Source organism: Halomonas alkaliantarctica (assembly GCF_029854215.1).
Taxonomy (GTDB): domain Bacteria; phylum Pseudomonadota; class Gammaproteobacteria; order Pseudomonadales; family Halomonadaceae; genus Vreelandella; species Vreelandella alkaliantarctica_A.
Genome location: NZ_CP122961.1, coordinates 3,788,497 through 4,019,182, shown reverse-complemented (window position 1 = coordinate 4,019,182; position 230,686 = coordinate 3,788,497). Strand labels below are relative to the sequence as shown.

General features: G+C 54.4%; 204 protein-coding genes, 1 tRNA gene, 4 pseudogenes and 1 riboswitch (2 of these 210 running past the window's edge). Of the genes and pseudogenes, 111 read left to right on the top strand and 98 right to left on the bottom strand.

Annotated elements, in window-relative coordinates; all coding sequences use genetic code 11:
* The 6 genes from QEN58_RS18415 to hemE form a co-directional block, all read right to left on the bottom strand.
* Positions 1–359, bottom strand: the 5' end (the start) of a protein-coding gene (locus QEN58_RS18415; RefSeq protein WP_280106962.1) for an amino acid ABC transporter ATP-binding protein. 370 nt of this gene lie to the left of the window's left edge; only the first 359 of its 729 coding nucleotides appear in the window; the start codon lies at positions 357–359; its stop codon lies beyond the left edge, outside the window.
* A gap of 99 nt (positions 360–458) precedes the next feature.
* Positions 459–1,559, bottom strand: coding sequence for an amino acid ABC transporter permease (locus QEN58_RS18410; RefSeq protein WP_280105042.1), 1,101 nt, complete (start codon positions 1,557–1,559; stop codon positions 459–461).
* 15 nt (positions 1,560–1,574) lie between these two features.
* Positions 1,575–2,765, bottom strand: a complete 1,191-nt coding sequence (locus tag QEN58_RS18405) for an amino acid ABC transporter permease (protein WP_280105041.1) — start codon at positions 2,763–2,765, stop codon at positions 1,575–1,577.
* Positions 2,766–2,850: 85 nt separating this feature from the next.
* Positions 2,851–3,876: an amino acid ABC transporter substrate-binding protein gene (locus QEN58_RS18400; RefSeq protein ID WP_280105040.1), complete on the bottom strand. Its 1,026-nt coding sequence runs from the start codon at positions 3,874–3,876 to the stop codon at positions 2,851–2,853.
* Positions 3,877–4,120: 244 nt separating this feature from the next.
* Complete coding sequence (gene speE, locus QEN58_RS18395) at positions 4,121–4,987, bottom strand: polyamine aminopropyltransferase (protein WP_280105039.1); 867 nt, start codon at positions 4,985–4,987, stop codon at positions 4,121–4,123.
* Complete coding sequence (gene hemE, locus QEN58_RS18390; RefSeq protein ID WP_280105038.1) at positions 4,987–6,099, bottom strand: uroporphyrinogen decarboxylase; 1,113 nt, start codon at positions 6,097–6,099, stop codon at positions 4,987–4,989. Before hemE ends, speE begins: the two co-directional genes overlap by 1 nt.
* A gap of 286 nt (positions 6,100–6,385) precedes the next feature.
* Here hemE and ribA point away from each other — a divergent pair, with 286 nt between their 5' ends.
* The 3 genes from ribA (at position 6,386) to cheZ (ending at position 8,743) form a co-directional block, all read left to right on the top strand.
* The gene (gene ribA, locus QEN58_RS18385) at positions 6,386–7,021 is read left to right on the top strand and encodes a GTP cyclohydrolase II (protein WP_280105037.1); all 636 of its coding nucleotides are present in this window, start codon (positions 6,386–6,388) and stop codon (positions 7,019–7,021) included.
* Positions 7,022–7,057: 36 nt separating this feature from the next.
* Positions 7,058–7,777: a PAQR family membrane homeostasis protein TrhA gene (gene trhA, locus QEN58_RS18380; RefSeq protein WP_280105036.1), complete on the top strand. Its 720-nt coding sequence runs from the start codon at positions 7,058–7,060 to the stop codon at positions 7,775–7,777.
* A gap of 279 nt (positions 7,778–8,056) precedes the next feature.
* Positions 8,057–8,743, top strand: a complete 687-nt coding sequence (cheZ, locus tag QEN58_RS18375; protein WP_280105035.1) for a protein phosphatase CheZ — start codon at positions 8,057–8,059, stop codon at positions 8,741–8,743.
* A 90-nt stretch (positions 8,744–8,833) separates the two neighbouring features.
* Here the strand turns inward: cheZ and QEN58_RS18370 are convergent, their stop codons facing one another.
* From QEN58_RS18370 to QEN58_RS18350, 5 genes are all read right to left on the bottom strand, one after another.
* Positions 8,834–9,457: a glutathione S-transferase family protein gene (locus QEN58_RS18370; RefSeq protein WP_280105034.1), complete on the bottom strand. Its 624-nt coding sequence runs from the start codon at positions 9,455–9,457 to the stop codon at positions 8,834–8,836.
* A gap of 75 nt (positions 9,458–9,532) precedes the next feature.
* Positions 9,533–10,297, bottom strand: coding sequence for a co-chaperone DjlA (gene djlA / locus QEN58_RS18365; RefSeq protein ID WP_280105033.1), 765 nt, complete (start codon positions 10,295–10,297; stop codon positions 9,533–9,535).
* Positions 10,298–10,329: 32 nt separating this feature from the next.
* Positions 10,330–12,255, bottom strand: a complete 1,926-nt coding sequence (gene dxs / locus QEN58_RS18360) for a 1-deoxy-D-xylulose-5-phosphate synthase (RefSeq protein ID WP_280105032.1) — start codon at positions 12,253–12,255, stop codon at positions 10,330–10,332.
* A gap of 2 nt (positions 12,256–12,257) precedes the next feature.
* A complete protein-coding gene (ispA, locus tag QEN58_RS18355; protein WP_280105031.1) occupies positions 12,258–13,151 on the bottom strand; it encodes a (2E,6E)-farnesyl diphosphate synthase in 894 nt (297 codons plus the stop codon).
* Complete coding sequence (locus QEN58_RS18350) at positions 13,145–13,435, bottom strand: exodeoxyribonuclease VII small subunit (protein ID WP_071694619.1); 291 nt, start codon at positions 13,433–13,435, stop codon at positions 13,145–13,147. Before QEN58_RS18350 ends, ispA begins: the two co-directional genes overlap by 7 nt.
* A 249-nt stretch (positions 13,436–13,684) precedes the next feature.
* Here QEN58_RS18350 and serA point away from each other — a divergent pair, with 249 nt between their 5' ends.
* A complete protein-coding gene (serA, locus tag QEN58_RS18345) occupies positions 13,685–14,929 on the top strand; it encodes a phosphoglycerate dehydrogenase (RefSeq protein ID WP_280105030.1) in 1,245 nt (414 codons plus the stop codon).
* A 364-nt stretch (positions 14,930–15,293) separates the two neighbouring features.
* Here the strand turns inward: serA and QEN58_RS18340 are convergent.
* From QEN58_RS18340 to QEN58_RS18320, 5 genes and pseudogenes are all read right to left on the bottom strand, one after another.
* A pseudogene (locus tag QEN58_RS18340) lies at positions 15,294–16,313 on the bottom strand (IS30 family transposase).
* A gap of 74 nt (positions 16,314–16,387) precedes the next feature.
* Positions 16,388–17,617 (bottom strand): alpha-hydroxy acid oxidase, encoded by a 1,230-nt coding sequence (locus QEN58_RS18335; protein WP_280105029.1) that lies wholly within the window; start codon positions 17,615–17,617, stop codon positions 16,388–16,390.
* 219 nt (positions 17,618–17,836) lie between these two features.
* Positions 17,837–20,929: a D-2-hydroxyglutarate dehydrogenase YdiJ gene (gene ydiJ, locus QEN58_RS18330; RefSeq protein WP_280105028.1), complete on the bottom strand. Its 3,093-nt coding sequence runs from the start codon at positions 20,927–20,929 to the stop codon at positions 17,837–17,839.
* A 156-nt stretch (positions 20,930–21,085) separates the two neighbouring features.
* On the bottom strand, positions 21,086–21,754 hold the full coding sequence (locus QEN58_RS18325) for a fumarylacetoacetate hydrolase family protein (RefSeq protein ID WP_280106961.1): 669 nt from the start codon (positions 21,752–21,754) through the stop codon (positions 21,086–21,088).
* A 187-nt stretch (positions 21,755–21,941) separates the two neighbouring features.
* The gene (locus QEN58_RS18320; RefSeq protein ID WP_280105027.1) at positions 21,942–23,042 is read right to left on the bottom strand and encodes a hydroxyacid dehydrogenase; all 1,101 of its coding nucleotides are present in this window, start codon (positions 23,040–23,042) and stop codon (positions 21,942–21,944) included.
* Between the two features lie 441 nt (positions 23,043–23,483).
* On the opposite strand from QEN58_RS18320, the gene QEN58_RS18315 reads away from it, so the two are divergent.
* The 4 genes from QEN58_RS18315 to QEN58_RS18300 all read left to right on the top strand — a co-directional run bounded on the left by QEN58_RS18315 (position 23,484) and on the right by QEN58_RS18300 (position 27,306).
* Positions 23,484–24,446, top strand: coding sequence for a tripartite tricarboxylate transporter substrate binding protein (locus tag QEN58_RS18315; protein WP_280105026.1), 963 nt, complete (start codon positions 23,484–23,486; stop codon positions 24,444–24,446).
* Positions 24,447–24,518: 72 nt separating this feature from the next.
* Positions 24,519–24,974: a tripartite tricarboxylate transporter TctB family protein gene (locus tag QEN58_RS18310; RefSeq protein ID WP_280105025.1), complete on the top strand. Its 456-nt coding sequence runs from the start codon at positions 24,519–24,521 to the stop codon at positions 24,972–24,974.
* Positions 24,975–24,984: 10 nt separating this feature from the next.
* A complete protein-coding gene (locus QEN58_RS18305) occupies positions 24,985–26,520 on the top strand; it encodes a tripartite tricarboxylate transporter permease (RefSeq protein WP_280105024.1) in 1,536 nt (511 codons plus the stop codon).
* Positions 26,521–26,625: 105 nt separating this feature from the next.
* Entirely contained in the window at positions 26,626–27,306 is a 681-nt protein-coding gene (locus QEN58_RS18300; RefSeq protein WP_280105023.1) for an RraA family protein, read from the top strand.
* A 175-nt stretch (positions 27,307–27,481) separates the two neighbouring features.
* Here the strand turns inward: QEN58_RS18300 and QEN58_RS18295 are convergent, their stop codons facing one another.
* Together QEN58_RS18295 and QEN58_RS18290 are read right to left on the bottom strand one after the other, a co-directional pair.
* Positions 27,482–28,126 carry a GntR family transcriptional regulator gene (locus QEN58_RS18295; RefSeq protein ID WP_280105022.1) on the bottom strand — a complete coding sequence of 215 codons (645 nt, stop codon included), beginning with the start codon at positions 28,124–28,126 and terminating at the stop codon, positions 27,482–27,484.
* A gap of 351 nt (positions 28,127–28,477) precedes the next feature.
* Positions 28,478–29,167 (bottom strand): pirin family protein, encoded by a 690-nt coding sequence (locus tag QEN58_RS18290; protein WP_280105021.1) that lies wholly within the window; start codon positions 29,165–29,167, stop codon positions 28,478–28,480.
* A gap of 210 nt (positions 29,168–29,377) precedes the next feature.
* On the opposite strand from QEN58_RS18290, the gene trhO reads away from it, so the two are divergent.
* From trhO to ybiO, 5 genes are all read left to right on the top strand, one after another.
* Complete coding sequence (gene trhO / locus QEN58_RS18285; RefSeq protein ID WP_280105020.1) at positions 29,378–30,331, top strand: oxygen-dependent tRNA uridine(34) hydroxylase TrhO; 954 nt, start codon at positions 29,378–29,380, stop codon at positions 30,329–30,331.
* Positions 30,332–30,389: 58 nt separating this feature from the next.
* Positions 30,390–31,187, top strand: coding sequence for an enoyl-CoA hydratase (locus QEN58_RS18280; RefSeq protein ID WP_280105019.1), 798 nt, complete (start codon positions 30,390–30,392; stop codon positions 31,185–31,187).
* Between the two features lie 181 nt (positions 31,188–31,368).
* Complete coding sequence (locus tag QEN58_RS18275) at positions 31,369–32,190, top strand: IclR family transcriptional regulator (RefSeq protein ID WP_280105018.1); 822 nt, start codon at positions 31,369–31,371, stop codon at positions 32,188–32,190.
* Between the two features lie 17 nt (positions 32,191–32,207).
* Positions 32,208–32,639, top strand: a complete 432-nt coding sequence (locus tag QEN58_RS18270; protein ID WP_280105017.1) for a YqaA family protein — start codon at positions 32,208–32,210, stop codon at positions 32,637–32,639.
* A 152-nt stretch (positions 32,640–32,791) separates the two neighbouring features.
* Positions 32,792–35,194, top strand: a complete 2,403-nt coding sequence (gene ybiO, locus QEN58_RS18265; RefSeq protein WP_280105016.1) for a mechanosensitive channel protein — start codon at positions 32,792–32,794, stop codon at positions 35,192–35,194.
* 54 nt (positions 35,195–35,248) lie between these two features.
* Here ybiO and QEN58_RS18260 read toward each other — a convergent pair whose 3' ends face one another.
* Complete coding sequence (locus QEN58_RS18260; RefSeq protein WP_280105015.1) at positions 35,249–36,010, bottom strand: SDR family NAD(P)-dependent oxidoreductase; 762 nt, start codon at positions 36,008–36,010, stop codon at positions 35,249–35,251.
* 167 nt (positions 36,011–36,177) lie between these two features.
* Here QEN58_RS18260 and folK point away from each other — a divergent pair, with 167 nt between their 5' ends.
* Both folK and QEN58_RS18250 read left to right on the top strand, forming a co-directional pair.
* Positions 36,178–36,621: a 2-amino-4-hydroxy-6-hydroxymethyldihydropteridine diphosphokinase gene (folK, locus tag QEN58_RS18255; protein ID WP_280105014.1), complete on the top strand. Its 444-nt coding sequence runs from the start codon at positions 36,178–36,180 to the stop codon at positions 36,619–36,621.
* Positions 36,622–36,698: 77 nt separating this feature from the next.
* Positions 36,699–37,520, top strand: coding sequence for a flagellin N-terminal helical domain-containing protein (locus QEN58_RS18250; protein ID WP_280105013.1), 822 nt, complete (start codon positions 36,699–36,701; stop codon positions 37,518–37,520).
* Positions 37,521–37,553: 33 nt separating this feature from the next.
* Here the strand turns inward: QEN58_RS18250 and QEN58_RS18245 are convergent, their stop codons facing one another.
* On the bottom strand, positions 37,554–39,107 hold the full coding sequence (locus QEN58_RS18245; RefSeq protein ID WP_280105012.1) for a BCCT family transporter: 1,554 nt from the start codon (positions 39,105–39,107) through the stop codon (positions 37,554–37,556).
* A 273-nt stretch (positions 39,108–39,380) separates the two neighbouring features.
* Positions 39,381–40,151 (bottom strand): DUF481 domain-containing protein, encoded by a 771-nt coding sequence (locus QEN58_RS18240; protein ID WP_280105011.1) that lies wholly within the window; start codon positions 40,149–40,151, stop codon positions 39,381–39,383.
* A 114-nt stretch (positions 40,152–40,265) separates the two neighbouring features.
* On the opposite strand from QEN58_RS18240, the gene QEN58_RS18235 reads away from it, so the two are divergent.
* The 10 genes from QEN58_RS18235 to urtE all read left to right on the top strand — a co-directional run bounded on the left by QEN58_RS18235 (position 40,266) and on the right by urtE (position 52,150).
* Positions 40,266–42,014 carry an ATP-binding protein gene (locus QEN58_RS18235; RefSeq protein WP_280105010.1) on the top strand — a complete coding sequence of 583 codons (1,749 nt, stop codon included), beginning with the start codon at positions 40,266–40,268 and terminating at the stop codon, positions 42,012–42,014.
* Between the two features lie 10 nt (positions 42,015–42,024).
* Positions 42,025–42,768, top strand: a complete 744-nt coding sequence (locus QEN58_RS18230) for a response regulator (protein WP_280105009.1) — start codon at positions 42,025–42,027, stop codon at positions 42,766–42,768.
* Positions 42,769–42,951: 183 nt separating this feature from the next.
* A complete protein-coding gene (locus QEN58_RS18225; protein WP_280105008.1) occupies positions 42,952–43,953 on the top strand; it encodes a Bug family tripartite tricarboxylate transporter substrate binding protein in 1,002 nt (333 codons plus the stop codon).
* A complete protein-coding gene (locus QEN58_RS18220; protein ID WP_280105007.1) occupies positions 43,953–44,405 on the top strand; it encodes a tripartite tricarboxylate transporter TctB family protein in 453 nt (150 codons plus the stop codon). Before QEN58_RS18225 ends, QEN58_RS18220 begins: the two co-directional genes overlap by 1 nt.
* Complete coding sequence (locus QEN58_RS18215) at positions 44,405–45,934, top strand: tripartite tricarboxylate transporter permease (RefSeq protein WP_280105006.1); 1,530 nt, start codon at positions 44,405–44,407, stop codon at positions 45,932–45,934. The genes QEN58_RS18220 and QEN58_RS18215 overlap by 1 nt, the downstream gene beginning before the upstream one ends.
* Before the next feature lie 414 nt (positions 45,935–46,348).
* Complete coding sequence (urtA, locus tag QEN58_RS18210; RefSeq protein ID WP_280105005.1) at positions 46,349–47,710, top strand: urea ABC transporter substrate-binding protein; 1,362 nt, start codon at positions 46,349–46,351, stop codon at positions 47,708–47,710.
* A gap of 104 nt (positions 47,711–47,814) precedes the next feature.
* Positions 47,815–49,434: an urea ABC transporter permease subunit UrtB gene (urtB, locus tag QEN58_RS18205; protein ID WP_280105004.1), complete on the top strand. Its 1,620-nt coding sequence runs from the start codon at positions 47,815–47,817 to the stop codon at positions 49,432–49,434.
* A gap of 3 nt (positions 49,435–49,437) precedes the next feature.
* Positions 49,438–50,610: an urea ABC transporter permease subunit UrtC gene (gene urtC, locus QEN58_RS18200; RefSeq protein WP_280105003.1), complete on the top strand. Its 1,173-nt coding sequence runs from the start codon at positions 49,438–49,440 to the stop codon at positions 50,608–50,610.
* A complete protein-coding gene (gene urtD / locus QEN58_RS18195) occupies positions 50,607–51,443 on the top strand; it encodes an urea ABC transporter ATP-binding protein UrtD (RefSeq protein ID WP_280105002.1) in 837 nt (278 codons plus the stop codon). Before urtC ends, urtD begins: the two co-directional genes overlap by 4 nt.
* Entirely contained in the window at positions 51,443–52,150 is a 708-nt protein-coding gene (gene urtE, locus QEN58_RS18190) for an urea ABC transporter ATP-binding subunit UrtE (protein ID WP_101146823.1), read from the top strand. Before urtD ends, urtE begins: the two co-directional genes overlap by 1 nt.
* A gap of 98 nt (positions 52,151–52,248) precedes the next feature.
* On the opposite strand, the gene QEN58_RS18185 is transcribed toward urtE, so the two are convergent.
* The 4 genes from QEN58_RS18185 to QEN58_RS18170 are packed head-to-tail and all read right to left on the bottom strand — an operon-like array spanning position 52,249 to position 56,038.
* Positions 52,249–53,169 carry a metal ABC transporter permease gene (locus QEN58_RS18185; RefSeq protein WP_280105001.1) on the bottom strand — a complete coding sequence of 307 codons (921 nt, stop codon included), beginning with the start codon at positions 53,167–53,169 and terminating at the stop codon, positions 52,249–52,251.
* The gene (locus tag QEN58_RS18180; protein WP_280105000.1) at positions 53,166–54,260 is read right to left on the bottom strand and encodes a metal ABC transporter permease; all 1,095 of its coding nucleotides are present in this window, start codon (positions 54,258–54,260) and stop codon (positions 53,166–53,168) included. Before QEN58_RS18180 ends, QEN58_RS18185 begins: the two co-directional genes overlap by 4 nt.
* 3 nt (positions 54,261–54,263) lie before the next feature.
* Positions 54,264–55,088: a metal ABC transporter ATP-binding protein gene (locus QEN58_RS18175; RefSeq protein WP_280104999.1), complete on the bottom strand. Its 825-nt coding sequence runs from the start codon at positions 55,086–55,088 to the stop codon at positions 54,264–54,266.
* Complete coding sequence (locus tag QEN58_RS18170) at positions 55,070–56,038, bottom strand: metal ABC transporter solute-binding protein, Zn/Mn family (protein WP_280104998.1); 969 nt, start codon at positions 56,036–56,038, stop codon at positions 55,070–55,072. The genes QEN58_RS18175 and QEN58_RS18170 overlap by 19 nt, the downstream gene beginning before the upstream one ends.
* A gap of 257 nt (positions 56,039–56,295) precedes the next feature.
* Here QEN58_RS18170 and QEN58_RS18165 point away from each other — a divergent pair, with 257 nt between their 5' ends.
* From QEN58_RS18165 to ureG, 8 genes are all read left to right on the top strand, one after another.
* A complete protein-coding gene (locus tag QEN58_RS18165; RefSeq protein ID WP_280104997.1) occupies positions 56,296–57,657 on the top strand; it encodes a diguanylate cyclase in 1,362 nt (453 codons plus the stop codon).
* 242 nt (positions 57,658–57,899) lie between these two features.
* On the top strand, positions 57,900–58,784 hold the full coding sequence (locus QEN58_RS18160) for an urease accessory protein UreD (RefSeq protein ID WP_280104996.1): 885 nt from the start codon (positions 57,900–57,902) through the stop codon (positions 58,782–58,784).
* A 37-nt stretch (positions 58,785–58,821) separates the two neighbouring features.
* A complete protein-coding gene (locus QEN58_RS18155; RefSeq protein ID WP_008956141.1) occupies positions 58,822–59,124 on the top strand; it encodes an urease subunit gamma in 303 nt (100 codons plus the stop codon).
* 25 nt (positions 59,125–59,149) lie between these two features.
* The gene (locus QEN58_RS18150; protein WP_280104995.1) at positions 59,150–59,470 is read left to right on the top strand and encodes an urease subunit beta; all 321 of its coding nucleotides are present in this window, start codon (positions 59,150–59,152) and stop codon (positions 59,468–59,470) included.
* Positions 59,467–61,182: an urease subunit alpha gene (gene ureC / locus QEN58_RS18145; RefSeq protein ID WP_280104994.1), complete on the top strand. Its 1,716-nt coding sequence runs from the start codon at positions 59,467–59,469 to the stop codon at positions 61,180–61,182. The genes QEN58_RS18150 and ureC overlap by 4 nt, the downstream gene beginning before the upstream one ends.
* A gap of 174 nt (positions 61,183–61,356) precedes the next feature.
* Positions 61,357–61,878, top strand: coding sequence for an urease accessory protein UreE (gene ureE, locus QEN58_RS18140; RefSeq protein WP_280104993.1), 522 nt, complete (start codon positions 61,357–61,359; stop codon positions 61,876–61,878).
* On the top strand, positions 61,868–62,599 hold the full coding sequence (locus QEN58_RS18135; protein ID WP_280106960.1) for an urease accessory protein UreF: 732 nt from the start codon (positions 61,868–61,870) through the stop codon (positions 62,597–62,599). The genes ureE and QEN58_RS18135 overlap by 11 nt, the downstream gene beginning before the upstream one ends.
* 57 nt (positions 62,600–62,656) lie before the next feature.
* Positions 62,657–63,313, top strand: coding sequence for an urease accessory protein UreG (gene ureG, locus QEN58_RS18130; protein WP_280104992.1), 657 nt, complete (start codon positions 62,657–62,659; stop codon positions 63,311–63,313).
* A gap of 84 nt (positions 63,314–63,397) precedes the next feature.
* Here ureG and QEN58_RS18125 read toward each other — a convergent pair whose 3' ends face one another.
* Entirely contained in the window at positions 63,398–64,162 is a 765-nt protein-coding gene (locus QEN58_RS18125; protein WP_280104991.1) for an SDR family oxidoreductase, read from the bottom strand.
* 69 nt (positions 64,163–64,231) lie between these two features.
* The gene (locus QEN58_RS18120) at positions 64,232–65,158 is read right to left on the bottom strand and encodes a YihY/virulence factor BrkB family protein (RefSeq protein WP_280104990.1); all 927 of its coding nucleotides are present in this window, start codon (positions 65,156–65,158) and stop codon (positions 64,232–64,234) included.
* A 429-nt stretch (positions 65,159–65,587) separates the two neighbouring features.
* Between QEN58_RS18120 and QEN58_RS18115 the strand changes: the two genes are divergently transcribed.
* Positions 65,588–67,360 (top strand): methyl-accepting chemotaxis protein, encoded by a 1,773-nt coding sequence (locus tag QEN58_RS18115; RefSeq protein WP_280104989.1) that lies wholly within the window; start codon positions 65,588–65,590, stop codon positions 67,358–67,360.
* Positions 67,361–67,495: 135 nt separating this feature from the next.
* Here the strand turns inward: QEN58_RS18115 and QEN58_RS18110 are convergent, their stop codons facing one another.
* From QEN58_RS18110 to QEN58_RS18100, 3 genes are read right to left on the bottom strand one after another with little or no spacing between them, the layout of a single operon-like run.
* Positions 67,496–68,758, bottom strand: a complete 1,263-nt coding sequence (locus QEN58_RS18110; protein ID WP_280104988.1) for a TRAP transporter large permease — start codon at positions 68,756–68,758, stop codon at positions 67,496–67,498.
* Entirely contained in the window at positions 68,755–69,279 is a 525-nt protein-coding gene (locus QEN58_RS18105) for a TRAP transporter small permease (protein ID WP_280104987.1), read from the bottom strand. The genes QEN58_RS18110 and QEN58_RS18105 overlap by 4 nt, the downstream gene beginning before the upstream one ends.
* Positions 69,280–70,275 carry a TRAP transporter substrate-binding protein gene (locus QEN58_RS18100; RefSeq protein ID WP_280104986.1) on the bottom strand — a complete coding sequence of 332 codons (996 nt, stop codon included), beginning with the start codon at positions 70,273–70,275 and terminating at the stop codon, positions 69,280–69,282.
* Between the two features lie 145 nt (positions 70,276–70,420).
* Here QEN58_RS18100 and QEN58_RS18095 point away from each other — a divergent pair.
* A tRNA-Arg gene (locus QEN58_RS18095) sits at positions 70,421–70,497 on the top strand.
* 124 nt (positions 70,498–70,621) lie between these two features.
* Here QEN58_RS18095 and QEN58_RS18090 read toward each other — a convergent pair.
* The 3 genes from QEN58_RS18090 to QEN58_RS18080 all read right to left on the bottom strand — a co-directional run bounded on the left by QEN58_RS18090 (position 70,622) and on the right by QEN58_RS18080 (position 75,701).
* On the bottom strand, positions 70,622–71,500 hold the full coding sequence (locus QEN58_RS18090) for a restriction endonuclease (protein ID WP_280104985.1): 879 nt from the start codon (positions 71,498–71,500) through the stop codon (positions 70,622–70,624).
* Between the two features lie 104 nt (positions 71,501–71,604).
* A complete protein-coding gene (locus QEN58_RS18085; protein WP_280104984.1) occupies positions 71,605–72,654 on the bottom strand; it encodes an SIR2 family protein in 1,050 nt (349 codons plus the stop codon).
* Between the two features lie 872 nt (positions 72,655–73,526).
* On the bottom strand, positions 73,527–75,701 hold the full coding sequence (locus tag QEN58_RS18080) for a TonB-dependent receptor (protein ID WP_280104983.1): 2,175 nt from the start codon (positions 75,699–75,701) through the stop codon (positions 73,527–73,529).
* A 235-nt stretch (positions 75,702–75,936) separates the two neighbouring features.
* Here QEN58_RS18080 and QEN58_RS18075 point away from each other — a divergent pair, with 235 nt between their 5' ends.
* The 7 genes from QEN58_RS18075 (at position 75,937) to QEN58_RS18045 (ending at position 83,090) form a co-directional block, all read left to right on the top strand.
* Positions 75,937–76,794, top strand: coding sequence for an ABC transporter substrate-binding protein (locus QEN58_RS18075; protein ID WP_280104982.1), 858 nt, complete (start codon positions 75,937–75,939; stop codon positions 76,792–76,794).
* Between the two features lie 409 nt (positions 76,795–77,203).
* Complete coding sequence (locus tag QEN58_RS18070; protein WP_280104981.1) at positions 77,204–77,950, top strand: IclR family transcriptional regulator; 747 nt, start codon at positions 77,204–77,206, stop codon at positions 77,948–77,950.
* 27 nt (positions 77,951–77,977) lie between these two features.
* Positions 77,978–78,937 (top strand): Bug family tripartite tricarboxylate transporter substrate binding protein, encoded by a 960-nt coding sequence (locus tag QEN58_RS18065; protein WP_280104980.1) that lies wholly within the window; start codon positions 77,978–77,980, stop codon positions 78,935–78,937.
* A gap of 82 nt (positions 78,938–79,019) precedes the next feature.
* On the top strand, positions 79,020–79,466 hold the full coding sequence (locus tag QEN58_RS18060) for a tripartite tricarboxylate transporter TctB family protein (protein ID WP_280104979.1): 447 nt from the start codon (positions 79,020–79,022) through the stop codon (positions 79,464–79,466).
* Between the two features lie 19 nt (positions 79,467–79,485).
* A complete protein-coding gene (locus QEN58_RS18055; protein ID WP_280104978.1) occupies positions 79,486–80,997 on the top strand; it encodes a tripartite tricarboxylate transporter permease in 1,512 nt (503 codons plus the stop codon).
* Positions 80,990–82,249 carry a CaiB/BaiF CoA transferase family protein gene (locus QEN58_RS18050; RefSeq protein WP_280104977.1) on the top strand — a complete coding sequence of 420 codons (1,260 nt, stop codon included), beginning with the start codon at positions 80,990–80,992 and terminating at the stop codon, positions 82,247–82,249. Before QEN58_RS18055 ends, QEN58_RS18050 begins: the two co-directional genes overlap by 8 nt.
* The gene (locus tag QEN58_RS18045; protein ID WP_280104976.1) at positions 82,236–83,090 is read left to right on the top strand and encodes an HpcH/HpaI aldolase/citrate lyase family protein; all 855 of its coding nucleotides are present in this window, start codon (positions 82,236–82,238) and stop codon (positions 83,088–83,090) included. The genes QEN58_RS18050 and QEN58_RS18045 overlap by 14 nt, the downstream gene beginning before the upstream one ends.
* A 182-nt stretch (positions 83,091–83,272) precedes the next feature.
* Here the strand turns inward: QEN58_RS18045 and QEN58_RS18040 are convergent.
* The 4 genes and pseudogenes from QEN58_RS18040 to QEN58_RS18025 all read right to left on the bottom strand — a co-directional run bounded on the left by QEN58_RS18040 (position 83,273) and on the right by QEN58_RS18025 (position 86,609).
* Positions 83,273–84,212: pseudogene (locus QEN58_RS18040) on the bottom strand (integrase core domain-containing protein).
* A 17-nt stretch (positions 84,213–84,229) separates the two neighbouring features.
* Positions 84,230–84,436, bottom strand: a complete 207-nt coding sequence (locus QEN58_RS18035) for a thiamine pyrophosphate-dependent enzyme (RefSeq protein WP_280104975.1) — start codon at positions 84,434–84,436, stop codon at positions 84,230–84,232.
* A 161-nt stretch (positions 84,437–84,597) separates the two neighbouring features.
* A complete protein-coding gene (locus QEN58_RS18030; protein WP_280104974.1) occupies positions 84,598–85,440 on the bottom strand; it encodes a citryl-CoA lyase in 843 nt (280 codons plus the stop codon).
* Positions 85,437–86,609, bottom strand: a complete 1,173-nt coding sequence (locus QEN58_RS18025; protein ID WP_280104973.1) for a CaiB/BaiF CoA transferase family protein — start codon at positions 86,607–86,609, stop codon at positions 85,437–85,439. The genes QEN58_RS18030 and QEN58_RS18025 overlap by 4 nt, the downstream gene beginning before the upstream one ends.
* A 118-nt stretch (positions 86,610–86,727) precedes the next feature.
* Between QEN58_RS18025 and QEN58_RS18020 the strand changes: the two genes are divergently transcribed.
* The gene (locus QEN58_RS18020) at positions 86,728–87,387 is read left to right on the top strand and encodes an IclR family transcriptional regulator (RefSeq protein ID WP_280104972.1); all 660 of its coding nucleotides are present in this window, start codon (positions 86,728–86,730) and stop codon (positions 87,385–87,387) included.
* A gap of 88 nt (positions 87,388–87,475) precedes the next feature.
* Here QEN58_RS18020 and QEN58_RS18015 read toward each other — a convergent pair whose 3' ends face one another.
* The 11 genes from QEN58_RS18015 to QEN58_RS17965 form a co-directional block, all read right to left on the bottom strand.
* Positions 87,476–88,999, bottom strand: a complete 1,524-nt coding sequence (locus QEN58_RS18015; RefSeq protein ID WP_280104971.1) for a tripartite tricarboxylate transporter permease — start codon at positions 88,997–88,999, stop codon at positions 87,476–87,478.
* Complete coding sequence (locus QEN58_RS18010; protein ID WP_280104970.1) at positions 88,999–89,451, bottom strand: tripartite tricarboxylate transporter TctB family protein; 453 nt, start codon at positions 89,449–89,451, stop codon at positions 88,999–89,001. The genes QEN58_RS18015 and QEN58_RS18010 overlap by 1 nt, the downstream gene beginning before the upstream one ends.
* Entirely contained in the window at positions 89,451–90,434 is a 984-nt protein-coding gene (locus QEN58_RS18005; protein WP_280104969.1) for a Bug family tripartite tricarboxylate transporter substrate binding protein, read from the bottom strand. Before QEN58_RS18005 ends, QEN58_RS18010 begins: the two co-directional genes overlap by 1 nt.
* Before the next feature lie 390 nt (positions 90,435–90,824).
* Positions 90,825–91,583 (bottom strand): cyclase family protein, encoded by a 759-nt coding sequence (locus QEN58_RS18000; protein ID WP_280104968.1) that lies wholly within the window; start codon positions 91,581–91,583, stop codon positions 90,825–90,827.
* An 18-nt stretch (positions 91,584–91,601) separates the two neighbouring features.
* Positions 91,602–93,059, bottom strand: coding sequence for an amidase (locus QEN58_RS17995; RefSeq protein WP_280104967.1), 1,458 nt, complete (start codon positions 93,057–93,059; stop codon positions 91,602–91,604).
* Complete coding sequence (locus QEN58_RS17990) at positions 93,056–93,823, bottom strand: aspartate/glutamate racemase family protein (protein WP_280104966.1); 768 nt, start codon at positions 93,821–93,823, stop codon at positions 93,056–93,058. Before QEN58_RS17990 ends, QEN58_RS17995 begins: the two co-directional genes overlap by 4 nt.
* A complete protein-coding gene (locus tag QEN58_RS17985; RefSeq protein ID WP_280104965.1) occupies positions 93,820–94,758 on the bottom strand; it encodes a polysaccharide deacetylase family protein in 939 nt (312 codons plus the stop codon). The genes QEN58_RS17990 and QEN58_RS17985 overlap by 4 nt, the downstream gene beginning before the upstream one ends.
* Before the next feature lie 2 nt (positions 94,759–94,760).
* Positions 94,761–96,155, bottom strand: coding sequence for an amidase (locus QEN58_RS17980; protein WP_280104964.1), 1,395 nt, complete (start codon positions 96,153–96,155; stop codon positions 94,761–94,763).
* Positions 96,152–97,450 carry a TRAP transporter large permease gene (locus QEN58_RS17975; RefSeq protein WP_280104963.1) on the bottom strand — a complete coding sequence of 433 codons (1,299 nt, stop codon included), beginning with the start codon at positions 97,448–97,450 and terminating at the stop codon, positions 96,152–96,154. The genes QEN58_RS17980 and QEN58_RS17975 overlap by 4 nt, the downstream gene beginning before the upstream one ends.
* Complete coding sequence (locus QEN58_RS17970; protein WP_280104962.1) at positions 97,447–98,022, bottom strand: TRAP transporter small permease subunit; 576 nt, start codon at positions 98,020–98,022, stop codon at positions 97,447–97,449. Before QEN58_RS17970 ends, QEN58_RS17975 begins: the two co-directional genes overlap by 4 nt.
* An 18-nt stretch (positions 98,023–98,040) precedes the next feature.
* Positions 98,041–99,090 (bottom strand): TRAP transporter substrate-binding protein, encoded by a 1,050-nt coding sequence (locus tag QEN58_RS17965; RefSeq protein WP_280104961.1) that lies wholly within the window; start codon positions 99,088–99,090, stop codon positions 98,041–98,043.
* A gap of 320 nt (positions 99,091–99,410) precedes the next feature.
* Here QEN58_RS17965 and QEN58_RS17960 point away from each other — a divergent pair, with 320 nt between their 5' ends.
* The 4 genes from QEN58_RS17960 (at position 99,411) to QEN58_RS17945 (ending at position 103,167) form a co-directional block, all read left to right on the top strand.
* Positions 99,411–100,094: a GntR family transcriptional regulator gene (locus QEN58_RS17960; RefSeq protein ID WP_280104960.1), complete on the top strand. Its 684-nt coding sequence runs from the start codon at positions 99,411–99,413 to the stop codon at positions 100,092–100,094.
* A gap of 139 nt (positions 100,095–100,233) precedes the next feature.
* The gene (locus QEN58_RS17955; protein ID WP_280104959.1) at positions 100,234–100,965 is read left to right on the top strand and encodes a maleate cis-trans isomerase family protein; all 732 of its coding nucleotides are present in this window, start codon (positions 100,234–100,236) and stop codon (positions 100,963–100,965) included.
* A gap of 1 nt (position 100,966) precedes the next feature.
* Positions 100,967–102,400, top strand: coding sequence for a dihydropyrimidinase (hydA, locus tag QEN58_RS17950; RefSeq protein WP_280104958.1), 1,434 nt, complete (start codon positions 100,967–100,969; stop codon positions 102,398–102,400).
* A complete protein-coding gene (locus QEN58_RS17945) occupies positions 102,400–103,167 on the top strand; it encodes a fumarylacetoacetate hydrolase family protein (RefSeq protein ID WP_280104957.1) in 768 nt (255 codons plus the stop codon). Before hydA ends, QEN58_RS17945 begins: the two co-directional genes overlap by 1 nt.
* A gap of 171 nt (positions 103,168–103,338) precedes the next feature.
* Here the strand turns inward: QEN58_RS17945 and QEN58_RS17940 are convergent, their stop codons facing one another.
* The 4 genes from QEN58_RS17940 to QEN58_RS17925 all read right to left on the bottom strand — a co-directional run bounded on the left by QEN58_RS17940 (position 103,339) and on the right by QEN58_RS17925 (position 107,446).
* The gene (locus QEN58_RS17940) at positions 103,339–104,394 is read right to left on the bottom strand and encodes an AbrB family transcriptional regulator (RefSeq protein ID WP_280104956.1); all 1,056 of its coding nucleotides are present in this window, start codon (positions 104,392–104,394) and stop codon (positions 103,339–103,341) included.
* A gap of 95 nt (positions 104,395–104,489) precedes the next feature.
* Positions 104,490–105,995, bottom strand: coding sequence for a tripartite tricarboxylate transporter permease (locus QEN58_RS17935; RefSeq protein ID WP_280104955.1), 1,506 nt, complete (start codon positions 105,993–105,995; stop codon positions 104,490–104,492).
* 12 nt (positions 105,996–106,007) lie between these two features.
* A complete protein-coding gene (locus QEN58_RS17930) occupies positions 106,008–106,457 on the bottom strand; it encodes a tripartite tricarboxylate transporter TctB family protein (protein ID WP_280104954.1) in 450 nt (149 codons plus the stop codon).
* The gene (locus QEN58_RS17925) at positions 106,454–107,446 is read right to left on the bottom strand and encodes a Bug family tripartite tricarboxylate transporter substrate binding protein (RefSeq protein ID WP_280104953.1); all 993 of its coding nucleotides are present in this window, start codon (positions 107,444–107,446) and stop codon (positions 106,454–106,456) included. The genes QEN58_RS17930 and QEN58_RS17925 overlap by 4 nt, the downstream gene beginning before the upstream one ends.
* A gap of 139 nt (positions 107,447–107,585) precedes the next feature.
* Here QEN58_RS17925 and QEN58_RS17920 point away from each other — a divergent pair, with 139 nt between their 5' ends.
* From QEN58_RS17920 to QEN58_RS17910, 3 genes are read left to right on the top strand one after another with little or no spacing between them, the layout of a single operon-like run.
* Positions 107,586–108,254, top strand: a complete 669-nt coding sequence (locus QEN58_RS17920) for a response regulator (RefSeq protein WP_280104952.1) — start codon at positions 107,586–107,588, stop codon at positions 108,252–108,254.
* A gap of 5 nt (positions 108,255–108,259) precedes the next feature.
* Complete coding sequence (locus QEN58_RS17915; RefSeq protein WP_280106959.1) at positions 108,260–109,648, top strand: sensor histidine kinase; 1,389 nt, start codon at positions 108,260–108,262, stop codon at positions 109,646–109,648.
* Positions 109,648–110,691, top strand: a complete 1,044-nt coding sequence (locus tag QEN58_RS17910; protein WP_280104951.1) for an ABC transporter substrate-binding protein — start codon at positions 109,648–109,650, stop codon at positions 110,689–110,691. Before QEN58_RS17915 ends, QEN58_RS17910 begins: the two co-directional genes overlap by 1 nt.
* A gap of 329 nt (positions 110,692–111,020) precedes the next feature.
* On the opposite strand, the gene QEN58_RS17905 is transcribed toward QEN58_RS17910, so the two are convergent.
* Positions 111,021–111,944, bottom strand: a complete 924-nt coding sequence (locus tag QEN58_RS17905) for a LysR family transcriptional regulator (protein WP_280104950.1) — start codon at positions 111,942–111,944, stop codon at positions 111,021–111,023.
* 286 nt (positions 111,945–112,230) lie between these two features.
* Between QEN58_RS17905 and QEN58_RS17900 the strand changes: the two genes are divergently transcribed.
* The 5 genes from QEN58_RS17900 to QEN58_RS17880 are packed head-to-tail and all read left to right on the top strand — an operon-like array spanning position 112,231 to position 117,739.
* The gene (locus QEN58_RS17900; RefSeq protein ID WP_280104949.1) at positions 112,231–113,196 is read left to right on the top strand and encodes a Bug family tripartite tricarboxylate transporter substrate binding protein; all 966 of its coding nucleotides are present in this window, start codon (positions 112,231–112,233) and stop codon (positions 113,194–113,196) included.
* A gap of 59 nt (positions 113,197–113,255) precedes the next feature.
* Positions 113,256–113,759, top strand: a complete 504-nt coding sequence (locus QEN58_RS17895; RefSeq protein ID WP_280104948.1) for a tripartite tricarboxylate transporter TctB family protein — start codon at positions 113,256–113,258, stop codon at positions 113,757–113,759.
* 28 nt (positions 113,760–113,787) lie between these two features.
* Positions 113,788–115,260 (top strand): tripartite tricarboxylate transporter permease, encoded by a 1,473-nt coding sequence (locus QEN58_RS17890; RefSeq protein ID WP_280104947.1) that lies wholly within the window; start codon positions 113,788–113,790, stop codon positions 115,258–115,260.
* A gap of 32 nt (positions 115,261–115,292) precedes the next feature.
* A complete protein-coding gene (gene argE / locus QEN58_RS17885; protein ID WP_280104946.1) occupies positions 115,293–116,483 on the top strand; it encodes an acetylornithine deacetylase in 1,191 nt (396 codons plus the stop codon).
* Between the two features lie 11 nt (positions 116,484–116,494).
* Complete coding sequence (locus QEN58_RS17880; RefSeq protein ID WP_280104945.1) at positions 116,495–117,739, top strand: Zn-dependent hydrolase; 1,245 nt, start codon at positions 116,495–116,497, stop codon at positions 117,737–117,739.
* Between the two features lie 209 nt (positions 117,740–117,948).
* On the opposite strand, the gene QEN58_RS17875 is transcribed toward QEN58_RS17880, so the two are convergent.
* Complete coding sequence (locus tag QEN58_RS17875) at positions 117,949–118,815, bottom strand: sensor domain-containing diguanylate cyclase (protein ID WP_280104944.1); 867 nt, start codon at positions 118,813–118,815, stop codon at positions 117,949–117,951.
* Between the two features lie 184 nt (positions 118,816–118,999).
* Between QEN58_RS17875 and QEN58_RS17870 the strand changes: the two genes are divergently transcribed.
* Both QEN58_RS17870 and QEN58_RS17865 read left to right on the top strand, forming a co-directional pair.
* Entirely contained in the window at positions 119,000–120,286 is a 1,287-nt protein-coding gene (locus QEN58_RS17870) for an MFS transporter (RefSeq protein ID WP_280104943.1), read from the top strand.
* 51 nt (positions 120,287–120,337) lie between these two features.
* Positions 120,338–121,231: a homocysteine S-methyltransferase family protein gene (locus QEN58_RS17865; RefSeq protein ID WP_280104942.1), complete on the top strand. Its 894-nt coding sequence runs from the start codon at positions 120,338–120,340 to the stop codon at positions 121,229–121,231.
* Between the two features lie 202 nt (positions 121,232–121,433).
* On the opposite strand, the gene rnk is transcribed toward QEN58_RS17865, so the two are convergent.
* The 3 genes from rnk to QEN58_RS17850 all read right to left on the bottom strand — a co-directional run bounded on the left by rnk (position 121,434) and on the right by QEN58_RS17850 (position 124,118).
* Positions 121,434–121,847 (bottom strand): nucleoside diphosphate kinase regulator, encoded by a 414-nt coding sequence (gene rnk / locus QEN58_RS17860; RefSeq protein ID WP_280104941.1) that lies wholly within the window; start codon positions 121,845–121,847, stop codon positions 121,434–121,436.
* Between the two features lie 111 nt (positions 121,848–121,958).
* Positions 121,959–123,311: an NADP-specific glutamate dehydrogenase gene (gdhA, locus tag QEN58_RS17855; RefSeq protein WP_280104940.1), complete on the bottom strand. Its 1,353-nt coding sequence runs from the start codon at positions 123,309–123,311 to the stop codon at positions 121,959–121,961.
* Positions 123,312–123,641: 330 nt separating this feature from the next.
* Positions 123,642–124,118 (bottom strand): LabA-like NYN domain-containing protein, encoded by a 477-nt coding sequence (locus QEN58_RS17850; RefSeq protein ID WP_280104939.1) that lies wholly within the window; start codon positions 124,116–124,118, stop codon positions 123,642–123,644.
* A gap of 314 nt (positions 124,119–124,432) precedes the next feature.
* On the opposite strand from QEN58_RS17850, the gene QEN58_RS17845 reads away from it, so the two are divergent.
* The 3 genes and pseudogenes from QEN58_RS17845 to QEN58_RS17835 all read left to right on the top strand — a co-directional run.
* A complete protein-coding gene (locus QEN58_RS17845; protein WP_280104938.1) occupies positions 124,433–126,181 on the top strand; it encodes a sensor domain-containing phosphodiesterase in 1,749 nt (582 codons plus the stop codon).
* A 276-nt stretch (positions 126,182–126,457) separates the two neighbouring features.
* Positions 126,458–127,105 (top strand): hypothetical protein, encoded by a 648-nt coding sequence (locus QEN58_RS17840; protein WP_280104937.1) that lies wholly within the window; start codon positions 126,458–126,460, stop codon positions 127,103–127,105.
* Between the two features lie 47 nt (positions 127,106–127,152).
* Positions 127,153–127,496 (top strand): annotated as a pseudogene (locus QEN58_RS17835) (PLP-dependent transferase); the annotation flags it as partial.
* A gap of 19 nt (positions 127,497–127,515) precedes the next feature.
* On the opposite strand, the gene speB reads toward QEN58_RS17835, so the two are convergent.
* A complete protein-coding gene (speB, locus tag QEN58_RS17830; RefSeq protein ID WP_425270336.1) occupies positions 127,516–128,418 on the bottom strand; it encodes an agmatinase in 903 nt (300 codons plus the stop codon).
* A gap of 164 nt (positions 128,419–128,582) precedes the next feature.
* Here speB and QEN58_RS17825 point away from each other — a divergent pair, with 164 nt between their 5' ends.
* The 4 genes from QEN58_RS17825 (at position 128,583) to QEN58_RS17810 (ending at position 134,656) form a co-directional block, all read left to right on the top strand.
* Complete coding sequence (locus QEN58_RS17825) at positions 128,583–129,527, top strand: LysR family transcriptional regulator (protein WP_280104935.1); 945 nt, start codon at positions 128,583–128,585, stop codon at positions 129,525–129,527.
* Positions 129,528–129,696: 169 nt separating this feature from the next.
* Positions 129,697–131,268, top strand: a complete 1,572-nt coding sequence (locus QEN58_RS17820) for a Re/Si-specific NAD(P)(+) transhydrogenase subunit alpha (protein WP_280104934.1) — start codon at positions 129,697–129,699, stop codon at positions 131,266–131,268.
* Between the two features lie 16 nt (positions 131,269–131,284).
* Positions 131,285–132,727, top strand: coding sequence for an NAD(P)(+) transhydrogenase (Re/Si-specific) subunit beta (locus tag QEN58_RS17815; protein WP_280104933.1), 1,443 nt, complete (start codon positions 131,285–131,287; stop codon positions 132,725–132,727).
* 162 nt (positions 132,728–132,889) lie between these two features.
* Positions 132,890–134,656: an ABC transporter transmembrane domain-containing protein gene (locus QEN58_RS17810; RefSeq protein ID WP_280104932.1), complete on the top strand. Its 1,767-nt coding sequence runs from the start codon at positions 132,890–132,892 to the stop codon at positions 134,654–134,656.
* A gap of 376 nt (positions 134,657–135,032) precedes the next feature.
* Here the strand turns inward: QEN58_RS17810 and QEN58_RS17805 are convergent, their stop codons facing one another.
* The 4 genes and pseudogenes from QEN58_RS17805 to QEN58_RS19540 form a co-directional block, all read right to left on the bottom strand.
* Positions 135,033–136,082 carry a hypothetical protein gene (locus tag QEN58_RS17805; RefSeq protein ID WP_280104931.1) on the bottom strand — a complete coding sequence of 350 codons (1,050 nt, stop codon included), beginning with the start codon at positions 136,080–136,082 and terminating at the stop codon, positions 135,033–135,035.
* A 222-nt stretch (positions 136,083–136,304) separates the two neighbouring features.
* On the bottom strand, positions 136,305–136,568 hold the full coding sequence (locus QEN58_RS17800) for a hypothetical protein (protein ID WP_280104930.1): 264 nt from the start codon (positions 136,566–136,568) through the stop codon (positions 136,305–136,307).
* A gap of 267 nt (positions 136,569–136,835) precedes the next feature.
* Positions 136,836–137,072 (bottom strand): annotated as a pseudogene (locus tag QEN58_RS17795) (IS30 family transposase); the annotation flags it as partial.
* Between the two features lie 309 nt (positions 137,073–137,381).
* A complete protein-coding gene (locus QEN58_RS19540) occupies positions 137,382–137,546 on the bottom strand; it encodes a helix-turn-helix domain-containing protein (protein ID WP_425270335.1) in 165 nt (54 codons plus the stop codon).
* Positions 137,547–137,701: 155 nt separating this feature from the next.
* Here QEN58_RS19540 and QEN58_RS17790 point away from each other — a divergent pair, with 155 nt between their 5' ends.
* The 4 genes from QEN58_RS17790 to QEN58_RS17775 all read left to right on the top strand — a co-directional run bounded on the left by QEN58_RS17790 (position 137,702) and on the right by QEN58_RS17775 (position 142,920).
* Complete coding sequence (locus QEN58_RS17790) at positions 137,702–138,709, top strand: aldo/keto reductase (RefSeq protein ID WP_280104929.1); 1,008 nt, start codon at positions 137,702–137,704, stop codon at positions 138,707–138,709.
* Between the two features lie 251 nt (positions 138,710–138,960).
* Complete coding sequence (gene katG, locus QEN58_RS17785; protein ID WP_280104928.1) at positions 138,961–141,114, top strand: catalase/peroxidase HPI; 2,154 nt, start codon at positions 138,961–138,963, stop codon at positions 141,112–141,114.
* 128 nt (positions 141,115–141,242) lie between these two features.
* Entirely contained in the window at positions 141,243–141,431 is a 189-nt protein-coding gene (locus QEN58_RS17780) for a hypothetical protein (RefSeq protein ID WP_280104927.1), read from the top strand.
* Entirely contained in the window at positions 141,424–142,920 is a 1,497-nt protein-coding gene (locus QEN58_RS17775) for a sodium:solute symporter family protein (RefSeq protein WP_280104926.1), read from the top strand. The genes QEN58_RS17780 and QEN58_RS17775 overlap by 8 nt, the downstream gene beginning before the upstream one ends.
* 28 nt (positions 142,921–142,948) lie before the next feature.
* Here the strand turns inward: QEN58_RS17775 and QEN58_RS17770 are convergent, their stop codons facing one another.
* The 3 genes from QEN58_RS17770 to QEN58_RS17760 are packed head-to-tail and all read right to left on the bottom strand — an operon-like array spanning position 142,949 to position 145,349.
* Positions 142,949–143,899 carry a 5-oxoprolinase subunit C family protein gene (locus QEN58_RS17770; RefSeq protein WP_280104925.1) on the bottom strand — a complete coding sequence of 317 codons (951 nt, stop codon included), beginning with the start codon at positions 143,897–143,899 and terminating at the stop codon, positions 142,949–142,951.
* Positions 143,896–144,600, bottom strand: a complete 705-nt coding sequence (gene pxpB, locus QEN58_RS17765; RefSeq protein ID WP_280104924.1) for a 5-oxoprolinase subunit PxpB — start codon at positions 144,598–144,600, stop codon at positions 143,896–143,898. The genes QEN58_RS17770 and pxpB overlap by 4 nt, the downstream gene beginning before the upstream one ends.
* Positions 144,597–145,349: a 5-oxoprolinase subunit PxpA gene (locus QEN58_RS17760; RefSeq protein ID WP_280104923.1), complete on the bottom strand. Its 753-nt coding sequence runs from the start codon at positions 145,347–145,349 to the stop codon at positions 144,597–144,599. Before QEN58_RS17760 ends, pxpB begins: the two co-directional genes overlap by 4 nt.
* Positions 145,350–145,706: 357 nt before the next feature.
* On the opposite strand from QEN58_RS17760, the gene QEN58_RS17755 reads away from it, so the two are divergent.
* The 6 genes from QEN58_RS17755 to QEN58_RS17730 all read left to right on the top strand — a co-directional run bounded on the left by QEN58_RS17755 (position 145,707) and on the right by QEN58_RS17730 (position 153,449).
* Entirely contained in the window at positions 145,707–146,690 is a 984-nt protein-coding gene (locus QEN58_RS17755) for a TRAP transporter substrate-binding protein (protein WP_280104922.1), read from the top strand.
* A gap of 104 nt (positions 146,691–146,794) precedes the next feature.
* Positions 146,795–147,358 carry a TRAP transporter small permease gene (locus QEN58_RS17750; RefSeq protein WP_280104921.1) on the top strand — a complete coding sequence of 188 codons (564 nt, stop codon included), beginning with the start codon at positions 146,795–146,797 and terminating at the stop codon, positions 147,356–147,358.
* 122 nt (positions 147,359–147,480) lie between these two features.
* Entirely contained in the window at positions 147,481–148,785 is a 1,305-nt protein-coding gene (locus QEN58_RS17745; RefSeq protein WP_280104920.1) for a TRAP transporter large permease, read from the top strand.
* 255 nt (positions 148,786–149,040) lie between these two features.
* Complete coding sequence (locus QEN58_RS17740) at positions 149,041–151,716, top strand: bifunctional diguanylate cyclase/phosphodiesterase (protein ID WP_280104919.1); 2,676 nt, start codon at positions 149,041–149,043, stop codon at positions 151,714–151,716.
* 80 nt (positions 151,717–151,796) lie between these two features.
* Complete coding sequence (locus QEN58_RS17735) at positions 151,797–152,519, top strand: HAD family hydrolase (protein ID WP_280104918.1); 723 nt, start codon at positions 151,797–151,799, stop codon at positions 152,517–152,519.
* Between the two features lie 36 nt (positions 152,520–152,555).
* Positions 152,556–153,449, top strand: coding sequence for an EamA family transporter (locus tag QEN58_RS17730; RefSeq protein ID WP_280104917.1), 894 nt, complete (start codon positions 152,556–152,558; stop codon positions 153,447–153,449).
* Between the two features lie 17 nt (positions 153,450–153,466).
* On the opposite strand, the gene QEN58_RS17725 is transcribed toward QEN58_RS17730, so the two are convergent.
* The 4 genes from QEN58_RS17725 to QEN58_RS17710 form a co-directional block, all read right to left on the bottom strand.
* Positions 153,467–154,210 (bottom strand): sulfite exporter TauE/SafE family protein, encoded by a 744-nt coding sequence (locus QEN58_RS17725; protein ID WP_280106958.1) that lies wholly within the window; start codon positions 154,208–154,210, stop codon positions 153,467–153,469.
* Between the two features lie 120 nt (positions 154,211–154,330).
* Complete coding sequence (gene iolB, locus QEN58_RS17720) at positions 154,331–155,134, bottom strand: 5-deoxy-glucuronate isomerase (RefSeq protein ID WP_280104916.1); 804 nt, start codon at positions 155,132–155,134, stop codon at positions 154,331–154,333.
* 11 nt (positions 155,135–155,145) lie between these two features.
* Complete coding sequence (gene iolG / locus QEN58_RS17715) at positions 155,146–156,153, bottom strand: inositol 2-dehydrogenase (protein ID WP_280104915.1); 1,008 nt, start codon at positions 156,151–156,153, stop codon at positions 155,146–155,148.
* A gap of 43 nt (positions 156,154–156,196) precedes the next feature.
* The gene (locus QEN58_RS17710) at positions 156,197–157,060 is read right to left on the bottom strand and encodes a MurR/RpiR family transcriptional regulator (RefSeq protein WP_280104914.1); all 864 of its coding nucleotides are present in this window, start codon (positions 157,058–157,060) and stop codon (positions 156,197–156,199) included.
* A 238-nt stretch (positions 157,061–157,298) separates the two neighbouring features.
* Here QEN58_RS17710 and QEN58_RS17705 point away from each other — a divergent pair, with 238 nt between their 5' ends.
* The 9 genes from QEN58_RS17705 to QEN58_RS17665 all read left to right on the top strand — a co-directional run bounded on the left by QEN58_RS17705 (position 157,299) and on the right by QEN58_RS17665 (position 168,696).
* Complete coding sequence (locus QEN58_RS17705; RefSeq protein ID WP_280104913.1) at positions 157,299–158,249, top strand: sugar ABC transporter substrate-binding protein; 951 nt, start codon at positions 157,299–157,301, stop codon at positions 158,247–158,249.
* A 54-nt stretch (positions 158,250–158,303) separates the two neighbouring features.
* A complete protein-coding gene (locus QEN58_RS17700; protein WP_280104912.1) occupies positions 158,304–159,434 on the top strand; it encodes an ABC transporter permease in 1,131 nt (376 codons plus the stop codon).
* 1 nt (position 159,435) lies between these two features.
* On the top strand, positions 159,436–160,326 hold the full coding sequence (locus QEN58_RS17695) for an ATP-binding cassette domain-containing protein (protein ID WP_280104911.1): 891 nt from the start codon (positions 159,436–159,438) through the stop codon (positions 160,324–160,326).
* A gap of 9 nt (positions 160,327–160,335) precedes the next feature.
* Positions 160,336–161,136: a TIM barrel protein gene (locus QEN58_RS17690; RefSeq protein ID WP_280104910.1), complete on the top strand. Its 801-nt coding sequence runs from the start codon at positions 160,336–160,338 to the stop codon at positions 161,134–161,136.
* Between the two features lie 86 nt (positions 161,137–161,222).
* Positions 161,223–163,175 (top strand): bifunctional 5-dehydro-2-deoxygluconokinase/5-dehydro-2-deoxyphosphogluconate aldolase, encoded by a 1,953-nt coding sequence (locus QEN58_RS17685; RefSeq protein WP_280104909.1) that lies wholly within the window; start codon positions 161,223–161,225, stop codon positions 163,173–163,175.
* A gap of 1 nt (position 163,176) precedes the next feature.
* Positions 163,177–165,024, top strand: coding sequence for a 3D-(3,5/4)-trihydroxycyclohexane-1,2-dione acylhydrolase (decyclizing) (iolD, locus tag QEN58_RS17680; protein WP_280104908.1), 1,848 nt, complete (start codon positions 163,177–163,179; stop codon positions 165,022–165,024).
* A gap of 31 nt (positions 165,025–165,055) precedes the next feature.
* Complete coding sequence (gene iolE, locus QEN58_RS17675) at positions 165,056–165,958, top strand: myo-inosose-2 dehydratase (protein WP_280104907.1); 903 nt, start codon at positions 165,056–165,058, stop codon at positions 165,956–165,958.
* A 35-nt stretch (positions 165,959–165,993) separates the two neighbouring features.
* The gene (locus QEN58_RS17670; RefSeq protein WP_280104906.1) at positions 165,994–167,496 is read left to right on the top strand and encodes a CoA-acylating methylmalonate-semialdehyde dehydrogenase; all 1,503 of its coding nucleotides are present in this window, start codon (positions 165,994–165,996) and stop codon (positions 167,494–167,496) included.
* A gap of 75 nt (positions 167,497–167,571) precedes the next feature.
* Positions 167,572–168,696 (top strand): Gfo/Idh/MocA family protein, encoded by a 1,125-nt coding sequence (locus QEN58_RS17665; RefSeq protein ID WP_280104905.1) that lies wholly within the window; start codon positions 167,572–167,574, stop codon positions 168,694–168,696.
* A 64-nt stretch (positions 168,697–168,760) separates the two neighbouring features.
* Here the strand turns inward: QEN58_RS17665 and mgtE are convergent, their stop codons facing one another.
* The 3 genes from mgtE to QEN58_RS17650 all read right to left on the bottom strand — a co-directional run bounded on the left by mgtE (position 168,761) and on the right by QEN58_RS17650 (position 171,678).
* Entirely contained in the window at positions 168,761–170,116 is a 1,356-nt protein-coding gene (gene mgtE, locus QEN58_RS17660; protein WP_280104904.1) for a magnesium transporter, read from the bottom strand.
* Positions 170,117–170,184: 68 nt separating this feature from the next.
* The gene (locus QEN58_RS17655; protein WP_280104903.1) at positions 170,185–170,532 is read right to left on the bottom strand and encodes a DUF6482 family protein; all 348 of its coding nucleotides are present in this window, start codon (positions 170,530–170,532) and stop codon (positions 170,185–170,187) included.
* A 129-nt stretch (positions 170,533–170,661) separates the two neighbouring features.
* Positions 170,662–171,678 carry a 1-aminocyclopropane-1-carboxylate deaminase gene (locus QEN58_RS17650; RefSeq protein ID WP_280104902.1) on the bottom strand — a complete coding sequence of 339 codons (1,017 nt, stop codon included), beginning with the start codon at positions 171,676–171,678 and terminating at the stop codon, positions 170,662–170,664.
* 203 nt (positions 171,679–171,881) lie between these two features.
* On the opposite strand from QEN58_RS17650, the gene QEN58_RS17645 reads away from it, so the two are divergent.
* Positions 171,882–172,388: an Lrp/AsnC family transcriptional regulator gene (locus QEN58_RS17645; RefSeq protein ID WP_280104901.1), complete on the top strand. Its 507-nt coding sequence runs from the start codon at positions 171,882–171,884 to the stop codon at positions 172,386–172,388.
* Positions 172,389–172,395: 7 nt separating this feature from the next.
* Here QEN58_RS17645 and QEN58_RS17640 read toward each other — a convergent pair whose 3' ends face one another.
* The gene (locus QEN58_RS17640) at positions 172,396–172,770 is read right to left on the bottom strand and encodes a YbaN family protein (RefSeq protein ID WP_280104900.1); all 375 of its coding nucleotides are present in this window, start codon (positions 172,768–172,770) and stop codon (positions 172,396–172,398) included.
* Between the two features lie 269 nt (positions 172,771–173,039).
* On the opposite strand from QEN58_RS17640, the gene QEN58_RS17635 reads away from it, so the two are divergent.
* Complete coding sequence (locus QEN58_RS17635) at positions 173,040–175,175, top strand: PhoX family protein (RefSeq protein WP_280104899.1); 2,136 nt, start codon at positions 173,040–173,042, stop codon at positions 175,173–175,175.
* Positions 175,176–175,286: 111 nt separating this feature from the next.
* Here QEN58_RS17635 and QEN58_RS17630 read toward each other — a convergent pair whose 3' ends face one another.
* Entirely contained in the window at positions 175,287–175,622 is a 336-nt protein-coding gene (locus QEN58_RS17630) for a hypothetical protein (RefSeq protein ID WP_280104898.1), read from the bottom strand.
* A 185-nt stretch (positions 175,623–175,807) separates the two neighbouring features.
* Here QEN58_RS17630 and QEN58_RS17625 point away from each other — a divergent pair, with 185 nt between their 5' ends.
* From QEN58_RS17625 to QEN58_RS17615, 3 genes are all read left to right on the top strand, one after another.
* On the top strand, positions 175,808–176,701 hold the full coding sequence (locus tag QEN58_RS17625; protein ID WP_280104897.1) for a LysR substrate-binding domain-containing protein: 894 nt from the start codon (positions 175,808–175,810) through the stop codon (positions 176,699–176,701).
* Positions 176,702–176,707: 6 nt separating this feature from the next.
* Positions 176,708–176,890: a hypothetical protein gene (locus QEN58_RS17620; protein WP_280104896.1), complete on the top strand. Its 183-nt coding sequence runs from the start codon at positions 176,708–176,710 to the stop codon at positions 176,888–176,890.
* Positions 176,891–177,097: 207 nt separating this feature from the next.
* Positions 177,098–178,027 carry a sensor domain-containing diguanylate cyclase gene (locus QEN58_RS17615; protein ID WP_280104895.1) on the top strand — a complete coding sequence of 310 codons (930 nt, stop codon included), beginning with the start codon at positions 177,098–177,100 and terminating at the stop codon, positions 178,025–178,027.
* Here QEN58_RS17615 and QEN58_RS17610 read toward each other — a convergent pair.
* Positions 178,024–178,785 (bottom strand): SDR family NAD(P)-dependent oxidoreductase, encoded by a 762-nt coding sequence (locus tag QEN58_RS17610; RefSeq protein ID WP_280104894.1) that lies wholly within the window; start codon positions 178,783–178,785, stop codon positions 178,024–178,026. The genes QEN58_RS17615 and QEN58_RS17610 overlap by 4 nt on opposite strands.
* Positions 178,786–179,032: 247 nt before the next feature.
* Between QEN58_RS17610 and QEN58_RS17605 the strand changes: the two genes are divergently transcribed.
* Entirely contained in the window at positions 179,033–180,379 is a 1,347-nt protein-coding gene (locus QEN58_RS17605) for an aspartate aminotransferase family protein (protein WP_280104893.1), read from the top strand.
* A 21-nt stretch (positions 180,380–180,400) separates the two neighbouring features.
* Here the strand turns inward: QEN58_RS17605 and pdxR are convergent, their stop codons facing one another.
* The gene (gene pdxR / locus QEN58_RS17600) at positions 180,401–181,903 is read right to left on the bottom strand and encodes a MocR-like pyridoxine biosynthesis transcription factor PdxR (RefSeq protein WP_280104892.1); all 1,503 of its coding nucleotides are present in this window, start codon (positions 181,901–181,903) and stop codon (positions 180,401–180,403) included.
* 308 nt (positions 181,904–182,211) lie between these two features.
* Between pdxR and QEN58_RS17595 the strand changes: the two genes are divergently transcribed.
* The 4 genes from QEN58_RS17595 to QEN58_RS17580 all read left to right on the top strand — a co-directional run bounded on the left by QEN58_RS17595 (position 182,212) and on the right by QEN58_RS17580 (position 185,112).
* Positions 182,212–182,958 carry a transporter substrate-binding domain-containing protein gene (locus QEN58_RS17595; protein WP_280104891.1) on the top strand — a complete coding sequence of 249 codons (747 nt, stop codon included), beginning with the start codon at positions 182,212–182,214 and terminating at the stop codon, positions 182,956–182,958.
* Positions 182,959–183,023: 65 nt separating this feature from the next.
* Positions 183,024–183,665: an amino acid ABC transporter permease gene (locus tag QEN58_RS17590; protein WP_071694451.1), complete on the top strand. Its 642-nt coding sequence runs from the start codon at positions 183,024–183,026 to the stop codon at positions 183,663–183,665.
* Between the two features lie 21 nt (positions 183,666–183,686).
* On the top strand, positions 183,687–184,352 hold the full coding sequence (locus QEN58_RS17585; protein WP_280104890.1) for an amino acid ABC transporter permease: 666 nt from the start codon (positions 183,687–183,689) through the stop codon (positions 184,350–184,352).
* Positions 184,345–185,112 (top strand): amino acid ABC transporter ATP-binding protein, encoded by a 768-nt coding sequence (locus tag QEN58_RS17580; protein WP_223288457.1) that lies wholly within the window; start codon positions 184,345–184,347, stop codon positions 185,110–185,112. The genes QEN58_RS17585 and QEN58_RS17580 overlap by 8 nt, the downstream gene beginning before the upstream one ends.
* A gap of 29 nt (positions 185,113–185,141) precedes the next feature.
* On the opposite strand, the gene QEN58_RS17575 is transcribed toward QEN58_RS17580, so the two are convergent.
* The 7 genes from QEN58_RS17575 to QEN58_RS17545 form a co-directional block, all read right to left on the bottom strand.
* Entirely contained in the window at positions 185,142–185,903 is a 762-nt protein-coding gene (locus QEN58_RS17575) for a M15 family metallopeptidase (protein ID WP_280104889.1), read from the bottom strand.
* A gap of 4 nt (positions 185,904–185,907) precedes the next feature.
* Complete coding sequence (locus tag QEN58_RS17570) at positions 185,908–187,185, bottom strand: TRAP transporter large permease (RefSeq protein ID WP_280104888.1); 1,278 nt, start codon at positions 187,183–187,185, stop codon at positions 185,908–185,910.
* The gene (locus QEN58_RS17565) at positions 187,182–187,697 is read right to left on the bottom strand and encodes a TRAP transporter small permease (RefSeq protein ID WP_280104887.1); all 516 of its coding nucleotides are present in this window, start codon (positions 187,695–187,697) and stop codon (positions 187,182–187,184) included. The genes QEN58_RS17570 and QEN58_RS17565 overlap by 4 nt, the downstream gene beginning before the upstream one ends.
* A 64-nt stretch (positions 187,698–187,761) precedes the next feature.
* The gene (gene dctP, locus QEN58_RS17560) at positions 187,762–188,802 is read right to left on the bottom strand and encodes a TRAP transporter substrate-binding protein DctP (protein WP_280104886.1); all 1,041 of its coding nucleotides are present in this window, start codon (positions 188,800–188,802) and stop codon (positions 187,762–187,764) included.
* Positions 188,803–188,929: 127 nt separating this feature from the next.
* Positions 188,930–189,856 (bottom strand): LysR family transcriptional regulator, encoded by a 927-nt coding sequence (locus QEN58_RS17555; protein WP_280104885.1) that lies wholly within the window; start codon positions 189,854–189,856, stop codon positions 188,930–188,932.
* Positions 189,857–189,923: 67 nt separating this feature from the next.
* Positions 189,924–191,186, bottom strand: coding sequence for a D-amino acid dehydrogenase (locus QEN58_RS17550; RefSeq protein ID WP_280104884.1), 1,263 nt, complete (start codon positions 191,184–191,186; stop codon positions 189,924–189,926).
* A 165-nt stretch (positions 191,187–191,351) separates the two neighbouring features.
* Positions 191,352–191,453: riboswitch (glycine riboswitch) on the bottom strand.
* A gap of 74 nt (positions 191,454–191,527) precedes the next feature.
* Positions 191,528–193,201 (bottom strand): isovaleryl-CoA dehydrogenase, encoded by a 1,674-nt coding sequence (locus QEN58_RS17545; RefSeq protein WP_280104883.1) that lies wholly within the window; start codon positions 193,199–193,201, stop codon positions 191,528–191,530.
* A 198-nt stretch (positions 193,202–193,399) separates the two neighbouring features.
* On the opposite strand from QEN58_RS17545, the gene QEN58_RS17540 reads away from it, so the two are divergent.
* Entirely contained in the window at positions 193,400–193,693 is a 294-nt protein-coding gene (locus tag QEN58_RS17540) for a hypothetical protein (RefSeq protein ID WP_280104882.1), read from the top strand.
* 17 nt (positions 193,694–193,710) lie between these two features.
* Here QEN58_RS17540 and QEN58_RS17535 read toward each other — a convergent pair whose 3' ends face one another.
* Positions 193,711–194,277 carry a gamma-glutamylcyclotransferase gene (locus tag QEN58_RS17535; protein ID WP_280104881.1) on the bottom strand — a complete coding sequence of 189 codons (567 nt, stop codon included), beginning with the start codon at positions 194,275–194,277 and terminating at the stop codon, positions 193,711–193,713.
* Between the two features lie 137 nt (positions 194,278–194,414).
* Between QEN58_RS17535 and QEN58_RS17530 the strand changes: the two genes are divergently transcribed.
* Positions 194,415–195,269 (top strand): sirohydrochlorin chelatase, encoded by an 855-nt coding sequence (locus QEN58_RS17530; RefSeq protein ID WP_280104880.1) that lies wholly within the window; start codon positions 194,415–194,417, stop codon positions 195,267–195,269.
* A gap of 111 nt (positions 195,270–195,380) precedes the next feature.
* On the top strand, positions 195,381–196,967 hold the full coding sequence (locus QEN58_RS17525; protein ID WP_280104879.1) for an ABC-F family ATPase: 1,587 nt from the start codon (positions 195,381–195,383) through the stop codon (positions 196,965–196,967).
* A gap of 45 nt (positions 196,968–197,012) precedes the next feature.
* Here the strand turns inward: QEN58_RS17525 and QEN58_RS17520 are convergent, their stop codons facing one another.
* Both QEN58_RS17520 and QEN58_RS17515 read right to left on the bottom strand, forming a co-directional pair.
* A complete protein-coding gene (locus QEN58_RS17520) occupies positions 197,013–197,618 on the bottom strand; it encodes a cell division protein ZipA C-terminal FtsZ-binding domain-containing protein (RefSeq protein WP_280104878.1) in 606 nt (201 codons plus the stop codon).
* Positions 197,619–197,649: 31 nt separating this feature from the next.
* The gene (locus tag QEN58_RS17515; protein ID WP_280104877.1) at positions 197,650–198,117 is read right to left on the bottom strand and encodes a TspO/MBR family protein; all 468 of its coding nucleotides are present in this window, start codon (positions 198,115–198,117) and stop codon (positions 197,650–197,652) included.
* Positions 198,118–198,284: 167 nt separating this feature from the next.
* Here QEN58_RS17515 and QEN58_RS17510 point away from each other — a divergent pair, with 167 nt between their 5' ends.
* Both QEN58_RS17510 and QEN58_RS17505 read left to right on the top strand, forming a co-directional pair.
* Positions 198,285–199,145, top strand: a complete 861-nt coding sequence (locus tag QEN58_RS17510) for a helix-turn-helix transcriptional regulator (RefSeq protein WP_280104876.1) — start codon at positions 198,285–198,287, stop codon at positions 199,143–199,145.
* A 274-nt stretch (positions 199,146–199,419) separates the two neighbouring features.
* The gene (locus tag QEN58_RS17505; RefSeq protein WP_280104875.1) at positions 199,420–200,388 is read left to right on the top strand and encodes a Bug family tripartite tricarboxylate transporter substrate binding protein; all 969 of its coding nucleotides are present in this window, start codon (positions 199,420–199,422) and stop codon (positions 200,386–200,388) included.
* 94 nt (positions 200,389–200,482) lie between these two features.
* On the opposite strand, the gene QEN58_RS17500 is transcribed toward QEN58_RS17505, so the two are convergent.
* Positions 200,483–201,982, bottom strand: coding sequence for an aldehyde dehydrogenase (locus QEN58_RS17500; protein ID WP_280104874.1), 1,500 nt, complete (start codon positions 201,980–201,982; stop codon positions 200,483–200,485).
* On the bottom strand, positions 201,979–203,226 hold the full coding sequence (locus tag QEN58_RS17495) for a M20 family metallo-hydrolase (protein ID WP_280104873.1): 1,248 nt from the start codon (positions 203,224–203,226) through the stop codon (positions 201,979–201,981). The genes QEN58_RS17500 and QEN58_RS17495 overlap by 4 nt, the downstream gene beginning before the upstream one ends.
* A gap of 160 nt (positions 203,227–203,386) precedes the next feature.
* Here QEN58_RS17495 and QEN58_RS17490 point away from each other — a divergent pair, with 160 nt between their 5' ends.
* From QEN58_RS17490 to aguA, 3 genes are all read left to right on the top strand, one after another.
* Complete coding sequence (locus tag QEN58_RS17490; protein WP_280104872.1) at positions 203,387–204,787, top strand: aminotransferase; 1,401 nt, start codon at positions 203,387–203,389, stop codon at positions 204,785–204,787.
* Positions 204,788–204,861: 74 nt separating this feature from the next.
* Positions 204,862–206,208 carry a Na+/H+ antiporter NhaC family protein gene (locus QEN58_RS17485; protein WP_280104871.1) on the top strand — a complete coding sequence of 449 codons (1,347 nt, stop codon included), beginning with the start codon at positions 204,862–204,864 and terminating at the stop codon, positions 206,206–206,208.
* Positions 206,205–207,335, top strand: coding sequence for an agmatine deiminase (gene aguA, locus QEN58_RS17480; RefSeq protein ID WP_280104870.1), 1,131 nt, complete (start codon positions 206,205–206,207; stop codon positions 207,333–207,335). Before QEN58_RS17485 ends, aguA begins: the two co-directional genes overlap by 4 nt.
* A gap of 69 nt (positions 207,336–207,404) precedes the next feature.
* Here the strand turns inward: aguA and QEN58_RS17475 are convergent, their stop codons facing one another.
* Positions 207,405–208,523 (bottom strand): alkene reductase, encoded by a 1,119-nt coding sequence (locus QEN58_RS17475; RefSeq protein WP_280104869.1) that lies wholly within the window; start codon positions 208,521–208,523, stop codon positions 207,405–207,407.
* A gap of 182 nt (positions 208,524–208,705) precedes the next feature.
* Between QEN58_RS17475 and QEN58_RS17470 the strand changes: the two genes are divergently transcribed.
* A complete protein-coding gene (locus QEN58_RS17470; RefSeq protein ID WP_280104868.1) occupies positions 208,706–209,461 on the top strand; it encodes a FadR/GntR family transcriptional regulator in 756 nt (251 codons plus the stop codon).
* Between the two features lie 18 nt (positions 209,462–209,479).
* Here the strand turns inward: QEN58_RS17470 and QEN58_RS17465 are convergent, their stop codons facing one another.
* The 5 genes from QEN58_RS17465 to QEN58_RS17445 all read right to left on the bottom strand — a co-directional run bounded on the left by QEN58_RS17465 (position 209,480) and on the right by QEN58_RS17445 (position 214,770).
* A complete protein-coding gene (locus QEN58_RS17465) occupies positions 209,480–210,739 on the bottom strand; it encodes an allantoate amidohydrolase (RefSeq protein WP_280104867.1) in 1,260 nt (419 codons plus the stop codon).
* Positions 210,740–210,792: 53 nt separating this feature from the next.
* Positions 210,793–211,494 (bottom strand): DUF1028 domain-containing protein, encoded by a 702-nt coding sequence (locus QEN58_RS17460; RefSeq protein WP_280104866.1) that lies wholly within the window; start codon positions 211,492–211,494, stop codon positions 210,793–210,795.
* A gap of 15 nt (positions 211,495–211,509) precedes the next feature.
* Complete coding sequence (locus QEN58_RS17455; RefSeq protein ID WP_280104865.1) at positions 211,510–212,904, bottom strand: YfcC family protein; 1,395 nt, start codon at positions 212,902–212,904, stop codon at positions 211,510–211,512.
* A gap of 173 nt (positions 212,905–213,077) precedes the next feature.
* Positions 213,078–213,449, bottom strand: coding sequence for a hypothetical protein (locus QEN58_RS17450; RefSeq protein ID WP_280104864.1), 372 nt, complete (start codon positions 213,447–213,449; stop codon positions 213,078–213,080).
* A gap of 133 nt (positions 213,450–213,582) precedes the next feature.
* Positions 213,583–214,770, bottom strand: coding sequence for a M24 family metallopeptidase (locus tag QEN58_RS17445; protein WP_280104863.1), 1,188 nt, complete (start codon positions 214,768–214,770; stop codon positions 213,583–213,585).
* A gap of 351 nt (positions 214,771–215,121) precedes the next feature.
* Between QEN58_RS17445 and QEN58_RS17440 the strand changes: the two genes are divergently transcribed.
* Complete coding sequence (locus QEN58_RS17440; RefSeq protein WP_280104862.1) at positions 215,122–216,414, top strand: NAD(P)/FAD-dependent oxidoreductase; 1,293 nt, start codon at positions 215,122–215,124, stop codon at positions 216,412–216,414.
* A gap of 196 nt (positions 216,415–216,610) precedes the next feature.
* On the opposite strand, the gene QEN58_RS17435 is transcribed toward QEN58_RS17440, so the two are convergent.
* Positions 216,611–217,999 carry a glutamine synthetase family protein gene (locus tag QEN58_RS17435; RefSeq protein WP_280104861.1) on the bottom strand — a complete coding sequence of 463 codons (1,389 nt, stop codon included), beginning with the start codon at positions 217,997–217,999 and terminating at the stop codon, positions 216,611–216,613.
* A gap of 266 nt (positions 218,000–218,265) precedes the next feature.
* Here QEN58_RS17435 and QEN58_RS17430 point away from each other — a divergent pair, with 266 nt between their 5' ends.
* The 5 genes from QEN58_RS17430 to QEN58_RS17410 all read left to right on the top strand — a co-directional run bounded on the left by QEN58_RS17430 (position 218,266) and on the right by QEN58_RS17410 (position 224,360).
* Complete coding sequence (locus QEN58_RS17430; RefSeq protein WP_280104860.1) at positions 218,266–219,060, top strand: gamma-glutamyl-gamma-aminobutyrate hydrolase family protein; 795 nt, start codon at positions 218,266–218,268, stop codon at positions 219,058–219,060.
* A 34-nt stretch (positions 219,061–219,094) separates the two neighbouring features.
* Positions 219,095–220,471 (top strand): aspartate aminotransferase family protein, encoded by a 1,377-nt coding sequence (locus QEN58_RS17425; protein WP_280104859.1) that lies wholly within the window; start codon positions 219,095–219,097, stop codon positions 220,469–220,471.
* Positions 220,471–221,970, top strand: coding sequence for an aldehyde dehydrogenase (locus QEN58_RS17420; RefSeq protein ID WP_280104858.1), 1,500 nt, complete (start codon positions 220,471–220,473; stop codon positions 221,968–221,970). The genes QEN58_RS17425 and QEN58_RS17420 overlap by 1 nt, the downstream gene beginning before the upstream one ends.
* A 221-nt stretch (positions 221,971–222,191) precedes the next feature.
* Positions 222,192–223,646 (top strand): Na+/H+ antiporter NhaC, encoded by a 1,455-nt coding sequence (nhaC, locus tag QEN58_RS17415; RefSeq protein WP_280104857.1) that lies wholly within the window; start codon positions 222,192–222,194, stop codon positions 223,644–223,646.
* 162 nt (positions 223,647–223,808) lie between these two features.
* Positions 223,809–224,360, top strand: coding sequence for a cupin domain-containing protein (locus tag QEN58_RS17410; RefSeq protein WP_280104856.1), 552 nt, complete (start codon positions 223,809–223,811; stop codon positions 224,358–224,360).
* Between the two features lie 73 nt (positions 224,361–224,433).
* Here the strand turns inward: QEN58_RS17410 and QEN58_RS17405 are convergent, their stop codons facing one another.
* The 3 genes from QEN58_RS17405 to QEN58_RS17395 all read right to left on the bottom strand — a co-directional run bounded on the left by QEN58_RS17405 (position 224,434) and on the right by QEN58_RS17395 (position 227,370).
* Positions 224,434–225,174 (bottom strand): TSUP family transporter, encoded by a 741-nt coding sequence (locus QEN58_RS17405; RefSeq protein ID WP_280104855.1) that lies wholly within the window; start codon positions 225,172–225,174, stop codon positions 224,434–224,436.
* Between the two features lie 10 nt (positions 225,175–225,184).
* Positions 225,185–225,865 (bottom strand): transglycosylase SLT domain-containing protein, encoded by a 681-nt coding sequence (locus tag QEN58_RS17400; RefSeq protein WP_280104854.1) that lies wholly within the window; start codon positions 225,863–225,865, stop codon positions 225,185–225,187.
* Between the two features lie 86 nt (positions 225,866–225,951).
* Positions 225,952–227,370: an aminotransferase-like domain-containing protein gene (locus tag QEN58_RS17395; protein ID WP_280104853.1), complete on the bottom strand. Its 1,419-nt coding sequence runs from the start codon at positions 227,368–227,370 to the stop codon at positions 225,952–225,954.
* A gap of 279 nt (positions 227,371–227,649) precedes the next feature.
* Between QEN58_RS17395 and QEN58_RS17390 the strand changes: the two genes are divergently transcribed.
* The 3 genes in view from QEN58_RS17390 to gabT are tightly spaced (at most 46 nt apart) and all read left to right on the top strand, a layout consistent with a single transcriptional unit that may run on beyond the window.
* Positions 227,650–229,065: an APC family permease gene (locus QEN58_RS17390; protein WP_280104852.1), complete on the top strand. Its 1,416-nt coding sequence runs from the start codon at positions 227,650–227,652 to the stop codon at positions 229,063–229,065.
* Positions 229,066–229,111: 46 nt separating this feature from the next.
* Entirely contained in the window at positions 229,112–230,563 is a 1,452-nt protein-coding gene (locus QEN58_RS17385; protein ID WP_280104851.1) for an NAD-dependent succinate-semialdehyde dehydrogenase, read from the top strand.
* An 11-nt stretch (positions 230,564–230,574) separates the two neighbouring features.
* Positions 230,575–230,686: the 5' end (the start) of a 4-aminobutyrate--2-oxoglutarate transaminase gene (gene gabT / locus QEN58_RS17380; RefSeq protein ID WP_280104850.1), read on the top strand. Its footprint extends 1,160 nt past the window's final position; 112 of the gene's 1,272 nt are visible here — the first part of the coding sequence; it begins with the start codon at positions 230,575–230,577; its stop codon lies beyond the right edge, outside the window.

Below are 230,686 nucleotides of genomic sequence, written 5' to 3'. Positions count from 1 at the left end.
TACTCCATTGCCAGCGCTTCGGCTTCTTTACGAGGTTTCTTCTGAACCCACATCGGCGCGATACAACAGTTTTCCAGCACCGTTAAGTGAGGAAACAGGTTGAAGTGTTGAAACACCATGCCAACGCTGCGACGAATCTGCTCAATGCGCTTTACGTCCTGGGTGAGCGGTACGCCGCCAACCACAATTTCACCTTTTTGGTGCTCTTCAAGGTGGTTAATGCAGCGAATCAGCGTTGATTTACCCGAACCCGAGGGGCCGCAAACCACAATACGCTCGCCGCGTTTTACCTCAAGGTAGATATCCCGCAGTACGTGAAAGTCGCCGTACCACTTGTTAACGTTACGCATCTCGACCATCAGGTCAGAAGTACTGGTGTCAGAAGTACGAGTGTCAGAGGTGTTGGTGGCTGCTTGTGTCATGTTGAAATCCTACTTAAAACGTAATGAGATGCGGCGTCAGTGCTTATGGCCAGTATTTAGCTTGCGCTCCAAGTACTGGCTATAGCGCGACATGCTGAAACAGAATATCCAGAACACGAACGCGGCAAATACATAGCCCTCTACCGAGAAGCCCAGCCAGCGCGGGTCGGAAAGCGCCGCTTGCACAATGCCCAGCAGGTCAAACAGCCCGATGATCATGACCAGGGTGGTGTCTTTAAACAGTGAGATAAACGTGTTGACAATGCCCGGAATCATCATTTTCAGTGCCTGGGGCATCACGATGAGTCCCATGCGCTTCCAATACGTCATTCCCAGTGCCGCAGCGGCCTCATCCTGCCCTTTGGGAATCGCCTGCAAACCGCCGCGAATAACCTCGGCCATATAGGCACTTTGGAACAGCGTCAGGCCGATTAGCGCCCGGATAAGACGATCCACGTTAATTTCAGACGGTAGGAACAGCGGCAGCATCACCGAGGCCATAAACAGGATGGTGATTAGCGGCACACCACGCCAAAACTCAATAAAAATCACGCAGAAGGTTTTGACGATGGGCATGTTCGAGCGTCGCCCAAGGGCCAATACGATGCCAATAGGCAGTGCGCCAATCATTCCCACGCTCGCCAGTAGCAGCGTCAGCATCAAACCGCCCCAGCGGTGGGTGGATACACGCGGTAGATCAAAGTAGCCGCCGTGTAGCAGCACGTAGGCGATCACCGGGAAGATCAGCAGGGCAAACAGTGTCATCCAGCGCTTGAACGGCAGGCGTGGAATGACCATCCAGGCAATAATGCCAGCGAACATGGCAAATACAATGTTGGCGCGCCAATACTCCTCGCTGGGGTAGAGGCCATACATAAACTGGGAAAAGCGTGCGTTAACGAATACCCAACAGGCGCCCGCTTTTGTGCAATCTTCGCGGCTATCGCCGACCCAGTTGGCATCGATAAACGCCCACTGGACCGTTGGCACCACGAGTAAGTACAGCACGTACAGGCCCAGTAGCGTGAATATGCTATTGATGGGGCCGTTGAACAGGTTGCCACGTAGCCAGGCAACCGGACCGATCGTGCCTTTAGGAGCCGGGCGCTGAGGTATGGTTTCTTTGTTGTGAATCATGGGGTCGCCTCCGGCCTAGCGTTCGACCAGCGCAACGCGAGCGTTGAACCAGTTCATGAACATGGACACCAGCAAGCTGATGATGAGATAAACCGCCATGGTCATGGCAATCACTTCAATTGCTTGACCGGTCTGGTTGAGCGTAGTGCCGGCAAAAACTGACACCAAGTCGGGGTAGCCGATGGCGGTGGCCAGGGACGAGTTTTTAATCAGGTTGAGATATTGGCTGGTGAGCGGCGGAATGATGACGCGCAGCGCCTGGGGGATCACCACCAAACGTAAGACGAGTTTGCGTGGCAAGCTAAGCGCCTGGGCGGCTTCTGTTTGGCCATGGGGAATAGCCTGAATGCCCGAGCGCACAATTTCGGCGATGAACGACGCGGTATAAATGGAGAGCGCCAGCCACAGGGCCAAGAATTCGGGAATGATGGTAATACCACCGCCGAAGTTAAAACCACGTAGTACAGGCATCTCCCAGGTGACCGGTACACCGGTCGCCACCAATACCAGCAATGGCAGGCCAAAAATGATCACCAGCGACATCCAGAAAACGGGCAAGCGTTTGCCGGTCGCTTCGTGGCGGCGCTTGTTCCAGATAACGAGCGCAATGCTGGCAATGATGGCCACCACAAAGGTAGCAGGAATTAGCCCAAAGCCTGATTCGAACAGCGGTTGTGGCAAGTACAGACCGCGAACATTGAGAAAAATGGCTTCACCAAACGCCATGCTCTCTCTAGCACTGGGTAACGTGCGCAGTACCGCGAAATACCAGAAGAAAATCTGCAGCAGCAGTGGGATATTACGAAAGGTTTCGATATAGGCGTTGGCTAACTTAGCGATCAGCCAATTGGGCGATAGCCGTGCGATACCGACGATAAAACCAATAATCGAGGCAGCTAACACCCCCAGTCCGCCAACTAGCAGCGTATTAAGCAAGCCAATCACAAAGGTACGGGCGTAGGTGCTCTGGGAAGAGTATTCGATTAAGGTTTGACCAATACCAAAGCCGGCTGTATTGCCCAGGAAGCCGAAGCCTGTGGTGATGCCGCGGGCGTTCAGGTTGGCTTGGGTATTGCCGATAATATAGATCAGGAAAGCCGTTACAACAGCGACCAAAATGAGCTGAAAAATAAGTGCGCGCTTAGCGCGGTCTCGCCAAAACGGCGGCTTGTGGCCGGCGGGGCGGATGTTGGGTCTTACAGACATGGATGGCGTCTCCGCTACACGGAAGGTCAATCAGATGGCCCGCCAGCACCTGAGAGGGTTGGCGGGCCGGGGTCAAGCGAGACGCTTAGCGAATCGGGGGAGCGTACTGGAAGCCACCGTCGTTCCACAAGGCGTTGACACCGCGCTCGATTTCAAGCGGAGAGCCCATGCCCACATTACGTTCGAAGCTTTCACCGTAGTTACCGACTTGGCTAATAATGTTGTAAGCCCAGTCCGCTTCAAGGTTCATACCTTCACCGTAGTTGCCGTCTTGGCCCAGTAGGCGAGCAACATCAGGGTTTTCAGAGTTCAGCATTTCTTCAGCGTTTTCGCTGGTCACGCCATACTCTTCGGCATTAATCATCGCGAACAGTGACCACTTCACGATATTGAACCAAAGGTCGTCGCCCTGACGAACCACAGGACCCAACGGCTCTTTGGAGATGACGTCAGACAGAATCATCGACCCTTCAGGATCATCTAACTGGATACGCAGTGCTGCGAGCTGTGAGGTATCAGAGGTCAATACGTCACAGCGGCCAGCTTGATAACCACCCACGGTTTGCTCAGAGGTATCAAATACGATTGGGTTGAATTCCATGTCGTTAGCACGGAAGTAGTCCGCCAGGTTCAGTTCGGTAGTGGTGCCCGACTGAATACAGATAGAAGCGCCGTCGAGTTCGTCAGCACCGGTAATGCCCAGGTCACGGGATACCATGAAACCCTGACCATCGTAGAAGTTAACGCCAGTAAAGTTCAGGCCCAGCGTGGTATCGCGGGTAGTGGTCCAGGTGGTGTTACGTGAAAGTACATCGACTTCACCAGACTGCAGGGCGGTGAAGCGCTCAACGGCATTTAGAGAGATATAGTTAACGGCTTCTGAGTCGCCGAGTACCGCTGCCGCTACTGCACGGCAAACATCAACGTCCAGTCCCTGCCAATTACCATCGTCATCCGGCGCTGAGAAGCCCGGCAAACCATCGCTCACACCACACTGAACGGCGCCACGCTCAATGGTATCTTCTAAGGTGTCGGCTTGAGCGGTCGCCATTCCCGCTAGGCTGAGTGAGCCAGCGGACGCCAGAAGCGCTAGGTGTTTTTTATTGAACATTTAGTTTCCCTCGAAGTTATTAAAATCCGTCACTGAAATAGTTGTGCATGCCGTAGCATGTCACTAAACCTAGCAAGGAAGATGCCAACAAGGGTACAGGCGTTAATTCAGCGCTTTTCAACGCTACTCAACGAATTCGAGACGAAGGTCTAGATGCAAATATGGTTACCGCCCACCTCGTATTGCACCTTTATAGGGCAAGTCGTGGTGGGTGGTAACAGAAAGGTGAGTAATCGGTGGGCGTTTATTCGGCCGCAAATGCCTTGCGCATAAACGGCGGTAGGGCGAGAGCACCACGATGGGCTTCAACGCTGTAGTACTCAAGTGGCAGGTCGTGGCTTGCGGCTGCCTGCTCGCGGAACGCATTAACGTCTAAGCCTTTGCCCGCCAATGTCACGCTCCACCAGCCTGAGGGGTAAACCGGCTGCGGGAAGGGCAGCGTGGCAACGCTGTCAAACCCGGCTTTCAACATGTCGTTGCGCAGTTCTCGAATTATTGAGCCGCTGTGGTAAAGCGGTGATTCGCTCTGCTGCACCATTACGCCGCCGCTTTTCAAAATACGCTGGCAGCGCTTGAGAAAATCGGTTTTAAACAGCCCTGCAGCAGGCCCAACTGGGTCGGTGGAGTCGATAATCAGCACATCGATGCTCTCATCAGGTGCATCGTCCACCCACTTCACGCCATCAGCGAACAGCAGCTCTGCGCGAGGGTCGTTATTCGCTTCTACTAACGAAGGGAAGAAGCGCTCAGAGGCTCTGGTGACTTCTTCGTCGATATCAATTTGGGTAACTTTCTCTACACCCGGGTGGCGCAGGACCTCTTTTAATGTGCCACAGTCGCCACCGCCGATAATCACCACCCGCTTAGGATCTTGATGGGTAAACAGCGCCGGATGCGCAATCATCTCGTGGTAGAGAAAGTTATCGCGATCAGTCAGCATCACACAGCCATCTAGCACCATTAGGTTGCCGTAGGTCTCGGTAGCGTAGACTTCCAGATGCTGGTACTGGCTCTGCACATCCAAGAGTTTTTCAGAGATCTTCAGTGAGAAAGCGCTGCCGTGGCTATCAAAGACTTCGGTAAACCACTGGTCGTCACGTAAATCGCTCATCAATTGGCTCCTGAATGCTGTGCATTGGCGTGAGTCGGAATATCGCGGTGATATTGCGGGCTTAGATCGTGCAGCGCCTCCATAAAGGCGTTGACGTTGTCGGGGTTGGTAAATTGGCTGATGCCGTGGCCCAGGTTAAACACGTGGCCAGGACCATGGCCGTAGCTCTCTAGTACCCGAGCTACTTCAGCACGGATAGCCGAGGGGCGGGCAAACAGTACGTTGGGATCCAGGTTGCCCTGCAAAGCGACCTTATGACCAACACGGGCGCGGGCATCAGAAAGTTCGGTAGACCAGTCGATACCCAAGGCATCGGCACCAGCGCAGGCGATATGCTCTAGCCACTGGCCGCCGTTTTTGGTGAAGAGAATCACTGGTACACGGCGACCATCGTGCTCGCGGATCAGTCCGGAGACGATCTGCTCCATGTAGCGCAGCGAGAACTCAAGGTACGCAGGGGTAGAGAGCGCGCCGCCCCAGGTATCAAAAATCTGCACCGCCTGAGCGCCCGCGCGAATTTGGGCGTTCAGGTAGTCGGTCACCGCATGCGCCAGTGTATCCAGCAACTGGTGCATGGTGTCCGGGGTATCGTAGAGCATGGTTTTCAGATGGCGGAAATCCTTGCTGGAACCGCCCTCTACCATGTAGGTCGCTAGTGTCCAGGGGCTGCCAGAAAAGCCGATCAGAGGCATGCGGCCGTTCAACTCACGGCGAATCGTGGAAACGGCACGCATCACGTAGTCCAGGTCGCGCTCGGCGTCGGGCACGCTCAGTGCCGCGACTTCTTCCTGGGTGCGCACGGTTTTGCGGAATTTGGGGCCTTCGCCGGTTTCAAAATAGAGCCCCAAACCCATGGCATCGGGAATGGTCAAAATATCTGAAAACAGAATGGCGGCATCCAGCGGGTAGCGTTCTAAAGGCTGCATAGTGACTTCGCAGGCCAGGTCATGGTTGCGGCACAGATCCATAAAGCTGCCTGCGTCGGCACGGCTGGCACGGTATTCCGGCAGGTAGCGGCCTGCTTGGCGCATCATCCACACCGGGGTGCGGTCGACGGGCTGACGCGCCAAGGCGCGAAGGAATCGATCATTTTGTAAAGGTGTAGTGGTCATAGACACTTGCTCTTAGGAAATTTGCCCGCATCGTATTTGAAGCCGTACTTGGGGACGTACTTGAAACCGTGCCGGGGATCGGATGAGGGCAATTGTACTTGAAGATAGCCGTTAGGGCGGCGTACTCGATGGCAAAAATCGTCGCACCCGGCCAATTTTTCTCGCCTAATTAGCCAATTTTAGCTTCTTCGCCAGCGTGAGGCGGGCGCCGCTTCCTGTTAGAATATTGGCCCACTTTGCCAACACTGGTGTGGTTAACTGGTTTGGTCAATCAGCGAGGTAACCTGTGACCATTCGCTTTATTGCCGCTTCCCAACTGCCCACGCCCTGGGCGACATTTACGATGCATGGCTTCGAAGATGAAGCCACCGGCAAGGATCATATCGCCTTAACGTTGGGTGATGTGACCGGCGATGTGCCGGTGTTGGGGCGGGTGCACTCCGAGTGCTTGACCGGTGATGCGCTATTCTCCATGCGCTGCGACTGTGGCTATCAGCTCCAGGAAGCGCTGAAACGCATCGCTGAAGAGGGCCGTGGTGTCCTTTTTTATCTCCGTCAAGAGGGGCGGGGAATCGGCCTATTGAACAAAATTCGTGCCTATCACCTTCAGGATCAAGGTGCGGATACGGTCGAAGCCAACGAGCAGCTCGGTTTTGGCGCCGACATGCGCCGCTACGACCTGTGCGTGCCGATGCTTAATCATTTGGGCATTACATCGTTGAGGCTAATGACTAACAACCCGCGCAAGGTGGATGCCCTCACTCGCGACGGCGTGAATGTCGTCGAACGCCTGCCGATCACCACCGGCCTGAACCCCCATAACGAGCAGTATCTTTCAACCAAAGCGGGCAAACTTGGCCATATGATGGCCCTGGATGACTTCACCCACGCCAGCGATGTGGATATTGAGCGTAAGGGGTGATATGAGTGGGGTATGGCATGCGAGGAGCGCCCCATCATGAACGCCGTAAGAAAGGAGCAGTATAAGCAGCACACACAGCAACGTGAAAAGCTACCTGAAGAGCAGGGCGAATTCAGCGTTGTCGAAGAGTACCTACACAGTATTACCCATGGTATCGGGGCAGTGTTCAGCCTGGTGGGAATGGTCGTACTGCTGATGGCTGCGAGCTACGCTGCCCATGTTGACCCTTGGAAAATTGTCAGCCTTAGCCTGTACGGCACCACGCTAGTACTGCTGTATACCGCTTCAACCCTTTACCATGGTATCCCGCATCGGCGCTGGAAGCAGCGCTTTCAACTGCTTGATCACTGCGCGATTTATCTACTTATTGCAGGTACTTACACGCCTTTTTTACTCGTCAACATGCGCGGCACTACGGGCTGGATTTTGTTTGCCGCCGTGTGGTCGCTGGCGCTAGTGGGTATTGCCTGCATACTGCTATGGCCCCAGCGCTTTTCGATATTACGCGTGACGATTTATCTGCTCATGGGTTGGATGATCGTGCTGGCGTCGGGAGAGATGGCGGCGAGTTTATCGACGACCGGCATCCTCCTGCTGGCGGCGGGAGGGATTACCTATACGCTAGGGGTGATCTTCTACGCCGTGCGCTCTATACCCTACAACCACGCAATCTGGCATCTGTTTGTGATCGCCGGAAGCGTTTGTCACTATTTTGCCGTTTATAGCGCCGTTCTTCCGCACGTCCCGGCTGTTTAAGGAGTAATTGCTCGACTTCGGGTCATTGCCCGCGTGAACCCGCATGCCAATTAGATGGCTTTTAAAGGGATGAAAAATACCTGTAACTCACTGATTCCCTCTGTAGACTAAACGTTAAACTTAAGTTTTGGCCTATTGAGCCGACAGTAGTATCAGTTTAGATACAAACTGGATGTATTGAACGCCTAACAGTCTGAAAAACACAGTGGGTTCGTATAGTGATGTCTATCGCCAGACCCAAAGCAACACTCAACAAGCTTTTCCAACAAGAGGATTGTCATGAGCACTGTTAACAACGCCCACGACACGACCATGCCGTCGGTACTGGGCAAAAAAGACAGTACTGATGAGATGGTGCATCGCATAGGCCACTTAACGCGCCTGCTGCGGGACAGCATGAAAGAACTGGGCTTAGACCAGCAGATTAGCCAGGCGGCGCAAGCGATACCGGATGCCAATGACCGGCTCAACTATGTTGCCTCAATGACGGAGCAGGCCGCAGAACGGGCCTTGAATGCCGTTGAACGTGCGCAACCCGTGCAAGACAACCTTGAGGAAGAAGGCGCTGCGCTTAATAAACGCTGGGAGGCAGCGGCAGCTAAGCTCGCGGCGGTAGAAGGTGATCCTAATCTCGTCGAGGATACGCAGGACTTTTTGAGTAGTAAGCTTCCCACTGCAACCGGGGCTACGCAAAAAGAGCTGCTTGAAATCATGATGGCCCAAGACTTCCAAGATCTCACCGGTCAGGTGATTAAGAAAATGATGGAAGTCATCAAGCTCATCGAAGAGCAGCTTGTTCAGGTGTTAGTGGATAATGTGCCTAACGTCACCGATGGTATTAAGATTGAAGATAACCGCGATGAACATGCCAAGCTGCGCAATGGTCCCCAGGTAGGCGGCAGCAAGGTTGACGCGGTGTCGGGACAGGATCAGGTAGATGATTTGCTTGATGAGCTTGGTTTTTAGAGGCGTCTAGCCGGGGTTCGCATCAGCTAAGACCGTTGCCACGCGCTATCAGCAACGGTTTTGAAAGCGTTTAAATGTCTTTGGCCTTGATTAGCTTTCTGCGGCAGTTTGCTCTTTTTCGATTGCTCTAGCCATCGCGGCGCGCTGGGTGTGGCGTTCGCGATAGGCCATCAGCGGTTCGGGTAAGCGGTGCTTCATGCTGATCGCCCAGGACAAGGTATGGGTTAAAAACAGATCCGCCAGGGTAAAGGTATTACCTACCAAGTTCTCTTGTCCGTTGTAGCGACGCTCTAGCGCGCTGAGCGCGCGCTGAAACTCCCAGGCGCAGACTGGCAAAATAGCGGGAACGCGTTTGTCTGTGGGCAGGGCAAACTTATGCTTGGCTTGATTCCACAGTGGCTGCTCAAGTTCGGTGACAATAAAGCTGAGCCACTGGTCAACCTGAGCGCGAGCGGCAAGGTCGCTGGGTAGCAGCGTACCATCGCCATACTGCTCCGCTAGGTAACGACAAATCGGCGCCGATTCAAATAGCGTTACTTCCCCATCCTCAATCACCGGCACCTTGCCGTCAGGGTGACGCGCCAAGTGTTCGGCGGTTTGCCCCTCGCCTTTATCCAGCGCTACATGTTGGCATTGATACTCTAGGCCTAACTCTTCAAGCGTCCATGCTGCTCTTAACGAGCGGGAGTGAGGAAAGCTGTATAGCGTGATCATGGCGTGCTCCTGGCGACAAAAATCGACTCTTTAATCTAGCGGGCGTTAGCGACGCTGTCGATTAATATACCGCTCTTAAGCACTGCCTCGTGCTTCGCGAATCCGCTCGTAGGCGTTGCCGATTTCACTGGTGCGTGCTTGGGCGATGTCGCGCATGCTTTCGGGCAGGCCTTTGCCGGCCAGTTTGTCCGGGTGGTTTTGGCTCATCAGACGGCGGTAGGCTTTTTTGATCTCCGCATCGCTGGCGTCTTCGGAAACCCCTAATACGCGGTAAGCGTCTTTGAGAGCCTCTTCGCTGGCGCCCTGGGAGTTGGCGGCGGCGCCGTGCAACATCGCTTCGATCTGTTGAACTTCGACATCGCTGCAGCCGACACCACGAGCAACGCGCAAGATCATCTCGTGCTCAGCGGTATGAAGCACACCGTCTGCCGCTATGGCGGTTAGCTGCACTTGGATAAACACCTGGCGTAAAACTGGCTGGCGCTGGGTAAGGCGGTTAACGGTGGCCAACTCGGCGTCTAGGTCGAAGTCATCGGCGCGGCCACGCTCGAAGGCGGCGCGGGCCTTGGCGCGCTGTTCGCCCTGGAGGTGCATCTGATCAAACAGTTTCTCGGCAACGTCCAGTTCCCCTTCGGTCACTTTACCGTCGGCCTGGCAAAGGCAGCCCATTACGGAGAAGATTGATTCCAGAAAACCTTCCTGAATGCGCATCCGCGCGATATTCAGACGACGGCTAAGGCGCTTGCCTAGCCACCAGCCCAGACCACCGCCAATCAGCAGACCCACCGGGCCACCAAACGCAAGACCAATCAAGGCGAAGATAATAATTAGAAATAGCATATGGGTCTCAAAAGTAGTTTAAAAATAATGGCTTATGGAAGTCGAGCGCGTATGGCGCGCTCAATGCCGTCGATATCCAACTGACAATCGGCAAGCAGCTGAGCTGGCGTGCCGTGCTCTACAAAAGCGTCCGGCAGGCCAAGATTGAGCACTTCCACTTGAACGCCTTCGGCGTGGAGTAGCTCATTCACAGCACTACCCGCACCACCGGCAATCACGTTCTCTTCCAGGGTCACCAGTAGTTCGTGCTCGTCGGCGGCGTGCAGCAGCGCATCGCGATCCAGCGGTTTGATGGAGCGCATATTGATGTGAGTCGCATTGAGCCGTTCGGCGACTTCCGCTGCGGCGCTGTTGAGGCTGCCAAAGGCGAGCAGCGCAATGCGCACACCGTCGTTGGCGGCCTGGCGTCGCACCTCGGCCTTACCGATGGTCAGCGGCTCAAGGTGTGTAGGAATTTTTACGCCTGGGCCGGTGCCACGGGGATAGCGCACCGCAGCAGGACCGGGGTGATGATAGGCGGCACTGAGCATGGCGCGGCACTCGGCTTCATCCGCCGGGGCCATAATCACCATGCCGGGCACGCAGCGCAGAAAGGAGAGATCCATGCTGCCGTGGTGCGTGGGGCCGTCTTCGCCTACTAAGCCCGCGCGGTCAATGGCAAAGGTGACGTCGAGATTTTGTACCGCAACGTCATGAATCAACTGATCGTAACCGCGCTGTAGAAAGGTGGAGTAAATCGCTACCACTGGCTTCATGCCTTCGCAGGCCATCCCCGCGGCGAGCGTTACCGCGTGCTGCTCGGCGATCGCCACATCGAAATAGCGCTGAGGGTACTCTTTTGAAAAGCGAATCAGATCGGAGCCTTCGCGCATGGCGGGGGTAATGCCCATCAGGCGCGGATCGGTAGCGGCCATATCGCATAGCCAGTCGCCGAACACATTGCAGTATTTTTTCTTCGCTGCCGTCTCTTTAATGATGGGCTTTTTGGCCGCCTCGGTTTGAGCCGCAGCGCTGGGTTTTTCCAGCTTGGTAATGGCGTGGTAGCCAATTTGATCCGCTTCGGCGGGGAGGAAGCCTTTGCCTTTCACCGTTTTGATATGCAAAAACTGCGGGCCGTCGAGGTCGCGCAGGTTTTCCAGCGTATGGGTTAACGCGTCGAGATCGTGGCCATCGATGGGGCCTACGTAGTTAAAGCCCATCTCTTCAAACAGCGTGGCGGGGCTGACCATGCCTTTCATATGCTCTTCAGTGCGCCGGGCAAGTTCCAGTGCGCCAGGCAGGTGCGAAAGCACTTTTTTGCTCTCTTCGCGTATTTTCAGGTAGGGCTTGCTGGAGAGCACCCGGGCTAGGTAGGTCGCCATGCCGCCGACGTTCTCGGAAATCGACATCTCGTTGTCGTTGAGGACCACCAGCAGGTTGGCATCCACGTGACCCGCGTGGGCCAAAGCTTCGAAAGCCATGCCCGCGGTAAGCGCGCCGTCGCCGATAATCGCACATACGTGTCGCTTATCGCCCTGTGCTTTGGCTGCCAGTGCCATGCCCAGCGCCGCTGAAATCGATGTGCTGGAGTGGCCCACACCGAAAGTGTCGTACTCGGACTCGGCGCGGCGCGGGAACGCTGCCAAGCCGCCATGCTGGCGAATACTGAGCATCGTCTCGCGGCGGCCGGTGAGAATCTTATGCGGATAAGCCTGGTGGCCAACGTCCCAGACTAAGCGGTCGTGTGGCGTATTAAAGGCGTGGTGCAGGGCAACGCTCAACTCGACCACACCGAGCCCGGCGCCAAAGTGGCCGCCGGAAACGCCCACGCTATAGAGCAGGTAAGCGCGTAGCTCGTCGGCCAGTTGGGCGAGCTGGGTGGCGTTCATGGCCTGCAGCGCGGCGGGGTGGTCAAAGGAGTCGAGCAGCGGCGTCGTGGGGCGCTCGCGTGGGATTTCGTCGAACAGCTTCATGGGCATCTTTAGTGGTCGCGCTCGATCATATAGTGGGCTAAGTCGGCCAGCGGTGCAGCACGTTCGCCCAGTGGGGCGAGCGCGGCAATGGCCTCGTCGATCAGGCTGTGCGCTTTGCGTTGAGCGCCCTCTAACCCCAGCAGGCTGGGGTAGGTGGGCTTGGCTCGTGCGGCATCGGCGCCTGACGTTTTGCCTAGGGTAACGGTGTCGCCGGTCACATCCAGGATATCGTCGTGAACCTGAAAGGCTAGACCAATGGCGCGGGCGTAGCGAGTAAGCGCCGTTAAGCGAGGGTCTGTGTCTTCAACGGCTACCAGTCCCCCCAAGCGCACAGCGGCGACAATGAGGGCGCCAGTTTTATGGGCGTGCATATGGGCCAGGGCATCCACATCCGGGTGGCCTCCGACGGCGTCTAAATCCAGCGCCTGCCCCGCCACCATGCCATCACGTCCAGAGGCGGAGGCCAGGGTGTGCACCAAATGGCCCAGTCGCGGATGTGCATTGCTGGCCAGCACTTCGAAGGCCAGCGCCTGCAGGGCATCTCCGGCCAGAATCGCACTCGCTTCATCAAAGGCTTTATGCACAGTAGGCTGACCACGGCGAAGGTCGTCGTCATCCATGGCCGGTAGATCATCATGGATCAATGAGTAAGCGTGGATTAACTCAATCGCTGCGGCGGGCGCATCCAGGGCATCGTCTTTTGCCCCTAGCGCGTGGCCAGCCATATACACCAGCAGCGGGCGCAGGCGTTTGCCGCCAGCCAGCAGGCCATGGCGCATAGCGGCCTCAAGCCGAGGTGCTACTGCAGGGCGGCTATCAAACAGAGCGGCTAGCGTGGCGTCCACGCGGGCATTGCTGGACTGGCGCACGGTGGCAAGCTGGTTAGGCTGCATGGCTACCATGGGGGCGTCTCCTTGCTGTCATCCTCGGCCGCATCCTTGGGGTCGTCGGGGCCAGCGAAGGGCGTTACGTTTAAACGTCCTTCGCTGTCTTCACTCAGCGCCCGAACCTTGAGTTCGGCGCTATCCAGGCGCTGCTGGGCATCGCGGGTCAGCCGCACGCCTTGTTCAAACGCGGTCAGTGCATCTTCCAATGAGAGCTCGCCTGACTCTAGACGTTCAACGATGGTTTCGAGTTGCTCAACCGTCGCGGCAAAGTCCTGCGGGGGTGATGTCGTGTCGCTCATTGGGGGGTGCCTGCAAACCGGTATGTTTTTAAACTAAGCTGAAATAAGCCCACAGTATACACCGAGGCTGGGGGGCGGCGTCTGCCCTCTTCAGTACAGCTTGTTGCGCGACTTGCGATCCATTCATCGTCACCACGCAGACTTTTCATCATTCACACCCGGCCCGAACGAGGCGTGCTGTGCTACGATATGCGCCTCCCGTGAACCGATACACGGCGCATGCCGCCGACCATAGAGGTTGATTCAGCCATGGCCAAAACGTCCCTGGACAAGAGCAAGATCAAGATCCTGCTACTCGAGGGCGTCCACCAAAGTGCGGTGGACAATTTTCACAACGCCGGTTATGAAAATATCGAGCATCTGCCCACATCGCTTGATGAAGAAGCGCTGATCGAAAAGATTCGTGATGTTCACTTCATCGGTATTCGTTCCCGCACTCAACTGACTGAGCGCGTGTTCGAAGCAGCGGAGAAGCTGGTTGGCGTTGGCTGTTTCTGTATCGGCACCAATCAGGTCGATTTAACCGCTGCCCTTACCCGCGGTATCGCGGTATTTAACGCGCCGTACTCCAATACCCGTTCGGTGGCCGAGCTGGTGCTGGCAGAAGCGATTATGCTACTGCGCGGTATCCCCGAGAAAAACGCCCGCGCTCACCAGGGTGGCTGGCTCAAGTCAGCGAAGAACTCCCACGAAGCGCGCGGTAAAACGCTGGGTATCGTTGGCTATGGCAGCATCGGTGCGCAGCTTTCGGTGCTGGCCGAATCGCTCGGCTTTAACGTCATTTACTATGATGTTATCACCAAGCTGGGTATGGGTAATGCAAGCCAGGTGGCAAACCTTGAAGAACTCCTGGGCCGCTCTGATGTGATCAGCCTGCACGTGCCTGACCTAGCCTCTACCCGCTGGATGATCGGCGCGAAAGAGATCGCCGCCATGAAACCGGGCGCGATCTTTATTAACGCCTCCCGCGGTAGCGTCGTTGAAATCGAGCCGCTTGCCGAAGCGCTGAAAGCGGGCAATCTCAACGGTGCGGCGATTGACGTCTTCCCGGTAGAGCCGAAAGGCAATGAAGAAGAGTTTGAGAGCCCGCTACGCGGTCTGGAAAACGTGATTCTGACCCCGCATATCGGTGGCTCTACCCTGGAAGCCCAGGAGAACATCGGTATCGAAGTGTCAGAAAAACTGATCACTTACTCCGATAACGGTACCACTGTGACCTCGGTCAACTTCCCCGAAGTGGCGCTGCCCGCCCACCCGGACAAGCACCGTTTGCTGCATATTCACGAAAATGTGCCTGGCGTGCTGTCGCAGATTAACCGCGTGCTGTCTGAAAACGACATCAATATCTCGGGTCAGTACCTGCAGACCAACGAGAAAGTCGGCTATGTAGTCATCGATGTCGATAAAGCCTACGGCCCCCAAGCGCTGGAAGCGTTGCGTGAGGTAGATCACACGCTGAAAATTCGTGCGCTCTACTCGTCGCATAATAGCTAATTTGATTATCCGGTGAGTTAAATCAACACAAATGGCCCCTTCTCTGGGGCCATTTTTGTTGGAGTGGTAAAGCCTCATATTAAGTCCCATGTGATGAAGCAACCTATTAATCAGGATAAAATTCACTTGCTACCGGATCGCGATAGCGACGCTTTATAAATAGAGAATGCCAAAGTGCATTCCTAAAAGTGATTGAATTGCATATAAATATATCGCTGAAAGTTTTTTTAGTTGCGATTAAGATTAACGTAGATATAGATTTTAATACTTTAGATATTGATGAATATTTAAAAGCTATCTTAGGTATAGGAGTATTGAAATTATGAATAATATTTTCCGGTGGCCTCAAGTTCCAAGTGCAACGCTATTGAATAGTGCTCGGACAGGCGACGGATTTCTTAAGTACCTCAGTGTAGACTTCTAACGGCGTGCGCCAGTCCAGTGTGTTGCGCGGCCGTGTATTGAGTGAGTCGGCGATCTCGTCGAGTTCTTCCTGGCTATAGACCAACAGATCCGTGCCCTTCGGCAGGTACTGTCTCAACAGCCCGTTGGTGTTTTCATTGGAACCCCGCTGCCATGGACTATGCGTGTCGGCAAAGTAGATCGCGGTACCCGTCTTCTGGGTGATCTCGGCATGCTTCATCATCTCTTTGCCCTGGTCATAGGTCATGGACAGGCAGCAGTGAGCGCGGCACCTTATTGAGCTTGTCGCTGAAGCCGACGGCCGCTGCTGTGGCCGTTGTGCCATCCACTTTCGCCAGGATCACTAACCGTTTGGTTCGCTCTACTAACGTACCGACGGCAGAGCGGTTGTTGGTACCGATGATGAGGTCTCCCTCCCAATGGCCAGGCATTAGGCGGCCTTCGGTCTCAGGCGGGCGCAGATGGATGCTGACCAAGTCTGGAATCTGTTGCCGCCTATCCTTGCCACGGCTGCGAGGGCGTTGTTTACCTTTACCCTGGCGCAAACAGGCAATCGGCTCCTTCTTGAGCGAGCCGCGCGGCATGAGGTAGAGCGTATTGTAGATGGCTTCGTGCGAGACGTGGCGGTCAGTGTTATCAGGAAACATACGCTTCAGTGTGCGTGCAATTGCTCTGGCGACCAGTACTTGCGCAGCAGCTAGACCACCAGTTCGAACAGCTCACCATCGAGAGGCAGCTTCTGGCAACGAAGAGGCCGACAGCGGCTCAGTCGGGCTCGGTGTCCAGCTAGACTAGCGTCATACGCTCTGTCAGGTCTAACAGTATGACGCACCAGTTCTCGTGAAATAGTACTGGGCGCACGCTCCAACTGACGAGCGATAGCGTGAATCGAGTAGTTAGTCCGCATCAGCATGATGGCGGCTCGGTCTGCAGCAGAAAGATGGCGATAACAGTGAGTCATGGCAATACCCTACCTTATCGGTTAGGTGTTGCACTTGGTCATTGAGACTGCCCTTGCCCCGTGTTGACTTGTTTTTACCGTTGAGTGTTAGGCTGGTTATAAATAAAACTAGTATTCAGCTGCTTTAGATCCGTAATGCCCAGCAATGCCATATCCCTCGCTATTTCATTTCGCAAAAGAGTGGCTGCATGTTTGACGCCTTCTTCACCCGCCACGGCAGCAGCATACCCAAATGGCCTTCCAATAAAAACGAAGCTAGCGCCTAACGCCAACGCTTTTAAAACGTCTGTGCCGCGACGAAAGCCACTGTCTATCATCACGGGAATATCACCTACGGCATTCACAATAGACGGCAGCACCGTTAAAGGGGATACCGCTCCATCTAACTGGCGTCCGCCATGGTTTGACACTATCAAAGCGTCAACACCAACTTTATAGGCACGCACTGCATCATCAACGTTTAAAACCCCTTTGAGGGTGAGATTGCCCGTCCAAAGTTCACGTATGTAAGCAAGGTCTTCCCAATCTAACCCTCCTCGATCTGAAATATCACGATTGACACTGGCAGAAAAAATGGGAGCTCCACGACTGGCGTAATTGTTCTCAAAATGGGGCAATCCATGTTTGGCAATAGTTCGAAAAAATGTCGAAAAAAACCAGCGTGGATGAGTTAGGCCATCCCATGCTAGCTTGATGCTAGGTCGAAGCGGTGATGAAAAACCGGCTCGTCGGTTGTTATCGGGATTGGTTGCCACTGGTACATCTACCGTAATCACTAAATGATTAAAGCCTGCTTCTCGAACGCGTTCGACGAGCGCTTTGATGGCCTCCCGTCCTGCTGGCAGATATGCCTGGAACCATGTAGCTGGTGATTGCTGAGCGAGTGTTTCCATTCGTATCAAGGATGATCCACTCATGATCATAGGAATGCCAGCCTGTTCTGCTGCACTCGCCATTACCAAGTCTCCACGATAGGCTGATAGCGCAGCTAGCCCCATTGGTGCAATACCAAAGGGAGCTTCGTAAGTTGTACCTAATATGGACGTTTTCTGAGAAACGTTTGTTACATTCACCAACGCGCGGGGGATAAATTCAAGCTTCTCAAAGGACGTGGCGTTAGACCGTGCTGTTCTCCCATCCTCTGCCGTATTGGCAATATACGAAAAGATTGAGTGGGGTAAATGTCGCTTAGCAGCCTTTTCAAACTCATGTAAGTTCAAAATAGAGGCTAGTCGAGGGCACGTTTGGTGGGTATTTGTTAAAAGATTGGCTGGCTTTTCTTGATTGTTATTTGCGGCACACATAATTCAAACTCCTAATTTTCGATTGTTGTGATGCTGTATTGCGTTTTTTCGTATCATTACAGCTCAGTTTTAATCGTTCTAAACGAGGCCTTCGGTTTAGCGGGTGGCAATGTATTCAGAAGCGAGAGCCGTTACAGAAGTGGTTTGGTCAACCCGTTGTTCACCATGGCGTAATCTCACCACTCTAACCTCCGAAACTGCAGGTTCCTCTGTATCGTTCTAGGTGTAGTGTTTGAGTGAGTTCAGCAAGGCTTGCAGCGGATGAAGAACCCCTTTCGCTGAATAGCGCTTTACCTGACTGCGGCAGGAATAGCCCGTGGCTAGCAACTTGCCTGCGTTGTTTTTGGCTTCCACTTGGGGCTGCCACGACTGGGCATAGATCGTTTTTGACGTAGCGGCGTTGCGGGTTTCGTGGCCGTAGGTGCCGGACATACCGCAGCAGCCGGTGGCCACTAGCTCAAGCTCCAACCCAAACGCCGCAAACACCTGCTGCCACGCTTTGGGACTGCCCGGCGCGTTGGTTTTCTCGGTGCAGTGGGAGAGCAGCTTAAAACCTGGGTCGGTTAGCTTAAGCTGGTTGGGCGCAAGCGTGTTTATCCGGGTCGCCAGCCACTCCTGTAGCATCAGCACCTCCGGCACCGCCTCATCGCCTAGCGCTTTGACGTACTCCTGGCGATAGGTGAGCGTCATCGCCGGGTCGATGCCCACCATGGGGATATCAAAGCGGGCCAACGTGCGTAGCCGTTCGGCCTGCTTGGCGGCGGTGCGCTCGAAGGCGCCCAAGAAGCCCTGAACCTGGAGTGGTTTACCGTTCGCCGAATAGGGCATCACGAACACGCGTAGATTGAGACGCGAGAGTAGCTCTACCACGTCCATGACCAGCTTGGCTTCAAAGTGGGTGGTAAAGGCGTCCTGGACAATAATCACGCTATTGGCGCGCTGCTGTTCGGTTAACAGGGCCAGTGAGAGCGGCGTTGCTTCGGCGACGCCCCAGGCGTTGAGCTGCTTTTTAACGCTGGCCCGCGAAAGCGCCGGGGAGTCGCTCATGCCCAGTGTGCGACGCATCAGTTGCTCTACCCAGCGCTGGCCAATCACGGCGTTATACAGTGGCGCAGCCTTGGCCAGAGTGGGAAGCATAAATTCAGTTCCGCCAATCACGTAGTCGCGCAGCGGGCGCAGGTAGCGGCCGTGGTAGACCTCCAAAAACTGTGAACGGAACTGAGGGACGTTGACCTTAACCGGGCACTGTCCCGCGCAGGACTTACACGCCAAACAGCCCGCCATGGCGTCATAAACGTCGTGGGAGTAGTCGTGGTGCTGCTTGCGGCTTAGGGTGTTCGCCACCCGCAGCGGAAAGCGTTTAATAAAGCCCCAGCCACCTTCGGCTTTCTTCTTGCGTGACTCTTCCACCACGTCGATGCCCGCTTTGGACTGCAGGCGTAGCCACTCGCGGATCAGGCTGGCGCGGCCTTTGGGCGAGTGGCGGCGATCCCGCGTCGCTTTCCACGATGGGCACATGGGGTCATCAAGGTCATAGTTGTAGCAGGCGCCGTTACCGTTGCAGTACACCGCGGCGTCGTAGGCCTGCCAGGCACGCTCATCGATGGTGCGATCAAACTGGCCGCGCATGGGCACACCATCGACCTTCAACAAATCGGGGTCGCTATCTTTGGCGATTAGTTCGCCGTTTTCGGCAGGTGAAGCTATTTTGCCGGGGTTAAGCTGGTTATAGGGGTCAAAAGCCGCTTTTACCCGCTGTAGGCTGGGATAGAGTTCGCCAAAGAACGTAGGCGAATATTCGGAGCGTACGCCCTTGCCGTGTTCGCCCCACAGCAGACCGCCATATTTCTGGGTCAGCGCCGCCACTTCATCGGACACCGCACGTATCAGTTTTTCCTGCTCGGGATCCTTCATATCGATGGCGGGGCGCACGTGCAGTACACCAGCGTCTACATGGCCAAACATCCCGTAAGAGAGCCCTCGGGCATCCAGCGCGGCGCGAAACTCGGCGATAAACTCGGCCAAGTGCTCCGGCGGTACGGCGGTATCTTCGACAAACGGAATCGGCCGTTTCTCGCCCTGCACATTGCCGAGCAAACCCACCGAGCGCTTGCGCATTCCGTAGACTTTCTGGATCTGACTGCGCCCCTCGGCCAGGGTGTAGCCCAGGCGTTCGACGGTGGTATCTTGGCTTAGATGCTCGGTGAAGGCGCGTACCCGTTCGGTGAGGGCGCTCTCATCGTCGTCATTAAATTCGATCAGGTTAATGCCGCGAATCGCCGTGTTAGCGGTCGCCGGGAAGAACTCCGCCACGCTGTCCCAGACAAAGTCCTCCATGGCCAGTTGCAGCACGCTGTCGTCGATGGTCTCAATCGAGGTAGGCTTCGCGCTGGCAGTCATTAATGCCTTTGCATCCCGCAACGCATCCATAAAGCTGGTATAGCGAACGTTGACCAGGGTGGCGTGCTTGGGAATCGGCAATACATTGAGGACGGCTTCGTTTAAAAAGCCCAGCGAGCCTTCCGAGCCGCACAGCAGGCTGTTGAGGTTGAGCTGCCCCTCGTCGTCGCGCAGGTGAGCCAAATCGTAGCCGGTTAAGCAGCGGTTGAGCGGCGGGAACTTGGCTGCAATCAAGTCGCGCTGTTGGTCAATAATCTCGGCAGCGGTGGTATGAACGCGGCCCAGAATGCCTTCCTGCTGGCACTCAGCCTGCTCTTCATCTTGTGTTAACACGCGGCTTTGCAGGTGCTTTCCACCGATCAGAATCGTATCGAGCTCTAACACATGGTCGCGGGTTTTACCGTATTCGCAGCTGCCCTGGCCGCTGGCATCGGTAGAGATCATGCCGCCTATAGTGGCGCGATTAGAGGTCGAAAGCTCCGGAGCGAAAAACAGCCCATGGGGCTTGAGCGCCGCGTTTAATTGATCCTTCACCACGCCTGCCTGGACGCGCACCCGCCGAGCTTCCACGTCAATCTCAATGATCTTGTTCATGTGGCGGGAGACATCCACCACGATACCGTCGGTGAGTGACTGGCCGTTGGTGCCGGTGCCGCCGCCTCTGGGCGTTAATACAATGCTTCTGTGAGTGGTTTGCGCGGCCAGCCGGGTAAGGCGCTCTAGGTCTTCGGCATGCTTGGGATAGATTGCCGCTTGGGGGAGACGCTGGTAGATCGAGTTATCCGTCGCCAGTACCGTGCGGTTGGCGTAATCGGGCGCGATTTCGCCTTCAAAGCCATATTCTTTTAAGGACTCAAAAAAGTATAGGTAAGCTGCGTCTAGATTATCGATAGGGGACAAAAGTGCAATCATGTTGGTTAGCTTCAGTCGTGGCGCCTGAACAGTAGGCACGAGGCTGTATGAGGCTCCCCGAATTTTGTGATGCAAATTTAGGTAGCGTGCTGGGTAAAGCTAAAAGATGACTGCGAGTAGCGGCTTCTAGGGCAGCCTCAGGATATTCGCTACAGCTTAGTTCGCTGCAACCTCAGACGTAATGATGAGCTCTTCTCCCAGTTGAAATCGCAATAGGGAGCCTAGTTTGAGCACGCCAACTCCAGCCGGAGTGCCTGTTAGAACGATGTCGCCGGGCTCCAGTGTGAATTGGCGGCTCATCTCTGCCAGCAAATGTGGCACAGGAAATAGCATTTCAGCGGTGTTGCCTTGTTGACGAAGCACGCCATCTATTTCCAAGCTAAAGTTCATATCTTCCCAGTTCGGGACACGGTCGAGTTTGATAAATGGTGATAGTGGGCATGCTCCGTCAAAGCCCTTGGCAATTTCCCAAGGGTGCCCCTTTTCTTTTAAGCTGGACTGGAGTTCTCGAAGCGTAAGATCTAGCGCCAAACCGAGACCAACAATTGCTTGTTCTGCTTGTCTAGGCGAAGCCTCCTGGAGAGGCCTGCCGATTAGCAGGGCCAGCTCGGTTTCAAAATGCACATCTCCACGTGAAAAGGGTACTTTGATACTTTTCTCAATGGAGGTAGCTGACGTTGAGGGTTTAATAAATAAAATGGGCTCGCTGGGCACAGGATTTTTCAACTCTCTGGCATGCTCAGCATAATTTCTACCGACACAGACTATTTTCCCTAGAGTGTGCTTGTAGGTGGAGCCGTCAATGAAGTGAGGTAAAAAAGTCATTTCATTCAAATTCCTGTTTAATAAAGGTAGGCTCATTGGCTGCTTTTAGATGTTTGAGGCGCCAACGCTTTTTAACTGCTACGTGATAGTCATAGGTATTTTATATTTATTGAGGTTTTAGTAGTGAGGTAGAGTCACTAGGTTTCACTCAGTAATATTTCTTTACTTATAAAAGTCATGTCAATATTTACAAGTTAGAATTCCATTCCGCGCATTTATGACCAAATATTTTTTCGTAGCGTTCAGAGTATTTTTCCCATGCTTCAGGGTTAACAAGTCGCGCCGGCATATTTCCATCGAGCGTATTGATCAACTGTTCTGCGGCCCACGAGGCTATGTTTCTACGGGCTTCATGGGTCACTCCTGCGGTATGATAAGTGGCTACCACATTGGGCATAGCCAACAGAGGGTGGTCTAGTGGGGGCGGTTCTACATCCCAAACGTCAAGACCAGCACCCGCTAAATGCCCTGCCTCTAAAGCTTCTTGCAAGGCTGACTCCGAGTGGATTCCGCCTCGTGCTGTTGTTACAAAGATTGAGCCGGGCTTCATTACTTGGAATGTTGAGGCATCAAACATTTTTTCTGTACTTTCGTTACGCGGGCAATGCAGTGAAACGAAATCAGACTCTGCTAACAGCACGTCTAGTGCCACCTTTTCAGCGCCTCTATTGGCAACAGTTAAAGCGTCTAGCTCTGGATCAACAGCTAGTACCCGCATATCGAGCGCATTTGCAAGCCTAGCAACACGGCTCCCAATATGGCCTATTCCGACTAGGCCTAGCGTTTTTCCACACAGTTCTTTGCCCATCAAGCTTTCACGACTGAAGCCAGTTTCGTTGCGTAATCGGCGGTCTGACTCACTGAGGCGCTTTGATAAAGAAATCATTAGTCCGATGGTATGTTCCGCTACTGATACAGCGTTCGCCCCCGATTGACACAACACAAGCACACCCGCCTGCGTACACGCGTCGACATCCACCGTGTCGTAACCTGCCCCCGACGTTGAGACACAAAGCAGCTTGGGTGTCTTAGCCAGTAACGCTGCATTGGCGCGCCAATGTAAAGGCGTCTCATCTTTTGCAGAGGAAATCTGATAAGCATGAGCCTTGCCAAGTACTTTTTGGACATTGGCATCATCAGCATCCGTAGCCAATGTTGTCAGCTTATAGTCCGTCCTGTGCTTGAATATTTGCTCCATTATTGGGTTATACCAAACATCAAGGCGAAACACTGACTTGACGGATGCTGAAGGCATAGGGCTGTTTGAAACATAGGTAGATACTGTCATATCTTAATCCTGTAATTGTTAAGTAGATTTTTTATCCATCAGAATGAGCTTTTTTAATATAACGCCAATATCAGTTAAATCATGTATTTATCAAGCGGTCATACGCTTTGAGGAATGTTGCTTCTGGTAAGTTGTTTATTAGTTGTAATTTCATTTCTACAAAGCGGTATTTGTCTTTACATGCTCTATCCACTCCCCTCCAACCTCTATGAACAATATAAATACAATTTTTAAAGATTGTCCACATGGGAGGGCATGAAATGAGCACTATACAAAAGTCTAATATTTTATTTTATTATTTATTTCAAGCGTTTATCGTATTTATGAGACCTTTTTTTTAGATGTTCACCTTTTTCCTTGAGATGTCCCAATGCCTGTGCTTTGATGGCATTGTACTTAAATAAACACAATAATTCAGTGAAGAACAAATTGGAGACTGCTATGCCTCTTGCTTTCAGCCGCACTCTTATCATTCTTGGTACCACCTCGTTGGTCTCAGCTTCAGTTTTAGCCGACTATCCTGAGCGACCAATTGAATTGATCGTCGCCTATTCAGCAGGCGGAGGTACAGACGTAGCCGCTAGGACGCTTGTCCCTTATTTGGAAAAACACCTAGATGGGGACATTACTGTTATCAATCGGCCGGGAGCCGGGGGTGAAGTAGGCTTCTCCGCGCTTGCTAACGCTAAACCGGATGGCTATACCATTGGTTTTATAAACACCCCGAATGTATTTACGATCCCAATCGAACGTGATACTCGCTATGAACTTTCGGATCTTTATCCAATTGCTAACGTGATTGACGATCCTGCTGGCATTAGCGTACACCCTGAAAGCCCCTTTCAAACTTTCGAAGAATTAGTTGAGTACGCTAAAGCTCATCCTGGTGAAGTTAACTATGGAACTTCAGGCGTTGGTGGCGATGATCATCTGACCGCACTTGCATTAGAGCAACAAGCTGGCATCGAGATGACTCATGTCCCTTTCCCTGGTGCTGCTGATGTGAGGCAGGCTTTAATGGGTGGTCATATAGACTTGGGTATTATTAATGTAAGTGAAGTGGCGTCCGCTGCTAGAGCAGGCCAAGTTAGACAATTAGTTCAAGGGGGAGAAGGACGCTGGGAGAAAGCTCCAGATGTGCCAACGTTCAAAGAACTTGGTTACGATCTCACTATGGGGTCTGCGCGTGGTCTTGCAGCACCAGCAGGTGTGCCACAAGAAATTATAGAAAGAATTTCGCAGGCCGCCCAGGCAGCTTTGGAGGAGCAAGAGTTTCGTACAGCGGCTGATGAGCAGTCTTTACCTATTTCTTATCTCGGGCCAAAAGAATATCAAGATATGCTAGAAGAGCAGCAAACTCGCTTCCAAACGCTCTGGGATGAATCACCTTGGGGGAAAGAGTAATAAATCCTCATGAAAAAAGCAGCACCATTGGTAATCTCTTGGTGCTGCTTTCTAAACTTTGGAGCGTGAGTGATGATCCGACTGGCTAACATTGAATTGGTGGTAGCAACATTAGCCGCAAGTTTAAGTGCTGTAGGTGTATTTCATGCCTCAGGGTTTCCACGAACTTCAGCGTATTTACCCACCGCTGTGTTGAGTGTTATGACACTGCTATTAGTATTGTGGGCATTCCAGGCTTTTTTAAAGTTGCGTCGCAACCAGTCTGAAATTTTAAATATAGAGAAATCAGGTGCTAGGCGTTTTATTTCGTTGACTTTTGGAAGTGCGATTTTAATCGCTTTAGCTCCGATTTTAGGGTTTATCACTTCTTTTATTATCTTTATACCTTTTGTTGGTTTCATTCTGGGATATCGTCGTTGGAGGCCACTATTGATAGCTGGAATAGTCTTTAGTGTCCTCGTCCACCTAATCTTCCGAATGTTGCTTGAACGCCCTCTGCCAACAGAGCTATTTAATCAATTTTTTTGAGGGTCACGATATGTGGGATAATATATTAAGTGCTTTACCTCTGCTGTTTTCGCCACCAGTGCTTATCGCGATGGTAGTGGGAACGACAGTTGGCGTCTTTATTGGCGCTTTACCTGGCTTGTCTGCCACCATGGGAATTGCGGTACTTATTCCTTTAACATTCACTATGGAGCCTCTCGTCGCTCTGGGCATGATGGCGGGGATTTTCAATGGTGCTATGTATGGGGGGGCAATACCAGCCATTCTGCTTCGCATACCCGGCACCCCCGCCGGGATCGCTACTGTTTTTGACGGTAACCCGATGGCGCAAAAAGGTGAGGGCTTAAAGGCAATGAGGATTGCTCTTATGTCTTCTTGCATAGGCGGTTCGGTAAGTGCGCTTTGTTTGCTTTTTATTAGCCCTCCTTTGGCGTCATTCGCATTAAAATTTGGTCCTATTGAACTGTTTTGGTTAGCTGTTTTTGGTTTAGTTGCCATCGCCGTATTGTTGAGTGATGTACCGGTAAAAGGTTTGATCAGTGCTTGTTTTGGTCTACTAGTAGGAATGGTGGGCATCGATAGTATGTCGGGCAATGAGCGTTTTACTTTTGATGTTCTAGAATTGACAAGTGGCATTAGCATCCTTGTTCTTTTGACAGGCCTTTACGCTATTCCTCCGGCACTTTCGCTTGCTCAGGAAGCGGCGTCGTTAAGTAAAAGTAAAGACGCTGGAAAACCCAGCACTAATAAAGAAAAAATTAACTGGAGCTTCTTTATTCCCACCTGGTGCCGTTCATCCATCATTGGTGTAATTATTGGTATTATTCCAGGAACTGGTGGCAATATCGCGGCCATGCTTTCATGGAACGAAGCTAGGAGAGCTTCAAAAGATAGTTCACGCTTTGGTAAGGGGGCGCCCGAAGGAGTGGCAGCTGCTGAATGCGCTAACAATGCTGATAATGCTTCCTCACTGATACCTGCGCTTACGTTAGGAATACCAGGTAGCTCAGTATCTGCTGTCATTCTTGGTGGATTACTTGTCCATGGGCTACAGCCAGGGCCAGAGCTATTCACTCAGTCTGCGCCCATTACCTACGGTTTTATGCTCTCCATGCTAGTGACGTCGATTATGCTATTTTTTATAGGGCGTTTAGGGGCAAGAGTATTCATTAATGTCATGTATATGTCGCCATTGATTTTGGCACCAATCATTATCGCTCTGACGTCCATAGGTATCTATGCCATCAATAACAGTATTTTTGACGTATGGCTGATGTTCTTCTTTGGAATTCTCGGTTGGTGCATGGAGCGTCTGAGCATACCACTCGCTCCCGCCGTTCTTGCTGTTATTCTTGGGCCTATTGCTGAGTCTAGTCTACGTAGAGCGATGCTAATTGGAAGAGGGGATGTTTCAGTCCTTTTTTCAAGCTCAATTGCGATTGTTCTAATATCGATTATTGCTATTTCTCTTCTTAGCCCTCTCATTAGAAAAGCATTTAGTCATCCTTTGCGAAAACGAATGGCAATAAGAAGCTTAGATAACACAAAACAAAATAGAGACGGATGACTCATTCATACTCGTTGTGAACATGTAATCATTACTAAAGCTTTTAGCAACTTACTTTTCTACCCAATATGGGTGTAGGTGTCCACAAACAAGGAGACAAGTGCAATGAGCATAGGATTTCGTATACTTCAAAGACAAAACATTGTTACGCCAGAGCTTGCCGCATCTTTCAACACGGTGCCAGTTGCTAATGTTAGTGACTCAATGGCAAGAATGACGTCGGCTGGCCCACGACTTCGTCCCTTTCATGGTGGAGGAAGAAGAATGTCAGGAGCTGCGCTTACAGTCAAGACACGCCCTGGTGATAACCTTATGTTCCATAAGGCGTTAGACATGGCTCAGCAGGGCGATGTCATCGTTGTCGATGCTGGTGGAGATATTACCAATGCCATGATGGGCGAGCTGATGGCGCATTATGCCGAAAGTCAAGGAGTTGCTGGCATTGTCATCAATGGAGCCATCCGTGATGTTGATGAAATTCATAGCTTGGGACTTCCAGTGTATGCGGCAGGCGTTACTCACCGTGGTCCATATAAGGATGGACCTGGAGAGATTAATGTTCAGGTCGCTATCGACGGAATGGTAGTTTCACCCGGTGATTTAATCATTGGTGACGATGATGGTGTACTTTGTGTGCCACGTGAGCAGGCTGAAGACTTGCTAAAAGCAGCGCAGGAAAAACAGAAAGCTGAGCAGGAAGAACTTAAACAGATAAAAGCAGGCTGCAGCGACCGAAGCTGGGTTGAGAAAGCACTAAGCGATAAGGGCTGCTTTATGGCTTCCTAATGTTAAATCTAGGTCCTTTTTTTGAATTATTAACCTATATTTAACCTGTGATTTTGATTGCTAAACAGTGACTTAGTAAGTGATTTTCCCTCTGAATGTGCTTGACCAGGTTTGCTCTCCCTGGTCTTCATTTTTGTAACTTTTTAGCATTTTTTTGCAGTAGAGTATTTTACTGTTACTTTATGTCTCGATTAGTTAAAAATCTGCATAGAGCTGCTCTTAAATGAACAGTCATAACGTCGCTTGCATATTCTTGCGATCCCATCCTGATGGCGTGTATTAACTCACGGTGATGATGCATAGATCTTTGCATATCCTCATCGGAGTAAATGTAGAATCCTATTGTTATAGGTATTTCAACAAGTGTTTTTGTGATTTTAGTAAGTCGAGGGGATGCCGCAGCCTTTAATATAATAGAATGGAATTTGCGGTTTTCTTCTTGGATGTTTTTTAAATAATCTTCTGGTTTTTTTTCTACAAGCTCATCCATTTTCATAGAGCATTTTAAAAGACTTTCAATATGCATAGCTGATGCTTTTAATGCAGCTAAACCTGCTGCTTTTGACTCAACCTGTATTCTTATCTCAAAAATTTCCTTAATATCCTCAGTGTTCCATGCAGATACAAAAGAGCCACGACCTCGCTCCCTATACAAAAGACCATCTAATGTCAGTTGGTTTATTGCTGTACGAACCGGCGTGCGACTGACATCAAGTAACTTCGCAATTCTCTCTTCCTTCAATTGCTCATTTGGAGCAAGCTCGCCTTCCATTATTTTTCGTCGTAAAGTCGTATAAACTTCATCAGTCAGTTTTGTCATGGTTAATGTCTAAATAATAATTTTTAGTTTATTTTTCGTAATTTACCATATGATAAGTTTAGCTGTATATCTGAATTCAGCCAGCAAGTGCATACCTGCGGCTAGTTACTAGGCTTCAACTATCCCTGTGTCAGGTTAGCTACAGTCGGGTCGTATTTGTCATAATTTGCTAGATTAATGAAAGCAATTTTCCTAAACGCACAAAGAAATATAGGCGAAAAATTTCTACTACCACTCAATTTATCTGTTAATCAGGTGGCACGGCAAGAGGATATTTCAGGTGCCACCCTTGATGCTTAGTGTAGAGAGGCTAGGATTGAGCCGTTTTGGCTAATGTAGGAGATCAGCTAATTAAGCAAGATCAAACAGCAGCACTTCGCCCGCTTCTTTGCCGGTAAGGTTAATCGCCTCATCCGGTTGGAACGCCGCGGCGTCGCCTGTGCTAAGTGTCTCACCGTTCACTTCCATTTCGCCGTTGACAACATGCAGCCAAGCGTAGCGCGAAGGCGGCGCGGTTGCCTGTTCGCCCGCGCTAAACAGGCCTGCGTAAAGGTTCACATCCTGGTTGATGCTCACCGACCCGTCGCGACCCTCTTCTGATGCCACTAAACGCCATTGACCTTGACGCTCAGCGCTAGGAAAAGCCTTCTGCTCGTAGCTGGGTTTAATGCCGAGCTGCTTGGGTTCAATCCAAATCTGCAGAAAGTGCAGCTCGTTCTCCTTGGAGTGATTGAACTCGCTATGCAGCACGCCGGTGCCTGCCGACATGCGCTGAACATCGCCTGGGCGCATCACCTCGCCGTTGCCCATGTTGTCTTTATGCTCCATCTCACCATCCAATACGTAGGAGATAATCTCCATATTGCGGTGAGGGTGGGCGCCAAAACCATGGCCGCCAGCAACGCGGTCTTCGTTGATCACGCGTAGGGCGCGAAACCCCATATGGTTGCGGTCAACGTAGTTGGCAAATGAAAAGGTATGGAATGAGCGTAGCCAGCCGTGGTCGGCGTAGCCCCGCTCGTTGGAACGACGAATAATCATGGTGTGCTCCGCAGGTTGCGTGAGATTGAATAATGACAATATACGCCTCGTTGAAGACGCATGGGTTGAAGCTTTCTGCACGTTTCCGTCGAATAAATCGATGTATTAAATGTGATTGCCAGCGCTAAACTTTTGGTTAGCTTTCGAGTAAAATCCTGGCCTCTTCTAACCCGGTCCGCCCTTTGCGAGGGTGACTACCTGGAGCTTTACATGTCAGTACCCGTTCAAACGCCGCCTATTGTGGTCGCAGCGCTGTACAAATTTGTCACTCTGAACGACTTTGAAGCGCTACGCGAGCCGCTGCGCCAAACCATGCTCGATAACGACGTAAAGGGCACTTTGCTGCTTGCTAAAGAGGGCATTAACGGCACGGTGGCGGGCAGCCGCGAGGGCATTGATGGATTGCTGGCTTGGCTGACCGCCGACCCACGCTTGGCCGATATTGATCACAAAGAGTCTTATTGCGACGAAACGCCGTTCTACCGCACCAAGGTCAAGCTCAAAAAAGAGATCGTCACCCTCGGCGTGCCGGATATCGACCCCAACGACACCGTAGGCACTTACGTTGAGCCGGAAAATTGGAATGACATCATTGCCGACCCGGAAGTGCTGGTGATCGATACCCGCAACGATTACGAAGTGGCGATTGGCAGCTTCGAGCGGGCGATAGACCCTAAAACCACCACTTTCCGCGAGTTTCCCGAGTACGTGCGTGAGCACTACGACCCGGAAAAACATAAAAAGGTGGCGATGTTCTGTACCGGCGGCATCCGCTGTGAAAAAGCCTCCAGCTTTATGCTTAAAGAGGGCTTTGAAGAGGTCTACCATCTGAAAGGCGGCGTGCTGAACTACCTGGAAAAAGTCCCGGAAGAGCAGTCACTATGGAAAGGTGAGTGTTTTGTGTTCGATAACCGCGTGACGGTGCGCCACGACTTAAGCAAAGGCGAATTCGAACAGTGCCATGCTTGCCGCATGCCGATTTCCGCCGAGGATATGCAGTCATCCGCTTATGAGCCGGGGATTAGCTGCCCCCACTGCATCGATTCGCTGCCGGAAAAGACCCGCGCCGCCGCCCGCGAACGCCAGCGCCAGATTGATCTAGCCAAACAGCGCGGCGAGCCGCACCCCTTAGGCCGCGATACCCGGCTAATGAAAAAAGCTTGATAAAAAAGCGTTTACGCTAGACTGATGGGCTATGTGTTACTCACATCAGGAGTCCACCATGTCCATCACCTCTGATTCACCTGCACCCATCCTGCAGCGCCTAGATCAGCAAGGCATCACAACGCTGACGATGAACGCACCAGAGCGCTTTAACGCGCTCTCGGAAGCCATGCTGCAAGCCCTCAAAGATGCGTTAGCCGATATTGCCGACGATAGCAGCGTGCGCTGCGTGGTACTTGCCGCCGAAGGCAAAGCCTTCTGCGCCGGGCATGACCTAAAGCAGATGCGCGCCAACCCCGATAAAGCCTACTACCAAACGTTATTTGCCCGCTGTGGCGAGGTGATGCAGGCCATTGTGAACTTGCCGGTGCCGGTGATTGCTAAGGTCCAGGGCATCGCCACTGCCGCGGGCTGCCAACTGGTGGCGAGCTGTGATCTGGCGGTGGCGGCGCGCAGTGCCCGCTTTGCCGTTTCCGGCATCAACGTTGGACTATTTTGTTCCACCCCGGCGGTAGCGCTTTCCCGAAACGTTGCCCGTAAGCGCGCCATGGAGATGCTGCTGACCGGGGAGTTTATCAGCGCCGAGCAGGCCGCCGAGTGGGGCTTGATAAATCGTGTAGCAGAGGACGATACGTTGGATGAGGCAACTAGGGAGCTGACGGCCAGTATCTGCGCTAAAAGCGCCGTTGCGGTGCGCACGGGGAAAGCCATGTTTGCCCGTCAGCTCACCATGCCGCTCGACGAAGCCTACGCCTTTGCCGGGGAAACCATGGCCTGCAATATGTTGGCCGAGGATGTGAGCGAAGGGATCGATGCGTTTATCACCAAACGATCACCGCAGTGGCGGCATCGCTGACGTGCTATCTCTGACCTACTATCTCTGAATGAATGGAATTCGTTTCCGTAAACGCGACAAGGACTGTGTTGGCACGTTATCCTGACGTCTTTTGTATTTTCAGGTAAGGCGCTGTCAGCAAGGGCGCTTTTAGTAAGTAGCAGGAGCGTCTTTTTAGGAGCGCCTTTTAGGAGAAAGCTAGGTGAGTGAAGCCAAGCGCAGGACGGTCGGTCGTCCGGCGAGTACCGCCAAAGCCAGCGGAGGCCATAGCCAGTCACTGGTACGTGGCTTAACACTATTGGAGTACCTTGCGGCCAGCCCGCTTGGGTTGGCCCTTTCAGAAGTGGCGGAAATGGCCGAATTGGCGCCCTCTACCACCCACCGCTTGCTACAAGCCTTGCAGAGCCAGGGGTTTGTGACCCAGGAGAACGAGCAGGGCCTATGGCGAATCGATGTTAAAACCTTCCGTATCGGCAATAGCTTTCTTGAAGCCCGCGATGTAGTGGCCACAAGCCGCCCCTTTCTGCGCCGTTTAACCGCAGAAACCGGCGAGACTGCTAATTTGGGCATTCGCGATGGGGCCACGGCAGTATTTCTAGCCCAGCACGAATCACCCCAGATGATGCGCATGATTACCCGCCTAGGCTCCCGCGCGCCATTACATGCCTCCGGCGTAGGTAAAGCGCTGCTGGCGTGGATGCCCAATGATGAGCGCGCCCAGCTGCTGGATGGCCGCGAGCTGGCAAGAGTGACCGCCAACACACTCTATCAACCCGACACCCTGCATGTGGAAACCGAAAAGATTCGTGCCCAGGGCTTTGCCTGTGACCGTGAAGAGCATGCCGTTGGCCTGCACTGCGTGGCTGCCTGTGTGTTTGATGAACACGGTGCCCCGATGGCGGCGATCTCTGTTTCAGGCCCGGTGGCGCGAATCCCGGAAGCCCGCTTACTAACTTTGGGCACGCTGGTTCGCCAAACGGCCGATGAGATAACTCTACAGTTGGGTGGGCAGGTGCCGCGTTAACGTGGGCCGCTGAGTCTATGCTGAGCCTGTTTTTTGTCGCTCTGGTCAGCGCCACGCTGCTGCCCGGAGGCTCGGAAGTGTGGCTAGCGCGGCTGTGGTGTCTCGGCGAACCGCCGCTGGGGATATGGTTGGTGGCCACGGCGGGCAACACTCTCGGCAGCATGATCAACGTGGTTATGGGCCGCTATGCGCGTCGATTTCAGGATCGCCGCTGGTTTCCCGCATCGCCACGCAGTTTGGCGCGTGCAGAGGGGTGGTATCACCGCTTTGGCGAGTTGAGCCTGTTGATTTCCTGGGCACCGATTATTGGCGACCCCCTCACCGTGTTGGCTGGCGTGTTTCGGCTGCCCTGGTGGCGGGCACTGGCCTGGATTGTGGTTGCTAAAGGGGCGCGTTACGGCGTTGTCTTGTTGCTGGCACAGCAGTGGCTAGTGCCGCTGTGCCAGTGAAACACCTAACTAATCAAGTCATGTTACCCTGTACAACTTTTTAACAAGCTGTGCATGCAGTGTAGAGTGTAAGCAGTTGCCTAACGTTGGCTTGCGTAAAACCGGGCAGCCGTTAGATTGAACACAGCACTCACCCAAAAGGAGGTTTAGGTGTGAAGCCACTTCGTTTATTACCCTGGCTAGGTGTCTGGCTACTGGCAATGATTGCCTTAGTCGCCACGCCAGCAATGGCGCAGAGCGCATCAAGTGAGTCGGCCAGCGCCGATGGTTCAGAGCCATCCTCTGCAGAGAAGGCGCCAACATCCTACGAAGCGTTGGCCAGTCTGTTGGAGGATGAGCAGTCGCGGCAAGAGTTGATTGAGATGTTGCGCAATCAAGCCTCATCACTGCCTGATGGCGTTGCCGATGAACTTTCGCCAGAAGCCGCCGCTCAGGGCAGTGAGATAGCCCCTGAAGATGTCTCGCTACCGCGTCAATTAGCTGAACTCACCAGTCGCGTGGTTAGCGATGTGGGTGGCCAGGTTGAGCAAGTGGTTGGCATTGTAGGAGGGCTGTTCTCGGGGCAAGAGACAGACAGTGTTTTTGATATGGCCGCTTTTACCAGTGCGGCGATCAATCTAGGCATCGTCATTGTTGCTACGTTTGCGCTATTTATGATTGTTCGGCGACTAGCTAAGCCGCTGTTTACCAAAATCAGTGGCTGGTCGCTAAATGGCAATAATTTAACCCCCGTCCTGCGCTTGATTGTCTGCGTGGCGATTGCAGCGATCATTGATGTACTGCTCGTCGGCTTGGCCTATGTGGGCGGTAATTTGTTGGCCACCTTTGCGATTGGGGAAGCCGGAGAACTCTCCACCCGTGCCTCACTGTTTTTAAATGCATTCTTGATTATTGAGCTGCTCAAAGCCGGTGTGCGGATGCTGTTCTCGTCGCGCTACGAAGGGCTGCGGCTACTGCCAATTTCAGCCCAGGAGGCGTCCTATTGGAACCGCTGGCTAGCTCGTTTGATCGGCATGGTCGGTTACGGCCTGATGGTGGTAGTGCCGCTGGTTAACTTCTACGTGGCAGCCTCGTTGGGTCAGGCCGTCGGCACGCTGATTATGCTGTTGGCATTTATCTATGCGGTGGTCGTGGTACTACGAAACCGCACCCGCCTGCGCGATAATTTGAATGAGATGGCGGCAAAATCAACCTTAACTGCCAGCCGCGTCTCGCTGCAGTTATTTGCTCGTACCTGGCACCTGTTCGCGCTGCTGTACTTCTTGATCGTGTTTGTATTGACGCTAACGCGCCCCGGCGATGCGCTGCCGTTTGTGATGTACGCCACCCTGAAGTCGTTGGCCGCGATTGTCGTCGGACTGTTGGTGTCGTCTTTTCTTACCCAGACCATTGGTCGCCGTATCACGCTGTCGGACGACCTGCGGCGCAAACTACCGTTGCTTGAAAAGCGTTTAAACAGCTACGTGCCCAATGCGTTACGTGTGCTACGTACCATCATTCTGATCGTGGTTATCATGGTGGTCCTGAACGCTTGGGGCGCCTTTGATCTTGCCGCCTGGTATGCCTCTGAAGGTGGCGCCGTGCTGGTCGGTAACCTGACCAGCGTTGCGGTGATTTTGATCGTGGCGCTAGCCGTTTGGCTGGGCCTGGCAAGCCTTATTGAGCATAAGCTCAACCCGGAAACCGGCTACGGCGAACCGTCGGCGCGGGCGAAAACCTTGCTCAGCCTGTTCCGTAATGCCCTGGCGATCGCCATGGTGACCATTACTGGCATGATCGTTCTGTCGGAAATTGGCATCAATATTGGCCCGCTGATTGCCGGTGCCGGTGTGCTGGGTCTGGCGATTGGTTTTGGCGCCCAGAAGCTGGTGCAGGACGTTATCACCGGGGTGTTTATCCAGGTAGAAAATGCCATGAACACCGGTGATGTGGTGACGGTAGGTGGCGTGACAGGTACCGCTGAGCGGTTAAGTATCCGCTCTGTGGGGATTCGTGATCTGTCCGGTACTTACCACATCGTTCCGTTCTCCAGCGTGGATACCGTATCTAACTACATGCGCGAGTACGGCAACCATGTGGGCGAATACGGTATTGGCTACAGTGAGAGCATTGATGAAGCCATTGAGCAGCTCAAGCTGGCCTTTGAGGATCTTAAAGCCAGCGAAGAGTTCGGTACCAAGTTGCTGGCTGATCTGACCGTTGCGGGGGTTACCGCCCTGGCGGACAGCTCCGTGAACATCCGTGTGGTGATTAAAACCACGCCGGGTGATCAGTGGGCCGTGGGTCGCGCCTACAATCGTCTGGTTAAACTGCGTTTTGATGAGGCGGGTATCGAAATACCCTTCCCGCACACAACGCTTTACTTTGGCGATAACAAAAACGGCAATCCACCGCCTGCCCATGTGCGGGTATTGGAGTCGACCGCTAAAGAGAAGAAGGTGGAGGAATCAGCAGTGGTTACGCCGGCTGATAAGAGTGACACTCCACAAGGAGTGCAGCAAACCAGCGAGCCTGATCATCTGAAACCCGACAACGATGACGTTGATGAAACCTAAACGATGCTCATCTTAATCTTCAGCGGGGCCGCCTTCGGGCGGCCCCGCTGCGTTTTAAGCAGAGGCGTTTGAAACGGAATAGTTTTCCGAGTGGCGCCCCTCAAGGTTGATTGACTCCCCGCCATCCACAAACAGAATTTGTCCTGCCACAAAAGGGCTATCCAATAAGTAGTGCAAAGCTTGTACAAGGTGCTCAGGGTCGCCCTGGCTTTTCAGTGGAATACCTTCAATACGCCACTCAATATAGTCGCTAGTGCGCTGGGAAGCAGGCAGCACCACGCCGGGGGCGATGCCGTTAATACGAATGCGCGGGGCCAACTCAAGTGCCGCCATCCGGGTCATGTCCGCCAGGCTCTTTTTCGATAACAAATAGGCGGCATAGGGATACTGGTGATAGGCCACCTTATTGTCGATGATATTGATCACCTGGCCCTCTTCAACCACCTCGGCGAAGTGGCGCGTGAGTAGCAGCGGGGTAAACATATTGACTCGGAACTGGGTTTCCAGCATCGCCAGTTCGGTCTCGGCAATCGGCGCCGGCTCATAGGCAGAGGCACTGTTCAGTAGTAGATTAAGTCCTGGAAAGCGCTGCTTTGCCGCTTGAATTAAATCGCTTAAGTCGTCGCTCAAAAAATTGCAGGGAAGAATCTCGCACTCACGCCCCTTAGCGCGTATGCCGCTGGCGACTTCTTCGGCCTCTTCTCGGGAGCGATTAACATGAAGCGCAATGTCGTAACCCGCATCGGCCAGGGCTTCGGAAAAGTAGCGCCCCAAACGGGTGGCGCCACCGGTTACCAGAGCAGCTTGTTGGTGCATACAGCGTTCCCTATTGTTTAGTTGGTATAGGAAGACTTTCTGCGTGAGTGTACCGTTTGTCAATAACTTATACAGGGCTTGCACGTGGTGCTGGCTTAGAGGTATTGATGGAAGTGTCCTACTCCTAAGAAAATTCCTAAAGACGTCAGTTTAAATAGGATGTCGCGATGCCACCTCTGTGTTCACCTTCCGAGCAAGCCGCAGGGCTCCATGAGTGTTTCATCTCTTTGGGATCGAACATCGACCCTGAACACTATTTCACTCAAGCACTTGAGATTATCAGCAGAGAGTGCGTGCTATTGGCACGTTCAAACGCGATTCGTACAGCGCCAGTGGGTTACCAGCAGCAGCCTGACTTCTTAAACGCCGCGCTGTTGGTGAGCACCCCGCTTGAACATGAAGCATTTCGCGCTTACCTCAAAGGCGTCGAGGATCGTTTGGGCCGTGTTCGGGGGGCGGTTAAATCGGGTCCACGTACCATGGATCTAGACATTGTAGCGTGGGATGGGGAGATCATCGATGACGGCTACTTCCAGCATAGCTATGTTAAAAAGCCCGTTGACGAAGTGCTGGCGAGCAGTGGACGCTCCCTTGAAGCTCAAAAGCACTAATGATTTTTGCATTTAGGCCGATAATTACGCTGTAGCCGCCCTAATATGGGCAGGCTAACCTTCCCCGGAGGCGCACGGTGCTCAGCCTAAACACCAATTTGATGTCGCTTACCGTGCAGAATAATTTGCGCGGCAGTCAGCAGGCTATGCAGACTGCCATGCAGCGCCTCTCTTCTGGGCTACGCATCAATAGTGCCAAGGATGACCCCGCCGGGCAGGCGATTGCCAATCGTATGACGGCGCAAATCAGAGGTATGACCCAGGCGATCCGCAACACCAATGATGGCATCTCCATGGTGCAGACGGCGGAGGGCTCTCTTAATCAAATTAACGACAACCTGCAGCGCATTCGTGAGCTGAGCGTACAAGCGGCTAACGGCACTAACTCTTCCGACGACCTTGCCTCTATCCAAGCAGAGATCGATCAGCGCTTGGATGAGATCGACCGTGTTGCAGGGCAGAGTAACTTCAACGGTATTGGACTGCTTAACGACACCAAGTCGCTGAATATTCAGGTGGGCGCTAACGCTGGCGATAGCATCGCGGTACGTTTTGAAGCCATGAATCTACAGGGGTTGGGTCTTGATGGTTTGACCGTGATGGAGGATATCGTTGGTGCGGATAAACCGATTGATAGAGTGGATGAGGCGATCAAGCGGTTGGATCGCCAACGCAGCTATATGGGCGCCGTGCAGAATCGCTTTGAGAGCGTCATTGATGGCCTCAATAACAGTATCGTTAATACTTCTGCTGCCCGGTCGCGCATTCAGGATGCCGATTATGCTAAGGAAGTCTCCAACCTTATTCGCGCGCAGATCCTTCAGCAGGCAGGCATCGCTATGTTGGCCCAGGCCAACCAACAGCCGCAGATGATTCTGCGCCTGTTGGAGGGTCTTTAGAAAAGTCGATATCGCCGCGCGCTTAGTCAGCGATTAGTCAATAATGCCCTGCTCTCGGGCCATGGCGTAGGCCGCCTGCGGGCCATTCCAGAGTGACGGCAGTAGAATCAACGACACCGGAATCGCGGTGATGACGATAAACTGCTGCAGCGCGCCAATCTGACCTGCGCCCATATACAGCAGTACCGCCGCCATTAGCGCCATGGCAATCCCCCAAAACGCCCGCATGACCGGGCTCGGGTTATCGTGCCCCGCGCCGACCACTGCAATGGCGTAGCTCATCGAGTCGCCGGTGGTGGCAACGAAAATTGTGGTCAGAAGCAGAATTGCCAGAGCCATCCAGGTTCCACCAGGCAGTGCCTGGGCAACGGTTAAGGTGGCTACATCAAACTGAAAGTTATTCAGCGCCTCGGTTAAATCAATCACGCCAGTGAGCTGATAATAAATGCCCGAGCCACCGAGCAGGGTAAACCATACGGTGGTGGCAATCGGTGCCAGGATCGCTACCGCGACGATCATTTCGCGGATGCTACGACCGCGGGAAATACGTGCCACAAAAATCGCCATCAGCGGTGCATAGCCAATAAACCAGGCAAAGAAGAACACTGTCCACCACTGCATCCACCACGCCGGAGCGGTTTCCGCGGTCATGGTCGCCATGGTGAAGAATTCGCTGATGTACGCGCCCATGCCTGAAACATAGCTATTGACCAAAAACAGCGTCGGGCCAAAGACAATAATGACCGCGCCAATGGCCAGCGCCAGCAGCACGTTAAAGCGGCTAAGCAGTTGAATACCTTTGTGTACACCGCTCATGGAAGAGAGCACGTAGATGCTGCCGAGTACGGCAAGAATGATCAACTGCCCGGGATAACCTTCAGGTAAGCCAAACAGCTCATGCAGGCCGAAGCTGACCTGGGTAGCCAGAAAGCCAATCGGGCCCACGGTGCCAGCAACCAGGGCAATCACGCAGCAGGCATCGACAATGCCGCCCAGCGGGCCGCGCATTAGCCGCTCACCCAGAACGGGGTAGAGTAGGGTGCGGGGCTGAAGCGGCTGGCCTTTCACGTAGTGCGCATGGGCGAGGACTACTGCCGTCAACGACCCCAGAACTGCCCAAGCCATAAAACCCCAGTGCATAAAGGATTGCCCCAAGGCACCGGAAACGGCGTCAGCGGTGCCTGCTTCGCTATCAAAAGCGGGAGGCGTTACTACAAAGTGGTATACCGGCTCACCGGCAGCAAAGAATACCCCGCCGCCGGCCAGCAGCGTACACAGAATGATTGAGAGCCACTTAAAGGTGCTCATTTCTGGTGCATCTAAATTGCCGATTTTGGCTTTAGCGGCTGGGGTCATCGCTAAGCCGATGGCGATAAAGAATGTCAGTAAAAGCAGTAGTTGAAAGTAACTTCCTAACACTAACGCGGTCCAGGCGAAGCCAGCGCTGATGCTGTCAGCTACCAGAGTTACGTCGTAAAGCGACAACGCAAGAAAGGCGACAATAAAGCCGATACTTAAGATCAGCACAATAGGATCGCCGAGCGAAAACCGCTGGGAGCCCTCTGCGTTGGGGCTGGGTTGGGTCATGGTTAATACCTTATGGGGAGCGGGTGAGAGCTGAAATAGTCAGCCTACCAAAGCGAGCCGTTAAGCGGTTTAACGCCGCATGGTAGTTAAAAAAATGGTGATTGAAGCAAGTGGAATTGCAGGTAAAAAAAAAGCGCCATTCATTGAATGGCGCAAGACAGGAAACTGGGCATAGTATATCGCCAATTTAGACCAACGTCTAATATGTTTTATCTTGGTGCGTCTTGTGAGTGTAAATGCACACTATCGGCGCGAAAGCGTGAATGGCTGAGTTCACCAGCGATAAAGCAGTGACGCGCTGGTGGTGTTGTCAGTGCGTTCGCTGGTGTCGTCAGGTGGTTGTGAGTTGTGCTTGATCTCGTGGGATAAGCGCAGCGATAGCTTCGAATTAAGCCGAGCGGTGAGCGCCGTTAGCGAGCGGGACGTCGTGTTCTGGTCGGTATACTCAAACGACATTTCCTGCTGAATATCGGCGTAGTCAGAAAAAAACCACTGATAATCCAGTGCGGTATAAGCTACCGCTAATCGGTAATCGCCATGTTCGCGCAGTCTGTCGTGACGATAGCCAGGCCCTGCCTCCAGCGACAAAATATGGATGTCGTTGTCTAACACTTGTCTTCCATAGCCACCAATTGCCGACAACTGCTGGTCGTAACCGGCAAAGCGATCTTTCTCCCAGCGGGCAAATCCAAACAGATAGTGCGGGCCATCCAGCTCATAGCGTTCGCGTCCTGCAACTAAGTACTGCTCGGCGCTTGTTTCGTCGTCTTTGCTAACGCTACGCACTTCACCACGCAGCGAATAGGTGAATTTTCCGGTTAGCCACGTCAGCAGCGTTTTGCCAATAAGTGTCTGACTGTTTGTATTGCCCGAGAGGCGGGTAAAGCCCAGCTCAGCATCGCCACTGAACACGGGTGCATCTTCCTGGGGGGGCGGTGGAGCATAGAACGGGTTGGCATAAGCCACGGTTAACCACAGGGGCCAACAGGCCAGTAAGAGTATCCATCGAACAATCGCCACTACATCCCTCCTTGGTTTCGGCATTGGGCCAGTATATCAGTGAACAATATCAGCGAACGATGACTCTGGGGTGAAGGCGATTAACGTCGTTGGCGGGCGCGTGCCATAATGGTGCGGTCACGCATTTCGAGTTTATCTATGAGCGCTTCCCGCCCCCGAACGTTAGCCGACCTGCAGCGCTGGCGTCGCACCCGCGCAAGGCGCAGCTGGTATAAACGCAGTTTTCGCCTACAGGTGATGCTGTTAGTCGGGCTATTGCTGGCAGGCATGCTACTGGCACAGGGCGCCTATCTCAATCACCGCAAGGCGGAAATCATTAGCCAGCAGATGGGCGAACGCGCGCTGGCAGTGGCCAAAACGGTGGCGTCGATGCCGCAAATTATAAACGCCTTTGCAACTCCCGACCCCTCTTCCATTATTCAGCCGCTGGCGGAGCGAGTTCGCAACGAGACTGGGGCGCGCTATGTGGTTGTGGGCAACGCTCAAAGTATCCGCTACTCCCACCCTCTGCCGGAACGGCTAGGGCAGAGGATGGTCGGGGGCGATAATGACCAGGCGCTGATTCATGGCCAATCCTATGTATCGGAGGCAACTGGCTCATTGGGCACCGCCATCCGAGGCAAAGCGCCCGTTTGGGACGACGAGGGCAATATCATTGGCATTGTGTCCGTCGGTTTTATGATGGATCGCGTTGCCATGGATGTGGCGCGTTATAACAGCTTGGGCTGGGCGCTGGTGGCGCTAATGATTTGTCTTGGCTTTGCTGGTGCTTATTGGCTATCGCAGCACCTCAAAAAGGTTATTTTAGGCCTGGAACCCTACGAAATTGCCCGGTTGGCCATGGAGAAAGAGGCCATTTTGCAGTCGATCCACGAGGGCATTCTGGCGGTTAACCGCGAAGGCCATATTACCTTGGTCAACGAGCAGGCGCGGCGCTTTCTCAATCTAACTGATGATCATGTGCTGCTTGGCCAGCCTATACATGATGTCGTACCTAATTCGCGGTTGCTGGAGGTTCTCCGGCGCGGCGAGCAAGAGTTCGACCAGGAAATGTGGCTGGGCGATCACCCGGTGGTGGTTAACCGAGTGCCGATTCTGCACGAGGGCGAGATCGAGGGCGCGGTGGCCACCTTCCGCAGTCGTCGTGAGATTGTTGATCTCTCCCACGCGCTAACCCAAGCCAGCCGTGACGTGGATATGCTGCGCGCCCAGGCCCACGAGTTCTCCAATAAGCTCTACACCATCTCCGGGTTACTGCAGTTAGAGCGTATTGAAGAAGCCTTGGCACTTATCCACCAGGAAACCGAACGCGCCCAGGCACAGATGAGCTTTTTAATGCGCAACGTGGCTGACGCTGTGCTTAGCGGTACGCTACTGGGTAAACTTACTCGCGCGCGGGAACTGGGCGTATCGCTGGAAATCGATGAGCAAAGCTCGCTCTCCTGCCCCCTGACGCCCACCGGCCAAGAGGTGATGATGAGCGTGGTGGGTAACTTGCTGGACAACGCCTGCCACGCAGCCCTAAATGGGCCGAGTAACGAGCCCAAAGTACGCCTGTTTTTCACCGATTTGGGGGAGCAGCTGTTGATCGAAGTGGAAGACAACGGACCCGGGGTGCCTGCACAGTTCGCCGAGTCGATTTTCCAGGAAGGCTTTTCGACCAAAACAGGCAAGCACCAGGGCATTGGTCTGGCGTTGGTTGCCAAGCTCTGCCGTCAGCATGGCGGTGCCGTGACGCAGGAAGAGAGCGAGCTGGGCGGCGCATGCTTTATTGCGGTGCTCGACCGCTCGCTGTGCGCGCAGCCAGACCAACAACAGTTCAAGAATGCGCTTAATAACAGCCGCCATATCAATACCTACAATAATCTCAATAACCGTAACGACTAGGGGGAGCGCAATGTCAGATGGTCAGTACGGCATTTTGGTCGTTGAAGACGATTTTCGCATTGCTGATATTCACAGGGCCTTTATTGAACAGAGCGACGGTTTTTATGTGGTAGGCATGGCCCGCAACGGCAGCGAGGCTAAGGCGATCATGGCGGAGCAGGCTGCCAGCATCCAACTGATTTTGCTCGACGCCTACCTTCCCGATGTTGAAGGCCTGGAGTTGCTATGGGCGATTCGCCGCGACTATGTGCATGTGGATATCGTCATGGTCACCGCCGCAAGGGAAGTGGAAACTATCAGCGAAGCACTGCGTGGCGGGGTATTCGACTACCTTATCAAGCCGATCGAAGCCGCTCGTATGACGCAAATGCTGACCCGCTTTCGAAGGGAGCGTGAAGCCTTGGCCAACCGGGCCGAGATGAACCAAGACGAACTGGATTCCGTGCTGGCACGCTTGAAGCCTGGCGAGACGTCGCGTGTTAAAAACCAAAACCTTTCCCAAGCCCTGCCTAAGGGCATTGATCGGCTGACGCTGCGACGGGTGATTGATGCCCTGGCCGAGGCCCCTGACTCCCTCACCGCCATGCAAATGGCACGCACTATGGGCGCCAGCCGCTCAACTGCTCGTCGTTATTTAGAGTTTTTAGTCGCCGAGCAGGCAGTGAGTGCTGAGCTGGGCTATGGTGATGTAGGAAGACCGGAGCGCCGTTACCGGCTTTTAGAGGCCGCGCATGCGTGGCTAGAGTCTCTATAACTGCGAGCTAAAACGCGCGGTCGTGAACAAAATGAACAAAATGCCCATAAAGAACTTTTTGCCTTTTATGCGCACAAGCTTGTCTGTCAACGGCATGGTCTTCTAACGTTCGCGGCGTGCAGTCTTATAATAAAAAGTCTACGCAACAACATCACACAACAACACTGATACGTGGAGAACGCCATGATCCTCAAGCCTGCCTTTAAATATATCACCCTGCTGGCCATTCCATTGGCGGCTGTTACCACCTTTTCTAGCACTGCCGCTGCCTTCGAACCGGAAGGCAAGGTTGAATGTATCGCTCCGTCCGATCCGGGTGGCGGCTGGGATTTTACCTGCCGCAGCGTTGGCAACGTCATGCAGGAACTTGATATCGTTCCGGCGAATGTGCAAACCATCAACATGGCTGGCGCCGGTGGTGGTGTCGCATTTGCCCATACTGTCAGCAAGCGCGCCGGCGACGACCACCTGCTGGTTGCCGCATCTACCGCCACGACCACTCGTTTAGCCCAAGGACAATTCCCAGGGTTAACGGCTGATCAGGTCAATTGGATCGGTGCTTTGGGTGCGGATTACGGGATCATCGCCGTGGCCGCTGATTCCGAGATCGATGACCTGAATGAATTAATGGATTCACTTAAGGAAGACCCACGTAGCGTCAAGTTCGCTGGCGGTAGCGCCAAGGGCGGTTGGGATCATCTTAAAGTGCTGATTGCCGCTCAGGCAGCCGATGTCGAAAATCTACCGCGCATTGCTTACCTGTCGTACAACAATGGTGGTGAAGCGTTAACCCAGGTGATCGGCGGGCACGTAGACGCCTTTACCGGTGATATCACCGAAGCCCAAGGGTTTATGGAATCCGGTGACTTGCGCGTACTAGCGGTCTTGTCTGAAGAGCGTCTACCGGGTGACCTGTCTGATATCCCCACTGCCCGTGAGCAAGGCATCGACGCCCTTGGCCCCAACTGGCGCGGCTTTTATATGCCTGCGGATGTCTCCGAGGAAGCTAAAACGTATTGGACCGATGCCATGGACACTATTTACGAGAGTGAAGAGTGGCAGAGTGTCATGACACAAAACGGTTTGATGCCATTTCACATGACCGCTGGTGAGTTCGAAGAGTTTGTACTCAACCAGATCAATGACATTGAACAGCTTTCTAAAGATATTGGGCTAATTCAGTAATGACCTTTAACGACCGCATCTTTGGGGTCCTGATGATCGTTCTGGCCGTCGCGTACGGCTGGGCCGCGACTCAGTTCCCAGAGCCGTTTGGAGGGGCCGAAGCCGTCGGCCCTGACACTTTTCCGAAGTTGCTGGCCGTGGTGCTGGCTATTTCCAGCCTTTATCTGATTGTACGCCCTGATCCCGACAACGCCTGGCCTTGGAGCCGTACCGGTATCGAGCTCATCATCGCCGTCGTGGTGCTGATCTTTTACGCCATGCTGCTTCAGCCGCTGGGCTTCGTCATTAGCACTACGTTGGCGGTGGGGACGCTTTGCTGGCGCATGGGGGCTCGTCCGCTCAATGCCTACATGACAGGGGCGGTGTCGGGCGTGGTGGTGTACTTTCTGTTCAGTTTTGCACTTGATCTCGCCTTGCCGCTGGGTCTGCTGTCATTCCTGGAGGTGAACTGATGGAAACTCTAGGTTATCTGATGGATGGTTTTGGCGTTGCTCTGCAGCCCCATAACCTGATGTTCGCCCTACTGGGTGCTTTCCTAGGCACCTTGATCGGTGCCTTGCCGGGGTTAGGTCCAGCCAATGGGGTGGCCATCCTGATTCCGCTGGCGTTCAGTTTGGGGCTCGCACCCGAAACCGCTCTGATTATGCTGACGTCAGTGTATGCTGGGGCGATGTACGGCGGTCGTATCTCGTCGATTCTATTGAATATTCCTGGCGATGAACCGGCCATGATGACCTGTCTTGACGGTTATCCGATGGCCCAGAAAGGCAAGGCTTCCGAGGCACTGGCGATCTCTGCGGTGGCATCCTTCATCGGTAGTCTCATCGCCACTGTTGGCTTGATCCTGCTGGCGCCACTGCTGGCTAATTTTGCCCTGACGTTCGGCCCGGCAGAATATTTTGCGCTCTTCCTGCTGGCGTTCGCTACCTTAGGCGGTATCACCGGCAAGAACCCTATTAAAACGGTGGTTGCCGCCTGCATTGGTCTAATGATTGCCACTGTGGGGATCGACAATACCGGCGTTCAGCGCTACACCTTCGGCGTGCTTGAGCTCTTTGAAGGTGTCGACTTCATCATCGCTATCGTCGGCCTGTTTGCCATTTCCGAGCTGCTGTTCTTCATTGAAGAGCGTGCCGGTGGTGGTAAGGAGAAGATGAAGGTCAACAAGCTTTCACTCTCCTGGAAGGATATCCGCGAGATTCTACCCACCAGTTTCCGCGGTGGGGTGTTGGGGTTTGTTGCCGGTGTACTACCGGGTGCGGGTGCTTCGTTAGGTAGTTTCATCAGCTATACCCTTGAAAAGCGCGTGCTGGGCAAGAAAGGCTATTTCGGGCAAGGCGACCCGCGCGGTGTAGCGGCCCCAGAAGCTGGCAACAATGGTGCGTCCAGCGGTGCTTTGGTACCCATGTTGACGCTCGGCGTGCCGGGTAGCGGTACCACAGCGGTGCTGCTGGCACTGTTGATTTCATTGAATATCACACCAGGACCGTTGATGTTCACCCAGAATGCCGACATCGTCTGGGGTGTGATCGCGGCGCTGTTGATCGGTAACTTTTTGCTGCTGATCCTCAACATTCCGTTGGTGGGCATTTTCGTCAAGCTGTTATCCGTGCCACCGATGTACCTGCTGCCGATCGTAACAATGGTTGCCTTCGTAGGTATCTACTCAATCAGTAACACCATCTTTGACCTCTACTTCATGGTGGCGTTTGGGGTGGGCGGTTACGTTCTGCGCAAGCTGGAGATTCCGCTGGTGCCGGTGATTCTTGGCTTGTTGCTAGGACCGGAGATGGAGAAGAACCTGCGCCATGCCATGGATATCTCTGATGGTGACTGGATGATTCTATGGGATAGCGGCCTGGCTATTGGCCTTTGGGTCTTTGCTGGGTTGGGCTTGATCTTGCCTTATATCGTGGGGCCCCTCCTGCGTCGTGGAATGAAGGGAACAACACCTGCATCAGGCTCGCCTGAAAGCGATTAATACTGAAAGAAGTAATTTTGAGCAGCGGAGCGCCGACGAAAGTCGGCGCTTCTTTTTTATTTCCATTTTTGACGGGTAACAAAGAGTGTTTTTGTAATCAATAAGTAACCACTGGGTTGCTGGTGTGTATTTTAAAAGATTGAGTACTTAGTTGGTGCACTGAACCTTATTGGTGCATTGAGAGGGTGCTTTAGCCGCTTTTTTGTGCTTTATTTTGGTGCATGTGATGCGTTTGGGGATTTGCTGACGATTTCTAAATAGCTGATTAAATAGCTATAAAGTAACTTTGTGTCAATCTGGCGCACCCCTTGCAGGTGTTAATGGCTAGTGGACGTATTGGGGAGCTAACACAACAACCCCAAGTGCGAAGCCAATCACCAAGCCCCAATCATAAGGGGTGCAAGGAGATTAACAATGAACACTCTCAAACGCTCGACACACCCGCGCCCCTTCCTTTCAAGTGGCCGTTTCGCGACCGCTTTACTCACCGCCGCCATCATGGGTGCCAGCACCCAGGCTATCGCCCAGGACGATGACCCGATCAAAGTCGGTATCCTGCATTCACTCTCCGGCACCATGGCGATCAGTGAAACTGTCCTCAAAGACACCGTCGAAATGCTGATCGAACAGCAGAACGAAGCCGGTGGTTTACTGGGTCGACAGTTGGAAGCCGTCGTCGTTGACCCCGCCTCTAACTGGCCGCTGTTTGCCGAACGCGCTCGCGAGCTGTTGGCGCAAGAAGAAGTCGACGTGATTTTCGGCAACTGGACCTCGGTTTCACGTAAAGCCGTGCTGCCGGTAGTCGAAGAGCTCAACGGCCTGCTGTTCTACCCGGTGCAGTATGAAGGCGAAGAGTCCTCTGAAAACGTCTTCTACACCGGCGCCGCACCGAACCAACAGGCCATTCCGGCGGTTGAATACCTGATCAACGAAGTGGGTATCGAGCGCTTTGCGCTGGTCGGTACCGACTATGTCTACCCGCGCACCACCAACCGCATCCTCGAAGCCTTCCTAAAGGATGAACACGGCATCGCGGAAGAGGACATCATGGTCAACTACACGCCGTTCGGTCACTCCGATTGGCAGAACATCGTGGCGGAAATTCGCCGTTTTGGTGAAGAGGGCAAACCCACTGCGGTCATCTCGACTGTTAACGGCGACGCCAACGTGCCGTTTTATACCGAGCTCTCTAACCAGGGCATCGACGCTGCCGATATTCCGGTTATCGCCTTCTCTGTGGGTGAGCAGGAACTGACCGGTATTGATACCGGGCCGCTGGTGGGCCACCTAGCCGCCTGGAACTACTTCATGAGCGTCGATAACGACGACAACTACGACTTTATCGATGCCTGGATCGACTACACCGGCGACGATATGGCCGTCACCAATGACCCGATGGAAGCGCACTACATTGGCTTCAACATGTGGGCCGAAGCGGTTCGCAAAGCGGGCACCACGGACGTCGACACGGTGAAAGACGCCATTATCGGTGTAACCGTACCTAACCTTTCCGGCGGATATGCAGCCATGATGCCCAACCACCACATCACCAAGCCGGTGCTGATTGGTGAGATTCAGGACAACGGCCAGTTCGATATCGTTTGGCAGACGCCGTCTACCGTGGCGGGCGACGCCTGGTCTGACTACCTGCCTGGTTCGCGTGACCTGATTGCCGATTGGCGCAAGCCGATGGAGTGCGGCAACTTCAACGTCGTGAACGGCTCGTGCGGTGGCAGCACCGCAGCAGAAGAAGCCGAAGCGGCACTTGCTGAGTAACACTGAGTAAGCACCTTACCCTTCGCCACCCCGGCGCATAGCGTTGATGGGGTGGCGAAGGAGCACGCTATCTTTCCCTTTCTGATAACCAAAGGAAGAACCCCATGAGGCGTTTCCTTTCCTTGGCGCTGCTCTGCTTTCTGCTGTTGGGTATGACGCTCACCGCACAGGCAAAATCAACAGACACCGCCAGCAGTTCCACGAATGATGAGGCCGCGCTCGAACTATTAGAAGCGCTGGACGTTGAATCCTACACCGCCAAAGGCGAAGCCATTACCGCTATTCTGCAAAGCGACGACGAGCGCGCCCGTGATTGGCTGCAGGCCTTGCTGGATGGCCGCCTACAGCGCACCGAAGACGGCCGCTTTGTGCTGGTACTGGAAAACCGCGGTCGCGACTGGCCGGTGGCCGATGTATTGACCGGCGAAGCGCTGGGCGAGATGTCTCGCCGTGATCTGGAGCGTATCGGTATTAATAACAACCTGCGTAATCAACTGCGCAGTGCCATTGCGGTCGTTGACCTCTACTCGCCTAACGTGGAGCGCCGCCGCACCTCGGCCGAGCGACTGCTAGGGGAAGTAGACGCTGAGCTAGTGCCGACCCTCGACGACTTGATTGAGCAGGAAGAGGACGAGCAGGTGCGCTATCGCCTGACCCAGGCGGTGGCGATTTACCGCGCTGAAGCGGGTGAAATGGCCGGGGTCGAAGCGCTAGATGGCAGCCTTCATCCTCGTTCCCGCGTGGCGTTGAGCCGGGCAGCCAATAGCGATGATCCCGTCGTCGCCAATGCCGCTGCCGCTTCCCTGGCGGGTATCGAGCAGCAGCTCAAACTCAATCGCGGCTTGGAAACCCTCTATTTCGGTTTGAGCCTTGGCTCGGTGCTGGTGCTAGCCGCCATTGGCCTGGCGATCACCTTCGGGGTCATGGGCGTCATCAACATGGCCCACGGCGAGCTGATGATGCTGGGCGCCTACACCACCTGGGCGATGCAGCAACTGCTGCCCGGCCAGCCGGGGTTGGCGCTGGTGCTGTCGATTCCCGCCGGCTTTATGGTCGCCGCCCTGGCCGGTGTGGCGATCGAGCGGGGTGTTATCCAGTTTCTTAAAGGCCGACCGCTGGAAACCCTACTGGCGACCTTTGGTATTAGCCTGATTCTGCAGCAGCTGGTGCGCACGGTGATTTCACCGCTCAATCGTACTGTCATTACCCCCGATTGGATGAGCGGCTCATTGGTGGTCAACGATGCGCTGTCGCTGACGCTCAACCGGATGTACGTGCTCGGCTTTGCGCTGGTGGTGTTTGCAGGCCTGATGCTGATCATGCGCCGCACCCGGCTGGGGCTTGAGGTGCGCGCTGTGACCCAGAACCGCGCCATGGCGCGCTCTATGGGCATTCGTGCCACCCGCGTGGACATCATGACCTTCGCGCTGGGTTCGGGCGTGGCCGGGCTTGCCGGTGTCGCGCTCTCCCAGCTCACTAACGTCGGCCCTAACCTGGGGCAGAACTACATTATCGACTCCTTCATGGTGGTGGTGTTTGGCGGCGTGGGCAACCTGTGGGGAACATTGGTGGCCGGGCTGTCACTAGGGGTTATCAACCAGGTGCTGGAACCCTGGGCAGGCGCGGTGTTGGCCAAGATCATAGTGTTGGTCTTCATCATCCTATTCATTCAGAAACGCCCGCGTGGACTCTTCCCGCAGAAGGGCCGGGCTGCGGAGGGCTAAACGATGTCACTAACGACCGAATCATCGACGAATTTTTGGCTAACACGCCCGTTCAGCGAACGCTCGACGCAGATATTTCTCGGCGTGCTGGTGGCCGCGATGGCACTGGTGACGCTGCTACACGTGGCGGTGCCGCCGGAAAACCCGCTACATATTGGCGCCTATACGGTCAACCTGTTCGGTAAATACCTAAGCTACGCGCTGCTGGCCGTGGCGGTGGATCTGGTGTGGGGCTATCTGGGAATTTTAAGCCTAGGCCACGGTGCGTTTTTTGCCATTGGCGGTTACGCCATGGGCATGTATTTGATGCGCCAAATAGGCGATCGTGGCACCTACGGCCACCCGGTACTGCCCGACTTTATGGTGTTTCTGAACTGGGACAGTCTGCCGTGGTTCTGGCACGGCTTTGATATGGCCTGGTTCGCTTTTGCCATGGTGCTGCTGGCGCCGGGGTTGCTGGCGTTAGTGTTTGGCTTCTTGGCGTTCCGCTCACGGGTTACCGGGGTGTATCTGTCGATCATTACCCAGGCGCTGACCTTTGCCTTGATGCTGGCCTTCTTCCGCAATGAGATGGGCTTCGGCGGCAATAACGGCCTGACCGATTTCCGTGAAATCGTTGGCTTCGATTTACGCAGCGATGCCACACGCTTAGGACTGTTCCTGGCCACAGGGGTGGCGCTGGCGCTAGGCTTTATTCTGTGTCGCGCGATTGTCACCAGTAAGCTGGGCCGGGTGAGCGTGGCCACCCGCGACGCCGAAGCGCGCACGCGTTTTCTCGGTTATCGGGTCGAACGCTTTCAGCTGTTTGTGTTTGTGGTCTCGGCGATGCTGGCGGGCTTGGCGGGGGCGCTTTACGTGCCACAAGTGGGGATTATCAACCCCAGCGAGTTCTCGCCGATTTTCTCCATCGAAATTGTATTGTGGGTTGCGCTGGGCGGTCGCGCCACGCTGTATGGCGCGGTGATAGGCGCCATTCTGGTCAACTACGCCAAAACCATCTTTACCGGCGTTATGCCCGATGCCTGGTTGTTTGCCCTGGGGGCGATGTTCGTGCTGGTCACGGTGTTTCTGCCCAAAGGTGTGGCGGGGCTGTTTGGCTACCTCAAGCGGCGTAAACGCGAGGATCACGCGACACATCCTGACCGTCAACACACACCCGAGGAGGCCTCCGTATGAGTTTGCTGCAATCGCTGACCCAGCGTGACCGGGTGTTCGATTTTATGGTGCCCCAGACTTCGCCAGTGGATGTTCGCCACGGCCCGATCCTCTACATGGAAGATGTCACCGTCAGCTTCGATGGCTTTAAAGCGATCAATAATCTCAACCTGACCATCAACGACGGTGAGCTGCGCTGCATTATCGGTCCTAACGGGGCGGGTAAAACCACCATGATGGATATTATTACCGGCAAAACGCGACCCAATAGTGGCAGCGTATGGTTCGGTAGTCGCCATAACTTGCTGCACATGAACGAACCCGACATCGCCAGTCTGGGCATTGGCCGCAAGTTTCAAAAGCCCACCGTGTTTGAAGCGCTGTCGGTGTTTGAAAACCTGGAGCTAGCCATGGCCGCCGACAAGCGGATTTTCCCCACTCTGACCGCGCGCATGACGGGCGAGATCAAAGACCGCATCGATGAAGTGCTGGAAACCATCGGCCTGACGGTACTGCGTCATCAGCCCGCCGGGATTCTTTCCCACGGCCAGAAGCAGTGGCTGGAGATTGGTATGCTGTTGATGCAGCGTCCGCGTCTGCTGCTGGTGGACGAACCGGTGGCGGGCATGACCGAGCAGGAGATGGAGCACACCGCCGAACTGCTCACTGGGCTTGCCGGTAAACAATCGGTGGTCGTGGTGGAGCATGATATGGGCTTTGTGCGCTCCATTGCCCGCCAAGTAACCGTGCTACACCAGGGCAGCGTGCTGGCGGAAGGCACCATGGACCAAGTCTCCAACGACCCCAAAGTGATCGAGGTCTACCTGGGTGCCGATGACGAGGAGGCCGCCTGATGCTAGCCATTGAAAAGCTCAACCAGTTCTACGGTGAAAGCCATACCCTGTGGGATTTGGATCTTGACGTGCCCACCGGGCAGTGTACCTGCGTAATGGGTCGCAACGGCGTGGGCAAAACCACGCTGCTGAAAGCCGTGATGGGCGAGGTAGCCGTCAAAAGTGGCGAGCTGCGCTACGCCAGCGAGGAAGGCGAGATCCAGCTGACGAAAAAAGCCGTTGAGGCGCGCTCTCGCTTGGGGATTGGCTACGTGCCCCAGGGGCGGCAGATATTTCCGCTGCTGACCGTGGAGGAGAACCTGCGCACCGGTCTAGCCGCCAGAAGCGATGGATTGAAAAAGATTCCCGAGCGGGTCTACGAGCTGTTCCCCGTGCTGAAAGAGATGAAAAACCGCCGCGGCGGTGATTTATCCGGCGGGCAACAGCAGCAGCTGGCGATTGGCCGTGCGCTGGTGATTGAGCCCAAACTGCTGATTCTGGACGAACCGGGGGAGGGCATTCAGCCCAATATTGTCGCCCAAATTGGCCAAGTGATTCGTCAGTTGATCAACGAAGACGGCCTAACGGTGCTACTGGTGGAGCAGAAGCTGCCCTTTGCCCGCAAGTACGCTGACCGCTTTGTGATCATGGATCGCGGTCGGCCGGTCGCCAAAGGGGAGATCAGTGAACTCTCCAATGAGCTGATTAAGCAGCATCTGACGGTTTAAGTTATCCACACCCGGTTACCGCCTTTACGGCCAAGTGGTGGCCGAAAGGCGGTCGCTTTTTTGCGCGCAGATGAGCCCTGTTTCCAAAAAGCTGGGCTTCAAACGCTGGGCGGAGGCTCCACCGGCGCCTGGCGGTCACGGCGACGTTTGAGAAGCTGCGTGGCGAGGCCATAGCGCGGGCCAAACAGAAAGGCGAGGATCAGGAACACGCCGGTCATCACCGCCATCATGCCGCCGATAGAGACGTTCAGGTGCACGGCGAGGTAGTAGCCGGAAATACTTGAGGCGATCGATATCAGTGCGCCGATGATAAACATCATCCACAGGCGGTCGGTGAGCAGGTACGCTGCCGAGGCGGGGACAATGGCAAAAGCGATAAACAGCACTGCGCCCACCGCGTCAAAGGCCGCCACGGCGGTGGAGCTGGTCAGCATTAACAGCCCATAGAAGAGAATCGTGGGCATAAAGCCAAAGGTCTTGGCCAGCGCCGGATCAAACGTGGCCAGCTTTAGCTCTTTGTAAAAAAGCCCGATAAAGCCGTAGTTGAGCAGCGTCATCACACTCATTGAGAGCAGCGCCTGGGGCACGGGTAAGCCCCACAGGTCGATCGTGTCCAGCCAGACAAAGCCAATCTCGCCTAGCAGCACGGTGTGGGTGTCGATATGCACATCGTGGGCGTAGACATTGAGCAACAGCACGCCTATTGAGAAGAGCGCAGGAAACACCAGCCCGATGGCCGCGTCCTGTTTAACGCGCTTGGTGTTGGCCAGCGCTTCGGTCAGCAGTACGGTTAAAAGACCGGTGAATGCCGCGCCAACCAGCTGGATGGGCCCACTTTGCTGCTGGGTCAAAAGCCAGACGATGACGATGCCAAACACGATCGAATGGCTAATGGCATCGGAGAGCATACTGTTGCCGCGCAGTACCAGAAAGGTGCCTACCGCCGACGAGGCGATGCCCACCATGGCACCGACCAGAATAATAGGCAGAGCCGTGTTGGTCAGTAACTCCGCGATCATGACGCGACCCCCTCAAACGTTGCCACCACCTGCTTGGCCGCCGCTTGGCCTTGGGTCGTTAGTGTCCATCCCAGGTCACCGTCAGCGGCACGGGTGAGGTAGCCTTGGCGGTTGAGTTTGCCCAGCATCCGGCGCGAGCCAAACGTCGTGCGGTAGCGCTGGGCGGCGCGAGGATGCTTATAAAAGGCGTAGAGCAATTGCTGTCTTCGGAGCGCCTCTTTTTGGCGGTAGTGCTTGATGGCGCCCCATAGCAGCCCCCGGCCAGGGGCTAGCGCCAGTGAGACGAGCACGATTGCCGTCGCGGTGAGAATAATCAGCGGCCCGGTCGCCAAACCGCGGGATAGAGTGCTAATGGTGGCGCCCGAGACACCGCTTACAATTCCCACCCCTGCGGCAATGACGAGCATGCTGCCCAGGTGGCTGCTCCACTGGCGCGCGGCGGCGGCTGGCGCCACGATCATCGCCGCCATCAAGATGACCCCGACCATTTGCAGGCCGACCACGACCGCCAATGCCACCATCGCGGTGAGCACTGCCTCGATGGCGGTGGTGGGCATGCCGAGCGTGCGCGCATACTCGGCGTCGAACGTCACCAGCTTGGCTTGTTTCCAGAACACGCTCAGTAGCACGAGGGTAACCAGCGTAATCGCGCCCATTATCCATAGATCAGAGCGCAGCGTTGCGGCGGCCTGACCGAACAGGAATGCCTCCAAGCCGCCCTGGGAGGCGTTGTTGGTGCCCTGTATATAGGTCAACAGCACAATGCCCGAGGCAAAAAAGATGCTTAGACAAGTGCCAATAGCCGCATCCGTTTTGAGGCGGCTATGGCGGGTCAAAAGCAACATCGTCAGCGCGGCAAGCGAGCCGGTGGCCAGCGCGCCAATAATAATCCCACCGATATCGCGGCTGCCGGTGATGATGAAACTCAGGCACACCCCCGGGAGCGCTGCGTGGGATAACGCATCGCCCAGCAGACTCTGGCGGCGGAGCATTGCAAAACAGCCCAAGGGGCCGCTGATCAGGCCCAGCAGCGAGGCGCCTATCACCACATTTTGAAACGTATAATCAGACAGAAGATCGAGCCACTGCATGGGTTATTTCCCCTTCGGGGCAGCGAACATTGGCGATTCGCTATCGCCCAGTAGAGCTATCTGACCGCCGTAGGCCTGGCGTAGGTGATCGATCTTAAAAACCTCTTCGGCGCCGCCGCTGGCAATCACGCGCACGTTAAGCAGTAGCAGCCAATCGAAGTAAGTGCGCACGGTTTGCAGGTCATGGTGGACCACAATCAACGTTTTGCCCGCGTCGCGAAGGCGGCGCAGAATGTCGATAATCGCCCGTTCTGTGGTGGCGTCTACGCCGGCCATGGGCTCGTCGAGAAAGTAAACATCGGCCTGTTGGACCAGTGCGCGGGCGAGAAACACCCGCTGCTGCTGGCCGCCCGAGAGCTGGCTAATCTGGCGATTGGCAAAGTCGCTCATACCGACCATCTCCAGGGCCTCTATTGACTCCTGGCGCTCTTTGCGCCCCGGCCGCCGTAACCAGCCAAGGCGGCCATAGAGTCCCATGGTGACGACATCCAGCGCCGTGGTCGGAAAGTCCCAGTCGACGCTTGAGCGCTGGGGCACATACCCCACCCGCTTGCGCTGCGCGGCATAGGGCCCTCCGTGTACCAGCACCTCCCCGGAAAGCGAGGGCACCAGCCCTAACAGGCTTTTAATCAGGGTGCTTTTGCCTGCGCCATTGGGGCCTACGATGCCCGCCATGACGCCGGTAGGCACATCGACGTTGATATCCCAAAGGACGGGTTGGTTATGGTAGCTCACCGTCAGGTTTTTGATGCTCAGCGCTGTCTCGGTACTGCCAGGGATTGCCATGTTGTAGGTGCCTACCTTAGGGCTTAGCGAGTGAGTTGCCACTGACTCGCCCAGTCATCTAGTTCAGAGGGAAGGGGAGCTAATGAGCCGCCCAGGGCTTCAACAATATGCTCGGTGTTGCGGTAGATCATGCCCATGTAGGTGCCGTCCACCGTGCCGTTATCACCCATGGCATCCGAGTAGAGTTCGCCGCCAATCACTATTTCATGGCCTTGTTGGCGCGCGGCATCGATCACTGCCTGAATTGTTCGCGGGTTGATCGTGCTCTCGACAAACACCGCCGGAACCTGACGCTCTACTACGCTATTGGTCATACTGCGAATATCGGCAATGCCCGTTTCCGTTTCGGTACTGATCCCTTGAATGCCTTCAACGTCGATCCCGTAGGCGCGGCCGTAGTAGTTGAACGCGTCATGAGCGGTGACCAGAATGCGTTGCTTTTCGGGGATGCTCGCAATACTCGCTATCACCCATTCATGCAGCGCCTGTAGCTGGGCCTGGTAGCGTTGGGTATTGGCGGCGATAGCGGTGGCGCAGGCAGGCCGTGCCTCGCTGAATGTTGCACTGAGTGTCGGCAGGGTTTGTGCCCACAGTGAGACATCCATCCACAGGTGCGGGTCGATGCCGTAAACATCCTGAGCGGTAATCAGAGAGGCAGTATCGATCGACGACGGTGCAACGGCCAGGGTCGGCGTGCGCTCAGAAAAATTCTCCAGTACCGAGCCTAGCTGGCCCTCCAGCGAATAGCCTGAATAGAGGATTTGCTCGGCGGCACGTAGGGTGGCCACGTCACCGGCACTCGCCTGATACAGGTGGGGGTCGATGCCGGGGCCCATCATAGCTTGAACATTAACGCATTCGCCGCCCACTTCTCGGGCAACGTCGGCGATCATGCCTATGGTTGTCACCACATTAAGTGGGGCTTCATCAGCGGCGGCGAGACTGCTTAACGGCAGTAGGCTAAGCAGAGCAACGGCATATTTTGCGGCCATGTGGAAACTCCAAACGTCGAGGTGAGTGGGCCACGGTTGCGCTACTTTGTAGGGCGTGGCATCAGTATTGTTTGGTATTGAGTAAGAAGTATAGCCTTGGCTAAGTTTCTTGCCTATAAAGGTTGATGTCAAGGCATGTCGCTGCAGATAAAGTGACTCTTGGGCAAGTAATTCGTCAAAAGACTGACGTAGGTGCAGGTAGCTGGCAGTTTGGTCTGTTAATCTTGAAGGTTTATGTCCTCCTGCCGAGGTAGTTGATGCGCTATAAGGATAAATATCAGTTAGTGGCTGAATGGCAAGCGCTGCAAGCGCGTACCTCTGTGCCCATACGCCAAGCGGTAGCCGCGCTGGTGGATGTCCATGCCGTTGACTTTGCCGACCGCTTTTACAGCGTAATGTTGGAAGACCCACATGCTTCGCTGTTCCTCTCTAATGACCAAGTGAAGCAACGTTTAAACCCCTCTATGCAGCGTTGGCTGAAGGCCATGTTTACCGTCGAGCACGCCGATTTCGAAGCCCTGGTTGAACAGCAGGAAAAAGTGGGGCAGGTGCATGCCCGCATCGATATCCCCATCAACCTGGTGCTTAACGGGGCACGGCAACTCAAGCAGGCGTTTTATGAGCAGATCAACACCGCTTTTAAAAGCCATCTATCGCCAGGGAATGCCTCGGTGTACGTCTCCGACCATATCGATATGGCCATGGAAATCATGAGTCACGCCTATTCGGTGGCCAGTGACCGTAATGCGCGCACTGAAGAGGCATACAAGCTGTTTTCACTCACTCAGAGCATTGGCGACGAGCGTGAACGCCAGCGTTCGGCGCTGCTGAACTGGGAAAACGAACTGATGTTTGCCGTCGCCGCCCAGCAGGATATTGCCACGCTGCCGCGGTTATCCAATTCCGATTTTGGCTTGTGGTACTTCCATAAAGCGTGTCATGCGTTTGAGGGCGCACCGGAAATTGTCACTATCTCACGCCATATTCAGCGAGTGGATCGTGAGTGGCTGGATGCCCTGCAGCATGAGGATATTAGCCAACGGCTCAAGGCGCTGGGTGAGATTCGTGACGCCGCCCGTACGGTATTGATGCTGCTCGACGATGTATTGGAGCGTGCTTCCGGCCTAGATGCAGGACGCGACAGCTTGACCCGGTTGCTCAACCGCAAGTTTTTGTCAGTCGTGCTTAGCCGTGAAATTGAAATCGCTCGCCACTCGGAGCACAGCTTTGCGCTGTTGATGGTGGATATCGACCACTTTAAATCGATCAACGATACCCATGGGCACGATGCAGGCGACAATGTGCTTCAGCAGGTGGCGAGTATCCTGGACCGCTCAACCCGTGGCGGTGATTACGTGTTTCGTATGGGCGGCGAAGAGTTTTTGATTGTGCTGGTCAACACTGACCACGACGGTTGCCGCTTATTTGCTGAGCGTTTACGCCAATCAGTGGCTAAGGAGCCGATGCTTGCCGCCGCCGATACGCTGCTTAACGTGACGATTAGCGTGGGAGTCACGCTTCACGATGGCCACCCAGACTATAACAACTCCCTCCAGCGGGCTGACAAAGCCCTTTATCAAGCGAAGCGTAGCGGGCGAAATCGAGTTGTCGTGCAGTGATGATGTGGAAAGTTAGTGCACGCATTTTTGAGAGGTGAATTAGCGGTCTCTGTGTTTATTTGGTGCGTCAAAAGCCTGGTTGTGTGCTTTTTTGGTGCAGGTGGGCGCTTTTAACTGCTTGGTAGGACAAGCCAGAAGCGCTCATCGCTGCCATGGAGCGCACAATCGAGTGTTTCACCATTTTGGCGCATTAATTGCTTCTATAAGTTAAAGGCTTAGTGAAAAGGAAGCGATAGCAACCCATGATCCTGTGCGAACTCGCCAAACCACGCATTGCCTCCGGCCACCGCTTCGATGCAGGCCGCCACTGGGCGGCCTCGTTAGCGCTCACCTTTGCCCATCGCGATGGCGCCACTCGCATGGTACAGGCGCGCCATCAGGGACCACTGCGGGTGCAGCGCCCTTTCTATCCCGAAGGGCGTGGTGAGGCTTGTCATGTTTATGTGCTTCACCCGCCGGGCGGGTTAGTCAGCGGCGATGCCCTCACCATTAGCGCTCATGTAGAGAGCGGTGCTCATGCGCTGCTGACGACCCCGGCTGCCAATAAACTCTATAAAGCCGACAGCCAGGGTGTGGCATGGACGCAGCACACTCGACTCAGCGTAGAAGATAACGCAACTCTGGAGTGGCTGCCCCAGGAGACCATCGCCTTTGATGGTTCCAAGGGCGAGCAGCGCACCCAAATTGATCTTCACGGCAGCGCCCGCTGCCTGGGCTGGGAAGTGATGGCACTGGGCCGCCCCGCCAGTGACTTACCCTATGTTTCTGGGCGCATTGAGCAGCACTTCCGTTTAACCCTGGATGGCAAGCCGCTGTGGCTAGAGCGTCAACCGTTAGACCCGTTGCACCCACGCTTTGTCGGGCGCTGGGGGCAAGGTGGTGCCACGGTGCAGGCCACGCTCTGGGCGGTGGGGCTTGCCGACGCGCCTGCGGCCATTGAAGCCTTGCGTGAAGCGCTGCCGGATAACCTGCGCTGGGCGGTTACCGTCCGCTACGGTGTTCTGCTGCTGCGCTATTTGGGCAACTCGCGCAACGAAGCCTGGGCATTATGCGAACAGGCCTGGCAACTGCTGCGCCCCCGGTGGATTAAGCGTGAAGCGCATACACCACGAATTTGGCTAACCTAATTGGCATCACTGCGATGCACTGCTGGAGAAATGCCCCATGGAATTAACCCCGAGAGACAAAGACAAGCTGCTGCTGTTCTCAGCCGCCCAGTTGGCGGAGCGCCGCAAGGCGCGTGGTTTAAAGCTTAATTACCCGGAAGCGGTGGCGCTGATCAGCTTCGAGATTATGGAAGGCGCCCGGGATGGCCGCAGCGTGGCGGACTTGATGAGCTATGGTCGCGAGATCCTTAGCCGTGAGGATGTGATGGACGGCGTCGCCGAGATGGTCGACGAAGTGCAGGTGGAAGCCACTTTCCCCGACGGCACCAAGCTGGTCACTGTCCACACACCCATCAACTAGTTTTTAGCAACCAGGAGAACGCCTGATGATTCCCGGTGAGTATCAGTTAAAAGAGGGTGATATCGAACTGTGCGTGGGGCGTGAGCGGATTAGCGTCGAGGTGGCCAACACCGGCGACCGCCCGATCCAGATTGGCTCCCACTACCACTTTGCCGAAGCCAACCCGGCGCTGGTGTTTGATCGCAGCAAAACCCGAGGCTTTCGCCTGGACGTGGCCGCAGGCACGGCGATTCGCTTTGAGCCCGGCCAGACCCGCGAAGTTACGTTGATTCCCTACGTCGGCAAGCGCGAAATTTACGGCTTTCGTGGTGATGTCATGGGTGCGCTCGACGGAGGTAAACAATGAAACCGGTTAACAAGATCAGTCGGCAAGCCTATGCCGATATGTACGGCCCCACGGTGGGTGACCGCGTGCGCCTGGGCGATACCGAGCTGTGGATTGAAGTCGAACAGGATGCCACCCACTACGGTGACGAAGTGAAATTCGGTGGCGGCAAGGTCATCCGCGACGGCATGGGCCAAAGCCAGCGCGCTGACGTTACGGTGATGGATACCGTGATTACCAACGCGCTGATTCTTGATTGGTGGGGTATCGTCAAAGCTGACGTGGGCATTCAAAATGGCCGTATCGCCGCGATTGGCAAGGCGGGCAATCCTGACGTACAGCCTGATGTCGAGATCGTCATTGGCCCAGGCACCGAAATTATCTCCGGTGAAGGCAAGATTCTGACGGCAGGCGGTATCGATTCCCATATCCACTTTATCTGCCCCCAGCAGGTCGAAGAAGCGCTGATGAGCGGTGTGACCACCATGCTCGGCGGCGGCACCGGCCCGGCGACCGGCACCAATGCTACAACCTGTACCCCCGGCGCCTGGCACATTGGTAAAATGCTGCAAGCGGTCGACGATATGCCCATGAACATTGGTTTTCTGGGCAAAGGTAACGCCAGCCTGCCTGAATCCCTTGAGCTCCAGCTCCAAGCAGGCGCCATGGGGCTCAAATTGCACGAAGACTGGGGCACCACGCCCGCCTCGATCAACAACTGCCTCAACGTGGCGGACGCTTACGATGTACAGGTGGCGATTCACACCGATACCCTGAACGAATCGGGCTTTGTGGAAGATACCCTGGCCGCGTTCAAAGAGCGCTGCATTCACACTTACCACACCGAAGGCGCGGGCGGCGGCCACGCCCCAGATATCCTCACCGCCTGCTCGAAAGCCTACGTACTGCCTTCATCGACTAACCCAACGCGGCCCTACACGGTTAACACCATTGATGAACACCTCGATATGCTGATGGTGTGCCACCACTTGGATCCCAATATCCCCGAAGACGTGGCCTTCGCCGACTCACGCATTCGCCGGGAAACCATCGCCGCGGAAGATATTCTGCATGATCTCGGCGTGATCTCGATGATCGCCTCTGACTCCCAGGCCATGGGGCGGGTCGGTGAAGTGGTCTGCCGTACCTGGCAAACGGCGCATAAAATGAAGGTGCAGCGCGGGCTACTGCCGGAAGACGAAGCCCTGGGTGCCGATAACCTTCGCGCCAAGCGCTATATCGCCAAGTACACCATCAACCCGGCGATCACCCACGGTATCGCCCACGAAGTCGGCTCTATCGAAGTGGGTAAACTGGCGGATCTGGTGCTATGGAAACCGGCCTTCTTTGGCGTAAAACCCGCGATGATGATCAAAGGCGGCATGATTGCAGCAGCGCCCATGGGCGACCCCAACGCCTCGATCCCCACCCCGCAGCCGGTCCACTACCGCTATATGTTCGGCGCTTTCGGTCGTGCAGCCAGCCAAACCCGGCTCAGCTTTGTCAGCCAGGCCGCACTGGATGCAGGCATCAAAGAGACGTTGGGGCTAAATAGCGAACTCGCCGCGTGCAAAAACGTGCGTCAGGTGCGCAAAAAAGATATGAAGCTCAATGATGCCTGCCCCGATTTAACCGTCGACCCGCAGACCTACGAAGTGCGCTGCGATGGTGAAATTTTAACCTGCGAGCCCGCCACCGAACTACCGCTGGCTCAGCGTTATCATTTATTTTGAATAGCGCACTATGACCGCCAGCAAGTGCAGTGCCGGGGGTAGGTCTACGTGAGGGCGCTGTAAATACATCCCTGTACGCTACTTTTGCCATCCATGGCAAAAGACCCTCACTACGACCTACCCCCGGCTCGGCTGCTGGGTGCTTAACTGCAGGTTCTGAACAGGACGATACCAATGCTTAAACTCATAGAACGCTTAGGGCCGATAGAAGAAAGCGCGGCGAGCGACACACTCACGCTGCCTTTTGAGCTACGTATTCGCGGGCGCTTGAAAGCGCAAAGCGATAGCGGTCGCGAGCTGGGACTGTTTCTGGATCGTGGCCCGGTGCTGCGCAGCGGTGAAGGCCTTAAAGCCGAAAGCGGCGAAGTGGTGCGTGTCTGCGCCGCCGTAGAACCGGTGGTGACCGCGCGAGTGAGTACTGGCTTATCCCTGGCGCGGCTGGCCTACCACCTGGGCAATCGCCACGTACAGCTGGCGCTGGGTGAAGATGACAAAGGCGGCTGGGTACGCTTCCCGCCAGACCACGTGCTGGAAGAGCTCGCCGAGCTGTTAGGTGCCGAACTAGAGCACCACAACGCCACCTTCGACCCGGAACCGGGTGCTTATAACCAAGTGGGTGGCGGGCACTCTCATTCCCACGGGCACGATCACTCCCATGACCATTCGCACGACCATGAGCATCACCATGCCCACTGAACTCGCCGCGCTAGAAAGCCAAAGTGACGAGCTAGCGCTGCTGGGGCTGATGCAGTTGGTGAGCCCTGCGCTGCCGATTGGCGCCTTTGCCTTCTCACAAGGCCTGGAAAGCGCCTTTGAGCTGGACTGGGTGCGCGATGAAGCGAGCCTTGCCGAGTGGCTAAACGGCGTGCTGGAAGATGGCTTAACCCGCTGCGAACTGCCGGTGCTGGCGCGGTTGCACGAAGCGTTTATCCAAGCAGATTCCCCGTCAATTGGTGAGTGGGATGAGTGGCTGGCTGCTACCCGGGAAACCGCCGAGCTGGCCGCCGAAGATAGCAGGCTGGGTGCCTCGCTTAAGCGCCTGTTGGGAAGCCTGGATTTATTGCCAAGCGAGGAAGTGTTGGAAAGTGAAGACTTACTAATGCCCTTGCTTCCGCCCCAGGCAGGCTACGTCACGCTGTTTGCCTACACTGCCCACACCCGCGGCGTGTCTGTACGCCACACCCTGCTGGGCTTTGCATGGGCGTGGCTGGAGAACCAGCTGGCTGTGGCCTGTAAAGCCTTGCCGCTTGGCCACACCGCTGCCCAGCGAGTGATTGAGCAACTGCGCCCAGCATTAGTGAATGCCGTTAATCAGGCGTTAACGCTTGAGAATGATGAACTAGGCCCGGTGCTACCCGGCTTGGCCCTGGCCAGTGCGCTGCACGAGACCCAGTATTCGCGCCTGTTTAGAAGTTAAAGGTTTAGACGTTAACTAGCTTAGAAGTTAATCAGCTTATCGATTGAGGAGAGAACAATGACTCACTGTTTACGAATTGGCGTGGGCGGCCCGGTAGGCTCCGGCAAAACCGCACTGCTCAAGCAACTCTGTTTAGCGCTGCGGGATTACTACGACATTGCCGTGGTCACCAACGATATCTACACTCGAGAAGACGCCGATTTTCTGCTCAAGCACGATGCGCTCCCGGCGGATCGTATTTTGGGTGTAGAGACAGGCGGCTGCCCGCATACCGCGATTCGCGAAGACGCTTCGATGAACCTTGCGGCCATTGATGAGCTTCATGCGCGCCACCCGAAGCTAGAGCTGGTGATGGTGGAGTCTGGCGGCGACAACCTCTCGGCCACCTTTAGCCCCGAGCTTTCCGACCTGACGCTTTACGTTATCGATGTCTCGGCCGGTGACAAAATTCCCCGCAAAGGTGGGCCAGGCATTACCAAATCGGATTTGCTGATCATCAATAAGATCGACATCGCCGAGCAGGTACACGCCTCATTAGAGGTCATGGAACGCGATTCCAAGAAAATGCGCGGTGAGCGGCCCTTTGTGTTTACCAATCTTTATGACGGTGTAGGGCTTGAGGAAATTATCCGCTTTATTCTGGATAAAGGGATGCTGGATGAGCGGCGCCCGCAGGCTGATGTAGCGGCTTCCGTGAGTACAGGGGCAATCTAGAAAGTTCGCGATGTACAAAGGCCGCCAAATGTTTGGCGGCCTTTTAGTGGTAGCTGGCTGACTGATGCACTAAGCGCCGTGGCGTTAAATAACGGCCAACATGCCGCCATCGACATAAATGATCTGTCCATTAACGTAGCTCGACGCCGGAGAGGCGAGGTAAACTACGGTGCCGACAAGGTCTTCGGGTACTCCCCAGCGTTTGGAAGGGGTGCGATTAATCAGCCAGTCATTGAATTTTGGGTCATCGGCCAGCGGCTTGGTCATTTCCGTGATCATGTAACCTGGGCCGATAGCGTTGGTCTGAATGTCATGCTCGGCCCATTCTGCTGCCATGGATTGGGTCAATAAACGCACCCCGCCTTTGGAAGCCGTATAAGCCCCCACGGTTGACCGCGCGACAGAACTCATCAGTGACCCAATGTTAATGATTTTGCCGCCCTGGCCGCGTTCAATCATTTGCCTGGCAACATTACGACCCAGTAGAAACGTGCTGGTCAGGTTAGTGTTAATGACCTTTTCCCATTGGTCGAGTTCGACCTCAAGCAGTGGGCGACGGAGTTGCATACCTGCGTTGTTGACCAGTATGTCGATACTGATCCCATCGTCTTTCAGCGCTTTAAGTGCCTGCTCAATGGCGGCTTCGTCGGCAACATCAAACGACGTTGTAAGCACATGATGGCCTTCCTCGGAGAGCGCGTGCCGTGCGGCTTCAAGTTTGTCGTGATTACGCCCATGAATAATGATTTGAGCGCCTGACTGCGCCAGCCCGCGTGCCATCGCAAGCCCTAACCCGCCAGATGAACCGGTAATTAGCGCCGTGCGGCCTGTTAGATCGAACAACGTCATCGTTTTCACCCCCTATATCATGGTTTTGCGATCAGCGTTTAAAGACTAGCTCAGCCACGCTCGGGTTGCTCAATTGACCCGCGTAATCGGCTGGCGATTGGGGTCGACATGCCAAGGCAAAGCAAGGCGGGTATTACGTTCCAATTCGGCAATCACCTGGGCGCCCAGCAGTAAAATGATGGCGCCCACCTCCAGGCTAATCAGTACGACCACCAGCGCCGCCAGTGAACCGTAGACGGCGTTAACGAACGAGAGATTGGCGAAATAGTAAACCAGCAGCAGCCGAACACCCTCCCACATCAGTGCTGCCACAAAGCCTCCTATGATTGCCCGACGTAAGGCAATTCGCACCACCGGCAGCACTTTATAGATAGCGCTAAACAGCAGGAACACCCCGATAAAACTGGCCAGGTTAAGCACCGGCTCTGAAAAACCCGCCAAAGGCAGTTCCCGTTCAAATAACAGCATTACCAGCATATTGAGCGAACTGGCAAGGGTGACCACCAGCGTAAGAACCATTAGCGCCGCCCCCAAAACCACCATAAAGGCATAGGGCAACATCACCGAAACCCAGATGCTGCGCTTGATATGTGGGCTATCCGGCGCATGAAAAATGATCGCCAGGGCGTCTTCGAGCATACGAAAGGCGAATGAGCTGAATAGGAGGAGAATGGGAAAGCTAAGAATGCCGATCACATCCCGCGAATCCAACAGGCTGCGAACGGCTTCCAGCAACACCTCCGCATGGGCAGGCGCCATATGTCGCGCCTGTACGGCCAGCACATTGAGTAGATGTTGCTGATCCACCACTTGGGTTAACAGCACAACGAGTACGGCAAAAAGCGGCACGATAGAGAGCAGGATGTTGTAGCCTACCCCGCCTGCCAGCAGGACACCGTGATTTTTCAGGAAATTGCGTAATACGCGCCAAGCGAAGTGAGCCAACCGAGGGAGCAGGAGCAAGACAGCGCTAACAAATGGGTGGTTTCGAACCATGCTTGCCATTCTCCTTGGACATTGGGCCCTATCGCCATGATACGCTGATGGCGATAGCAAATAACAAGGAAGTCACGAATTGTCTGATTTGGCTTTAGGAGAGGGTAGTAAAAGGCAGGAACTAAACAACCGCCTTGCAAACAAAAAGGTCGCCCTGACCAGGCGGTGGAAGGGTCAGGGCAACCGAAGATTGTGGTTAAGCGTCTTGCTTAAAACGGGCCATCCCTGGCCACCACACCCCCACCTTGGACCTTTGCTCCTTGAATAACCTTAACTTAGGTTATGAACCTAATTATTAATTGCTAATTATTTGAATATTAAGTGAAAAAGCAAAAAAATGGCTAAAGTTTGTGCGTTTTAGGTCGATAAAGTCTCCCTACAACTACTAAAAATTTTCCACTCAAGACTGACTCTGGAACTTGCTCACAAATGGCCACTCCTTCTGCTCCCAAACGAGCCCTTGGTTTACAAACCAAGGTGCTGATACTTGTACTGCTCCCGCTTTTCTTAGTCACGCTCGCTCTGGTTGGGTTTCAAGCCTATAGCAGTATCGGAGACTCTCGTGCGGCGCTAGCCGAACAACGTGAACTGCTGATTGAAGAGCGCCGCAATGCGGTACGCGACATCGTTCAATTGGCTACTACCGCTATAGCCCCAATTTATGAAAATGCTGGAGCCAACGATGAGGTTGCCAAGCAGCAGGTAGCTGAGTTGGTGCGCTCCATGCGCTTTGAAGATAACAACTACATTTTTATCTACGACTATGACGGTAACAATATCGTCACGGCACCTGCGCCAGAGCGTGAAGGTACCAATATGATTGACGCACAAACCCCCGATGGCACCTATCTGATTCGCGAGATCATTAAGGTCGCACAGAGTGGAGGTGGCTTCTATAGCTATATGTGGGATTACCCTGGTACCGACAGAATCGAACCCAAGCACTCCTTTGTTGACCGCCTTGAAAAATGGGACTGGCTGATTGGGGCGGGTGTCTACGTTACTGATGTTGATGATGTCGTTGCCGAACTTGAGGCCGCCGCTGCCGCAGATTTACGTAAAGACATAATGTTTGCCGCGTTATTGGGGCTGGGGCTGTTTATTGTCATCGCTCTGCTAGCCTACGGCTTGGTGCATCGCACGCTGGGGCCGATCAAACGTACTGCCGCGGCTATGCAGGATATCGCTCATGGGCGAGGTGACTTAACCCGTCGCTTGTCGGTCGAAAGCGGCGACGAAATTGGCAATCTTGCCGTTCAGTTCAACGCCTTTGTGGCGCGTATGCAGGAGACTCTGCGCGATGTTCGTAGCAGTACGCTTAGCGTGCACCAGGCGGCGGGGGAAATCTCACAAAGCTCTGATGAGCTTGCCACCCGCACCGAGCAGGCGGCGGCCAATCTGCAGGAAACCTCTGCTTCCATGGAGGAAATTACCTCCACGGTCAGCCACAGTGCCGACAATGCCCAGCAGGCCAATACGCTGGTGCTGTCTACCGCCGACGTAGCCCGCGAAGGTGAAACTTCGATGGAGCAGGTTGAGAGCACCATGCGTGATATTAACGACTCCGCATCGCGCATTAGTGACATTATCAGCATGATCGATTCAATTGCCTTCCAAACCAATATTCTGGCGCTCAACGCCTCGGTTGAAGCCGCAAGGGCTGGTGAGCATGGGCGCGGCTTTGCCGTAGTGGCACAAGAAGTGCGGCTTCTGGCCAGCCGTTCCAGCGATGCTTCCAAAGAGATACGTGCACTTATCGATGCGTCAGTACAGCACACCAACTCCGGCGCAAAATTAGTGCGCAGCGCAGGTGATACCATGCGCGAGATTGTCTCCAGCGTGGCGAAAGTCACCGATGTGATCGGTGAGATCACCGCCGGTGCTAAAGAGCAGAGCAGTGGTATCGGCCAGATCAACACCGCCGTGGCTGAAATGGACACCATGACCCAGCAGAACGCCGCTATGGTGCATGAGTCGACCACCGCCGCCGCCAATATGCGCCGCCATGCTGAGCACTTGAACCAGCTAATCAACTCCTTTGTACTCGGTGAAGATGGGCCGCAGCATCAGGCGCTAGCCTCTCCGGCCCCTCAGCAGCGTGGGGGGGATAGTGGCCTTAAGCGTCCTGCGCTTTCGTCACACGCCTCATCGCAGCAGCCCTCACCGGCAAAGCATGCTGCCGATGAGTGGGAAGAGTTCTAACGCTCACTCTTGCTGTGGATCAGCATTGGGGATAATGACAGCAGATAGTAGACGGGTATAAAAACGGGGCTTGCCAAATGGCAAGCCCCATTGCGTTAACGCCGTTGTAGATGATGCTGGAACAGGTGAGCGTCGTTAATTGCCTGACCAACCCAGCATAATCGGTACGTAAACCACTAACAGCAGCACTCCGATTAGCCCCAGCAGGTAAGGAATGATCGCGCGCGTAATGCGCTCCAGCGGCAGCTGCGTGATTGAGGACGCCACATACAGATTAATCGCCACAGGCGGTGTAATCATGCCAATGGAGAGCCCCACCACGATAATCAAACCAAAGTGGATCGGATCAATCCCCAGCTGCAGCACCAGCGGCAACAACACCGGCGTGAGAATAATCAGCGCACTGGCGGTTTCGATAAACACCCCGGTGAGCAGAATAATCCCCACAATCAGCAGCATGATCACGTAAGGGTTGGTAGAGAGTGACAGCACTGCCTGGGCAATCGCCCCCGGCACCTGCCAACTTGAGAGCGTCCAGCTCAGCACGGCCGACATGGCAATCACCAGCATAATCACTGCGGTAGTCATCGCCGAACGGATCAGCAACTTGTAAACCTGCGGCAGGGTTAGGTCACGATAGACAAACAGCGACACCAACATGGCGTAGTTCACCGCCACCACCGCCGCCTCTGAAGGCGTGAATATCCCTGAGAAGATACCGCCGAGGATAATCACCGGGGTCATCAACCCCCAACTGGCATCTTTAAAGGTGTTCCAGATGGTGGCTAGCGAGAGCGGAGTGCCCTTGGGGTATTGGCGCTTGTAGGCCTGGGCTATTGCAATGGCCATCAACCCCAGCCCCATCGCCAACCCCGGCAAAAAGCCGTTAAGGAAAAGCTTGGAGACGGATTGCTGGGCGATGACCGCGTAGATGATCATCGGCACCGAGGGCGGGATCACCACCCCGATGGTGCCGCTGGCGGCGATCAAGCTGGCCGCCGAGGCTGGGTCATAGCCTTTGCGTTTGAGCTCCGGTACCAGGCTGGAACCCACCGCTGCGGTAGTGGCCGCACCGGAGCCGGAGATGGCCGCAAAGAACATGCCCGCCATCACCGAAACCACGGAAAGCCCGCCGCGCATAAAGCCCACTAACGAATCGGCAAAGCTGACCAATTTTTCGCTCACCTTGCCCTGGGCCATTAAATCCCCGGCGAGGATAAACATGGGAATCGCGACCAGCGCAAAAGAGTTGATGCCCTGGAACATCTGCTGGGTGACCACCATCAGCGGCACGCCAGACTGATAAAGGGCGTAAAGGGTGCTGGCGCCAATCGCAAAAGCAATCGGCACGCCCAGCAGCATAAACAGGAAGAACAGCCCAAACAGCAGCAGCGTCATAGCGGCTCCTCCTGAGCGTGGGTCGTCTCATCGCCCAGCAGCAGTTCAATGATATCGACCAGCGCATACCACGCCATGATCGCCGCACAGATCGGCATGACTGCGTAAACGTAGGTCATCGAGAGCCGCAGCGAGGCGGATTTCTGGAAGCTCTGTACCTGCATATAGCGGTAGCCGATCACGATCAGCGCAATCATAAACGCCAGCACGATCAGCAGGGCGGCAATGCGGGCGATTTGGCGCAGGCGGCCGGGCAGGGCATCCACCGCAAAGGCCACGGCAATATGCCGCCCGCGCTGGAATGCCAGGGTGCCCGCCAAAAAGGTGATCCACACCAGCAGAAAGCGGGCGACTTCCTCGGTCCAGCCGACGGCGGTGAACAGAACCCGGGAGACAATCTGCAGGGTAATCACCCCAATCAGCGCTGCCATGCCCGCAAAGACCACGGGCTGGATGATGGCATCCAGCCCGCGCTCGATTCGACGCAGCAGCTTTAACAGCGGTTGAGTCGTGGTGGTCACTTACTTGAGCGCCTCCTGGATGCGCGGCAGGTAATCACCGAACTGCTCGCCGTACTTCTCATACACCGGCGCCACGGCAGCTTGGAAGGCTTGCATATCCGGATTATCGTTGATCTCCATGCCTGCATCACGCAGGGCTTGTAGTTGCTCGCTCTCCATCTCTGCGTTCACCTGACGCTCATACTCCGCCGCTTCCTGTGCTGCCGTTAGCAGTACCTCTTGGGCGTTTTCCGGCAGCTGGTTCCAGACAGGCATACCCATCACAAAAATCGCCGGGGCGTAGGTATGGCGGGAAAGGGTCATGTAGTTCTGGGTTTCATCCAGGTTGAACGAGTGGATCACGTTCACCGGGTTTTCCTGACCGTCGATGGTGCCCTGCTGCATGGCGGTAAGCGCTTCGGTCCACGCCATAGGAATCGCATTGGCGCCTAGCTCGCGGAAGGTGTCGGTGTAGACCGGGTTCTCCATCACGCGAATGCGCAGGCCATCCAGGTCTTCCGGCGTATTGATCGCCCGCTCGCTGTTGGTCAGGTTGCGGAAGCCTCGCTCGGCGTAGGCCATGCCTTTCAGGTTCACCTCGGAGAGCTTGTCGAGCAACTCCTGGCCAATCGGGCCATCGAGGACTTCGTAAGCGGCTTCGGGGGAGGGGAACAGGAAGGGCAGTTCAAATACCGCCATCTCTTCCACAAAGTTGGCCACCGGGCCGTTGGTGATCACGCCCATATCCACGGTGCCGATCTGCATGCCTTCCAGCAGCGTGCGTTCGTCACCCAGGGTGGCGTTGGGGTAGATCTCGATATCGACCTTGCCGTCGGTGCGCGCTTCCACCAGTTCTTCAAACTTGGTGGCGGCGATGTGGAAACCATCCTGCTCGTTGACCACATGGGCCAGGCGCAGGGTAACGGGGTCCATATCAGCAAAATCAGCGGCGTTCGCGGCGCTGACCAGCGCCAGTGAGATGCCCAGTGCCAGCGTGCTACGTGCAAATGTGTTCATTTTATTGTGTTCCCGATTTTTCTAAGGTGCAGAAGTGCTTCCAAAGCATGCACTAGACAAGGGAAAAGGGTCAATTGAACAAGCCCGCCAAACCGCTTCGCGGCTGGACACAGCCGCCCCACACGGTTACGATACGCACCCACAAGCGCCCGTAGCTCAGTTGGATAGAGTATCGGCCTCCGAAGCCGAGGGTCGCAGGTTCAAATCCTGCCGGGCGCGCCAAATTGTTAAGAAGAGGCCTGCGAGAAATCGTGGGCCCTTTTTTTGGGCTGCTATCGGCCAGGAGCTGACGTGATGCCCCGATCACGCCGCGAAGCGGCGGAAAACGGGCCCGTTGAGGCCCTGGTTATCTTTTGACTGGCAAAAGTTTCTCTTTGATGATGCCATTTCTAAATATGGTTTTTTTTGTACCTTTTTGTAGGTACTCAATAACACCAACCAACTCTTTTGAAAAATCAATCACTATCTTTTCTGTGTGGGGCTCAGACAGGCTATACGTCACATCATAGCCTTTTATTTTGTAACGAAAATCAGGCCCTCTTATCCATCCGGAACTGAACCGCTCTTCTTTCTTGAACTCACCGTACTCACTGCTAGCAATCGGTGCGAGTTTCCCTGCTAACTGATGTAGAGAGTACGTATCCCCATTGTCGTCATTATCTATGAAAATCTCATTATTAAGTCCTGATATAGAAAATTCCGAACCAACATCAATTCCCATTTTGTCTTTTGCCCAGCCCGCATCGAGCAGTGGACAAATATTAGTGATATTAGCTGGCATTCGAATTGTCACGTTGCTGTGAACTTCCTTGATAAAAGGTGAACCATCAACATCTTGCCAGTCAGAATCGTTTTGTTCACGAACTACTAAAAGGTCAATTTTATTATGCTGTGCTTTAGAAATAGCGCCTGATTGATAGCCCTTTTGGGTAGCAAAGACAGCTTTTAGATCCGGAATGTCTCTTACTTTCCCTATAAGAGCATCAAGCTTTTCCAGCGTAATTTTTGAGTTATAATCCTTGCACTCTATGACTGTTTTATAAGTGATACCTGCTAACTCATACTCCCAATAAATATCGAATTCACGCTCAACACCGCAAGAGTCTAATATTTTTTTATTACGCTGAACCTCAATATTCCTTTGTGCTGTTAGCGTTTCGGCATTCAAAAGGGCTTGGTGTAGGAGTCCGACAAACTGCTCATATTCTCTGCCATTATTCGCCATTTGCTATCCTCCAATTTTATAGATAACGCCGCCCAGCACGCGCAGGTAAGAAATGAAGGCGAAGCCGCAATGTAGTAGCCGTCGCCGTGCCTGGCCTTGTTAAATTATGTGACAGCGTCTCTCACCCAGTCTTTAACAGATGTATATAGTGTTGCGTGGTCTACACCACAAATTTCTATAAATTTTGCCGCTGATTCAGGGTTGGGATCAATTAAATATAGCTTCTTATTTTCATTTAGACGTAAATTTTCGCTTAGCAATATCCTCGCTTCTAGGTCAAGCGGTGGACAAGAGTACCCAGCGACCACAACCCGATCAGCTTTTTGGAGTGCCTCAGAAGCTACTTTCCATAGACCTGCCATTGAATTGTGCATCATATTTCTTTTCCCACTCACTGGTGGAACTATAATCGGTTTCATGTAGACCCGTCGCTTATTCTTGGTTGATAGCGACGTAGCAATGTCAGGTGAGTTAGTAACATGAATTGCCCGTGATGGCGAAAAAAGCGCACTTGGATTTGGTTCGGGGGAGGTATGTTTAGATTGCCAATTCATAGAACCATGAAGCTTTAATACTGAAACACCGCCGTGTTCTTTATCGATGTTCTCGAACTGAGAGAATCCGTTTATATGGCTAAACTGTGAAATATCATTTAACCTATAGCATCCTGGCATTGAGAATATTTCACGCCCATTCTTTGAAGCTATCTGATCTAAAGTCCGCTCTGCCAAAAGATCATAGTTAAATGTTATAATTGTTAAGTCTTCGGGTTTATTAAGTTTTTTAAGCTCGGAAAGAAGAAATCTATAATAAATTGACCTTGGCTTTGTCGAAACGTTATTAGTTGTTTTTGCCAAAACAACTGTAAGTAGCTTTAGAAGGTTAAGGAATCCTTTGTGATATGCGCTACCTGAAGGTGAATCTATCGCTTTTAGATACAAATAGGCGGCTGAAGCTTCCAATGAAGCGGTTAAAGTATGCGAATAGTCTCCAACAAGGTCCGACAATGCACCCACGACCTGCTTATGACCTTTCCTCTCAGCTGCCCTAGCAATTTGAAAGAAATCAGCATCTAACGGTGGTCTCTGTGCTAGCGGTTTAGATCCTCCAGCTGATCTGCTAATACCCGCTCCTAACAATATTACGGTTTTCATATACTTCCTAATTTAACAGTTTATTAGTGAGCATAAACATCAATAGCTTCCCCATAACACCTTGTTTCATATAAGCTTTTAAAAAGCCACTCCAGATAAGCAAGCATTCATACTTCAAAACCTGCCAGAAAAACGCGCATTGTGAGCTAAAGACACATACGAATACCCGATCTCAGCGAAGACCGCTAAGGGTTGTTTTCAGTCTTATGCTGCATAGATATACGCGGCCTTTTAGCTTTCGGGCACGGCCCAATTCTTACTGAAATTAGCCTAGCACAAGCTGCCGAAGTAGGCTGAGGCTCGTAAGCTTTTCTTTTCAACGCTCCTTCGTGGCTTGCTGATGAGGGCATACATTTTTCTAGCGTTAGCGCGACGCTGTCTTGATCAGATGGGAGCTGGGGAGCAAACACGAACCCCGCGTAAGCTTTTGAAAGCCAAGAGGTGAAGTCATGTACTTATGGTCATCACACTGTTAGCTGCCAGTATGAGGGATGAGGGCGAGAGGGGGCTAAATGCTAGATCAAGCACAAGGCTTAAGCCGATATGAAGTCGTTCCAGCGCCTTGCCAAATAGTTATGCTCATCCATGACGGTATTCCACACCGCGATGCGGCTCATTCTTGTCTGGTAGTCTCCGCCGTCGCGGATTTTTCGCCTCGATGAATCATATCAGCGGTGCCATCGGGGCCTGGCAGGCTCTTGACGGCGCCGGGCCATCCAGAGATCCACCAGTGGAGGTAGTCATAAGCCGCACCTAGCGGGCGACCCATCGGCAACACATCAAATTAAGCAAGCCTAAGGTAAGCGTGCCGCAAACAGTGAGGGCGCTTCATAGGAAGCGCCCTCACGGTAACGGTAAAGAGGGTGCGTTACTTAAAACTCGATGGTCGCCGAAAGCTTGAAGGTACGCGGTTCGCCTTGAATCAAATAATTCGCAAAGGACGTCGAGGCGCCTGACCAGTAGTTTTCGTCGGTAACGTTGTCGATGCCTGCGCGCCAGATCCAGTCAGCGCCGCCGACTGGCGTGCTGTAGCGCAGGCCAAGATCGAGGCGTGTCCAGGAATCCAACTCCAAGTCGTTGGCTACATCGGCGTACTGCGAGCCCGTGTGCAGAACGCGACCAGTGGCAGTGAGGCGCTCGACGAAAGGCGTGTCCCATTCGCCACCGAACACAAAACGATACTCAGGAACGCCCGTGGCGTCATTTCCTTCGTTGCCATCCTGTGCTTTGGTGAGTTCGGCATCTATCCAGGTCGCGCTGCTGAACAAGCGCACTCCTGTCGTCGGCTCACCGTACAGGCTTAGCTCCAGGCCGCGATTACGCTGCTCGTTATCCAGGTTGCCGACGCCATCGACGACCGCTGCAGAGGGTAGCTCGATCTGGAACAGGCTAATGCCACCGCCTAGGTTGCCGTAGTCGAACTTAGCGCCCACCTCTTGCTGCTCAGCATGGGCAATGCCCAGGTGCTGGCCAAAGTTCAGCGCTGTGGTATCGGTGACCGTGCCGCCATCCTGCAATGCTTCGACGTAGTTGGCGTAGAGCGAGATATTATCCGTGGTCTTGAACACCGCGCCGACGGCGGGGGTTACCCGACGATCGGCATAGCGATTACTGCTGCCGTCGTTAGGCCGTTCGTCGATCTCGAGTTCCTGATAGCGTGCGCCCAGCGTCAGCAACAGTCGGTCATCGATGAATCCAAGTGTATCGCTCAGCGTGACTCCTTGGGAGCGTGTGCGCGTCACGCTACCTCCCACGAAAGGCGTGCCATCAGGGCGAGATAAATCGACAGGAGCGTAGAGGTTGGTCGTGCCTGCCGCGAGGAAATTCCAGTCCGTGTCGAACTTGCGATAGGCGCTAGAGTAGCCAACGGTTATGTCATGGCTAACCGGGCCGGTCAACACATACCCACGAAGCCCCGCTTGGCTGGCAATGTTGTCGATATGATTGTTGGTCTCGAAGTCGTTGACCCTGGCGTTACCTGCATCATCGGTAAGGCGCGGAGTCGCCGACACGATGCCTTCCTGCGTGCGGTTACCCCCCAAGGCCGCGAAAGCGGTCCAAGTGTTGGTGAGGTCATATTCGCCCCTGACCATGCCGAAATTGGTTTCTAGCTCGGTTCCACCGAAAGAAGGGGTGTAGTTCAACGAGGAATCCGGCGCAGCGGGCACCTGAGTGGCCACGCCGGTATTGACGCTTGAACGGCCGCCATCCAGGGTGAGCTTTTGATGACCGACATCGAACAATATCCGGCCTTGATCGCCACGGTAGTCGAGACCAACGACAACGGAGGTATCGCGCTGGTTTTCGTCATCAATGGCGGTATCACCACGGCCGCGCATGGCACTTACCCGGGCCCCCCATTGCTTTTGATCACCATAACGCTGGCTAGCATCGACGCCCGCTTCACCGTAGCCATCGGAGCGGTAGCCACTGGATAGATTGAGCATCGGGTCATCCCCCGCATGCTTGGGCTCGATGTTGATGGTGCCACCAATGCCGCCGCTCCCACCGATGGGAATGCCCGACGTAAAGGCGCTGGCGCCTTTGAAGACTTCGACGCGCTCGGCAAGGTCGCTGTTGATGATTTGTCGTGGCAGTACACCGTAGAGACCGCCATAAGCCACGTCGTCACCGGTCAGGTTAAAGCCGCGCACCTTGTACGCTTCGCCATAGATGCCAAAGCCTAGCCCTACCGATACCGAGGCATCGTTCTGAAGCGTATCGCCCAGTGTCTGGGATTGTTGGTTCTCCATTAGCTCACTGGTATAACTGATGACGTTGAAAGGCACGTCCATCGTGTCCTTTTCACCGATCAGGCCCACACGGCCACCCGCTGCGATTTGGCCACCGGCGAAGGCCGGAGGTGGCGTATCGCCATAGGTCGGTACGGAGCCCGTGACAGTGACGGTATCCAGGGACTGATTGTCAGCACTCGTCTGCGCCCAGGCGGTCACGGGCGTAATACCCATCGCGATCAGTGTCAGTGCGCGCAGAAGCCGTGCTTTGCGGCGCTTAGTCGCTGTGTTGGAGGTGTTCCCAAGAGTCATAGTGTCGATCCAATCGTTTGTACAGCAGCACTCGGCCGCCGCGTTTTTTATGAAGCCGATATAAGAAAGCGGAGGGCTTGGCTTTCATGCCATGATCACCTATCCGACGTGGATCTATATAATAAACAAAATGAGATGTATTAGCATATGCGGATGGGATTTTTTCCGTACTGCCTTGCAAAAAATGCGTATTGACGTCTAAATGTGATCCCTTTTTTCTGATGCGCTCGCTGTTATGTGCCACCGGTCGATCCTCTCTTTCTTGGCTCGCTGCTGTTTAACGGTGGCTTGCTTGCTGCCCTTGTCTAATGCCCACGCGCAGTGGGCCACGATCAACTGGACCATTGCCGAAACGCTACTGGCCATTGACGCGCCGTTGAGTGGTACCGCTCAACAAAATGGCTACCATGAGTGGGTAGGGGAGCCACGGATCCCCGATGGCGTTGCAGATATTGGCCTGCGATCACAGCCCAACCTCGAGCTCATGGCGCAATCGCCACCGACGCAAACGTTCATTTCGCCGATGTTCGCCAGTTTGACAGAGCGTCTGGAGAGAATTGCCCCCGTCACGTCGTTCTCCCCCTATTCACCCGGCACTCATACCTGGCAAGAGATACAAACACTCACCCGGCAGCTAGGTGAGTTGACCGGCCACCGGCTGCAGGCAGCGCAGCTAATCAACGAAACGCATGCGTTGATGGACACGCTTAGCCAACAGCGCCCCAATGCACCGCCGCTACTGATGGTGCAGTTCATGGATGCCCGTCATGTCAGGATTTTTGGCGACAACAGTCTCTATAATGCCGTGCTTGAACGAATCAATTTGACCAATGCCTGGGAACGGCCCACCAACGCCTGGGGATTTTCACTCGTGGGTATCGAAGCGCTCTACGACTATCCTGAGGCCACGCTGGTCGTTGTCGAGCCGGTGCCCGCTGGGGTCGAAGACGCACTGGCGAAAAGTGGTTTATGGCAACATTTACCCAGCGTGAAAAACGCCACTCTATTGCGCTTACCACCGGTATGGAGTTTTGGCGCGCTGCCTTCCGCTCAACGCTTTGCTCGGGAGCTGGTTTCTGCCCTGCGACCTTAATATTGCGTTTTTTGAGGGCAGTTATGGCGGGCGACCAGGGACTTTCGATGCCGACCCGGCCGCGAACCACATCGGAAGAGGCTTGATCCTGGTTGTTCCATAAGGCGCGGCAGGGTTGCTGACACTTAAGATTGATAAGGCAGTCCAACCATCTATGCAATAAAGCCCTAATAGGTGCATGCAATCTTTCTGCAGCTTCCATAAAGCTAGGCATTCCATCCTTCCAGCTTGCCAACACGGAAAGTAGGTCGTGGAGGCTAATACCAGCAAGCCTTCTTCAACGTATAACCGATACTCTGCAATAGATCGCCCTGCTAAACCATAGCCTAAAGTCGCATTGAGATTAGTGTTTCCACTGCTAATCTGGTTTATATTGTGAACGCATTCATAATACTGAACTGGTGGCGATATGAGTGGGCGTGGTGCGGAACGAATTCTTGAGCTAGTTGAGTGGTTAGCTCGACAAGAACGGGCTAGATCTCTAGTAGATGTGGTAGATGCACTTTCACTACCGAAAAGTAGTGCGCTAATGCTACTGCGTACTCTTGTAGAAAAAGGCTATGTATCGCGTGGAAGTTCCGGTTTATATCAATTGCAGCGCTTACCTGGTGAGGCTGGGGCTGATAAGTATGCCTGGGGCACAATCGTCAGGAAGATAACACCATTAATTCAGCAAGGGGTTGATCTTACTGGTGAAAGTGGATTTATTGGTGTTTTTGATAGTGAAATGCGTGTCAAGTACCTTAACAAAATATTGCCCGCCCGAGAGATTCGTTACGATAGAGATATTACTGTTTCTAGAGATGCGTTTCAGGTGACGAGTGGGCAAGTTCTTCTTGCGCAGCTTAGTGGTGCTGATCTGAATAAATACTTTTCAGATACTGGCTTATGCGGTCTGTCCAAGAGACAAGAAGTTGAGAATAAACTTAAGGAAGTAAAAGAATGCGGCTATGCCGTGAATCTCAAAGGTACTGTGGAAGGTGCTGCAGGGGTTGCAGCGCCGATTTTTGATAAGCATGGAAACTGCTTGGCAGCAGTGAATATTGCGGGGCCCCACGATCGTATTAAAGAAAAGAAAGAACTAATTATAAAAGTCGTCACCGATTTAGCCCAAAAAGCTTCTAGTTCGCTGGTGCTGAAACGCAGCGATGTGTAACACAACTATCACAAAAAAGAGGTAAGTATGCTTAAAGCAATTATAAAAACTACTTTCGTGGGCACTGCACTCGTGTCGTGCGTTGGTCTTGCTTCCGCTCAGGATTTTCCAGAGCGGCCATTGGAATTCATCGCTGGATACGGTCCGGGCGGTGGTCATGACACAATGATGAGGACGATGGCGCGCCTGATCGAGCAAGAAGATATGCTCGACGTTCCAATCAACGTCGTTAATAAGGATGGTGGAAACTCTGCTGTTTCAATTGGCTATCTTAATGCGCGTGAAGGCGATCCCCACTATTTAATGGCAATCACTTCCTCGCACATTTCAACACCACTATCCACCAACATTGGGCTTGATTATTCCGATTTCACTCCGATTGCACGACTTGGAATCGATCCGGAACTCCTCGTTGTCAACGCACAAAGTGGTATCAATTCTCTTGATGAGCTTCAGCAATCTGAAGAGATGCTAAATGTTGGTGGTACCGCAACCGGTAGCATCGAGCATATTGTTACTATGCAATTGGCTGAATCCACCGGTCTCAATCTCAATTTTATCCCCTTCCAGGGCGATGGCGAGGTTGTGACAGCGCTACTGTCAAACCAAATTGATTTCGCAATTACCAATCCTGGTGCGGTGACCGATTACCTCAACAGCGAGAAATTTAAAGCAATTGCTGTCAGCACAGAGGAGCGGATCGATAGCCTTCCAGACGTCCCCACCTTTGTGGAACAAGGTGTGGATATCACGATTAGCCTATTCCGCGGTGTGACCGCGCCTCCAGGTATCTCAGATGCAGAGCGTGAAGCATTGACGGAGATCGTAACGAATCTGCTTGAAAGCGAAGCTTGGCAAAAAGAGTACGTTGAACCGAACGCGATCGTGCCACTCGTGATTACCGGCGAGGAATTTGCTGATTATCTAGGTGAGACCGAGACGGTCTACCGGAAGGTCCTTGGCGAACTGGACATGCTGAGTAATTAACCCTATGGCCCGGTTTTGCTGGTAGCTGGCCGGGCCATCTCTCTACTCCATCGCAACGAGCTATTAACGCACGGGAGGTTCCATGCGAACGTCCGAACTCGTACTTATTGTATTTACAATAGTCTTTTCGGTATTTCTTGGCTACCAAAGTCTTGAGTTCAATTATTTTTCAAATCAGGGTTTTGGGCCTGGATTTGTACCGCTCAACTTTGCTTTGGCAACTCTGGCTTTGGGTGTTTTGATCTTTTTAAAGTTTGGAAAGAGAAGGGCGCAAGTAGATGGTGACACTTTTCAAGTAAAGGAGCATTTAAAAGCGGCGATTTCTCCAATATTTGCTGTACTGCTTCTTATTGTTGCTATTTATCTGATGCATTTTGGATCTGTTATAGCTCCTCTATTCGTTGTAATGATGGTGATCTCGAAGACTTTACTGAGGCATTCATTAATCCGTGCTTTCGTTATGAACTTGATCACACTTGGTGCAATTTTCGCAATCTTCAATCTTTGGTTGGGGATTCCTGTCACCTGACTAGAACAGGGTGTTCTTTATGGAAGCGATAAGTAATCTAATGATGGGGTTTGGTGAAGTTCTGACCCCATATAACATAGCTATAATTTTTGCGGCTGGGCTGATCGGGACGGTCGTGGGCGCTTTGCCCGGGCTTGGCCCCTCTGCGGGCATTGCTCTGATGCTGCCGCTGACTTTTGGAATGAATCAGGTATCGGGACTTTGCCTTTTAACCGGCGTCTATATGGGCACAATGTATGGTGGTCGGATTACTGCCATTCTTATCAATGCGCCTGGGGATGCGCCCGCCATCGTCACAGCCCTTGAGGGCTATCCAATGATGAAGCAGGGGAGAGGTCCCTTAGCGTTGGGTATTTCGGCGATTGCCTCATTCATAGGCGGCTTGTTCGGTTTGGCGGTTCTTATTTTCCTTGCACCACTAATTGCATCCTATGCGATCTATCTTGGAGCTCCGGAATATTTTCTCCTTATGGCTATAGGCCTCGCCACTGTCATGCTGCTCGCTGGCAGCAGTATGCTCAAGGCATTATTCGTGACGTGCCTCGGCGTTTTGGTCAGCACTTTTGGAAGTGATTATGTCTCAGGACAAATCCGGTTCGCCTTTGTACCCGAGATGATTGAGGGTATAGATTTCGTGGCAATTATCATCGGCCTCTATGGGCTGGGCGAAGTGCTTTATAACCTCGAAAAAAAGCTAAAGCTCAACCTTGGAAAACCCAGTTTCCGTATGAAAGAGTTCATCCCAGGACGCGCTGATCTTAGTGAGGCTTCAGGCCCAACTATTCGGGGGTCCATCCTGGGGACTGTTATCGGAATCGTTCCGGGTGCTGGTGCAACGGTAGCGACCTTTCTCGACTACGCACTTGAAAAAAAGCTATCACGGACTCCAGAGAAGTTTGGCAATGGTTCGATACCTGGGCTTGCTGGTCCGGAGGCTACCAACAACGCAGCTGTTCCTGGCTCCCTCATACCTTTACTCACTCTCGGTATTCCGGGGTCAGGCGGTACTGCTATCATGCTTGGGGCACTGATCATGTTCGGGATGCAGCCGGGACCGCTTTTGATGACAAATTCTGGCGATATTGTTTGGGCGATGATCGCGGGGCTTGTGCTGGCGAACTTTTTCCTGCTCTTATCTAATGTCCTTCTTATTCCCGTCTTCGTGAACCTGCTACGAGCAATCCAGAATAACTTGGCTAACGTTGTCATTGCGCTATGTGTGGTAGGCGCTTTTTCATTAAGTTACAGCCCCTTTAATATCTGGATCATGCTCATCTTTGGTGTGCTCGGCTATTTGTTGAAAAAGAATGACTATCCCACTGCGCCGTTTATTCTTGCTGTCGTGTTGACACCATTGGCTGAAAACTATTTCCGTCAATCCGTCATGCTCGGTCAAGGCAGCGCAATGATCTTTATTGAGCGACCAATTTCTCTAATCATTCTCTCGCTGATGATTCTCATCGTCGTGGGGACTGTATTTGGCCGCTTACGCGCCAGAAGTATGCGAGACATGACTAGTGCCGATGAGTAAAGGTGTACAAAAAATGAGCTGGCAGAAACATGCGTTCGATGGTAGGTCTGATGGACCGATGCAAGGCGTCCGCGTTATCGACCTATCACGCCTCGTGGCTGGAAACATGACGTCGTTGCAACTCGCTGACTTTGGTGCCGATGTTATCAAAGTTGAGCCTCTTCCTTTGGGCGATCCACTACGAGCGTGGAAACAAGGAGGTATATCTACTTTCTGGACTGTTTATGGGAGAAACAAGCGCAGCATTGGCCTCGACTTCAGGAAAGAGGGGGCCATTGAGCTGCTGAAGCGGTTAATAGCAACTGCCGATATATTAATAGAAAGCTTTCGGCCTGGGACGCTTGAAAAAATGGGGCTGGGTCCAGAGGTTCTTCACGAAGTATCTCCCAAGCTGATCATACTCCGAGTTTCCGGTTTCGGTCAGAGTGGCCCTTACTCTTCTAGGCCTGGTTTCGGCACACTTGTTGAAGGGATGTCTGGTTTCGCTTCACGTAATGGTGAGGAAGGTGGTGATCCTCTTCTGCCGCCGCTGGCTCTGGCAGATATGATTGCAGGGCTTTATGGTTCTAATGCTCTTTTGATGGCATTGCGCTCGCGCGCGACTTCGGGCAAAGGTCAAGTGATCGATCTTGCGCTCCTAGATGCCATGACATCAGTATTAGGGCCAGAAGCTTTAGACTACCAGCTCTTGCATAAGCCAAAGCCTCGTGTGGGTAATGGTTCAAACACTTCAAGCCCTCGCAATGTCTACCAAACAAGTGACGGAGGGTTTATTGCGCTCTCGGCCTCAATGCAAAAGACTGCCGAGAGAGTGTTCCGATGTATTGGCCGTGAAGACCTAATCACTCACCCAGACTTCTGCACAAACGAACAGCGTGTTGCCCGTAGGCACGCAGTCGATCAGATTGTTGGTGGGTGGATCGGTGAGCGGACGATGGAAGAGGGGCTCGCCATATTCGATGAGCACGGCATTACGGCGGCTCCGGTCTACGATATTGAAGACATCTCTAAAGATCAGCATTTCAGGAAACGTGGCATTTATGTAGAGCTCCCCGATGATGATCTGGGTGGGGCGGCCATGCATGCTCCTGTCCCGAGGCTGTTATCCACACCAGGGGGCTTTCACCGAGCTGCACCTCGGATTTCGGAACACGCTCGTCAAATATTGACCGAAGCCGGTTTTGATGATGCTGAGTTCACCGCCCTTCTTGAATCAGAACTGATTAGCGAGAGTGTACATGACAATAAGTAGCGCATCTTGGCGATCCCTTCTTTATGTCCCAGGCAACAACGATAAGTTTCTTGCTAAGGCTCAAACTCGTGGCGCAGACGCCTTGATCATCGATCTTGAAGATAGTGTGCCATCTGACTATAAGCAGGCAGCAAGAGAAATGGTTGCTGCAAAGCTATCGGACCTAATTCAAGGACCTGCCCAAGTTTGTATTCGTATAAACGGCGATCTTGTTAATATGGCGGATGATCTCCGTACTGTGGTACGGCCAGGAGTTGCAGCAATCTTCTTGCCCAAATGTGAAGATGCTGGAAAGGTGAGATTAGTTGCCCAAGCATTGGACTTGCTAGACCCAATGAATAATGTCGGTATCGTTCCACTTATCGAAAGCCCAGGCGGACTAATTCACGCTTATGATATCGCACGAGCGGATAAGCGTGTTGTGGCGCTTCTACTCGGTAGCGAGGATTTTGCGACGAGTTGCCAAATAACGCCCTCGGAACAAACGCTTATTGGTGCAAAACAGCAGATTGTTTATGCCGCCAGGGCTGCAGGAATCTCCCCGCTTGGGTTGCTCGATAGCATTGCAAATTTTACGTCAGCCGATCTAGAAGACCTTGCAGTGCGGTCTGCGGCTTTTGGGTTCTCTGGGGCGACATCAGTCCATCCGGGTAACGTTCAAGCCCTCAACCGAGGATTTTCACCTAGTCAAGAAGATGTTGAATGGGCGGAGCGCGTCATGGAAGAGCTGGATAGAGCAGAAAGAAAAAGCCTAGGGGCAGTAACCCTTAATGGCCGTATGATCGACAAGCCGGTTTATGAACGAGCGCAATCTATACTTGCTCGCCGTCTTCCAGGGTAAACTCGCAAAAATTGCCAGCTCTGCAACCAGCTGCAACTGCTCAGAGGGAATGCATAAACGATTACTAGGCACCCTGTCGGGTGCCGCTCTATCCATACTCGAAATAAAAGGTACGAGCTTTTCGCGCTATTGAATAACGTTAGATAGCACTATCCTTTTTGAGACGCGATGTCACCCCATCTTCAATAGCACCCGAGTTTAGAGTCAGAAGTAACTTTCTCGTGTTTTATCATCAGTTGCTCGGTATAGGCTGACGGTGTCAGCCCTCCAAGACTCTTCTTTGGTCTTTCTTCGTTGTACTCCCGCGTCCATGCCTCGATGACGACCTGGGCGTGATGAAGGCTGGTGAACCAATGCTCATTCAGACACTCATCTCGAAAGCACCCATTGAACGATTCGATGTAGGCATTTTGGTTGGGTTTTCCAGGTTCGATTAAAAACAGTGCAACGCCACGTAGATGAGCCCACAACAGCATGGCGCGCCCACAAAATTCCTTTCCATTATCCGTACGAATGGCGCTAGCTAGGCCACGTTGTAAAGCCAGATGATCTCGAATTAGTGTTAACGAAAGCCCGCCAATGGCACGTTCAGGCACGATTACCACAGCTTCATGGGTAGCGTCGTCGTCAACGGTGAGGTTTTTTATCGCTCGCCCGTCTGCCTTACGGTCAAACACAAAATCCATTGACCAGACCTGATTGGAGGCGCCAGGGCGGCCTAGCGGCTTACGCTCAGACGTGGGAACCTTCTTGCGCTTGCGGCGTATTACCTGCAACCGAGCCGCGGCGTAGACGCGCTCGTCGCTCACTCAGACCACGTGACACCATAAAGCGCACCACGTCTCGGCGTGCCGGGGCACTCACTACTTTTTTCTCAGCGCCTCGCGAGTGACCTCCATCTCCAGTAGCGACTCAGTGAGCAGCTTTTCAAGCGTCCATTTTCGGCTTTGAGTTCTTTGAGTCGTTTGGCATCGGGCACGATCATGCCGCCAAACTTGCTGCGCCAAAGGTAATAACTGGCTTCCGAGAAACCGTGCCGACGGCATAGCTCCTTGTGGGCAGCCCCGACTCGGCTTCGCCCAGGAAACCAATGATCTTTTTTTCGCTGAAACGCTTCTTCATGTCCAATCTCCTTACGCTTAGGATTGGACTCTAAAGTGTAGCGCTACGGGCCGAGTGACTTTCTCACCTTGAGCACCGAAAGCACGGGCCAAAACACCGAAGTCGGGATTCTGATAGTCGATAGCGAAATGCTTACCATCGTAGTAGGCATCCTGAAAGGCATGTTCATTGCTAAGGCCTTCATCGTTGATGACGACGGCCACCAATTTGATCTTCTCGCGCACGCAGTTTCCAGCTCGCTGGTAAAGTACCTAAAACCTATACAACCTTTTACAGCCAGTATCGGCACATGCAGTTTGAGTGTGGTGCTAGCCTTTGCTAAAGCCAGCAATCACTATTTTTCACCTTCACTTGTACGGACAAATCGATGTTTTCCCGATAGGCACTAATTGTTTACGCTTTTTTTACCTTCTAGATGACGAGGTGGGTGCCCTTGATACTGCCAAAGCCAGCCTTTGGGGATGGGGCCCTTGTTACGCCCGCCTTGGCACTTCTGCTCCCATGCATGCGCTAGTATGCCTACTGAGCGAGATAGGCAAAATAGGCCACGAGCGAGTGGCGCAGGAAAATCCAGTTCGGCATACACCGCTGCGGTAGCACCGTCGATATTGAGAGGGATAGGTTTACCCTTGGCTTTGCGCAGTTGTTGCTCGATTTCTCGGGCGATAGATGCAAATTGCCCACTAATCTCGCCGCGCTCCGCGGCCTCGTCTATTAACTGCAGCAGGCGGGGCGCACGGGGGTCAATAGGGTGAAAACGATGCCCGAAGCCGGGCACGATCTTGCCATGTTTTTCTCGCCAGGCGTCTAGACCTTCAGCTGTGGCATTGGTTAATGGCTCGCCGCGCTGGAGGCGTGCATGAATAGTTTGGTAGAGCTCGACTGCTTGCTCCCCCGCACCACCGTGAACATCGTCGAGCACGTTGACTGCAGAAGCCATGGCGTTATTGAGACTGCTGCCACAGGTCATTGCCATACGTGCGATGGCGATACTGGGTGCCTGGGGGCCATGATCCACCGCGCTCATCAACGCCGCCTCAAGCAATGCTGATTGCGCCTGCGAGGGCAGCTCGCTGCGTGTCATTAGCCACACCATATCGGCGAAACTGATACGACCTATCAACTCTTCAATGGCGTAACCGTGATAGCGAATCTCGCCCGGCTTCATGTCGATGATCTTGGTGTGCCACCATTTAGCGGCTTGAGTGTCTTGGTGGGTGTTGTTCATGCTTTTGCCTCCTGATGGGGGGATGAGTGGGGCCTTAACCAGCGCGCATTGTCGGCACCTAGAAAGGGAGGTGGCGTCGCCACACGCGGAGCCTGGCCATCGATCCGGTAACCTCCACTAACGATCTCAAGAGGACGACCGATTCCAGCTTCTTCGAAGCGCTCGATTAGGCCTCGCTCACGAACATGGGGATGATTGAGCGCTTCCTTGACGCTGTAGACGGGGCCAGCGGGTACGCCGGCCCCTACTAGGGCATGCCACCAGTATTCAGTCGTATTTTCGCTCAAGGCAGCCTCGATCAGCTCCTTCAACTCCTGACGATGCTCTAGCCTTGCCTGACGCTTGGCGAAGCGCGAATCTTCGATCCAATCCGGATGATTTAGCAGATGGCTAAGTGCCTCAAACTGCTCTTGTTTGTTGGCGGCGATGTTCAGTAGGCCATCCCCTGTACGAAAAGTACCAGAGGGACTAGCTGTGACGTTGTCGTTGCCCAATGGGCTAGGGGCACAATCGGCTACTAGTAGGTTCGAAACCGCCCAGCCCATGGTGGACAACACCGAGTCGAGCATTGCCACATCAATAAAACGGGCCTGGCGCTCAGGTTCTGCAAGAGCTGCGTTGATCGCCATGGCGGCGGTCAGCCCGCCGATAGTATCAGCTAACGGATACCCGACACGGTAGGGCGAGTGTTCCGCATCCCCAGTGATGCTCATTACCCCAGACATGCCCTGAATGATTTGGTCATAGGCTGGAAACGTAGAAAGAGGCCCTTCCTGGCCAAAGCCTGAGATGGCGCAGTAGATCAGCCGTTCGTTGACCTGCTTCAATGTTTCGTAACTCAATCCCAGGCGTGCCATTACCCCAGGGCGAAAGTTCTCCACCAACACATCGGCTTGCTTTACCAAATCAATGAACGCTTCACGGTCTTCGGTCTTTTTCAGGTCGAGGGTAATAGACTCCTTGCCTGCGTTCTGTGCCAGGAAGGAGACACCCATTCGTTCGTTGTTAAGGTGAGCATCTGCACCTAGCTGCCTAGCCAAGTCGCCGCCGTCAGGACGTTCAACTTTAATGACTTCGGCTCCCAGGTGGGCGAGCTGATGACAGCAAAACGGGCCCGCCAGGACATTTGTCAGATCAAGAATTCGGTAGCCTTTAAGTGGTGCTGCCATGTTATTCCCTCTAGTGAAACTTGTTCTCTCTAGGAGAATAATGGCTCGTTTGCTTTGTTGCAACAACGTTTCGTCTGATGCAATATCATCCTTTAGTAAAAATCTTAAGGAGTCATCAGTGGCCCAACGACGTGTGGAAGCAGTAGAGCGAGCGCTCACTTTGCTTGAGGTCTTCAATGAGCATCAGCCTGAACTTTCACTGACGGAACTGTCACTGGCCACCGGCTTCTACAAGAGCACCATCCTGCGTCTTATGGCCTCCCTAGAGGTGTTTGGCTTCGTCGTTCGAAATGAACGCGGCATCTATCGAATCGGCCCCGCCTGCGCGCGCTTGGCCCCATTGGCTGGGGAGGGCTTGCGTCTTGAGGGGGTGGTGCGGCCAGTGCTGATTGCACTTCGCGATATAAGCGGTGAAACCGCTTCTTTCTATATTCGCGATGGCGATGAGAGGGTGTGCCTTTATCGAGAGAATGGGCGCCATGAGGTTCGCCACCATTTGGAGCAGGGAGCTCGCCTGCCTCTTGATCGTGGCGCTGCGGCAAGAGTGCTTTGTGGTGGTGTTTCAAGAGAGGTGCAGGTCTCTAAAGGCGAGCGGGAACCTTCGCTGGCAGCGGCCGCCATCGGCATCTTTCGACCTGACGGCGAGTTGTTAGGGGCTCTGGCGGTGTCAGGACCTCGCGAACGTCTTACCGATTCCTTAGAGAATCACCGTCAGGTATTAATCGAGAAAGCTGCAGAACTTGAAGCGTGCCTACCGCATGGGCCTGTCTCTTTCTAGTTTGAGAAATCAAAGCACCATTGGAAGGCACACATGAAAAGGCTCGGCACTGGGTAAAACCCAGAGCCGAGCATTTGCTTGTTATGCTTCAATCGCCTTCATTGACGCTTGATGGTTCGGACTTCATCCGCCTGCGTAAGATCGGGCCGACGATATATGGCAGGATCAGCCCTAGACCTGCGAAAACCCATAGGCCAATGGCTAGGCCGCTGTTCCACAGGATAGACCATTCACCGTTGGAAAGATCCATGGCATGGCGCAGGTTCTTCTCCATCTCCGGGCCAAGCAACAGGCCGAGGATGATCGGCACCAGTGGAATTTCCAGCTTGCGCAGTATGTAACCGCCTACCCCGAAGGCCACCATGAAGTACAGATCGAAGGTGGTGTTGCTGATCGAATAGATGCCTACGAAGGCGATCATGGTAACGATCGGTAACAGAAACATCGGGGGAACCGACAATAGCTTAACGAAGATGCCCACCATCGGAATATTGAGTATCAGCAGCAAGAAGTTACCAATCAAAAGCGCCGCGATGACACCCCAGACAATGTCGGCATTCTGAGTAAACATCAACGGCCCAGGCGTGATGTTGAGCGAGATCAACAGCGCCAGCAGCACTGCCGTGGTGCCGCTACCCGGCACACCCAGCGTCAGCATGGGCACCAGCGCACCACTAGAAGCACCATTGTTGCCGGCCTCCGGGGCAGCAACGCCACGTGGGTCCCCTTGCCCGAAATAGCCCTTCTTGCCGACTATCTTTTTTTCCAAGGTGTAGCCGATGAAACTACCCAAGGAGGCGCCAGCTCCCGGCAGTACCCCGGCAATGAAGCCAAGAATCCCGCCACGTATGCTCGATGGCATGATATGTCGGATATCCGACCAGGAAAGGTCGATCTTGTTTACGCTCATCTTCTGCTTGCCTCCCCCAGCCTTTTCCTCAATGAAGAAAAGCAGTTCGGAAATGGCAAATAGACCCACGATAGCGAGAATGAAGTCCACGCCTTCGTAGAGTTCGAGCACACCAAAGGTGTAGCGCTGGACCCCGGTATTATCAATGCCCATCGTGGAAATCATCAGGCCAAGGCAAGCCGCCACCACCATTTTCATCGGGTTCTTACCGGTGATTCCACCCAAGGTTGCAAAAGCTACCAGAAAGAGAGCGAAGTACTCGGCGGGGCCGAAACTCAGGGCAAAGTCGGCCAGCACTGGAGCCACTAGTATTAGGCCAATGGTGGCTATCAGACTACCCACGAAGGAGGCGACTGCTGAGATTGCCAGCGCTTCGGCCGCTTTTCCCTTTTGAGCCATTGGGTAACCGTCGAGACATGTCATCATTGCCGGTTCGTCACCCGGAATATTCAATAATATTGATGAAATGCGCCCGCCGTACATGGCCCCTGCATACACTGACGTTAGCATGATCAAGGCAGTTTCTGGCGCCAGTCCCAGGCTGAAGGCCAGCGGGATTAGAATCGCCACCCCATTGGACGGCCCTAGCCCAGGGAGGGCGCCGATAAGCGTGCCGAGGAAGGCACCCATCAAACCAAATATTAAATTCTCTGGCGCTAGTGCTACGCCGAAGCCATCAATCAGAAAGCCCAGTGTTTCCATTAGCCCACCTCCATGAAAGATAGCACTCCAAGCGGCAGCGATAGGTCGAGCGCAAAGCCGAACAGCAAAAACACGACCACGCCAGCTATCGTGGCGGTGACAAATGCGCGGATTGGGGCGCTACCCATACGCCAGCAAAGTGTGCCTACTACCAGGATCGTACTGAAGATAAACCCAAGCGGTTGGAGAAGCATGGCATACAGTACAAGCACTACTACGGCAATGATCAACTCAATGCCTGTGCGGCTCCAAGGCCAAGCATTGTCCGGGTCTGGCTGTACGACCATATATAAGCCGGCAAGGCTTAGAACGACGGCCAATAGCAAAGGGAAGGTGTCAGGACCTACCCCCTCACTACCACCAAACGGTTCGGGTAGCTGAGAGGCGCCCCAGCCGTACGCGACGGCCAGGACGATCATCAGTACGCCGAAAATACGGTCATTAAGCGTCATTATGGGATCAGCCCGATGTCCTTTGAGAGTGTTTCAATGTCGTCAATCTGGTCCTTGACGAAGGTTTCGAACTCTCCCGCGCTCATGTGGAAAGGCATGAGACCGTTTTGCTGCATGACCGCTTCCCACTCATCGCTGGAATATATGGTGTCTATGGCATCAGTCCAATACTGCTTGGCATCGTCGGAAATACCCGCTGGCATATAGAAACCACGCCAGTTGGGGCCCTCCACATCAATGCCTTGCTCTTTGGCGGTGGGGATATCACTGAGGTCTCCAGGTAGGCGCTCATCGGCGAGTACAGCGAGTACCCGCAGGTCGCCGGACTCCATGAACCCTTGTGCTTCAGAGATATCGCCGGTGAAGGCGTCCACATGGCCACCGACCACTTGAGTCATAGCTTCACCACCGCCGGTGTAGGGTAAATATTTGATACGTGGCAGCGCTTCAATCTCGGCTTCCTGAGCCATCATCAAAACCTTGAGATGATCCCAACCTCCTTTTGAACTGCCACCAGCGAAGGAGACGGATTGTGGGTCGTTACGCAGGGCATCAATGACGTCTTGAAGTGATTCATAGGGAGCATCTTTACTGACCGCAATGATGCCGTAGTCAGCACCTAGAGCACCTATCCAGTTGACCATATCGACGTTAAGGCCTTGGAACTGTCCCTGTCCTAAACGCGTAGTGGTGGCCGTGGAAGCGGCTACCAGTAATTGATCATCACCTTCCCGCTTGCTGACGACATGGGCATAAGCCACGCCACCGCTAGCACCTGGCATGTTGACGGTTTGTACGCTTCTCGGTACGAGGTCCAAGTCTTCCATTACATTTCCAACACTGCGGCAAGTAAAGTCCCATCCGCCACCTGGGTCGGCAGGTGCTAAACACTCAACCTTTCCTGCCGGTTCGAAAGCCTGTGCGTAAGTGACACTGGCCGCTGCAATGGATGCTGCAATGAGAAGACGTCGAGTCGTTGTCATGGTGTTACCTCAAACAGGTTTGTTTCTCTTGTTAGAACTTATTCTGTCTGATGAAACATATGGCGGCCCATAGATTTCGTCAAGCCTTGCGCTGAAAAGTGCGACTAAAGTTGATGTAATGGCGTGTGCAGGAGATCGAACAGTGATCGAGACTATTTTTGCGGAGGGGAACTAAGTGGGCAGCGTGAATCCGTGCCCACTTGGAAGTGGGTAATCGCTCGTTGTGCGTGTTTATATTTATTAGTGTTTCCCGCGGTAATCTGCAGCAAATCCTGCGTGCAGAGCAGAACGCGGATTTATAGCGATGGCGGTTCAGCTCTAGAAGGATAAGTGGCAGGCACTGCCACGGCCCAGGCGTAATCGTAGTGACAGGTTCTCTGTCAGGTATGGCTAATCTATTATCGCTACAGCTCTACACCACCCAGCCGATGCGCGCTCAATCAATACCGGGAATGCCGAAAAGGTGAAGCCGTGTGTTGGCAACTCATTGAGCCGAGCTAGTTTCTCGATATGGCAATACTCCTTATCGCGTCCTGCGTAATGCCCTGGAAAGAATGCATCTGCGTCACCTTTACGAAGCGCCTCGGCCATCATCGGTATAGGAATATCCCATCCCCAACCATCAGTACCCATCATGCGAATACCTTGCTCAATCAACCATAACGTCGCCTCTCGGCCCATGCCGGGGTGGCGCATCGCCCAGTCGTGTCGATCAAAATCCATCCAGCGGTCGGTGCGAATTAGCACGATATCAAACGGTTTTAACGTGTATTCGATGCGCGCCAGCGCTTGCTGTAGATCATCGACGCCAATGACCTGCCCAGCTTCCATCCATGAAAAATCCAATACCACGCCGTCGCCGTGGCACCACTCCAGAGGAATCTGGTCGATGGTGCGTGCTGGCTTGCCCTCAGAGGTTGGGCCGTAGTGAATCGGGGCGTCCATATGTGTGCCTGCATGCGAGGATAGGGTGATCCGCTCACTGGCCGAATGGACGCCAGGCAACGGCAGGTCACCGGGGTCCACTCCATAGGCGGAGGCCCGCTGTCGTGCCATCGCGTAGTGGTCGATGTACTCGATGTGCTGCTCTTGGGTATCAAATGATGCGTTACGAATGGGTAATGACAAATCGATGATGTGTTTGCTCAAGGGAAACCTCCTAATGAATTACAGACGTGATGAAAAGGAATCGCTATCGGCCAGCCAAAGCGGGGCATCGAAGCGATGTTCGATAATCGTCTCAAGATGGTGAGCGAGGGTGAGGACACCTAGATCTTTATGGCGTGGCCCCACAAGCTGCAACCCAAGCGGTAATCCGTGCTGGCCCAGAGCAAAAGGCAGGGATAGAGCAGGCACCCCACAGTAATTGAACAGAGGGGTAAACGAGGCGTGGGATCGTTGTGATGCGGGTTGTCCTCCGATGACGCCAGGGTGCGAGGCCACTACTGGCCAGGCTTCCACCGGCGTTGTGGGGCAGATAAGAAAGTCGAAGCGTTCGAAAAAGTTATCCAAGGCCTGAATGAGCGTTTTTCGACGCAGTTCGTCCGCAGCATAATCCGCCCCGCTTATGCTTAAGCCTTGAGTGATCTGGTCGGCCAAGGCGGGGTCCAACAGGTCCGGCGTATCACGAAGCACATGGCCAAACTGAGCAGCCAGGGCCGCTTGCTGTTGGCGTAATAAAGGATACTCGAATGTATGAGCGGGCCAGTCGGGAGCCGCGTGTTCCAGTGTTAGCCCCGCGTTAGCCAATGCAGCGATGCAGTCATCGAAGGCTGTTGCAACGTCTGGATCGAGGCGAAACCCACAGCCTAGGTCGCTGGTCCAGCCAATACGAATAGCCTGGGAGTCGAGACGTTTTAAGGCGTTGGTGAAGGGGCGGTCTACGGTGAGCTGGGGGGGTAGCGGATGACTACGCGGGTCGCGACAGTCATGAAATACCGCTCCGTCGAGTAGCCAAGCACAGTCCTCAACATCTTTGGCCAATACGCCGATGTCGGAAATAGCATAGCTGGGGTCATCGAACCCATAAGGGTCGGGAATCAGACCATGCGTTGGCTTGAAACCAACTAACCCGGTATGGGCAGCAGGCCGACGTATAGAACCACCCGCATCGGTCCCTAGCGCTAGCGTGCCCAGCCCTGCAGCGACAGCCGCTGCCGCGCCCCCTGAAGAGCCGCCGGGGGTGGTGTCTAAATCCCAAGGATTACGGGTCGTACCATGCAAGGAGTTACTGGTATGGCCTTTGCAAGCAAATTCTGGGCAATTGGTGATGCCGATGCATAGAGCGCCGAGTCGTTTAAGGCGTGCTACAACGGCACTATCGCAGGGGGCTACATGATGCCGATAAACTTGCGAGCCATAGGTCGCAGGCCTGCCACCCAGCCAGAGGTTGTCCTTGATACTAAACACACTGCCAAGCAGCGGAAGTGCTTCGCCTGCACGTCGGCGTACTTCGATAGCCTCCACCTGACGCATCACATCAGCGTGGTCAGCGTCTACGAAGGCGATCAGTGAGGGGTTGATAGCCTCAATGCGAGCTAGGGTGGACTCGGCGAGTTCAGCCATTGTTAGTCCACCTTGGTGGATAATGTCATGCAGGGTCTTGGCGCGCAGTTGATGAATCATATGGATTTCCTTGCCGACGGCAGGCCACTTAGCAACTCCGTACAAGGGCCGCTGAGGCCTGACAATGTCGTGGTGTAAGGTTTGCCATCACCGTTCACGTGGGAGTGGGGCAGATTCAGTCTGATCAGGCCTTCTAGAAGAATTACCCCGCTTGCGATGCCATCGAGGAGTGGCACAGGAACCAGTGGTTGCAAGCGACGCTGAAGGCCTGTCATTGAAGCGCCAGCAAGCACCACGGCCTCGCTGCCTTCATTTACGACCAGGTCCATGATAGCTGCGCGAAGGGCAGCCTCGCTGCCTGCGGGAGCGGCGTGATGCGTTTGTACCGTGGCCTCAATAGCACGTAGCCCGGCAAGCCGTTCACGCAAGCCATAGTTCAAAATGCGTTCACGATAAAGGGGAAGGGTATTGCGATCCGGCATCACCACGCCGAACCGGTTGCCGACAAGGCACGCCTGCCAGCAGGCAGCCTCGGTCATGCCGACCACTGGAACGCTTAGTACTTCACGCAGGGCTTCCACGGCCGTATCCAGCGAAATTGCCACCAGAACGGCGTCATAAGGGTCTTGATGGTGTGCCACGGCATCCAGAACAGCATGACCAGCGATAACGTTGCTGGCTCGGTTCGAAACCAGATCCGCACCGAAACGGGCTGTTACCGCACTGATCTGAACATTGGCTCCCGCGTAACGCTCGGCCTCGGCCAGCAGTTTTTGGGTGACCGTGTTGGAGGTGTTGCCATTGACGAGCAGCAGCCGAGTCATTGTCTGACTCCCGCTTCGAAAGGCAGCGGAGGTGGGCAATGTCGCAGCCAGTGCTGGGCTATCTGTTCACGGGTGGCATACCAGATAGGTAGCCCATGCAGGCTTGCGAATAGATCGCGAAGGCCATCAATGCGTCCGGGACGACCAATGATACGAGTGTGCAAGCCAATGGTGAGCATGCGCGGTGCCTGTTCCCCTTCACGCAGCAGGGCCTTCACGGCGTCCATCACATAGTCATGAAAATCGCGGGCGCGATGAAAGCTATGATTGACGAAGAAGCGCATGTCATTGGTATCGAATGCGTAGGGGAGTACCAAGTGGGCGCGTTCGCCGTGAGTGACGTAATAAGGCAGGTCATCGTTGTAGGCGTCGCTGTCGTAGAGGAAGCCACCATGCTCTATCAATAGACGGCGCGTCTGGACGGACGGGGAAGATTTGGTATGCCAGCCCACCGGCGCGTTGCCAGCAATATGTTGGAAGGTCGCCACGCAGCGGTCGATTAAGGCACGTTCCTCTGGTTCCGACATTCCAGCGTGGGATTCCCAGCGCCATCCATGACAGCAGAGTTCATCGCCGCGCTGTCGTGCATAAGCCGCCACCCAAGGAGTCGCCTCAAGGGCGCGGGCACAGACATTCAGGGTGACGGGCACACCGGCTTCCTCAAAGACTGACATGACGCGCCAATAACCGGCACGCGTGCCATATTCGAAGTGACTCTCCATGCACAGGTCTGGAGCGTCTTTGATCTGACACTGCACCTCATGCGTGTCCTCGTTGCTCGGGTCGCCCGCGCGCAGACTAAATTCGGCACCTTCTTCCAGATTGAGCACGAAGGAGAGCGCTAGCCGAGCGTTATTGGGCCATTCAATACGAGGGGGCGAGGCGCCGTAGCCAAAAAAATCCCGGTCGATGAGTAAGGGTAAGCGTGTCTCCATGCTCATCGCTCCCACAGATCGGCATAGTGTGCTTTCCAAGGAGCAAGGCGCTGGTAGCGCTGCGCCAAGTCGAGCAGTAGATATTCCGACTGCCAAGGACCGATCAGTTGCAGCCCGATAGGCAGGCCTTCATGCGACGGCTCGACCGGTAAATTGATGGCAGGATTGCCTGCGGCATTCACCCAGCCAGTGAATACCGCATGCCCCCGCGGGCCGACTGGCTGGCCGTCGATGGTCGGCGGATAGGCTTGGCTGGCAGGCCAAGAAAGGGCGGCGATGCTGGGCATCAGCACCATGTCAGTGTCGGTGAAAAGCGTATCCACTTGGCGGCGCAGGCGAGATACAGCGTCCAGAATATGCCACAACCGGCTGGCCGGTAGATGGGCGCCAGCGTTGGCCATATCTTGGTACTTAGGCGAGGCATGTTCCAGCCAGATGGCATGAGTCTCGGCGAGGTGCGCTAGGCCAATCTGCCCAACTTCGCTCCATATCTCGTTAAGCGCCGCTAAGTCCAGTGGGAGCGTATCGAACACGACCTCCAGGCCCATACGGGTGAAAGTGGTTGCTGCCTTTTCAACATGTCGACGTATCTGGGGATCGACAGGGCTGCCCGGCAGCGAGGAGACACACAAGACGCGTGATGCCGTGGTTCGCCGACCAGGATTTTCCGTCCATGATTGTCGGTCCTCTAGACAGGCGCCTTCTAGAACATTCAGCATTAGAGCAGCATCTTCAACACAGCGCGCCAGTGGGCCAGCGACCTCGAAATCGAGCAATATCTGAGGAAATCCATCGGCTCTGGGGACCGTTCCAATGGACGGTTTTAGCCCAACCAGCCCGCAATGAGCGGCAGGACGCCTGATCGATCCCCCCCCGTCTGTGCCTAATGCCAGCGGCCCGATGCCGGCTGCGACGGCAGCAGCGGCCCCGCCGCTTGAACCGCCCGGCGTCAACGCAGGGGCCCAAGGACTTCCCGTCACGCCATATACCGGGTTATCGGTATAGCCTTCTAAGGTGAATTCTGGTGCGTTGGTCTTGGCGAATAGCACAGCCCCGGCCTGACGTAGCCTGGCAACGGGCAACTCGTCGCGGTCTGGTATCCAGTCTCGTAGGGCGGCCGTGCCCCAGGTGGCGGGTACGCCTGCCAGCAAAAGATTATCCTTGATGCTGATGGGCACTCCGTCCAGCGGACTCAGTGGCCTTCCCTCGATGTAACGTAAGCTGCTGCGTTCGGCGGCTTCCTGAGCGTCGTCGGCCAGGGCGATGACCGCATTGATCCCAGGGTTAACGGCTTCCAAGCGTTCGAGAACTGAATCAAGGGCCTCCTTCGGTGACCACTTTTTAGTGCGAAAGCCAGCGACCAGCTCCGTTGCCGTGCATTGCCAGAGTGCCGTCATCTCATCATCTCCGGGAGCCACGTCACAATCGCCGGTACGGCGATAATTAAGCCCGCAAACAACAGCATTAGCAGTACGTAAGGGACGGCACCCTTCATAACACCGCTGATACTTCCATTGTCGGGACGAATTCCATGCACGACGAACAGGTTCATGCCGACCGGCGGGGTAATAAGACCCAGTTCACACATCAAGACGACAAAAATACCGAACCAGATCGGGTCGATACCCAGCGCTAGCGCCATGGGATAGGTAATAGGAATGGTGGCTACCTGCATGGACAGCACATCCATGAACATGCCCAGCACGAGATAGAACACCACAAGCGCCAGCAGGAACATAACCGGTGTCAGGCCAAGGGAGGTGACCCAACTCGACATGGTGCTGGCCACTCCCGTCAAGCTGATGGTTAGGTTAAGAATGAAGGCGGCAGTGATAATCAGCAAAATCATACCGGTTACCCGGGCCGTTTGGATGAAACAGGTGCGAAGGGTCGTCCACGTCAGCTTGCGCTTGAGCCCGGCAAAGATAAGAGCTGTCACCACACCGAGGGCGGCGGACTCCGTGGCGGTGGCGAGGCCGCTGTAAATGCTGCCCATGACAATAAAGAACACAACCAACGGGGGAATCAAGTCAACAGAGGCACTTAGCCGTTCTCGCAAGCTGTAGTTTGCTTCTTTGTTTTCATGGCGGGTTCGCATGAGGCTGGATACGGCAATGTAGGCCATGAAAAGCAGGGTTAGCGTGATGCCCGGGATGATGCCCGCCATGAATAATTGGCCAATGGAGGTGTTGGTGAGTGAGCCATAGACAATCAAGTTAACGCTCGGCGGGATCAATATCCCTAAAGCACCACCAGCGGCCAATGAGCCTAGTGATTGATTAATGGGATAACGGCGTTCATTTAACGATGGCAAGGCCACTGTGCCGACGGTCGCGGCAGTGGCGACTGAGGAGCCGGAGGTCGCAGCGAATAGAGCACAAGTACCGATGTTGGAATGCAGCAGTCCGCCAGGCAGACGCCCAAGCCATATCGACAATGAGCGATACATGCCATCGGCAATGCCTGCACGTAGCAGAATCTCACCGAGCAGCACGAATAGCGGAATGGACGTCAGCAGACTGTCGTTCTGTACTCCCCACACTACCGGAGAGATGGAGTTCATAAAGGGAAGGCCATAGGCCATGATGCCACCAATGATCCCAATAGCGGCCATCGACACGGCAATCGGCAGGCCTAAGAGCATCATGGCGACCATTAGCGCAAAGGCAATGAAGATATAGTCCAAACTCATAGCGACGGACCTCGCTGCCGTTGCGATGCACTATCCAGCTCATCCGCCAGTTCCTGTTTGGCGCTCTTAGGCTGATACTCCTCGTCAAGGCGGGCAAGCTTACCGCTAATAAGCAGCCATACACTTTTCACAGCCAAGCCAATAGCCGCCAGCATGAAAATGGCCTGTCCGATATACCATATGCTCTGAGGGTAGATGAGGGGCGTCGCCCAGGACGTTTGGGCGACGCTGCGATAGTCCAAGGTGTCTCCGATGACGTTCCAGGCCAGGTAGCCCAACAGGCCAGCGAAGCTGGCCATCAGGATGCTTGATAAGCAGTTGAGCACGGCCCTGAACAAGCGTGGCAGTCGTTCATGGATGATATCAATTCGAATGTGATTGCGACCAAACAGCGCCAGGGTGAACGCCAGTGTAGCGCCCACCGCCAAGGCATAGCCGCCCAATTCATGGGAGCCCTGAAGGGAGAACCCGAAGAGCTTACGCAGTAGTACCTCCAGCGTTATCAGCACCGAGAGGGCGAGGAAAATCGCACCGAAGATAACGGCCAGCATGTTTTCGAGTCGCTCGATCATGAAAGGCTCCTTATTGGATTACTCGAGACCGATGACCGGTCCAACATTGGCTTCCCAGTTTGCCGAGCAATCTGGATTCGCCTGATCACAGATATCAGCCCAGGTGGGTAGCGAGATATTCAGGAGTGCCTCACGCACTTGAGCAAGGTCAGCTTCCGTTGGTTCGACATTAACGAGATTGTATTCAGTGCCGGTTTCGCATGGTTGCTGGCCGCTGTTGCAGTTAAGTGCATCGTTGTAGAGCGATTCTGAATATGCCCAGATTTCATCATTGAGCTCATTGAAAGCGGCTTGAAGGGTTTCTTGCTGACTGCTATCCAACTGATCCCAGGCATTGAGGGAAATAGCATAACCATTCATGGCGCTGCCCATGCCAAGCGTCAACTGATGCGTAGTGACTTCTGGCCAGCCTGCTGAGTTGGCGGAGCTAGGGCCTGTGATGGCACAGTCGACGGCGCCAAGCGACAATGATTGATGAACCTCTGGGAAGCTCATCGGCACGGCTGTAGCGCCAACCGACTCAACGAATTTGGCGAGGTTCTGGTCGTAGACGCGTACCTTTAGCCCCTCGATGTCAGAGAAGCTGGAAACGGGCGCATCACAAAACAGAATTTGCGGACCGAACGGCCAAGCCCCGAGAAGCTTAACGTCAAAGCTTTCCTGAAGTTGCTCGTCAAGCACCGGCAAATAGGCATCTGTAACAGAGCGAGCAGTAGCGTAATCAGGGTTCAGGCCAACCAGGTCAAGGCCGGTCAGGACGGGTGCATCTCGCGAGTTGGGCGACATTCGCAGCGAAACGAGATCGAAAAGCCCCGCTTTCATAATGCGCAACTGCTCGGTATCTTTAATGCCAGTCGTGTCGACAGGCTGATAATTGATTTCGATGGGCAACCCAGTGCGTTCAGCAAAGTTCTCAAAGAACGGCTGCTCTTTCTGACTCTGTATCTTTCCGGTCGCGAGGGGTTGGCCGAGCACTTTCCACTGAATAGTGTTTTCTTGAGCGGCGGCCGAGCCGATGAGTGAGACTGACATTAAGCCAGCGGCAAGGAGAGTAGGTAGTCGTTGCATCTTGTCGTTCTCCAGCAGAAGGGGATAGATGTTGTCAGATATTGCTTCAGATTGAGAACAATCGTGAGAACAATGAGCGATGCTTTGCATGTTATGTGCCAACTGAACGACAAGCGCCGCGCATTACTGATTTATATTGTCTATGGACGGCTAAAGTCAGAGAATGAGCAGGCGAGATGTGAGGTTTTCTGGTGCATTAAGGCGCCGAGATGCACCATTCAATGGCAAAAATATTATTTTTGAGCCTTATCTTTAAGTTGTTCGACTCAATGTTGTTGAGCGCTGTAAACTGGATTTGTACACAATATTGGAAGCTAAAAATGCAAAATGTGGAGGCTGGAAAGCCCACCATCGAAAGCATCGCCGAGCGTATCAACAACGCTGTGATGGAGCATCGACTGGCGCCAGGCAGCAAGCTTTCTGAAACACGCATGGCAGCCGCCTTCAATGTCAGCCGTACCAAAATCCGCCAAGTGCTTGCTGTCCTGGCCAAGAAGGGGTTGGTAGAGGTATACCCCAACCGTGGGGCCTTCATCGCTAGCCCAACCGTGCAGGAGGCACACGAACTTTTTGCCACTCGTCGGTTACTAGAGCCAGAAATTATTCGCAATGTGATTACACGGGCGCAAAAGGCTGACCTAAAGCGGCTACATGAGCACCTTGATAAAGAGAAGACCGCGCGGCAGCAGAAGAATCGTCGGGCCATTATTCGTCTTTCTGGCGATTTTCATCTGCTCTTGGCGCGGATCTCGGGGAATCGATATGTCGAAAACATGATGGGAGAGTTGTGCCCACTGACCTGCTTGATTATTGCTATGTACGACCTGCCCCAAACCCCGGCTTGTCCCGAAGATGATCACGACAGGATTGTTGCGGCCATTGAGAAGCGTGATGAAAAGGCCGCCATTGAGCTTATGCTGCATCACTTAGAGCATATTGAGAGTGCGCTTCACCTAACCAGTAACCACCGAGACGATGTAGACTGGGATCAAATCCTTGGTTAAATCTTTCCAGTAATGAGGTTCAGCTTGGCATAGTTTGTGCTTTGTTTTGTTGACACTATTGTTTTCATAATTGTTAACAGATTTTGTCTCGAATCGCCTAACAGCGAGCCGGGTCTTAACCAGGAGCTAAGCCAAGTCCATGTCTCAACCTCGCATTCGATTCGGTATCCTTACGCCTTCTTCCAATACCGCCTTAGAACCGCTGACCTGCGCAATGCTCGCCGATATCGAACCGGTGAGTGCCCACTTTTCTCGCTTTCGCGTCACTCAAATTTCGCTTGAGCCTGAGGCGTTGGATCAATTTGATGATCGTCCTATCCTTGCAGCTGCCAAGCTATTAGCCGATGCCAAGGTCGATGTGATCGGCTGGAGTGGTACCGCTGCGGGCTGGCTAGGTTTTGAGCACGACATCGAACTCTGTAGGCGCATTGAGGAATTGACTAATATTCCGGCGACTTCTTCAATTCTGGCGCTTAACGAACGCCTCAAAGAAGACAGCATTTCAAAGCTAGGGCTTGTATCACCGTACGTCGCCGATGTTCAGTCACGCATTATCGAGAATTACCAAGGCATCGGGATTAGCTGCGTTGCGGAGAGTCATCTCAACATCAGCGATAACTTTGCTTTTGCCGAAGTAAGTCAGGCTTGCTTAACCGATCAGGTTGAGACCGTGGCTAAAGCGACCCCTCAAGCCATTATTACTTACTGCACCAACCTGAATGCTGCCCAACTGGTTACCGAGTGGGAATCGAAACTAGGCATTCCAGTACTGGATACGACGGCTACCGTCGTCTGGAAAATGCTGCGCATGACGGGAGTCGATCCGAAGGAAGTGCGTGGTTGGGGCAGTTTGTTCAGTCAGGAGGCTTGATATGGCGAACTTTGATTGCATCATTCGTAATGCTCGCTGTGCTACGGCGTCAGATGTGTTCGATGCCGATATTGGTATCGTCGACGGTATTATCACTGCTCTAGGCAAAAAGCTGAGTGGGGGTGAAAAAGAAATCGATGCTGGTGGACGTTGGGTATTACCAGGGGGGATCGACGGACATTGTCACTTTGACCAACCTACCGAAGATGGCACCGTCATGGCCGACGATTTTCTCTCCGGAACGCGTTCGGCAGCCTGTGGGGGCACGACAACGGTTATTCCTTTTGCCCTGCAGCGTAAGGGGCAGAGCCTACGCGAGGCGGTGGAGGACTATCATCGCAGGGCAGAAGGCAAAGCCACGATTGATTATGCCTTTCATCTTATAGTGACCGATCCTACTCCACATGTGCTAGACGAGGAATTGCCAGCGCTCATTGCGGAGGGCTATACCTCTTTCAAAATCTACATGACCTATGACGAGCTCAAGCTAGCTGATCGTCAAATTATCGATGTACTCGCGGTGGCGCGCGAGGAGGGCGCGCTGGTGATGGTTCATGCTGAAAATGCAGACTGCATTTCTTGGCTAACCGAACGGCTTCTTCGGGCAGGAAAGACCGCGCCACGCTATCACGCAGAGTCACGCCCCATGCTCGCTGAACGAGAGGCGACTCATCGAGCTATTACATTCGCAGAGTTAGTCGATGTGCCAATTCTGATTGTCCACGTCTCGGGGCGAGAAGCTATTAAGCAGATACGATGGGCGCAAGGGAACGGCTTACGCATCTATGGCGAAACCTGCCCTCAGTATCTTTTTCTTACCGCTGAGGATCTAGGCGGCGAGGATGACGTTGAAGGAGTTAAGTGTATTTGTAGTCCGCCCCCTCGAGATAAAGCTAATCAGAAGGTGGTTTGGGACGCATTAGAGTCGGGGACCTTCCATGTGTTTTCTTCGGATCATGCTCCTTTTCGTTTTTCTGGTCATGAGGGAAAGCTTGCCACGGGTAGCGCGCCTAGCTTTGATCAGGTAGCCAACGGAATTCCAGGTGTTGAGACTCGTCTCGGCTTACTCTTTTCGCATGGTGTTGAAAAAGGGCGCATTGATATCAACCAGTTCGTTGCCCTGACATCAACGAACGTGGCCAAAATGTATGGGCTTTATCCGCGTAAGGGGACCATTGCGATTGGGGCGGATGCTGACTTGGTAATATGGGAAACCGGGGGCCAAAAAGTAATCAATAACAACGATCTTCATCATAATGTTGATTACACCCCCTACGAGGGCATTGAGATTAATGCATGGCCGATCATTACGATGAGTCGAGGGCGCGTTGTATGGCGCGACGGCCAATACTTAGGCCAGCCTGATCTAGGGGAATTTCTACCTTGTGCTCGACCGACCATGGCCACTCCAAAGCCCTTTTGGGAGGAGCGCTGATGGAAAGTTCTAACACCCTTCTCGGCAAGGCATTAGTCGACGCATGGCGTAGTGGCAAAGTATTGGGGGCTACCGATGCAAAGCGCTTGGCTCCGAAAACGGATCAGACGGCTTATAGCATTCAGCGGGAAGTAGGTGAGGCGTTAGGATGGTTTGCCAACGCCAAACCAAAAGCTTGGAAAGTAGGTGGTACGCTACAACGACCCACCGCTTCACCTATAGCAGATCAGCATATGGTGAAGGGTCCTTTCTCTATGGCCTATAGCGAACGCCATACTATGATCGGTATAGAGGTGGAGTTGGCTATACAGCTTAACTCGCCCTTACCGCATGGGTCGACGTTGAGCGATGCATACAACGCGGCAGGATCGGTAATGGCTGCTATCGAAATTTGTGACGTTCGCGCCGAGTGTTGGCAGGAATTGCCAGATACGTTCCTGCTGGCTGACCATCAAATGAATCGTTGTTTGATACTGGGCGAGGCTGTTAAAAACGGCTGGAAGCCATATTATGCAAATAGCAGTGTTAGTATTAAAAGCAATAAGCGTGACATTAAGGGTAAGCAGCTACGCCATCCTCTAGACGATCCGTTAAGTTTAATCCCTTGGTTGGCAAAGCATGCCGCATCGCAATATCCGCCGGGACTTCAAGCGGGTGACATTATCACGACAGGGACTTGGGCTGGCATTTTTGAGGCTCACCCTGGTGAAATAGTTAAGGCTAGTTTTAGCGATATTGGTGAGGTTGGCTTATCAGTAGAGCAGTAACCTGAGATTTTGAATTACGCGTCTCAAAATCGCTTCCATCAATCTCCATGGCTGACCAGCCGAAGAGCGCAAACCAAATTAGCGTAAAGATGAAAGTGGGCGCGACGTCAGCCTATTCTCTTTAGCCATCCGATTTATAGAGGCCAAGAATCTCTGTGTAGGCCTTTGTCGCTAGGCGTTTGAAACCATTCGTCGAAGCAATAAAGGCAGCAACAACACCAATAGCGTGATGCGTAGCAGGTGGTGAGTGGTAACGAAGGCGGGATCGATACCTAAGCTCAGCGCGACCAAGCTTAGCTCTGGGGCTCCGCCTGGCATGTAGGCGAGTAGCGCCGCCGCGGCAGAGTAACCGGTGAGCAAATGTCCTACCCAGGCGGCGAATATCGCTAGCAGCAACAATACCAGGGCCTGTATGACCGCCATCAGCATGGCCACCCCCACCTCGGCAATCGGGGCACCCGCAAAGCGCACGCCAACGGAAATGCCGATGACCACCTGTGCGAGCGCAATGATCACCGGTGGCACGGCCGCATGCGTGAGGCCTGAGAAGTGCAGCGCTGCGGAGACAAGGGCCGGGCCAAACAGCAGCGGGCTAGGTAGGTGAAGACGCTTACCCAACCACATGCCGACGATGCCAGCCGCCAACAGCCACGCGATATCAGTGGAAGCGGGCATCCATAACCATTGCGATAAGGCTGGCGCGGTGCTGCTAATGTCCACATGGCCGATAAATTGCAAAACAGGCGGGATGGCCACCAGCAGAACCAATATGCGCACCGCATGGGTAATGCCGATGATGCGCAAATCAGCCCCCGAAGAGAGCGCCATCCCGGTTACTGTAGAAACCCCGCCAGGCACGCCTGAGTAGATTGCAGTTTCCCAGGAGTGGCCCGCCACGCGGTGGGAAAACCACACCGAGAAAGCCATCATCACCGCCGTGGCAATCAGCATAATCGCTAGGCTACCTCCCCATCGCGTTGCTTCCCCGGACATGTCGGCGGTGAACGCTGAACCAAGCATGACCCCAATGACGACCAGCACACCCTGGCGGCCCTTGCCCGGCGACCTCATCGGTACGCCAGTCAGGGAGGCCGCCGTGGTGGCGATCATGGCCCCTAATAGCCAGGGAAGCGGCAATTGCAGCCAATAAGCCAACCCGCCCCCGACAAGTCCGAGTGCTAATGTTGGTAAGAAACGGCCTAAGGGGGCCAAGTGTATTGCTCGCATCGTTTTCAACATCACAGGTTTGCAAATAAAAGCCCTGGCGATCGTTATCACGGGCCAGGGCTAGCTATCTATTCATTGTCGGACAAGAAGAGCCGTTAACCCGCGCTTAGCTTGCGGGCAGCCAATAGCTTCGGTATCAACCAGGGCAGTACCAATAGTAATACCGCCGCAACCCATAGCCCCAGTGAGATTCCCGATTGCCATAGAATCCCGACGTCGCCGCCGCTGATAGAGAGTGCACGGCGCAGGTTCTGCTCCATCAACCCTCCCAGCACGTAGCCGAGAATCACTGGCGCCAGGGAGAAGCCCAGCTTACGCAGCAAATACCCAAACACGCCGATGACCAGCATCAAGTAAATAGCAAATAGATCGGAGTGCAACTGATAGACGCCGACGAACGCCAGGATAGCAATGGCGGGTACGAGCACCCAGCGTGGAATAGTCAGTACCCGGGCGAATACACCCGCTAGCGGCAGGTTAAGCATCAGCAATACGATATTGCCAATATAAAGCGATGCGATAAGACCACCCGCCACTTCAGGCCGCTCGGTAAACATCATGGGCCCAGGGGTGATGTTATAAAGCATCAATGCACCCAGCAATACCGCGGTTGTACCGGAACCGGGAATGCCTAAGGTTAGCATGGGCACAAAAGAACCTACAGCGGCCGCGTTGTTGGCCGACTCCGGCGCAGCCAGCCCGCGCATATCACCGGTGCCAAAGGTATTGTCCTTGTCGGAAAGACGCTTTTCAGTGGTGTAAGAGACGGCGCCAGCAACAGAGGCGCCGGTACCGGGGAGGACGCCGATGATAAAGCCAATCAGACCCGAGCGGATGATGGCGCCCTTACATGCCAGCACTTCCTTGAGGCTAACAAAAACACGCCCAAGTGGCGGCAGCTCGCCATCGTTATCGGTGCTGTGGGAATTTTCGAGCATCAGCAGAATTTCGCTGATAGCGAAGAGACCAATAATCATCACGACAAAGTCGATGCCGTCATAGAGCTCGGGCATGCCGAGGGTATAGCGCAGTACGCCGCTGCCGGAATCAATGCCCACGGTGCCAATCAGGACACCCAGTACGGCACCAATCGCGGTCTTGATTGGATCCTTGCCCATCATCACCGACATGGAAGAAAACGCGAATATCATGAGCGCAAAGAATTCCGCCGGGCCGAACATCACCGCCACATTTGCCAGGAGCGGTGCAAACAACGTCAGGCCAATAATGGCTATGGTCGCGCCGATGAATGAGCTCACTGCTGAAAGCCCTAGGGCGGGGCCCGCAAGTCCTTTCTGTGCCAGCGGGTAGCCATCGAGAGTGGTCATGACCGCCCCCGCATCGCCAGGCACATTGAGCAGAATGCTCGACATGCGGCCGCCATATTCGGCGCCGGTATAAACCGCGGCCAGCAAGATCAGTGATGACTCGGCAGGCAAGCCAAGGGTATAGGCAAGCGGCATCAGAATGGCGATGCCATTGATCGGGCCGATACCCGGCAAGGCCCCAAATAGGGTGCCAAGCAAGGCGCCAAGGAGAGCCAGCCCCAGGTTGAGAGGGGTCAGCGCAACACCGAACCCATCGATAAGGAAATCGAACATCTTAGCGATCCTTTAAAGGAAGGTATCGAACCAGTAGCCAGAAGGCAGGCTGATCCCGAGGGCGGTGGTGAACAGAAAATAGCCGATAACCGACATGATGACGCCGGTGATCAGTGCTTTACCCCAGGTCGCATCAAAGAGTCGCGCCAAGGCCGTCACCACTAGCAGCGATGAGACGATAAACCCAAGCTGTGTGAAAAAAACCGCATAGCCCAACAGCAAAGCCAGCACCAGTAACAACTTAAGCGCCAGTGCTTTGTGGGGCCATGGACCGTTGGGGCCCGGTCTGAAAATCATCACCAGTGAGAGTATTGTCAGCAGAATTGACAGCCCTACCGGGAAGGCCTTGGGGCCTACGGGTTCGTAGCTAAAGGGCATTTCCAGTTGCACGGCCTGGACGGCGATAAACGCCGCCAGACCGATTAGTGCAATGCCCAGCACTCGGTCGGCGGCGATCTTCATTGGGTCAGACCTACTTCTTCTGCCAGCCCTTTAAACTCAGTGACCTGTTCTTGAACGTAGCTGTCAAAATCCTCACCGAAGCGAGACATTGGGAACAGGCCCCGTGCCTCACGTAGTTCGGCGAATACCGGATCCTCTGCCAACTGCTGCATGCGTTCAACCCAGGCTTGATAGGCTTCATCGCTGACTTCCGGGCCCATGTAATAGCCACGCCAAATCGGCCACTCCACGTCGTAGCCCTGTTCGGCTGCAGTTGGAATATCGGCGTAGGGGCCGCCCATCCGCTCTTCGGAAAGAGCCGCCAGGACGCGGATTTTGCCACCCTCAAGCTGAGACCTAAGTTCTGACAGATCGCCAGTGAACACCTGAATGTGGTCGCCTAACAGTGCTGCTAGTGCCTCACCGCCACCCTCGAAGGCCACGTAACGAAGGTCTCTGGGCGACATATCCCCGGATTTGGCGATCAGCGCTGCCTTCATCCAATCCTGGCTACCTACTGTGCCACCGGCACCGAAGGCGATCTCGTTGGGATTTTCTTTCAGGGCGGTCATCAGCTCGTCTAGGCTCTGCCACGGTGCATCGGCACTGACGACAATCGCGCCATAGTCGACGCCCAGGGCGCCTAGCCAGCGAACCTCGTCAGCGTCGTACTCGCCAAACTTGCCTAGCGCCAGGTTCACGGCAGCACCAGTACTGGCCGCTACAATAAGGCTGGGATCATCAGTACGCACACCGTTAACATGGTTGTAAGCCACCGCACCAATGCCGCCGGGCATGTAGCTAACCATCATCGGCTTATTTATCAGCCCCGTTTCTTGGAGGCCATTGGCGGCTAGTCGACATGTCAAATCGTAGCCACCGCCGGGTTTGGCGGGCGCGATACATTCGGTAGAGTCGGGAATGGCTTGAGCCTGAGCTTGGCCGATAAGCAATGCGCTGCCCATTAAAGCAAGGCCAGAGGCGTAGCGTAGGGTTGAGTTGATCTTCATGACGAACTCCTGTTCTCTTGTTGTATTCGGGGGCAGGAAGGCCCGAACCCGGTCATACTAAGATGACCAGCGCAATGTTAGGCAGGCAACCTTTCATCAACCTGTCATTTCCCTTATTACCCCTTGAGACTTTAGTCATATGCGCCTAATCATTGTTGAAGACGATCCGATGATCGCTCGCTCGCTTTACAATGCATTATCACCGCTGGGTAATAGCGTCGACATTTTTGCCCATGTGAGAGACGCGCGAGCGGCGCTGCACAATGGCCACTTTGATCTGATCCTGCTTGACCTGGGGCTGCCTGACGGAAATGGTCTCGAGTTGCTGAGTGAATTGCGTGATCGAGGTGATCGGACGCCCGTGTTGATCCTGACCGCTAGAGACGGCATTGACGACCGAGTCCGCGGCCTTGATCTAGGCGCGGATGACTACCTCGCCAAACCGTTTTCACTGGTGGAGCTTGAAGCCCGGGTACGCGCCTTGCTAAGGCGCAGCCAGCAGCGTAGCGATAACCGTCTGGCGTTGGGCCCTTTGTGTCTTGATCCCATTGCTGGCGCTGCCACGCTCGATGGGGTAAAACTCGAATTACCTCGCTGTGAGCTACGCTTGCTTGAAGGGCTCCTGCTACATGCAGGCAATATCGCCCCCCGCGAGATGCTGGAAGGGCGAGTGTTTAGCTTCCGTGAGGTAGGTTCTAATGCGCTTGAGGTTTACGTCAGCCGGTTACGCAAGCGTCTTAAGGGGAGCGGTTTGCATATCCGCACGTTTCGTGGCCTTGGCTATCGACTCGAGGAAGCGTCGACTTGACCCAAGTGATCGGCACGTTAAAGGCGCGCTTGGCTGTCTGGTTGCTGGTCATGGTGTCTGGGCTGGGTACGTTGTTGCTGATGGAAGCTTATTATTCCACTCAGCGCGCGGCCGAGCGTGCTTTTGATAGCCAGCTAGAAGCGGCTGCGCTGACGACTGCCGACTCGGTGCAATGGGAAGGCAGCGACCCCGTCGTCAGGATTCCTCCCGCCGCCCTGCAAATTCTGGCCACTTCCCACCAGGAACGGGTCTTCTACGCTGTGCTCGACCATAACGGACGGCGCATTTCGGCCAATCTGGCTATCTCCATACCCTCGGCCGGTCTTGAAGCAGCGGCCATCGAGCCAACCTGGCTTGACCTGACGCAGGTGGGCACTCGCTGGCGGCTGCATGGCCGCGAATACGACTCGGCGGGATGGGACATTCAAGACCCGGTGCAAATCTGGGTGGGCCATACGATGAGTGGACGTCAGGTATTAGCCAATGAACTATTTGAACGCGCGATCATTCGTTTTGTCGCCATGGTACTGCTGGCGGGCATACTGATGCTGTTGGCAATGCGGGTTGCACTAAAACCGATGCGCCAGTTGCGCCACCGGTTAAGGCGACGTCAAGCCGATGATATGCGGCCACTCAATGCTAAGGTGCCAGAAGAATTGCGTGAAATGGTCGAGGCGCTGGATACCCTGTTTACCCGACAGCGCGAGAGCCGCGATAACCTGCTGCGCTTCACGGCCGATGCCAGCCATCAGCTCAAAACTCCGCTAGCCGGCCTACAAAGTACCAGTGAGTTAGCCCTGCAAAGCCGCGACCCCGATGAGTGGTATCGTGCCCTTTCAGACGTACATGATGGCGCAGAGCGCACCAGCCGCTTGGCCGGTCAGCTACTCAGTCTTGCGCGCCTTCGCCATGTGGAAGAGGCCGAAGAATGCTTGCCGCTCGATTTAAGAAAGACGCTACACGACAGCGTGCTCGAATGGGCCCAGCGCGAGGTGGCCATGCAGCATGACCTAGGTCTGGCTGAACTGCCCGCCGAGCCTATGATCATACATGGGCAAGCGTGGGCGCTGCACGAGCTACTGGGCAACCTGATCGACAACGCACTGCGCTATACCCCTCCGGGTAGCGAAATCACGCTGGGACTAAACGCTATCGGCAATCACATCATGCTTTATATCGAGGATACCGGGCCTGGGGTCGATCCAGAGATACGTCACCGGTTGTTGCAACCCTTCGAGCGCGCAGGGCGCCAGGATACACACGGCTCAGGCCTGGGTCTGGCTATCGTAGATACCATCGCGCAACGCCACGCGGCTAAGCTTCAGGTCAAAGAACGTCCGCCACATGGACTGCGCATTGAAGTGCATTTTCAGGCGGCGGGGGAGGAAAGCTGATGCAACGCTTATGGCTAACGGCTGTGCTGGTGATGTGCTTTTTTTCGTCTTCTCAGGGTCTAGCAGCGACACCCTTGGTGGTAGAAGCCGCCTTGGATAGACAGGTGGTCGCGCCGCTGTTAGCTGCTTTCGAGCAGGCCCATCCGGGTATTGAACTGAGCTACCGGGACCGAAGCACGCTGGAGGTGGATGCCTTGACGGCGGCGGCTGATCCACCCCCCGACGTAGTGATTAGTTCAGCCATGCCTTGGCAGATGAACCGCGTCAATCAGGGGTATGCCCAACGGCTGGATTCTGAACTGGCCAATGAATGGCCCGAATGGGCGAAATGGCGTAACGAGGTGTTTGGGTTTACCTTCGAGCCGATTGTCATGGCTTACCGGCTTGATTTAGCCCGCCACATGTTGCCGCCGCAAACCCATGCAGATCTGCACAATTTGCTGAGTGCTCAGCGTGACACTTTACAAGGCAAGGTAACCACCTACTCGCCCTCAAAAAGCGGCATCGGCTACACGTTATTTCAGCAAGATGCACGCTATACAGACAGGTTCTGGGATCTGGTCACCGCATTAGGCGATGCCGATGCTCACCTCGAATCCAATACCCGCTCAATGCTGGAAGGGCTTTCAGAGGGGCGTTATTGGCTGGGTTATAATCTGCTGGGCTCCTATGCAATGGTGTGGGCCCAGGAGCATCCCGAGGTGATCGTGCAGGTGCCCCAGGACTATGCTTTAGTCGTGATGCGGACCGGCTTTATCCATCGTGACGCGCCACATCCTCGTGCTGCGCAAGCTTTTATGAACTTCCTGCTCAGTCGCGACGGTCAGCGTGTGTTGGCGGCTCAAACCCCGCTTTTCAGCGTGCGGCCCGATATTGTCGGGCCCTACACTGCTCAACGTCTCCGCGATCAAGTTGGCGACCGCCTCTATCCCATCCCGCTTAACGCCTCGGTGCTTGCTTTCGTTGATCCTCAGCGCCGCGATGCTTTCATGGCTCGATGGCAACGTGAATTTAATCGCTATAAAGGGGGTAATGACGATTAGGCATTACAATATATAGGATAAATTAATCCCCAAACTCGCTAAAGATTCTTTTAAATATATGATTTATTAGGATGTCGTTTTTAGATCCAGGATGCTGGCGAGTTACTTTAGCGATAGTGACAACCACGGCAGTGAGAGCAAGCTTTTGGTTTCTAAACGATTGTCTATTTTTTAGTAAATAACTCTTAAATAATGTTTTCTAAAAACAAAATATAATGCCGCCAATTAGCTGATGCTGCAGGGATTCTGTCAATCCAGGAACTTATGAAACTATCAGCGCACTTGCCCTTGCACTACAGCTAAACAGCTATGTGAAACCAATAGATTCATTAAATAAGTTGTCTTTCTTGCAAAACACCGATGTTTATTAGGTTAGCAATTTCTTGATGTACCTCATCGTAAAAGGCAGCCGAAACATTACTCAGCGGTCTGCGTTTAGACGTAAGTAACGCAATCTCCCATTCGATACTTGGATCCAGGGGCCTTGAGATTACATTAGTACCCGGCAGCAGCAGCTCCGCAATGGGGTCAATAACGGCAATGCCGACCCCCCGGTCGACCAGCGCACAGACCCCACGCATGGGACGAATTTCGGCCGCAATCTTCCTCTTTATGTCAATGGTTTGCATGATGTAATCGACCCTGGATCGCAGTGGGCTGTCGGGCATTAACTCGACGAACGTCTGATTTTGTAGGCTTTTGATCGGCACTGTTTTCTGTTTGGCTAGAGGGTGCTTGCGATGCATGATGCAACGAGCTGAACAGCGTGCCAGGCTGGTGACACTGGCGCCGTAGGTGTCGGCTTCCAGTGTAATGCCCAGGGCCATATCGCAAGTATTGTTGTCGATCATCTTGAGTAGTTCCTGCATTCCGACATCGACCAGCCGAACGCCAACGTTCGGGTGGCGCTCCTTGAAGCGTTTGACCACATCGAGCAAAAACGTATCGCAGAAGAGCGGTTGTGCAGCGATCACCACATTGCCCATTTGGTTATTAGCGATAGCTTCGGCATCTTTCTGGGTATCGCGAATGCTTGAGATTAAGCGTAGCGCCGAGTCATGAAAGGCGAACGCTTCAGCGGTCGGTTCAATCTGATTGCGCGTTCGCTTGAATAGGGTGAAGCCAACCTCTTCCTCAAGCCCCGTGAGAAGGCGGCTGACCATCGATTGGCTAATCGCCATTGCATCGGCGGCGGCCTTGGTAGTGCCGTGCTTCATGAACGCATCAAAGGCTTCGACCTCTTTAAGTTTCATTTCTTCTCCCAACTCCTTTAAGACCGCTCCAAACATTGTTGGCGCTCGTTAATTTTACTTACTAAGCACACCTTCTTAAGCCACCACACTTCACTTTCTTCAAAAGCAAATCGCTCTCAAATGGGGCGTACTGGCATGCAGCTTTGCTACATGACTAGAACCATTATGCATACTAAAGCGATTTATTGAAATATTATTCATAGCTTCCTATACTGAAAATGTTCGTATGGCGTGGCGCACTGATGCGCTATACGAAGTGAAAGATACAATAATCGAGGAGACAGGAATGAAACGCATCTTGAACTTCGCCGCCGTGAGTCTGATGGTGACTTGTACGGCCCATGCCCAAAGCTACCCGACTGAAGCCGTTACTCTGGTAGTGCCCTATGGCCCTGGTGGTGCTTCCGACCTCGCTGGCCGTGCGTTGGCTGAGTCCGCTCGGGAGTTCCTCGGCGAGCCGATTACAGTGTCAAACCAATCTGGTGCTGGCGGTATGTCTGGTGCCCGGGCTGTATCGGAGGCCGAGCCCGATGGTTACACCCTGTTGCTGGCTCGCGTGGGTATGGCGCTGTCACCCGCGGTGAATGCTAACAGTAGCGTCGATTGGGACGAGTACACCTTCCTGGGTCCGTTGGAAGCCACACCGATGATTCTAGCGGTGGCCGAAGACTCTCCCTACGAGAGTGTTGAGGAATTGCTCGAAGGAATCGAGAGCAATCCAGGTGCCATGGCCTATGCGGCTTCCGGCGCGACCGCGATTGATGGCTTTACCGTGCAGACGCTGCTTTCCGATGCCGGCATGGATCCGCTCACTGCGGCTACGCTGGTGCCGTTCCGTGGAGGTGGTGCTTTGGCTACCGCGTTGCTCGGCGGGCATGTTGATTTCTTGGCCATCGCTGCCGGGTCACTCATGCCGCACATTGAGAGCGGTGATATGCGCCCACTGATGGTCTACTCACCTGAGCGCATGGACTCGCTGCCTGATGTCCCGACGGCTGAAGAGCTAGGCTATGAACTGGCCGGTCAAGTGGTTGGCTGGAGCGCGCTGTATGGCCCGCCCAACCTGCCGGATGAGGTAGTGACCACGTGGGAAGGCGTATTAGAAGAGGTCGCGGAGAGCGATAGTTGGCTGAGCCGCGCTGAAGACCGTGGTTCGATCTCCACTATCGGCAGTGTCGATATGTCGACTTATGCCAAGGAACAGTATGAGTTCTATCGTAATCTTGCCGAAGAGTTTGGCTACCTGGAGTGATCAGTGGCGGAGAAAAGACATCCGGCTGATAAAACTATAACAAGCATCGGGAGGGGCATATGGGTATTACACGCGGCGTGATGGTAACGGTGCTGTTTGGGATTGTGCTGTTTGTGATGATTCCTATCTATGTGCCCCGCCCCAGCTTCATTCCCGGGTTTGCACCACCCCCGGATATGTGGCCGCGGGTAGTCTCGATGCTTGGAATGGTGCTCGGCCTACTGTTGCTTGGCCTGTCGCTATCGAAGAAAACCGAGGCAATCGCCGACCCTGACTCGGCCAGTGAGATCCGTGGCAATACACCATTAAGGACATTGCTGGCACGTTTCGGCTTGGCAGTACTGGCTTTCGCGGTGTTCGTGATTGCTGTCGAGCTGCTTGGCTTTCTTCTGGCCTGTATCTTACTTCTTGGGGCGGTACTCGTAATGACAGGCTACTGGCGCCATAAATGGATATCGCTGAGCGTTGCCGTGGTGCTCCCGCTTTTGCTCTATCTGTTCTTCTCCAACGCGCTCAATACGCGCTTCCCTGCCGGCACTTTGCTTAGAGCGTTTGGCCTCTAACGCACCGCGCATTACAGGAACCATCACCATGCTCAATGACCTGTTGATTGCCTTTCAGGCAGTCGCAACGATCGAAAATTTCCTGATCATGGCCGCGGGTATCTGGGGCGGCGTGATCATCGGAGCCATCCCTGGCATGACTGGGACTATGGCCGTAACGCTGGCGCTGCCATTCACCTTTTATATGCAACCAATCCCCAGCATTCTGCTGCTGGTCGCGCTCTATAAGGGGTCGACTTACGGCGGCTCTGTTTCAGCGATTCTAATCAAGACACCCGGTACCGCCTCAGCAGCTTGTACCACCTTGGATGGTTACCCGCTAGCCCGCCAGGGTAAGGCTGGCAAAGCACTTAACATGGCGCTCTACTCGTCGTGTATGGGCGACTTTATTTCTAACATCTCGTTGATCTTTATTGCTGCACCACTTGCCCTACTTGCATTGCGAATCGGACCGCCTGAGTACTTTATGCTAATGGTGTTCGCGCTGACTACGGTGTCCGGCGTCTCGGGGCGCTCGCTTATTCTGGGTCTAGTATCTGCTTGCCTGGGACTGCTGTTAGCCACCGTTGGCGAGGATATGTACGGCTCCTTCCGTTTCGATCTCACTTTGGATATGCGGGGTGGACTAGCCGTGGCTCCGGTGTTGATTGGGCTGTTCGCGATTCCCGAGCTGCTCAAAATAGTGGTATTTCGCAATACGGGGACCCAGAAGGCCATGCAATTGGGCGACAATCGGGTTACCCGTGAGGAATTTCGCCGTTCTCTAAAATCAATGCTTAAAGGCAGCATGATTGGTGTGGTCATGGGGGCAATTCCCGGTATTGGACCCTCAGCGGCGGCGTTTTCTTCCTATGGGGAGGCACAGCGCAGCTCCAAGAACGGCGAAAATTTTGGTAAAGGCGAGATCGAGGGCATTGCCGCTTCTGAGTCAGCTAATAATGGCTGCTGCGGCTCGACCATGATCCCGCTTCTTGCCTTGGGCGTGCCAGGTGATGTGATCACCGGGGTGATGTTGGGCGCCTTTATGATCCACGGCCTGACACCGGGGCCTATGCTGTTTGAGACCAACCTCCACGAGGTCTACATGTTATTTATTGGCATGCTGTTCTCGTCGGTACTGCTGTTCGGCGCTGGCAAAGCCACTATGCGCTTTTTCTCGCACATTTCGCGGATTCCTCCGGGGCTAATGGCACCCATCGTGCTGATTCTGTGCCTATTTGGCATCTTCTCGATTTCCAACAGTATGTACGACGTCATCGTGCTACTGGCCATGGGCGTGTTCGGATTCTTCATGTTCTTGTTCGCAATCCCAGCCGCACCGTTTTTGATTGCCTTTATCCTGGGGCCAATGTTGGAGGAGAACCTCCGCCGTGCCCTTGCCATGTCCAGAGGAGATCCGAGCATTCTGGTTTCATCACCCATTACCTGGCTGTTCGCCTCGCTGGCGGTATTCGTAATCGTGATTACGGTTCGCCAGCAGCTTATGAAAGCCAAGGCCTGATTCCTCTCACTTTCTAACAAGGATTAGACGTTATGTCTGCCAGCGCCCAGCGCCAAGATCATCCTCGTCTTGCATCTGCCGTTTCTTATCTTGACGAGCTGATCGGCTTTGATACGACGAGTGCCAATTCTAATCTCGACATTATTGCGTACTTGAAGCGTTACTTTGACGAGCTAGGTATGGAAACCACGGTGCTTTATGACACAAGTGGCGAAAAAGCCAACCTGATCGCCAGAATTGGTCCAAAGGATGTGCCTGGTATCGTACTTTCCGGGCATACCGATGTGGTGCCGGCTAACCCTGACCGTTGGTCAAGCGCTCCTTTCGATATGGAGCAGCGGGGTAGTCGGTTATACGGGCGCGGTAGTTGTGACATGAAGGGCTTTGCAGCTTGTGTAATGGCGGCGGCGCCGGCACTGATACAGGGACCACTGAAGCGTCCCTTCTATTTCTGTTTCTCCCATGACGAGGAAGTGGGCTGTCTGGGTGCTCCGGCAATAGCGAAGCACCTGGCTGAGTTGGAGGTTCCACCAGGCCTAGCGATCATCGGCGAGCCTAGCGAAATGCATCTGATCAACGGCCAGAAGGGAAAAATTGCTATGCAGGTCACGGTGCGAGGCGAGGGGGGGCATTCTTCCTTTTCGCCACAGCACGTCAATGCCGTGGAATATGCGTCACGTATTATCGCCATGATCAGTGACCGATCACGACGATACGAGCGCGAGGGGCCGTTCGACCATGACTTCAGCGTTCCCCATGCCACTGCGTTGGCTACTTTGATCAACGGTGGGGTGGCGACCAATGTGACGCCTGATACATGCGAGTTTGTTTTCGAGCTCCGGAGTATCGACCAGCAGGCTGCTTGGGTCGATATGCAAGCGTTAATTGACGAGGTGGAGGCAACTTTGTTGCCAGAGATGCGGCAAGTCTCTTCAGCAGCTGGCATCGAGTGGCAGGAGCGTTTTTCTTACCCCGCTATGGACGATGCCACTGGCAGCGAGTTATTTCAGCGCCTTGAGCCAATTTTGCCTCCGCGTGGCGGCAAGGTCTCTTATGGTTCCGAGGGCGGTGTGTTCGAGATTGACGGCGGCATTCCATCCGTGATCATTGGCCCGGGCTCTATCCGCCAGGCACACAAGCCCGATGAATTCATCGAAATTGATCAATTGACCCAGTGTCTTGAATTCTTCGACACCCTTGGTGACTGGATGACACGCGGATAAGGAAGCTATTTATGGCCATCAACGGCGAACGCCTGTGGCAGAACCTCGAGGCGCTGTCGACGATTACCGACCCTGACCAACCTTGGACACGCCGTGCCTTCACGGACCGCTATCAGGAAGGGCGTGACTGGCTCAAATGTGCCATGCAGTCCGCTGGTCTCGCTACTCGACTAGACGATGCAGGCAATCTGATTGGCACTCTGCCCGGCAGTGAGCCTGCGCTAGCGCCTCTGGTTTTAGGAAGCCATATCGATACAGTACCCAGTGGTGGGCGCTATGACGGAATCCTCGGCGTTCTCGCTGGCCTTGAAGCTGTGCAGAGCCTAGCAGAATCGAGAATTCAATTGCGTCATGATGTTGAGGTGATCGACTTTCTCTCCGAGGAGCCCAGCGAGTACGGCATCTCATGCGTCGGTAGCCGCGGAATGGTGGGGGATCTTTCACACGAAATGCTCAATTTATGTGAGCCTGGCGGTGAGCGATTGGGAGATGCCATTCGTCGTATGGGTGGCACCCCGGAAGCCTTGAGTGCTCCATTGCGCAAGCAGGGTGATATTGCGGCTTTTTTGGAGTTGCACATCGAACAGGGACGCGTGCTGGAAGAGAACCACGTGCCCATAGGCGTCGTGAGTGATATCGTCGGTATTCACCGCTACGACATTGTAGTTTCTGGTCAGGCTGATCACGCAGGCACTACACCGATGGAGCTGCGTCGTGACGCACTGGCTGAAGCCGCAGGGTTGATCAAAGCCATTCAGCAATCAGCACTGGATCAGAGCACCGGCGACAATTACCTGGTAGCCACGGTGGGCCGCCTTAACGTCTTCCCCAATGCTACCAACGCAATTCCAGAGCGGGTTGAGATGGTACTTGAAGTACGTAGCAATGATTCTCATCTGCTCCAGAGCTTCTTTCATCCGATTCTCGATCAAGCAAAGCGCGATGCTTCAACGCTTGGTATTGAGATTGTCGCTACACCGCTTAGCGAGGGTCTTCCCACTCCTTGTGCAGAGCTCATTCAATCAAAGGTTTGGGAGGCCGCTCAAACCACCGGTTTGAAGGCCATGAGTTTAACCAGTGGTGCCGGTCATGACGCCGTCTATATGGCAAAAATCGCGCCGACTGGCATGCTGTTTGTTCCGTGCCATGAGGGTAGAAGCCATTGTCCGGAAGAAAGTATCACTCCACAGCAAGCAACCAACGGCTGCCAAGTGATTCAAGAAGCCCTAAAAAGCCTCGATAACGATTTAGGCTGAAATGTGGGTGCTTTCTGAATAACTGCCCGATATTTAAAGGTGTTGCCGAGTGACCTTACCCAGCAAGAGTGGGCACAGGTTTAAGCGATCATTCGGCTTCAACTACCTCTGGGCTGGTCATACCAATTCACTGTGCTTGCAGTTGCCTGTTGTCGATCTTGTCATGGTTCACCTCATCGTAGCGTATTACATTTTTGAGGTTTCCACTGTTACTGGGCAAGATCATGACTGCGCCTTTTGATCTGATACATATGGCTGTCTGCATGGTTTAACAAGGTATCGGCATCTCTGCCGTCGGCGGGATAGCAGGCCACGCCGATACTGCAGGTTGGCATTCTGACGTCGCCGAATTCAGCCCCGAGTGGCTCGTTCATTACCATTAGGATCTGCTCGACCTTTTCCTCAACGGCGTTCGTTGTCTTTATATCTGTTAACAGAATCGTGAATTCATCACCGCCCATGCGAGCGACCGTATCCGTCTCACGAACACAGCCTTCCAACCGTCTAGCTACCGTGCAGAGCACTCGGTCTCCCACCGCATGTCCATGAACATCATTAATGCCTTTGAAATCGTTAATATCCAGAAACAGTAACGCCAAGTTGCTCTGGTAGCGATGGGCCACGCTTAGGCCCGAGACTAGCCGATCATAGAATAGCGCTCGGTTAGTCAGTTTGGTCAGCGGGTCATGATGGGCGAGGTGGCGTAGTTCTTCTTCGGCCTGCATAAGGGCGGTCACATTTCGCGCGACACCGACCCGCACTCTCTCTTCCTCATACCAGCGGGCAGACCATAGGATGTGGACGATATTGCCATCTTTGCTGATATAACGATTGCGGAAATCGATATGGGGCTTGCCGTTCATCACCCGGACAATGGAGACCTTCGTGGCCGCTAGATCATCAGGGTGCATGTAGTGGGTGATCAGGGTGCCTATCAATTCGTCGGGAAAGTAACCGAGCAGTGACTCACAGGCATCACTCACAAAGATGATCTGGTTGTCTGCATCGACAACGAAGATCGTGTCCAGCATCAGATGAATCAGTTTGGGGTAAAGCGCTTGTAAGTCAACGGCCATAGGTGAGGAGGATCCGGTTAGCGTCTCTCGACTATAGAGCAATCGCAAAGGAGGGCGATAGCCATTATCTCGAAAACTACTTCGGTGGATGACCGTTGATCTGGATTGCTCATCACGAAGGTTGCTACGACAATGAGCTGAGCAGGCTTCTATTCATGCAGCAAGCGGCCGTGGAGGTGTCAATATGAAGACCTTGTCGAACATGGGGTTTGCCATTTTCGGTGCCGCGCTGGTCGCCATTAGTTACGGGCTGGCGCGTTTTGCATTTGGCCTGTTTGTACCTTCCATCAGCGCCGAGCTGGCACTCACACCCTATCTTATCGGGGTCATCGGGGCGCTTCCGTTTATCAGTTTCGTGCTGGCCACACTGGTAGCGCCGCTTGCTGCGCATCGACTCGGGGCGCGTAACCTGGCGGTGCTCTCGGGTGTGTTCGGCGTTGCTGGCCTGGGGCTGATCAGTCAGGCCTCGGACGCACTATCGCTCGGGGTGGGGGTATTTATCTGCGGGATTTGCACCGGGTTGATGATGCCCGCGCTCACCGCTGCCATGCAGGCGCTGGTGAGCCGGACGATGCACGGGCGAGTCAGCTCCATCATGAATGCAGGTACCAGCGTCGGTATTATCGTGGCGGTGCCGACGGTTGTATTTCTCTCTGATGCATGGCGCCTGACCTATACGATATTTGCGGTTCTGACCACTATGGGGGTCTTAGCGGCGTGGTATTTCATCCCTTCAGTGTCTCGAGTAATTCCAGCCAATGCGGCACCACCGCCGCCTATTACCCGGTTGCAGTGGTCGCGGCTCATTCGGCTTTCGCTGTTCGCCTTCGCCATGGGGTTTGTTTCTTCCCCTTACTGGCTTTTCGCTCCCGATCTGGTGGTTACCCTTGGGGCATTGCCCCCTGGTCAAACCGGCTGGCTTTGGTTCGCAGTCGGTATTGCGGGGCTTGGCGGTGCTGTGGTGAGTGATTTAGCCGACCGCAATAATCCTCCTATTACCCAGGCATTGATGTTGATGATGCTCTCTTCAAGCCTGGTATTGCTGGCCGCTAGCCCAAGCCAGCTAGTGCTGGCGATGTTTTCTGCGATGGTTTTTGGGCTTGCCTATATGAGCCTAACGGGGCTGTACTTAATGACCGGCATTCGGCTACTGCCGGGGCGTCTATCCATGGGGCCGGTGCTACCCTTTATGGCCTGTGCGCTTGGTCAGGCAGTGGGCTCTCCGGTGGTTGGCGTGCTGGTCGATGGATTTGGGTATGCGAATGCCTTTGCGATCTTCTCCGTGATAGGCATCCTGGTTGCGGTTTTATCGCCCATGTATCCGGGCCATATAGACTATTGGGCTGAGGAAGAAGAGCCACAGCCGCTACCGGCTGAAGATACCGGCCTTCAAGCAGCCTTCGATCATCAGCTGCTGGACGAAGATGGCGAACCTATTGAACCCGTTTCAGAAGAAACCGGTACGGCCTAATCGCTGTGTTGCAGTCATCCCGGCAACAACCCAGAGAAGGATAATGACTTGATGATGTCTGATAGAGGAAACGTAGTACTGCTAGATGGGGGCATGGGACAGGAACTTAGAAAACGCAGCAGCCGACCTGTTTCGCCGCTGTGGTCCGCCCAGGTCATGCTCGACGAGCCCCATTTGGTCACTGCTGCCCACCGTGATTTCATTGAGGCAGGCGCCCAGGTGATTAAGCTCAACACTTACAGCGCCACCCCACTTCGCTTGGCTCGTGATGGCGACGCCAGAATGTTCGAGCCGTTGTATACGGCGGCGCTTAGCGCTGCCCATCAGGCGCGTGAGGAAAGCGGTCGGGCGGTGCGCATTGCGGGCTGCCTGCCGCCATTGGTCGCGAGTTATCATGCAGGTAGTGTGCCGGACGACGCCACCTGCCTAAGTGATTACCAACGTATAGTGGCGCGCCAGGTAGACGGAGTCGATCTTTTTGTGTGCGAAACGATGTCGCTTATCCGTGAGGCACGTGCCGCGACCATCGCAGCGATGGAGAGCCAGCGCCCGGTATGGGTGGCTTTCACTGTGGATGACAGCGATGGTACGCGTTTGCGCTCGGGGGAATCGCTAGTCGATGCGGCCCGCGAGGTCGCGGCCCTTGGCGCCGAGCGAATAATGGTCAATTGTTCAGTGCCCGAAGCGGTGACGACTGCCATGGGTGAGCTTGCTACGCTCAACGTGCCGTTCGGCGGCTACGCGAACGGCTTTATCTCTGTGGTGCCGCTCCAGCCCGGTGGCACCGTCGATAAGCTAGCGTCGCGCACGGATCTTGATCCTGCCGCCTACACTGAGCATGCAATAAAATGGGTTGAACAGGGGGCAACGGCCATTGGCGGCTGCTGCGAAGTGGGCCCCGCTCATATCGCCGCTTTGGCCAAGCGCTTGAGCGAAAAAGGGTAACGACTAGCAGCAGCTAATCAACGTTTTAGTATGTTTATTTAAGTTCGTTAGTTTTAATTTAGCCGAGTAAAGACGTTCTATTATTTTCTATAAACCCATTGGCATCACGTAGTAGTGATGCCACAAACTTCAATTTTTCATGATTTTTGATTAAAAGAATGAAGTCTTTTTTATCTGATATCCGCCTATCCCCTTACGCAGCTTAACGGTGAAACTGTTTTTCGCGCTCGGGCTGCCAATAAATAGCATCGATACGCAGCCGTGTTTCGGTATTATTAGGTAGCGGCCATTCGATAATGTCACCTACTTTTAGGCCGATCAGTGCCGCGCCAATGGGCGCCATGACCGAAATGCCATCCGCTACGCTTTCCAGAGAGTGCGGGTAAACCAGGGTCCGAATCATCTTAATCCCACGCGTGAGGTCAGTGAAGCGAACCTGGCTATTCATACTGACCACGTCATCCGGAATATCCTCGGGGTCGCAGACTTCGCCTCGCGATAACTCTTCCTCAAGTAGCTCTGCCACGGCCATGTCTTTATCGGATGCATTGTCGATCAAGCGCTGGAGACGCTCGGCATCGAGACGATTAATAATAATGGCAGGACGTTGGCCCATGATGATACTCCTTAGCAAGTAATTAGTTTGAACCAATAAAAAACAGTCCTTCCCCAATAAAGGAAGGACTGCGTGCTTTTACAGTATAAGCGTTTTATAAAATAAAGACGATCAGGTGGCCCCTTGTTCAATCATAGCGTCAGCCACCTTTCTGAAGCCTGCAATATTTGCGCCTAGTGCCAAATTGGTTTTATCCCCAAACTCTTCGGCGGTGTCGGCGCACTGGCGGTGAATATTAGCCATAATCTGTTTTAATTTCTGGTCGACTTTTTCCATCGACCACTGCTCCATGCTGCTATTTTGGGCCATTTCTAACTGGCTGGTAGCAACACCGCCTGCATTGGCCGCTTTGCCAGGCCCATAGGCAATTTTAGCGTCTAGAAACAGGTCGACGGCCTCTTTGGTAGAGGGCATGTTGGCTCCTTCACTGATACACGTTATGCCATTAGCGAGTAAGATTTCCGCATCGCTTTCGGTCAGCTCATTTTGCGTCGCGCAGGGGAAGGCCGCATCGGCATGAATACGCCATACGGCATGCCCACCTTGGGGGTAGTCACGTGCAGAAATGTAGTGCGCCTCAGGATGCTCATGTAAGTAGGCTTCTAACGAGGTTCGCTGCACTTCTTTAAGCTCTTTGAGTAAGCCTAAATCAATTCCGTTTTTATCGTGAATGGCGCCACGTGAATCGCTGCAGGTGATCGGTTTAGCGCCCAGTTCGTATAGCTTCTCAATGGTGTAGATGGCGACATTACCAGCGCCGGAAACGAGACAGGTCTTGTCGCGCAACTCTTCTCCACGGGCAGCCAGCATGTTTTGTGCAAAGTACACCGCACCGTAGCCGGTGGCCTCTTTACGGCCTAGGGATCCTCCCCAGTTAAGCCCTTTGCCGGTTAGCACGCCTTCATAGCGGCCGGTGAGCCGCTTGTACTGGCCAAATAGATAGCCAATTTCACGCGTGCCGACGCCGATATCGCCTGCAGGTACATCGCAGTTGGGGCCAATATGGCGGTAGAGCTCGTTCATAAAGGCCTGACAAAAGCGCATAATCTCGTTATCTGATTTTCCCTTGGGGTCAAAATCGGCGCCCCCTTTCCCACCGCCGATCGGCAAACTGGTTAGCGCATTTTTGAAAATTTGCTCAAAGCCGAGAAATTTGATGGTGCCCGAGGTAACGCTGGGATGGAATCGTAAACCGCCCTTGTAAGGGCCAAGTGCCGAGTTGAACTGAACGCGATAACCTTTGTTGACCCGTACGCTGCCAGCATCATCTACCCAGCATATGCGGAACATAATTTGCCGTTCGGGCTCGACTATTCGCTCAATAATGCTGTGTTGGTGATAGTAATCACTCTGCTCGATTAGCGGGCGCAGGCATTCGAGTACTTCTTCGGTGGCTTGATAAAATTCTGACTGTGCAGGGCTGCTTTTATTAAGCCGTGTCAGCGTATCGTGAACGTAGGGCATCGTGGCATATCATCATCGTTATTCAACAGAGTATTGGCTGGCCAGAGCGTTCGAATATTTAACTGGTAGCATGCTTCTGTGCATAGCCTATGCGGGTTCGGTATGTGTAAATATGATGGGAAATTCAGACTAAAGTATGTCCCCGAAAAATTCACTTCACCTGTTTTTCAAAAACCAGCAAACGATGGCTAAACGTTTGTGCGTCAAGTGAGATTTCTACCGCGTCTAGATGCGCTACCAGTCAAAATCCTTAATCCATCCTAATTTCTCCGCGGCAGTCTGCTATCTCAATATCAATAAACAGCAGCGAAGATGATTTTCGAATGTTAATTAACTTAACAGAAGCGCTTTATCTATCCCTATAAACTCGCTGGCCTCATTTATTAGTGACGCTGCAGTTAATTGAGGAACGCCATAAACTTCCACTTTTTTGCCATGTTTAACACGGATTTTTGCGACTAGAAGATCAAAGTCGCCATCGCCCGATACCAACACAATAATATCTGCCTGTTCAGCGTACTCTATCGCGTCAAGCGCGATGCCTACATCCCAATCACCTTTTGCTGAGCCGTCCGAGCGCTGAATAAAGGGTTTTAACTTTACCTCAAAACCAATCGCTCTGAGTATATTTTGAAACTCTCGCTGTTTTTGGTCACCTCGGTCTATGGCATAGCAAACAGCTTTCACGACCTCTCTGTTGGCGGTTGCTTGGGCCCAAAACTTGTTGTAATCAAAATTGCGGCCATAGGCTTCACGCACGGTGTAATAAACATTTTGTATATCAATAAATATGGCAACTTTCGTCATTGATTAAGCAACCTTCTTCTCATTAGCTATTAAGTTAAATAGTTTGGGTGATTAAACGTACCTTGCCACGTTGTAAAACACCACGTTACTGCTGTTCCATATGTTGCAATAAATGGTAGTTTATTATGAGTTTTTGGTTTTTTGCCTCTTAAAATTTCCACATGCCCTTCGCTAGATCATCAATACTGGTAGTATCCTGGTGATTATTAAACAAAAAGTAGTTTCAGAAAAAAGAACATATCCGATGCCATTTTTTTATGGGACTGTTATATATTAGTAAAGACCAGTGTTGATATCCGTTTAGGTTTGCATTCATGAAAGCCCAGGAACAGGATCGTCTGTTCGCACTCCGCCAGCTAAACTTGCTGGATACCTCCCCAAGTGAGGGTTTTGATCGAATAACGCGAATGGCTAGCCAGCTACTTGGTTTGCCGATTGCCGCCGTTTCGTTTACCGACGAAAACCGCCAGTGGTTCAAGTCCAGAGTGGGGGTCGAACATTGGGAGATCCCCCGAGAAATGGCTCCCTGTGGAGAGGTTTGCGATGCCTCACAAATCCTTGTCATTCCCGACCTTATTGACTCTGACCACTATCGAAATAGCTACCTGGCAAAGAGCGGTATCCGTTTTTATGCGGGCGCACCGCTTATAACGCGAGAAGGCCATACCCTGGGCGCGATATGCGTGCTCGACACCCAGCCACGTGAGTTCTCCGAGCAGGAGCAGGCAATGCTACGCGATCTAGCCGCTCTGGTGATGGCGCAAATTGAGCTGCAGCACGCTTTTGGCAGGGTTGATCCGTTAACAGGCCTTCCTAACCGTAACCAGTTTGCTGAAGATTTGCAGGATATGCAGCGGGATTTACCAAAGGAATGGAGAGTGGCGCTGTTGACCGAGGTGGTCGATGTTAGCGAGATCAGTGCACTTCATCGAACCTTGGGGCCCACTTACCTCGACGACTTAGTGAGAGTTGCCGCCCGTTGCTTGCAACAGGCCATCGGCTCGGGGGTGAAGCTCTACCACTTGGGTGGTTGCCAATTCGTACATCTGGTAAACCACGCGAGCGATACATACTTATTGACGGAGGCGCTGCGGCTGCGTCAGGCGCTGCTAGCGCTGGAATCTGCCCGCGCAGTGCCGGTATTGGTTCGTCCCACTGTAGGTATCGCACCATTTTGTCTGGGCGAGATGGCGGCTGCAGATATTTTGCGAAGCGCCTACGCCGCTTGCCTAGATGCTCGCCAGGCGAGAAAGGGGGCGGGGCTATTCTCCTTGGAACTGGATACCGATTACCAACGGCGTTATATGCTGCTGAACGATATTGGTCGAGCGCTAGAAAACGAGGATGAGCTTTACCTGGTTTTTCAACCGCGTCTCTGTCTTGATAGTGGTGAATGTACGGGAGCTGAAGCATTGTTGCGCTGGCGCCATCCAATCGTGGGTGATTTATCGCCCGACGAGTTTATCCCATTGATTGAACATACGCCTATGGTTAAACCACTCACGCAATGGGTGTTGCGGCATACCATTCACCAGGCGGCGGTGTGGTATCGACAGGGTGAGACACTGCGGATTTCGGTTAATGTGTCAGCGACCAATCTTGAGGAAGAGCATTTTACCCTGCGATTACTGGGAGAGATGGCGCATATGGCACTACCGAAAGCCAACCTGGAGGTGGAACTGACTGAAAGCGCGCTAGTTGGCCAGGGCGAGATGGCGATTGAACAGCTCAAGGCGCTGATAGCGGCTGGGCTGCGGGTTGCCATTGACGATTTTGGAACCGGTTACAGCAGCCTCTCCTACCTGCACGAAATTCCCGCCCATACCGTGAAAATTGATCGCCGCTTCATCACCCATCTAGACCATGATGAGCGCGCCGCGACGCTGGTCGCCTCAATGATTTCAATGGCTCATAACCTGGGCTACCGCGTGGTGGCTGAAGGGATAGAGAACGATGCTGTCTACCGTCGACTCGTTCAGTTGGGTTGTGACGAAGCCCAGGGGTACCTCATCGCCAAGCCGCTATCGCCAGCGGCGTTCGAGAAGTGGCTGCATCAAGAGTAGCGTGATATCGCTACCGCACTGGGAAAGAGCTGCAGTGCATGACGAAACCGTCGTCGTCAAAGGCTTGGACTGTCAGCCGCGCCGCTACCATCCTCAAAAGGGCGATGAGGCAACTCTAGCCGACCACTGTAAGTGCGTTTCATAGCATTGGATGATCCTTCCATAACGAATATCAGTAAAATACGTTTTTAGGGCTCGGCCGTTATGTTAGTTTGAAGGCTAATAAAATTAACTTTTGGTTGCGCAATAAGTTCCGTTCGGGAGATGCCTATTAATATGTTGATATATATTGTTTTTTTGATGATTTTTGTGGGTGTGACCGTTGCTTTATATCAGGTGTATGAAATTCATTACAATATCAACGTCGGCAACGATAAGAAATTGTCGAAGGCCGGTAAAGGCCGCTTAAAAATGCTTTCTGAGCAAGCCAAAGTCGCCACAAAAACCCATGCGCGAACAGATTTTGACCGGATGGCGGCTAGCACTCTTGGGCCTGAATTCTTCGATCGGGATATCGCGTTGGTAGCGTTTGCTGAAGAGGAAGCAGGCAGCTATGCAATCCCTTTATTGCGGCGTAAAAAAAGATTGAGCTTTAACGGTGATACAGAGGGAGCGGAGGGAATCCGCATAAGAGTACGTCACTTGCCGTTTTGGAAAACAACGCTGCCGCATATCAATATACGAGCAGCGTTGATTACTCTGGTGATTGTTAATTGTTTCCTGGTTCAGCTATTAGCGGCCATGACGGTCTATACGATTAGCTACCCAGTGTCGATTCCCTTACTGGCCTGGCTAAACCAACCTCTGGTCGTCATGCTGGTTATTTATGCCCTTATCTTCATGTCACTGCTTGTTTCAAAGTTTGATAGGTATATGCACGACCTTTATCAACTTGGAAAGCTGTTTAAAAAAGACGCTGTTTAGGCATCGGTGCAGCGCGCAATCTCATTACCCCGCTGTTCCCCAGTAGCGTACTTTCTGCCCAAGCGGCCTGGAACCTACTCCAAGGATTGGAAACGCTGTCACTACGAAATGAGCGTACCTGTTCCAATGCCTTAGCGGTGGCCAATCATCTGGAAGGGCATCCATTCGTCACCTGGGTGCATTACGCTGGCACTCACTGGCCCAGCGTTATATGCACGGCCATGCCGCGGGGATTCTTAGTTTTGGTATTGAAGGTGGGCAGGCCGCCGGTGAACGCTTCTACGATGCGCTGGCGTTGATTCTCCGCCTGGTGAATATCGGCGTTGCCAAAAGCTGCTCTTCCATTCCCGCCTCAACCACACACCGCCATCTCAATGCCGTAAAAGCCAAGAGACGGCGAGGGCTAACTATCAAACGCCTTTGGACGCTGCCAGGGTATACAAAAACTCAAGCCCCAGCGTCGCGGCGGCAAGTGACGTAATGTCGCCGTGGTCATAGGCGGGGTTCACTTCCACCACATCCATACCGACTAGCTCCATGCCTACCATGCCACGAATTACTTTCAGCATCAGGTCGGTAGACATACCGCCGCAGACCGGCGTGCCGGTGCCAGGGGCATAGGCGGGGTCGAGGCCGTCGATGTCCAAGGTTATGTAGGCGGCGTGATAACCCACGCGGGCACGAATGCGCTCAAGCACCGCCGCTGCACCGTGGTCATTGACCCAGTCGGCATCCAACACCTCGTAAGGGTGGTTGTGGCGGTCATAGCTGGTGCGAATGCCAATTTGCAGTGAGTGCTCGGGCACCAATAAGCCTTCTTTTAAGGCATGATAGAAAATCGTACCGTGGTCAAAGCGCGTGCCTTGTTCGTAGGTATCGGTGTGGGCATCAAAATGGATCAGCGCCAGCGGGCCGTGCTCTCGGGCATGGGCGCGCAGTAGCGGCAGACTGATGTAGTGGTCGCCGCCCAGGGTGAGCATCTTTTTGCCCGCGCTTAACCAACCGTTGGCGTGAGTTTCCAGGTTATCGACCAGACTTTCGGGCTCGCCATACGCGTAATCAACGTTGCCTGCATCGCAAACTTTGAGGCGATCTTCTAGGGCGAAATCCCAAGGCCATCGCTTGCCTTCCCAAATCAAGTTAGCGGTGCTTTGACGAATAGCATTCGGCCCCATACGGGTGCCTGAACGGCCCGAGCAAGCAAGATCAAAGGGAACGCCACTCACCACAACATCTGCGTCGGTTGCCTTAGGGTCCGATGCTTTTGCTACGCCCATAAAGGTAGAAATCACATCGCCATAAAGGCTGGGCATGGTTTGAGTTTGTGGGTGAGTCACCGCTGTGCTTCTCCTTGCGTGCTGGATTATCGTTGATAGTCGCGGGTGGGCGAATAAGCAGCAGACAATAAGCAATTACTGGTGATAACTTAAATGAATGTTTAGAATTTAATCATTCATGATGTGAATAATGAGAGGCTATGCGCTCACTACGTCATTTCGACCTAAACTTGCTGCTGGTGTTTGAGGTGCTGATGCACGAGCGTCACGTCACTCGTGCGGCAGAAACGTTGCATTTAAGTCAGCCAGCCTTGAGCCATGCCTTAAAACGGCTGCGGGAATCGCTGGATGATCCGCTGCTTGTGCGCACCGAAAAAGGTATGCAGCCGACCCCCCGGGCACTCGCGCTGCTGCCTGTGGTGCAACAGGTGCTGGCGATGCTGCGACAAGGGTTTGCGCCCCCCGCGATGTTTTCGCCTGCCAACAGCACGCGCCGTTTTACACTCGCCACCACGGATTACTTTGAAGAGGTCATGTACCCGCTCTTTTTAAGTCAGTTGTTGGCCTATGCGCCGGGCATTAGCTTTTCCATTGAGCTAATTACCCCGGACATGCTGAGTGAGGGGCTGGAACAGCGCCAAATTGATATGGTGGTGGGGTTGGATAGCCAAAGCGCGCTGCCTAGCGGTGTGATTCAGACCCCGTGGATGGATGAGGAGTTGGTCTGTCTGGTGGCTACTCATAATGATCGCGTAGGCGATGCGTTGGATATTGCGCAGTTTGCTCAACAGCTTCATGTGGAGCTGGCGGATATTAGCGGCCTACGCCCCAGCAATATCGATAGTTGTCTGGTGCAACACGGCTTAACCCGCCGGGTAATTTCAAAAAACCTCAACTATATCGCTGCAGCGAGGGTAGTGGCGCTAACTGAGGCGATCATGACGCTACCACGCCAAATGGCTGAGCGGTTCGTCGCTATGCTACCGGTACGCTTGGTGGAGCCACCTAAGGAGCTACCAACGCTGAAAATGACGTTGATTCAGCATGGGCTGTATGCCAATGATCCTGCCAACGTGTGGCTCTATCGGGTGCTTAATGAGTTTGCTAACGACTTTAGACGTTCGGGGAACCCTGATGCACACTAGGGGATGTTGTAATTAAACAACCCTGTTGTATCAAAGGTTGAATAGTATCTGGCAGCCACCCCGTTAGATCCTAGACTGCTATGAAGGCGTTATCACAGACGCCGTTAAAGGTGCATTGCCCGTTGAGCAACTGCGGCACTGCAATAAGGTTAAGCAAGGGAGAAAGCGAGTGAAAATAGGCGCACCAAAAGAGAGTGCCCGGGGGGAAGCGCGTGTCGCGCTGACTCCAGAGAGCGCTAAGCAGATCCAAAAATTGGGCCACGAGTGTTTGGTAGAAAGCGGGGCTGGCCTTGCGGCGGGCTTTAATGACGACACTTATCGTGATGCAGGCGTTACCGTGGTGGAAGGAGCCGACGCGCTCTGGAACGACGCTGATGTGGTCATTAAAGTCCGCGAGCCCTCTGATCAAGAGGCCGAGCGGTTGCGTGAAGGTCAAACGTTGATTTCCTTCTTCTGGCCAGCGCAAAACGAAGCGCTGCTGGAGAAGTGTAAGGCCCAGGGCGCTACCGTTATTGCCATGGATATGGTGCCGCGTATTTCGCGGGCACAGAAGATGGACGCGCTCTCCTCCATGGCCAATATCGCGGGCTACCGTGCGGTAATTGAGGCGGGCAACAACTTTGGTCGCTTCTTCACCGGTCAGGTAACCGCAGCGGGTAAAGTGCCCCCCGCCAAAGTGCTGGTGATTGGTGCAGGTGTGGCCGGTTTGGCGGCGATCGGCACTGCCACCAGCCTGGGCGCCGTAGTGCGTGCCTTTGACGTGCGCCCCGAGGTTTCCGAGCAGATCGAATCCATGGGCGCGGAGTTCCTGTTCCTCGATTTCGAAGATAGCCAGGACGGTTCCGAAAGTGGTGGCTACGCCTCGCCTTCAAGCCCAGAATTCCGCGAAAAGCAGCTTGAGTGCTTCCGCGAACAGGCGCCGGACGTGGATATCGTGATTACCACCGCGCTGATTCCCGGCAAACCTGCGCCCAAGCTGTGGCTGGAAGATATGGTCGCGGCGATGAAGCCAGGCTCGGTGATTATTGATTTGGCTGCCGAGAAGGGCGGTAACTGCGACCTGACCAAGCCTGATGAGCGCGTGGTATCGGATAATGGCGTAGTGGTCATCGGCTATACCGACTTCCCTTCGCGCATGGCAACGCAATCATCGCTGCTCTACGCCACCAATATCCGTCACATGTTGACTGACCTGACGCCCGACAAAGAGGGTGAGATCAATCACAATATGGACGACGACGTGATTCGTGGTGCCACGGTGACGCATCAGGGCGAAGTCACTTTCCCGCCGCCGCCGCCCAAAGTGAAAGCGATTGGCGCGTCAAAACCCAAGAAGAAAGAGAAAGAGCCCACGCCGGAAGAAAAAAGGGCCACTGAGCTAGCCGCCTTTAAAGCGCAAACCAAGCGGCAGGTAAGTCTACTGGCTGTTGGCGGCGTACTGATGCTGCTGCTGGGCCAAGTGGCCCCAACGTCCTTTATGCAACACTTTATTGTCTTTGTACTGGCCTGCTTTATCGGCTTCCAGGTGATTTGGAAAGTGAGCCACTCGCTGCATACGCCGCTTATGGCGGTGACCAATGCGATCTCGGGCATCATTATCCTAGGGGCAGTTTTGCAGATTGGCTCCGGCAGTGTGGTGGTTGGTGTGCTGGCGGCGATCTCGGTGCTTATCGCGTCAATCAATATCGTGGGTGGCTTCCTGGTGACACGCCGGATGCTGGCCATGTTCCAAAAATCCTAAGCGGCGGAGAGACGATATGTTAGGTCAAGGATTCGTATCTGCCGCGGCAATCGCGGCAAGCGTACTGTTTATTCTGTCGCTAGGCGGCTTGAGTAACCAAGAGAAAGCCAAACGAGCCGTGTGGTACGGCATCGTGGGCATGGCGGTGGCGGTGTTCTTCACTGCTCTCGGCCCAGGCATTGGCGGCTACTGGTGGCTAATCCCGATGATGCTGATCGGCGCTGGCATTGGCGCCTACGTGGCGGGCAAGGTCGAAATGACCGAAATGCCCCAGCTAGTGGCGGCGCTGCATAGTTTTGTAGGCTTGGCAGCGGTACTGGTAGCGTGGAGCGCCGATTTAGAACGCCGTCGGGTAATGGCTGCGCGGGCCGCTGAGGCGTCGATGGATCAGTTTTCCGCTTTTGCGGCGCTGGTCGCTACCAAAGCCCCTGACGAACTGATGTTCCTCCAGGTAGAAGTAGTACTGGGCATCTTTATCGGCGCGGTGACCTTTACCGGCTCGGTGATTGCCTTTGGCAAGCTAGCGGGCAAGGTCGATGGTAAGCCTCGCCAACTGCCCGGCGGGCATATGCTCAATGCGGGAGCGGCGGTGCTGTCGCTGCTGCTAGCGATTCTCTACCTGAACGGTGCTGGCTTCTGGACGCTGTTAGTGCTCGCGGCGCTGGCGTTCTTTATCGGTTACCACCTGATCATGGGCATTGGTGGAGCCGATATGCCGGTGGTGGTCTCCATGCTTAACAGCTACTCCGGCTGGGCGGCGGCCGCTATCGGCTTCACGCTTTCTAACGACCTGCTGATTGTCACCGGCGCGCTGGTGGGTTCATCAGGTGCGATTCTCTCTTACATTATGTGTAAGGCGATGAACCGCAACTTCGTTAACGTGATTTTGGGTGGCTTTGGCGGCAGCCAAGGGCCTGCGGCAGAGATCGAAGGCGAGCAGGTGGCCATCGACGCAGGTGGCGTAGCGAGTGCCCTAAACGATGCTGATAGCGTGATTATCGTGCCGGGTTACGGCATGGCGGTGGCCCAGGCGCAAACGGCGGTGAGCGACTTGGTGCGCAAGCTGCGCGCTGCGGGTAAAAACGTACGCTTTGGTATTCACCCGGTTGCAGGCCGTTTGCCAGGGCATATGAACGTACTGCTGGCCGAGGCCAAGGTGCCTTACGACATCGTGCTGGAGATGGACGAAATCAATGATGATTTCGCCACCACCGACGTGGTAATCGTGATTGGTTCCAACGACATCGTGAACCCCGCGGCTGAGGAAGATCCCAATAGCCCCATCGCCGGTATGCCGGTATTGAAGGTGTGGGAGGCCAAGCAGGTGTTTGTCAGTAAACGCGGCCAGGGTACCGGCTACTCGGGTATCGAGAACCCGCTGTTCTTCAAAGAGAACACGCGGATGTTCTACGGCGATGCCCGGGATAGCTTGAATACGCTGCTGCCTTTGATTGACTAAGGCTATTCAACGTAGCTGCCTAGGCAACGTAGCGAAAAGCTAAGGTATTAAGCGCCATTAAGTATTGAGCCCGCGAGAGATCGCGGGCTTTTTTGTTTCTGTGCAGTCACCGGCACTCCTGCTATGGTCGGATACCGCCTTGTCTATTGAGCATTCGCTACTATGAATCAACGCCCCAACCCCCGAGTATTACTGCGTTTATTGGGTCTACTGCGCCCCTACCGCACACGGTTAGCCTTGGCGGGCTTAGCGCTGCTGCTGGCATCGGGCAGTGTGCTACTGCTGGGGAATGGCTTGCGCTTAGTTATCGACCGCGGCTTCCTCGCCGCGGATCAGCAGGCGCTGGCTCAAACGCTGGGGTTAATGCTAGCGGTGGTGACGGTGCTGGCGCTTGCCTCTGCGCTGCGTTACTACCAAGTCACTTGGATTGGCGAGCGCTTGGCTGCCGACTTGCGCCAGCGGGTGTTCGATCATTTGCTCACTTTAGAACCGAGTTTTTTTGAAAGCTCAAGCGACGGCCGTGCCGCGGGGGAGATCGCATCACGCCTGACCGCGGACACCAGCGTACTGCAGAGCCTGTTTGGCTCCTCGGTCTCGCTGGCGCTGCGTAATTTGGTCATGCTGGTAGGCGCCGTGGTGCTAATGCTGATTACCCAACCGTGGTTCTCGGCGATGGTGCTGATCGGGATTCCGGCGACGCTGTTGCCGATTGTGTGGTACGGCCGTCGGGTGCGACGACTTTCGCGCACCAGCCAGGATCGCGTGGCCGAACTTGGCCGCTATGCTGAGGAGGCGCTGAGCGGTATTAAAACGCTCCAGGCGTTTACCCACGAAGCGGCGGATAAAACCCACTACGGTCAGCGCGTAGAGCAGGCGTTCGGCAGCGCCGTGGAGCGCACCCAGCAGCGCGCCTGGTTAACCGGTGTTGCCATGCTGGTGGTGTTTACCGCGGTTGGCTTAATGCTCTGGCAGGGCGGACAGGCGGTGCTAGACGGCACCATGAGCGCAGGCGAGCTCTCGGCGTTTATTTTCTATGCCGTTCTGGCGGCGGGGGCGATCGCCACCTTGGCTGAAGTCGCGGGGGATGTGCAGCGCGCAGCAGGCGCGGCGGAGCGCTTATTGGAGCTTCTCGATACGCAGCCCGCTATCCAGTCACCCGCGAATCCGCATCACCTACCGCTGCCATCACAGGGTGACATTGTGCTGGAGAACGTCAGCTTCACCTACCCCGGTCGGGAAACCCCGGCGCTTGAAGGGTTTGATCTGCATATTAAGCCGGGAGAACGGGTAGCGGTGGTGGGGCCTTCGGGGGCAGGTAAAAGTACCCTCTTGGCGTTGTTACTTCGCTTTTATGACCCTAGCCAAGGGCGCATCAGTCTTGATGGCAGTGATATCCGCACCTTAGAGCTTGCTGCCTTGCGCAGTGTCATGGGGCTGGTGGCGCAAGAGCCGGTGCTGTTTAGCGGCTCGGTGGCCGAGAATCTGCGCTACGGGGACCCTGAGGCTGATATCGATAGATTACGCATTGCTGCACAGGACGCCAGCGCCCTCGACTTTATCGATGCGCTACCCCAAGGTTTTGATACACCGCTTGGGCCCGGTGGCGTGCAGCTCTCCGGCGGACAGCGTCAGCGGCTCGCAATCGCTCGGGCGCTGCTTAAAAATCCCGCCGTGCTGCTGTTGGATGAAGCCACCAGCGCGCTGGATGCGGAGAGCGAGCGGTTGGTGCAGCAGGCGCTGGACAGACTGATGGTGGGGCGCACCAGCATCGTGATCGCCCACCGGTTGGCGACGGTCATCGCCGCTGACCGTTTGCTGGTGCTGGAGGGTGGGAAACTGGTAGCGGCGGGTACCCACGCTGAATTAATCACCACCAGCGCGCTCTATCGTCATTTAGCCGCGTTGCAGTTTGGCGGTGAAACATTATAAAACGGTCTGATATTTACCGAGGAGGCCGACTCCTCCCAACCTTCTGTGAGGTCGACGAATTAGCATTAATTAATGGATCGGTAAGTGCCAGGTAGTATCTGTCGCCGATTTAAGTGTCGTTTTTTGCAATATAAGTGTCATAATTTTATCGGTTTCGGTTGTCTGCGGTGGGCTTGAGGACTCCTTGAAAGATAGAGTGCTCGAGGAGTCTCTTCCATGGAACGGCTGGATGACCCTTCGCGTTAGGGCTGACAACCCCTGGTTTGGCACTAGCCGGTAGCTGGCCAGGATAGGTTGAAGCGTTGGCTCTACGATGCCTCGAAGGGGGCGTTCTCGGCCCCCTCGACGTTCAGTTGTCTTCATTAAATATGAAAAACTATAGCTGTTTCTTGTATTTCTTGATACTAGCAATGAAGTTTAAAATAAATACAAGAATGACACCAAGCATACTCCCAAAGACTAAGCTAAGAGCAATTATCAATGAAGACCTTGGTGACTCCGGGCCGTTAGGCTGATAGGCCCAATGAATTGCCGAAACAATATCGATCTCACTTGGCGAAATAATGTTAGCGGACAGTATTTCATTTTGAGATCTGAGGTTGTTGTATTCCTCAATAAAGGGAGTCTGGTTTTCTCGGTTAGTAATGGTTTCAATTGTACGGTTGTTTATAAGCTGCTGGAGCTGGCTTTCTATATTCCTGATTTCTTGTGTATTAGCATCCTCTTCGAGGTTTTGTTCTATCACCTCGCGTTCCGCGCGAAGAGCATCAACGCCCATGAAGTAAAGTGGGAGACCTCCTCGTGAGTTTATCTCCGTATAAATAACATCCCGATCTTGTGTTTGTCTTCCTAGGTCTCTAGGGGTGGTAGGTTTTTCGATGCCTAGATTAGAAGCGATCTGCTCGGCATGTTCAAGAATACGGACCCTTTCTTCACGAGAAGCAACGACAGATTGTTTTTCTGCTTCCAGGCGGTCTTCTAACTCTGCAATTCTGATTTTGTCTTCTTCTTGCAGTATTTCTATGCGTGCAGCTATATCATCTTGGTGGGCTCTTAGGTGAGCATCCATCTTTGCTTTGTTTCTATTAATTGCATTGTCAACGGCTCGGGAGGCCCTGTCTACAAGGACCTGGGAATACATTTCCTCTGTCCACCTGAAATACTCGTTGAGGATCTGCGGGCCATTCGTTTTTTCGTTGTATTGAAGTGACAGGGTGCGAGGGGCCTCATCTTCTCTGGGGGGAGTGATGCTAATTTGATTAAAAAAGAATGACCTAATCTGAGAGTCAGTGTCTAACTCATCTTGTATTATAGAGTTAATGGCATCAGGTTTTATTTCGTAAAAAGACCTGAAGTTCTCATAGCTTGAAAGGCGTTGGCTAAATTCTTCAAGGGCCTGAGATTCTGAGTAGCTTGTCTCCGGCATACTATTGAGAACGTTAAGCCCGCCATGTGTGGAAGAGTAGGTTATATCGGTTGAATAAGTTGGAGTTGATATAAAATAAATATATAAAAATCCAATTAGCACACAAAAAAACAATGCTCAATGCTATCCATTTCCATCCAGCGTAGACTGCAAGTGCTATGTCTCGCAAGTCTATCTCATCATCTCTTCTTTCATTATACTCGGCGTAGTTTTCAGAAGCGTTCATTCTTGGTCCTTAGATTTTGCAACGAGAATATAGGATAAGGAAAGGAAATGTACTGATAAAAAAATAGAGCCGCCCATGATAGGCAAGTTATCACTTGCCATGCTTGAGTATGCGTAATATCCAGATGCTAAGAGTAAAAGTGAGAATATTAAAGATGGTCGCCACATTTTAGAATATATGAGAGCGAAGCCAGGCACCGAAATTGTTATGGGAATTACTAAAGCTGCTTCTAATAGCTTTCCTTCTTTTCCTTTTTTCATCCTAGTTCTCGTGATTAATTTAATTAATGTAATGCTAACTAATTAGCATTATTTTCATAACCCCATGCTTATTAATTGTATCATTATCAAAGCAAGATTTGGATAAGGTGATTGGGCTTAGGGAGGCGGAAAGGACTGTCGATCTAGGCTGGAGCAAGATGCGCTGGAGTAGAGGACTGGTTGGAACACATGGAAAGGTGGGTAATTTCAGCTTCGTGGTCTGCGGACAGAGGGAGATAAAAAGGGCCCTTTAAAGCCTGAATTCAACTAAAGTGCAGCACCTACGGTTTCTAGTGCTCCTGAGTATTCACCTAAGAACACCTGTGGTGGTGGTCGGTATCCCAGTCGCTTTCTTGGTCTATCGTTTAGCTTATTGACGACACTTCGTAGCTTGGCATTGGTCACTTTTTGGAAGTCAGTACCTTTAGGAAAATACTGCCTAATCAGGCCATTGGTGTTTTCATTGGTACCACGCTGGCATGAACGGTACGGGTCGCAAAAATAGGTCTTTTATGGCGCCGTTCTTCCATCTCTATTAGGGCGCTGCTCGATGCCTACTCGGTGAGGGATTTTGCCTAACCCCGTCCGCTTAGCCAATTGGTGCTGATAGCGTCGCTGGCGTGGCAGTCGGAGCCGTTTCCATAAGGTTCCGCCGTGTTTTTTGTCGTCCCAGATTAACGCATAGATCCATTGATGGCTTACGCAGACCCCGTTGGCATTGGCCATAAAACCACAGATTTGTTGAGGGCTCCATTCGTCCATCAATTGACCAGTAACCCAGCGAATCAGGCTTAGCAGTCGTTTAGTCACTTTTCATGCGCTATGTCGACGCTGATCACTTGCTAATTGGGCCTGTTCAGGCGCATAACCATTGGTCAGACCATTACGTTTTGTCTCGCGGCTAATGGTGCTGCTGTGGACGCCAATGGCCTTGGCTATCTGTCGCTGGCTGATGCCGGTCTCAAGATAGGCAAAAATTTAGTATCGTTGGATTTGGGGCAGCTGTCGGTATCCCATGCTCTGCTTCACTTTGGTCGGTAAAGTCGAGAGAGTACCGGCGCTGGCCCTCCTTCCTCTACTTTGTGATCCAAAGTGCTGCGGTTATTCTATGAATCCAGGAGACGGGAGTTTCTATGTCGAATTTTTTCCAACGCCTGAACGCTGTCAATGCCCCTTCGATTGGTTTGGGCTGTATGAACCTCTCCCACGGTTACGGCAGTATCGTGCCGGAAAATGCGGCCTTACGGGCGCTGGATGAGGCCTTTGATATGGGCTATCGCCACTTTGATACCGCCACGCTGTATGGTGCCACGGCCAATGAACAGGTGGTCGGGCGCGCCCTGGAGGGCAAGCGGCACCAGCTTTTTTTGGCCAGTAAATGCGGTATGGCGATGGACCCCGAGTCAGGCAAGCGGGTGATTGACGGCCGTCCGGCAACCCTGCGCAAGCAGTGCGAAGCAAGCCTCGCGCGCCTGCGTACCGATCATTTGGATCTCTACTACCTGCACCGCTTGGATCGCCAAGTCCCCATTGAAGAGAGCGTGGGGGCGCTGGGGCGCTTGATGGAAGAGGGCAAAATTGGAGGCGTGGGGTTGTCGGAAATCTCTGCACTAACGTTGCGCCGTGCAGCAGTTGAATACCCTATCGCAGCCGTGCAGTCGGAATACTCACTGTGGACGCGCAACCCTGAAATCGCCCTGATCGATGCGTGCCGCGAGGTGGGTGCGGCCCTGGTCGCGTTTAGTCCTCTGGGGCGAGGCTTCTTAACCGGCGCCATCCAAGACCCAGCGCGTCTCGAAGAGGGCGATATGCGCCGTAACATGCCGCGCTTTAGCGCCGATAACTATCCGCATAATTTAAAACTGTTTGAACGCTTAGCGGCGCTGGCGCAGGCTTTAAGCGTCACACCGGGGCAGCTGGCACTGGCGTGGCTGAAGGTCAAAGGCGACGATATTATCCCCATTCCGGGTACACGCTCCCCTGACCACATGCGGGAAAACTTGGCGGCGGAAACGCTGCGCCTGGATGTCACCACAATGCAGCAGTTGGATGCCATGATGACGTCAGAGCAGGTCGCGGGGGCGCGCTACAGCGAGGTGCAGCAGGCGGATATCGATACGGAAGAATTTGAGTCACAGTAATTCACGTAAATTGGCGATGTATAAAAACTATTAGAACGGTCGCAAAAAGCAAATTGTGCCTATGAAAGATCTGCTTTAAAACAGTACCAAGTGAGTGAAGCGCCCTTTTCCTGCATAGCAGGCAAAGCAATAGCACCATGGTAAGGGCGCTCACCGTCAGTTGGCTTGGTAGCGGCTCTTTCACCATAAACAAGACGAACGCAACCAAGACACAAGCAGTTAAGACAAAATGACGTTAGAGGGAGAGAGCTATGAGTGGTAAATGTCCTGTAATGCACGGTGGTAATACCTCCACAGGCACGTCTAACAAAGACTGGTGGCCTGAAGGGATTAACCTGGATATCTTGCACCAGCATGATCGCAAAACGAACCCGATGGATGCTGATTTCGACTATCGGGAAGAGGTCAGAAAGCTCGACTTTGACGCGCTCAAACAAGATGTCCACGCGCTGATGACTGACAGCCAGTCGTGGTGGCCAGCTGACTGGGGGCACTATGGCGGTCTTATGATCCGCATGGCATGGCACTCTGCTGGCACCTACCGTCTTGCTGACGGCCGTGGCGGCGGTGGTACCGGAAGCCAGCGTTTTGCACCACTCAACTCCTGGCCGGATAACGTCAGCCTCGATAAGGCGCGTCGTCTACTGTGGCCGATCAAGAAGAAGTACGGCAATAAAATCAGCTGGGCCGATCTGATGATCCTGGCCGGTACTGTTGCCTACGAATCCATGGGCCTGCCCGCTTACGGCTTCTCGTTTGGTCGTGAAGACATTTGGCATCCGGAAAAAGATATCTACTGGGGCGATGAGAAGGAGTGGCTGGCACCTTCCGACGAGCGCTACGCGGACGTTGAAAAGCCTGAAACCATGGAAAACCCGCTGGCTGCCGTGCAGATGGGCCTTATCTACGTTAACCCTGAAGGCGTTAACGGTGTCCCCGACCCGTTGAAAACCGCGCAGCAGGTACGCGAAACCTTCGCCCGTATGGCGATGAACGATGAAGAGACCGCTGCTCTGACTGCCGGTGGCCACACCGTGGGCAAGTGCCACGGTAACGGCGACGCAGCAGCGTTGGCCGCAGAGCCAGAAGCTTCTGACGTTGAGAACCAGGGCTTTGGCTGGGGCAACCCCACCATGGGTGGCAAAGCGAGCAATGCCGTGACATCGGGCATCGAAGGCGCTTGGACCACTAACCCCACCCAGTTCGACATGGGCTATTTCGACCTGCTGTTCGGACACGAGTGGGAACTGCGCAAAAGCCCGGCCGGTGCCCACCAGTGGGAGCCGGTGAACATTAAGGAAGAGGACAAGCCGGTTGATGCCAGCGACCCCTCTATTCGTCACAATCCGATCATGACCGATGCGGATATGGCCATGAAGATGGATCCGACCTACCGCGCCATTTGCGAAAAATTCATGGCGGATCCAGAGTACTTCAAGCAAACCTTCGCCAAGGCGTGGTTCAAACTGACCCACCGTGATTTAGGCCCGAAAGCGCGCTACATCGGCCCGGAAGTGCCCGCTGAAGACCTGATCTGGCAGGATCCTATTCCGGCTGGCAGCACCGACTACAGCGAAGAAGTGGTTAAGCAGAAAATCGCTGAAGCTGGTTTGAGCATCAGCGACATGGTCAGCACCGCATGGGACAGTGCCCGCACTTACCGCGGCTCCGATATGCGTGGCGGCGCCAACGGTGCCCGCATTCGCTTGGCGCCTCAGAAAGATTGGGAAGGCAACGAGCCTGCGCGTCTCGCCAGCGTATTAGCCGTGTACGAAAAGATTTCTGCTGATACCGGCGCTAGTCTTGCCGATGTAATCGTTCTAGCGGGCAGTTTTGCGATCGAAAAAGCCGCCAAAGCCGCAGGCTATGACGTTCGCGTGCCTTTCCTGAAAGGCCGTGGCGACGCTTCTGCCGAGATGACCGACGGCGAATCCTTCGAGCCGCTAGAGCCGCTGGCTGACGGTTTCCGTAACTGGCAGAAGAAAGACTACGTCGTGAAGCCGGAAGAGCTGCTGCTGGATCGCGCGCAGTTGATGGGGCTGACCGGGCCAGAAATGGTCGTGCTACTCGGCGGTATGCGTGTGCTGGGTACCAATTACGGTGGCACCAAGCACGGCGTATTCACGGATCGTGAAGGCCAGTTGACCAACGACTTCTTCGTCAACCTGACCGATATGGGCAACACCTGGAAGCCGGTGAGTAAAAACACCTACGAAATCCGTGATCGTCAAACGGATGCCGTTAAGTGGACCGCTTCTCGCGTTGACCTAGTATTTGGTTCTAACTCGCTGCTGCGCTCCTATGCTGAGGTCTACGCACAGGATGATAACGACGAGAAGTTTGTTAAAGACTTCGTCGCTGCCTGGACGAAAGTGATGAACGCGGATCGCTTTGACGTCGCGTAAGCACTTAACACGTTAGTGCTAGTAAATAACCCGCTTCCCAGGATGCGGGTTTTTTTATTGCGTGTTTATATGCTCAATTCTGGAATGAACGTTGCTAGTTATTTTGACGTAACCGAACGAGACGCTTTATGAAACGCAGTAAATGGATATGGCTAGTATGGGCAGTCGTCTTGCTTTGCTATGTGGTGCCTTACACCTTGTTGAGCCAAGTGTCGCAATGGTACGGCAGCTTTCTGTTTTGGGCATTTGCCGGGTTAGTCATCATTGCTCTGAACGTGTTTATCACCAAAGATTTCAAGGAACACAGTGATGACTGAATCGCTCATTTGGTGGTCCATTGCTATCTACTTATTGGTCGCTATAGGCATTGCCATTCTGTCGCGCCAAGGCCCTGCTGAAAGCATGTCGGGTTACTTTTTGGGCAACCGACAAATGAACGGCTTTGTCTCTGCGCTGAGTTACAGTGCCACTACCTACAGTGCTTTTATGATGGTGGGTTTGGCAGGCCTTACCTATGCCGGAGGCGTTGGCGCGCTAGGCTTTGAAATTATCTATTTTGCCGGTGTTTCGCTAGTGGCTATCTTTGGGCCCAAGTTTTGGGCGGTGGGCAAGAAGTTTGGCTTTGTGACCCCTAGTGAAATGCTGGGCCATCGCTACAACAGCAAACATGTTGCCATGGCTGTCTCAATTGCCAGCTGCATTTTCCTGGTTCCCTACTCGGCCGTTCAGCTCGCTGGGGTGGGTTACCTGCTACAAGGGATTACCGATGGAGCGATTCCCTTTACCGCCGGGGTGTTGATGGCCACGGTGATCGCTATCTTTTTCTCCTATATTGCGGGAATTCGTTCAGTCATGTGGACCGATTCGCTTCAGGCCATCATGATGATTGTGGCCTCAACGCTGGTGGCTCTCTTGGTCATTCAGGGCTTGGGTGGTTTCAGCGCGCTGTTCGATACGCTGGCAACAGAACGCCCCCAGTCGCTCACGGTGCCTGGCCCGGGGCTGTTCAGCTTTGTCACTTTCCTGGGGCTCACCATTCCGTGGTTCTTCTTTAGCCTGTCTAATCCGCAAGTCAGCCAGCGCTTGTTTATGCCCTCTTCGCTTCGTTCAATGCGCCACATGCTGATTGGTTTTTTGGTGTTTGGCTTTATTTACACCCTGGTCTCAGTGCTGTGGGGCTTCTCTGCCCTGGTCGCCTTTCCCGGTCTTGAGAGCGCGGATTTAGCTACACCAACGCTGCTGGCATCAACGCATGTACCGCCAGTGCTGGGTGTTATCGTGATGATCGGCATTATGGCGGCGGCAATCTCTACCATTGATTCCATCATGCTAACGCTGGCCTCCATGTTGTCTCGCGACGTTTATGCCAATTTAAAAACAAATGCCCAACCGAATGTCAGTGAAAAGCGCCAACTCCTGGTGGGTAAGTGTGTTGTACCGGTGATTGCCCTGATGGCACTGGGATTTGCCGAGCTGAAGCTGGATCTGATTGCGGTGCTTTCGGTGGCGGCATCTTCCGGGTTGGTGGCTATGGTGCCTGCCATTATTGGCGCTTTTTACTGGAAACGTGGCACCGCTATCGGTGCTCTGGCCAGTGTGGTGGGCACCAGTGCCTTTGTGCTGCTGATGTACGCCACCGGCAACTCGCTGCTGGGTTTACCTGCTGGCGTATGGGGCATCGTGGTAGCCAGTTTACTGTTTGTCGGCTTAAGCCTGGTGACAAAACCTCATCCTGCATCCAGGGATGCCTTCTTTATCGCCATCGCTGAGGAGCTGGCTAAAAAGCGCCCTAAGCCCATTTCCTAAAGAGCTATGTTCTTAAAGGCTAGGCACCTCAATCCCAAACCGTTAGCTGATTACGATAATCATCCTGTGCCTGGCTGGCGCTGATCGGGGTTAACCACACCTTGGTGCCAGGTAGGCATTGAGACAGGGTCGCGCAGGCCATCGGGGTGAGGGCACCTAGGCGCGGATAACCGCCAATCGTCTGGCGGTCATTCATTAGTACGATAGGTTGGCCGTCTGGCGGAACCTGTACCGCTCCAAAAGGGATACCTTCAGAAATAATCCCCGTGAGTGAGCCGTTTAGGGCTGGGCCGGTGAGGCGAATGCCCATCCGGTCGGCGCGGTTATCCACTGTCCAGGGCTGGTTGAACGCCTGAAATAGCGCGCGGCCGCTAAACGAGGCGATTTGCGAGCCGAGCACGATGGGTAAACGGTAGCCTGACGCTGGCATTTGCGGGCCTTGCCCTTCTGCGATACGGCGCGCCGCTGGGGCGGCACCTTTCCAGGTCAAGCGGTCGCCCACTTTTAGCGGTTTGCCATCTTCATGCAAGCCGCCTAGTTGTTCGCGGGCGGTGCAGGCGCGGCTGCCCAGCACCTCCGGCGCGTTTAGACCACCGGGAAAAGCGAGATAGGCGCGCAGGCCTTGGCGCGGCTGGCGAAACACTAAACGCTGGCCGGGTAGTAGCTTAAAGCTTGTATTGGGAGCGAGCGGCTTGCCATCCAGTTGGGCATCAAGATCAGCGCCGGTCAGCGCTAGGCGAACCTCGCTTTCGGTTTCAAAGCTTAAGCCACCGCCCATGACAATTTCCAGCGCGGCGCTGTTTAAGGCGTTGCCCAGCAGCCAGTTGGCCCATCGAAAGGAAATCCAGTCGGCAGCGCCGCCCTGAGTAACGCCTAAGTGGCCAACGCCAAATCGACCGGCATCTTGAATCAGCGCCAGTGGTCCCGCCTGTTTAACCATCATCCCTTTTTGCCTTTGATGCGTAGCGACTTGACTCATGAGCGCTCCTCCATGGGCGTAGTGTCGCCGCCGTCTGCTGCAAACTCTGACCGGGAGATCGCTCTAAATCGCACCTTGTCGCCCGGACGAAACAGCGGCTCGCCGCGTTTGGCGTGCTCGAAGAGCGGCACGTTGGTGCGACCCAGAATATTCCAGCCACCCGGTGAGAGCAGCGGATAAATCGCGGTTTGGCGGTCGGCTATGCCTACGCTGCCTGCGGCGACTTTGCGGCGCGGCGTTTTTAAGCGCGGCGTAGCGAGCGATTCGTCTACCAAGCCCATAAAGCCGTAGCCGGGGGCAAACCCCAGCGCGAACACGCAGTAGTCGTGGTTGCAGTGCTGCTCAATAAGCTCTTTGACGCTCAGGCCTGCGCGTTTGGCGACCAAAGGTAGCTCTGGGCCCACGCTTTCGTCGTACCAAACGGGGATATCGTGTAGCTCACCCGCTTGCGTGTCGACGGGTTTGAGGCCTGAAAGGGCCTGGTTAATCAGCGTGAAAGCCTTGGCATGATTCATTTGCTGGCAGTCGTAGTGCAGCAGTAGCGTTGTGTAAGAGGGCACTAGGTCAATTAACGCAGGGCCGAAAGCACTGCGCAACGCTTGGTCAGCGGCAATCACCCAGGCCATATTTGTTTCGTCGATGGTGTCGAACAGGCGCACCATCAGGGCATCCATGGCGGCGGTTTCAATAATGGGCTTCACGCCTGCTCCAGCGCCTGAAAGGCTTCACGAATAGCGCGCACAGCGGCCACCGATTCGGGGTTGTCACCGTGAACGCACAGCGTATCGCAGGGTAAATGCAGCGTTGTGCCGTCGAGCGCGGTGAGCGGCTCGCCTTTGGCCAGTTTGATGGCTTGGTCGACGATGGTGTGCTGATCGTGGTGCACGGCGTTGGGCAGGCGACGTGAGGCCAAGTGGCCGTTGGCGTCATAAGCGCGGTCAGCAAAGGTCTCGAACCACAGGGTGATGCCCAGCTTGGCGGCTAACTCACGGTGCGGCTCGGGGTCGGCAGTAGACATGATCATCAGCGGCAGGCTGGAATCGTAAGCGCGTACCGCGCGCATGACGCCTTCGAGCAGCGCCGGATTGGCTGCCATGTCGTTGTACAGCGCACCGTGGGGCTTGATGTAGCTCAGCCGTGTGCCTTCCGCTTGGCATATGCCCGCTAACGCACCTACTTGATAAAGCACCATATCTTCCGCTTCTTCCGGCGAACAGGCCATGGAGCGCCGCCCAAAGCCCATCAAATCCGGATAACCAGGATGCGCGCCAATGCGGACGCCATTTTGTACCGCTAGCTTGACGGTGCGGCGCATCACATGGGGGTCGGAAGCATGGAAGCCACAGGCGATGTTGGCGCAGTCGACGAAAGGCATCGCATCGGCATCTAGGCCGATAGTCCAGTTGCCGAAACTTTCGCCCATATCGCAATTAAGCAGGGGGATGGCCATAGCGACTCCTGTCGTTGATGCAGTGGGTGCGTTTACTTGGCTGGCGCTGAATTGTAATCCACCCCTAATATATAAACATGGCTTGCCCAGTGCCAACCGTTTGGGGAAATAATCACTAAGGACTGCTAACGGCTGGACACGACGCACTTATCACTTTACTGGTCGGCGTGATAACAGCGTTGGTTAAGGGGCACTGCTGGGGATGGTCTCAATGTTGCATGATTATATGTGATTCAATCGATGCAAGGGTTCATGGTATTGGTACGAGTTCCAGGTTTGTGGTCTTAAAGCGCTGCCAAGCCTATCCCCATACCACCGAAGTAACGCACTACTAAAATGAACAAGAGGGTACTTACGATGCGCAAAACATTAACGTCCACGCTGCTACTGGCCACGGCCTGCGGTTTAACGGCGACGGCACACGCCGCGGAATGGACCATGGCTACACCTTATGGTGATGCCAGTTTTCACACCCAGAACAACAAGCAGTTCGCCGAGGACGTGGCCGAAGCTACCGATGGCGAGTTAACCATTACTGTGCATAGCAGCGGTGCGCTGGTAGCACACGGGGAAATTAAACCGTCGGTTCGCCGTGGCACCATTGATGCGGGCGAGGTATTCCTTTCCATTCTTTCCAATGATGACCCTATTTTTGAAGTGGATACTTTGCCGGGGGTAGCGGGCAGCTACGAAGACGCCTACGCACTGTGGGAAGCGACCAAGCCGATGATCACTGAGCTGTTTGCCTATGAAGGGCTGATTCCGCTCTACGCGGTCGCTTGGCCTGCGCAAGGTATCTATACCTCTGAACCGCTTACTGACCCCGAGCAGTTTGAAGGCTTACGGGTTCGTGCACCCAACATCAATACCCAGCGTTTCATCGATAACTTGGGCGGTAGCCCCACCGAAACCGAAGAGTCCGATATCCCCACCGCGTTTAGCACTGGCCGTGTGGATGCCATGATCACCTCAAGCTCTACGGGTAATTCCATGGCGGCGTGGGACTACGTCACCGATTACACCAACGCTAACCTGTGGCTGCCAAAAAATATTGTCTTCATTAGCCAGCGTAGTTTCGATGGCCTGGATGAAGCGACGCAAAAGGCTTTAATGGAAGCCGCCGAGCGTGCTGAAGAGCGTGGTTGGGAGATGAGCCGCGAAGATAACGAAGCCAGCTTGGCCGTTTTGAAAGAGAACGGTATTTCTGTTTCTGAGCCTAACGAAGCCATTTCAGAGGCGCTTCAAGCCGCTGGCGATGAGTTATTTGAAGACTGGCAGTCACGTGCTGACGATGAAGCCAAACAGGCGTTGGAAACCTACCGCGAGCAACGCGACAGTTAAGCGCTGTTTTAATGTCTCTTACAGCGGGGGCAACGCCTCCGCTGCCTTTTCCCGTGTGCTTTTTCCTAAGTGCTGTTTCCCACGTACTTCGTGAGGCTGCGACCATGAGGTTTAAATTCGACAAGCTCTATCGGCTGGGTGCTTGGGGTGCGGCGGCCTGCATGGTCGCTATTTGCGCGCTGATCGCGCTTCAGGTGACCTTCCGCTTGCTAGATGCCCTGCTGGTGCTGTTCGGGCTGAGCCGCCTGGGTCTGGGTATTACCGGTGTTTCGGAAATTGCTTCTTATTTATTGGTGGGGGCGACCTTTCTAGGACTGGCCTACACCTTTGTGCATCACGCCCACATTCGCATGACGCTGTTGATAACTCGACTGCCGTCAGCTATCCGTGTGTGGTTTGAAGTGTTTTGTCTCATCATTGCCCTGGTGATCAGCCTAATGCTCAGTTACGGCCTAATTGGGCTGGCGAGAGAGAGCCTGCAATACAACGATGTGTCTTCAGGATTCGTGTCAATCCCGCTCTGGATTCCCCAGCTTGTGCTCGCGACCAGCGTAGGCCTGTTGTGTTTGGCGCTGGCAGAAGCTCTGTTTATGGCGCTTCGGATTGCCATTCGTGATCCGGCGAGCTTTCGCGAAGCGACTGCCCCAGATGAAAGCGAGGGCCACTAAATGGCGACGTTAGCTATGTTATTGAGTACGTCGTCTTGGTTGAGTACGCCGCGGTTAGCTAATTCATTATTAACCGGGCCACTGTTAACACTGCCTCTGCCTTTTAAACTGGAGAGATCCTCGTGCTGCTACTAAGTATCGTCACCATATTCACCCTCGTGATTCTGCTAGGGAGCGGGGTGTGGATCGCCTTTGCACTGATTGGCACTGCCTGGATAGCGCTAGCGTTCTTTAGCTCATTCTCGCCAGGCTCTATTTTGGCCTCAGATTTTTGGGGTGCCAGCTATGGTTGGGATCTCACTGCGCTACCCATGTTTATTTGGATGGGGGAAATTCTGTTTCGCTCCGGGCTTGCGGACAATATGTTTCGTGGCCTGTCACCCTGGCTAAACCGCCTGCCGGGGCGTTTACTGCATACCAATATTATTGGCAGCGGCATGTTTGCAGCAGTATGCGGTTCTTCGGCTGCCACCTGTGCAACAGTGGGTAAAATGACCCTGCCAGAGCTTGAGCGGCGGGGATACGACAGCAATATGGCAATTGGCACCTTGGCCAGCGCCTCGACCCTGGGGCTTTTGATTCCCCCCTCAATCGTACTGATCGTCTACGGCGTGGTCACCGAGCAGTCAATCTCCAGGCTGTTTATGGCCGGTATTGGCCCGGGGCTGATGATCCTGGCGATGTTTATGAGCTACCTCATTTTGTGGGCGCTGCTCAAGGGCAACCGCGAAGGGCTTACCGGTAGGGATGAATCTGGTATGAGCTTTGCTGAAAAGCTGCGCAATACTTGGTCGCTGGTGCCTATTCTGTTGTTGATCGGCGGGATTATCTTTTCGATCTATGGCGGGTTAGCGTCGCCCACCGAGGCCGCAGCGGTGGGCGTGGTGCTGTCGATTGTGATTGCGCGCTTTAACGGTCACTTTGACCGCGACATTTTTAAAAGCTCGCTGTTTGCCGCCGTGCGTACCGCCTGCATGATCGCTTTTATTATTGCCGGTGCGTCGTTTTTGACCTCGGCCATGGGCTTTACCCAGGTGCCCATGAAGCTGGCGCAGGCGATCGGTGAGATGGGGCTTTCACCCACCATGTTGCTGATTGCGCTGACATTACTGCTGCTGGTGATGGGCTGTTTTCTCGACGGCATTTCGCTGATCCTGCTAGTCACCGCGATTATCATGCCATTGGTGAGTGCCGCCGGTTTCGATCTGATCTGGTTTGGTATTTATCTGGTCGTGGTGGTCGAAATGTCACAGATTACCCCGCCGGTTGGCTTCAACCTGTTTGTGATTCAGGGGCTAACCGGTAAAGATATTCTGACCATTACCAAAGCCACACTGCCGTTTTTTCTACTAATGCTGGTGGCGATTGCCTTAATGCATATCTTTCCGGATATCGCTCTCTATCTACCTGAAGCAATGAATCGGTGAGGCGCTCGTATAGGAAAAGTGTTAAGCACGAACTTGAAACACGCGCTGACCGGAGCGCTGGATGGCATATATGTTCTGACCACCCATCATGACTGAGGTTATGGACTTTACTACATACCCCGTTAGTCTAGGCATGGTCATAAATAGAACGTGTAAGTGTTTACGCTAACTGTGAGTACGTTGTAAGTCACAGTGCTTTATATAGATCAGTGATGAATACCCCGCTGCCCCAGAATTAGAAAAGTGAGTGCAACAATGCACACAAAAAACGACGCAGCCGATATATTCCGCCAGTTGGCAGAAGGCGTAGGGAACAGCGGGAGCCCCCGCTTTTATGCCACGCTGGTGGAGCGCCTTGCAACAATACTAGGCGTTGATCATGTGTTAGTGGCCGATGTAACTCAATTGCATCGGGCGGAGACGTTGGCCATTTGGTCAAATGGCAACTTGATGAGCAATGTTACTTACACGCTGACCGGTACCCCATGCGAGACTGTGTTAGGACGCGAAATCTGCTTTTATGATCGTGATGTTCAGTCGCGCTTTCCTGACGATAAACTGCTTTGTGAACTGGGTGCCGAGAGCTATTTAGGGCGGGCGCTCTATGCGCCGGATGGCGCGCTGATTGGCCTGTTAGCGGTGCTCAAAAACGCTCCCATGCAGTTGGGGGAATTAGCCAATGAGATACTACAAATCGCCGCCGCCCAGGCGGGTGCAGAGCTGTGCCGACAAAAAGCGGAGCAGGCATTAAGAGAGAGCGAAGAAGTCGCAAGGGAAAGTGAGCGCCGTTTGGATACGCTGCTTAACCACCTGCCTGGCATGGCCTATCGCTGTCTGAATGACCGCCATTGGACTATGCAACTGGTGAGCCAAGGGGTCGAAACGCTGACCGGGTATCGGCCCGACGAATTACAGGGTAATCGGCTGATCAGTTTTGCTGCCCTGATTCATCCCGACTATCAGGACAAGCTCTTTCAGGAGGTACAGTTGGCCATTGCCAACAGACGCCCTTACCGTGTGGTCTACCAACTGCGCCATCGCGACGGTGGTTACCGCTGGATGTGGGAGCAGGGACAGGCCGTCATCGATGAGGCGGGCGAAATCGTATGCTTGGAAGGATTTATCTCTGATGTGACCGACCAGCAAGAGTCGCAGCGGGTACAAAACGCTGTGGTTCAAGTGGCTTCTACGGTCACTACCCAGGTTGGGGACGGTTATTTTCAACAGTTGATTGCAACCTTGGTTAAGGTACTGGAAGCCGACGCCGGTTTTATTGCACTGCTGCATACCTCACCCCAGGGCAATGACAATGTCTATGGACAGGCAACGACTGTCAGCATGGTGGTTGAAGGGGCGCAGCGTGTACAGCACACCTTTGCGCTGCGAGGCTCGCCCAGCGAGCAGGTCGTGCTGGCGCGTGAAGCGGTCATGCATGACGGCCCGCCACTGTTATTACCAGGCACACTGCTACCTACAAGAGCATGGATTGGGCGGCGTTTGGATAATGCCAACGGCGAGGCCATCGGCGTGATGATGGTATTTTACCGCCAGCCGCTGACCACCAATGCGTTCGCCACCTCTGTACTGCAAATCCTTTCGACCGGTGCTGCGGCAGAGCTTGAGCGGCGGCGCGACCATCGTCACATGCAACAACTGGCCTATACCGACAGTACCACCGGTTTACCCAACCGCGCCCGTTTTATGGAGTTGCTAGCGCAAATGTGGCAAGTGGCCCAGCAAGGCGAATGCGGGCTTTCGCTGCTGTTATTGGATATCCGACGTTTTAAAGAGGTCAATGACCTCCACGGCCATCAGGTAGGCGATCAACTGCTGGTGACAGTGGCCGATCGTTTAGCGCAGATTAGCCGCTCCTATGGTTCGCTGGCGCGTTTAGCAGGGGATGAGTTTGCCCTGCTGGTGCCCGATACCGCCCACAGTGACATAGGCAACCTTGTCGAGCAGCTTCGCTTAGCAGTGAAGCCGCCGCTTCATCTTGAGCGGCGGGTCTTTCACCTAGATGTCAGCATCGGTTTTGCTCATTACCCGCAGGATGTGAGCGAAGCAGGTGAGCTATTTAACGCCGCCAGTATCGCCCTTCACCACGCCAAGCGGCGCGAAAAAAGTATCTGTTCCTACACCCAAACGATGCGTCATGCGCTGCAGCGACGCCAACGGATGACCGAGCGACTTAGCGCAGCAATCACTGAAGATCAGCTAGAACTCTACTTTCAGCCCCAGGTGAACCTTACCAGTGGTCGTTTGACCGGTGCAGAAGCCCTGTGCCGCTGGTATGACGCCGAGTGGGGCTGGGTGAGCCCCAGTGAGTTTATTCCCCTGGCCGAGGAACGCGGTTTGATCCGCATACTGGGGGACTGGGTACTAAAGGAATCTGCCAGGCAGTTACTGGCATGGCGTAACCAACCTCGGGGAGGGTTGCCAGGGAGACTATCGATCAATATTTCCGCCCAACAGTTTGCCGACCCAGAGCTCCCCCGTCACATTGCGCACCTAACTGCCGGTGTTTCGCCCAGCGCTATCTCCCTGGAACTCACCGAAAGTGATTTTATGCGCGACCCGGATCAGGCCGTTGAGATCACCCATACCATGCGTCAAGCGGGCTATGCACTCGCTATCGACGATTTTGGCACCGGCTACTCGTCGCTTTCCTACCTGCGGCGCTTCGCCGCCGACGCACTGAAAATTGATATCTCCTTTGTGCGCGAAATGCTCGAAAACAAAAATGACCGCACCATTGTTCAGACCATCATCGCCATGGCAAATGCGCTAGAGATGAAAACCGTGGCGGAAGGCGTAGAAACGCTCAACCAAGCGAATTTGCTTGCCGAAATGGGGTGCAATGAGGCGCAGGGGTATTGGTTTGGCCGCCCTCTACCGGCGGATAAGTTTGCGGCGGTATGGTTGAATACTTAGCATTCTCTTAGCGTCATCGTCTTGTCATCACCTCTGGCATACCCTACGCGCCGCCAACCCGCGATAAAAGGAGTGCCCCCATGCGCCTGGCCCTGTTTGATCTTGACGATACCCTCCTGGATGGAGACTGCAGCGACCGCTGGAACTTATGGATGATAGAGCAAGGTTGGATCAGCGATGTCGAAGCCTTTATGACGCGGGCTGAGCAAATGCACCAGGCCTATCATGCGGGGAAACTAAAGCTTGAAGAGTACTTAGCCATGACTCTAGCGCCGCTGCGTGGGCGTCGGGTGCTAGATGTGCAAAAAGAGGTCGAGCGCTTTGTCGCTACGCACCTGCAACCGCGTATTTTTGAACAAGCCTGGGCCTGCCTGGAAGCGCATCGCCAGGCAGGCGATACCCTGCTACTGATTTCCGCCTCGTCACGCCATCTCGTCGAGCCGATAGCGACCACCCTGGGCATTGAACACGTGTTGGCGGTAGAGCCAAGCGTGGAGCACGGCCTCAATGAAGCCGCGCGCTATACCGGCGGTAGCGAGGGTATTTTTTCGTATCGCGGCGGCAAGGTGCTGCGTCTAAAACAGTGGCTGACCGAACAGCAGATCACCCCTAGCCACACCACCTTCTATTCAGACTCCCGCAACGACCTTCCGCTACTGCAGTACGTGGATTGCCCGGTGGCGGTCAACCCGGACCCGGTATTGGCCGAGGTAGCTAGTGTTGAAGGGTGGCGGCGCTTAGACTGGCGGTCGCCTCCAGGCGTTTCTTCTAATGTTTTGCCAGGGAAATCGGCGCATGCCTGATGCTGTTAATACACACCTACAAAATGAGGAGCGGCCTTGAGCCCTGCCGCGCTGACCCTGGTGCTGGTCTCGGTGTGTATGCACGCCGGGTGGAACGTGCTGGGCAAACGCAATGCGCCATCATTAGCCTCTTTTGCCCTGGCTTACGGTGTAGGCGGTGCGGTGTTGCTGCCGCTGACGTTGCTTGGCCCGGCGCTCACTGCATTACCCAGTGAATTCTGGGTCTGGCTGACGCTTTCTGGGTTATGTCAGATGCTCTATATGGGCGGCTTGGCCTGGGCCTATGCGCGTGGAGAAGTGAGCGTGCTTTATCCCATTGCCAGAGCATTACCGGTGGTGCTGGTGCCTCTAGTATCTCTCGCGCTGCTGAGCAGCCGCGTGCTGGATATGTGGGATGGCCTGGGAATGGCGCTAATACTGGCCGGAGCTCTCTGCCTACCGCTTAGCCATCCTGAGGCGCGTCGGTTCTCTACCTATTTAACGCCCGCCATGGGCTTTGCGTTGTTGGCGGCTGCGGGAACGGTGGGCTATTCACTCATCGATAAGCAGGCCTTAGGGCTGATGCAAGGCGCTGGGCACACCGGGCTCACTGCCGGAGCCGTCTTTATGGTGCTTCAGGCGGTGATGACACTGGCTTGGGCGGTACCGCTGCTGGTGTTGCTGCCTGCCGAGCGGAGTCGACTTCCTGCACTTCACCAGCAAGGCCTACCGATGCTAGTCACCACCGGACTGATGATGACCTGCACCTATGGCTTGGTATTGATCGCCATGGCACTCACTGACGAGGTGAGTTACGTGGTGGCGTTGCGCCAGCTTTCTATTCCGGTGGGTGTGCTAATGGGTGTGCTGTGGCTGAAGGAGCCAGCATCCAGGGCAAAAGCCGTCGGCACTCTGGTGATGGTGGTCGGATTGGTGCTAGTGGCGTTGTAATTGCCGGCCCATACAGGTCAGCTCAGCGCCTGATAAATCAGATTAAAACCGACTAAAAACATCGCTAAAATCACCAGCCGATAGAATAGCTTTTCGTTGACGCGGCTTTGCAGCCAGAGGCCGTTGCGCACGCCGATCCAGGCGATCGGCACCAGCAGCAGTGACGCCCAGGCGCTGGTGACGTTGATTTCGCCAAGCCACATATAGGGCGCTAGCTTGATCACGTTGACCACCGCAAATGACACTGCGCAGGTCGCAATAAAGGTCTCTTTAGACAGCTTGCGCGGCAGCAGGTAGACGTTCAGTGGCGGCGCGCCCGCATGGGCCATAAAGCTGGTAAAGCCGCAGACACTTGCTGCGGGCAGCGCCCAGCGGGAAGAAATAGGCTTCTTGGCCACGGGCTTCAGCAGCATGTAAGCGGCGAACAGCAAGGTGATAACGCCCAGCACGAGGCGTAAGCCCTGTTCGCTCAAACTGTCAAATAGCAGTGTACCCACTGCCACGCCAATGAATAAGCCCGGTACAAAGCGCCAGACTTCAGTGGCGTCCTGCTTGCCCCACCATGCTTTCACCGCAAACACATCCATCACCAGCAGTAGCGGCAGTAGTAAGCCCGCTGCCTGGGCGGGGCTGATCGCCAGCGCCATTAGCGGCACCGATAGGGTGCCGAAACCACCCGCAAAACCGCCTTTTGAAACCCCAGTCAGGTAAACGGAAAATGCAATTAACAACCAAGCGATGACGGAGTAGTCGGGGAGCATTGAGGCCTCTGGATAAATGAGATAGCTAACCGTAGGAATAGCGAACAATAAAAAGCCCCGCATTAGCGGGGCTCGTAAGCATAACATTAGATAAATGTTAGCGGGCGAATCGTCTACCTATCAAACGTTCATCAACCACTCGTGGTCGGGGTCGTTGTGGAATTTCCATGCCCGCTTGGGGCCTGCCATCACATTTAAGTAGTAGAGCGAGTAGCCATGGGAGGCGCCTACTGGATGGTAGCCCTTGGGTACTAACACACAGCAGCCGTTTTCCACCGCCATGGTTTCATCAAGGCTGCGGTCATCGGTGTAAACGCGCTGAAAGGCGAAGCCCTGTTCAGGGTTAATCCGGTGGTAGTACGTCTCTTCCAGCAGTGTTTCGTGGGGTAAATTATCCACATCGTGTTTGTGGGGCGGGTAACTCGACCAGTTGCCCGCAGGGGTGAATACTTCAACGACTAATAAGCTATCGGCGGGTTCGGTTTCCGGCAAAATGTCGTGAACATGGCGGGTGTTGGTGCCCTGGCCACGGGTGCTTTGCTTGATGTTGTCAGACGCGATCAGGCGTGGGGCGTGATTACCATGCCCTGGGGCTGCGCACACCGCTAGTTCTAAGTCTGTGGTTGCTTCCACCGAGTAGCTAACCCCGTTGGGTAGGTAAACCGCGTAGGGTGGAATCTGTTCAAAGATATCCATGCGCTCGCCGATATCTTCAAAGCGGTGCTCGCCGCAGGTTACCGTGGCGCGACCGGTGAGCAGCACCAGGCACACTTCCTGATCACTGCTGCTGGCCTCCAGGCGCTGGCCCTTTGCGAGTTTATGCACCCGAAAACCAACATGCGTCCAGCCAGCCGATTCAGGGGTAACGTCGATCACTGTGCCTTGGGTGTCTGGGGCGGTGGGGCGTACCAGTAGGGAAGCCATACGTTGCTCCTTTATTTATCAAGGTTGGAATCAGCCTGAAGCAGGATTTTGCGACCTTCCCGCAATGAGCGCTCCGCTGCGTCGGCTAATCGCAATGCTTCCAAGCCATCCTGGGCGCCTGCTAGAGGGGCGCGCTTTTCTCGCCAAGCTTCGACAAAGTCGCCAATCTCTAATCGATAAGCCTCGGCATAACGCTCCAAGAAAAACCACTTGGGTTTCTCCTCCACTTGCCCTGCCTCGCCGGTAAAGCGTAGCCGGGTGTCGCTTTCGTTTTGGGCCTGGAGCATGCCTTGGCTACCAAAGGCTTCGATACGCTGGTCGTAGCCGTAGTTGGCACGTCGTGAGTTGCTAATTTGGCACAGCTTTCCACTGGCGGTGGTAAGGGTGACCATGGCGGTATCCACATCGCCTGCTTCACCAATGGCTGGGTCGATAATGCTACTGCCGACGGCAAAAACACTTTCTATCGGTTCATCTAGCAGCCAACGGGCCATGTCGAAATCGTGAATCATCATGTCGCGGAACAGACCGCCGGACTCAGCAACATACTCGGCGGGCGGGGGAGAGGGGTCGCGACTGATGATCGTCAGCGTTTCCAACGCGCCAATGCGCCCCTGGGTAACGGCCTGTTTAAGCGCCGCAAACTGAGGATCGTGGCGGCGGTTAAAGCCTAGCGCGCAGGTCACCGGGTGTTCGCTGAGTACTTGAAGCGCGTCGCGAGTGCGGGCTAGATCCAGGGCGATGGGTTTTTCGCATAGAATCGCCTTACCCGCGCGTGCGGCACGCTCCAGATATTCCGCATGAGTAGGAGTGCTGGAGGCTATCAGCATGGCATCAATGGTGTCGTCCGCGAAGATGTCATCAACTGAGGCCGCTTTGCTGGCGTACTGCTCCGCCAACGCTTCTGCAGCAGGCTGATGAAAATCAGCCACGGCTGCTAGCGTAACGTTTGGGTGCGAGTGAATGGCCTGGGCGTGTACCTTGCCGATGCGTCCAGCGCCGATGAGTGCGAGTTTCATAAGCTCTCCTGTTTTGTTTTTGCTGTTGGCTTGCTTCTGGTATTTAGGCCTTGCGCTTTTTGTCTTGGCCTTTTTCTTTGTCGCGTGTTTTGTCTTGCCGCACACCCAGAGCAATTGCCAAGGCTTGGGTCAAGCAGAGCGATGCGGTCAAACTGCGGAAACTTTTCACTTCGGCTTCGTTGACAACGAAGGTTACATCCGCGAAACGGGCCAGCGGGCTGAGGTTCGAATCGGTAATCACCACAATAGGTAGGCCACGCTGATGGGCGTCTTCGCAGGCTTTTTGGCTCTCTTCTGCATAGGGGGAGAAACTGATGGTCATTAGGGCGTCGTGTTGGCTCATAGCGCGCAGTTGCTCGCTGTACATCCCTCCCAAACCATTGACCAGCAAAGCAGGTTTATCCACATGCGCGAGGGCATAGGTCATGTAGCTTGCGATCATAAAACTTCGCCGGGCGCCCATCACATGAATCGCATGCGCCTTTTCAAAAATATCCAGCGCCTTCTCTAGGCTCTCTGGATCGATACGGCTGGGTAACTGCTCCAAAACAGCACGATTGGCATCGGCGAACTCCCATAACAGTTGGGTGCTATCCGGTGTTTCTCCGGTGGCGCTGCGTACCGCGCGAATTCGCTCAGTGTAGTTAGGCAGCTCATCGACCAGGCGGCTGCGAAACAGCTGCTGCATTTCGGAAAAGCCCTTAAAGCCCAAGCTATTGGCCAAGCGAATTAAGGTGGATGGAGTGACATCCGCCTGTTCGGCAATTTTGGCCACCGTCGCCAAAGCAACCTCCTGGGGGTGATCAAGTACAAAACGCGCGGTCTGCTGTAAGCGTTTGCTTAGCGTGGCGTACTCGGCGGTGATCAGGGTTTCCAGCTCACGGTAGCTTTGTGGTGGTTGTGGCATACAAATTCCTTCGCGTTAGCTCATGTACCACCCATTAACTCATGCACGACTGGGCAGTAGCACTGAACAAAGTGGCTGGTTGTTATGCAGTCTAGTTGAATGGAATAAATATTCCATTTATACCAAAGTATAGAATAAATAATTTGCAGTAATTGCTATTTGGAATCTATATTCCATAGCGCCAAGGCATTTAATGCCACTTCCCTACCAACAACGATAACGTTATGAGGAATTATTTATGGCACGTCTATCTCAATGGCTTCTAGCTACTGCCGCCACCACGGCATTAATGGCAGGTGCCGCACAAGCACAAGAACCGCAGCAAGACGCGAGCCGTTTCGTCATGGTGACCCACGGTGTCCCCTCTGATCCTTTCTGGTCAGTGGTCAAAAACGGCGCAGAGGCAGCCGCTGAACTAGTAGGTGCTGAGTTGGAGTACCGTGCACCGTCTACCTTTGATATGGCCAAAATGCAGCAACTTGTAGAGGCAGCGGTAGCCTCTAACCCCGATGGATTGATCCTCTCCTTTACCGATGAAAATGCCCTGGGCGGCGCTGTCCAAAATGCGGTCGATAACGGCATTCCAGTGATCACCATTAACTCCGGTGGCGACGTGGCGAGGGATTATGGTGCCCGCCTGCACATCGGGCAGAGTGAATACGAAGCAGGCAAGCAGGCTGCTGAACGCATGCAAGAAATGGGCGTCGAGAAAGGCGTCTGCGTTAACCATGAACAAGGCAACCAGGGACTTGATCAGCGCTGTGATGGCTTTGTCGAGGGCTTTGACGGCAATGCTGAGCAGCTAGCGACGACCTACGACCCCACCAACATTCGCAATGCCATTGTCGCTTACCTCAATGAGAACAGTGATGTGCGTGGTGTGCTGACCTTGGGGGCATTGGCCGCTGAGCCGATGATTCAGGCCATGCGTGAGCAGGGGGCAACCGATATGTTCACCCTGGGCACCTTTGATCTTTCACCCGGTATTTTAGAAGCCTTGGATGCGGGTGAGCTGAACTTTGCGATTGACCAACAGCAGTACATGCAGGGCTACTTGCCCGTCATGTTCCTAGATCAGTTCGTCAAGAACGGTCTACTACCCGCTGGGGATGTTGCCACCGGCCCAGGATTTGTCACTCAAGAAAACGCAGCACAGGTCATTGAGCTGAGTAGCCAGGGCATCCGTTGATAACGACCTAATAGAAAAAGGCTCGACGGTGTCGAGCCTTGGGAGTCGATCGCTATGAATTCCACTGAAACGAAGCAATCTGTTGCGCCAGCAGCGGCTGATCAAGATGAGCGTATCCAGAGAGTCTCTTTCTGGAAGAAGGCGCTTAATCGCCCAGAACTGGGGGCTTTGGCCGGTGCCGTGTTGGTGCTTGCCTTTTTTATCGCTGCTTCCAGCGGCACTGGGATGTTTACCCCAGCAGGTATTATTAATTTTCTTGAAGTCGCCGCTCAGCTCGGCATTATCGCCACGGCGGCTGCATTGCTGATGATCGGCGGGGAGTTCGACCTTTCGATTGGTTCAATGATTGGCCTAGCAGGCATTCTGATTGCTATTCCTGCGGTGGAGTATGGCTGGCCACTATGGGCCGCCATTTTATTGGCGTTCGCCTGTGCGGGGCTGGTGGGCTGGATTAACGGCAATCTGGTCAATAAAACAGGGTTGCCATCATTTATCGTTACTCTGGGCTTCCTGTTCATTCTGCGTGGTTTGGCTATCGGTACTAGCCGGTTGTTGACAGGACGTACTCAGGTGGGGGGAGTTCAGGATCATATCCCCGGAGATTGGTTCGCGGCGCTTTTCTCTGGAGAAGTCGCTACGGGACTATTTAGCTGGATGGCGGAAAATGGCTGGATGGCGACCAACTTTGCGGGCAACCCTACGGTCTCCGGTATTCCCGTCTCGATTGTCTGGTGGCTGGGCTTAACCGCTGTAGCGACTTGGGTGCTGCTGTGCACGCCTTACGGCAACTGGATCTTCGCCAGCGGTGGTGATGCTAACGCGGCGCGCAATTCAGGCGTCCCCGTCCATCGCGTCAAGATTTCACTGTTCATGTTCACCGCTTTCTCCGCGACTATCTTTGCCTGCATACAGGTAATGGATACCGGTTCGGCGGACACCATCCGTGGCTTATTAAAAGAGCTGGAGGCCATTATCGCGGTGGTCATTGGCGGCGCTTTGCTGACCGGCGGCTATGGATCTGCCATTGGTGCTGCCCTCGGTGCGCTGATTTTCGGCATGGTGCAAATGGGCATTTTTTACACCGGTGTGAATACGGACTGGTTCCAGGTCTTCCTGGGCGTGATGTTGCTGGTGGCGGTGCTGTTTAACAATTACATGCGCAAAAAGGCGATGGAGGCTAAATAACATGACTACACGCACTCCAATGATTGAAATGCGCAGTGTCAGCAAACACTTCGGCAGTGTTATCGCCATCAGTGATATCTCGATGCAGGTCTATTCCGGTGAGGTGATGTGCCTGCTGGGGGATAACGGTGCTGGCAAGTCAACGTTGATTAAAACCCTTTCCGGTGTTCACCAGCCCACCCATGGCGAGATGCTACTGGATGGCAAACCCGCCCGTTTCAAGTCCCCGGCTTACGCACTCGACGCCGGTATCGCCACCGTTTTTCAGGATCTGGCGATGGTGCCTTTGATGTCGATCACTCGTAACTTTTTTATGGGCCGCGAGCCGACGGTGGGCTGGGGCCCTTTAAAGCGGATTGATTGGAAGTATGCCGACCGGGTTGCCAAAGAGGAAATGGCTAAAATCGGTATTGATGTACGCGACCCAAGCCAGCCAGTGGGCACGCTTTCCGGTGGCGAACGCCAGTGTGTGGCGATTGCCCGCGCTGTCTACTTTGGCGCCAAAGTGCTGATTCTGGATGAGCCAACATCAGCACTCGGGGTCAAGCAAGCCTCCGTTGTACTGCGCTACATCGCCAAAGCCCGTGCGGATGGCCTTGCGGTCATCTTTATTACCCACAACGTTCACCACGCTTACCCCGTGGCTGATGCATTCACCCTACTGTCACGCGGCGGTAGTTTGGGCTCCTTCCGCAAAGAAGAGGTCAGCCGCGAAGAGGTGCTCAATATGATGGCGGGTGGCGCTGAGCTTGAAAGCTTAGACGCGGAGCTCGCGGAGTTCCAGCGTGACGATAAAGCCAAAAAGGCCAATTTAGCCGAACAAGACACCCAGCCTTCGGATGAAACAAGCGGCACTGCCCCCCCTTCCGCGCGAAGTGTTGGCGGCTATTAAGGAGCCATGATGAATACACCAACACCATCATCTCCGTTCACGCTGGCCGTTTGCGCTGAAATGATTTTCCGCGATTTACCGGTGTTGGAACGAATTAAGCGCATTTCTGAACTGGGCTTTCAAGTCGAAATCTGGGACTGGACCAAGCACGACATTGACGCACTGGCGAACAGCGGGGCGACGTTCTCATCCATGACTGGTTATGTCACCGGCACCTTAGCGGATGCCGCCGGAGCCGATGAGCTGCTACGCACCGCCGCAGAGTCGGTTGAAGTGGCCAAGCGGCTCGGCATTCCGCGTCTTAACCTACATGGTACGGGTTTGGATGGTAATGGGCTGCCCGTTCAGCCGTGCCAACAGATGACCGGCGCTATGTGGCTCAAAGCCCGGGACACGCTCAACCGGCTGGCGGATCTCGGCGAGCAGCACGGCGTCACCTTTGTGCTTGAAAACCTCAATACCGACGTTGACCACCCCGGTGTGCCGTTTGCGCGCCTGGAAGATGTGCTTGCTCTGGTGGAGAGTGTTGATCGGCCTAGCTTACGCATCATGTTGGACGTTTATCACGCCCAAATTGGCGAAGGTAATTTGATCGAATTGATTCGCCGCTGTGGGCCTTACATCGGAGAAGTGCAGGTGGCTGATGTGCCGGGGCGTTGCGAGCCAGGAACAGGCGAAATTAACTACCCAGCCATCGCCAACGCGCTGAACGACATAGGCTATCGCGGCACCGTCGGGCTGGAAGGCTGGGCCTCTGGCGACGATGACCTCGCGCTTGATCGATTCCGTGCTGCCTTCTCCTTTAGATAAGCCTTATCGATAGCCACCCAAGACGCTTGTATGCCCAGTGTCATCTTTTGCCCGATACCACGAATTTGTGACGTGGGGAGACGTTTATGCTGAATAACAATAGTCAACACAGACCACTTGACCTGATTTGTCTTGGACGCGTGGCGGTCGATCTTTACGCCGAACAGATTGGCAGTCGTTTAGAAGACGTAGCCAGCTTTGCCAAGTACCTGGGTGGTAGCTCGGGCAATATGGCCTACGGCACTGCGCGGCTTGGACTGAAGTCCGCCATGCTTTCGCGAGTCGGCGACGAACAGATGGGCAACTTTGTACGCGAAGAGCTGGAACGGGTGGGGGTAGATACCACCGCGTTACAAACCGACCCCGAACGTCATACCGGTTTGGTACTGCTAGCGTTAAAAGACCGCGAGAGCTTCCCACTGCTGTTTTACCGCCGCGACTGTGCCGATATGGCCATCGACGCCGACGCCATTGACCCTGAATTTATCGCCCGGGCCAAGGCACTGGCGATTACCGGCACGCATCTTTCTACCGATACCACCCGTCGCGCCTGCCGCAAGGCACTGGACGCCGCCGCCCATTATGGCGTGAAGCGGGTGCTGGATATCGACTATCGCCCCGTGCTGTGGGGGCTGACCAATCCCGGCGATGGTGAAACCCGCTTTATAGCCGATGATAAAGTGACCACCGACCTGCAGCGCTGGCTGACGGATTTTGATCTGATTGTGGGCACCGAAGAGGAGTTTCATATTGCGGGCGGCAGTACGGACACCTTAACGGCCCTTCGCGCGGTGCGTGAGGTTAGCGAGTCTACACTGGTATGCAAGCTGGGGCCCATGGGCTGTGTGGTGTTTGAAGGCGCCATTCCTGACCGCATTGAAGACGGCATTCTGGTCAAGGGCGTACAGGTGGAGGTGCTCAATGTACTGGGTGCCGGTGATGCCTTTATGAGTGGGCTGCTGCGCGGCTGGTTACGCGGCGAACCCTGGCAAACCAGTGCCGGTTATGCCAACGCCTGCGGCGCGCTGGTGGTCTCCCGCCATGGCTGTGCTCCGGCCATGCCCACCGAAGATGAGCTGTTCGATTATCTGGAACGCCATGATGAGGTACCCCGTCCGGATATCGATCAACGCCTAAACCATTTACACCGCGTCACTACCCGAGTACCTGCACAGTGGCCAGAAGTGTTGGGGTTGGCATTTGACCACCGCCGCCAGCTCACCGATATGGCCCGTGAAGAGTATGCCGACAGCGCTCGCCTTCCTAAGCTTAAAAAACTCCTGGTCACCGCCGCTGAGGAGGGCGCTAAACTGGGCGGCATTTCCACTCCTGCCATTCTGGTAGACGACGTGCTGGGTCAGGATGCACTCAATCAAGCCAGCGGAAAAGGCTGGTGGATTGGTCGACCCGTGGAGCTGCCGGGCTCACGTCCGCTGCGCTTCCAGCATGGCGATGATTTAGGTGCCTGCCTGCGCAACTGGCCCAGAGAGCAGATCATTAAATGCCTGGTTTTCTACCACCCCGACGATGAGGTGGCGCTGCGACTGGAACAGGAAGAGCGACTACGCCAGCTTTACCAAGCGGCCTGTGCTTATGGGCTGGAACTGCTGATTGAAGTCATTCCGCCCGCGAACATGCCCAATGACGATACCACTTTGCCGCGCAGCCTTCAGCGGCTCTACAACCTAGGTATTCGCCCTGATTGGTGGAAGCTGCCCTCAATGGCTGACGCTGCCTGGCAGGCGGTGGGAGAAACGATTGAGCGCGAGGATGCTTACTGCCGTGGGGTCGTACTGCTCGGGCTCGACGCCCCTATGGACGATATGAAACGCGGCTTTGAAGCAGCGGCCCATCATGCCTGCTGTAAAGGCTTTACCGTTGGCCGCACGCTGTTTGCCAGCGCGAGTCGTGACTGGCTAGCGGGACGTATCGACGACGCAGGTCTGGTGCAACAGGTCGCCCAAAACTATGCCGAACTGATAAAGGCATGGCGACAATTAAGGCAGCCACAGTCGCTGGCTCACACGGAGGAGGCGTAAGATGAGCACCATTCGACTCACCATGGCCCAGGCGCTGGTCAAGTACCTCGCTGCACAACGCATTGAGATAAATGGTCAGGAAGTGGCGCTGTTTGAAGGCGTGTTCGCGATTTTTGGTCATGGCAACGTGGCAGGAATGGGGGAAGCGCTTTACCACGAGCAAGACATGCTGCCCACCTTTCGCGCCCACAACGAACAGTCCATGGCCCACGCGGCGATTGCCTTTGCCAAGGCCAATGGCCGCCAGCGCCTAATGGCGGCGACTAGCTCGATAGGCCCAGGGGCGACCAATATGGTCACCGCCGCGGCGCTCGCTCACGCCAACCGTCTGCCGATTTTGCTGCTGCCGGGGGACACCTTTGCCACCCGCGAACCGGATCCGGTGCTGCAACAGGTGGAGCATTTCGGTGACCCAACCATTAGTGTTAACGACTGTTTTCGTCCGGTATCGCGTTACTTCGACCGTATTAATCGCCCGGAACAGCTGCTGACAAGCTTGCCCCAGGCGATTGCTACCCTGCTTGACCCAGAGCACTGTGGCCCGGCGACCCTGGCGCTGCCCCAGGATGTGCAAACCTTTGCCTACGATTACCCGGAAGCCTTTTTTGTCCCCAGGGTGCATCGCATCCGCCGCTCGCCGCCGGATGCTTACGAGCTCCACCAAGCTATCGCCGTGCTTCAGCAGGCCAAACGCCCGCTGATCATTGCCGGTGGCGGCGTGCATTACGCTGCTGCCTGCGACGCACTGGCCGAGTTTGCCAAAGCGCGGGGTATCCCAGTAGCCGAAACCCAGGCCGGAAAAGGCGCGCTAGCCGATAGCCACCCTTGTGCGGTAGGTGCCATTGGGGTGACCGGCAGCGCAGCCGCTAACCAGTTAGCGGAGCAGGCGGATGTCATTGTGGCGGTGGGTACGCGGTTGCAGGACTTCACCACCGGCTCCAGAGCGCTGTTTGAAAGCAGCGATAAAACGCTGATCGCCCTTAACGTTGGCCGCTTCGACAGCCTCAAGCATCAAGCACTGCCGCTAAGTTGCGATGCCTTGGTCGGGCTGGGCCAACTCGACGCGGCGCTGGGAGAATGGCGTGGCGGTGATGAATGGCGCGAACAAACTGGCACGCTCAAGCGCGAATGGGCCGAGGTAGTGCACAACGTGACCGCCGACCAAGGGCTGGCACTGCCCACCGATGCCCAGGTGATCGGTGCGGTTAATCGCCAGGCTGGCAATGATACCACCGTGGTATGCGCCGCCGGTGGCTTGCCCGGCGAGCTGCATAAGCTCTGGCAATGCTCCGGCCCCGGCAGCTACCACGTGGAGTACGGCTTCTCCTGTATGGGCTATGAAATAGCGGGCGGGCTGGGCGTCAAGATGGCCAAGCCAGAGCGGGAAGTGGTGGTGATGGTCGGCGACGGTAGCTACCTGATGCACAACTCGGAGCTGGCGACCTCGGTGATGCTGGGCCACAAGTTGACGGTAGTGGTGTTGGATAACCGGGGCTATGGCTGTATCAACCGCTTGCAGCAGGCCACTGGTGGCGCCGGGTTCAACAACCTGCTGCAAGATTGTCGCAGTGTGGAGGCGGGTGCACCCAAAACCGATTTTGCCGCCCACGCCAAAGCGCTGGGCTGTGAGTCTGAATCGGTAAGCGGCATTGCGGAGCTGGAGCAGGCGCTGGTGCGCGCTCGCAGCGCCACCTCGACCTATGTGATTGCCCTGGACACCGATCCGTTACCCAGCACCCAAGAAGGCGGTGCCTGGTGGGACGTCGCTGTGCCCGAGGTCTCCGAGCGGGAAACGGTCAATAAAGCCTATCAGGGCTATCGCGAGGCCAAGCAGCGCCAACGCCATTAATACCAACAAACATAATCACAAGGAATACGCTATGCCAACGGTTACTTTAGGCATCAACCCGCTCACCTGGACGAACGATGACTTGCCCAGCCTGGGCGGCGCAACACCACTGGAAACCTGTTTGAAAGAGGGCCGCGAAGCAGGCTTTAGCGGCTTTGAACTGGGTAACAAGTTCCCCCGCACGCCCGACGCCTTGAATCAGGTGCTTAGCGCCCACGACTTGGTGCTTGTGTCGGGCTGGTACTCCGCGCGCTTGCTGGAACGCACTCCTGAAGAAGAGATTGAAGCCATTCAGGATCACATGAACCTGCTCAAGCAGTGTGGCGCCAAGGTCATGGTGCTGTGCGAAGTGACCCACTGTGTACACGGCGATCAGGAACGCCCGCTCTCCCAGCGTCCGTACCTCTCCGAGGCTGATTGGCAGCGCCTGCTGCATGGCCTGGAGGTAGTCGGCGACTACCTGAAATCCCAGGGCATTCAGTTGGTGTATCACCACCACTTAGGCACGGTGATCGAAAGCCAAGCCGACGTTGAACGCTTAATGGACAACACCGGTGAAGGCGTAGGTCTGCTGCTTGATTTTGGTCATTTGCGCGGTGCTGGCGGCGACCCACTCGCCATCGCCAAACGCTACAGCCAGCGTATCCACCATGTGCACTGCAAAGACCTGCGTTTCCCGGTGCTGGATGCGGTGCGCAACCGCGACAAAAGCTTTTTAAACGGCGTGTTAGACGGCCTATTTACGGTGCCGGGGGATGGCAATGTGGATTTCCTGCCTGCCTTAACCCACCTGTGCGAACAGGGCTACCAGGGGTGGTTAGTGGTTGAAGCCGAACAAGACCCGGAAGTCGCCCACCCACTGACATACGCCCGCCTGGGTTACCGCAACTTGCGTCAACTTGCCGAGCAGGCAGGCTTCGACGTTGCCAGCTAAACATAGCCAGCGCCGCCTTTTAATCAGGAGCCTATATGCAAACGTTATCCCACTATCTTAATGGTCAGCTCTCCGCCGGTCAGAGCCAGCGCACTTCGCCGGTTTATAATCCAGCCACCGGTGAGCAGAGCGCCCAGGTGGCGCTGGCCACCGCTGACGAAACACGCGAAGCGGTGCGTATCGCCGATGAGGCTTTTATCGCCTGGTCAAAAACCTCGCCGCTGAAGCGTTCGCGTATCCTGTTTAAGTTCAAGGCGCTGGTTGAGGAGCATACCGATGAGCTGGCGCGACTGATTTCCAGTGAACACGGCAAGGTGTTTTCTGACGCCAAAGGCGAAGTGACCCGCGGCCTGGAAGTGGTCGAGTTTGCCTGCGGCATTCCCCACCTGCAGAAGGGCGAGCACTCAATGAACGTTGGTAGCGGCGTGGATAGCTACTCGATGATGCAGCCGCTGGGCGTGTGCACAGGTATCTCGCCGTTCAACTTCCCCGCCATGGTGCCCATGTGGATGTTCCCCATCGCCCTGGCCTGCGGCAACACCTTCGTCATGAAGCCTTCAGAAAAAGACCCCTCTACGCCGCTGCGCCTAGCCGAGCTGCTTAAAGAAGCGGGTCTGCCGGATGGTGTCTTTAATGTCGTCAATGGTGATAAAGAAGCGGTGGACGTTCTGCTCACCGATGAACGTATCCAGGCAGTCAGCTTTGTGGGTTCCACGCCCATCGCCGAGTACATCTACGCTACCGCATCAGCCCATGGCAAGCGCGTTCAGGCGTTGGGCGGTGCTAAAAACCACATGGTGATCATGCCCGATGCGGATCTCGATCAAGCCGTAGGAGCCCTCATGGGCGCGGCCTATGGCTCGGCAGGCGAGCGCTGCATGGCGATTTCGGTGGCCGTACCGGTGGGCGAAGAGACCGCCAACCGCCTGCGTGAAAAACTGGTGGCCGAACTGGATAAATTGACGGTCGGGCCTGGCCTGGTCGATGGGCCAGACAACGATATGGGGCCGCTGATCACCCGCGAGCACCGCGACAAAGTGGCGGGCTATATACAAACCGGCGTGGATGAAGGCGCCGAGCTAGTGGTTGACGGTCGCCAGACCACGATTGACGGCGCAGGCGATGGCTACTTCATCGGCGGCACCCTGTTTGACCATGTGACGCCCAGCATGCGTATTCACTCCGAGGAGATCTTCGGCCCGGTGCTGGCGATTGCTCGCGTGGCGAGCTTCGACGAAGCGGTCAGCATGATCAACGCCCACGAATACGGCAACGGCACGGCGATCTTTACCCGCGATGGCGATGCGGCGCGTCAGTACTGCGAGCAGATCCAGGTCGGCATGGTCGGCGTCAACGTACCGATCCCGGTACCCATGGCGTTCCACAGCTTCGGGGGCTGGAAGCGCTCGCTGTTTGGCCCGCTGCATATGCACGGCCCCGACGGTGTACGTTTCTACACTCGCATGAAAACCATCACCCAGCGCTGGCCCAGCGGTATTCGTGAAGAGACCAATCACTTCACCATGCCGACCATGTAAACAGTCTACGGGGCACGTCACCATTCAACGCCGGGCTCAGCCCGGCGTTATTGTTTTAAAACAGGGATAATCACAATGAAAACCCTAAAGATTGGCCTAATCGGCACCGGCTTTATGGGCAAAGCTCACGCCATCGCCTTTAATGCAGCGTCCAGCGTTTTTGAACTGCCCGCTAAACCCGTTTGCGAACTGCTGGCGGATGTCGACCTCGCCACGGCCGAGAGCCGAGCGCGGGCGTGGGGATTTGCCCGCGCCACCGGCGATTGGCGCGCCCTGGTGGCCGACAGTGACGTGGACGTGGTGGATATCTGCGCGCCCAATTTCCTGCATAAAGAGATGGCGCTGGCCGCCATTGCCGCCGGTAAACATGTTTACGCCGAAAAGCCGCTGGCGCTGAGCACGGTAGACGCCGACGAGATGGTCGTTGCGGCTGAAAAGGCGGGCGTCAAAACCCTGGTGGGCTTTAACTATATTCGCAATTCCGCCACCCAGCTGGCCCGCCAGATTGTCGCTAGTGGTGAAATCGGTGAGTTGATTCATTTTCGTGGGCGGCACAACGAGGATTACCTGCTCGACCCGGAAAAGCCCCACGACTGGCATACACAGCGGGCAACGGCAGGTGCCGGTGCGCTGGGCGATGTGGGCTCGCATATCCTCAATATGGCCGAGTTTTTAACCGGGCAGCGCATTGCCGAGGTATGCGGTCAGCTACAAACCGTTATCCCCACTCGGCCCAAGGCCGACGGCAGCGGTATGGCGGCGGTAGAGAACGATGACCAAGCCCAAGCCATGCTGCGCTTTGACCAGGGATTAATCGGTAATATCGAAACTTCACGGGTGGCGGCTGGCCGCAAAATGGGCTTGGCCTACACGCTAACGGGCACCAAAGGCGCCATTGTGTTTGACCAGGAGCGCATGAGCGAACTGCAGCTATATCGCCATGGGGATGCCCACGGCAGGCGCGGCTTCACCACCCTGTTGGCGGGCCCCGAACACCCTGACTATGCGGCGTTCAGTCCCGCGCCGGGTCATGGCCTGGGCTATAACGATCAGAAGATTATCGAGGTGCGCGACCTGGTCGAAGGCATCATCAACGATCGCCCCCTCTATCCAGATTTCCGCGAAGCCGCGCGGGTTAATCGATTAATAGAGGCTATTGAAACGTCAGATCAGACGGGGCAGTGGGTGACGGTACCGTAGTTGCTTCTGCCTTGAGCGCCTGGGCTTTTAAATAAACGCCCAGGCGCCTGCCGGGAGGAAAAAGTTACAAAATAATCAGCGTCGCGAGTCCTAAGAAGGATAAAAAGCCGACCACATCGGTCACGGTGGTTAAAATCACCGCGCCGGATAACGCAGGGTCGATCTGAAGCTTTTTCAACACCATGGGGATGAGTACGCCGGATAAATTGGCGAGGCTCATATTGATAAAGATGGCCAGGGTGATCACCAGCGTAATCATGGTGTCGCTAAACCAAATATGGGAAATCAAGCCGACCACTAATGCCCACACCAAGCCGTTACTCATACCCACCCACATCTCTTTGTTATATAGCCAGCGGACGTTGTTACCTGCGAGCTGACCCAATGCCAAACCGCGTATGACGACGGTGAGGGTTTGACTGCCCGCAATACCCCCCATGCTCGCTACCACCGGCATCAAAATAGCCAGCGCTACAATTTGATCTAAGGCCGCTTCGAATTGGCCGATAACGAAGGCGGCTAAAAAAGCCGTTAACAAATTAATACCCAGCCAAATGCCGCGACTTTTTGCGCTGCGGGTAATCGGGGTAAATACTTCCTCTTCATTACTGACACCTGACATATGTTTTAACGTCATATCAGCGTCTTCTTGAGTGATCTCTAAGACGTCGGCGGCATTTAACTGGCCGACCAATAACCCATCACTGTCGCAAACGGGCACAAAGTGCAGCTCTTTAGAGCGCAGTAAAGCCGCCGCATCGCTGACTTTCATTTGATCATTTAGGGTGAAAAAGTCATCCATATAATCATCAACCACCGCATCTTGTGGTTGCTTGATTAAATCAATCAGAGTCAAGGTGCCGAGTAAGCGTTTGTCTTTATCCGTAATCATGATCTGCTGCGACTCATCGTCGAGCAGATGGTGGATGCGAATATAGCGCTGCACAGCCTCTAACGACACGCCCTGCTTTACATTGACCGTCTCGGGATCCATGTAACGGCCAACCACGTCATCTTCATAGGCGTGAAGATTCTCAACCTGGGCGCGGATCTCTTGCTCTAAGCTGGCGTAGACGCTGGTTTTTATGGCTTCATCAGCAACATCTAAAACTTCAGCAACTTCTTGAGCATCCAAGCCTTTAACAATTTGCTCTACATCGCTGGCCGATAAGTCTTCGATGTAGTCAGCACGGATATCTTCGTCAACTTCAGCGAGAACCTCGCCGATTAAATCGTCGGGAACATACTCCCAAAGGAAATCTCGCGTTTTGGCCGGGAAGGACTCCAGCGTTCGCGCAATGTCTAAAATATCGAGTTCAGAGAAATACGCTTGTAATGCCGCTGTGTCTTGGTCATCTAGCAGGTTTTGAAGGTAGAGTAGCTGCTCTTCGGAATTGGTGTATTTTTCATCATCGCGCATAGAGTCCGTCCTTATTGGAAGCTAAGTGTTAAAGAAGTGCAAACTCCTGGCGGCTCGCTTTATGAATGTTATAGACAGGTATGGTTGAACGCCACGCGAACACCATAAGCCATGCGCTGCTGGGCAGAAACGGGTGCTACGTCGGTGCCAATCATCTCATCATCGGCGTCGGCCCAGGTCAGCGTGCCGTGGGTGAAACCCAACGGCGCCAGCGTGCGGCCAATCCACTGTGTACCGGTAAAGCGTTGCGTCTCGCCGTTCTGGTCGGTAAGCACGCTGATAGCGTTACCCTGATCCTGATGTAGGCGAACGATGTACCAACCCCTATCGAGTCCATGTACCTCAACCTCGGGTAGCGGCGCTGGGTATTGGGCAAGTTCGTCAAGGGTGAGATGTGCGGGAAGCGTTGAAGACATGGCGTATCCTCATGAGTGAACATCTTATACGCCAAGACTAAAGGGTGTGCATTATTTGTACAGCAGTAACCGTCTGATCGGCGTTGTTGAGGCGCTGGGTCAGACGGTTTGGGGAGGGTGTTTTATGCGTTATCCATTTCTAAACAGGAAACTATAGGCATTTAATGCAGGTACGCCGCCCAGGTGGGCGTAGAGCACCTTGGAGCCTGCGGGGAATTCACCGTTACGCACCATGTCGATCATGCCGTGCATGGATTTGCCTTCGTAAACGGGGTCGGTGAGTACGCCTTCCAGGCGAGCACATAGGCGAATGGCTTCCAGCGTGCCTTCGTTGGGCAGGCCGTACTCGGGGCCGCCGTAGCGGGTGTCCAAAATAACATCGTCATCGCTAATACCGCCTTCCAATTCCACCAGCTCGGCCGTATTACGCGCAATGCGCAGGATCTGTTCACGGGTTTGCTCAGGCTTGGCAGAGGCATCAATGCCAATCACTCGCTGGGCACGGCCGTCGGCGGCAAACCCCACCACCATGCCCGCCTGGGTGCTGCCTGTAACCGAGCACACCACGATATAGTCAAACGTGAAGCCCAGCTCTTTCTCCTGCTGGCGCACCTCTTCGGCAAAGCCCACAAAGCCTAAGCCGCCGTAAGGATGCTCGGAGCAACCAGCGGGAATCGGGAATGGCTTACCACCGCGCTGGCGCACATCTTCCATGGCCTGCTCCCAGCTGGGGCGAATGCCGATATCGAAGCCCGCGTCATCCAAGCGTACATCGGCCCCCATGATGCGCGACATCTCGATATTGCCCACACGGTCATACACCGCGTCGGAGTAGTTGACCCAGTTCTCTTGCACTAATACGCACTGCATACCCAGGTGAGCGGCAACGGCGGCTACCTGGCGGGTCTGGTTGGATTGAATACCACCAATCGATACCAGCGTATCGCAGCCTTTTTCCAGCGCTTCAGGAATCAGATACTCCAGCTTGCGGGTCTTGTTACCCCCAAAGGCCAAACCGCTGTTGCAGTCTTCGCGCTTGGCGTAGAGCTCTACTTCACCGCCTAAATGTTCGCTTAGCCGCTTGAGCGGCGTAATGGGAGAGGGGCCGAAGGTGAGTGGGTAACGTGGGAAGCGTTCGAGGTTCATAGCAATCTCCAGCTTTAAAACAGTGGGTGCGATATAGGGCGGCTAAGGTTGTTGTGAACAATTGGCGTGCTCTCTGCTATTTATAGTAAGTGTTAGTCATAGTTTTTGTGTTGCAAAGTTGGCTGGTTTAATGCAATAAAGGTTGTCAATACATGTCTTGTGTGTTCTTAAATAGTGTTTTTATGTGAAAAAGGTAAATAATAGTGCGTTCAAAAGCCTTCCGTTCACGCCCTGAGCCTGATGATCAGGCCGCTGAACTAGACCGAACAGATCGGCGTATCCTTAAACTGCTTCAGGACGATGCCACGCTCTCCAATGTGGCACTGGCAGAGCAGGTGAGCTTGAGCCCGGCGGCGTGTTTACGCAGGGTGGAAAGGCTCAAACGGGATGGAGTCATCAGCCGGGTGGTGGCGCATTTAGACCCAGAGCAGCTTCAGGCAGGTATGGTGGTGTTGATTGGCGTGGTGCTGGATCGCTCGACGCCAGAGTCCTTCGCCGCCTTTGAAGAGGCGGCACAGAAGGTGTCAGGTTGCATGGAGTGCCATGTGGTCACCGGGGAGTTTGATTACTTTATGCTGGTGCGCACTCGGGATAGCCAAAGCTTTAACAAATTGCATGCCGAACAACTGCTTTACCTGCCCGGCGTGCGCCAGATCCGCTCGTTTATGGGGCTGCGACAGGTAGTCTCTACTCATAAGGTGCTGGTTTAGGCGTGTGTTAAGAAGAAGACGAAGGCTCCGGCCGGGTGGCCAGCCAAACGGCGATCAGCATTAGTAGAGTGATCACGCCCCAGCGTGTCCAGCCGGGGCCGAGTGACCAAGCTGTGATCAGAGCACTCAACGCTATGATGCTAACAGCCGCCAACTTAGCGCGCCGGGGGATGGCACGCTCTTGCTCCCAGGTAACCAGCAGTGGCCCGACATAGTGACGAGAGCGGATCCAGGCCTCAAAGCGTGGTGAGCCTTTGGAGGCACAGTAAACAGCCATTAGCATAAACACGGTGGTAGGCAGCAGGGGCAGAAAAATGCCTAGTACACCGATGCTAAAACTCACCCCTGCCAGCACTACCCACATGAGGCTGATCAGTCTCATTCTTGCTCCCAATTTGGCACGCGGCGACGTATACATTGTCCGTTACGTATGGATAAGTATGGACTTATATTATGGCTTTGCCACTCGCCGGGATAGTATGCGTTGGCAGAGTCGCAGGGATCCCTCAATAGGGTTTAGGGGATAAGTGTTTAACACTCTGAGTGTTCTTCATCTAAATGCAGGCGCTCCGTCATCGTGCTGTCATTAAGCTTCTTTAGTGTCTCCTAACGTTTAATCGTTGGCTTACAAACGATCAGGGGGAGACCAAAATGAGTAAAGAGATCGAAGATCATCGCCTGTTTAACCGCAGTGGCAACCAACCTTTTGCGGAAGTATTGGCGCGCCATGTATCCCGGCGCGATGTGATGCGTGGTGGTTTGAGCATGGCGGCTGCCTCGATGCTTAGTTTTGGCGGCGCTGCGCAAGCACTTGCCTCAAGCGGCTCCCACAAAACACCTCTGACACTGGCTTTTGAGGCGGTTAAAGGGTCACGCACCGATGCCGTGGTGGTGCCGGAAGGTTATGTTGCCCAAGTCTTGGTGCCGTGGGGCACGCCGCTGAACCAAAATGTTACCTGGCAGCCCGAACAGCCGATGACCGCTGAGCATCAGGCCGAGAGTGTGGGCATGCACCATGACGGCATGGCCGGTTTTGCTCTGGATAACGACAACGCCTCGCGTCATTTTGTGCTGGCGCTCAACAATGAGTATATCGACCAAGCTGCGCTATGGGCGCCCCAAGGGGGCCCCACTAATGCAGATGGGGGCCAGCGGCCTGCGGATGAGTCGCGCACCGAGATCAACGCGCACGGTGTCACGCTTGTCGAAGTCGAAAAAGACGCCAACGGCCAATGGACGCATGTGCCGGGGTCGCGCTATAACCGCCGCTTCACCAGCGCAACGGTGATGGAGCTTTCCGGACCCGTGGCGGGCAGTGATTACGTCAAGACGCAGTTTTCACCGACAGGCCTGCAAACCCGCGGTACGAACAATAACTGTGGTAATGGGGTAACGCCCTGGGGCACCTACATTGCCTGTGAAGAGAACTGGCCTGATATCTTCGTCAATCGTGGCGAACGCTTTCAGGACGATGCTCGCATCGGTATTCCTACCGACAAGAGCCGCTATGGTTGGGATACTTCGGCAGGCGATGCCTCTGAACAGAGCGACGAATTTGCTCGCTTCGACATAACACCGCGCGGCGAGCATGCGGAAGACGATTACCGTAATGAAGCCCGTACGTTCGGCTACCAGGTGGAGGTCGATCCTTATAGTGACGTATTGGCGGTTAAGCGTACGGCACTTGGGCGTTTCCGCCATGAAGGGTGTTGGTTAGGCAAGCTGGAAGCCGGCCAGCCGGTGGTCTATTACTCCGGGCATGATTCTCGCAACGAGTATGTATATAAATATGTTTCGGATGCTGCCTGGGATCCCGCCGATGCCAACCGCCCCGGTGAAGAGTACGATCGACTTGCCATTGGCAACAAATACCTGGATAACGGCACCCTCTATGTGGCCCGTTTCCATGCTGACGGCAGCGGTGAATGGCTGCCGCTAACGCCTAGCACCCAAACACGCGATGGTCGCACACTGGCGGCGGCGTTGGGGCTATCCGAGGACGATGCGGCAGGTATCATCATCAATACCTGCGATGCAGCGGATTTGTTGGGCGCCACGCCGATGGATCGTCCGGAGTGGGCTTCCGTCGATCCTGCGTCCGGTGAGGTGTATCTCACCCTGACCAATAACTCACAACGCATCGGTGAAGATACACAGCCAACCTACACCAACAACGGTGACCGCTTGGAACAGGTAGGCGTTGGTTATGACTTGGCGCCTACCAATGCCGCCAACCCACGCGCTAATAACGAAGCGGGGCATATTATCCGCTGGCGCGAAAGTCGACTCCCGAATGCCTTCACTTGGGAGGTGTTTGTATTTGGCGCGGCGTCTAGCGATACAGATAACCACTCTGGGCTGACCGAAATGAATCAGTTTGCCAGCCCCGATGGGCTCTGGTTCGATGAGCGTGAGGACGGTCAAGGTATCCTCTGGATCCAGACTGACAACGGCTATGAAGGAGTGACTGAGTACACCAACGACCAGTTGCTCGCGGTTGTGCCTAATGGGCTGGATGATATTCAAGGCACTGGCCCGGTGGTTAACAGCAGCAACCAGCAGCAGCTTAAGCGCTTTGCAGTAGGGCCGAACGGCTGCGAAGTCACCGGTATTTTTGCCACGCCGGATAAAACCGCGCTGTTTATTAACATTCAGCACCCCGGTAACTGGCCTGCCGATGGTAGCGCGCTGACACAAGACGCCACCGTTGCGGCCAGCGGCCAAGTACGCCCTAGGGCTTCGACCGTTGTGATTCAGAAACGCGACGGTGGACCGATTGGGGTTTAACAAAAACCAAGCGTTGGGCTCAAAGCCTAGTCGCTATATTAGGTGCTAAAAGCGTTATTAAGGGCTTCATTAAAAGCTTCGAACCTCTCTCGGGTTCGAAGCTTTTTTATTCTAGGCCTGCTGAACTTGCCGCTTTTCCTGCCGGGTTTCTAATGCGTGAATGGCATCGACTTTCAATGGAAGCTGGTTGGCCCAGAGAATATCTTCACGACAATGGCCAATATCCAACAGTACATGGTCATCGTAGGCCAGTAGCGACAGTATATGGCGGCGGAAAAGCCGACGCCGCTGGAAATGCCACCAGCCCATATCAAGCGCACGAATTAGCCTCATCGACGGCATGGCTGGCATATAAAAATGCAGTTGTGGCGGCTTGGGGGGCGGTGCCAATTGGCTCGCTTTTTCCCAGGCATTTTGAGCATGTTGGGTAAGCTCTTCATTCTTCATTGCGCACCTCCATTTTCACAACAGCTGTACAGTCAATGTCGCCAGGGCGCTAACTGGGCAGCTGTGATCTGTGATGAATAAGTGGGAGGGTCGCGACCTCTGGTTATTAGCTTGGCGCTTCGTGTTGGATCAATCAAACGAAAAGAACTACACTGAGTGTTAAGTTTTTCTGAAAGGTGGGCGTGATGAATCAACTATCAACCATCGCTGTCAGCCGGGCTGCCTTACCGCTACTGGATAGCGAGGTGCTGCGCACCTTTGTGACGATTGCGGAGAGCGGCAGTTTCACCCGCGCCGCACAGCAGCTATTTCGCACCCCTTCCGCGCTGAGCATGCAGATCAAACGCCTGGAAGAGACTCTGGGACAGACGCTATTTGTACGCGAAGCACGTTACGTACGCTTGACTGCCGAAGGTGAAGTCCTCCTGGGCTATGGACGGCGACTACTTAAACTCAATGCGGAAGCCGTTACCCAATTTTTAGCCCCCACCATAGAAGGGCGCGTGGGGCTGGGGATAACCGACGACGTGGTTGGGCGTATCCTGCCCACTGTGCTCGCCCAGTTTGCCCGCTCGCATCCAGCGGTGCAGGTCGATGTCGTGGTGGGGCGCAGCAAAGATTTGCTCGCCCAGTTGGATGAAGGGGAGCTGGATTTGGCGCTGGTGATGAGCTTAGAGCCTGGTCAGGCGGCGCGCGGCGATGTCGTCCATAGCGAACCGTTAGTGTGGGCGGGTCGTGAGGATGGTGTTGCCGTTCAGCGAACGCCATTACCGGTGACCTTGGCGCAACAGGGGTGCGCGTGGCGTAGGATAGCGCTCAATGCCCTTAATCATGCCGGGGTTAATTATCGGATCGCTTACTCCTGCGACCACTGCGCCGGCCAGGAGGCTGCCATGCTGGCCGACCTAGCCGTGACGGCTTTTCCGAAAAGCTTGATTCGGCCGCCGCTCAAACGGCTCCACAACGAATCACTTCCGCCACTAGGGGATTATCAAGTGGCGCTGGTGAAGCGTGCAGGCAGTGGTGATGCCAGCGAGGTATTGGCTGAGCGCGTGGTGGAGGCTTTTCGGGAGGGGTGAATTCATATGGAAAGCCAGCCACTAGCCACTACCTTTGCAGGCTTAATTCCGCTGATGGTCGCCACCGGCGGGCTATGGCCACCATTCGTGCAAATCGTTGGTTTTGGACTACCCTTAGCGACGCTGGTGCCGTTTTTCTTAACCCCTGCGCTTTATCGGCTATGGGTATCGAAGCCAGTTGGCTCATGAAACGTGCAGCACGAGATACTTTGCCAGAATATTTTAAGCGGGATAGCCCGCGTTATGTTAACGATCTGTAATTAATATTACTATTTTAGTAATCTATGAGAGGGTTGTGGCGTAATATCTCGTGGTGGCAAAGGTGGGCCTTTCAATATGCCTACTGACGTTTAGCACCATGACCGCACGACTATTTTACAAGGATGAGTAAATAGCATGTATCAGCACTATGGACAGCCAGGGTCGGAACCTGATGAGGAGCGGCCAGGACATGCGGTGGCGATTCTCAGCAAGCAGGCAAGTGTCCCTGGCATTCACATCGTGGACGTCAACACTGACTATCAGCGCTTGTGGGGTGGCAGCCGCGAAGAGTGGTTGGGTGCAGTACCCATCGTGGTTGAGCAAGAGGCGGCCAATCAAAAGATTGTTGCCCAACTGGGCGATGAGATAAATGCCAATGCTAATGGTGGCTTTGAAGGCATCAGTGGCCGTGAGGTTTCCCGCCGTCATGATGGCTCACGGCGGCATATCGAGTGGCGAATCACCGCGATGGGGCCGCGCTATAACAGCGCCACGACGCTAGTGTTAACTCAGTGCGATGTGACCGAGCAAGTGGAAAAAGAGTCCCAGCTTAAGCGGCTTGCCACGACGGATATGTTAACCGGACTGGTTAATAGATCGCAGTTTGATGCGCTACTGAAAAGCGAAGTCAACCGGCAACACCGCTATGCTCGCCCCCTCTCTTTGATCATGCTGGATCTCGATTATTTTAAACAAATCAATGATAGCCACGGCCACGATGTCGGCGACCAAGTGCTGAAATCGATTGCCGGTTTGCTTAAGCGTAACTTGCGCAAAGCGGATTACTGCGCGCGGTGGGGTGGCGAAGAGTTTATGCTATTAGCCCCTGAAACCTCTCTTGAACAGGCTGTGCGGCTTGCTGACAAAATTCGAGGCGCGATCAAGCACACCGACTTTCCTATTCAAGGCAGCGTCACGGCAAGTTTTGGTGTCGTCGAAGTTCATTCGCAAGAATCGGTCAAAAGTGTAATGAAACGAGTGGATAACGCCCTTTATCTAGCCAAAGAGAAAGGACGTGATCGCGTTTCAACGGGTGGCTTATTAACACCGGTGAAGCAGGCTTAAGCCGGGTCGCGATCAATCGCGAACGCTGACCATGCCTGACGAACGGTCATAATTTCCAAGCGATTGATGTTGATATGGGCGGGCAGCGTAGCCAAGTAGTAAAGCTGCTCGGCAATATCTTCCGCTTGTAGTGGCGTCGTACCCCGGTAAAGTGCGTCCGAAGCGGCCTGGTCGCCTTTAGTTCTGACCAGCGTAAACTCGGTTTCCGCCATGCCCGGCGCCAGGTCAGTAACCCGCACGCCAGTACCTAACAGATCGCAGCGCAGGTTATAGCTGAACTGTTGAACAAAGGCTTTCGACGCGCCATACACATGCCCGCCTGGGTATGGCCACTGACCCGCTACCGAGCCGAGATTGAGAATACTCGCGCCTTTACCGGTTTTCAGTAGCAGCGGCAGCGCCGCGTGAGTGACGTTGACCAACCCGGTAATATTGGTGTCGATCATGGTGTGCCAATCCTCCAGCGCCACCTTTTGCGCCGGTTGCGGTGCCAGTGCCAATCCCGCATTGTTGATTAAACACGTGAGCGGCAGAAACTCCTCTGGCAGATTACTAATCGCCGTTGTTACCGCGTCACTGTCGCGGACATCCAGCGCCAGTGTTAGCACGGGCACCTGCTTGGAAAGCTCCTCCTCGAGTGCTTTTAGGCGCTCTACGCGTCGCCCGGTTAATATCAACGACCAGCCCGCTTTGGCAAAGCGCTGGGCAGCCGCTTTGCCAAACCCTGACGTCGCTCCGGTAATAAGTACGCTAGGCATTGCAGTATCTCCATGTTATTCAAGCTATTTAAAGGCAAATAATTAAAGGCGATGGGTGCGTTCTTACATCACTGTAGGCAACGCAGGTTCAAGCCTTTAGAGCCAGTTAGCGTCTGCCATTGTGACATCGCGGTTTTCCACTAAGCCTGTCCCGTTGGCATGTAACGACTGGCCCTACAGCCTAACCGGTTGACTCACTAGGCTGGCAAGCACGCTATTTCTAAACGGGTTAATTAGGGTGCTTGCTATGAATACCAATATTGCCGCTTCACATCCACCCGAAAGCGGTGTGGATAATACTTATGTACACACCCTAGACCGCCAGTATGTGTTCCACTCCTGGGCGCAGCAAGGAAGTTTAGACCCCATGGTGATCGCGGGGGCTGAGGGGTGCCGGGTGTGGGACTACGTAGGGCGCTCGTATCTGGATTTTAGTAGCCAGTTAGTCAATACCAATATCGGTCATCAGCACCCCAAGGTGGTCAGCGCGATTCAAGCCCAGGCCGCGAACCTGTGTACCATTGCCCCCGCCCATGCCAACTTGGCCCGGGGCGAAGCGGCCAAGCGTATTATCGCCAAAGCGCCCGCTGGCTTTAGTAAGGTGTTTTTCACCAATGCAGGGGCTGATGCCAACGAGAACGCTATTCGTATGGCGCGTCTTTATACCGGGCGAAGCAAAATCCTCTCCGGCTACCGCTCCTATCACGGCAATACCGGTTCAGCGATTGCCGCCACCGGCGATTGGCGGCGGGTGCCCAATGAGTATGCCAGTGGCCACGTGCACTTCTTCAACCCTTACCTCTATCGCAGCGAGTTTTGGGCGCGCAATGAAGAGGAGGAGTGTGAGCGGGCGTTGCAACACCTACGCCGGGTGATTGAGTGCGAAGGTGCTAATGCGGTCGCGGCCATTCTGCTGGAAACCATCCCCGGTACTGCTGGCGTGCTGTTACCTCCGAAGGCGTATCTTCAGGGGGTCAGAAAGCTCGCCGATGAGTTTGGCATTGTGCTGATCCTCGATGAAGTCATGGCTGGCTTCGGTCGCACGGGGCGTTGGTTCGCCTTTGAACATTACGACATGACGCCGGACTTAATCGTCTTCGCCAAAGGGGTGAACTCGGGCTATGTGCCCGCCGGGGGCGTGATTATCTCTGAACCCATCTCACGCTATTTCGATGACCACTTTTTTGTCGGCGGTCTGACGTATTCCGGTCACCCGCTGGCAATGGCGGCGATCGTCGCGACCCTGGATGCGATGGAAGCTGAGGGCGTGGTTGAAAATGCTGACGCGGTGGGTAATGGCCCGTTAGCCGCAGGCTTGCAACAGCTTGCCGAGCGATACGCCATCATCGGTGATTGGCGCGGGGTTGGTGTATTTCATGCTTTGGAGCTCGTTAGCGACCCGGTTTACAAAACGCCACTGCCAGGGGCGGAGGTATTGAAACTCAAGCAGCAATTAATGGAAAACGGGCTGCTGGTCTTTACCGTTGAGAACCGCATCCACGTGGTACCGCCGTGTATCGTGACGGCGGCTGAAGTGGAGGAGGGCTTAGCCATCCTGGATCGCGTGTTGAAAAACTATACGGCATCACGCTAGAGGCGTGGTTAAGTGCTCGTTTTAAGTGTCTGTTGTTAAAGTGCTTAGGGCGTTATCGTAGGCGAGACCCAGGCGCTGTATGCCTGGGTCGATACGCTCCCTCTCGATGGCGCCAAACCCTAGCCGGAAAAAGCGCCGCGGCGGGGCGGCATCGAAAAAGTGCTGGAAGCCGGGTTCAATCAGCACACCCCGCTGGGCGGCATGCCAGGCTAGCCGCTGAGTATCAATGCTAGCGTCCGCTTCCATCCAGAAGGCGCTGGAGCGATTGCTGCTGTGGCTGAGGCAGCCGGGCAATGCCTGATCAATGGCAACCCGCATCGCGTCTCGCCGCCGGTCGATCTCCTCCACATGAAGTTTGAGGTAGCGCTCGTAATAGCCTTGAGAAATAAACTGCGCCAGCTGGTGCTGTAACGCGGCGGGTGGGTGTCGGTACATCATGCGGCGCAGCGCTCGCAGCTCGTCGATCACTTCGGCGTCGGCTACTACATATCCCATGCGCAGCCCAGGCGAGAGCGCTTTGGATAAGCTGCCCATGTAGATGATTCGGGCGCTCTGCGCGCTGGCTTTGAGCGCTGGCAGCGCGAACTGGTCGCCATGAATCTCGGCGTCGTAGTCATCCTCAATCACGATTTGGTCGCGATGGGGTAGCTGGGCCAGCAGAGCCTCGCGCCGCTCGCGGCTCATGGTCACTCCGGTGGGCACCTGATGACTGGGCATGACGTACAGGTAGTCACACTGCTGAGACCCCTCAAGACACATGCCTTCCATATCCACGGTTTGGTACTGCAGGCTGGCGCCGCGCTGAGCAAACACATTCATTGCCTCGCGGTAACCGGGGGATTCCAGTGCGACGCGGGTGCCCTGATGGCAGAGCAGTTGCGCGATCAAATAGAGTGCATTTTGCGTCCCCATGGTGATCAGAATCTCTTCTGAGCGAGCAAAAATTCCCCGGCGCGGCAAAATACGTTTGCGCAATTGCTCAATCAGGAGCGGGTCGTCCTGGTCAACACGATCGCGCAGCCAGGGTTTATCGCGTTGCGAACTCAATAAGCGCCGAGAGACATCGCGCCACTGGGCTAACGGAAAAAGCCGCGTATCCAACTGGCCGTAAATAAACGGATAAGCGTATTCCGACCAATTACCGGGTTTGAGGATTCCCTGGTAGTTAGTAGGGCGGTGAGTAATTCGTTTGTGCCAGTTTGGTGCACTTATTGCGCCGTTAGTGGTTTCGCTTAATGCTGTTAGTGATAAATTAAGTGTTGATTGAGGCTCGTTATAATCAGGGTGCAAATAGTAGCCGCTACGGGGACGACTTATTAAATAACCATCCTCGACCAGCTTTTCGTAAACAATGGCCACCGTATTTCTCGAAATCCCCAGCTGTTGCGACAGCTTGCGGCAGGAGGGCAGCGCGTCCTCGCAGGGTAAACTCCCCATACGAATCGCTTCTAACAGCGTTTCGCGCAGTTGTTCTTGCAGGCAGGTGGAAGCATTAGGATCGACCTCAAGACACAGCGTTGTCATGCACTCCTCCCTCTCAAACAAACCCTTTCTTTCTTAAACCTAAGCATCTTTCATGCCAGCTTTATGGTGGCCAACTGTCCTTTCACTTTACGCCAACTGGCTCTAATCGAGAGGAGGATAAAAAAACTAGGGTGAAGTCACTTTCAACTTGTAACCGTTTGGTTAGCGATGATTGTCCACTCTAGGGGTATAAGGCGATGAAAAAAGTAGCTGTTTTAACCACCGCACTAAGTGTTGGTGTCCTTGCTTTAGGCGTCTCATTAGCTGTGTCTGCTGCGGACTTGGAAGAAATAGAGAGCCGTGGATACATGAGCGTGGCCACCGAAGATAACTACGCGCCGTTCAACTTTATGAGTGGTAGCGACCCGGATGGCTTTATCAAAGACATCTTGATTGAGCTGGAAGACTACGCTGACTTTGAAGTCCGCCAGGATATTTTGCCGTGGACAGGGCTTTTGGCGTCGGTTTCATCGGGCCAGTACGACATGGCACTTACCGGTGCGTCGGTGACCGACGAACGCCTGCGGGTGTTTAACTATGCGCCGCCATTTGCCTCTGCCCAACACTTCTACATCAAGCGGGCAGGTGATGACCGTATCAACAGCGTCGAAGATTTAAGCGGTATGACGCTAGGCGTTCAAGCGGGCAGTGCACTGCTATCGCGCCTGCCAGAGCTCGAGGTAATGCTGGAAGAGAGCGGTGGTGAACTGGGCGACGTAATGCAGTATGAGGCCTATCCAGAAATCTACGCTGATCTCGCCAACGGTCGTGTTGATTACGTAATTAACTCCATTGTGCCGGTTAATGACCTGATCCGTGAGCGCCCCGACGTTTTTGAGGCGGGTCAAGCCGTTTCCGGCCCAGGCTTCGTGGCCTGGCCGATGCCTAAAGACAGCCCAGAGCTGCTGACCTATATCACTGATTTTATGAGCCACCTGCGTGATTCTGGCCGCCTAGCCGAGCTGCAGGAAAAGTGGTTTGGCGAGTCCTTTGATGACCTGCCGACAACCCCTATCACCTCAGTGGAAGAGTTCCACGAAATGGCCGGAATGTAAGCCATCACCTTCGCCTGCCGCCCAGCCTGGGCGGCGGTTTTTTTATCGCGAATTAGGGGGTGAGCATGGACAGTAGCGCATGGGGGCTTCTCATCCAGGGCGCCTGGACAACGCTTTGGATATCCGGCATATCCATTGCCATCGGTGTGGTCATGGGGCTGCTGATTGCCTTGCTCAGAGTGGCCAAAATCCCCGTTCTGCATCAACTGCTAGGCGTTTACATCAGCCTGGCAAGGGCGACGCCGCTGGTAACGTTAGTGCTGTTTATCTTCCTAACCGCACCGACCATGGGCATTAATCTCAACCGAAATGTGGCCGGTATTATTGCGCTAACTCTCAATACCACTGCTTTTAACGCCGAAATTTGGCGCTCTGCGTTTAACAACTTTTCCAAAGAGCAGCGTGAAGCGGCCCTGGCCATTGGTATGACGCCGTGGGTCTATTTTCGCCGTATTATGCTGCCGCAAATCACCATCACCAGCCTGCCGGGCTTGGTCAATGAGATGTCATTTCTAATCAAAGGCAGCCCGGCTATCGCGGTCATCGGTGTGGTCGATCTGACCCGCGTGACCAACCGTATCTCGGCGGTGACCTACGACCCTCTGCCGCCGATTTTAGCGGCCGCGGTGCTGTATATGCTGATCATCAGCCTGCTGGTCTGGCTTCAACGCCTGGCTGAGCGCAAAGCCAGTCGATTGGCCGTCTAACCCGGCCATTGGGGAGCCTTTATGAGTAATTGGGACATTCTTTGGTCGTCTTATGAGGTATTTTTAAGTGGCTTTTATAACACCTTAAAGCTATTTGGTTTATCCGCTGTGCTGGCTTTTTTAATGGGTAGCGCCATGGTGTTTTTATTGGAGGGCTCTCGCCCACGGTTAAAGATTCCGCTGCGGATTTTTATCGATGGTATGCGCATGCTGCCATTTTTGATCCTGGCCTACCTGCTGTATTACGGCCTGCCCAGTGCAGGCATCCGCATGAGTGCCTGGACAGCCGGGATTATCGCCCTGGTGATCTATCACGGTGCGTACTTTGCGGAAATTCTGCGCGGCTGCCGCGCTACCTTCGCCCAAGGGCAGGTAGAGGCAGCCATCGCTCAAGGATTTTCGCAGCCCCAAATGTTTATGCGCATTATCTTGCCGCAACTGATTTTGAAAACCCGCGGTTTGCTAGGTAATCAGCTGATTATTCTGCTCAAAGACACTGCCTTTCTGGTGATTATTACCGTGCGCGAACTCACCGCGGCGGCGAGCAGCCTGTCGAGCACTTACTTCATTCCCATGGAAGCGTTCATTGTGGTGATTGGCTTCTACTGGCTGATCAGTATTGGTTTAGAACTGTTTATCAAAATGATTGGCCGTTTTGGCGCCAAGCGAGGATTTGAAAATGCCTGAGACCGCCGCTGTTAGTATTCGTAATCTTTCCAAAAGCTTTGATGGCACCGAAGTGCTGCGGGATGTATCGCTGGAAGTTCAGCCCGGAGAAGTGGTGAGCATTTTGGGTTCATCGGGGTCGGGTAAATCTACCCTGTTACGCTGTATTAACTGGCTTGAGCAACCCGACCGAGGCGACATTCGTATCGACGGCGACCGCATAGGCGTAAGTGATACCGGTAAGCCGATGTCGCGTCGTGAGCTGGCAGGCATGCGTGCGCGCTTGGGCATGGTGTTCCAGGGCTTTAACCTCTGGCCTCATTTAAGCGTGCTGCGCAATGTCACCGAGGCGCCTGTTCATGTTCAGGGGCTAAGCAAAGCCGAGGCTGACGAGCGGGCCATGGCGCTGCTTGAAAAAGTCGGTATGGCCGACAAACGCGAGCAGTACCCCTATACACTCTCTGGTGGTCAGAAACAGCGGGTAGCGATTGCGCGGGCACTCGCCATGCAGCCCAAGGTGATGCTGTTCGATGAGCCCACTTCAGCCCTCGACCCTGAGCTGGTGGGGGAAGTGCTTGGGGTGATCAAAGACCTTTCCAAAGAGGGCTACACTATGGTGCTGGTGACCCACGAAATGGAGTTTGCCCGGGCAGTCTCCGATCAAGTGGTCTTTCTCGATAAAGGCATCATTATTGAAAAATCCCACCCCAGCGAGTTTTTTGAGAACCCTAAAACCGACCGGGTACGGCGCTTTCTGGAACTTGAAGCGCCAGCGGTGTGAACTCACTGAGTCTGGCGCTGGTTTGAGCATTACCCCAACTGTCGGCGCCAGCGGTTCTCAATGGTATCCAGCTCTGCCGGGCCGTACTGGGCATGATCATGCGGTCCGTAGTGGGCCCATAATTGATCGCCGTAATCGAAGTGCCACCACTCGCTAGGCAGGTTGGTGAAGCCTTGCTGGTGCAGGGTGTGATACAGCAAGCGGCGGTGATCCCGCGCCTTATGTTGCTGCGGGGTAAGCATTTCCAGCGTTTCAAAATAGTCGCTATGGGAGGCTGGAAGCGCCTCGTCAAACAGGGTGCCCATATCCAGCGGCAGGCCATCGGCATCACAGAGTGTGACATCGACGGCACCACCGGTGAGGTGCGGGCTGGGGGCTAAAGGGTCGCGGCTGGGTACCGAGACAAACTCCCGTGTGCGCTCCAATAGGTCCGCCTCGCTGAGATCTGGATGGTGATGGTGGATAGCTTCATGCAGGGTATCAAACAAGTACTGCTGTACCCGCCATGGCCGCCAGCCATCCAGTACGATCAACCCGATGCCCTCGGGTAAGCTTCGTGCGGCCGCGAGTAGCGCCCGATAAACCCCCTCACGAACGAAACACTCCGGTACTGCACCTGGAATGCCCAGCCGAGCATAGGCGGGGAACACGCTGACCGGTGCCGGGGCGAGGCTCATCGGTACCAGAGGCTCGCCGTTATCTTTAATAGGGGCACGGCGCAGCTCTTCCCAGCGTGGGGATGGGTGGCTGGGTATAGGCGGCAAGGCCTTCAATAGCGTGTTCAAAGGCATTGTCTTATCCAAGCAAGGTAGGTAACCACAGCGTCAGCGGTGGAAAAAGAATGAGTAGAATAAGCACCGCAATGGCCGTCAGTACAAAGGGCCAAATGGTTCTAAATAGCGACACTATCTCTAGGCGACTGACCGCGGCGGCCACGAACACACAGGCGCCCAGCGGCGGTGTGATTAAGGCAATGGTAATGTTTAGCGTGATAATGACGCCCAGATGGATGGGGTCGATACCTGCCATCATCGCCACTGGCGCAAAGATAGGCGTCAGTAGCATCAACGCCGACACCTCTTCCATAAACATGCCCGTTATAAAAGTGATGGCACTCAGTAGCAGTAGGATTAAGACGGCGTTATCTATGTAAGGTGTTAAAAGCGAGACAAATTGCGTAGGCACTTGCGCATAGGAGAGCAGCCAGCTAATCGTCGCCGAGGCCGCCATGATGAGAAAAATCGCCGAAGTTAAGCGTGCCGTATCGAGGATGGCTTGCCAGCACTGTTTAAAGCGCAACCCTCCCAGCACAAACCCGCATAGGGCCACATACAGCGCTGTCAACGCGCCTGATTCTGTAGGCGTAACGAAGCCCAGCACGATGCCAGCAACAATAATAAAGGGAGCGATAAGCGCGGGCAGAGCGGCCGCGAAGGCTATGCCAAGTTGGCCGATTGAGGGCAGCTTTCCGCTTTTGGGTAATCGGTGGCGCCATGCATACCAGGCGTTCATGCCCATAAAGGCAACACCCAGCATCAGACCCGGTATGACGCCCGCCAGAAATAGATCACCGACTGAGGTGTTGGTCAGTGAAGCGTAGAGGATCATAAAGATACTGGGAGGAATAATCGGGCCGATCAGCGAGCTCCCAGCTGTTAAACCAGCGGCAAAGGCTCGTGAGTAGCCCTCCTTCTCCATAGCAGGTACTAACAGCGACCCCAGTGCCGAGGTGTCGGCCACCGCCGAGCCATTGACGCCAGCAAAGAAAACGCTCGATACCACGTTAACGTGGCCCATACCGCCCCGCAAGTGTCCCACTATCAGGCGGGCAAACCCCATCAAGCGCTCGGTTAAGCCACTGACGTTCATCAGGTTGCCTGCAAAGATGAACAGTGGAATCGCCATCAGAGAGAACACGTTGATACCGCTAAAGAATTGCTGGGGCAGCATACGTGGAATCATGGAGGGGTCGACAAACAGAAAGCCCACTATCGCCGTGGTCAGAAGCGCGATGAAAAGAGGCAACCCAAGCAAAACGTGGCCGAGGAAAACCGCCAGCATGGTCGCAATCATAGGGAGTCCTCAACGGTTTTACATGGAACGTCCTCTACGGTCTTGAGTGGCGTGGGTCCATAGAGAAGCGCATGCCAAGCCAGTAGCAGAAAGCCAACGGGTAGTGAGAGGAGGGGCACCGTACGGCTAATGCTAAGCCCAGACGTGGTAAACATGCTGACCGAGAGCGCATAACGATAGCTGACCCATGCACCCCCCGCTGCAATCAGTAGGGTAAGTAGCCATTGGTAAACGTTCAGCAAACGAGCGAAGGGCGTTGGCAGCAACTTTTCCAATAGACCAACACGCATGTGGCCCCCTTCCGACCAGACGGCGCCAGCCGCGAGCATCACGGTGGCGATGATCAAAAATCGCGATAGCTCATCTGTCCAAATAGGGGCGCCACCGGCGATGTAGCGGGCAAACACTCCAAACAGAATGGCCGCAACATTGAGGCATAGCAGCGCGCCCGCTAGGGTTAGGGACACCGGACGGCTGATCGCCAAAAGACGGGATCGAAGCGTATTAAACATGGCAGCCTTTCATAAAGCACAGGAAATGGGGCCGGCAAGGTTCCAGCCCCTATTGTGAAAACCGTTAGTCGAGCAGTTCGCTCATGCCTGCATCTTCCAGCGCCATATCGATCCAGCGTTGCTCGATACCCCGTTCTCCTAGCCAATCAAGATAGGCGGGCTGGCCAATCTCACGGAAAGCACTGAGCTCCTCTTCAGAGGGACGAATCACTTCCATTCCTTGCTCTTCCAGATAGGAGATACGTGCTTCAACCTGGTCCTCGTTGTGCTCGCGAGCATTGTGATTAGCTTCGGCGACGGCCTCCATAAAGGCGCTGCGAAGCTCATCGTCCCAGCCTGCGATCATGTCGCTATTGCCGACCAGGAACTGGTCGGAGTACTGGATATTGGCTAAGGTCAGGTAGTCCTGAACTTCGTAAAGGCTACCCAGGATAATATACATCGGCGGGTTCATCTGGCCGTCCGCTACCCCTGTACGCAGCGCCATGTAGGTCTCTGTCCAGGGAATGGGAGTGCCGGAGGCACCGAAGGATTCATAGAGGGCTACCTGGCTGGGATCCATGGCGCGGAAGCGTAACCCTTCGAAGTCGTCAGGGTGGCTGATAGGCCTTTCGTTGTTAGTGAATGCCAGGAAGCCCCCCTCTTCGACGACCGCCAGCATATCGATACCGGCACGTTCCTGCAGAGCATTGCTGACTGCCTGCCAATACTCCCCTTCATCGAAGAAGCTACGCGCCGCCGCAAAGTCGTCGAACAGAAACGGAATAGCGCTGACGAATATCTCATCAACAAGAGGCGAGACACCCGCGAATGACGCCACGTTAAGCATCGGCGTATTCATGGTTTGCTCCATGCGCTCCTGCTCTTCGCCCAGCATGCTATTGGGGTAGAGCTGTAGCTGGATCTCACCGTCAGTTTTTTCGTCTACCAACGTTTTAAGATTCTCTGCAAAGACGTGGACAGCATTCTTTTCCGGGTCAGGGGCGCCGTTGTAGCTTAAATTAATCGTGGTTGCCGCAAAGGTGTTTCCTGCCATAAAAGCAGAGCCAATCAGGCACGCTGAAATGAGGCGTTGGAGTGAAAAGTGCATCGGTTGAGTCAACATAGTCAGTCTCCTGGTTTATTGTCGTGAGCTATGGGGCGCTATGGGCGGGTTGTTGGATTTATTAAGGAGTCCCTACTCAAAGATTAGGTATTGATGTGTTGACTATGCAATACCCAAGCTGTGGCTTTTATTGCAACAGTCGTGGCGCATCGGCCGAGAAAAAGCGCATGCCTTTGTGCAAATGATCGATGCACGTGGTTGAGGCGACTGGGAGTTGCTGTCCTTTCAGGCTAACAATTTGTGCCCGCGTGCCGTTCATCACCGGGTACTGCATCGGCAGGGTGAAGATCTCGCCGCGCTCAATCTCATCCGCCACGGTGAGCTCTGGCATAAACGTAATGCCGATGCCTGAACGCACGAAATTCTTTAACACCGAAACAGAGTTGGTATGCAGGCGTGCTTCAAGATGAATGCGCTCCTGATGAGCCACCATATTGACCATTTGCCGCATACCAAAAGGATTATCCATTAACGCCAGGGGCCAATCCTTTAAGTCATACAGCGACACGGGACGATCCAGCTTAATTAATGGGTGATTGGGGGGCACGATAACATCGAGCGGCTGGCGCGTTTCTACATGGCAGAAAAGTTGCGGGTCTACCGGCGGTGCATAAAGTAGCGCTATATCCACTTCACGATCTTTGAGTAACGACATCGCTTCATTGACACCCGCCATGCGGATTTCGACATTGATACCTGTAAACGCTGACATAAAAGTACCTAACGGTGCGGTGATCAGGTCAGCAATAAAACCTTCTCCCACGGCAATGCGAACTTCCCCTTTCGCAAGGCTCTGAAGTGCCATTAGCTGGGATAGCACCGCCTCTTCTGAAGCCCGCTGGGCATGGAAATGATGCACCAGTAGCTGGCCCGCTGCGGTTGCGCGCATCCCCCTACCGTGCCGCTCGCATAGCTGGGTATCCAGCTCTTCTTCTAGCGCTTTTAATTGGCGGCTAACGGCAGAAGCATCGATATTCAGATGGGCCGCGGCGCGCCTGAGCGAGCCACGGCGAATCACTTCATTGAGGTAGGTTAATGCACGCTGGTTAAGCATAAAACACGCCTGTGGTGGAGTGTTTTATATCTTACCGGAAGCCTGCCCTCACATGTCATGGTTAGGGCTAGGTTAGCGGTTGGTTGGCTGGTTGGGTGCGGGCGTTTTTATCCTCCACCGAATCCGCCAACATATCGGCGGTAATCGCGGAGAGCGTCCAGCCGAGGTGGCCGTGACCGGTATTATAGAAAACCGTGGGTAATTTACCGCGACCGACTTTGGGTAGCATATTGGGGAGCATCGGGCGCAGGCCCGCCCAGGGCACCACGCGGCGGGTGCTGACGCTGGGGAAGCACTCTTCGACCCAGCGAATCAACGGGCGGATGCGGTTGTCGCGGATATCGCGGTTAAAGCCGTTAAATTCGGCGGTGCCAGCGATCCGGAAACGGTCATCGCCCAGACGGCTGGTCACCAGTTTGGTTTCATCATCGAGCAGGCTGACGGTAGGGGCAGCCTGTTGAGAGGCGGCGTCATCGAGCTGCACGGTAATCGAATAGCCTTTGACCGGGTAGATATTGACCCGGTCGCCTAGCTTGGCGGCCAGGGCGCGGCTGCCTACGCCTGCGCATACCACCACGCTATCAAAGGTTTCGCGCACTGGTTCACCGTCAGCCTCGCCTTCAAGCGTGGCAGTAATCCAGGCGTGCTGTTGATCGGCGCCGACATCCTGCACGCTGTGGCCATATTTCAGCGTTACGCCGCGCCGCTCGGCGGCTTGTGCCAGGCCGTGGGTAAACTTATGAATATCGCCTGTGGCGTCGCTTTCGGTAAAGAAACCGCCGTAGTAGTTGCCCGCCAGGGTGGGTTCGATGGTGCGCATCTCGTCGGGGGTGACCGCCCGCCGCTCCAGGCCGCCTTTGCTGAGCAGTTGAGACACCTTGGCGGCGTGGTCATAGCCCGCTTTGTCGCGGTAAATATGCAAAATGCCTTTCTGCTTTAAATCAAAATCGATCTGCTCGTCTTTTGCCCACTGAAACAGGTGCTCGCGCGCCGCAATGGCTAGTCGCGCTGTTTCGGTGGTATTAGCAGAGTAGCGGGGGATGGAGGCGATAAATTCGCTAAACCAACTGAGCTTGTGCCAGCTTGGGCGGGGATTAACCAGTAGCGGGGCGTCGTTTCTAAGCATCCAGCGTAGGCCCTTGATCACGGTCGGCCAGTGGTTCCACACTTCCGCATTTGACGCAGAGAGCTGACCACCGTTGGCAAAGGATGTCTCCATCGCCGCATAGCGATGCTTTTCAAACACGGTGACATCATAACCACGTTTGGCCAGGGCGTAGGCGCTGGTAATGCCGGTGATACCACCACCGATAACGGCAATGCGTTGCATAACTCTCTCCAGATTGTATGAGCGTCGGGGTTCCCGCCTAACGGCGTAGCTGCTGCTGGGCGTACCCCTTCCGTCATGGAACCTGAGAGATTCACGCATCCGCTGGGTGCGCTTGCTCCTTCGGTGGGCTGAGTGACGCAGTCATCAGCCGCTCTTCGGAAAGTGATGGTGATAGCGGTCCGGTTGCCTGAGAGTTTCCGGGGCTGTTGCTCCTTCGGCGCTGGCGTCATCATTTGTTGATGCGCCAAGCTCTCCCGCTATCACGTTGCTGCTTATTGTTTTACAGGATTAGTTCTAACGCGATCAGTTTTAGCATGAAAGTCGACCATGGTCGTGAACGCTTATTCCACGGGCTGAGCACGCTCGATGATTGCCGCGCAATCCAGCCCGGTGGGCAGCGTACCTATATTGAGGCCACAGCGGTCGGTAAGCCGACCTGCGCAGAACGCATCGGCCACATAAGCAGGGGCGTGTTGGACCAGCAGGGCGCCCTGTAACGCCAGGGCCATGCCGTCCGCCAACTGGCGGGCGCGGTATTGGAGCGTTTGACTATCTTGCATCTGCCGCTTTAATTGGTGGATAAAGCGATCAAGATGCCCATTGGCACCTTGCGCTTTGGCAAGCTCGGCGAAGTAGGCATCGAGCACTTCGGGCTGTTTTTCAATCGCGCGCAGTATATCCAAACACTGAACGTTTCCGCTGCCTTCCCAAATGGCGTTGATGGGCGACTCGCGGAACAGGCGCGCCATTATGTGGGTTTCCATGACGCCGCTGCCGCCAATCACCTCCATTGCCTCGTAAGCATGGTGGGGTGTGCGCTTGCAGATCCAGTACTTGCCGACAGGGGTGGCGATTCGCGACAGTAGGCGCTCATGCTCGTTGTCCTGATGATCCATGGCCCGGGCCATGCGCAGCATTAAGGTAGTGGCGGCTTCGCTCTCAATGGCCAAATCAGCTAGCACATTTTGCATCAGCGGCTGCTTGCTCAGGCGCGCCCCAAAGGCATGCCGATGCGAGGCGTGGTGAATCGCCTGGGCGGTGGCTTGGCGCATTCCGGCAGCTGAACCAATCATGCAGTCGTAGCGGGTCATGGCGACCATCTCAATAATGGTGCGAACGCCGCGGCCTTCATCGCCCACCATCCAGGCAAAGGCGCCCCGTAGCTCCGTCTCGCTGGAGGCATTCGATACGTTGCCCATTTTACGTTTTAGCTGCTGTATATGAAGCGGGTTCTTACTACCGTCGGGCCGCCAGCGCGGCAGCAAGAAGCAGCTTAATCCGCCCGGTGCCTGGGCAAGTACCAGAAAGGCATCGCACATGGGCGCCGAGACAAACCATTTATGCCCCACCAGCTCAAAAGTTTCACCCGGCCCGCTTTGATCAATCGGGTAGGCGCGGGTGGTGTTCAAACGCACATCGGAGCCACCCTGCTTTTCGGTCATTGCCATGCCGAGAGTGAGGCCCTGTTTCTCATAATAAGGGACGTTGCGCGGGTCGTAATGCGGGGCGGTGACTTTATCGCCCCACTCTACGAGCAAGCTGGGCTGGTGGCGAAGCGCGGGCAGGGCGGCAAAGGTCATGGTAATCGGGCAGCCATGGCCCGCTTCTACCTGGGCCTGTAAAAAATAGCGGGCGGCACGGCTAACATGCGCACCCGGCTGAGGTTTTCTCCAGGGGCTGGCATGCAAGCCGTGCTCTATCGCCGTTTGCATAAGTTGATGATAGGCGGGATGAAACTCGATCAAATCGACCCGATGGCCTTGCCGGTCGTGGGTCGCTAACTGGGGTGAGTAACGGTTGGCCTCAACCCCCAAGGCAATCGCCTCGGCGGAACCCGCCCACTGACCAAATGTCTTGAACGGGGCGTCGTCGTCAGAGCCGCCTTCACGTTTAACACCTTCCTGAAGCGCGCGATCAGCTGTGTAGCTATTATAGTTTTCAAGCGGTGGCGGCTGGTTTTCCACTTGATGGGTGTTAGCTTGAAGTTGATCGGCAAGGGGATAGTGGTGGGTCATGGCAAGAACCTGGCGCGTAGCGACGTTAATGGTGTTTATTTATGGCTCTTATATTTTGTAACGCTTATGAGAGAGTAGTTGCTTGGCGTGAAAGGTGCGAAAAAGTGAGGGAGAGAGAAAGAGAATGTCTCCTGCTTTGCTCAGTCAGCGTATTTAACCGACAATGCCGCTTATCCTTCTCATTCTTGGGTACTATCGATGCAGCCAAACGGCTTTTTTGACGAAATCGGCGAAACGATCGGCGAAGCCATCCGCGTGGTGGTGGAGTTTCTGTTAGGCATTTTTACCAACTTCTTTGGGGCTTTCGGCGATTTTATTGACGGCCTGACTAGGTCGTTAGGGATCAATGACTCGTTTTTCAGCATTGCCGTCTTAGTGATCGGTCTGTTGATCCTGTGGGGCGGTTTGCGCGCATTCTTGCGCGGCTCTTTGGTCGGCGGTATTTTGCGCACGATATTGGGGCTGTTTATTCTTTCGTGGTTGATGATGTAAACGCCGGGCGCGCATAGCTACGCTAACTGTCTTTCAAGTTCGAAAATATGCGCATCCTCCGCGCCCAATTCGCGTAGCGCCTTGGCCAAGTTGACTAGGTACTCGCGATTGGGGCCGCTGGGGCCATGGGCATTGGCAATTTGCTGGGCGATCTCGTCAATCGGTGCATCGCCCAAAAAGGCCGGGTTGTCATCGCTGGCCAGATAAATAAGTCCTTCGCTCTGTTCGGTTTCGTCGCCCTTCTCGTCCATAAACGTCAGCGGTACTTTTTCCCGCAAGTAACCGTTCTTCTCCCGCACATCCAATGGTGCGAGCACTTCCGGGACAATGCGGTAGGCCATGCCGTGGCAAATCGAGCCTTCGGCGCGGATCAGCGTTGCCAACCGCCCAGGCGCTTCAGGCGTGCCGCGGTGGTCATGGGAGCCCTGCCAAAATCGCCGCTCCCAGCCGTGTATATAGGCCGGACGGCGCTCCAGGTAGGCAAAGTCAGCCTTCCAAATCAGCGAGCCGTAGCCAAATAGCCATATAGCCGCATGGCCTTCGAAGAAGTTTCTTTGCTGGTTAAGTGCAGTGGTATCAAGCATCGTTATCAAGCAACATATCGTCATCAAATAGCATCGTGGGCGACACCCTTGGTAAAGCAGCCATCTTACCATGTCACTGGTGATCTCTGACCCGATAGCTCACATGGCTCACTCAACCCCAATTGGTAGAGGCAAGCATGCGCGCGATTTTTTTAGTGGATAACGGCTCGCTACGAGCGCAGGCAACGCTGAATTTACGCCACGTGGCGGCTTCGCTTAGCGAGTTGTTAGGCGAAACCGTACAGGCGGCCTCATTGCTGCACTCCAACAAGATTCCCGCAGAAGAGGTTGATGGCATTCCCGCTACCACCCTTGGCCCCGCCGCTGAACGCAGTGCCGAACAGGGGGCAACGGAGATTATCGTGCTGCCGTTCTTTTTTGGTCCCAGTAAAGCGCTGACGGGTTATCTGCCTGAACGTATGGCCACCCTGCAAGAGCGCTTTCCCCACGTTAAAGTGCGCGTAGCCCAGCCCTTGGTGGATGAGTTCGGCGATAACGACCTGCGTTTAGCCCATCTGCTGGCCGATAACGTGCGCGACAAGCTTCAGCCAGGTGCTAAACCCCACGTAGCGTTGGTAGATCACGGCAGCCCGATCCCCGAAGTTACCGCTGTGCGCAACCGCTTAGCGGGGCAGCTTAGCGTGCTGCTAGCCGATGACGTAGCCTGCGTCGCCGCTGCCTCTATGGAGCGGCGCGAGGGCGATGAGTACCGTTTTAATGAGCCGCTGTTGGAAAACTTGCTGGTGTCACCCGAATTCAAGACAGGCCCGGTTATCTTGGCGATGCTGTTTCTTTCACCGGGGCGACACGCCGGAGAGGGTGGCGATATTGCCGAGATATGTGCGGCGGCTGAACAGCAGCACCCAGGGCTTTCCGTTACCACGACCCAACTGGTGGGGGAGCACCAAGGGATCGTCGATATATTGCACTCGCGACTGCGCCAAGCGCTTGATGATCAACGCTTTCTACTCGACATCCCGGCAATCGCCTGATGTGACTAAAGTCTGATGGGTGAATACAGGCCAAATAGCGCGTAGAATCGCGAGCCTTTCTATTCGTTGTAAGCTGTCGTTACTGACAATGCGCTAACCAGGGCTCCTTTTGTGATCGCTACCGCCAATATCACCATGCAGTTTGGGGCCAAGCCCCTGTTTGAAAATGTCTCCGTTAAATTCAATAACGGCAATCGCTACGGCCTGATTGGCGCGAACGGCTGTGGCAAATCCACCTTTATGAAAATCCTCGGTGGCGATTTGGAGCCCTCTTCCGGCCAGGTGATGCTGGATAGCAGTACTCGGTTGGGTAAGCTGCGTCAGGATCAGTTTGCGTTTGAAAACGAGCGCGTCATCGATACCGTGATCATGGGCAATGTAGAGCTCTGGTCGGTGGCTGCCGAGCGCGAGCGTATTTACTCCCTGGCGGAGATGAGCGAAGAGGACGGCATGGCCGTCGCTGATCTGGAAGTGCGCTTTGCGGAGCTTGACGGCTACACCGCCGAGTCCCGCGCTGGCGAACTGTTGCTGGGTCTGGGTATCCCCATCGAACAGCACACCGGACCGATGAGTGAAGTCTCTCCCGGTTGGAAACTGCGCGTGCTGCTGGCCCAGGCGCTGTTCTCAGACCCGGATGTACTGCTGCTGGATGAGCCCACCAACCACCTGGATATCAACACCATCCGCTGGCTGGAAGATATTCTCAAAGCGCGCAGCAGCACCATGATCATCATTTCTCACGACCGCCACTTCCTGAACAGCGTCTGTACCCATATGGCGGATCTGGATTACGGCGAAATTACCCTGTTCCCAGGGAATTACGATGATTACATGACTGCCGCCACCGCGGTTCGCGAGCGCCAGCACTCGGATAATGCCAAGAAAAAGGCCCAGATTGCCGAGCTGCAGCAGTTCGTGAGCCGCTTCTCTGCCAACGCCTCGAAGGCCAAGCAGGCTACCTCGCGGGCGCGCCAAATCGATAAAATCAAGCTGGAAGACATCAAGCCTTCCAGTCGTGTCAGTCCGTTTATCCGCTTCGACCAGAACAAGAAAATTCACCGTAATGCCGTCAATGTGGATGGCATTACCAAAGCCTACGATGGCCCGTCGTTGTTCGAACGCCTTTCCATGACCGTGGAAGCCGGTGAACGGATTGCCATTATCGGCCCCAACGGCATAGGTAAAACGACGCTGCTTAAAACCCTGGCGGGCGAGTTGCACCCAGACGCTGGCGAAGTGAAGTGGACCGAAGCTGCGGAGATCGGTGTTTTCGCCCAGGATCATAGCGACGATTTTGCCGTCGATGCCACGCTGTTTGAGTGGATGTCGGCATGGACTCAAGGTGGCGAGCAGGTGGTTCGCGGAGCCCTGGGGCGGATGCTGTTTTCCAGCGACGATATTGGCAAATCGGTGAAGGTGATTTCCGGCGGCGAGCAGGGGCGTATGCTGTTCGGTAAGTTAATCCTTACTCAGCCCAACGTGATGCTGATGGATGAGCCGACGAACCACTTGGATATGGAGTCTATCGAGGCGTTGAACCTGGCTTTGGAGAACTACCCTGGTACGCTGCTATTTGTCAGCCACGACCGCGAGTTTGTCTCTTCACTAGCCACACGCATTATTGATATGCAGCCGGAAGGCATTGTCGATTTCAGCGGCAGCTATGATGATTACCTACGCAGCCAAGGGGTCGCGTGACGCTGTTTTTAACAACGCTGATTTTATCAACCTAGTGTGGCAAGGCTATTCGCCGATAATTTGCTCAAAGGTGCTGTCGGTGGCGAGTTCGCGCTCGTCATTGAGCATTTTGCCGCTAAACACCGTCTGCATCTCTTTGGCGAGTTCTACGTAAACATGCATCTGTTGATTACGTCGCTTACGCAGCGGTGGTTTCACTAATAAGCTAATACCCTTGATGGGATCATGGGTTTCTCCACGCAGCAGGTCAGGCATTTCCCCCGGCGGAAAGGCGTTGGCGATAGTGACTGGGTTGGAAGGCTGTTGGCCGTCGATTAAAAATATCTTTTTGAGCGCGTCGTAGTGGGCGCCTTTCTCCCGTAGCCAATGGGTAAGGCGCTCGTCTGAATCTTCACTTGGCTGATCAAAGATAACAAATAGCGAGTGCTGCTTTACGTTTTTAGTTTTCTTGGACGATGATACGGGGGGGGCGGGTTCCTGCTCTTTGCCAGAGTTGTCTGTGTGTGCCGGACGAGGGGTAGCGGCTTCGGCTTTCTCCGCACGCCGCCGTCGCCGCCAGGGCACAATGATATAAATAAATATCGCTGTTGCCATCGCGCCTAATACCAGCGATGCGAAGGCGAGTACTATTATAGTCGTGGTGCGATCCATACTCTCAAAACCCTTTGTTTTTAGTCAGCGCTCAGGCTTTATTTAGCCGAAAAATATTGGCATTGAGGGCTAGTGCAAGTGCTACCCAGAGCCAGTAGGGCACCATAAGCCACGCGGCTAGCGTGCTAACCTGGAAAAACAGTCCAATGGCGATCGTGATTAACGCCAGTAACACCATGATATCTACCAGTGCAGCGACAATTTGTTTACGTCCGAAGAACAGCCACGACCACGCAGCATTGGCCAAAAGCTGTAACGCATAAGCCCATAAGCTTGCCGTGCGCCATGCAGAGTCATCGGCCATATAGATACGCCACGCCGCGATTGCCATCAACAAATACAGTATGCCCCAAGCGATGGGGAAAGCGATATCTGGTGGTGTCCAGTTGGGTTTACTTAGTTCGCGGTACCAATCATCAGGCCGAAAGCGTGCGCCAGTTGTGGCGGTAAGGCCGACGAGCAGTAGAGACACCAGTAGCGCTAATAGCGAACCAAGCATTCATCACCTGTGTGTTCAAACGAAAGAATCAAAAGCTTAGCAGTGTTTATCTAGTGCGCTCAACACAAAGCCATTAATGGAAGCAATCAGTCAATGGTATTGACTGAGTTTACCGTGTTCGTGCAAAGCAGTATTGTCATGACTAACAATCTGATGAAGCGCTTTTTATGAAATACTGCCCAACAACCGATGATATCGATGGTGCTTTTCTGGCGAGTCCGGGAAGTGCTGCTTGGCATCGGCATATGGCGATCTTAGTGCGTTCAGCCGGGCAGCGCGATTTCCCCTTGCGCCTGGAGCAAGTGCTGCGTGCGATAACCGGGTTCGATACGATTCTGATCAATACCTACAAAGGGCGTCATAGACCACTTCTGATTCATGATGATTACCCGCCTGAAAATCGCCCTCAAGCAATAGATCGCTACCTCAGTGGAGCGTATTTATTGGATCCATTTTTTACCGCCATGAGCGGTGGTCTGGATAGCGGTGTGTACCGTTTGCAGGAGCTAGCCCCTGATCGTTTTGAGTCCAGTGACTACTATGCCCACTATTATCGCGGGTTAGGGTTGGCGGATGAGGTGGGGCTCTTCGCACGTGTGGGGGAAGATGTCTTGATGGTGGTGTCGCTGGGCTTTCAGGCAAAAGCGCCCTTGAAGCGACGTGCGTTGCAGGTACTGAAGAATGTGGAGCCGATGATCGAAACTTTGTTAATGGAGTATTGGAAGTGGCAAGGCGTCCATTTTCAGTCGACATTGGAAAAGTATGCTCCGGTGGAAGCAGCCTTCGCAAGCTTTGGCCGAGAGGTTTTAACGGCACGTGAACAAGAAATCGTTCGTCTGTTGCTCGCGGGTCACTCCACCAAATCGGCGGCCCGGGAGCTGGATATCAGCGATGGCACAGTAAAGGTCCACCGTAAGCATATTTACCAGCGCCTGGATGTCTCCAGTCAATCCCAGTTGTTTCAGCTCTTTCTTGAACATATTTCTCTCGTCTCGCTGCAAATTAATGCGAGAAGCGACAGGAACTGAGTATGCCGAATGGCATATGAGGACACTGTTTGTGTGGCCAAAACAGATTAATGGCTGCCCCCATCTACCCGGCAACTGAATAAACGTTTCTGGGCATCCTGATCGTTGCAATTGTTTGATGCGACGGCAGAGTGTTCAATTTACGTATACCCCAATGAGGGTATTTTTTTTAATTTCTTATGTTGCTAGTTTTCTTATTAAATAACGATAACGATTTTCTAAAGTATAACGGCGTCAGCACACAATAACTAACTAATTAATTAAGGTGATGACCATGCTAGATAAAAAAGTAACGCGCTTTATCTCTGCTATTGTAGTTGCTTCGAGTACAGTGGCGTTGAATGCTTCCGCGTCAGATTATCCTCAACAAGATATTCGTATGATTATCCCCTATGGGCCAGGGGGAGCCACCGACGCCATATTTCGGTTAGTCTCAAAAGAGGCCGAAAAATATTTAGGCGTTTCAGTAGTGCCCGTGAACATGGCGGGCGCTGGGGCAACGACCGGTTCACGTCATGTGAAAGAGGCGCAGCCGGATGGTTATACGCTGTTAGGGAGTCACGATACGATTGCGCTTTCACGCCTAGCGGGCACGGTCGATTACTCTTACGACGCCTTCGAGCCGGTGGCACTGTTGACGCAAACCATCGTGATACCGATGACCTATGCCGACCATCCCGTCGACGATATGGCTGAAATGGCCAGCTATATCTCAGAACATCCGGGGGAGGTGGTGTTTGGAATGACGCCCTCTTCTGTGGATCACTTCTATTGGGTGCAGCTGTTTGATGCAATGGGCGTCAACCCAGAAGATGTTCGGTTTGTCGGGTATCAGGACACCAACGAGCAGATTGCAGCGCTGATGGCGCACGAAATAGATTTTGTTAACGCTGATATGCCGTCCAGCCGGGCTTTTTTCGAGAGTGGTGACTTCCGACCTTTAGGTGTTTCTCATGATCAACGTCTGCGCGGTTTAGAGGACGTACCGACGTTAAGAGAGCAGCAGGTGGACTTGGTCAGTGCGACCAATCGAGGTATTTTCGCGCCCAAAGGTACGCCTGATGATGTGTTGGAGGTATTGGCGGATGCTTATTCTAAAGCACTTGAGAATGAAAGTATTAGAAGTCGTATAGAGAATGAGTTCGGTTCGGTAGTGCATTTTTTGCCAACGGATGAATACCAGCAATTCTTGGATGAAAACGAAGCCGCACTTACACGAGCCGCTGAGAATATTAATTTCTAAATAAAGTCTTAACTAATGAAGTGACGATATCGCCCTGTATAGCTGTAGAGATAAGCATACAGGGCGATTGTATTGTTAAGCCGTTATTATTAGATCAAGTGTTGAGGGACATCCAGATAGTTTTGATTTCCGTATATTCGTCTAGGGAGTGCAGAGATTTATCCCGCCCATTCCCAGACTGTTTCACCCCACCGAACGGTACCGTCATGTCCGGCCCCGCCCAATTGTTAACGTAGACTTGCCCGGAGTGTAACTTGCGTGAGACGCGCATAACGCGATCAATGTCCTGGCTCCATACGGCGGCAGCCAAGCCATAGTCGCTATCGTTGGCAAGTGCCAATGCCTCTTCTTCGGTATCGAAGCCAAACACCGACAGCACCGGCCCGAAGATCTCCTCGCGACCTATGGTCATTGCTGGGGTGACATCGTCAAACACGGTGGGAGGAATAAAGAGCCCGGAGCTATCCAATGGCTGTCCGCCGGTACGAAGCGTGGCACCCTCTTCCTGCCCCTTGCGGATATAATCCAGCACCCGCTGGTATTGAGTGTCATCTACCATCGCCCCCATAAAGCTCTGCGGGTCGAGTGGGTCGCCTGGTTGCATGGCAGCCGCAGCATCCACCACTTTCTCAACGAAGGCATCGCGAATGCGGTTTTCCACCAACAGCCGCGAGCCAGCGATACAGACTTCACCTTGGTTATGAAAAATCGCAGCGGCTGCGTGCTGAGCGGCAACGTCTAGATTTTTGCAGTCGGCAAAGATGATGTTGGGGCTTTTGCCACCGCACTCCAGATAAACGCGTTTTAAATTGGACTGGCCCGCGTACTGCATGAGCTGTTTGCCCACTTGGGTGGAGCCGGTAAAGGCGAGGCAGTCGACCTCCATCGACAGGGCCAGCGCTTTACCTACAGTATGGCCATAGCCGGGGAGTACTTGGAACACCCCGGCGGGTAGGCCCACTTGTTGGCTTAGTTGAGCAAGGCGTAGCGCCGATAAAGGCGATTTTTCTGAGGGTTTGAGGATAACGCTGTTACCGGCCGCCAATGCCGGTGCAATCTTCCAGGCGGTCATCATGAGCGGGAAGTTCCAGGGTACGATGGAGACCACCACCCCGAGTGGCTCGCGCACAATCAAGCCGAGGTGATGGTCACCCGTCGGGGCCACCTCGCCATAAAGCTTATCGATACTTTCGGCAGTATAACGCAGGCATCCAATGGCGCCGTCGATATCTCCCAGCGCACTGGTAATCGGTTTCCCCATATCCAGAGTGTCTAACAGGGCAAGCTCGTGTCTATGGGCCTGCATTAACGCCGCCAGGTCAAGCAGCGTGGCTTTGCGCTGAGCTGGCGCGCGGCGCGACCACTCTCCCTGATCAAAGGCCTGCCGAGCTGCGCGGGTAGCCAGCTCGGCATCAGCGTCATCACAGCTGGCGACCTTGGCTAACACCTCGCCGGTGGCTGGGTTCACCGTGGATAGGGTGGCGCCGCGCTGCGCATCGACAAAGGTGTCGTTGATATAGGCACGGGTTTCAAAGGAGAGTGTGTCTGCCAGTGATTGCCACTCGGCTAGGTTCGTTGGGACAGTTTTGCTCATTGGGTAACCTCAAGGTCGTTAGCGTTATGCAGTAGCGCGTCGCAAAGCACTTGGGTGCCAAGTGCACACTGCTCCGGTGTTGAGTACTCGGCTTCGTTATGGCTAATGCCATCGCGGCAGGGAATGAAGATCATCGCGGTGGGCGCCACCCGTGCCACATACACCGCATCGTGGCCCGCACCACTGAGCATACGGCGGTAAGCAATGCCTCGTGCTCTTGTGGCCTGCTCGATGGACGCAATGCACTGCTCGTTGAAGGCTACTACTGGGGAGTTCCAGAGGCGTTGCGGCGTTACTTTGACAGCAAAGGTCTCTACCAAGGCCTCTAGCTCGCTATAGAAGCGAGTCTCCAGCGCGTCTAGCTGATCATCGTGCACATGACGTAGGTCGACCGTCATGGTGACCTGGGCAGGAATTACGTTGCGAGAGGGCGTATCAATCTCCAAACAACCAAAGGTCACCTTGCTGTCACCGCTGGTGTCGGTGGCGGCGATGGCGTACAGCCGATCAATGAGCCGGGCGGCAGCGGCCAGGGCGTCGTGACGATATGCCATGGGCGTGGTGCCCGCATGGGCAGCGTTGCCTTCAATCGTCAGGTCAAACCAGCGCATCCCTTGCACCCCGGTGACCACACCGATATCTAAGCCCTCCTCTTCAAGTACCGGCCCCTGTTCGATATGCAACTCCAGAAAGCTGGCTAACCGAGGCTCGCCAATAGGCAGGCTGCCCTTCATGCCTGTCTCATCCAGGGCCTGTCCAAAACTGACCCCCTGTTCGTCCTGACGAGCGAGAGTCTCCTCCACGGTAAACACCCCCGCATAGGTGCCGGACGCCATCATTGCAGGGGCAAAACGGCTGCCTTCTTCATTCGTCCAAACGATCAGTTCCAGAGGTCGTTCAGTCACGATTTGATGATCGTGCAGGGTGCGAAACACTTCCAGACCCGCGAGAACCCCCAGTACGCCGTCGAAACGCCCCCCTTTCGGCTGGGTATCCAGGTGGCTACCGACAGCGGCAGGGGTCAGATCGTCACGTGAGCCGGGCCGACGAAAAAAAAGATTACCTACTGCATCACTGCGGACGCGGCAGCCAATATCGGCGCACCACTCGATCAACTGCTGCCGACCAGCAGTATCTTCGGGTGTCAGTGCCAAGCGGTTGCTGCCGCCATTGGGGGTAGCGCCGATCTCTGCCATGGCCATTAAACTTGACCATAATCGCTGGCCATCGATGGAAACTTGCATGGCGTGTCTCCTGTTGTGTTTGTTGGGTTAAGGAGATCAACCATAGGAGGCCTTCCGCGCAGCCGATATACCCCAATGGGGATATATTCCCGACACTGTTATCCCCGCTAGCCTGTGAAGCCACCTCTACAACGGCTTCCTAATAAGCGAGGGCATAAGAATGACTCAACAGCAGGCGAAAGCCTCTTACGATGCGCAAGATCTTTGGCAAAAAGATAAAAATCACTTTATTCACCCTTTCACCGACTTCAGCTTGTTCCACGAAAAGGGCTGTGACTTGATTACCGACAGTGATGGTATCTATGTCGAAGATGTACACGGCAATCGCTTTATCGATGGGATTGCGGGCCTGTGGTGTGTCAATGTGGGCCACGGCCGTGCCGAAATTGGCCAGGCGATGGCCGAGCAAGCCACTCGCATGGCCTACTTCTCCACTTTTAATAACCTATCCAATGCTCCGGCCACCGAGCTGGCGGCTAAGCTCGCCGAGCTTGCGCCTGCCCATCTGAACCATGTGTTTTTTAGTTGCGGTGGGTCAACGGCTAACGATGCCACCATCCGGCTCGTGCATTACTACTTCAATCGCTTGGGCAAGCCGACTAAAAAGCGGATCTTATCGCGCACCAATGCCTACCATGGTACTACCTACATGGCGGCGAGCCTGACCGGTATCGCCAGCAATAACTGGCAGTTCGATACGCTTGATCTGGTGACCCATCTGAGCGAAGCCAACTGCTATCGCCGTCCAGAGGGGATGAGTGAGGCCGAGTACTGTGATCATCTGGTCGATGAACTTGAGCAGACCATTGAACGGCTAGGGGCAGATAACATCGCCGCCTTCATCGCCGAGCCCATCATGGGCGCAGGCGGCGTATTGGTGGCGCCGCAGGGCTATCACTCCCGAGTACAGGCCATATGCCGTGCCAACGAGATTCTTTTTATTGCCGATGAAGTCGTCACTGGCTTTGGTCGCTTAGGGCACTTCTTTGCCTCAGAAGCTGTGTTTGACACCCAACCCGACATTATCAACGTGGCCAAAGGGCTCTCCTCTGGCTATGCCCCACTGGGGGCAACCCTGATATCAGACGACCTTTATGCCGTGCTAAGTACGCCCCAAGGCCCAGGCGGAGTATTGAGCACTGGCTTCACCTATTCCGGGCATCCTGTTAGTTGTGCTGCAGCGCTTAAGAATATCGAAATCATTGAGCGTGAAGGCATTTGTGAGAATGTTTTAGAGGTTGGCCCCTATCTTGAGTCACAGCTCAAAACCCTCGCCTCTCATGAAACGGTAGGCGACATACGTGGCAGTCATTTCATGATGGCGATTGAAAATGTGGCCAATAAAACGACAAAGGCGTTGCTCCCCGTTGAGGCGCGCGTGGGCGACCGCGTGGCCGCTGAAGCACAGAAACGTGGTTTGATTATTCGGCCGGTTGGTCATCTCAATATCATCTCGCCGCCCCTGATCTGGACGCGCCAAGTAGTCGACGACGTCGTCGCTATTCTCGACGAAGCGTTTGCCGCCACTACGCGCTCACTTAAAGCGGATGGTTACCTATAAATACTGCTATTCGGGACGGGCGTTATCGCCCGTCTTCCGTAGTGACCTATGACAACGATAAAGGGGAATAACCAATGGAAGAGTATGGAGTTTTAAGCCTTATACCCACGCTAGTGGTGTTAGTCATGGCGATTATTACCAAGCGCACGATTGAGTCCCTTCTGGCAGGCGCGCTAGTAGGCTTATTAATGTTTCAACCACTCAATGTCATTACCCAAGGGTCAGATATTCTGCTATCGGTATTGGGTAATGACACGGTGACGTGGATTATTCTGGTGTGCGGGCTATTTGGTAGCTTGATTGCCTTGCTGGTAAAAACTGGGGGGGTGTTAAGCTTTGGTGATGCCGTAACCCGACGCATCCACACCCGTCGACAAAGCTTGTTAGCTACCTGGGGGCTGGGACTAATAATTTTTGTCGATGACTATCTCAATGCGCTGACCATTAGCGCTTCCATGAAGAAAGTCACTGATCGCTTTAATATATCCCGTGAGAAGTTGGCCTATATCGTTGACTCCACAGCAGCGCCGATCTGCATTCTCGTACCGTTTTCCACCTGGGCTGTGTTCTTTGCCGGTTTGCTGGAAGAAAACAATGTGGCTGGTAACGGCATGGAGCTGTACATCCAAGCCATACCGTATATGTTTTACGCCTGGATAGCAGCGGCGTTGGTGCCTTTGGTGGCACTGGGCATTATCCCCAACCTTGGCCCAATGCGAGCAGCGGAAGCCCGCGCTGAAGCTGGCCAGCCGCAGCCCGACGGCGCTGATGACAGCGCGCTGGAAATAGAAGATACAGGCAAAAAACGCCCTCATCTGCTCAATTTTCTGCTTCCCATTGCGACGCTGATTTTCTTCACCTGGTATTTTGAGATTGATGTGCTGCGAGGCGTGATTGTGGCGCTTACAGTGACGCTAGTGCTTATCGCTGTGCAACGGCTGTTAAGCTTCAACGATACGTTTGACACCGCGCTAGATGGTTTCAAAGCCATGATTATGCCACTCGGCACGCTGGTGGCTGGGTTTGTGCTTAAAGAGGTGAATGACCTGCTTGGCTTAACCAACTATGTGATCGAAAGTGTTCAGCCTTTAATGACCGCGGGTATGCTACCGGCGGTTGTCTTCGTCACCATGGCCTTTCTCGCTTTTGCGACCGCCTCCTTCTGGGGACTGTTTGCCGTGGCGATGCCTATCGTATTACCGCTTGCCAGCAGTATGGATGCGCATATGCCGCTCGTTGTAGGGGCTTTAATCTCCGCCAGTGCCTTTGGTAGCCATGCCTGCTTTTACGGCGATTCTACTGTCCTTTCTGCCCAAGGGGCGGGGTGTACGCCAATGGCCCATGCGTTAACGCAACTTCCCTATGTCTTAATAGCCGCTGCCGTGGCAACGGGCTTCTTTATAGTGGTGGGGAATATATGAAACACGCCACTACCATAACTACAACGGCCACCGAACCTCTGGCGCGTGAGCTAACACCCAGAGCATTAGGCTTTTCAATGCCAGCGGAGTTTGCCCCTCATGCTGCCTGCTGGATGCTGTGGCCCCAGCGCCCAGATACATGGCGCTTCGGTGCAAAACCTGCCCAGCAAGCCTTTGTCGATGTCGCGCAAGCGATAGCCGAAAGTGAGACGGTCTTTGTGGGTGTCAATGATGAGCAGTATGAAAATGCCAGCAACCAGTTGCCTGCGCATATTCGGGTTGTTGAGCTGTCCAGCAATGATGCCTGGATGCGCGATGTCGGGCCCACCTTTATTACCCACCCCGATGGGCGACTCGCCATGGTGGACTGGGAGTTCAATGCCTGGGGCGGGTTAAAGGAGGGGCTCTACTTCCCATGGGACAAAGACAAACGGATTCGTTGTAAAATCAGTGAAATGCTGGGTATTCAACGCTTCGAGGCCCCTCTCGTACTAGAGGGAGGAGCCATTCACGTGGATGGTGAAGGTACGCTGATCACCACGGAAGAGTGCTTGCTGAATCCTAACCGTAATCCGGAGATGAGCCGCGCCACGATCGAACACTGGCTGCAGGAGTATTTAGGCGTCAGTCACATCATCTGGTTACCGCGTGGCTGTTATCTCGATGAGACCGATGGCCATGTGGACAACCTGTGCTGCTTTATTGCGCCTGGCCATGTGGCGTTAACGTGGTGTGAGGATGAGGAAGATCCCCAGGGTGCTATTTGTCGGGAAGCATTGCGTGTGCTGGAAACCGCCACGGATGCTCAAGGCAGGCGGCTCGCTATTCATAAACTGCCCCAGCCAGGCCCGCTCCATATTGCCGACGATGAAGCCAGTGGGATTGATCGCCTGAACAGCTCGCACCCCCGCTTACCTGGGGATCGCATGGCAGGCTCTTACGTCAACTTTTATATTGGTAACTCGGTCATTGTAATGCCCTTGCTGGATCCTCATTACGATGAACAGGCTAAAGGCATTCTATCCCGGTTATTTCCCACGAAGAGGGTGATCGGCGTTACGGCAAGGGAAATACTGCTTGGTGGAGGGAATATTCACTGTATCACTCAGCAGCAACCACTCGTATAGCGTTTCGCAGGAAAACGCCCTGTTCAGTCACAAGCTGAACAGGGCGCGGGGGAAAGCTACATTTGGCTGTTACTGGATGCGGTCATAGCCATTATCCATAAACGGATAATCGGTGTAGCCTTTCTCGTCGCCGCCGTAAAAGGTTTCGTGGTTGGGCTCGGTAAGCGGTGCGTCAACCCGGAAGCGCTCCGGCAAGTCGGGGTTGGCAATGTAGGGTCGGCCAAAGGCAACGGCGTCGGTGGTATTTTCACTGATGCGTTTCTCGGCGCGCTCTGCATCATAGTTACCGCAGTAGATCAGGCTGCCACTAAAGCGCTCACGCATCTGCTCACGGAAACCGTCAGGGAAGGTGATATCGCCACCGGCCCAGTTGGGTTCGTTCAGGTGCAGGTAGGCAAGGCCACGCTTGGAAAGCTGTTCGGCCATGTAGAACGCCATCGCTTCAGGTTCGTCGTCGGTCAAGCCAAACAGTTCGATAAACGGCGTCATGCGGATGCCCACTCGATCAGCGCCATAGACGTCAATCACGGCGTCGACCACTTCCAGCGGGAAGCGGGCACGATTTTCCAGCGAACCGCCGTACTGGTCGGTACGCTGATTGGTGCCGGTCGCCAGGAACTGGTTAAGCAGATAGGCGTTCGCCGCGTGTACTTCGACCATATCGAAACCAGCGCGCTTGGCACGCTCGGCCGCCTTGCGGTAGTCATCGACAATGCCTGGGATCTCTTCAGTTTCCAGCGCGCGCGGTGTGCTGGTGGGGTGCTGACCCGCAGTGCCATCTTCAAACTCGACGAAACACTGCGCGCCTTCACCTTTCAGCGCACTTGGCGCAACGGGCTGTTGGCCGTCAGGTTGAACCATTTCATGAGAAACACGCCCAACGTGCCACAGCTGCAAGGCAATACGGCCACCTTTAGCGTGTACCGCATTGACTACGCCTTTCCAGCCGGCTTCCTGCTCATCCGTCCAAATGCCGGGCGTATACACATAGCCACGGGCAGTGGGAGAAATGTTGGTAGCTTCGCTGATGATTAGTCCCGCGCCAGCGCGTTGACCGTAATAAGCTTCCTGCATCTTACCCGGTACGCTATCGGGTGTGCGCGCACGCGTCAGCGGCGCCATGATTACGCGGTTAGGAATCGACAGGCTGCCAACCTGGATGGGGTTAAACAGTGTTTCGAAAGCCATCAATTAAGCTCCTTTTGAATGCTTCGATGAAATAGTACACACCAGAATAGACCAGTTTACTAGTAAACGCCAACCAGATATTTTAAAACGTATTTATGCACTAGGTAATCACGTATGGGACATCCAAAGTCAGAGTCTCTCTGGTACTGTTGCTGCTTATTACCAAGGATGTTGTTGATAGCATGTTAAAAAACGCGCCTCAGCGCCGCCCTTATCAGGTGGCGGAAACAATCAAATGCTGGATCGTGGATAGGCACCTGAAGCCGGGTGACCGGCTACCTAGCGAGTCGGAGCTGATGGAGACCCTGCAGGTGTCGAAAGGGACGGTGCGCGAGAGTACGCGAGTACTGGAAGCGCAGGGATTGGTCGAAACTCGCACAGGGCCCGGGGGCGGTGCTTTTGTGCGTGAGATGAGTGAGGCCAAAGCGGTATCGCTATTAAGCAATTACCTGTTTTTCAAAGAGATTTCAATTAAAGATATCTACCAAATACGCTTGGCGTTAGAGCCTGAACTAGCCGCTTCGTTAGCGGGAAACGTGACTGCCAGTGATATGGCACGCTTACGTGAAAGCCTACATAGCTACGCTGACCCAGCGGACGATAGCGAGACTGAACGTCAGCAACATCTTGATTCGCTGCATTTTCACTTGATGCTTGCCGAGTTAGCCGGAGGTAATCAACTGCTGACATTTATTATCCGGTTCACCATTCAGGTGCTCTCTGATCTGACGATTTATCACCGTCTCTATGAGCCAGTTACCCACGATTTAGGGCAGACTGGCTGTCGCTATCATGCAGAAATTTTGGATGCCATTGAGCTGGGCGATGCCGAAAGCGCCTATAACATCATGCGTGAGCATATGCTGGATGCCCAGCGGGTGATGAATCAGCAGGAGGCTCAGGTACGCCGAGGCTTTTTACCTGAGCCATTGAAGTAAGCAACGGTACATGCTGCGCTATGGTTCCCCCATCTGTTGTAAAAATGCCATGACCACCCGCGTTGCTGATTCGCCATCCTCAGCGGTAATGGCTTCGTCCGGGTGGTGACTCAGCCCATCTTTACAGCGCACAAACAGCATGCCGATGTCGGTCAATGCCTGCATGGCCAAGCCATCGTGGCCCGCCCCGCTGAATAGTCGCTCAGCAGGTTGGCCAACCTGAATGCACGCCTGTTCTAGGGCGGTCATCATCCAGTCCGCACAGGCCACCGCCTCGGCGCTGTAGGTATTTTCAACATTAATGGTTAATCCGCGGCGTTTTGCCACCGTCTCCAAAGCTGCTGTTACGGCTTCCCTTCCATCTTGGCGAGTAGCCGACTCTGGAGAGCGTAGTTCTACTGTGAACGTTACCTGGGCAGGAATCACATTGACCGCATTCGGATGAACCTCGAGCCTGCCCACCACACCGACCAACTCATCGGTTCTCTGCAGTACGCTATCAATGGCAAGCACCATTTCAGCCGCGCCGACTAACGCGTCATGACGCATATCCATCGGTGTCGTGCCTGCATGACCGGCTTTGCCGCTTAGCGTGACCTTGTGGCGTTCAATACCCGTTATCGCCGTGACAATGCCTACCGCATGATCACGCTGTTCCAGGACTGGCCCTTGTTCAATATGTACTTCTAAAAAACCTAGGGTGTTGGCAGGGTCGCGGGCGATATCGGGAATATCATCAGGCGAACAGCCGAAAGCTATCAAAGCGTCTTGTAGTGAGGTTCCTTCGGAATCCTGGGCTTCAAACTGATCTGGAGTCACGCTCCCAGCGAGTGCTTTACTGCCCACCAGCGTGGTAGGGAAGCGCACCCCTTCTTCGTCGCCAAAGGCGACCACTTCTATCCCGAAGGGCAGCGTCATGCCTTCGCGTTTAAGCGCTTCCAAGGCCAATAGCGGTAGGGCCACACCCAGCATGCCGTCGTATTTGCCGCCCTCTATCACTGAGTCTTGATGAGACCCCAAAATGAAGGTTTTCTCACCTGCCTGAGCTTTGGGGCAGCGACCCACAAGGTTACCGGCGGCATCCAGTTGGGGTGTAAGCCCCGCTTGCTCCATCCAGCGGCTGATTAGCGGTAGTACCTGGTGATGCGCCTGGGAGCAGAACAGTCGCGTAACACCGGGGCCAGGTGCCGAGCAGCGGGCGGCTTCGTCCAGGCGGTCGATCAATACCTGCCCCAGCTCGCCCTGGGAAAATGCAGTGTGAACAGCGGTTTCGGTCATAAACTCTCCGATAGGCGCGGGATACCAGCAACACCAGCAGCGTGGATGTGCCTCTAGCGTAGCGGCAGTTGGCGCCAAAAGGCTTGGAAATCGTCGCTCATGAACTGGTCAGCCAACGCCCTCAAGGCGCCCACGACGTCTTCCGACCAGTCAACGCGCAAGTCAATCGGTGCTTGCTGGAACGACTCGATACGCAGCGCGGCGGAGCGGGTACCACGCTTATCGCCACCCGCATCCAGCGCGGCATCGAGGGCGCCAATAAGGTGCGTCAGCAAGTGTTGGTCGTGATGATGAGGATAGCGGGGCGCCTCGCTGCGTTTGATGGCGGCGCCGCTATTGGTGGCGCTAAGGCTTAAGAACTGTTCTGCCAAGACCTGCACGACATCGCTGCTCTGCAGCATGTTGCCGACCGCAGCGACGCCGGGAAAGCGGGCGTCTTGCACCTCAGCGATGTTCTCGCTTCCCGAATGCACCGATGAGCGTCCATGGGCATCCATTACCATGCATTGGCGCAGCGCGGAATCACTATCTGCGTTGATCGCCGCGCCAAGGGCCTGCTTGGCAGTGGCGCCATCGACAAGTGCGTCATGCACACGAGCCGGGTACCATGGATTGGTAAACCGCCCTTGGGTGACGCACGCTCCAACGCCGCGCCAGCAGTGATGTACATAGCCACCTACCGCCACCCCACCGGTGGCAGTGATGGTGCCAACGGTGCCCGTGGCGGGGTGGTAGTGAACCAGTGAAAGCGTCATCGTGGCAATATAGGTTTAATAGCCCACCAAGTGGCCAATCACCAGTCCAATCCAGGACAAGACATAGACCAGCACCATAAAGGGCAGAATTGCCTTGAGCCACTGGGCGTAAGAGACGCGACCGAGTGCCAGCATGGCCAATGTTCCGCCGGAGGTCGGCACAATCAGATTCGTTAATCCGTCACCCACCTGGAACGCGGTGATCATCAGTTGGCGACTCATGCCGACAAGGTCCGCCACGGGAATAAGAATGGGCATGGTCACTAACGCCTGACCGGAGCCGGAGGGAATAAACAGATTGATGATGCCCTGCACTACACTGGCCATGATGGCAGAGAATATCGACGGTATACCGTCAATCAGCGCGCTCAGCGAGTTGACGATGGTGTCGATTATGACGGCTTGTTCAAGAATGACCTGAATAGAGGCTGCTACCCCGATCACCAGCGCACCGGCGGTAACGCTGGCAGCACCTTCCATCATCTGTTTGACGATGCCGTTTGCCGACAGTCCGTTCAAGGCACCAATGATGATCGCCAGCAGCAGGAACGTGGCTGCAATTTCATTGATATACCAGCCACGGGTAAACACCCCGATCAACATGGCGATTAAGCCACCTACAAACACCACCATGGTGAGTATATTGCGCTTTGTCAGGCGGTACTCGCTAAGGGGCTTGCTTAACGCTTCGGCATTGTCGGGTTCCTCGAACTCCATCTTGACGACCCGCTTGCAGATATACAGCGAGAGAAGGGCAAGCGATGAAAGCACGAGTAACGTGCGCAGCCAAGCGCCAGAGAATGTCGGCAGCTCCGCAATACCTTGAGCAACCCCGACGGTATAAGGGTTGATCGGTGAAAGAGCAAAGCCGACCCCGATACCGCCAACGGCCATGGCGGTACCCACCAAACTGGAGCAGCCAATGGCACTGGCGATAAGTACCGCAATTGGCACCAGCGCGATATTGTTTTCAAACCCCACTGCCACGCCAAAAAAGCCGTAGATAAAGGTGCCGACGACGATGATCACATTGCGTCGTTCAACCCCAACGCGGTTAACCGCCACGCCTATCGCATTTTCCAGCGCGCCGGTCTTTTGCAGGATATGAAACAGTCCTCCAGCGATGAAGACGATAAACAGGTAACGAGAGGCGGAGATAAGGCCTTCAGGAATCGCCACAAAAATATTGAACAGGGGAATGTTGGCGACGTCTTCCAAGTAGGCAAACGAGCCCGGCACCACGACCGTTCGACCATCCTGAGTAACCCGCTCAAATTCACCGGCGGGAATAATGAAAGTTAGAAAATAGGTAGCGACCAGGATAATAAAGATTAGCACCATGGGGTCGGGGACCGCCTGATACCACTTTTTACGCGAGCCAGAGGCTGCCGCGGTATGTTGTTCAGCCATGAGGATACCCTTGCTTGTGATGTGTCTCAGCGTGGACGCTCGTTGGCGCCTTACTTTGAATTTATCATGATAAATAGCGGGGTCAAGCAAGGCTGTATTTTCAAACGACAGAGGCGCACCTATTAGACCGACTTGGAGGCCTTAATCGCACGCTTGTTTGTGGAAATAGGGATTTAACGACGCTGCCAGGGCCAGCGCCGCTTGGCTGGGTTGTCGATCTGCTGAAGCGCGGTGGCCAGCGGCAGCATAATGGCGGCAAGCTGGCGGTCGCAAACGGCGCTACTAAGTACACCGGGGCACTGATTGAGCAGCAGCTCGCACTGCTGGGAGGCGATAAACAGCTGCTCGGTGACCGGTGGTGAGAACAGCGGCTTGGCTTGCTGACAGCAGCGGGTCAGTTCACGTGAGAGCATCGAGAGCAGACTAGTATCCATCCAGCAGGGTAGCGGGTCTTCCAGGCGACCAGCAATAGAGTGCTGAACCGCTTCAAAAGAGGTGCGCAAAAACATGACCGTTTGGCGAAGTTGTCGCTGTTCGCTAGTCATCCCACTGATACCTCACACTGATGGCTACCGATGGGCACAGATCCCATCATTTACCCGGAAAAATAAAGAGAGTGTTTCTCATTTGCATCTATGGTGACGATAGCGCTACTCAATAGAAGTGTCAATGCAATCGCTATGAAGGCGCCTCAAACAGCTGCCAGTCGTTATTGGTCAGCGGCTTGGCCCCTTGTTCGGTTACCACCACGGTGTCGCTTATTCCGACGCCCCACTGGCCAGGCACCCGGAGGCAGAGCGGTAGGTGAAAGACCATATTAGCTTCAAAGGTGCGGGCCTGGCCTTTGGCGATAAAGCCGGTGCCCTCTACCCAGCTAGGCGGGAATTGTGCGCCCACGGCGTAGCCAAACACGCCGGAGAAAAAATACTTGTCTTGCTGCGGGGCGAGTAAGGCATCAGCGGCCTGGGCGGCAGCATCAAAACTATTGCCGGGCCGCATGGTGTCGCACAGGGCTTCGAATATCGAACGACAAAGGTCGCGAGTGGCTGCGAGGGCTGCGTTTGGAACGCCGGTCACCGCAGTACGCATCATGGGGGCCGTGTAGCGCTGATAAGCGGCACCAAACTCCAAGAACACTGGCTCGTTAGGCTGAATGACTCGCCGCTTATGGTTAACGTGTATTACACCAATACGGTGCCCGCTGGTCACAATTGGCTGCAGGCTCATAAACTCGCTGCCGTTTTCCAGCAGCGCTTTGGCCCCCTCGGCGGCAATATCGTTATCGGTCATACCGGGGCGGATGCTCTGAATCGCAGCCTCTAAACCTAGGGCGGTAATTCGCGCGCTCTCCTGCAGCATCTCCAGTTCTGCGGGGCTTTTCACGATTCGAATGGCGTCAACTAATGCGCCTGCTTCGCTGAAGCGTTCCCGGCCGATGGTTTTCATAAGCGCATCAATAACACCAAAGCGCAGCCCGCTGCTCCAGCCATCTATACCGATGTGCTGGCAGGGGGTAAGTAGATCTGCCAACGGGGTGATGATTTCATCCAGGTTTTCCCAGCGGTAGCCAATAATCTCATCGACTCGGGCAGTGACCACCGCCGCACCGGTTTCAATCGAGGCAACTTGCAGCACTAGCTTCTCTTGCGTGCAGATCAAACAGGCATGCACCGAGACTTCAAAGGTGTGGTAACCAGTGAGGTAATTAATATCAGCGGGATCGGTGAGCAGCAGCGCATCTAACCCTTGCTGGGTCATCGCCTGACGTACCTTAACTAGGCGTGCTTGGTATTCGGCTGCGGGAAAGGGCACTTCACTCTGGGCAAGTTTTTCAGTCAGGGCTGTACGGTAGTGATGATAGTCCATAGCGACCTCCGTTGATGGCTATGGTCAGTATAGGCATCAACGACAAGTTCGCGTTTATCTCCCTCAACGCTAGCGGGTGAACAGGAAAGTCTCCTGCGGGAAGTAGAAAACGGCGAAACCGGTTAGCATGAATGCCCGCCTTTATAGGGGCAGCATATAAAACGAGAGATAACTTTTTAGTGTAATGGTCGTGTCTTTTATATAAGTGAGTGTTGCTTTTTTAATAACATTTTAATGTGATGTGGGAGGTGTCTTTCCTCTGCAAGCCCTTTGTATGCTGATGCTTGCGCATTATGGTAGCGACCTATATGATCATATTGGTTAAAATAATCAACAAAAGGAAGGTGGTGAATGCAACCTCAAGCTTCTTCTGGTCATGTGGCTTCCTACTATGCGGCATCGTCAAACTCCACATTACAAAGGCCCACGCTGGAAGGGGATGTGGAATGTGATGTCTGTGTTGTAGGGTCTGGGTTTACGGGTATCTCAGCAGCGCTGCATTTGGCGGAACGCGGTCACCGAGTGGTGGTGCTGGAAAGTGTGGCGATTGGCTTCGGGGCTTCAGGGCGCAACGGTGGGCAGATCGTTAATAGCTATAGCCGTGATATGGATGTTATCGAGAAACAAAACGGCGCTGAAACCGCCCGAGCGCTGGGGGCTATGGCATTCGAGGGTAACCAAATTATCCGCCAGCGCATCGAGAGGTATCAGATCAAATGTGACCTAAAAGAGGGCAATCTTTTTGCCGCCTGTAATAAGAAACAGTGGGAAGGCTTAAAGGATCAGAAAACCTTATGGGAGCGCTATGGTCATCAGCAGCTTGAGCTGCTGGAGGGAGAAGGGGTCAAGCGAGAGATAGGCAGCGAACGCTATGTCGGCGCCTTGGTGGATCACTCTGGTGGACATTTGCATCCCCTCAACCTGGTGTTGGGGCAGGCGACGGCGCTGGAGTCGTTGGGTGGAAAGATTTTTGAACATTCCCCCGTGACAAAACTTGAGCACGGTGAGCCAGTAACGTTGCATACCCCCAAGGGCCGAGTGACCGCTCAGCGGGTGGTCATGGCTGGCAATGCCTATTTGCAAGGGTTGCTACCCAAGCTGGAAAGCAAAGCGATGCCGTGTGGCACCCAGATTATTACTACGGAGCCGCTGTCTGCAGAGGTAGCGGCACGACTACTGCCTAACGATAAAGCGGTAGAAGACTGTAATTACCTCTTGGATTATTATCGCCTGACCGCCGATAACCGTCTGCTTTATGGCGGAGGCGTGAACTATGGCGGCCAGGCATCTGCCAGTATTGAAGCCGCTATTCGGCCGAAAATGCTGACTACTTTCCCAGAGCTTGGCGATGTACGGGTTGATTACGCCTGGAGCGGCAACTTTTTGCTAACACTCAACCGCCTACCGCAATTTGGCCGCATTAATAGCAACGTTTACTATGCGCAGGGGTACTCTGGCCATGGGGTAACGTGCTCCCATCTGGCTGGCAAGTTAGTAGCAGAAACGATTAGCGGTGAAGAAACGCGTTTTGAAGCCTTTGCACAGATTTCCCACCTACCCATGCCTGGCGGGCGCCTGTTACGTGTGCCGCTTTCCGCGATGGGCGCGTGGTTCTACGCCATGCGTGACCGGTTGGCGGTTTAGTGTTGATCAGCTTGAGGATGGCTTAAAAACGGGCTGGCGAATATGTTCGCCAGCCCGTTTTTATTTGCCAGGGATGCTTACGGATAACACGGCATAAAAAACGAATAGAAGGGCGGGATAGCAGGGAAAGACAGGCAGAAGTAACAAGAGAGACGGCGAGCAGCGCCTCTCTCTGTTGTATCAATGGTCTAACAACTCATACATGCCGTAGGTACCAGTCGTACTCCATGGCGCTGACTTCGCGCATGGTCTCGGCGCGCTCTGCTTGGCGGTTGGCAATGAACACTTCAATAAAGTCTTCACCGAGTTGTTCGCCGAGGACATGGCTGTTACCCAGTAAGTGCAGCGCATGTGCCCAGCTGTTAGTAAGTTGAGGTGCAATTTGCTCATAGGCGTTGCCGATGATGGGTTCAGCAGGTGCAATCTGTTGGGTTAGTCCATGGTGGATCGATGACAGCACGGTAGCCAGTAAAAGGTAGGGGTTAACATCGGCACCCGCTACGCGATGCTCTATCCGTCGTGCTTCTTTGGGGCCTGCGGGTACGCGTATTGCCACAGAGCGGTTGTCGTAACCCCAGGTAGGTGCCATGGGGACATAGAGTCCTTCCTGAAAACGGCGGAAAGAATTGAGGTTGGGAGCCAACAATGCCATGGAGTCTGGCATCAGTTCCAGCAGCCCTCCTACAGCGTATTGTAGTGGTGCACTCTCCAACGGGTCGTCGCCGTTTTCGGCAAAGATGTTATGTCCGTTGCTATCTATCAGACTGACGTGGACATGGGTACCGCTACCGGCTTCTAAGCCGTAAGGCTTGGCCATAAAGGTAGCTTCAAAGCCGTGTTTTAATGCAACGCCCTTGATCAGTCGCTTGAGCAGTACCGAATGGTCGCAGGCACTTAACGCATCATCTGTATGAATCAGGTTGGCTTCAAATTGGCCTGGTGCGCACTCTTTTAATACCGTATCCAGCGGCAAACCTTGCGCCTGGGCGGCACATTGCAAGTCATTGATAAATTCAGCGTACTCATCTAGCTCCAGCATCGAATAAAGCTGGCTTTGAGTGGCCCGTTCGCCGCTGGAAGGGGACTGAGGTGGCTGAATCAAGTTTCCTTCGTCGCGTAAACGATCGACCAGATAAAACTCTAGCTCAAGGGCGACGACGGGGGTTAAGCCACGGTCGGAGAACTGCTCGAGAATACGCCGCAGTATTTGGCGAGGATCGGCAAAAAATGGCGAGCCATCCATCTCCTCCATGGTCATCAATAGCTGGCCATACTGGTTGCTATCCATCCAGGTGACCGGGTTAAGTGTGCCGGGAATAGCGCGACATACGCGGTCACCGTCACCACTGGAAAGCCCAAGCCCGGTCTCTTCCACGGTGTTGCCATTGATATCCAACGCAAATACTGAAGCAGGCATATAAATGCCTTTTTCAAACACTTTGGCGAGGTTCTCGCAAGGAATGCGCTTACCCCGGATGACACCGTTAAGATCACTGATTAACAGGTCAATGCTGGTGATCTCCGGGTGACGATCAAGAAAGTCCGAGGCTACATTTTGAGCGTCTGTATTATTGGCAGAGGACATAGGTTGTACCTTATTTTTATGCCGTGTTAGTTGTGTTTCTGCTAACAGTATCCTTGCGGTGTTGATCGTTTCTGTCAATTATTTAATAACAATAATCATGTGAAAATTTATCCTCCGCTATTTATTTATTTATTAAATCATTGTTTTTCAATTGCTTGGTGTGTTTTTTGGCAAAAAAGGCATTTTGCGCTTGGAAAATAAAACGAGTCACGCTATGTTGAATTGAGTGTTGAATAAAACATAACAACCGACAAAGTGGTTTGACTATGCAAGCAACGCATTCTCCGCGCCCCCTAGTGGGGGTAATCGCCTGCTGTCGAGAGGTGGAAGGTCATCCTGCCCAAATGGTGACCGATAAATTTCTTCAAGCGCTCTACCACTACGGCCTCACGCCGGTGATTCTTCCTGTGTTGGTGACTGATATAGCGACGCCCGAGCAGCGCGCAGAGCAGGCTGTCGATCTGTTGGGCAGCCTGGATGGCTTGATGCTCACCGGCAGTTACACCAATGTTTCGCCTGATCGCTACGGCGCTGAACGCGCCCCAGAGAATACCCGTGACGACGCAAGGCGTGACGAAGCGGCGCTTTGCTGGGTGCATGAGGCGTTACGTCAGGCGTTACCTTTATTGGGCATTTGTCGTGGCTTTCAGGAAATGAACGTCGCTCTTGGGGGCACGCTTCACCAAGCCGTACAAACGCTACCAGGCATGCTGGATCATCGTGAGCCGCCCGCTGACGACATGGCAGGCCATTATGCACCCTCCCACGCGGTCAATATTCGCCCTAATGGTGCCTTGGCGGCACTCTATAGCGGCGAGCATGCTGAGGTAAATTCACTGCACCAGCAGGGGATTGATCGGCTGGCGCCGGGCTTGGAAGCCGAAGCATGGGCGCCTGATGGGTTAGTGGAAGCGGTCTCCGTGCGCGACGCTGCTGCGTTTGCACTGGCCGTTCAGTGGCATCCGGAGTGGCGCCCTAAAGAACATCCTTTTTATGACGCCCTGTTCCAGGGGTTTGCGGCGGCCTGCCGTCAGCATCGTACCCAGCGGGCTGCTGGCTGAACGCTTATTGCAACCACTGAACAGGAGCTTATCTATGCAGACCCAGGATTACCAGGCGTTGGATCGCCAGCATCACCTTCATCCATTTACCGATTTTAAATCGCTCGGCGAAGAGGGTAGCCGCATCATTACTCACGCCGATGGCGTGTACATCCACGACAGCCAGGGCAATCGTATTCTTGATGGTATGGCGGGCCTTTGGTGCGTCAATCTTGGTTACGGGCGTCAGGAGTTGGTTGAGGCTGCCACCGAGCAGATGCAGCAGTTGCCGTATTACAACAACTTCTTTAAAACCACCCACCCGCCGGCAGTGAAGCTAGCCGCCAAGCTAAGTGAGCTGGCACCCGAGCATATTAATCATGTGTTCTTCACGGGATCCGGTTCCGAAGCCAACGATACCGTACTGCGCATGGTGCGACGCTATTGGGCGATCAAAGGCAAGCCGGAAAAACAATGGATCATCTCGCGTGAAAATGGATATCACGGCTCTACCGTTGCGGGCATGAGCCTTGGCGGCATGGCGCCGATGCATGATCAAGGCGGCCCCTGTGTGCCGGGCATTACTCATATTTGCCAACCTTACTGGTTTGGAGAAGGGCGCGACATGAGTCAGGAGGCCTTTGGCAAGCAGTGTGCGCAAGCGCTAGAAGAGCGAATCCTGGCATTGGGTGAAGACAACGTAGCGGCCTTTATTGCTGAGCCGGTGCAGGGCGCAGGCGGTGCAATTATTCCGCCGGACAGCTATTGGCCTGCGGTGAAAGAGGTACTGGCTAAGTACGATATTTTGCTGATTGCCGACGAAGTAATTTGCGGCTTCGGGCGTTTAGGTGAGTGGTTTGGCAGTACTCACTATGGGCTAACACCTGACCTGATGCCGATTGCCAAAGGGTTGTCGTCGGGCTATCTGCCCATTGGCGCGGTGCTGGTGGGAGACCGCGTGACTGATACATTGATTGAAGATGGCGGTGAGTTCTTCCACGGCTTTACTTACTCGGGTCACCCGGTCTGTGCGGCTGTTGCGCTTAAAAATCTCGAACTGATGGAACGTGAGCAGGTGGTCGACAACGTTCGTAATGACCTGGGTCCTTATCTGGCGAAACGTTGGCAGGAGTTGGCGGAACATCCGTTGGTGGGGGAGGCGCGTTCGTTAGGCTTGATCGGTGCGCTTGAGCTGGTTGCTGACAAGATGACCGGTGTGCGCTTCGATAAATCCCTTTCCGTAGGCAATCTGTGCCGTGATTTGTGTTTCGAAAACGGGCTTGTGATGCGCTCAGTGGGCGACACCATGGTGATGTCCCCACCACTCGTCATCACGCGCACTGAAATTGATGAACTGGTGAGCAAAGCGCATTTGGCTCTGGACAAAACAGCCGAAAAGCTGGCGATAACACACCCCATGGAGAGTGCGTAATGGCGGCAGATAACACGAAAACCTTAGCCGATTGGCAAGCAAAAGCAGCGTCACTGAGCTTTGAAACGCGCGCTTTCATCAATGGCGAGTTTGTGGACGCCGTCGATGGCAACACACTGACCAGTATCAATCCTGCTACAGGAAACGTGCTTGCGGAGGTGGCCAGCTGCGATGCGCCAGACGCTGAGCGTGCAACGCAAGCGGCCCGTTCAACCTTTAATAGCGGTGTTTGGTCACGTTGCAACCCGAGTCAACGCAAACGCGTGTTGCTGCGCCTCGCGGATTTGGTGGAGACGCATCGCGATGAGTTGGCATTACTCGATACGCTCGATATGGGTAAGCCTATTTCCAGCTCACTGGGCGACTTGGCGGGTACGGTGGCTTGCTTACGCTATCAGGCGGAATGTATCGATAAGCTCTATGGCGAAGTGGCCCCCACGGGAGATAGTGCGCTCGGGTTGGTGCTACGTGAACCCATGGGCGTTGTTGCGGCGATTGTGCCATGGAATTTCCCACTGATGATGACGTCCTGGAAGATTGCTCCAGCACTGGCCGCGGGCAACAGCGTAATTCTCAAACCGTCGGAAAAATCGCCTTTGTCGGCGCTGCGCTTGGCCCATCTTGCCCAGGAAGCCGGTATTCCTGATGGCGTATTTCAGGTTTTACCCGGTTACGGCCATACGGTGGGCAAAGCCCTGGCGCTCTCCATGCAGGTAGATTGCTTGGCGTTTACCGGCTCCACGGCGGTGGGTAAACAGCTCATGCAGTACGCCGGGAAATCCAACCTGAAACGCGTGTTTCTGGAGTGCGGTGGCAAAAGCCCAAACATCGTATTTGCCGACTGTCAGCATCTAGATGCCGTCGCCCAAAGCGCTGCAGAAGCTATTTTCCACAACCAAGGTGAAGTCTGTATTGCCGGTTCGCGCCTGTTGGTGGAAAACAGTATTCGCCAGGATTTTGTGGCACGCGTGGTGAAAGCTGCTGAGCATATGCAGCCAGGAGACCCACTCGACCCAGATAGCTTCATGGGCGCCATGGTCGATGAAGCGCAGTATCAACGAGTACTTGAGTATATTCGCCAGGGCGAAAGCGAAGGTGCCACCTTGAAGTTGGAGGGCGAAGCCAGCGACTCCAATGGGTATTTCCTGGCGCCAACGGTTTTTGATGATGTTACCCCTGATATGCGTATTGGTCGCGAAGAAATCTTTGGCCCGGTGCTGAGCGTGTTTGGTTTCGACAGCGAAGAGCAAGCAATTGCACTGGCCAATGATAGTGACTTTGGCCTCGCGGCCGGCGTTTGGAGTCAGGATATTGACCGCATTATGCGGGTCTCACGGCGTCTGCAATCCGGCCAGGTATATGTGAATAACTGGGCGGGTATCGATCAGACAGTGCCTTTCGGCGGCGTCAAGCAGTCGGGCAATGGGCGTGATAAATCGCTTCATGCGCAGGAGAAATACTGCGAAGTGAAGACGGTGTGGATGTCGCTGAGCGTTTGAACCGGCGAAGTTCTTAACGAGCTTCGCCTGGGCACTTCACCCTTTATTGATGAGATTCAACAGCGCGAGGTGTCACGGCAAATGCCGTGCCCCTCGCCGAGGGGGCTTTGTGCCTGAAAAACCAATAAAAACAAGCATAACAATGATCTGAGTCGCCATCACTGCAATGATTTCCTAACGGAAATACGACGACCAATAATCAAACATTAAGTGAGGACATTATGTCGACTGACCACTCTGCTAAGGAAGACCACGAAACTCCCCGCCCAAGTTTAAAAGCGACGATGATACCGATTTTGTTTATGGCGGCGTCATTGGGAGTTTTTATCGGTTATTTCCAAACTGATCCGCATTTACCGCTATTTTTGAGTGCCATTGTGGCAACCTGTGTGGCCGTGGCTACGGGCAGCCGTTGGAAGCGCCTCGAAGCGGGGATTCTACGCTCCATTGGCCTGACGACTCAGGCGATTGTGATTCTCATCATTATCGGCACCATTATTGGCTACTGGATTGCCGGTGGGATTGTGCCCACCATGATCTATTATGGGCTGAGCATTCTGGCGCCGGATTACTTTTTGGTAGCGGCTTGCCTGATCTGCTGTTTGGTATCGTTGGCCGGCGGGAACGCCTGGACGGCGGCAGGCACTATTGGCATCGCCCTGATGGGGGTCGGTGAAGGGCTAGGTCTTAATCCGGCGATGGTAGCAGGTGCCGTGATCTCTGGGGTTTATTTTGGTGACAAGATTTCCCCACTTTCCGAAACGACTAACATGGCGCCAGGTGTCGTCGGTGTCGATCTGTTTGAACACATTCGCTATATGCTCTACACCACGGTTCCGGCGCTTGCGGTGGCGCTGGTGCTTTACACCATAATTGGCCTGAACATGACGCCTTCCGGCGATGGCGCGACACAAGTTGCGGAGTTGCAGCAGAGTTTAAATGAGCTATTCATCATTAGTCCCTGGCTGCTGCTGGTGCCGGCAGCAGTTATCGTGATGATGGTAAAAAAGGTGCCTGCGATCCCTGCGCTTGCTGTTGGTTCGCTAATGGGAATCGTCTGCGCGATAGTGGTGCAGGGTGTATCTCTAGGTGATAGCTTCACTATTTTTGTGGAAGGCTACGCGGTAGACACTGGCAATGCCACGGTGGACGACTTACTGACCAATGGCGGTGTTAACGCCATGATGTGGACGGTATCGCTGATCATTATCGCAATGAGCTTTGGCGGGATTCTCGAATCGGCTGGTTTTTTCCGTACCATCGTGGAAAACCTGCTCAAACTGGCCAAGACCACTGGCAGCCTTATTGCTACTACGGTTGCGACAGCGATGGCTGCTAATGTCGTGGGGTGCGATCAGTATCTCAGCATTATTCTGCCCGCCCGCATGTATGCCAGCGAGTACAAGCGTCGCTCGCTTAAACTAAAAAACCTTTCGCGCACGGTAGAGGATGCCGGCACCATGACATCGCCGCTAGTACCTTGGAATACCTGCGGTGCCTTTATGTTTGCCACGCTAGGCGTTAGTGCTTTCAGTTACGCACCCTATGCCTTTTTAGCGCTGCTGAGTCCGCTATTTGCCATTCTTTATGGCTTCACCGGCTTCCGAATTGCTTACGAAGACGAGCCTCAAGAGTTTGACGTGTCCTCTGAGTTGGCTGATGCTCGAAGTACTTGAGCTGATCACGACGATGCACGCCGACTAAGCGCGCTATCTGTTATAGAGAGCCTCCTTTCAATTAGGTTTTTGCCCCACAGCCGTGGGGTTTTTTTTGCGCTATTATGTGCCCGTCAATAGACCAATAACGTAATTTACTTATTGATAGGGAGTGAAAAAAGCATGTCGGATGACGTGGGTGCGAGCTTGCGCTCTCTGCGCAAGCAGCGAGGGATTTCGCAGCGTGAACTAGCAAAGTTGTGTGGGGTTACTCACTCAAGCCTTTCGCTAATAGAGCAAGGAAAAGTTAGCCCATCTGTCAGTTCCCTGAAGAAAATCCTAAACGCATTCTCTATGAGCGTCGGTGATTTTTTTACAATGGATCTGGATAGTCAGGAGCAGGTGTTCTATTCGGCGGATGAATTAGTTGATATTGCCTCTGGTGATATTTCTTTCAAGCTTGTCGGGGCAAATCGTCCTAATCGTGCCTTGGCTTTTATGATTGAGCGGTATTTACCGGGGGCTGATACTGGGCAAGCCATGATTACGCACTATGGTGAAGAGGCTGGCTTTGTTGTAGAAGGTGAGATTGAAATCATCGTTGGAAGCAATACGAGGCGCTTAGGGCCAGGGGAGTCATACTATTTCAAGACAACCACTCCGCACCGTTTCAGAAACATCGGTGATACTCCTTGCAAGATAATCAGCTGCACTACGCCAGGTAAGTCATTCTGACATTACTGGCTTATATTGTGCGGCAACTGTTGCAGCAATGATGGCGCGCAAATCGCTTTTATCTCCCTCAACGCTAGCGGGTGAGCAGGAAGATCCCTTGCGCAAGGTAGAAAATACCAATGCCGGTCACGATCCAGCGGGTCCAGGTACGGAAATTGGCATCGGTGAGACGGTGTAAAATACGGTTGCCGGTATGGGTGCCAAAGATTGCAAACGGCGCTGCTAGCAGCACAATGCCCCATTCGCCGGTACTAAGCGCCATGGCGGCGCCGAGATAGAAGATGATTTTAATACTATGAGCCACTACCTGAATCATCGCCTTGGTGGCCACCACTTGGCGGCGATCCATTCGCGAGCGCACAAAGAAAATATCAATCAGCGGCCCGGAAACCCCCGCGGCGATCGTCAAACCACCAGAGGCAATACCGCAGAACAGTGCGTGGCTGGCACGGTTAGCATCCAGGTGAAACCAGCGCTTGGGCATCCAAACCAAGATGGGCATCAAGCCGATCAATATCGAGACGCTGGCGGCATTGGGGCTGTAGTTGAATAGCAGCAATAGACCTGCGGCGCTTGCTACACCCAGCGTCATAAACGCGACGATGCGCCAGACAATGTAGCGCCGTGAAAGCCACGCTCGTGATCCATTCGCCGTGAGCTGTATCACGCCGTGCACGGCCATCGCCGTACCCGCGGGAAAGATCAGCAGCAAAAACCATAGCAGTACCAAGCCGCCCGCCATACCAAATACGCCAGAGAGCATGGAGGTAAAAAACACCACGCTAACCAGAGCTGCACCAATCCATAGTGACATCGTTTATCCCTTAACTACGGCAAAATGGCCAGACTTGGTAAAACTTGCGGCACTGAAACTCCGCTTCGCAAGCGTTGAGCTGGGATTGGTAACGGCTAGCGCGCGCCGCCACTTGCCTGCCTGCACTCAATACCTGAGGTTTGCCACGGTAAGTGCCACGCTGGTAGCCGCCAGCGCCTTCGTGATAGGCGTAATAGAGGTGTTCAGGATTGCTAAGCGATATACCCGCCTGCTGCTGTGAACGGCGGTTATACCAGCCAATAAAATCCGTGGCGTGCTTCATGTGGGTTCGCCGGGCAAACAGGCTGCCAGCCTGATCCTCATACTCCTCCCAAACCGGGTCTTGGGCCTGGGCGTAGCCTTTGGCGGAGGAGGGGCGCGGGCCGGGGATAAAGCCTAAGTAGTATTTGCGATCTGGGCGGATATGGCTACGAAACGAAGACTCCTGCTGGATGAACGACATCTGGGTAGCAATCGGTGTGCCCCATTTCTCCTCGGATTCCTGAGCATAGTCGTACCAACTGGGCTGTTCGCGGAATATCTCGCAGATATTACTTTGATCCTGGGGCGGGTTGGGTGCAAAGGTGGCGCAGCCAGAGAGGAACAGAGCAAGGCCTATCGCCATCCAAAGACGAAGTGAGGCGAAAGCAGACGAAGAAGTAAAGATACGGTTATCAACAGGGCAGCGCATAAAAGTCCTTGTGAATAAGCTATTCAAAGATTGTGGATAAGATGTTGAGAAGCACTGCCTTATCACCAATGCGCTATTAGTAACCATTAGCGCAACAACGCTTCCAGGCTGCGACGCAGGCGCTGTGCTTCGCGCACCAGCGTTTCCCCTGACAGCATTCCGACGCCCATCACTAAGCCAACCCGTGGATCTGTTGGTGCACACACAGGGCTTAATGGACGCACGATCAAATGCTCTTTCAGCAGTGATTGAGCGATCCCTACATCGTTAACGTCCGGTTCAAATTCGACGCATAGACTGATGGCGCTGCTCGGCGGCGAAACGCTGCGTACCTGCGGCAGCGAGCGTAGTTGATCATGCAGCACCTGTTGGCGCCCTAAATAGTCGCGCTGAATGCGTCGGCACCAGGCATCCAAATCGCCATCAAAAATAAACTGTGCCAGCACGGCTTGATCCAGCATGCGGCCTTCGCGGAACAGTTCGCTGCGCAGGCGGTTCATTGGCCCGGCTAAATGACGCGGTACCACTAAATAGCCTAAGCGCAGTCCTGGAAACATCATCTTGGAAAACGAGCCTACCAGCAAGTGGCGCTCCGAGTGTGGGTCGAAAAGCAGGTTGGGGTGGTCGTCGCGGTTAAACTCGTAATCATCTTCGATAATATACGCGGGTGCTAAGGCGTCACATAAACGTTGTTTGTCAGCAGCACGAGTAGGCACGCTAAGCGGGTAGTGGTGCGAACCGGTTAGGTAGGCCAGCTTGACCGGTTCAGGAGTAGGCGGAAGGATGTGCCCCTGACCTGGCAGCCACGGCACTGGCTTAATTTCCAAACCTGCAGCGGTAAAGACATTGCGTGCCCCCCAGTAGCAGGGGGACTCCATGGCAACGGTGTTGCCTACATCGGCCAGCGCCACGGCGCATAGCTCAATGCCGTTATGGGTGCCGTCGGTGATGATTATCTGTTCAGTGTCGCAATTAATATTGCGCCAGCGCGCCAAGAAATCGCGTATCGCGCGCTTCAACGGGCCGTAGCCACCGGTGGAGTAGGAGAGCAGCAGGGCGTTTTGCGGCACCGTCACGCTGGCGTAGAGCTGCCGCCATTTTCGCATTGGAAACTGGGCGATGTCGGGAATACCAGGCACGAAGGCGCCGCTTTGGATCATGCTAGCGCCAGGGCTCTCCAGCACTCGCTGGGCGCGTGAAGAGAGCTGCGCATTGCCACGCGGGGAAAGGCTTGGCGTCACGGGCCAGCACGTCCAGGTGCCTTGGCCATGGGCGGTTTTCAGCAGTGCCTCTTTGAGTAGCGTATGAATCGCCAGCGCCAGGGTTTGGCGGGCAACGCCGAGAGCATCCGCCAACTGGCGATGGGAGGGCAGCCGCAGTCCGGAAGGCCACTGCTGAGTAATGGCCTGGCGCAATGCTTGCTCTATACGAACCTGCTTACTCAACCGTTCCGGCTGGAGTGCATAAAGTTGTACAAGTTGGTGCACGACCTTCTTGCGATCCATCTGGACACCCCTTAATCCCGCTTGACCCGCTAACGGCGAGCATTTAGACGAAAGCCGTATGAAAATAATGCACCCTTTCGGTGCGTATAAAAAGTGGTCTAGTCAAACACAAAAGTGGTGCATTCGTGTTTTCTCTCTCGCCTGCTAGCTTGTGGCTATCCTATTTAGCAAGACCGTTTAAAACGCGCCTGCTTAAAGCGAGGTTGCTAAAACCAAGATCAGGATATCGCGCCCCTGAGCGCCTAAGACAACATCCAATAACTGGCAGGACAATTTACAATGACCACACCCACATCAGAACAGGAAGGGCTCGTCCGGGTATTGGCCCGTGGCGATGTATTAGCGCTGGCCTTCGGCGCGATGATCGGCTGGGGCTGGATTGTACTCACCGGTACCGCCATTCAATCCGCTGGCAGCCTTGGTGCCATTATAGCGTTTATTATCGGCGGCTTAGCGATTGTCTTGGTCGGACTTACCTATGCAGAACTTGCCGCCGCGATGCCCAAAGTCGGTGGCGAGCACGTTTACAGCTACCGCGCTTTAGGCCACTTGCCTTCATTTTTGTGCACGTGGGCGATTATTTTGGGCTACTTAAGCGTAGTGGCCTTTGAAGCGGTAGCACTCCCCACGGTGATTGAACACTTGGCGCCCAACTACGCCGTAGGCCACCTATGGACGATTGCCGGGTGGGAAGTGAAAGCCACTTGGGTGGCGGTAGGCGTGGGTGGCTCTCTGGTCATGATGATCATCAACTACTTCGGCGTGACCACTGCTGCACTGCTGCAAAAGGTGGTCACCGGGCTGATTCTGCTGGTGGGGGTGATGTTTGTCACCGGTTCGCTGTTTGAAGGCGAAACCATCAATATGATGCCGCTATTCACCCAGGCCGACACCGGCGTGTTCGCGGGCATTGTTGCAGTGCTGGTGATGGTGCCGTTCCTGTTTGTGGGGTTTGACGTTATTCCCCAGGCCGCTGAAGAGATCAACCTGCCTTATAAAGCCATTGGCAAAGTGTTGATGATGTCGGTGATTCTGGCGGTGGTGTGGTACGCGCTGATTATTCTTGCGACCAGCTTGGCACTCAACAGTGAGGAATTGGCGGCAAGTTCGCTCAGCGTGCCGGATGCCATGGGCAGTCTGTTTAACGCCGAGTGGGCCAGCAACTTAATGGTCATGGCAGGTATTGCGGGCATCATTACCAGCTGGAATGCCTTCTACATTGGCGGCTCACGGGCGATCTATGCTCTGGCTAAAGCGGGCATGCTACCGGCACCGTTTGCCAAGCTGCACCCTCGCTATAGAACGCCTACCAACGCCATCTTTATGATGGGCTTTCTCTCCTGTCTGGCGCCTTTCTTTGGTCGCCCAGCATTGGTGTGGATCGTTAATGCGGGTGGCTTAGGCATCGTGTTGGCCTACCTGTTTGTGGCCATCTCCTTTGTGGTGCTGCGGGTGCGCGAACCTGATATGCCCCGCCCGTTCAAGGTGAGCAACGGCAAGCTGTGCGGCACCCTCGCTATCATCCTTTCTTTCGGTATGGCGTGCCTCTACCTGCCCGGTAGCCCGGCGGCGCTGAGCGGTGCGGAGTGGACCATCTTTGCCGGTTGGTCATTGCTTGGCCTGGCGCTATATGTCCACGCCCTGCGCACCTACGGGCGTGACTACAGCGATCAACATATGAAAGCGGAGCTGTAAGCCATCCTACGAGATTTTTGGACTTAAGCTTTTTTAGGAGCAACGTATGAGCTTTATCGAACAGTGGTTGCACGATGCGGTTCCCGCCTTGGTAGGCAGCGAGTGGCGTAAAGGCCAACAAACCTTTGCGGTGGATAACCCCGCCACCGGCGAAATCATTGCCCGCGTCGCCGATATGGGCGCCGACGATACCCGCGACGCCGTGGCGGCTGCTTACGAAGCAGGCGCTGCCTGGCGCGCCACCCCAGTGAAACAGCGCTCGGCCCTGCTACGCCGTTGGTTTGAGCTGATTAATGAGCACGCCGACGACCTCGCCCGCTTGATGACGTTGGAGCAGGGCAAGCCTCTGGCGGAAGCCAAAGGCGAAGTCATCTACGGCGCGTCGTTTATTGAGTTCTTCGCCGAAGAAGCCAAGCGCATGGCAGGGGAAACGCTGCCCAGCCACGGCGCGGACAAGCGCCTGCTGGTACTGCGTGAGCCGGTGGGGGTCGTCGCGGCGATTACCCCCTGGAACTTCCCGCTGGCGATGATCACCCGCAAGTGCGCCCCGGCGCTGGCCGCAGGCTGCACTGTGGTGATCAAACCTGCTGAAGCCACCCCGCTGACTGCACTGGCCGCGGCCTATTTAGCCCTGGAAGCTGGCCTGCCAGCAGGCACCATTAACGTGGTCACCGCTTCCAAACCGGCCGCCGTGGGTGAAGTGCTCACCACCGACCCTCGGGTGCGCAAGGTGTCGTTTACCGGCTCCACGCCGGTTGGCAAACATCTGTTAGCCCAGTGCGCCAGCACGGTGAAGAAAACCGCCATGGAACTGGGCGGCAACGCGCCGTTTATCGTGTTTGACGATGCCGATGTGGATGCCGCTGTTAATGGCGCCATCGCCTCCAAATTCCGTAACGCCGGACAAACCTGTGTCTGCACCAACCGCTTCCTGGTGCAGGACGGCATTTACGATACGTTCGTCGCCAAGCTCACCGAGCGTGTGAATGCGTTAAAAGTGGGTGATGGCCTGGCAGAAGGCAGTGTTATCGGCCCGCTGATCAACCAAGCGGCCGTCGATAAAGTGCAGCGTCATATTGATGACGCTATCAGCCACGGCGCGCGCGTACTGTGCGGCGGACAACCCCATGCAGCGGGTGAGCGCTTCTTTACCCCCACTGTGCTGGCGGATGTGACCACTGAAATGGCGGTCGCCGACGAAGAGACCTTCGGCCCAGTAGCGCCGGTGTTTCGCTTCCAGCGTGACGAAGAGGCCATCCAGATGGCCAACGACACGCCGTTCGGCCTGGCGGCGTACTTCTATGCCACTGACTACCGCCGCATCTGGCACACCATGGAGCAGTTGGAGTACGGCATGGTCGGCGTCAACGAAGGGTTGATCTCCACGGAGCTTGCGCCCTTTGGCGGCGTGAAAGAGTCCGGGCTGGGCCGCGAAGGCTCACACCACGGCCTCGATGAGTTTACTGAACTGAAATACGTCTGCGTTGGCGGTTTATAAGGAAAACTATGATGACTAACCAAGAATTGAACGACCTGAAAAACCGCTACGTGGCCAACGGTGCTGCCACGCCGACTACCCAGTTTGCTGAGCGCGCTGAAAACGCCGAGCTGTGGGATGCCG

Coding starts and splice junctions, on each gene's coding strand:
- ureE (WP_280104993.1), top strand. CDS start 61,357: ATGCTTAAACTCATAGAACGCTTAGGGCCGATAGAAGAAAGCGCGGCG.
- QEN58_RS17790 (WP_280104929.1), top strand. CDS start 137,702: ATGTCGAATTTTTTCCAACGCCTGAACGCTGTCAATGCCCCTTCGATT.
- QEN58_RS17410 (WP_280104856.1), top strand. CDS start 223,809: ATGTCGGATGACGTGGGTGCGAGCTTGCGCTCTCTGCGCAAGCAGCGA.
- QEN58_RS17520 (WP_280104878.1), bottom strand. CDS start 197,618: ATGGATCGCACCACGACTATAATAGTACTCGCCTTCGCATCGCTGGTA.
- speE (WP_280105039.1), bottom strand. CDS start 4,987: ATGAGCGATTTACGTGACGACCAGTGGTTTACCGAAGTCTTTGATAGC.
- QEN58_RS17850 (WP_280104939.1), bottom strand. CDS start 124,118: ATGACGAAAGTTGCCATATTTATTGATATACAAAATGTTTATTACACC.
- urtA (WP_280105005.1), top strand. CDS start 46,349: ATGAACACTCTCAAACGCTCGACACACCCGCGCCCCTTCCTTTCAAGT.
- folK (WP_280105014.1), top strand. CDS start 36,178: ATGCCACCTCTGTGTTCACCTTCCGAGCAAGCCGCAGGGCTCCATGAG.
- QEN58_RS17620 (WP_280104896.1), top strand. CDS start 176,708: ATGGAAAGCCAGCCACTAGCCACTACCTTTGCAGGCTTAATTCCGCTG.
- QEN58_RS17890 (WP_280104947.1), top strand. CDS start 113,788: ATGCTCAATGACCTGTTGATTGCCTTTCAGGCAGTCGCAACGATCGAA.
- hemE (WP_280105038.1), bottom strand. CDS start 6,099: ATGACCACTACACCTTTACAAAATGATCGATTCCTTCGCGCCTTGGCG.
- QEN58_RS18055 (WP_280104978.1), top strand. CDS start 79,486: ATGGAAGCGATAAGTAATCTAATGATGGGGTTTGGTGAAGTTCTGACC.
- QEN58_RS18270 (WP_280105017.1), top strand. CDS start 32,208: ATGCTGAGCCTGTTTTTTGTCGCTCTGGTCAGCGCCACGCTGCTGCCC.
- serA (WP_280105030.1), top strand. CDS start 13,685: ATGGCCAAAACGTCCCTGGACAAGAGCAAGATCAAGATCCTGCTACTC.
- speB (WP_425270336.1), bottom strand. CDS start 128,418: ATGCCCAGCCTTTATGGCGATGTGATTTCTACCTTTATGGGCGTAGCA.
- QEN58_RS18135 (WP_280106960.1), top strand. CDS start 61,868: ATGCCCACTGAACTCGCCGCGCTAGAAAGCCAAAGTGACGAGCTAGCG.
- QEN58_RS17505 (WP_280104875.1), top strand. CDS start 199,420: ATGCTAGATAAAAAAGTAACGCGCTTTATCTCTGCTATTGTAGTTGCT.
- QEN58_RS17655 (WP_280104903.1), bottom strand. CDS start 170,532: ATGTCTTCAACGCTTCCCGCACATCTCACCCTTGACGAACTTGCCCAA.
- QEN58_RS17755 (WP_280104922.1), top strand. CDS start 145,707: ATGCGCAAAACATTAACGTCCACGCTGCTACTGGCCACGGCCTGCGGT.
- urtC (WP_280105003.1), top strand. CDS start 49,438: ATGTCACTAACGACCGAATCATCGACGAATTTTTGGCTAACACGCCCG.
- QEN58_RS18185 (WP_280105001.1), bottom strand. CDS start 53,169: ATGATCGCGGAGTTACTGACCAACACGGCTCTGCCTATTATTCTGGTC.
- iolG (WP_280104915.1), bottom strand. CDS start 156,153: ATGAAACTCGCACTCATCGGCGCTGGACGCATCGGCAAGGTACACGCC.
- QEN58_RS17540 (WP_280104882.1), top strand. CDS start 193,400: ATGCAGCCAAACGGCTTTTTTGACGAAATCGGCGAAACGATCGGCGAA.
- QEN58_RS17625 (WP_280104897.1), top strand. CDS start 175,808: ATGAATCAACTATCAACCATCGCTGTCAGCCGGGCTGCCTTACCGCTA.
- QEN58_RS17390 (WP_280104852.1), top strand. CDS start 227,650: ATGACCACACCCACATCAGAACAGGAAGGGCTCGTCCGGGTATTGGCC.
- QEN58_RS18320 (WP_280105027.1), bottom strand. CDS start 23,042: ATGACAGTATCTACCTATGTTTCAAACAGCCCTATGCCTTCAGCATCC.
- QEN58_RS17895 (WP_280104948.1), top strand. CDS start 113,256: ATGGGTATTACACGCGGCGTGATGGTAACGGTGCTGTTTGGGATTGTG.
- QEN58_RS18290 (WP_280105021.1), bottom strand. CDS start 29,167: ATGATTATTCGTCGTTCCAACGAGCGGGGCTACGCCGACCACGGCTGG.
- QEN58_RS17485 (WP_280104871.1), top strand. CDS start 204,862: ATGGAAGAGTATGGAGTTTTAAGCCTTATACCCACGCTAGTGGTGTTA.
- QEN58_RS18235 (WP_280105010.1), top strand. CDS start 40,266: ATGAGCGCTTCCCGCCCCCGAACGTTAGCCGACCTGCAGCGCTGGCGT.
- QEN58_RS17940 (WP_280104956.1), bottom strand. CDS start 104,394: ATGCGAGCAATACACTTGGCCCCCTTAGGCCGTTTCTTACCAACATTA.
- QEN58_RS17465 (WP_280104867.1), bottom strand. CDS start 210,739: ATGACCGAAACCGCTGTTCACACTGCATTTTCCCAGGGCGAGCTGGGG.
- QEN58_RS18170 (WP_280104998.1), bottom strand. CDS start 56,038: ATGGCCGCAAAATATGCCGTTGCTCTGCTTAGCCTACTGCCGTTAAGC.
- QEN58_RS17735 (WP_280104918.1), top strand. CDS start 151,797: ATGCGCCTGGCCCTGTTTGATCTTGACGATACCCTCCTGGATGGAGAC.
- QEN58_RS17825 (WP_280104935.1), top strand. CDS start 128,583: ATGCGCTCACTACGTCATTTCGACCTAAACTTGCTGCTGGTGTTTGAG.
- QEN58_RS17740 (WP_280104919.1), top strand. CDS start 149,041: ATGCACACAAAAAACGACGCAGCCGATATATTCCGCCAGTTGGCAGAA.
- QEN58_RS17605 (WP_280104893.1), top strand. CDS start 179,033: ATGAATACCAATATTGCCGCTTCACATCCACCCGAAAGCGGTGTGGAT.
- QEN58_RS17690 (WP_280104910.1), top strand. CDS start 160,336: ATGAATACACCAACACCATCATCTCCGTTCACGCTGGCCGTTTGCGCT.
- QEN58_RS18310 (WP_280105025.1), top strand. CDS start 24,519: ATGATCCGACTGGCTAACATTGAATTGGTGGTAGCAACATTAGCCGCA.
- QEN58_RS17810 (WP_280104932.1), top strand. CDS start 132,890: ATGAATCAACGCCCCAACCCCCGAGTATTACTGCGTTTATTGGGTCTA.
- QEN58_RS17685 (WP_280104909.1), top strand. CDS start 161,223: ATGCTGAATAACAATAGTCAACACAGACCACTTGACCTGATTTGTCTT.
- QEN58_RS17510 (WP_280104876.1), top strand. CDS start 198,285: ATGAAATACTGCCCAACAACCGATGATATCGATGGTGCTTTTCTGGCG.
- dxs (WP_280105032.1), bottom strand. CDS start 12,255: ATGCCCATGAAGCTGTTCGACGAAATCCCACGCGAGCGCCCCACGACG.
- QEN58_RS18165 (WP_280104997.1), top strand. CDS start 56,296: ATGCGCTATAAGGATAAATATCAGTTAGTGGCTGAATGGCAAGCGCTG.
- QEN58_RS18070 (WP_280104981.1), top strand. CDS start 77,204: ATGAGTGGGCGTGGTGCGGAACGAATTCTTGAGCTAGTTGAGTGGTTA.
- QEN58_RS17420 (WP_280104858.1), top strand. CDS start 220,471: ATGGCGGCAGATAACACGAAAACCTTAGCCGATTGGCAAGCAAAAGCA.
- QEN58_RS17960 (WP_280104960.1), top strand. CDS start 99,411: ATGCAAAATGTGGAGGCTGGAAAGCCCACCATCGAAAGCATCGCCGAG.
- QEN58_RS17640 (WP_280104900.1), bottom strand. CDS start 172,770: ATGAGACTGATCAGCCTCATGTGGGTAGTGCTGGCAGGGGTGAGTTTT.
- QEN58_RS18180 (WP_280105000.1), bottom strand. CDS start 54,260: ATGCAGTGGCTCGATCTTCTGTCTGATTATACGTTTCAAAATGTGGTG.
- QEN58_RS18125 (WP_280104991.1), bottom strand. CDS start 64,162: ATGACGTTGTTCGATCTAACAGGCCGCACGGCGCTAATTACCGGTTCA.
- trhO (WP_280105020.1), top strand. CDS start 29,378: ATGTCAGTACCCGTTCAAACGCCGCCTATTGTGGTCGCAGCGCTGTAC.
- QEN58_RS17650 (WP_280104902.1), bottom strand. CDS start 171,678: ATGAACCTCGAACGCTTCCCACGTTACCCACTCACCTTCGGCCCCTCT.
- QEN58_RS17385 (WP_280104851.1), top strand. CDS start 229,112: ATGAGCTTTATCGAACAGTGGTTGCACGATGCGGTTCCCGCCTTGGTA.
- QEN58_RS17430 (WP_280104860.1), top strand. CDS start 218,266: ATGCAAGCAACGCATTCTCCGCGCCCCCTAGTGGGGGTAATCGCCTGC.
- argE (WP_280104946.1), top strand. CDS start 115,293: ATGTCTGCCAGCGCCCAGCGCCAAGATCATCCTCGTCTTGCATCTGCC.
- QEN58_RS18260 (WP_280105015.1), bottom strand. CDS start 36,010: ATGCACCAACAAGCTGCTCTGGTAACCGGTGGCGCCACCCGTTTGGGG.
- QEN58_RS17760 (WP_280104923.1), bottom strand. CDS start 145,349: ATGGCCATCCCCCTGCTTAATTGCGATATGGGCGAAAGTTTCGGCAAC.
- QEN58_RS17910 (WP_280104951.1), top strand. CDS start 109,648: ATGCAACGCTTATGGCTAACGGCTGTGCTGGTGATGTGCTTTTTTTCG.
- QEN58_RS17840 (WP_280104937.1), top strand. CDS start 126,458: ATGTTGATATATATTGTTTTTTTGATGATTTTTGTGGGTGTGACCGTT.
- QEN58_RS18115 (WP_280104989.1), top strand. CDS start 65,588: ATGGCCACTCCTTCTGCTCCCAAACGAGCCCTTGGTTTACAAACCAAG.
- QEN58_RS18085 (WP_280104984.1), bottom strand. CDS start 72,654: ATGAAAACCGTAATATTGTTAGGAGCGGGTATTAGCAGATCAGCTGGA.
- dctP (WP_280104886.1), bottom strand. CDS start 188,802: ATGTTGACTCAACCGATGCACTTTTCACTCCAACGCCTCATTTCAGCG.
- QEN58_RS18045 (WP_280104976.1), top strand. CDS start 82,236: ATGACAATAAGTAGCGCATCTTGGCGATCCCTTCTTTATGTCCCAGGC.
- QEN58_RS18305 (WP_280105024.1), top strand. CDS start 24,985: ATGTGGGATAATATATTAAGTGCTTTACCTCTGCTGTTTTCGCCACCA.
- QEN58_RS17425 (WP_280104859.1), top strand. CDS start 219,095: ATGCAGACCCAGGATTACCAGGCGTTGGATCGCCAGCATCACCTTCAT.
- QEN58_RS17610 (WP_280104894.1), bottom strand. CDS start 178,785: ATGCCTAGCGTACTTATTACCGGAGCGACGTCAGGGTTTGGCAAAGCG.
- QEN58_RS17870 (WP_280104943.1), top strand. CDS start 119,000: ATGAAGACCTTGTCGAACATGGGGTTTGCCATTTTCGGTGCCGCGCTG.
- QEN58_RS17665 (WP_280104905.1), top strand. CDS start 167,572: ATGAAAACCCTAAAGATTGGCCTAATCGGCACCGGCTTTATGGGCAAA.
- ureG (WP_280104992.1), top strand. CDS start 62,657: ATGACTCACTGTTTACGAATTGGCGTGGGCGGCCCGGTAGGCTCCGGC.
- ureC (WP_280104994.1), top strand. CDS start 59,467: ATGAAACCGGTTAACAAGATCAGTCGGCAAGCCTATGCCGATATGTAC.
- QEN58_RS18100 (WP_280104986.1), bottom strand. CDS start 70,275: ATGAACACATTTGCACGTAGCACGCTGGCACTGGGCATCTCACTGGCG.
- QEN58_RS18280 (WP_280105019.1), top strand. CDS start 30,390: ATGTCCATCACCTCTGATTCACCTGCACCCATCCTGCAGCGCCTAGAT.
- hydA (WP_280104958.1), top strand. CDS start 100,967: ATGGCGAACTTTGATTGCATCATTCGTAATGCTCGCTGTGCTACGGCG.
- QEN58_RS17990 (WP_280104966.1), bottom strand. CDS start 93,823: ATGACTCGGCTGCTGCTCGTCAATGGCAACACCTCCAACACGGTCACC.
- QEN58_RS17710 (WP_280104914.1), bottom strand. CDS start 157,060: ATGCCACAACCACCACAAAGCTACCGTGAGCTGGAAACCCTGATCACC.
- cheZ (WP_280105035.1), top strand. CDS start 8,057: ATGAGCACTGTTAACAACGCCCACGACACGACCATGCCGTCGGTACTG.
- QEN58_RS18120 (WP_280104990.1), bottom strand. CDS start 65,158: ATGGTTCGAAACCACCCATTTGTTAGCGCTGTCTTGCTCCTGCTCCCT.
- QEN58_RS18050 (WP_280104977.1), top strand. CDS start 80,990: ATGAGTAAAGGTGTACAAAAAATGAGCTGGCAGAAACATGCGTTCGAT.
- QEN58_RS18240 (WP_280105011.1), bottom strand. CDS start 40,151: ATGCCGAAACCAAGGAGGGATGTAGTGGCGATTGTTCGATGGATACTC.
- QEN58_RS18350 (WP_071694619.1), bottom strand. CDS start 13,435: ATGAGCGACACGACATCACCCCCGCAGGACTTTGCCGCGACGGTTGAG.
- QEN58_RS17450 (WP_280104864.1), bottom strand. CDS start 213,449: ATGACTAGCGAACAGCGACAACTTCGCCAAACGGTCATGTTTTTGCGC.
- gdhA (WP_280104940.1), bottom strand. CDS start 123,311: ATGCCCTACGTTCACGATACGCTGACACGGCTTAATAAAAGCAGCCCT.
- QEN58_RS17615 (WP_280104895.1), top strand. CDS start 177,098: ATGTATCAGCACTATGGACAGCCAGGGTCGGAACCTGATGAGGAGCGG.
- QEN58_RS17800 (WP_280104930.1), bottom strand. CDS start 136,568: ATGAAAAAAGGAAAAGAAGGAAAGCTATTAGAAGCAGCTTTAGTAATT.
- QEN58_RS17570 (WP_280104888.1), bottom strand. CDS start 187,185: ATGATTGCGACCATGCTGGCGGTTTTCCTCGGCCACGTTTTGCTTGGG.
- QEN58_RS17780 (WP_280104927.1), top strand. CDS start 141,243: ATGAAACGCAGTAAATGGATATGGCTAGTATGGGCAGTCGTCTTGCTT.
- QEN58_RS17555 (WP_280104885.1), bottom strand. CDS start 189,856: ATGCTTAACCAGCGTGCATTAACCTACCTCAATGAAGTGATTCGCCGT.
- QEN58_RS18160 (WP_280104996.1), top strand. CDS start 57,900: ATGATCCTGTGCGAACTCGCCAAACCACGCATTGCCTCCGGCCACCGC.
- pdxR (WP_280104892.1), bottom strand. CDS start 181,903: ATGACAACGCTGTGTCTTGAGGTCGATCCTAATGCTTCCACCTGCCTG.
- QEN58_RS17590 (WP_071694451.1), top strand. CDS start 183,024: ATGGACAGTAGCGCATGGGGGCTTCTCATCCAGGGCGCCTGGACAACG.
- urtE (WP_101146823.1), top strand. CDS start 51,443: ATGCTAGCCATTGAAAAGCTCAACCAGTTCTACGGTGAAAGCCATACC.
- QEN58_RS17440 (WP_280104862.1), top strand. CDS start 215,122: ATGCAACCTCAAGCTTCTTCTGGTCATGTGGCTTCCTACTATGCGGCA.
- QEN58_RS18325 (WP_280106961.1), bottom strand. CDS start 21,754: ATGACTTTTTTACCTCACTTCATTGACGGCTCCACCTACAAGCACACT.
- QEN58_RS17775 (WP_280104926.1), top strand. CDS start 141,424: ATGACTGAATCGCTCATTTGGTGGTCCATTGCTATCTACTTATTGGTC.
- katG (WP_280104928.1), top strand. CDS start 138,961: ATGAGTGGTAAATGTCCTGTAATGCACGGTGGTAATACCTCCACAGGC.
- QEN58_RS17925 (WP_280104953.1), bottom strand. CDS start 107,446: ATGAAGATCAACTCAACCCTACGCTACGCCTCTGGCCTTGCTTTAATG.
- QEN58_RS18300 (WP_280105023.1), top strand. CDS start 26,626: ATGAGCATAGGATTTCGTATACTTCAAAGACAAAACATTGTTACGCCA.
- QEN58_RS18410 (WP_280105042.1), bottom strand. CDS start 1,559: ATGATTCACAACAAAGAAACCATACCTCAGCGCCCGGCTCCTAAAGGC.
- QEN58_RS17900 (WP_280104949.1), top strand. CDS start 112,231: ATGAAACGCATCTTGAACTTCGCCGCCGTGAGTCTGATGGTGACTTGT.
- QEN58_RS17980 (WP_280104964.1), bottom strand. CDS start 96,155: ATGACGGCACTCTGGCAATGCACGGCAACGGAGCTGGTCGCTGGCTTT.
- QEN58_RS17565 (WP_280104887.1), bottom strand. CDS start 187,697: ATGTTTAATACGCTTCGATCCCGTCTTTTGGCGATCAGCCGTCCGGTG.
- QEN58_RS18080 (WP_280104983.1), bottom strand. CDS start 75,701: ATGACTCTTGGGAACACCTCCAACACAGCGACTAAGCGCCGCAAAGCA.
- QEN58_RS17670 (WP_280104906.1), top strand. CDS start 165,994: ATGCAAACGTTATCCCACTATCTTAATGGTCAGCTCTCCGCCGGTCAG.
- QEN58_RS17630 (WP_280104898.1), bottom strand. CDS start 175,622: ATGAAGAATGAAGAGCTTACCCAACATGCTCAAAATGCCTGGGAAAAA.
- trhA (WP_280105036.1), top strand. CDS start 7,058: ATGAACGCCGTAAGAAAGGAGCAGTATAAGCAGCACACACAGCAACGT.
- QEN58_RS17695 (WP_280104911.1), top strand. CDS start 159,436: ATGACTACACGCACTCCAATGATTGAAATGCGCAGTGTCAGCAAACAC.
- QEN58_RS17580 (WP_223288457.1), top strand. CDS start 184,345: ATGCCTGAGACCGCCGCTGTTAGTATTCGTAATCTTTCCAAAAGCTTT.
- QEN58_RS17805 (WP_280104931.1), bottom strand. CDS start 136,082: ATGCCGGAGACAAGCTACTCAGAATCTCAGGCCCTTGAAGAATTTAGC.
- QEN58_RS17995 (WP_280104967.1), bottom strand. CDS start 93,059: ATGATTCATCAACTGCGCGCCAAGACCCTGCATGACATTATCCACCAA.
- QEN58_RS17905 (WP_280104950.1), bottom strand. CDS start 111,944: ATGAAACTTAAAGAGGTCGAAGCCTTTGATGCGTTCATGAAGCACGGC.
- iolE (WP_280104907.1), top strand. CDS start 165,056: ATGCCAACGGTTACTTTAGGCATCAACCCGCTCACCTGGACGAACGAT.
- QEN58_RS17405 (WP_280104855.1), bottom strand. CDS start 225,174: ATGTCACTATGGATTGGTGCAGCTCTGGTTAGCGTGGTGTTTTTTACC.
- QEN58_RS17395 (WP_280104853.1), bottom strand. CDS start 227,370: ATGGATCGCAAGAAGGTCGTGCACCAACTTGTACAACTTTATGCACTC.
- urtB (WP_280105004.1), top strand. CDS start 47,815: ATGAGGCGTTTCCTTTCCTTGGCGCTGCTCTGCTTTCTGCTGTTGGGT.
- QEN58_RS17455 (WP_280104865.1), bottom strand. CDS start 212,904: ATGGCTGAACAACATACCGCGGCAGCCTCTGGCTCGCGTAAAAAGTGG.
- QEN58_RS17705 (WP_280104913.1), top strand. CDS start 157,299: ATGGCACGTCTATCTCAATGGCTTCTAGCTACTGCCGCCACCACGGCA.
- QEN58_RS18015 (WP_280104971.1), bottom strand. CDS start 88,999: ATGGAAACACTGGGCTTTCTGATTGATGGCTTCGGCGTAGCACTAGCG.
- QEN58_RS18295 (WP_280105022.1), bottom strand. CDS start 28,126: ATGACAAAACTGACTGATGAAGTTTATACGACTTTACGACGAAAAATA.
- QEN58_RS17975 (WP_280104963.1), bottom strand. CDS start 97,450: ATGAGTTTGGACTATATCTTCATTGCCTTTGCGCTAATGGTCGCCATG.
- QEN58_RS18155 (WP_008956141.1), top strand. CDS start 58,822: ATGGAATTAACCCCGAGAGACAAAGACAAGCTGCTGCTGTTCTCAGCC.
- QEN58_RS18400 (WP_280105040.1), bottom strand. CDS start 3,876: ATGTTCAATAAAAAACACCTAGCGCTTCTGGCGTCCGCTGGCTCACTC.
- QEN58_RS17445 (WP_280104863.1), bottom strand. CDS start 214,770: ATGGACTATCATCACTACCGTACAGCCCTGACTGAAAAACTTGCCCAG.
- QEN58_RS17930 (WP_280104954.1), bottom strand. CDS start 106,457: ATGAAGATCGCCGCCGACCGAGTGCTGGGCATTGCACTAATCGGTCTG.
- QEN58_RS17545 (WP_280104883.1), bottom strand. CDS start 193,201: ATGACCCACCACTATCCCCTTGCCGATCAACTTCAAGCTAACACCCAT.
- QEN58_RS17985 (WP_280104965.1), bottom strand. CDS start 94,758: ATGGAGACACGCTTACCCTTACTCATCGACCGGGATTTTTTTGGCTAC.
- mgtE (WP_280104904.1), bottom strand. CDS start 170,116: ATGCGCGATGATGAAAAATACACCAATTCCGAAGAGCAGCTACTCTAC.
- QEN58_RS17535 (WP_280104881.1), bottom strand. CDS start 194,277: ATGCTTGATACCACTGCACTTAACCAGCAAAGAAACTTCTTCGAAGGC.
- QEN58_RS17500 (WP_280104874.1), bottom strand. CDS start 201,982: ATGAGCAAAACTGTCCCAACGAACCTAGCCGAGTGGCAATCACTGGCA.
- aguA (WP_280104870.1), top strand. CDS start 206,205: ATGAAACACGCCACTACCATAACTACAACGGCCACCGAACCTCTGGCG.
- QEN58_RS17770 (WP_280104925.1), bottom strand. CDS start 143,899: ATGAGTCAAGTCGCTACGCATCAAAGGCAAAAAGGGATGATGGTTAAA.
- QEN58_RS18370 (WP_280105034.1), bottom strand. CDS start 9,457: ATGATCACGCTATACAGCTTTCCTCACTCCCGCTCGTTAAGAGCAGCA.
- QEN58_RS17865 (WP_280104942.1), top strand. CDS start 120,338: ATGATGTCTGATAGAGGAAACGTAGTACTGCTAGATGGGGGCATGGGA.
- QEN58_RS18110 (WP_280104988.1), bottom strand. CDS start 68,758: ATGACGCTGCTGCTGTTTGGGCTGTTCTTCCTGTTTATGCTGCTGGGC.
- QEN58_RS18090 (WP_280104985.1), bottom strand. CDS start 71,500: ATGGCGAATAATGGCAGAGAATATGAGCAGTTTGTCGGACTCCTACAC.
- QEN58_RS17475 (WP_280104869.1), bottom strand. CDS start 208,523: ATGGCTTTCGAAACACTGTTTAACCCCATCCAGGTTGGCAGCCTGTCG.
- QEN58_RS17845 (WP_280104938.1), top strand. CDS start 124,433: ATGAAAGCCCAGGAACAGGATCGTCTGTTCGCACTCCGCCAGCTAAAC.
- QEN58_RS17880 (WP_280104945.1), top strand. CDS start 116,495: ATGGCCATCAACGGCGAACGCCTGTGGCAGAACCTCGAGGCGCTGTCG.
- djlA (WP_280105033.1), bottom strand. CDS start 10,297: ATGCTATTTCTAATTATTATCTTCGCCTTGATTGGTCTTGCGTTTGGT.
- QEN58_RS17965 (WP_280104961.1), bottom strand. CDS start 99,090: ATGCAACGACTACCTACTCTCCTTGCCGCTGGCTTAATGTCAGTCTCA.
- ispA (WP_280105031.1), bottom strand. CDS start 13,151: ATGGTAGCCATGCAGCCTAACCAGCTTGCCACCGTGCGCCAGTCCAGC.
- QEN58_RS18065 (WP_280104980.1), top strand. CDS start 77,978: ATGCTTAAAGCAATTATAAAAACTACTTTCGTGGGCACTGCACTCGTG.
- QEN58_RS18405 (WP_280105041.1), bottom strand. CDS start 2,765: ATGTCTGTAAGACCCAACATCCGCCCCGCCGGCCACAAGCCGCCGTTT.
- QEN58_RS17725 (WP_280106958.1), bottom strand. CDS start 154,210: ATGCTCCCCGACTACTCCGTCATCGCTTGGTTGTTAATTGCATTTTCC.
- QEN58_RS18230 (WP_280105009.1), top strand. CDS start 42,025: ATGTCAGATGGTCAGTACGGCATTTTGGTCGTTGAAGACGATTTTCGC.
- QEN58_RS17575 (WP_280104889.1), bottom strand. CDS start 185,903: ATGCCTTTGAACACGCTATTGAAGGCCTTGCCGCCTATACCCAGCCAC.
- QEN58_RS17635 (WP_280104899.1), top strand. CDS start 173,040: ATGAGTAAAGAGATCGAAGATCATCGCCTGTTTAACCGCAGTGGCAAC.
- QEN58_RS17400 (WP_280104854.1), bottom strand. CDS start 225,865: ATGCGCTGCCCTGTTGATAACCGTATCTTTACTTCTTCGTCTGCTTTC.
- QEN58_RS18215 (WP_280105006.1), top strand. CDS start 44,405: ATGGAAACTCTAGGTTATCTGATGGATGGTTTTGGCGTTGCTCTGCAG.
- QEN58_RS17495 (WP_280104873.1), bottom strand. CDS start 203,226: ATGCAAGTTTCCATCGATGGCCAGCGATTATGGTCAAGTTTAATGGCC.
- QEN58_RS17875 (WP_280104944.1), bottom strand. CDS start 118,815: ATGGCCGTTGACTTACAAGCGCTTTACCCCAAACTGATTCATCTGATG.
- QEN58_RS17945 (WP_280104957.1), top strand. CDS start 102,400: ATGGAAAGTTCTAACACCCTTCTCGGCAAGGCATTAGTCGACGCATGG.
- rnk (WP_280104941.1), bottom strand. CDS start 121,847: ATGGGCCAACGTCCTGCCATTATTATTAATCGTCTCGATGCCGAGCGT.
- QEN58_RS17460 (WP_280104866.1), bottom strand. CDS start 211,494: ATGACGCTTTCACTGGTTCACTACCACCCCGCCACGGGCACCGTTGGC.
- QEN58_RS17935 (WP_280104955.1), bottom strand. CDS start 105,995: ATGTTCGATTTCCTTATCGATGGGTTCGGTGTTGCGCTGACCCCTCTC.
- QEN58_RS18025 (WP_280104973.1), bottom strand. CDS start 86,609: ATGGCAGCACCACTTAAAGGCTACCGAATTCTTGATCTGACAAATGTC.
- QEN58_RS17530 (WP_280104880.1), top strand. CDS start 194,415: ATGCGCGCGATTTTTTTAGTGGATAACGGCTCGCTACGAGCGCAGGCA.
- QEN58_RS17490 (WP_280104872.1), top strand. CDS start 203,387: ATGACTCAACAGCAGGCGAAAGCCTCTTACGATGCGCAAGATCTTTGG.
- QEN58_RS17515 (WP_280104877.1), bottom strand. CDS start 198,117: ATGCTTGGTTCGCTATTAGCGCTACTGGTGTCTCTACTGCTCGTCGGC.
- QEN58_RS18245 (WP_280105012.1), bottom strand. CDS start 39,107: ATGACCCAACCCAGCCCCAACGCAGAGGGCTCCCAGCGGTTTTCGCTC.
- QEN58_RS17550 (WP_280104884.1), bottom strand. CDS start 191,186: ATGCAACGCATTGCCGTTATCGGTGGTGGTATCACCGGCATTACCAGC.
- QEN58_RS17955 (WP_280104959.1), top strand. CDS start 100,234: ATGTCTCAACCTCGCATTCGATTCGGTATCCTTACGCCTTCTTCCAAT.
- QEN58_RS17920 (WP_280104952.1), top strand. CDS start 107,586: ATGCGCCTAATCATTGTTGAAGACGATCCGATGATCGCTCGCTCGCTT.
- QEN58_RS18010 (WP_280104970.1), bottom strand. CDS start 89,451: ATGACGCTTAATGACCGTATTTTCGGCGTACTGATGATCGTCCTGGCC.
- QEN58_RS17585 (WP_280104890.1), top strand. CDS start 183,687: ATGAGTAATTGGGACATTCTTTGGTCGTCTTATGAGGTATTTTTAAGT.
- QEN58_RS17815 (WP_280104933.1), top strand. CDS start 131,285: ATGTTAGGTCAAGGATTCGTATCTGCCGCGGCAATCGCGGCAAGCGTA.
- QEN58_RS18335 (WP_280105029.1), bottom strand. CDS start 17,617: ATGTGTGCCGCAAATAACAATCAAGAAAAGCCAGCCAATCTTTTAACA.
- iolD (WP_280104908.1), top strand. CDS start 163,177: ATGAGCACCATTCGACTCACCATGGCCCAGGCGCTGGTCAAGTACCTC.
- QEN58_RS18030 (WP_280104974.1), bottom strand. CDS start 85,440: ATGAACAACACCCACCAAGACACTCAAGCCGCTAAATGGTGGCACACC.
- QEN58_RS18060 (WP_280104979.1), top strand. CDS start 79,020: ATGCGAACGTCCGAACTCGTACTTATTGTATTTACAATAGTCTTTTCG.
- QEN58_RS18075 (WP_280104982.1), top strand. CDS start 75,937: ATGTGCCACCGGTCGATCCTCTCTTTCTTGGCTCGCTGCTGTTTAACG.
- nhaC (WP_280104857.1), top strand. CDS start 222,192: ATGTCGACTGACCACTCTGCTAAGGAAGACCACGAAACTCCCCGCCCA.
- QEN58_RS17435 (WP_280104861.1), bottom strand. CDS start 217,999: ATGTCCTCTGCCAATAATACAGACGCTCAAAATGTAGCCTCGGACTTT.
- QEN58_RS18220 (WP_280105007.1), top strand. CDS start 43,953: ATGACCTTTAACGACCGCATCTTTGGGGTCCTGATGATCGTTCTGGCC.
- ydiJ (WP_280105028.1), bottom strand. CDS start 20,929: ATGATTGCACTTTTGTCCCCTATCGATAATCTAGACGCAGCTTACCTA.
- QEN58_RS18315 (WP_280105026.1), top strand. CDS start 23,484: ATGCCTCTTGCTTTCAGCCGCACTCTTATCATTCTTGGTACCACCTCG.
- QEN58_RS17700 (WP_280104912.1), top strand. CDS start 158,304: ATGAATTCCACTGAAACGAAGCAATCTGTTGCGCCAGCAGCGGCTGAT.
- QEN58_RS17470 (WP_280104868.1), top strand. CDS start 208,706: ATGTTAAAAAACGCGCCTCAGCGCCGCCCTTATCAGGTGGCGGAAACA.
- QEN58_RS18225 (WP_280105008.1), top strand. CDS start 42,952: ATGATCCTCAAGCCTGCCTTTAAATATATCACCCTGCTGGCCATTCCA.
- QEN58_RS18150 (WP_280104995.1), top strand. CDS start 59,150: ATGATTCCCGGTGAGTATCAGTTAAAAGAGGGTGATATCGAACTGTGC.
- QEN58_RS17970 (WP_280104962.1), bottom strand. CDS start 98,022: ATGATCGAGCGACTCGAAAACATGCTGGCCGTTATCTTCGGTGCGATT.
- QEN58_RS17750 (WP_280104921.1), top strand. CDS start 146,795: ATGAGGTTTAAATTCGACAAGCTCTATCGGCTGGGTGCTTGGGGTGCG.
- QEN58_RS17595 (WP_280104891.1), top strand. CDS start 182,212: ATGAGCGTGGCCACCGAAGATAACTACGCGCCGTTCAACTTTATGAGT.
- iolB (WP_280104916.1), bottom strand. CDS start 155,134: ATGGCTTCCCTACTGGTACGCCCCACCGCCCCAGACACCCAAGGCACA.
- QEN58_RS18005 (WP_280104969.1), bottom strand. CDS start 90,434: ATGACAACGACTCGACGTCTTCTCATTGCAGCATCCATTGCAGCGGCC.
- urtD (WP_280105002.1), top strand. CDS start 50,607: ATGAGTTTGCTGCAATCGCTGACCCAGCGTGACCGGGTGTTCGATTTT.